Source organism: Cohnella endophytica (assembly GCF_003628305.1).
GTDB lineage: Bacteria > Bacillota > Bacilli > Paenibacillales > Paenibacillaceae > Cohnella > Cohnella endophytica.
This window is the reverse complement of record NZ_RBZM01000007.1, coordinates 288357-501394: the sequence shown is the minus strand read 5'-3', so window position 1 is coordinate 501394 and position 213038 is coordinate 288357. Positions and strand designations below refer to the sequence as shown.

At 52.7% G+C, this 213038-nt stretch carries 188 protein-coding genes and 1 pseudogene (1 of these 189 only partly in view); 36 read left to right on the top strand and 153 right to left on the bottom strand.

All coding sequences use genetic code 11. From position 1 onward, the window contains the following. Positions 1–555: 555 nt before the first annotated feature. Positions 556–1710 carry a DUF3900 domain-containing protein gene (locus D7Z26_RS18210; RefSeq protein ID WP_120978433.1) on the bottom strand — a complete coding sequence of 385 codons (1155 nt, stop codon included), beginning with the start codon at positions 1708–1710 and terminating at the stop codon, positions 556–558. A 154-nt stretch (positions 1711–1864) separates the two neighbouring features. On the opposite strand from D7Z26_RS18210, the gene D7Z26_RS18205 reads away from it, so the two are divergent. Continuing rightward, on the top strand, positions 1865–3793 hold the full coding sequence (locus D7Z26_RS18205) for a dihydroorotate dehydrogenase (protein WP_120978432.1): 1929 nt from the start codon (positions 1865–1867) through the stop codon (positions 3791–3793). A 4-nt stretch (positions 3794–3797) separates the two neighbouring features. On the opposite strand, the gene D7Z26_RS18200 is transcribed toward D7Z26_RS18205, so the two are convergent. Both D7Z26_RS18200 and D7Z26_RS27840 read right to left on the bottom strand, forming a co-directional pair. Further along, positions 3798–4439, bottom strand: a complete 642-nt coding sequence (locus tag D7Z26_RS18200; RefSeq protein WP_120978431.1) for a DUF4386 domain-containing protein — start codon at positions 4437–4439, stop codon at positions 3798–3800. Positions 4440–4505: 66 nt separating this feature from the next. Then, entirely contained in the window at positions 4506–6650 is a 2145-nt protein-coding gene (locus tag D7Z26_RS27840) for a LuxR C-terminal-related transcriptional regulator (protein ID WP_120978430.1), read from the bottom strand. A 165-nt stretch (positions 6651–6815) separates the two neighbouring features. Between D7Z26_RS27840 and D7Z26_RS18190 the strand changes: the two genes are divergently transcribed. After that, positions 6816–6950: a DUF4023 family protein gene (locus tag D7Z26_RS18190; RefSeq protein WP_120978429.1), complete on the top strand. Its 135-nt coding sequence runs from the start codon at positions 6816–6818 to the stop codon at positions 6948–6950. 70 nt (positions 6951–7020) lie between these two features. On the opposite strand, the gene D7Z26_RS18185 is transcribed toward D7Z26_RS18190, so the two are convergent. The 12 genes from D7Z26_RS18185 to D7Z26_RS18125 form a co-directional block, all read right to left on the bottom strand. Beyond that, entirely contained in the window at positions 7021–7845 is an 825-nt protein-coding gene (locus tag D7Z26_RS18185; protein ID WP_120978428.1) for a DUF4362 domain-containing protein, read from the bottom strand. Between the two features lie 121 nt (positions 7846–7966). Continuing rightward, positions 7967–8317, bottom strand: a complete 351-nt coding sequence (locus D7Z26_RS18180) for a DUF3243 domain-containing protein (protein ID WP_120978427.1) — start codon at positions 8315–8317, stop codon at positions 7967–7969. Positions 8318–8403: 86 nt separating this feature from the next. Next, positions 8404–8922 carry a peptide deformylase gene (gene def, locus D7Z26_RS18175; RefSeq protein WP_120978426.1) on the bottom strand — a complete coding sequence of 173 codons (519 nt, stop codon included), beginning with the start codon at positions 8920–8922 and terminating at the stop codon, positions 8404–8406. Between the two features lie 133 nt (positions 8923–9055). Next, the gene (locus tag D7Z26_RS18170; protein ID WP_120978425.1) at positions 9056–11341 is read right to left on the bottom strand and encodes a helicase C-terminal domain-containing protein; all 2286 of its coding nucleotides are present in this window, start codon (positions 11339–11341) and stop codon (positions 9056–9058) included. Between the two features lie 111 nt (positions 11342–11452). Then, positions 11453–12760 carry a 6-phospho-beta-glucosidase gene (locus tag D7Z26_RS18165; RefSeq protein WP_120978424.1) on the bottom strand — a complete coding sequence of 436 codons (1308 nt, stop codon included), beginning with the start codon at positions 12758–12760 and terminating at the stop codon, positions 11453–11455. A gap of 60 nt (positions 12761–12820) precedes the next feature. Further along, positions 12821–13795: an N-acetylglucosamine kinase gene (locus D7Z26_RS18160; protein WP_120978423.1), complete on the bottom strand. Its 975-nt coding sequence runs from the start codon at positions 13793–13795 to the stop codon at positions 12821–12823. A gap of 27 nt (positions 13796–13822) precedes the next feature. After that, positions 13823–14815 carry a LacI family DNA-binding transcriptional regulator gene (locus D7Z26_RS18155; protein ID WP_120978422.1) on the bottom strand — a complete coding sequence of 331 codons (993 nt, stop codon included), beginning with the start codon at positions 14813–14815 and terminating at the stop codon, positions 13823–13825. A gap of 74 nt (positions 14816–14889) precedes the next feature. Beyond that, entirely contained in the window at positions 14890–16230 is a 1341-nt protein-coding gene (locus tag D7Z26_RS18150) for an ABC transporter substrate-binding protein (protein ID WP_120978421.1), read from the bottom strand. Between the two features lie 46 nt (positions 16231–16276). After that, positions 16277–17158, bottom strand: a complete 882-nt coding sequence (locus D7Z26_RS18145; RefSeq protein WP_120978420.1) for a carbohydrate ABC transporter permease — start codon at positions 17156–17158, stop codon at positions 16277–16279. Beyond that, positions 17155–18051: a carbohydrate ABC transporter permease gene (locus tag D7Z26_RS18140; RefSeq protein WP_233567015.1), complete on the bottom strand. Its 897-nt coding sequence runs from the start codon at positions 18049–18051 to the stop codon at positions 17155–17157. The genes D7Z26_RS18145 and D7Z26_RS18140 overlap by 4 nt, the downstream gene beginning before the upstream one ends. Positions 18052–19551: 1500 nt before the next feature. Next, entirely contained in the window at positions 19552–20007 is a 456-nt protein-coding gene (locus D7Z26_RS18130; protein ID WP_120978417.1) for a hypothetical protein, read from the bottom strand. Between the two features lie 22 nt (positions 20008–20029). Further along, positions 20030–20686 carry a TVP38/TMEM64 family protein gene (locus D7Z26_RS18125; protein WP_120978416.1) on the bottom strand — a complete coding sequence of 219 codons (657 nt, stop codon included), beginning with the start codon at positions 20684–20686 and terminating at the stop codon, positions 20030–20032. 102 nt (positions 20687–20788) lie between these two features. Here D7Z26_RS18125 and D7Z26_RS18120 point away from each other — a divergent pair, with 102 nt between their 5' ends. Next, positions 20789–22162: a M48 family metallopeptidase gene (locus D7Z26_RS18120; protein WP_120978415.1), complete on the top strand. Its 1374-nt coding sequence runs from the start codon at positions 20789–20791 to the stop codon at positions 22160–22162. Positions 22163–22269: 107 nt separating this feature from the next. On the opposite strand, the gene D7Z26_RS18115 is transcribed toward D7Z26_RS18120, so the two are convergent. After that, positions 22270–24018 carry an LTA synthase family protein gene (locus D7Z26_RS18115; RefSeq protein ID WP_325050461.1) on the bottom strand — a complete coding sequence of 583 codons (1749 nt, stop codon included), beginning with the start codon at positions 24016–24018 and terminating at the stop codon, positions 22270–22272. Between the two features lie 374 nt (positions 24019–24392). Between D7Z26_RS18115 and D7Z26_RS18110 the strand changes: the two genes are divergently transcribed. Beyond that, complete coding sequence (locus D7Z26_RS18110; protein ID WP_120978413.1) at positions 24393–24842, top strand: MarR family winged helix-turn-helix transcriptional regulator; 450 nt, start codon at positions 24393–24395, stop codon at positions 24840–24842. Between the two features lie 66 nt (positions 24843–24908). On the opposite strand, the gene D7Z26_RS18105 is transcribed toward D7Z26_RS18110, so the two are convergent. The 12 genes from D7Z26_RS18105 to D7Z26_RS18055 all read right to left on the bottom strand — a co-directional run bounded on the left by D7Z26_RS18105 (position 24909) and on the right by D7Z26_RS18055 (position 33956). Beyond that, positions 24909–25187, bottom strand: a complete 279-nt coding sequence (locus tag D7Z26_RS18105) for an alpha/beta-type small acid-soluble spore protein (protein WP_120978469.1) — start codon at positions 25185–25187, stop codon at positions 24909–24911. Between the two features lie 96 nt (positions 25188–25283). Continuing rightward, positions 25284–27203 (bottom strand): ribosomal protection-like ABC-F family protein, encoded by a 1920-nt coding sequence (gene abc-f, locus D7Z26_RS18100; RefSeq protein WP_120978412.1) that lies wholly within the window; start codon positions 27201–27203, stop codon positions 25284–25286. 107 nt (positions 27204–27310) lie between these two features. After that, positions 27311–27460, bottom strand: a complete 150-nt coding sequence (locus D7Z26_RS27535) for a hypothetical protein (protein ID WP_199731732.1) — start codon at positions 27458–27460, stop codon at positions 27311–27313. 96 nt (positions 27461–27556) lie between these two features. Beyond that, positions 27557–27955: an ArsR/SmtB family transcription factor gene (locus D7Z26_RS18095; protein WP_120978411.1), complete on the bottom strand. Its 399-nt coding sequence runs from the start codon at positions 27953–27955 to the stop codon at positions 27557–27559. Continuing rightward, complete coding sequence (locus D7Z26_RS18090) at positions 27942–28370, bottom strand: SRPBCC family protein (protein WP_120978410.1); 429 nt, start codon at positions 28368–28370, stop codon at positions 27942–27944. The genes D7Z26_RS18095 and D7Z26_RS18090 overlap by 14 nt, the downstream gene beginning before the upstream one ends. A 195-nt stretch (positions 28371–28565) precedes the next feature. After that, on the bottom strand, positions 28566–29180 hold the full coding sequence (locus tag D7Z26_RS18085; protein WP_120978409.1) for a flavin reductase family protein: 615 nt from the start codon (positions 29178–29180) through the stop codon (positions 28566–28568). Continuing rightward, positions 29177–29797, bottom strand: coding sequence for an alpha/beta hydrolase (locus tag D7Z26_RS18080; RefSeq protein WP_120978408.1), 621 nt, complete (start codon positions 29795–29797; stop codon positions 29177–29179). Before D7Z26_RS18080 ends, D7Z26_RS18085 begins: the two co-directional genes overlap by 4 nt. Then, positions 29794–30744 (bottom strand): ring-cleaving dioxygenase, encoded by a 951-nt coding sequence (locus D7Z26_RS18075; RefSeq protein ID WP_120978407.1) that lies wholly within the window; start codon positions 30742–30744, stop codon positions 29794–29796. Before D7Z26_RS18075 ends, D7Z26_RS18080 begins: the two co-directional genes overlap by 4 nt. 110 nt (positions 30745–30854) lie before the next feature. Next, a complete protein-coding gene (locus D7Z26_RS18070; RefSeq protein WP_120978406.1) occupies positions 30855–31295 on the bottom strand; it encodes a MarR family winged helix-turn-helix transcriptional regulator in 441 nt (146 codons plus the stop codon). Between the two features lie 269 nt (positions 31296–31564). Continuing rightward, positions 31565–31936 (bottom strand): DoxX family protein, encoded by a 372-nt coding sequence (locus D7Z26_RS18065; protein ID WP_120978404.1) that lies wholly within the window; start codon positions 31934–31936, stop codon positions 31565–31567. Positions 31937–32071: 135 nt separating this feature from the next. Further along, entirely contained in the window at positions 32072–32494 is a 423-nt protein-coding gene (locus tag D7Z26_RS18060) for an RrF2 family transcriptional regulator (RefSeq protein ID WP_120978402.1), read from the bottom strand. Between the two features lie 73 nt (positions 32495–32567). Next, positions 32568–33956 (bottom strand): MATE family efflux transporter, encoded by a 1389-nt coding sequence (locus tag D7Z26_RS18055; protein WP_120978400.1) that lies wholly within the window; start codon positions 33954–33956, stop codon positions 32568–32570. 153 nt (positions 33957–34109) lie between these two features. Here D7Z26_RS18055 and D7Z26_RS18050 point away from each other — a divergent pair, with 153 nt between their 5' ends. Beyond that, positions 34110–34991 (top strand): AraC family transcriptional regulator, encoded by an 882-nt coding sequence (locus D7Z26_RS18050; protein WP_120978398.1) that lies wholly within the window; start codon positions 34110–34112, stop codon positions 34989–34991. A 55-nt stretch (positions 34992–35046) separates the two neighbouring features. On the opposite strand, the gene D7Z26_RS18045 is transcribed toward D7Z26_RS18050, so the two are convergent. Further along, entirely contained in the window at positions 35047–35538 is a 492-nt protein-coding gene (locus D7Z26_RS18045) for a hypothetical protein (RefSeq protein WP_120978396.1), read from the bottom strand. 169 nt (positions 35539–35707) lie between these two features. Here D7Z26_RS18045 and pepT point away from each other — a divergent pair, with 169 nt between their 5' ends. Then, a complete protein-coding gene (gene pepT / locus D7Z26_RS18040) occupies positions 35708–36946 on the top strand; it encodes a peptidase T (protein WP_120978394.1) in 1239 nt (412 codons plus the stop codon). On the opposite strand, the gene D7Z26_RS18035 is transcribed toward pepT, so the two are convergent. The 12 genes from D7Z26_RS18035 to D7Z26_RS17980 form a co-directional block, all read right to left on the bottom strand. Beyond that, on the bottom strand, positions 36900–37241 hold the full coding sequence (locus D7Z26_RS18035; protein WP_120978392.1) for an MGMT family protein: 342 nt from the start codon (positions 37239–37241) through the stop codon (positions 36900–36902). The genes pepT and D7Z26_RS18035 overlap by 47 nt on opposite strands. 15 nt (positions 37242–37256) lie before the next feature. After that, on the bottom strand, positions 37257–37886 hold the full coding sequence (locus D7Z26_RS18030; protein ID WP_120978391.1) for a hypothetical protein: 630 nt from the start codon (positions 37884–37886) through the stop codon (positions 37257–37259). 107 nt (positions 37887–37993) lie between these two features. Further along, positions 37994–39100 carry an MBL fold metallo-hydrolase gene (locus D7Z26_RS18025; protein ID WP_120978389.1) on the bottom strand — a complete coding sequence of 369 codons (1107 nt, stop codon included), beginning with the start codon at positions 39098–39100 and terminating at the stop codon, positions 37994–37996. 115 nt (positions 39101–39215) lie between these two features. Then, positions 39216–40466 (bottom strand): translocation protein TolB, encoded by a 1251-nt coding sequence (locus D7Z26_RS18020; protein ID WP_120978387.1) that lies wholly within the window; start codon positions 40464–40466, stop codon positions 39216–39218. A gap of 156 nt (positions 40467–40622) precedes the next feature. Continuing rightward, positions 40623–41540, bottom strand: a complete 918-nt coding sequence (locus D7Z26_RS18015) for a polysaccharide deacetylase family protein (RefSeq protein WP_120978385.1) — start codon at positions 41538–41540, stop codon at positions 40623–40625. Next, positions 41530–42816, bottom strand: coding sequence for an MFS transporter (locus tag D7Z26_RS18010; protein ID WP_120978383.1), 1287 nt, complete (start codon positions 42814–42816; stop codon positions 41530–41532). The genes D7Z26_RS18015 and D7Z26_RS18010 overlap by 11 nt, the downstream gene beginning before the upstream one ends. A 404-nt stretch (positions 42817–43220) precedes the next feature. Then, the gene (locus D7Z26_RS18005) at positions 43221–44120 is read right to left on the bottom strand and encodes an NAD(P)/FAD-dependent oxidoreductase (protein WP_325050460.1); all 900 of its coding nucleotides are present in this window, start codon (positions 44118–44120) and stop codon (positions 43221–43223) included. Positions 44121–44186: 66 nt separating this feature from the next. Further along, positions 44187–44627 carry an Rrf2 family transcriptional regulator gene (locus D7Z26_RS18000; RefSeq protein WP_120978380.1) on the bottom strand — a complete coding sequence of 147 codons (441 nt, stop codon included), beginning with the start codon at positions 44625–44627 and terminating at the stop codon, positions 44187–44189. Between the two features lie 98 nt (positions 44628–44725). Further along, positions 44726–45433, bottom strand: a complete 708-nt coding sequence (locus D7Z26_RS17995) for a DNA alkylation repair protein (RefSeq protein ID WP_120978468.1) — start codon at positions 45431–45433, stop codon at positions 44726–44728. An 86-nt stretch (positions 45434–45519) separates the two neighbouring features. After that, on the bottom strand, positions 45520–46641 hold the full coding sequence (locus D7Z26_RS17990) for a Ger(x)C family spore germination protein (protein ID WP_120978378.1): 1122 nt from the start codon (positions 46639–46641) through the stop codon (positions 45520–45522). Then, positions 46638–47759 (bottom strand): GerAB/ArcD/ProY family transporter, encoded by a 1122-nt coding sequence (locus tag D7Z26_RS17985; protein WP_120978467.1) that lies wholly within the window; start codon positions 47757–47759, stop codon positions 46638–46640. Before D7Z26_RS17985 ends, D7Z26_RS17990 begins: the two co-directional genes overlap by 4 nt. Then, positions 47722–49218: a spore germination protein gene (locus D7Z26_RS17980; protein WP_120978466.1), complete on the bottom strand. Its 1497-nt coding sequence runs from the start codon at positions 49216–49218 to the stop codon at positions 47722–47724. The genes D7Z26_RS17985 and D7Z26_RS17980 overlap by 38 nt, the downstream gene beginning before the upstream one ends. A 198-nt stretch (positions 49219–49416) precedes the next feature. Here D7Z26_RS17980 and D7Z26_RS17975 point away from each other — a divergent pair, with 198 nt between their 5' ends. After that, positions 49417–50259, top strand: a complete 843-nt coding sequence (locus tag D7Z26_RS17975) for an SDR family oxidoreductase (protein WP_120978376.1) — start codon at positions 49417–49419, stop codon at positions 50257–50259. 94 nt (positions 50260–50353) lie between these two features. On the opposite strand, the gene D7Z26_RS17970 is transcribed toward D7Z26_RS17975, so the two are convergent. Further along, positions 50354–51517 (bottom strand): iron-containing alcohol dehydrogenase, encoded by a 1164-nt coding sequence (locus tag D7Z26_RS17970; RefSeq protein ID WP_120978374.1) that lies wholly within the window; start codon positions 51515–51517, stop codon positions 50354–50356. 204 nt (positions 51518–51721) lie between these two features. Here D7Z26_RS17970 and D7Z26_RS17965 point away from each other — a divergent pair, with 204 nt between their 5' ends. Beyond that, complete coding sequence (locus D7Z26_RS17965; protein WP_120978373.1) at positions 51722–53188, top strand: methyl-accepting chemotaxis protein; 1467 nt, start codon at positions 51722–51724, stop codon at positions 53186–53188. Between the two features lie 82 nt (positions 53189–53270). Here D7Z26_RS17965 and D7Z26_RS17960 read toward each other — a convergent pair whose 3' ends face one another. The 8 genes from D7Z26_RS17960 to D7Z26_RS17925 all read right to left on the bottom strand — a co-directional run bounded on the left by D7Z26_RS17960 (position 53271) and on the right by D7Z26_RS17925 (position 61662). After that, positions 53271–53558, bottom strand: coding sequence for a hypothetical protein (locus D7Z26_RS17960; RefSeq protein ID WP_120978371.1), 288 nt, complete (start codon positions 53556–53558; stop codon positions 53271–53273). A gap of 4 nt (positions 53559–53562) precedes the next feature. Further along, a complete protein-coding gene (locus D7Z26_RS17955; protein ID WP_120978369.1) occupies positions 53563–53901 on the bottom strand; it encodes an ArsR/SmtB family transcription factor in 339 nt (112 codons plus the stop codon). Between the two features lie 473 nt (positions 53902–54374). Beyond that, on the bottom strand, positions 54375–55547 hold the full coding sequence (locus D7Z26_RS17950; RefSeq protein ID WP_120978367.1) for a winged helix-turn-helix domain-containing protein: 1173 nt from the start codon (positions 55545–55547) through the stop codon (positions 54375–54377). A 37-nt stretch (positions 55548–55584) separates the two neighbouring features. Then, positions 55585–57351, bottom strand: coding sequence for an ABC transporter ATP-binding protein (locus D7Z26_RS17945; RefSeq protein WP_120978366.1), 1767 nt, complete (start codon positions 57349–57351; stop codon positions 55585–55587). Then, positions 57348–59090 carry an ABC transporter ATP-binding protein gene (locus tag D7Z26_RS17940; RefSeq protein WP_120978364.1) on the bottom strand — a complete coding sequence of 581 codons (1743 nt, stop codon included), beginning with the start codon at positions 59088–59090 and terminating at the stop codon, positions 57348–57350. The genes D7Z26_RS17945 and D7Z26_RS17940 overlap by 4 nt, the downstream gene beginning before the upstream one ends. 123 nt (positions 59091–59213) lie before the next feature. Beyond that, a complete protein-coding gene (locus D7Z26_RS17935) occupies positions 59214–59510 on the bottom strand; it encodes a DUF6509 family protein (protein WP_120978362.1) in 297 nt (98 codons plus the stop codon). A gap of 68 nt (positions 59511–59578) precedes the next feature. Then, the gene (locus tag D7Z26_RS17930) at positions 59579–60073 is read right to left on the bottom strand and encodes an NUDIX hydrolase (RefSeq protein WP_120978361.1); all 495 of its coding nucleotides are present in this window, start codon (positions 60071–60073) and stop codon (positions 59579–59581) included. A gap of 74 nt (positions 60074–60147) precedes the next feature. After that, a complete protein-coding gene (locus tag D7Z26_RS17925) occupies positions 60148–61662 on the bottom strand; it encodes a DUF4153 domain-containing protein (RefSeq protein WP_120978359.1) in 1515 nt (504 codons plus the stop codon). A gap of 119 nt (positions 61663–61781) precedes the next feature. On the opposite strand from D7Z26_RS17925, the gene D7Z26_RS17920 reads away from it, so the two are divergent. Beyond that, positions 61782–63494 (top strand): ABC transporter substrate-binding protein, encoded by a 1713-nt coding sequence (locus D7Z26_RS17920; protein ID WP_120978357.1) that lies wholly within the window; start codon positions 61782–61784, stop codon positions 63492–63494. Positions 63495–63544: 50 nt separating this feature from the next. Here the strand turns inward: D7Z26_RS17920 and D7Z26_RS17915 are convergent, their stop codons facing one another. After that, complete coding sequence (locus D7Z26_RS17915; RefSeq protein ID WP_120978356.1) at positions 63545–64426, bottom strand: carbon-nitrogen hydrolase family protein; 882 nt, start codon at positions 64424–64426, stop codon at positions 63545–63547. A 15-nt stretch (positions 64427–64441) separates the two neighbouring features. Further along, a complete protein-coding gene (locus tag D7Z26_RS17910) occupies positions 64442–65980 on the bottom strand; it encodes a bifunctional GNAT family N-acetyltransferase/carbon-nitrogen hydrolase family protein (protein ID WP_120978354.1) in 1539 nt (512 codons plus the stop codon). Between the two features lie 235 nt (positions 65981–66215). Here D7Z26_RS17910 and D7Z26_RS17905 point away from each other — a divergent pair, with 235 nt between their 5' ends. Then, complete coding sequence (locus tag D7Z26_RS17905) at positions 66216–66743, top strand: MerR family transcriptional regulator (RefSeq protein WP_120978353.1); 528 nt, start codon at positions 66216–66218, stop codon at positions 66741–66743. Positions 66744–66923: 180 nt separating this feature from the next. Then, positions 66924–67826, top strand: coding sequence for a polysaccharide deacetylase family protein (locus tag D7Z26_RS17900; RefSeq protein ID WP_120978351.1), 903 nt, complete (start codon positions 66924–66926; stop codon positions 67824–67826). Between the two features lie 124 nt (positions 67827–67950). On the opposite strand, the gene D7Z26_RS17895 is transcribed toward D7Z26_RS17900, so the two are convergent. Next, positions 67951–68532, bottom strand: a complete 582-nt coding sequence (locus D7Z26_RS17895) for a class I SAM-dependent methyltransferase (protein WP_120978349.1) — start codon at positions 68530–68532, stop codon at positions 67951–67953. 476 nt (positions 68533–69008) lie between these two features. On the opposite strand from D7Z26_RS17895, the gene D7Z26_RS17890 reads away from it, so the two are divergent. Further along, positions 69009–70037: a MerR family transcriptional regulator gene (locus tag D7Z26_RS17890; RefSeq protein ID WP_120978347.1), complete on the top strand. Its 1029-nt coding sequence runs from the start codon at positions 69009–69011 to the stop codon at positions 70035–70037. Continuing rightward, on the top strand, positions 70030–70722 hold the full coding sequence (locus D7Z26_RS17885; protein WP_120978346.1) for a class I SAM-dependent methyltransferase: 693 nt from the start codon (positions 70030–70032) through the stop codon (positions 70720–70722). The genes D7Z26_RS17890 and D7Z26_RS17885 overlap by 8 nt, the downstream gene beginning before the upstream one ends. Positions 70723–70827: 105 nt before the next feature. Here the strand turns inward: D7Z26_RS17885 and D7Z26_RS27530 are convergent, their stop codons facing one another. The 4 genes from D7Z26_RS27530 to D7Z26_RS17855 all read right to left on the bottom strand — a co-directional run bounded on the left by D7Z26_RS27530 (position 70828) and on the right by D7Z26_RS17855 (position 75818). Then, on the bottom strand, positions 70828–71682 hold the full coding sequence (locus D7Z26_RS27530; protein WP_199731730.1) for a peptidoglycan-binding domain-containing protein: 855 nt from the start codon (positions 71680–71682) through the stop codon (positions 70828–70830). Positions 71683–71943: 261 nt separating this feature from the next. Continuing rightward, complete coding sequence (locus D7Z26_RS17865) at positions 71944–73494, bottom strand: MDR family MFS transporter (protein WP_120978344.1); 1551 nt, start codon at positions 73492–73494, stop codon at positions 71944–71946. A gap of 180 nt (positions 73495–73674) precedes the next feature. Continuing rightward, positions 73675–74517, bottom strand: coding sequence for an HNH endonuclease (locus tag D7Z26_RS27835; RefSeq protein WP_233567014.1), 843 nt, complete (start codon positions 74515–74517; stop codon positions 73675–73677). A gap of 230 nt (positions 74518–74747) precedes the next feature. Further along, a complete protein-coding gene (locus tag D7Z26_RS17855) occupies positions 74748–75818 on the bottom strand; it encodes a branched-chain amino acid aminotransferase (RefSeq protein WP_233567013.1) in 1071 nt (356 codons plus the stop codon). Positions 75819–75942: 124 nt separating this feature from the next. On the opposite strand from D7Z26_RS17855, the gene D7Z26_RS17850 reads away from it, so the two are divergent. Then, a complete protein-coding gene (locus tag D7Z26_RS17850) occupies positions 75943–76833 on the top strand; it encodes a LysR family transcriptional regulator (protein ID WP_120978464.1) in 891 nt (296 codons plus the stop codon). 94 nt (positions 76834–76927) lie between these two features. Here D7Z26_RS17850 and D7Z26_RS17845 read toward each other — a convergent pair whose 3' ends face one another. The 4 genes from D7Z26_RS17845 to D7Z26_RS17830 form a co-directional block, all read right to left on the bottom strand. Then, entirely contained in the window at positions 76928–77722 is a 795-nt protein-coding gene (locus tag D7Z26_RS17845) for a CAP domain-containing protein (RefSeq protein ID WP_158602366.1), read from the bottom strand. 161 nt (positions 77723–77883) lie between these two features. Continuing rightward, positions 77884–79215 (bottom strand): MFS transporter, encoded by a 1332-nt coding sequence (locus tag D7Z26_RS17840; protein WP_120978339.1) that lies wholly within the window; start codon positions 79213–79215, stop codon positions 77884–77886. Positions 79216–79418: 203 nt separating this feature from the next. Further along, the gene (gene rpiA / locus D7Z26_RS17835) at positions 79419–80117 is read right to left on the bottom strand and encodes a ribose 5-phosphate isomerase A (RefSeq protein ID WP_120978338.1); all 699 of its coding nucleotides are present in this window, start codon (positions 80115–80117) and stop codon (positions 79419–79421) included. Between the two features lie 94 nt (positions 80118–80211). Beyond that, entirely contained in the window at positions 80212–80889 is a 678-nt protein-coding gene (locus D7Z26_RS17830; protein WP_120978337.1) for a hypothetical protein, read from the bottom strand. A 140-nt stretch (positions 80890–81029) separates the two neighbouring features. On the opposite strand from D7Z26_RS17830, the gene D7Z26_RS17825 reads away from it, so the two are divergent. Then, positions 81030–81911 carry a pirin family protein gene (locus tag D7Z26_RS17825; RefSeq protein ID WP_120978335.1) on the top strand — a complete coding sequence of 294 codons (882 nt, stop codon included), beginning with the start codon at positions 81030–81032 and terminating at the stop codon, positions 81909–81911. A gap of 75 nt (positions 81912–81986) precedes the next feature. Here the strand turns inward: D7Z26_RS17825 and greA are convergent, their stop codons facing one another. Next, the gene (gene greA, locus D7Z26_RS17820; RefSeq protein WP_120978334.1) at positions 81987–82466 is read right to left on the bottom strand and encodes a transcription elongation factor GreA; all 480 of its coding nucleotides are present in this window, start codon (positions 82464–82466) and stop codon (positions 81987–81989) included. Positions 82467–82616: 150 nt separating this feature from the next. Between greA and D7Z26_RS17815 the strand changes: the two genes are divergently transcribed. The 4 genes and pseudogenes from D7Z26_RS17815 (at position 82617) to D7Z26_RS27825 (ending at position 87353) form a co-directional block, all read left to right on the top strand. Beyond that, entirely contained in the window at positions 82617–83288 is a 672-nt protein-coding gene (locus D7Z26_RS17815; protein ID WP_233567012.1) for a lysoplasmalogenase, read from the top strand. A 383-nt stretch (positions 83289–83671) separates the two neighbouring features. Next, positions 83672–86398 carry an S-layer homology domain-containing protein gene (locus tag D7Z26_RS17810; protein WP_120978332.1) on the top strand — a complete coding sequence of 909 codons (2727 nt, stop codon included), beginning with the start codon at positions 83672–83674 and terminating at the stop codon, positions 86396–86398. A 541-nt stretch (positions 86399–86939) separates the two neighbouring features. Further along, a pseudogene (locus tag D7Z26_RS27830) lies at positions 86940–87104 on the top strand (YiaA/YiaB family inner membrane protein); the annotation flags it as partial. Between the two features lie 57 nt (positions 87105–87161). Beyond that, positions 87162–87353, top strand: a complete 192-nt coding sequence (locus tag D7Z26_RS27825) for a YiaA/YiaB family inner membrane protein (RefSeq protein WP_407643532.1) — start codon at positions 87162–87164, stop codon at positions 87351–87353. Between the two features lie 53 nt (positions 87354–87406). Here D7Z26_RS27825 and D7Z26_RS17800 read toward each other — a convergent pair whose 3' ends face one another. The 6 genes from D7Z26_RS17800 to D7Z26_RS17775 all read right to left on the bottom strand — a co-directional run bounded on the left by D7Z26_RS17800 (position 87407) and on the right by D7Z26_RS17775 (position 94954). Then, on the bottom strand, positions 87407–88429 hold the full coding sequence (locus D7Z26_RS17800; protein WP_120978331.1) for a TlpA family protein disulfide reductase: 1023 nt from the start codon (positions 88427–88429) through the stop codon (positions 87407–87409). A 20-nt stretch (positions 88430–88449) separates the two neighbouring features. Beyond that, on the bottom strand, positions 88450–89424 hold the full coding sequence (locus tag D7Z26_RS17795) for an aldo/keto reductase (protein WP_120978330.1): 975 nt from the start codon (positions 89422–89424) through the stop codon (positions 88450–88452). Between the two features lie 2 nt (positions 89425–89426). Further along, positions 89427–90503: a 23S rRNA (adenine(2503)-C(2))-methyltransferase RlmN gene (rlmN, locus tag D7Z26_RS17790; protein ID WP_120978328.1), complete on the bottom strand. Its 1077-nt coding sequence runs from the start codon at positions 90501–90503 to the stop codon at positions 89427–89429. Between the two features lie 157 nt (positions 90504–90660). Further along, positions 90661–92868 carry a S41 family peptidase gene (locus D7Z26_RS17785; protein WP_158602365.1) on the bottom strand — a complete coding sequence of 736 codons (2208 nt, stop codon included), beginning with the start codon at positions 92866–92868 and terminating at the stop codon, positions 90661–90663. A gap of 195 nt (positions 92869–93063) precedes the next feature. After that, positions 93064–93705: an NAD(P)-dependent oxidoreductase gene (locus D7Z26_RS17780; protein ID WP_120978326.1), complete on the bottom strand. Its 642-nt coding sequence runs from the start codon at positions 93703–93705 to the stop codon at positions 93064–93066. Positions 93706–93727: 22 nt separating this feature from the next. Beyond that, positions 93728–94954 (bottom strand): MFS transporter, encoded by a 1227-nt coding sequence (locus tag D7Z26_RS17775; RefSeq protein ID WP_120978325.1) that lies wholly within the window; start codon positions 94952–94954, stop codon positions 93728–93730. Positions 94955–95135: 181 nt separating this feature from the next. Here D7Z26_RS17775 and D7Z26_RS17770 point away from each other — a divergent pair, with 181 nt between their 5' ends. After that, on the top strand, positions 95136–97052 hold the full coding sequence (locus tag D7Z26_RS17770; protein ID WP_120978324.1) for a sensor histidine kinase: 1917 nt from the start codon (positions 95136–95138) through the stop codon (positions 97050–97052). Here D7Z26_RS17770 and D7Z26_RS17765 read toward each other — a convergent pair. Then, entirely contained in the window at positions 97029–97265 is a 237-nt protein-coding gene (locus D7Z26_RS17765) for an NHLP leader peptide family RiPP precursor (protein ID WP_120978323.1), read from the bottom strand. The two genes, D7Z26_RS17770 and D7Z26_RS17765, sit on opposite strands and share 24 nt — an antisense overlap. 69 nt (positions 97266–97334) lie before the next feature. Beyond that, positions 97335–98291 (bottom strand): hypothetical protein, encoded by a 957-nt coding sequence (locus tag D7Z26_RS17760; RefSeq protein WP_120978322.1) that lies wholly within the window; start codon positions 98289–98291, stop codon positions 97335–97337. A gap of 163 nt (positions 98292–98454) precedes the next feature. On the opposite strand from D7Z26_RS17760, the gene D7Z26_RS17755 reads away from it, so the two are divergent. Continuing rightward, a complete protein-coding gene (locus D7Z26_RS17755; protein ID WP_233567011.1) occupies positions 98455–98853 on the top strand; it encodes a DUF3888 domain-containing protein in 399 nt (132 codons plus the stop codon). A 75-nt stretch (positions 98854–98928) separates the two neighbouring features. Here D7Z26_RS17755 and D7Z26_RS17750 read toward each other — a convergent pair whose 3' ends face one another. The 6 genes from D7Z26_RS17750 to D7Z26_RS17725 all read right to left on the bottom strand — a co-directional run bounded on the left by D7Z26_RS17750 (position 98929) and on the right by D7Z26_RS17725 (position 104933). After that, positions 98929–99306: a hypothetical protein gene (locus tag D7Z26_RS17750; protein WP_120978320.1), complete on the bottom strand. Its 378-nt coding sequence runs from the start codon at positions 99304–99306 to the stop codon at positions 98929–98931. Between the two features lie 298 nt (positions 99307–99604). Continuing rightward, the gene (locus D7Z26_RS17745; protein ID WP_120978319.1) at positions 99605–100849 is read right to left on the bottom strand and encodes an MFS transporter; all 1245 of its coding nucleotides are present in this window, start codon (positions 100847–100849) and stop codon (positions 99605–99607) included. After that, on the bottom strand, positions 100849–101289 hold the full coding sequence (locus D7Z26_RS17740; protein ID WP_407643529.1) for a MerR family transcriptional regulator: 441 nt from the start codon (positions 101287–101289) through the stop codon (positions 100849–100851). The genes D7Z26_RS17745 and D7Z26_RS17740 overlap by 1 nt, the downstream gene beginning before the upstream one ends. Positions 101290–101849: 560 nt before the next feature. After that, on the bottom strand, positions 101850–102467 hold the full coding sequence (locus D7Z26_RS17735) for a nitroreductase family protein (protein ID WP_120978318.1): 618 nt from the start codon (positions 102465–102467) through the stop codon (positions 101850–101852). Between the two features lie 173 nt (positions 102468–102640). Continuing rightward, entirely contained in the window at positions 102641–104437 is a 1797-nt protein-coding gene (ade, locus tag D7Z26_RS17730) for an adenine deaminase (RefSeq protein WP_120978317.1), read from the bottom strand. A 28-nt stretch (positions 104438–104465) separates the two neighbouring features. Further along, positions 104466–104933, bottom strand: coding sequence for a heme-degrading domain-containing protein (locus D7Z26_RS17725; RefSeq protein ID WP_120978316.1), 468 nt, complete (start codon positions 104931–104933; stop codon positions 104466–104468). Between the two features lie 89 nt (positions 104934–105022). On the opposite strand from D7Z26_RS17725, the gene D7Z26_RS17720 reads away from it, so the two are divergent. Next, positions 105023–105466 (top strand): carboxymuconolactone decarboxylase family protein, encoded by a 444-nt coding sequence (locus D7Z26_RS17720; RefSeq protein ID WP_120978315.1) that lies wholly within the window; start codon positions 105023–105025, stop codon positions 105464–105466. Here the strand turns inward: D7Z26_RS17720 and D7Z26_RS17715 are convergent. The 3 genes from D7Z26_RS17715 to D7Z26_RS17705 form a co-directional block, all read right to left on the bottom strand. Then, entirely contained in the window at positions 105460–106347 is an 888-nt protein-coding gene (locus D7Z26_RS17715; protein ID WP_120978314.1) for a sigma-70 family RNA polymerase sigma factor, read from the bottom strand. The two genes, D7Z26_RS17720 and D7Z26_RS17715, sit on opposite strands and share 7 nt — an antisense overlap. Before the next feature lie 27 nt (positions 106348–106374). Beyond that, positions 106375–106731 carry a nucleotide excision repair endonuclease gene (locus D7Z26_RS17710; RefSeq protein ID WP_120978313.1) on the bottom strand — a complete coding sequence of 119 codons (357 nt, stop codon included), beginning with the start codon at positions 106729–106731 and terminating at the stop codon, positions 106375–106377. Between the two features lie 137 nt (positions 106732–106868). Continuing rightward, positions 106869–107237, bottom strand: a complete 369-nt coding sequence (locus D7Z26_RS17705) for a DUF4180 domain-containing protein (RefSeq protein ID WP_120978312.1) — start codon at positions 107235–107237, stop codon at positions 106869–106871. 717 nt (positions 107238–107954) lie between these two features. Here D7Z26_RS17705 and D7Z26_RS17700 point away from each other — a divergent pair. Together D7Z26_RS17700 and D7Z26_RS17695 are read left to right on the top strand one after the other, a co-directional pair. Continuing rightward, a complete protein-coding gene (locus tag D7Z26_RS17700) occupies positions 107955–108581 on the top strand; it encodes an FMN-dependent NADH-azoreductase (protein ID WP_120978311.1) in 627 nt (208 codons plus the stop codon). A gap of 178 nt (positions 108582–108759) precedes the next feature. Then, the gene (locus D7Z26_RS17695; RefSeq protein ID WP_120978310.1) at positions 108760–109635 is read left to right on the top strand and encodes an AraC family transcriptional regulator; all 876 of its coding nucleotides are present in this window, start codon (positions 108760–108762) and stop codon (positions 109633–109635) included. A 152-nt stretch (positions 109636–109787) separates the two neighbouring features. Here D7Z26_RS17695 and D7Z26_RS17690 read toward each other — a convergent pair whose 3' ends face one another. The 3 genes from D7Z26_RS17690 to D7Z26_RS17680 form a co-directional block, all read right to left on the bottom strand. Beyond that, positions 109788–113411, bottom strand: a complete 3624-nt coding sequence (locus D7Z26_RS17690; RefSeq protein WP_120978460.1) for a X2-like carbohydrate binding domain-containing protein — start codon at positions 113409–113411, stop codon at positions 109788–109790. A gap of 620 nt (positions 113412–114031) precedes the next feature. Beyond that, positions 114032–115684, bottom strand: coding sequence for an FAD-binding dehydrogenase (locus D7Z26_RS17685; RefSeq protein ID WP_120978309.1), 1653 nt, complete (start codon positions 115682–115684; stop codon positions 114032–114034). A 69-nt stretch (positions 115685–115753) separates the two neighbouring features. Continuing rightward, a complete protein-coding gene (locus tag D7Z26_RS17680) occupies positions 115754–116770 on the bottom strand; it encodes an SDR family oxidoreductase (RefSeq protein WP_120978308.1) in 1017 nt (338 codons plus the stop codon). A gap of 182 nt (positions 116771–116952) precedes the next feature. Between D7Z26_RS17680 and D7Z26_RS17675 the strand changes: the two genes are divergently transcribed. Beyond that, positions 116953–118035 (top strand): LLM class flavin-dependent oxidoreductase, encoded by a 1083-nt coding sequence (locus D7Z26_RS17675; protein ID WP_120978307.1) that lies wholly within the window; start codon positions 116953–116955, stop codon positions 118033–118035. A 60-nt stretch (positions 118036–118095) separates the two neighbouring features. Here D7Z26_RS17675 and D7Z26_RS17670 read toward each other — a convergent pair whose 3' ends face one another. The 4 genes from D7Z26_RS17670 to D7Z26_RS17655 all read right to left on the bottom strand — a co-directional run bounded on the left by D7Z26_RS17670 (position 118096) and on the right by D7Z26_RS17655 (position 127832). Beyond that, on the bottom strand, positions 118096–118806 hold the full coding sequence (locus tag D7Z26_RS17670; protein ID WP_120978306.1) for an N-acetylmuramoyl-L-alanine amidase family protein: 711 nt from the start codon (positions 118804–118806) through the stop codon (positions 118096–118098). 123 nt (positions 118807–118929) lie between these two features. Then, positions 118930–119583 carry a response regulator transcription factor gene (locus D7Z26_RS17665; protein WP_120978305.1) on the bottom strand — a complete coding sequence of 218 codons (654 nt, stop codon included), beginning with the start codon at positions 119581–119583 and terminating at the stop codon, positions 118930–118932. Continuing rightward, positions 119580–124658 (bottom strand): AAA family ATPase, encoded by a 5079-nt coding sequence (locus tag D7Z26_RS17660; protein ID WP_120978304.1) that lies wholly within the window; start codon positions 124656–124658, stop codon positions 119580–119582. The genes D7Z26_RS17665 and D7Z26_RS17660 overlap by 4 nt, the downstream gene beginning before the upstream one ends. 144 nt (positions 124659–124802) lie before the next feature. Beyond that, positions 124803–127832, bottom strand: a complete 3030-nt coding sequence (locus D7Z26_RS17655) for an S-layer homology domain-containing protein (protein ID WP_120978303.1) — start codon at positions 127830–127832, stop codon at positions 124803–124805. Positions 127833–128076: 244 nt separating this feature from the next. Between D7Z26_RS17655 and D7Z26_RS17650 the strand changes: the two genes are divergently transcribed. After that, complete coding sequence (locus tag D7Z26_RS17650) at positions 128077–129030, top strand: alpha/beta hydrolase (RefSeq protein ID WP_233567010.1); 954 nt, start codon at positions 128077–128079, stop codon at positions 129028–129030. A gap of 41 nt (positions 129031–129071) precedes the next feature. Here D7Z26_RS17650 and D7Z26_RS17645 read toward each other — a convergent pair whose 3' ends face one another. Further along, a complete protein-coding gene (locus D7Z26_RS17645; protein WP_120978302.1) occupies positions 129072–129416 on the bottom strand; it encodes a zinc ribbon domain-containing protein YjdM in 345 nt (114 codons plus the stop codon). A gap of 86 nt (positions 129417–129502) precedes the next feature. Here D7Z26_RS17645 and D7Z26_RS17640 point away from each other — a divergent pair, with 86 nt between their 5' ends. Beyond that, a complete protein-coding gene (locus D7Z26_RS17640) occupies positions 129503–130765 on the top strand; it encodes a sugar efflux transporter (RefSeq protein ID WP_120978301.1) in 1263 nt (420 codons plus the stop codon). 69 nt (positions 130766–130834) lie between these two features. On the opposite strand, the gene D7Z26_RS17635 is transcribed toward D7Z26_RS17640, so the two are convergent. The 13 genes from D7Z26_RS17635 to D7Z26_RS17575 form a co-directional block, all read right to left on the bottom strand. Further along, positions 130835–131314 carry a ferritin-like domain-containing protein gene (locus D7Z26_RS17635; protein ID WP_120978300.1) on the bottom strand — a complete coding sequence of 160 codons (480 nt, stop codon included), beginning with the start codon at positions 131312–131314 and terminating at the stop codon, positions 130835–130837. 88 nt (positions 131315–131402) lie between these two features. After that, the gene (locus D7Z26_RS17630; protein WP_120978299.1) at positions 131403–132050 is read right to left on the bottom strand and encodes a hypothetical protein; all 648 of its coding nucleotides are present in this window, start codon (positions 132048–132050) and stop codon (positions 131403–131405) included. A gap of 180 nt (positions 132051–132230) precedes the next feature. Continuing rightward, positions 132231–133028 (bottom strand): Nif3-like dinuclear metal center hexameric protein, encoded by a 798-nt coding sequence (locus D7Z26_RS17625; RefSeq protein ID WP_120978298.1) that lies wholly within the window; start codon positions 133026–133028, stop codon positions 132231–132233. A gap of 6 nt (positions 133029–133034) precedes the next feature. After that, positions 133035–133886 carry an SDR family oxidoreductase gene (locus D7Z26_RS17620; RefSeq protein WP_120978297.1) on the bottom strand — a complete coding sequence of 284 codons (852 nt, stop codon included), beginning with the start codon at positions 133884–133886 and terminating at the stop codon, positions 133035–133037. Beyond that, entirely contained in the window at positions 133883–134959 is a 1077-nt protein-coding gene (uxuA, locus tag D7Z26_RS17615; RefSeq protein ID WP_120978296.1) for a mannonate dehydratase, read from the bottom strand. The genes D7Z26_RS17620 and uxuA overlap by 4 nt, the downstream gene beginning before the upstream one ends. A gap of 27 nt (positions 134960–134986) precedes the next feature. Continuing rightward, positions 134987–137050 carry an alpha-glucuronidase family glycosyl hydrolase gene (locus tag D7Z26_RS17610; protein WP_120978295.1) on the bottom strand — a complete coding sequence of 688 codons (2064 nt, stop codon included), beginning with the start codon at positions 137048–137050 and terminating at the stop codon, positions 134987–134989. Positions 137051–137090: 40 nt separating this feature from the next. Beyond that, positions 137091–138221: a glycosyl hydrolase family 8 gene (locus D7Z26_RS17605; RefSeq protein WP_120978294.1), complete on the bottom strand. Its 1131-nt coding sequence runs from the start codon at positions 138219–138221 to the stop codon at positions 137091–137093. A gap of 2 nt (positions 138222–138223) precedes the next feature. Beyond that, on the bottom strand, positions 138224–139228 hold the full coding sequence (locus D7Z26_RS17600; RefSeq protein ID WP_120978458.1) for an endo-1,4-beta-xylanase: 1005 nt from the start codon (positions 139226–139228) through the stop codon (positions 138224–138226). Between the two features lie 105 nt (positions 139229–139333). Further along, the gene (locus D7Z26_RS17595) at positions 139334–140266 is read right to left on the bottom strand and encodes a carbohydrate ABC transporter permease (RefSeq protein WP_120978293.1); all 933 of its coding nucleotides are present in this window, start codon (positions 140264–140266) and stop codon (positions 139334–139336) included. A 14-nt stretch (positions 140267–140280) separates the two neighbouring features. Then, the gene (locus D7Z26_RS17590; protein ID WP_233567006.1) at positions 140281–141255 is read right to left on the bottom strand and encodes an ABC transporter permease; all 975 of its coding nucleotides are present in this window, start codon (positions 141253–141255) and stop codon (positions 140281–140283) included. Positions 141256–141363: 108 nt separating this feature from the next. Then, positions 141364–143082, bottom strand: coding sequence for a type 2 periplasmic-binding domain-containing protein (locus tag D7Z26_RS17585; RefSeq protein WP_407643528.1), 1719 nt, complete (start codon positions 143080–143082; stop codon positions 141364–141366). A 115-nt stretch (positions 143083–143197) separates the two neighbouring features. After that, complete coding sequence (locus D7Z26_RS17580; RefSeq protein ID WP_120978456.1) at positions 143198–144925, bottom strand: sensor histidine kinase; 1728 nt, start codon at positions 144923–144925, stop codon at positions 143198–143200. A gap of 19 nt (positions 144926–144944) precedes the next feature. Further along, the gene (locus D7Z26_RS17575) at positions 144945–146561 is read right to left on the bottom strand and encodes a response regulator transcription factor (RefSeq protein WP_120978291.1); all 1617 of its coding nucleotides are present in this window, start codon (positions 146559–146561) and stop codon (positions 144945–144947) included. A 272-nt stretch (positions 146562–146833) separates the two neighbouring features. Between D7Z26_RS17575 and D7Z26_RS17570 the strand changes: the two genes are divergently transcribed. Further along, positions 146834–147754 (top strand): AraC family transcriptional regulator, encoded by a 921-nt coding sequence (locus tag D7Z26_RS17570; RefSeq protein ID WP_120978290.1) that lies wholly within the window; start codon positions 146834–146836, stop codon positions 147752–147754. 44 nt (positions 147755–147798) lie between these two features. Then, entirely contained in the window at positions 147799–148683 is an 885-nt protein-coding gene (locus D7Z26_RS17565) for a GNAT family N-acetyltransferase (protein WP_120978289.1), read from the top strand. 1 nt (position 148684) lies between these two features. Here the strand turns inward: D7Z26_RS17565 and D7Z26_RS17560 are convergent, their stop codons facing one another. Further along, complete coding sequence (locus D7Z26_RS17560; protein WP_120978288.1) at positions 148685–150163, bottom strand: DHA2 family efflux MFS transporter permease subunit; 1479 nt, start codon at positions 150161–150163, stop codon at positions 148685–148687. A gap of 150 nt (positions 150164–150313) precedes the next feature. On the opposite strand from D7Z26_RS17560, the gene D7Z26_RS17555 reads away from it, so the two are divergent. Further along, on the top strand, positions 150314–150883 hold the full coding sequence (locus D7Z26_RS17555) for a TetR/AcrR family transcriptional regulator (RefSeq protein WP_120978287.1): 570 nt from the start codon (positions 150314–150316) through the stop codon (positions 150881–150883). 70 nt (positions 150884–150953) lie between these two features. On the opposite strand, the gene D7Z26_RS17550 is transcribed toward D7Z26_RS17555, so the two are convergent. From D7Z26_RS17550 to D7Z26_RS17520, 7 genes are all read right to left on the bottom strand, one after another. Further along, positions 150954–151508 (bottom strand): RNA 2'-phosphotransferase, encoded by a 555-nt coding sequence (locus tag D7Z26_RS17550; protein ID WP_120978286.1) that lies wholly within the window; start codon positions 151506–151508, stop codon positions 150954–150956. Beyond that, positions 151505–152068 carry an NADAR family protein gene (locus D7Z26_RS17545; RefSeq protein WP_120978285.1) on the bottom strand — a complete coding sequence of 188 codons (564 nt, stop codon included), beginning with the start codon at positions 152066–152068 and terminating at the stop codon, positions 151505–151507. The genes D7Z26_RS17550 and D7Z26_RS17545 overlap by 4 nt, the downstream gene beginning before the upstream one ends. After that, positions 152065–152958, bottom strand: coding sequence for an NUDIX hydrolase (locus tag D7Z26_RS17540; protein ID WP_233567004.1), 894 nt, complete (start codon positions 152956–152958; stop codon positions 152065–152067). The genes D7Z26_RS17545 and D7Z26_RS17540 overlap by 4 nt, the downstream gene beginning before the upstream one ends. Positions 152959–153109: 151 nt before the next feature. Further along, positions 153110–153781 (bottom strand): HD domain-containing protein, encoded by a 672-nt coding sequence (locus tag D7Z26_RS17535; RefSeq protein WP_120978284.1) that lies wholly within the window; start codon positions 153779–153781, stop codon positions 153110–153112. A gap of 223 nt (positions 153782–154004) precedes the next feature. Then, on the bottom strand, positions 154005–154814 hold the full coding sequence (locus D7Z26_RS17530; protein WP_120978283.1) for a GNAT family N-acetyltransferase: 810 nt from the start codon (positions 154812–154814) through the stop codon (positions 154005–154007). 18 nt (positions 154815–154832) lie between these two features. Further along, entirely contained in the window at positions 154833–155789 is a 957-nt protein-coding gene (locus D7Z26_RS17525; protein ID WP_120978282.1) for a helix-turn-helix transcriptional regulator, read from the bottom strand. Then, positions 155786–156061 carry a DUF2277 domain-containing protein gene (locus D7Z26_RS17520; RefSeq protein WP_120978281.1) on the bottom strand — a complete coding sequence of 92 codons (276 nt, stop codon included), beginning with the start codon at positions 156059–156061 and terminating at the stop codon, positions 155786–155788. The genes D7Z26_RS17525 and D7Z26_RS17520 overlap by 4 nt, the downstream gene beginning before the upstream one ends. Before the next feature lie 135 nt (positions 156062–156196). Here D7Z26_RS17520 and D7Z26_RS17515 point away from each other — a divergent pair, with 135 nt between their 5' ends. Beyond that, the gene (locus D7Z26_RS17515; protein WP_120978280.1) at positions 156197–157114 is read left to right on the top strand and encodes an aldo/keto reductase; all 918 of its coding nucleotides are present in this window, start codon (positions 156197–156199) and stop codon (positions 157112–157114) included. A gap of 80 nt (positions 157115–157194) precedes the next feature. Here D7Z26_RS17515 and D7Z26_RS17510 read toward each other — a convergent pair whose 3' ends face one another. Further along, positions 157195–157476 (bottom strand): DUF5658 family protein, encoded by a 282-nt coding sequence (locus D7Z26_RS17510; protein WP_120978279.1) that lies wholly within the window; start codon positions 157474–157476, stop codon positions 157195–157197. A gap of 339 nt (positions 157477–157815) precedes the next feature. Between D7Z26_RS17510 and D7Z26_RS17505 the strand changes: the two genes are divergently transcribed. Both D7Z26_RS17505 and D7Z26_RS17500 read left to right on the top strand, forming a co-directional pair. Continuing rightward, the gene (locus tag D7Z26_RS17505) at positions 157816–158535 is read left to right on the top strand and encodes a 3-ketoacyl-ACP reductase (protein ID WP_120978278.1); all 720 of its coding nucleotides are present in this window, start codon (positions 157816–157818) and stop codon (positions 158533–158535) included. A 43-nt stretch (positions 158536–158578) separates the two neighbouring features. After that, the gene (locus D7Z26_RS17500; protein ID WP_120978277.1) at positions 158579–159607 is read left to right on the top strand and encodes an NADH:flavin oxidoreductase/NADH oxidase; all 1029 of its coding nucleotides are present in this window, start codon (positions 158579–158581) and stop codon (positions 159605–159607) included. An 82-nt stretch (positions 159608–159689) separates the two neighbouring features. Here D7Z26_RS17500 and D7Z26_RS17495 read toward each other — a convergent pair whose 3' ends face one another. The 23 genes from D7Z26_RS17495 to D7Z26_RS17385 all read right to left on the bottom strand — a co-directional run bounded on the left by D7Z26_RS17495 (position 159690) and on the right by D7Z26_RS17385 (position 188404). After that, positions 159690–160160, bottom strand: a complete 471-nt coding sequence (locus D7Z26_RS17495) for a YhcH/YjgK/YiaL family protein (RefSeq protein ID WP_120978276.1) — start codon at positions 160158–160160, stop codon at positions 159690–159692. Positions 160161–160186: 26 nt separating this feature from the next. Beyond that, a complete protein-coding gene (locus D7Z26_RS17490) occupies positions 160187–161041 on the bottom strand; it encodes a MurR/RpiR family transcriptional regulator (RefSeq protein WP_120978275.1) in 855 nt (284 codons plus the stop codon). Positions 161042–161079: 38 nt separating this feature from the next. Continuing rightward, the gene (locus D7Z26_RS17485; protein ID WP_325050459.1) at positions 161080–161964 is read right to left on the bottom strand and encodes an ROK family protein; all 885 of its coding nucleotides are present in this window, start codon (positions 161962–161964) and stop codon (positions 161080–161082) included. Positions 161965–161967: 3 nt separating this feature from the next. Continuing rightward, the gene (locus D7Z26_RS17480) at positions 161968–162657 is read right to left on the bottom strand and encodes an N-acetylmannosamine-6-phosphate 2-epimerase (RefSeq protein WP_120978454.1); all 690 of its coding nucleotides are present in this window, start codon (positions 162655–162657) and stop codon (positions 161968–161970) included. 26 nt (positions 162658–162683) lie between these two features. Beyond that, positions 162684–163529: a carbohydrate ABC transporter permease gene (locus tag D7Z26_RS17475; protein ID WP_120978273.1), complete on the bottom strand. Its 846-nt coding sequence runs from the start codon at positions 163527–163529 to the stop codon at positions 162684–162686. 12 nt (positions 163530–163541) lie between these two features. After that, positions 163542–164417, bottom strand: a complete 876-nt coding sequence (locus D7Z26_RS17470) for a carbohydrate ABC transporter permease (RefSeq protein WP_120978272.1) — start codon at positions 164415–164417, stop codon at positions 163542–163544. 75 nt (positions 164418–164492) lie between these two features. Next, on the bottom strand, positions 164493–165899 hold the full coding sequence (locus D7Z26_RS17465; protein WP_120978271.1) for an ABC transporter substrate-binding protein: 1407 nt from the start codon (positions 165897–165899) through the stop codon (positions 164493–164495). A 50-nt stretch (positions 165900–165949) separates the two neighbouring features. Next, positions 165950–166858: a dihydrodipicolinate synthase family protein gene (locus tag D7Z26_RS17460; protein WP_120978270.1), complete on the bottom strand. Its 909-nt coding sequence runs from the start codon at positions 166856–166858 to the stop codon at positions 165950–165952. Positions 166859–167209: 351 nt separating this feature from the next. Then, positions 167210–169006, bottom strand: a complete 1797-nt coding sequence (locus tag D7Z26_RS17455) for an alpha-amylase family glycosyl hydrolase (RefSeq protein ID WP_120978269.1) — start codon at positions 169004–169006, stop codon at positions 167210–167212. Positions 169007–169019: 13 nt separating this feature from the next. Beyond that, on the bottom strand, positions 169020–169982 hold the full coding sequence (rbsK, locus tag D7Z26_RS17450; protein WP_233567002.1) for a ribokinase: 963 nt from the start codon (positions 169980–169982) through the stop codon (positions 169020–169022). Further along, a complete protein-coding gene (locus tag D7Z26_RS17445) occupies positions 169979–172120 on the bottom strand; it encodes an ADP-ribosylglycohydrolase family protein (protein WP_199731729.1) in 2142 nt (713 codons plus the stop codon). Before D7Z26_RS17445 ends, rbsK begins: the two co-directional genes overlap by 4 nt. Positions 172121–172163: 43 nt before the next feature. Next, complete coding sequence (locus D7Z26_RS17440; RefSeq protein ID WP_120978268.1) at positions 172164–172994, bottom strand: carbohydrate ABC transporter permease; 831 nt, start codon at positions 172992–172994, stop codon at positions 172164–172166. After that, positions 172991–173914, bottom strand: a complete 924-nt coding sequence (locus tag D7Z26_RS17435; RefSeq protein ID WP_233567000.1) for a carbohydrate ABC transporter permease — start codon at positions 173912–173914, stop codon at positions 172991–172993. The genes D7Z26_RS17440 and D7Z26_RS17435 overlap by 4 nt, the downstream gene beginning before the upstream one ends. 455 nt (positions 173915–174369) lie before the next feature. After that, entirely contained in the window at positions 174370–175701 is a 1332-nt protein-coding gene (locus D7Z26_RS17430) for an ABC transporter substrate-binding protein (RefSeq protein ID WP_120978267.1), read from the bottom strand. Between the two features lie 97 nt (positions 175702–175798). After that, positions 175799–177580 carry a sensor histidine kinase gene (locus tag D7Z26_RS17425; protein ID WP_120978266.1) on the bottom strand — a complete coding sequence of 594 codons (1782 nt, stop codon included), beginning with the start codon at positions 177578–177580 and terminating at the stop codon, positions 175799–175801. Next, on the bottom strand, positions 177577–178662 hold the full coding sequence (locus D7Z26_RS17420) for a response regulator (RefSeq protein WP_120978265.1): 1086 nt from the start codon (positions 178660–178662) through the stop codon (positions 177577–177579). The genes D7Z26_RS17425 and D7Z26_RS17420 overlap by 4 nt, the downstream gene beginning before the upstream one ends. Positions 178663–178806: 144 nt before the next feature. Beyond that, positions 178807–179733, bottom strand: coding sequence for an HD-GYP domain-containing protein (locus D7Z26_RS17415; protein ID WP_120978264.1), 927 nt, complete (start codon positions 179731–179733; stop codon positions 178807–178809). 30 nt (positions 179734–179763) lie between these two features. After that, positions 179764–181488 (bottom strand): methyl-accepting chemotaxis protein, encoded by a 1725-nt coding sequence (locus D7Z26_RS17410; RefSeq protein ID WP_120978263.1) that lies wholly within the window; start codon positions 181486–181488, stop codon positions 179764–179766. 275 nt (positions 181489–181763) lie between these two features. Next, entirely contained in the window at positions 181764–182504 is a 741-nt protein-coding gene (locus D7Z26_RS17405; protein ID WP_120978262.1) for an S-layer homology domain-containing protein, read from the bottom strand. Continuing rightward, complete coding sequence (locus D7Z26_RS17400; RefSeq protein WP_120978261.1) at positions 182501–183106, bottom strand: hypothetical protein; 606 nt, start codon at positions 183104–183106, stop codon at positions 182501–182503. Before D7Z26_RS17400 ends, D7Z26_RS17405 begins: the two co-directional genes overlap by 4 nt. Before the next feature lie 158 nt (positions 183107–183264). Next, a complete protein-coding gene (locus D7Z26_RS17395) occupies positions 183265–186393 on the bottom strand; it encodes a discoidin domain-containing protein (protein WP_120978260.1) in 3129 nt (1042 codons plus the stop codon). Positions 186394–186579: 186 nt separating this feature from the next. Next, a complete protein-coding gene (locus tag D7Z26_RS17390; RefSeq protein WP_233566998.1) occupies positions 186580–187329 on the bottom strand; it encodes a cysteine hydrolase in 750 nt (249 codons plus the stop codon). A 145-nt stretch (positions 187330–187474) separates the two neighbouring features. Next, positions 187475–188404, bottom strand: a complete 930-nt coding sequence (locus D7Z26_RS17385) for a methyl-accepting chemotaxis protein (protein WP_120978258.1) — start codon at positions 188402–188404, stop codon at positions 187475–187477. A gap of 147 nt (positions 188405–188551) precedes the next feature. Here D7Z26_RS17385 and D7Z26_RS17380 point away from each other — a divergent pair, with 147 nt between their 5' ends. Continuing rightward, the gene (locus tag D7Z26_RS17380; RefSeq protein WP_120978257.1) at positions 188552–189451 is read left to right on the top strand and encodes a MerR family transcriptional regulator; all 900 of its coding nucleotides are present in this window, start codon (positions 188552–188554) and stop codon (positions 189449–189451) included. A gap of 62 nt (positions 189452–189513) precedes the next feature. On the opposite strand, the gene D7Z26_RS17375 is transcribed toward D7Z26_RS17380, so the two are convergent. Beyond that, positions 189514–190083, bottom strand: a complete 570-nt coding sequence (locus D7Z26_RS17375) for a GNAT family N-acetyltransferase (protein ID WP_120978256.1) — start codon at positions 190081–190083, stop codon at positions 189514–189516. A 124-nt stretch (positions 190084–190207) separates the two neighbouring features. Between D7Z26_RS17375 and D7Z26_RS17370 the strand changes: the two genes are divergently transcribed. Beyond that, the gene (locus tag D7Z26_RS17370; RefSeq protein ID WP_120978255.1) at positions 190208–191407 is read left to right on the top strand and encodes an MFS transporter; all 1200 of its coding nucleotides are present in this window, start codon (positions 190208–190210) and stop codon (positions 191405–191407) included. A 75-nt stretch (positions 191408–191482) separates the two neighbouring features. On the opposite strand, the gene D7Z26_RS17365 is transcribed toward D7Z26_RS17370, so the two are convergent. Further along, positions 191483–193645, bottom strand: a complete 2163-nt coding sequence (locus D7Z26_RS17365; RefSeq protein WP_120978254.1) for a glycoside hydrolase family 3 N-terminal domain-containing protein — start codon at positions 193643–193645, stop codon at positions 191483–191485. Positions 193646–193910: 265 nt separating this feature from the next. Between D7Z26_RS17365 and D7Z26_RS17360 the strand changes: the two genes are divergently transcribed. Then, positions 193911–194879 carry a LacI family DNA-binding transcriptional regulator gene (locus D7Z26_RS17360; RefSeq protein WP_120978253.1) on the top strand — a complete coding sequence of 323 codons (969 nt, stop codon included), beginning with the start codon at positions 193911–193913 and terminating at the stop codon, positions 194877–194879. A 63-nt stretch (positions 194880–194942) separates the two neighbouring features. On the opposite strand, the gene D7Z26_RS17355 is transcribed toward D7Z26_RS17360, so the two are convergent. The 19 genes from D7Z26_RS17355 to D7Z26_RS17265 all read right to left on the bottom strand — a co-directional run. After that, the gene (locus D7Z26_RS17355; RefSeq protein WP_120978252.1) at positions 194943–195710 is read right to left on the bottom strand and encodes an ABC transporter permease; all 768 of its coding nucleotides are present in this window, start codon (positions 195708–195710) and stop codon (positions 194943–194945) included. Then, a complete protein-coding gene (locus D7Z26_RS17350) occupies positions 195707–196612 on the bottom strand; it encodes an ABC transporter ATP-binding protein (protein WP_120978251.1) in 906 nt (301 codons plus the stop codon). Before D7Z26_RS17350 ends, D7Z26_RS17355 begins: the two co-directional genes overlap by 4 nt. Beyond that, positions 196609–196815 (bottom strand): PLD nuclease N-terminal domain-containing protein, encoded by a 207-nt coding sequence (locus tag D7Z26_RS17345; RefSeq protein WP_120978250.1) that lies wholly within the window; start codon positions 196813–196815, stop codon positions 196609–196611. The genes D7Z26_RS17350 and D7Z26_RS17345 overlap by 4 nt, the downstream gene beginning before the upstream one ends. 19 nt (positions 196816–196834) lie before the next feature. After that, the gene (locus D7Z26_RS17340; RefSeq protein ID WP_120978450.1) at positions 196835–197542 is read right to left on the bottom strand and encodes a YhfC family glutamic-type intramembrane protease; all 708 of its coding nucleotides are present in this window, start codon (positions 197540–197542) and stop codon (positions 196835–196837) included. A 125-nt stretch (positions 197543–197667) separates the two neighbouring features. After that, a complete protein-coding gene (locus D7Z26_RS17335) occupies positions 197668–198216 on the bottom strand; it encodes a helix-turn-helix domain-containing protein (protein WP_158602364.1) in 549 nt (182 codons plus the stop codon). A gap of 107 nt (positions 198217–198323) precedes the next feature. Next, entirely contained in the window at positions 198324–198968 is a 645-nt protein-coding gene (locus D7Z26_RS17330; protein WP_120978248.1) for a DUF2306 domain-containing protein, read from the bottom strand. A gap of 44 nt (positions 198969–199012) precedes the next feature. Further along, positions 199013–199525 (bottom strand): GNAT family N-acetyltransferase, encoded by a 513-nt coding sequence (locus tag D7Z26_RS17325; protein WP_120978247.1) that lies wholly within the window; start codon positions 199523–199525, stop codon positions 199013–199015. Beyond that, positions 199522–200151: a VC0807 family protein gene (locus tag D7Z26_RS17320; RefSeq protein ID WP_120978246.1), complete on the bottom strand. Its 630-nt coding sequence runs from the start codon at positions 200149–200151 to the stop codon at positions 199522–199524. Before D7Z26_RS17320 ends, D7Z26_RS17325 begins: the two co-directional genes overlap by 4 nt. Before the next feature lie 16 nt (positions 200152–200167). Continuing rightward, positions 200168–200749: a TetR/AcrR family transcriptional regulator gene (locus tag D7Z26_RS17315; RefSeq protein WP_120978245.1), complete on the bottom strand. Its 582-nt coding sequence runs from the start codon at positions 200747–200749 to the stop codon at positions 200168–200170. 155 nt (positions 200750–200904) lie between these two features. After that, a complete protein-coding gene (locus D7Z26_RS17310) occupies positions 200905–203322 on the bottom strand; it encodes a hypothetical protein (RefSeq protein ID WP_147423871.1) in 2418 nt (805 codons plus the stop codon). A 72-nt stretch (positions 203323–203394) separates the two neighbouring features. Next, on the bottom strand, positions 203395–204228 hold the full coding sequence (locus D7Z26_RS17305) for a carbohydrate ABC transporter permease (RefSeq protein WP_120978243.1): 834 nt from the start codon (positions 204226–204228) through the stop codon (positions 203395–203397). Then, positions 204228–205112, bottom strand: a complete 885-nt coding sequence (locus D7Z26_RS17300) for a carbohydrate ABC transporter permease (RefSeq protein WP_120978242.1) — start codon at positions 205110–205112, stop codon at positions 204228–204230. The genes D7Z26_RS17305 and D7Z26_RS17300 overlap by 1 nt, the downstream gene beginning before the upstream one ends. A gap of 87 nt (positions 205113–205199) precedes the next feature. Then, a complete protein-coding gene (locus D7Z26_RS17295; RefSeq protein ID WP_158602363.1) occupies positions 205200–206555 on the bottom strand; it encodes an ABC transporter substrate-binding protein in 1356 nt (451 codons plus the stop codon). A 163-nt stretch (positions 206556–206718) separates the two neighbouring features. Then, positions 206719–207303, bottom strand: coding sequence for a helix-turn-helix transcriptional regulator (locus D7Z26_RS17290; RefSeq protein ID WP_120978240.1), 585 nt, complete (start codon positions 207301–207303; stop codon positions 206719–206721). Further along, the gene (locus D7Z26_RS17285) at positions 207300–208352 is read right to left on the bottom strand and encodes a response regulator (protein ID WP_120978239.1); all 1053 of its coding nucleotides are present in this window, start codon (positions 208350–208352) and stop codon (positions 207300–207302) included. The genes D7Z26_RS17290 and D7Z26_RS17285 overlap by 4 nt, the downstream gene beginning before the upstream one ends. Continuing rightward, complete coding sequence (locus D7Z26_RS17280; protein WP_158602362.1) at positions 208349–210217, bottom strand: cache domain-containing sensor histidine kinase; 1869 nt, start codon at positions 210215–210217, stop codon at positions 208349–208351. The genes D7Z26_RS17285 and D7Z26_RS17280 overlap by 4 nt, the downstream gene beginning before the upstream one ends. 153 nt (positions 210218–210370) lie before the next feature. Then, positions 210371–211165 (bottom strand): ABC transporter ATP-binding protein, encoded by a 795-nt coding sequence (locus tag D7Z26_RS17275; RefSeq protein ID WP_120978237.1) that lies wholly within the window; start codon positions 211163–211165, stop codon positions 210371–210373. After that, the gene (locus D7Z26_RS17270) at positions 211166–212092 is read right to left on the bottom strand and encodes an ABC transporter permease (protein ID WP_120978236.1); all 927 of its coding nucleotides are present in this window, start codon (positions 212090–212092) and stop codon (positions 211166–211168) included. It abuts the gene before it with no gap. A 75-nt stretch (positions 212093–212167) separates the two neighbouring features. After that, a protein-coding gene (locus D7Z26_RS17265) for an ABC transporter substrate-binding protein (protein ID WP_407643530.1) crosses the window boundary here: on the bottom strand, positions 212168–213038 show its 3' portion. The gene runs 98 nt beyond the window's last position; only the last 871 of its 969 coding nucleotides appear in the window; the start codon falls outside the window, past its right edge; the stop codon is at positions 212168–212170.

The following is a 213038-nucleotide window of genomic DNA, read 5'->3' as shown; positions in this document are numbered from 1 at the left end:
GAACTTTTACAACAACCGAAGGATGCATGGAAGCTTGAGGCGTATGCCACCAGCTAGGTTCTCCGAGTGGGTAATGCAGCTTGAAGACCGCTCACAATTTTACAGAGCACTGTAAGAACTCAAAATAAAGAGCTACGCTAACTGAGCGGCTTCTTTTAAGGGACAGACTCCAGATTTAAGGGGCCTAGCCGAAAATGCAGGTTATTCTCCCGAATAGGGGGAATTCCCGGATTCGACATGTACAAAATGCAGGTTGAACACGGAAAACGCAGGTTGCGGCACATATGTGAGCTAGTAGAACGAAAAGTTTGGTGTAAAAGATGAAACGGAGTTGTTAGCTAGATTGGCGATTGAAGCGGTTGTTCGAGATAGCTGGGTTTGTTCGCGATAGACGCACTTGTCGGCGATGGCGAGGTTTGTAGCAATTGAAGCAGTTGTTGGAGACATGAACGGTCGCGTGCGAGGAGTATGATTACAAGAACTAAACAGCGTGTCGCGCATATACGCAAAAAAGAGGGGGGCTCGCGCCCACCTCTCCATGTTCCTAACGTTCTATTAGTCCAACGAAGGCGCCTCGCCCGGAGCTACTCTCCGCAGGCCTTTGCCGACTCGCCGAAGCACTTCGTCCATCTCCTCCGGGTGCAATAGCTCGATCGGAGATACGCCCTTCTCGAACTGGAACGAGTCCCCTTCGATCAGGACGACGTAACGGCCGTTCATCCGCGCGATGTGGATGTTGTTGCCGTAATCGTCCATATGCCCTTTGATCTGGACGTCGTCGAGCTTGAACTTCAGTTCCAAGTCCGGCTGCAGCCCCACGATCTGTTTCGTCGCCTCGACGACGTGCTCGTGCGTCCATTTCTCCTGCAGCTCGCGTTTCTCGCCGGCCGCCCAGACGTCGAATTGCTGCTTCTCCTGCCGCATCGCGACTACTTCTTCGGTTTCTTCGACGCCTTCGCTCGCCATCGCCGCCGCGATAGAGTCCTCTTCCGCGCCTTGCCACCTCGTCTCGATGTAGCTCTGAACCATCTCCATCACCTGATCGGCTACGATCTCCGGCTTGGACTTCTCGTAGCTCACGAACTTCAGGAAGTCCTCGAAGTAACGGGCATGGGAAGCTTGGTGGATCTTCAGTTCCCACTCTTCGAGCATTCCCTCTTCCGGCATGTTCGGATATTGAATGGATTTGATGTTCTTGGCGTTGATCGCCATCTCTACTTGCGAGATCAAGCTTTTCTCGTCCGACACCCTGGCGATCTTGGACTCGAAGTCGCACTTGAACAGGAACAGGAACGGATCGTCGTACAGTTCGTTCAGCTTGGCCGTCGCGAGGACGAAAGCGCCGCCCCTTACCGAGTTAGTGTCCATGTAAATCCGCAATAAATCGTCGGCGCAATCGTGAAACTCCGCCTTATCCCCCGCGGTTCTGAGGCGTTGGAATAAGTTGTAGTTGGGATTGCTCGACAGATCGTAGCCCGGCTCGACGACGAAGCGTCCGATCTTGGTCGGAACCTGCTCGGCGACCGCGTTGACCTCGGCTTTCCGTTTGGCGATGCGCTTGAATTCCCCATCCAAGAACGCTTTCAGCTCGCTATCTTGGTACTCCTCATGCGTAAGAGTCTGATAATGCTTGTATTTCTTGGGACCGTTCGGATCGGTACCCTCCTGCTGAATGACGAAGAACGATAAGTACTGAACGGCGAATTTCATGTCGCGCTCCCTGCTCGTAATCGAATTTTTCCTTAACCTATCCGAATCTTATCAGGTTGCTCTTTCGCAGACAACCCGGTATTCCTCTTCTCCGGCGCCGGAACAACATATGTTATACTCTTCCTGAAAATAGGATGCTGGGAGCGAGCGACTCATGCCGGATTGGTCTTATCAAACTTTGTTCAAGCCCTTGCTGTTCCGACTGCCTTCCAGAGTCGCGCGCGGTCTGACGCTAAACGCGATGGGAAGGCTCAGCCGAATTCCCGGCGGGACCTTGCTGATCAAGACGCTTGGCCACATGGAGCCGTCTCCCGTGCTCGAGAGCCGCATCGCCGACGTTCCCGCACCGACGCCCATTGGATTATCCGGCCTTACGGATCCTCAAGGCGTCGCGCATCGTGCCCTCTCCCAGTTCGGATTCGGATTTATCGAGATCGGTCCCGTAACGGTAAAGCCGGTCGTCTCCTCCTCGCCGATCCTCAACGACCGGCATAAGGAGATCATCGTATATCCTTCAGAGTACGAGAACGATGGACTCGCCATCGTCAAAAGATTGATCGAACATCCGAAACATGCCTTGCCTCAGTTCGTGCGCATCGCGCCGATGCCCGGCAGTTCGGATGATCAAGCCATAGATGAACTGGATATGCTTCTCCAAGCTCTATCTCCCACGCCGGTCGTTGGATTTTATCTCGATTTTTTATCGTCCGACAACACTCCCGAACGCAATATCGGTCTGCTAAAGCTCGTGTCCGAAACGATAGTGCAATCTAAAACCGCTTGCGATAAACCTTTATTCCTGTACGTGCCCTTGGATTTCCCGTCCGATTGGCTAATGCAATGCCTTGACCCTATCGCCCCCTCCCTTTGGGCCGGGTACGTCATCGGCTGCTCCTTGCATGACACGCGAGGATCCTCGGTAGGCCGAGAGGGCATGGATCGCGCGATCGCCCTTATTCGCATGCTCAGAGCCACGATCCCGGCGGATCGCGTCATTAAGGCAAGCGCAGGCGTTCACGAGCCTCAGGATGCCATAACCTTGCTTCGCGCGGGAGCGGACAACGTTCTCTTGGGCAGTGGGCTTGTGTATGCCGGTCCCGGCTTGCCCAAACGCGTGAACGAAGCGATTATTCACGAGAAGCTGCGGTCGACTCCCGAGCCTCAAGTCCCTTCCTTCTGGAAGCACTGGGGATGGATGAGCCTGCTTGGCATCGGCATGATCCTCGGAGGGTTCATCGCATGGCTAATCGCTTCCTCCTCGGTCTTGCTACCTTACGACGAAGACTTCCTGGGCATGACTCGCTCGGAGCTTCAACAGATTAACGGCCATCTGCTACACTTCATGTCTCATGACAGAATTACGTTAGCGGGAACGATGATCTCGATCGGCATTCTCTACTACCAATTGGCGAACAACGGTCTAAAGCATGGCCTCCACTGGGCGAGAACCGCGCTATTGGTATCAGGCATCGTCGGATTCCCTAGCTTCTTCCTGTATTTGGGTTACGGTTTTTTCGATCCGCTGCATGCGGCTGCCGCAGCCGTGTTATTCCCGATGTTCCTGCTGGCGATGCGCGGAAACCCGGATCGGCCATACCGTAAGCCGGTTAATCTAAGGAACGACCGGATTTGGAAAAAGGCGATGTGGGGGCAGCTCTGTTTCGTCGCGCTGGGAGCGTCCTTGAGCGTAGGCGGTCTCGTGATCGCGACAGTCGGAGTAACCCATGTGTTCGTTCCGCAGGATCTGAGTTTCATGGGTATAACCCGAGAACAACTTGATCTGGCGAACCCGCAACTCATTCCGCTTATCGCCCACGACAGGGCCGGATTCGGGGGAGCTTTATTTTCCGATGCGGTCATGCTGCTCGTGCTTGCGCTCTGGGGACTGCAACAAGGCGAACGCTGGCTCTGGTGGACTTTACTTGCCGGTGGATCTCCCGCGTTTATCGCCGGCTTAAGCGTCCATTACCGGATTTCGTATACCGATTTCGTTCATCTGTTGCCCGCCTATATCGCCATCGCGCTCTATATCGCAGGCTTAATCCTGCTCTATCCTTATTTGATGAAAGCGACGAGAAAATAATGTCCTAGTCAAATCCCTTAACTATCAACCAAATGGGAAGAATGATTTCGAATATCGCTCCTGGAACATAGAGAACGGGACCGATATCATGGCCGACGATCGCCAGACAGCTGCTCGCCAATAATGCCGCGTACCCGATGAAACCGATAAAGGGCAAAAACCGGGGAACCAACTTCGATCGATAGAGGATATAACAAAACAACAAGCTGCCTAAGCTCAGCGCGATCATGGCCATTTCAAAGAGCTTAAAATGAGCTTCTACCACTAGACTTACTATCGTTTGAAAGTAAGAGCCGTAGGAAGCTCCTTCGGCAACCTCATTATCGCTCAGCGCAATGAGTACAAACGGTCCGATTAAACTTGTGATGAGCAGCGCGGACTCGATGATCCGGGAACCGAAGTACCCCAGTGCGAAAGCTTCATTATGCTTCTTTAAAACGGGATACAGAAGCATGGCAATCCCCACAACCGCCATGGCGTTTACTAACTCCAAAAACAATCCTGCAATTGCTTTCGTGCGGTCCGGATGCAAACCGGCGAGGAAATCCGTCCGATGTAGAATAGGATCCAGAAGCCCGCTTCCTATCAGAAATGCACCCGTTGCCACCAGGAACAACGCACCTGCCGCTCTTTCATTCTTTTTCATGTTTATCTCCTCTCGGCTATTTTTATAAGCAGTATAGCTTGAAGAGGATTGGGGGCTGTAGACACTTTAGTGTGGTTTACGGGTGTTCGAGAACAAATTTAGCTCATTGGCACGGGCGATCGCTTCGGTGCGTCTTTGCACTTGAAGTTTTTCGAAGATCCTGCGATTGTGCCCTTTGACCGTGTCCAAAGCCAAGAAAAGTTTCTCGCCGATTTCCCGGTTCGAGAGCCCCTTGGCTATAAGCTCGAGCACTTCGATTTCGCGTTGGCTGAGCGGCTCGAACGGGTTGTTCTTCATTCCGTGTTCCAGGGCTATGCGCACGCGCTCCAGACCAAGTCGCGCTTCGCGGAGAGCCGGAAGCGGCAGATCGCCGGCCATCCGCAGAGCCTCTCGGTAACTTTCCGCCGCCAAATCGGGCCGATTTTCCGCTTCATGGATTTGACCTAGTCCGCTTTCGGCCATTACAGCCATCAGTTGATGACCCATCGTATGGCTGTTCGATATGGCTTCGTTATAGGCCTCACGAGCTCCGGCATGGTCTCCCCGCCGCTGGCAAGCGACGCCTAGCATCCAAGCTGCTGCCGTCCGAACAGGGAGATTATCCGGACGCAGATACTCTAACGCACGACGTGACTGGGCAATAACGGCGTCTATCTCGTGTTGTCCGCCTATCCATGCATCCTTTGAATGGGCAATCGCTCCGACGAGTTCATCGGTCTTGTCTTCGGGCTTCGTATTTTGCATGGCCGCTTCGGTCACCTGTAATTTTCGATCGGCACGATGGGGATCGCCTGCCATCATCAACGATGCCAGTGTAGCCCGAGTAGCCGCAATCAGTCCGATCAGATCTCTGATTCCGACGTCCTGCTCCACGTCTTTCAGAGCCGCCTCTGCCGCTCGCAGCTTGTGTTCGACGCCCGTCGGCTTGCCCGCGATCAGCAGAGCCGAGCCATAAATCACCCATAACGAGGGTCTAGCGTCGAGTTTCGCGGCAGGCAACGATTCCAACCAGTCCAACGAAAGGCTTGCAGCCCCGCGAAGATGCAGCGGCGCCCCTTCGCCTTCAAGCAGTCGTGCGGCGCGCTCGTTGTCATGGGATTCCACGGCATGGCGAAACGCTTCGATCTCGAAGCCATTGTTTTCATACCATACGCTTGCTCGTTTATGCAGTTGCGCGATATGGCTCCCGTCGAGACTTTCCTGTAGACGTCTGCGAAGTAGTTCGGCAAACAAATGGTGATAACGATACCAACGTCGTTCATTATCCAAGGGAACGACGAACAAGTTGTTGCGATCTAGATCGATTAAGTATTCCATACCGGAAACCGCGGGATCGAACATAACTTCATCGCAGAGAGATCCGCACAGGCGGTCGAGGATCGATGTCCGCAGCAAAAAAGTCTGTACGGCTTCAGGCTGCCGTTGCAGAACTTCTTCTACCAGATAGTCCAGCACGAAATGATGACTGCCTGCGAAAGAGTGAATGAGCCGATCGGCGCTGCGATCTCCTTGTATGGAGATCGCAGCCAACTGCAGTCCCGCAACCCAGCCTTCGGTGCGCGATTCCAACACGGTTATTTTATCCGTGGGAAGGTTAAGGCCCATTACATGGTTTATAAATGCTTCGACTTCGGAGAGAGTAAATCTCATGTCGGCTATTCGCAACTCGGTCAATTGGTCCCGAGCCCGCAATCGGGCCAGCGGGATACGCGGAGTCTCGCGGGTCATCATGACAAGGTGCATTTGCGTGGGAAGATGTTCAAGCAGGAAGGACACGGCATCGTCGACCGGTTTCGATTTCGCCGCGTGATAGTCGTCAAGAACGAGTATGAAAGGAGCCGGGATGGACGCGATTTCATTAAGAAGAGCCGTCAAAATCGACTCGGTCGGCGACGGTTGAGGAGATTGAAGCACAGCAAGCACGCCTTCTCCTATATTCTCCGCAAGTGTCTGTAGCGAGGAGATCATACAGGTTAAAAAGCGCGTAAGTTCGTTGTCCCCTTTTTCGAGCGATAGCCATGCTGCCGGCCGCCCGCATTCGGCGAGCCATTCGCAAATCAAAGTCGTTTTGCCATAGCCCGCGGGTGCGGAGATAAGGGTCAATTTGCGGTGAAGCCCCTCGCTCAGTCTTTCGGTCAACCGTCGGCGGAGAACCGCTTTCGGTCGAGGCGTGGGAATATAAAATTTGGTGGCCATAATGGGCGTCGACATAACTTTATATTACCACCGCCGATTTCCGCCATCAATCACGCTACAACTTCATTTTCGCGGTCTAATCCTTTATTTTTACGGAACGTACGCATTTTGCTTGGCTTCATTGGGGAATAGTATGAGGGTGATATTCACGGCACCTTATCTAGGAGGCTTTCCCTATCCATGGACGATACGCATCAGTTCGTAGAGAAACTGCAAGACACCCAGCAGAAGGATAAACGAAACAAAGCCCGACTGGCCGGAAGCGAGAAGCATGGGCAGAAGCTACCGGGCAAGCAGCACAGCACGAACAAATGATTTACGATAACGCTAAGGCTCGACCCTCGCTAACCGGCGAGAGGCCGAGCCTTTTTGGCGTTCGCGCTAGCTATTCGACGGTAAAATTAAATGCGGGATTATCCCGGTCGCAGCCGGTCAGGATATACCGCGTGCCTTGCTCGGTCTTGCCGAAATCGATACCGTCGCAGAAGACAAGCGCTTTGTCGGGAGTGCCATATGCGTCCTTACTGTTATCGTAGGTGAATTCGATTCGTTGTCCATCATAGAGCAAGTCCCGGAAAATGGGATCTCCTTCGATGGTATAGTCGGTAAAATGAGCTTCATCCCGGGTTCCTTCGTTCACGTTTTCCACGAATTTTTTCCATCTGTCCAGATTCGTAATCTTACCAAATAAGTTTACGACATCTCCATTCGCTTTTGCCCTCTCGGGCTCGTAACGAAGCCCATGTATAAGCGCTCGAAGCCTATCCGTAATCGATTCGTTCATCGTATAACCCGTGCCCGTGTCCGATACGTACATATACATGCCTTTCAGGCCCGTCTTCCCGCCTAACCAGAGATGGAAGGTATAACTCCCGCCGTCCTTATCCTCGAGAACCAGGTCGTATTCCGACTTGGCGACGTCTAACATACCGTTAATCTTCACCGCCGTCCGCATTCCTTCGGTGATCACAGCCAAGTCTTCCGGCTTCTCGAACGTACCCAATACCGCCGGGCTTGCGCTGCCAAACCATTGCGTACGGCTAACGGTAGCCTTCTTCGGAACGAATCGTTTCCAGTCTGCGGGAACATCCCGTTCGACGAGAACAGTCGCGGCAGTCTTAGTCCCGCTTGCGATTTCCGCGCCCGTTCGCGGTTGCGCGCAACCCGCGATCGCCAGGACGAGCGCCAGCATCCCTAATTTTCTAATCATAAGATCACCCCCGCCTACTCAGACGACCCTAGCTGGAAAATAGTTTCAAATCGTTCTTGCTTTATCTTTTCCGATCGTACTCAAAAATCCCCTCGCCTGCGCGAGGGGATCGGGTGTTAGGTTAGTGCGCGCGTTGAGGCTGCGCAAGACGCACCAGCATGTGCGCGAGCATGTGCCGTTGTTCTTGGTTGCCTACTTTCCATAGCTCCTGAAGAAGCAGTTCTTCGTTATTGCGAGGCTCCTCGTGGCTAGCTAAGTAGTCCGCGACCTTCTGGGCGATCTTGGCCATCTGTTCCTCGTCAAGCCCGATGCTCTCAGCCATGGCAATCCTCTTGCTTAAATAACTTTTGAATTCGTCGAAGTCTCTCAGAATCCGTTCCTTTTCTCCCGAGCTGATTCTCGAAATCGCGCTTTCCACTTTGCCGGGATCAATATCGCCGTCTTTACTCACGACATGATTGTGTTCGGTCATCCGTATGCCTCCTGGCGTCGATTGATATGCCTTAACATTGTGTCCGAATGGCAATCAATTGAACCGGAAGTAACGAACAAACAAGCTTACAGTCCCTGATTCGTGAGCCGAACGACTTCAAGAAGGCTAGTCTTGCGCTGCGTCTGATCCTCGTACAACCAAGGCTCGCGAATGTGATCGACGAACAAGACGCCGTTGAGATGGTCGATCTCGTGCTGCATGCACCGCGCGAGAAAACCTTCCCCTTCCAGCTCTATCGTCTCTCCCTGACGGTTCATCGTCTTGATTTTCACGTAATTGGCCCTTTTCACGAAGCCATGATAGCCGGGATAGGACAGGCAGGCTTCCGCTCCGTCCTGCTCTCCGCTCGTTTCCAAGATTTCCGGATTGATCAGCTCGATCAAGCCCTCTCCGCAATCCATTACGACGATCCGCCTTAGGATTCCGACTTGAGGCGCGGCTAACCCCGCGCGACCCTCCGTGGCGTACAGCGTCTCCGCCATATCGTCCAGCAGCTTAGCGAGTTTCGGCGTAAGCGTCTCGACGGGCTTCGCTTTCTTCCGCAGAATCGATTCTCCGAAAGGTACGATATTCAACACGGACATAGATTTTCATGCCCCTTCCAATGCGGGATTCATTATTTCCGCGCCTACTATATCATATTGCGAAGCCCCGCTCAACGCTTATCGTACGATAAAAGCCCGTTCGCACGCGTTCTTCCATTCGCACGGAAACCGATTAACTCCGCCATTCTTCCGGTAGCAACCGGGAATAAGGAGGCCTTAAATAACGGTCATCGACGAGCAAGAGCTTCCCCCGATCACGTTCCGAACGGATCAGCCTTCCGCCGGATTGCAGTACCTTATTCATTCCGGGGAAAACGTATGCGTAGTCGAAACCGTTCCTTCCGTCGACATCGAAATGATTCTTGATCAGATTGCGTTCCAAACCGAGCTGAGGCATGCCTACTCCGACGATCGCCACCCCTCCGAGCCTGTCGCCGACCAGGTCGATTCCTTCCGAGAAAATGCCTCCCATCACCGCGAATCCGATCAACGTTCCCTCGTTGCCCGCTTCGAAAGCCGCGAGAAAGCTTTCCCTTTCCTCTTCTCGCATATCAGGGGTTTGGATTATCGTCGCGGTTCCCGAAGGACTTATCTCGGCCATGAACCGCTCATAAACCCCGTTCATATAGGCATACGAAGGGAAGAAGATCAAATAATTGCCCGGCCTCCCCTCCACGAAACCGCGGAGAAGTTTAACCAATGGTTCTTGCGTCGCGTCTCTGTCCGCGTACCGGGTAGATATCGGCGCGATCGTCACCTCCCATTGCTCCTTCCGAAACGGCGAACCCAACGTTACCGAATAATCCTCCTCCTCCGCCCCCAACATGTCCATGTAATAGGATAGCGGGGATAACGTCGCCGAGAAGAAAACATGGGAGCGATAACCTTTGCCCATCGTTTTAAGCAAATGGGAGGGATCGAGACAGAACATTCGCAAACGGACATCGTTGCGATCGGTTTCCGCGTAGGTGACGTATCTCTCATCGTAAAGCTTGCCGATCCTCAGGAACGAAAGCGCGGCAAAGTAAGCTTCCAGAAGGTTGGTACTTTCTCCTCCCGCGCCCCCGCCAGCCAGAACCTTCTCCGCTTGCGCGGCAAAATGCTCGACTAGCTCCATCAGCTCGCTTGGCGCATCACGGGTTACGATCGGTTGACCGTCGGACTGTTTCTTGAGCTCGATGAACCGTTTGTTAATCGCTCTGGCCGACGCGTGAACATCCGTGCGAACCCCCTTGAATTCCCGCTCCAATTCCAGAAACGTCCGCTTGTCGAGCTCCGCGGAATACATCTCCCTTGCCCGGTCGATCAGATTGTGGGCCTCGTCCACGAGCAACGCGCATCCTTGCTTATGCTCGCCGGACAAGCGTTTGAGGGATACCCGCGGGTCGAATACGTAATTATAATCGCAGATGACCGCATCCGCCCCGTAAGCCGCGTCCAGGGCGAATTCGAACGGACACACCGTATGTTTGCGAGCGTAAGCTTCGACGACCGCGCGGGTAATCAGCGTTTCATTGGAAAGCAGATCGAGGACCGCGCCGTTGATCCGGTCATAGTAACCGTCCGCGTACGGGCAGGTTTCCTTGCGGCAGTCGACTTTCTCTTGAAAGCAAATTTTCTCCTTCGCCGTAATCGTTACCGAGCTTAACCGAAGTCCTCGATCCCTCATCAAGGATAGCGCATCCTCTGCGGCCGTTCGCGTAATCGTCCGGGCCGTCAAGTAGAAGAGATGCTCAAGCTTGCCTAAGCCTAGGGCTTTAATCGCCGGGAAGAGCGTGGAGATCGTCTTACCGATGCCCGTCGGAGCTTTGGCGAATAGCTTGCGTTGTTCGTCGATCGCCTTATAGACGGCTCCCACTAGCTTTTTCTGGCCTTCGCGGTAAGCCGGGAACGGGAACGCCAAGCTTCCGATGCTTTCATCCCTGGCTAGCTTGTTCTTTAGCCGCATACGGGCATACGGCGCGTATTTCTCCACCGTCTCCGCGACGAACGACGCCAGCTCCTCAGCGTTCACTTCACGTTCGAAACGCACCTGTTCCTCCGAGTCGATCCTAACGTAAGTCAATCTCACGCGGAGCCGTTCGATTCCACTCTCGAGTGCATACATATATGCATACATATAAGCTTGCGCCCAATGAACCCGAGGGGCATCCGACTCCGTCATCGATCCGATCTCGCGCGAGCTCGACTTGATCTCATCGATCGTGATTTCCCCGTTTTCGCCGACCAAGAGTCCATCGCATCGCCCTTCCACGACGAAGAGGAGATCCCCCGCAGGGATCTCCGACCGCAAATAGACTTCCTTCCGATCCAGCTCGCCGTATTGCTTCTGAATGCTTTGATGAGCTTTCGTGCCGTCCGTAAGGGCGCTTGCCGAACGGAATCCGTTGTCGATGCTTCCTTCCAAGAACGCGTACTCGACTAGCGCCCTGACGGAAAGGGATACCGCGTAAGGCATGACATGATCGCTCCCACCCATAGAACATTTGTTCCTCTATTGTAACCTTATGATCATCGCAACGGCAAATTAAAGGGAGCCCCTCTCAGGACTCCCGCTTTGCTTACTTATTCACTTAAAAAAAGCCGGCAAATACGGTTTGTTTTTCTCCAGCATTTCATCCAGCAGCTTCTTCGCTACGCCCACCGAGGGGACGAGCGGATGAGCCGCCATCGCCTGCAGGGCAATTCCTCTGTCGCCGGTGATGGCCGCTTCGATCGTAAGCCGCTCATACGTCTTCACGGCGGCGATCAGGCCTTTGGCTTGCTCCGGCACTTTCGTGACCGGAAGCGGAAGCGGTCCTTTGGACGTTACGACGCAGTTCACCTCGATCGCCGCGTCTTCGGGCAGGAAGTCCAGCACTCTTCCGTTCGATACGTTTAAGGTCTGAATATCGCGCTTGTCGTTATACAAGGAATCCATCAGATTAACCGCCGCTTCGGAGTAATAAGCTCCGCCCCGTTGTTCCAGTTGCTTCGGCTTCTCCTGCAGATCGGGATTCTTGTACAGCTCGAACAGCTCGTCTTCCACCCGTTTCACGACTTCCGCGCGCGTGCCGTTCGCCTTCAGGGAGGCAAGCTGCTCTTCGAACATCGCATCCTGCATGTAAAAGTATTTCAAATAATAAGAAGGCAGCCCGCCGAGCGTGCGCAGGAATTCGGGATCCCATTCCGTCGCCGGCACGTTTTTCCCGGAATACTCCTCGCGCTTATCCAGAAGCTCGTTCAACTTGTCTTCGCCCTCGACTTCGATACGGGTTACCCAGTGAAGATGGTTCAGCCCGACGAATTCGGTGTAGAGACGGTTCGCCTCCGTGTCGTATTTCTTGGTAAGCCACTTGTGCAAACCGATCGGAGCATTGCAAAGACCGATGCTTTTCACTTTCGAGTACCGCGTGATCGCTTCCGTCACCATGCCGGCCGGATTCGTGAAGTTAAGCAACCAAGCGTCCGGAGCTAATTCCTCGATGTCCCTGCAGATGTCCAGAAGCACCGGAATCGTGCGGAGCGCCTTCATCATGCCGCCCGGGCCCGTCGTCTCCTGGCCGATAACGCCGTGCAGGTTCGGGATATGTTCATCCCACTTGCGAGCTTCCAATAACCCGACGCGCATCTGCGTCGAGACGAAGTCCGCGCCTTCGATCGCTTGCCGACGATCCAGGGTCAAATGGACTTCGATCGGCAGACCCGACTTGGCAACCATCCGCTTGGCAAGCTCTCCGACGATATCCAGCTTGTGCCTGCCGGCCTCGATATCGACCAACCATAGCTCTCTGAGCGGCAGTTGCTCGTATTTCTTGATGAAGCCCTCCACGATCTCCGGCGTATAGGAGGAACCCCCGCCGATTACGGCGATTTTCAAGCCTTTTTCTAGCGTCATTTCAGTCCATCTCCTTGGCGATTCTTCTATATAAACGAATGCGCATATAATTGCTTAACATTATACGAGGCTATAATCCGATATGGAGCTCAATTTCCGATAGATCGTCTCCGGCAAGTCGATTCCGCTTGCTTCTACCGCCAACCACACGGCTCCGATTACCGGCTCGACCGTCAGCTTCGCGACTTTCGCTCCCGGGGCCACTTGTTTCACCGCATGCTCGATCGGCCCTCGGACGTAGTCCCCTTCTCCGCGGGTAATGATGCTGCCTGCCAACACAACGTCGAAGGAAGCGTCCTGCATCCCTAGCCTGCGAATGACCGCTTGGGCGGTGATGCCCAATTCAAGCCCCTGCTCGTGCAGGATTTGCCTCGCGACATCGTCGCCTTGGCTTGCCGCTTGGAACAGTAGCTTGGATAGGCCTATCGGAGGAACTTTATTGTTGTCCAAGTAATCGTCGAACATCGCTTGAACGCTTCCGTAGCCTAAGTCCGTCAAGACGAGGTCCGTCAGCAAGGTCGGACGTCCGCGTCCGTCCCAAGACCGGATTACGCTCCGGAAAGCTTCGACGCTTAAGGAACCCCCGCCTCCAACGTCTCCGTATTGATAGGAGAAACCTCCGCATTGAAAGAACTCGCCTCGTTCGTTCACGCCCGCGCTATTCGTCCCCGTACCGCAGATGAGGACGACTCCGTATGGACGATCCGTTCCCGCTCTAAGGGCGATCATCGTATCGCAATTGATAGCGTGCCTAGGGAATCCAAGCTCCGCGATCATCGGCCGCAGGATCTTGTAATCGATCTCCCGATCCGCGCCCGCCAATCCGAAGTAGGCGAATTCGATGTCCAGTTGCTTTAATTCCGCATTCGCCAGCGCCATCTCGACGGACTCGCGGATGTTTCTCTTCGCCGCATCGTAACTCGTCTGATGATTGCCGTTGCCGCTATGTCCCTTGCCGACGACCGTCCCTTGCTCGTCGACGATTAACGTATACGTCTTGCTGCCACCGCCATCGACGCCCAAATAATATTTCAAAGCGCTCACTCCTGCTATTCTGCTATCTTAAGCTTTGCGTGCCGTAGATTCCCTAACGACGAGCTCGGGCTCCATCTGAATCGTAACGCTGCGTTTGGCCGGATCGTTGATGAGCCCGAGCATAAGCTCGACGGCCGCGTTCGCGATCTTGTCCGCCGGCTGGCGAACCGTCGTCAGCGTCGGACGAAATTGCGAAGCCAAGATTTGATCGTCGAACCCTACGATAGACACGTCGTCCGGGATCCGGACTCCCTCGTTCTTGCAAGCGTCCATAACGCCCAGCGCGATATAATCGTCGGAAGCGAAGATCGCCGACGGCAAGCTCCCGGAATCGATCCATTGCTTGGCGATCCGGTAACCGGAAGTAATCTCGAACGTCCCCCGTTCGATCGCATACGGCTTCAACCCGGCTTCCTCCAACGCGAACAAGTAACCTCGTTCGCGCTCTCGGCTGCTCAGGAACGGATCGGGACCGCCGATATGGGCGATCTCCTTATGCCCCATGTCGATTAAATGCTTCGTCGCCTCGTATCCGCCTTTGAAGTTGTCCACGATAATGGACGTAACCGAAGGGTTTCTTTGCGAATTATCGATCATAAGAAACGGGATTTTTTTCTTCTTCAGCTCCATCACGTACTCGTCTTCGTCCAGAGGAGATAATAGAATGACTCCGTCGACGCGGTCTTCCTGGAACAAAGAGCGATGGAACGCGTCTTCGTAATGGGTAGAGATCGACAGAGCCAGGAAATAACCATGCTCGGCCAGTTTATCGTTGACTCCCTTGACTACGGCGTCCAGGAACGAGTCATGCAAGGTCGTCAAATTCAACCCGATAATCCCCGTTTTGCCTCTAGCCAGACTACGCGCGGAAGCATTCGGATGATAGTCGAGCTCCTTCATCGCCTGCAATACTTTTTCCCTGTTATTTTGTCGGACCGAGGACGAATTATTGAGCACTCTCGATACCGTAACGACGGACAACCCCGATTTCTTGGCAACGTCGAAGATACTGACCTTCATTTATTAACGCTCCTGTGAGAAAAATAATTTGTAAATAACGTACCACAATCGGAGCAAAACTTCATTGCCGGACCTTACTTATTCACGCGCCCCAGCAATTTGGTCAACTTCTCTTGAATGACCGGCAATACGTCTTCGACTTTCTTATCTCCGTTCTCTACGGAAGCGAGTTCGTTGATGAACAATTCGTTAATCTGCGAGTAATTCGAGATCAAATGGTTGTAAGATTCGAAGCCGTACTTGTAGGCGCCTTCGAACACCTGTTCAATCTGTTGCGGATCGATGCCTTCGAAGTTGTTATAATACTTCTCCGCGGCCTTCTGGTTGACCGGCGGATTGCCTCCGCTCAGCTCGATCGATTTTTCTTGAATCTCGGTTCCGATCAAGTATTTAATCCACTCTAGCGCTTCCTTCGGATGCTTGGAGTCTTTCAGAATGAACAGCGGATCGACGTACAATACGCTTCTTACTTTCTCGTTCGGGCCTTGCGGTACGGCGGCTACGCCGACTTTGAAGTTAAATTCGCTCGATGCGGCCAGGCTCCAGGAACCGACGACGGACATCGCGATTTTGCCGGAGAGGAACGGATCGCCGAATTGGCCGGATACCGATTTGGAGAACGCCGGGGTCGGAGATACTTTCTGATCCCAGATCAAGCCGTATATTTTCTTGTAGGCGTCGACCACTTCGGGTTTCGTCAGATTGATTTCCGACGGCTTGCCGCCGTTCGTCCACGTATCGTCGGAATAGACGTTACCGTTAAAATATTGCGGGCGTTGGTCGCGTTCGCCGAAGCCGAAGTCTACGCCGTATTGCGCTTCCGCCAGATTCTTGGAATCCACCGTCATCTTCTTGGCGTATTCCACCATTTTGTCGAACGTCCAGCTCTTGTCCTCGTAATCCGTCGGAGGATACGGAAGCCCGGCTTTGTCGAACAGGTCTTTGTTATACAGCATGACCGTTACGTAGCTGTTCAACGGAATTCCGTACGTCTTGTCCCCGACCTTGTAGATGTTCATGACGTCGTCCGGAATGTTGTAATCGGAATTGCTGAAGTCCCCGAGATACGGCGTCATATCCATCAGCATGCCTTTGTTATAGTATTCCATGAAGCCGCCGTAGCCCCAGTGCGAAGTGACGTCGGGCGAGTTGCCGGCTGCGATCGACGATTGCAGCTTGGAGTCGAATTGCTCGTATGGCGCTTTCGTCACCTTGATCTTGATATTCGGGTGGCTCTTCTCGAAATCCGGAATGAGCTTCTCGACGAACGTGCGATCCGGAGAGTCGATCGTATAGTGCGTGATCGTTACCGTTTCTCCCGCGCCGTTCTTGCTATCTTTACTGGAACAAGCCGTAGCCACCAATCCGAACGCTAACGTGACACTCAGCAGCAACCTTCCATACTTCTTATTCATGTTTCTTCCCCCTCAGATAAATGGTTGACATCGTATATAGGAGTGATTACTTGATGCCCGTAAGAACGATACCTTGGACGAAACGCCTCTGGGCCAGCGCGAACAACGCGACGACAGGCAACACCGACAGCAAGGAAGCCGCCATCATGAGATTCCAAGGCGCGATCCGGAACTTCGAGCTGAGCATCGCCGCCATCCCGATTGGAAGCGTGAAGTTCTCTTGCGAATCCAAGTAAAGCACCGGGGCGAGCAGATCGTTCCAGCTCCAGATGAAAGAGAAGATCGCCACCGTCGCGATAACCGGCCCGGATAACGGAAGGGTCAAATTCCAGTACAGCCGGAATTCCCGGCAACCGTCGATCCTTCCCGCATCGTACAGCTCGTTCGGAAGAGAAGAGAAAAACTGCTTCAGCAGGAACACCATATAAGCCGAAGCGAAGAAAGCGGGAAGAACGAGCGGAAGCAACGAGTCGTGAAGCCCGAGCTTCGTGAACAACAGGAATTGCGGAATCATAATCGCCGGATAGGGCAGCATCAAGGTGCTAAGCAAGAGCATGAACAGAAACGGAGCCAGCTTAGCCCGGTAACGCGCGAATCCGAATGCCACGAACGAGGACGAGAACACCGTGCCGATTACGGTCAAGACGGCGACGATGACGCTGTTCTTATATTGCTGGCCGAATTTGATCTCCGAATTGACGAACAGCTCCTTGAAGTTCCCCCAAGCAAAATGCTCCGGAATGAACGACGGCGGATAAGCGAGCATTTCCTTCGTCGTCTTGAGCGAAGTCGATAACATGAACCAGAGGGGCATGATCATGGCGATCGTTACCGCGATAAGAATAATGAACCCGACGATCCTCGGAATATCCAACTTGATTTTCTTCCTCTTGGGAGTTTGACGTTGGCCGATCATAAGCTCGCTCATCTCTCGCGCCCCCCTTCGTAGTAAACGTAGCGGTTAGACATTTTCATGATGACGAAGGTTATGGCCATAACGGCCAGCAGCAGAATCCAAGACATCGCGGAGGCATAGCCGTACCGGAAGTTCTTGAACGCATTAATGTAGATGTTGAACACGTAGAACCAGGTCGAATAGTTCGGTCCGCCCTGCGTAATCGTGTAGGCTTGGGTGAACACCTGGAATGAGTCGATCAGTCCGATGATTAGTTGGAAAAGAAACACGGGCGAGATGAGCGGGAGCGTGACGTTCCAGAACGTCCGGAGACGGCCCGCGCCGTCCAGCTTTGCGGCTTCGAGCAGCGACTGCGGAACCCCTTGCAATCCTGCGAGGAAAATCAGCATTCCTCCGCCCATGCCCCAGAACGACATGATGATCAGCGCCCACATCGCGTATTTCTCGTCGAGGAACCAGTTGATCGTGTCGATCCCGAACCAAGACAGGAAATAATTGAACAGCCCCGCTTGCGGATTGAACACCCAGAACCACAGTAACGCCATGGCTACGCCCGAGATCATGCTCGGAAAATACATCGCCGTGCGAAGAAAGCCGCGGAAAGGGATTTTCTGATTGATCAGGATTGCGAAAAATAAGCTCAGGATTAACGTGAGAGGTACGCTAATGAACGTGTACTTCAACGTGACCTTGATGGAATTCCAGAACAAATCGTCATGGAACAACTCATTGTAATTGCCGAATCCGATGAATTCCGGAGTATGGATGATGTCGTACTCCGTAAAGCTGTAATAAAGGGATGCGAGTACCGGAATGAGAGCAAATGCAATAAAACCAATAAGCCACGGCGAGATAAAAAAGTAAAACCATCTGCCTTCGCGCCGGCTTTCCCTCGTCGACTTCAATCCTGAATCCCCCTTCGATAGCCTGCTCATAACCTTGTCGACTCCATCTTTCGGCAACTGCTCGATAATTTTTCGGGAAGTACGTAAAGTTTAACCGCTTTAACTTTTAAGTTAAAAAAAATAATAATCTAGCCGTTGCACTCCAAAAAGTTAAAGCGATTAAACTTTTGAGATCATTATAATATGAATTGTAAGCGTTGACAAGATGAATCTTGAGAGGGATTATTGGTCGATCGCACAGGTTCGCCCGGCTCAATAGAAAGAATAGTTGTCGTACGGTTGGTGGGTCTCGGTGGTAGGGTAGCTATAGAAAGTTGGTTCAGTGCACGGTTGGTGGGTCTCGGGGGTTGGGTAGCTATAGATAGTTGGTTCAGTGCACGGTTGGTGAGGTTCGGCGTCATAGTAACTGCATTTTGTATATGTCGAATCCGGATTTTCTCCGAAAACGGCGTAACATCCTGCAAAAAATACAGTAGAAATACCTGAAATCGCCCGTTACACGCCAAACCAGCATTTTCAACTGCACAAAATACAAGTTGAAGACCCTTCACGCTCGAATCATCGTTTTCACCTGCACAAAATGCAGGTTGGATCCCCCACCCATCCACTCCCCTACTACAACAAGGGAATAAAAGGAAATTGGTGAATTTTGCAGAATGAGTTAGTGTGACCGATTATCGATAGCCTATTGAAGGTGATCCCATGAATTGTTACTTTCACGAGAATTCAAAGTCCATTAAAGTATGTTCATCCTGCAACAAGCAACTGTGCGAGCAATGCTACCATATGGAGTATCCGGAATATTGCTGGAGCTGTGGAGTGGATCACGACAATTCCCTGGGGGAAAGCAAAGGGATCCAAGTGCCTATAGCGTTAGCCGGCAAAAAAGCGCGCTACATCCAACTCAAGCTCGCGGCCGCAGGCGGAACCTATGTAGCTATCGCGTTACTAACTTTTCTTATCTCTGGCTTGTTCGCAGTCCAAGCCACCTTCCTATTTACGATACTCGCGGCCGTTTATTCCTCGTTTAGCGCGTATACGTACGGCATTGTAAGCTCTGTAGTCATTGACTACCTGGCTAGATTCCTTGGAAAGGCGCGCTTTCGAATATTCGAGGTTTGTCTCTACGTTGGCTTCGGGGCTGCCTTTCCGATATTCATTAGCTTGCTAGTCGGTCTCCGCTCTTGGAAAATCGCCGTTTTCCCTATTTTTCTAAGTACACTAATCGACCTTCAAGTTTGGAGCATAGCCGTTTGCGCAATCGGGGGTTTACTTTTCCATCTCATCCATGCCTACTTTAGGAAAAAGCAGATAGAAACTCTTTATCCCCTCGCCATCATTACGTTCATCCCGTTTGGAATCTTGTTGTTGATCTCGTTGTTGATGAGGAGATGAAAAAAAAGCGGTCGGTCACGGTTAAACGGTCGAATTGTCGGAAGGAGTTACGTTAACACGCTCCCTGCCTTCTCATCCGCCAAACCATGCCGACCGCCGAATTTTCTACAACCGATTAAAGCCCTCTTCCCTCAAATACTCCCGAGCTTCTTCATACGTCTCGAAAGCCATCTCCAGATTGAGCCCGGAGAACAAGTACCACATGTCGTCCTCGAATTTCAGTTGCAGCTCGTTGCGGTCCGAATCGAACCACTTCTCCTCTTGGCCCTCTTCCCAAGACGAATCGCCGGTCAGAGAATCGATCGCCTGCTGGACGAGCGAACGCAGTTCTTCCTCGCTATAATCGCGGATGTTGACGAAGCCCTTCTCGTCCGTATCTACCCCGTCGATCTCCCCGGCGAAAATAAACCCGTTCCCATTCGGATGAAAATGAAATCCGACGTTCTTTTTCTCGATGACGCTTCGCTCGTAGTGGAAATTCACGCGTCCCATGGACACGTCCCTGCGTTCCAATTGGGGGAACGACTCCATGACCGCAAGCTTTTCATTGAAACTCAACATAGATAGACCATCCTTATTTTCGTTATTTATTAGGCGTACCTTCCAACGATTGAGGCGGGTTGACTTCCCGGTCCCGATCCCGTTCCCCGACCGCGGTAAACTTCGATTCGATTTTTTTGCTGATCCATAGCGAGACGGCTACGAACAACACGACGTAGATCAATTCCGCCGGACGTTCGAGGAACCGGGCGAAATCGTGGCCGATAATTGAGACGGACATGACCATGATCGCTTTGCCGAACACGATGGCGATGAAGAACGATCTCAAGCGCATTCTGGCGACGGCCGCGGCGATATTGATGACGACGAACGGGCCGACCGGAAACAGGCTAAGCAAGAAAACGTAACTGAACGCATTGCGACGAACCCACAACAAGCTCTTCTGCACCTTTGGTTTCTGTGCCCAGCGCACGAAATAGGAATGACCCGCAATCCTGCGCACGATGAGAAACGTCGCCATACAACCACTGACGATACCCAGCCATGAATACAGAAAGCCTAGCCACAAGCCGTAAACCGCCGCGTTGACCCCCACGATCAGAATCGTCGGCAACGGCGGCACGAACGATTTCATGAAAGTAAGCGCAATGCCCGGAAACGGGCCGAATGTCCGATAATGCTCCAACGCCTTAGTCAAATTTTCCTCCGTCAGATTCGACAGAATGTCCGATAGGCTCATTGCTTCGCATGCACCTGTTTCTGATTTTTATCGATGTAGGCATTATACCACTCCTTCGTCAATGCTGCTCATGCACAGCCTAGGTAAATGGGATAATTTGCTATGCAAACCACAATAGGTTCTATAAAATATTTTTGTACGGCTTATAACTTTTATAAAAGATTGGATGGATGTATGATGCTGCCTAATGTCACCCCCGCAGAGAAACCAAATCTTACGACCTGTCCTGAATGCAATGCATCCATCCCCGTCATTCAAGGTTTTGTAACATGGTGCAGCTCTTGTAATTGGAATCTGAAACCCGATCAAACGGGTGAACCGAAAAATCTCTTCGAGAAAATCTATATAAGCGCCGGAAGAAAGACAGGGGATCGATTACTTCAATCAATGATTCGTAACGGCACTAAGATTCCTAAATTCTCTATTTCGAGAATTTTGGCTATTTGCGCCGCCTCGATCGTTCATCTCATAAGTCTGGGGCTGTTTGCATTCGGTTGCTTCTTGATTATCCGCCATCCTTCTAGCGTGGTCATGCTTATTTACGCTGCTTTCTTTTTAACGCTTGCTTGGGTGACTCGCCCCAGAATGAACAAGCTTCCTTCAAAACCGCTTTCGCGGGAACAATATCCCGTCACCTATCAAATTTTCGACGAAATCACCTCCGTACTCCATTCGGATAAAATCGACTACATTTTAATAAACAGTGATTATAATGCCTTCTATACGGAAGTCGGTTTGAAGCAACGCAAAGCCATTTCCCTAGGCTTACCGCTATTGTCGATTCTGGATAAACAAGAGACCGTGGCTCTCGTTTCCCATGAAATCGCCCATGGCATAAACGGCGATATTAACCGTCACTCCTTTCTAAGTACGGCGATACATACATTGGCGACATGGCATGCGCTCATTAAGCCCGAAAGATATTTCAATACCCGGGACCATTCCATCGTGATCGCCATCGGCATGTTCTTCGCTAATCTATTGTTAGGGACGCTCGCCCTGCTTATGTACGTTATATTGTTTGCTATTTGCCATTTGAACTGGCGCGACTCGCAACGGGCAGAATATATGGCAGATGCATGCGCAGCCGAAGTGGCAGGTTCTGAAGCTAAGTTATCCCTGCTCAAGAAGCTATATTCAGGCAACAAAACTTTTGAATTTTCCGTATTAAAGGTCATCAACAACAAGACTCTTGGCCCTTTGCTTCAAGAATTCCGCCGAAGATTCAAGTCGATTCCCGACAGAGAAATCGAACGACTCGACCGGCTCCGTACATTAACGGATTCTCGTTTGGATGCGACCCATCCCGTAACGGCACACCGAATAGCCTTTATCCGTTCACTTGACGCAGGCCAACCGTTGTATCAGCTCTCCGAAGAAAAATACGAACAATTTATAAACGAGCTGTCCTCGTTAAGCACGAAGATCGAGACCGAGATTATGGATAACTATAAAAGAAACGTACTCGGCATATGATCGAGAAGACCCTGCTTTTGCATTAGCGCTCCTGCAGTCCAACAAGCCCGATTATAACCACAAAAAACCCCTTTAGCCTCGGCTAAAGGGGTTAACTTACGTCTTCTTTACTTCTCTTCCTTATCGGGAAGCTGGTTAACGTAGCTGTCAGACAAGTGAAGAAGCTCAAGCGCGTTTTCGTACTGTTGCTTCGTTGCTTTGCCGTTCGGATCCTGAGGGTATTCCAACGGGAAATTGGTACCGTCGTCGTAGGATATACCCGGAACGAATACGTCGGAGTCCGTAATGAAGGAGCCTGTAGGCAAGAAGTGCCGCATCGGCAATACGTCATCGCCGGAGTTAAGCAAGTCTTGACCGAAGTGAAGCTGGTTCGCGACCGATACGCCCATCAGGTTCGCCACCGTCGGCAGAATATCGATCTGTCCGCCCGTCTTGTCGATCCGGGACGGATAAGTCACGCCGGGAGCGTGCAAGATAAGCGGAATATTGAACATATCCGGATAGGCGTATTCATGACCTAACAGCTCTTGCATCAAATCTTTTTCCTTTTTGTCCAAGGAATACACCGGCAAGCCTTGGTGGTCGCCGTAGAACAGCACGATGCTATCGTCCCACAGTCCGCTCGATTTCAGATCATCGATGAATTTGCCGAGCGCATAGTCCGAATAATTCTGAGATTTGATATAGCGTCCGACAAGCGTATTGTCGAATTCGTCAGGAAGATCGATCCGGATTTTGTCCTCCGGAATATTGTAAGGGTGATGCGAGCTCATCGTAATTAACTGCGCGTAGAACGGCTTATCGCTCTCGTCCATTTTTTTCAGCTCGTCGATCGATTTCGCGAACAACACTTCGTCCGAAGCGCCGAACGCCACGTGATCTTCACCGCCGAAGAAACTCTTATCATAGTATTTATCCCAACCGATCGCCGAATACAGCTCCGTACGGTTCCAGAATGAAACATCGTTCGTATGGAACGTCGCCGTATTGTAACCCGCGTTGCTGAGCAGCTTAGGTAAGCTCGGAAGAGCCTTCTTCACGTAGTTCTGCGTAGCAGGCTCGTGCTTCGGAACGTACATCGAAGTGTTGACCACGAATTCGGCATCCGACGTCGTCCCTTGACCTACCATCGTATAGAAGTTGCGGTAGTGGAAGTTATCGGCAGCCAGTTTGTTCAAGTTCGGAGTAACCTCGACCCCGCCCACATTTAGTCCGATCAGGAAATCCTGGAACGATTCCATCTGGATAATGATGACGTTCTTGCCCTTGTCCGCTCCGAAGTATTGTGGATTCGCGACCGGTTGAACGCCCTTCAAGCTATCGATAGTAGGCTGGTCGATATCTTCCATCTCCGTCCAAGCCTCGTCTTCCGTGCTATCCGCGAAGATCGTGTAAATCTCGTAGTTGATAATCCCCATTTCTTCCGCTTGTTTGTTCTCGTTCATGCTCGCCCGGTTCGGCCAGATGCTGAAGAAGCACAAGGCGATCGACACCCCGAACACGACCGACAACGCCGTTCTGCTGATCGGCTTCAAGTTCATTTGGATTTTTTTCGAGTTTTTCCTCATAAATACCGGAATCATAAGCAAGACGATAATATCGATGAAAACGAGCAAATAATACGGATCCATGAGCGAATAAGTGCTATTGCCGACTTCCGTGACTTTGTCCGCTTGGCTGATCGCGTGGTAGGTGACGATAATGCCGTAATATTTAAAATACATAAGGACCGTAAAATACAGCAAAGTGAACAACAGGTTCGCGATCGTATAATATAGCAGTTTCCTCTTCTTGGCGAACCATTCGATCATGCAGAACACGACCCAGAGGAACGGAATCTCCGTCAACATCGTCATCCATGAAGGCCCATCCTCGAACACGACGAACCAAGCCAAACAACATTTTAGCAAAAGTAGCAATGTAAACAGGATAAATCTTCGATTACCCATTTTAATCATAAAACCCATTACGTCACTTCCTTCCCCCGTAAAGCTTATGTCTGTAAATCGCACTCTACTATTTCTACTCTTTTTTAACCAAAGAGTTACAGCTTCATCGCTAAAGATTACGTAAAAAACGCCAAGAACCCGCCGCGGGTCTCTCGCCGCGGAAGGAGTTCCTTTTCAAACCGTCCTAATAGTTATATAATCATAACTGTTAGGCGTCAATAGCTATTTGCGAAATTGTTCGGCTACACTGGCAACAATTCTTTCGATCGTAGGTGATTCGCATGAAAACAGACTTGAGCGATTCGATATCGGAATCCTTCGTAACCCTAGTTCCGTTGCTGAACCAAAAGCTTCTTCGTAATCTCCCGTTGGATCAAATGGCTCTTAATCTATCTCCCACCAACTTCCATCTGCTTCGCGCACTTTACGAGAAACGGAAAGCTACGATAACGGAGTTGTGTAATCATATGCGCGTGTCGCGTCCTAATATGACGCCTCTCGTCGATAAATTGGTACGGCACGGTTTGGTGCGCAGACGACCTACAGCCGAAGATCGCAGATTCGTGGAAATCGAGATCACGGAAGAAGGCGACCGGCATTGCCGGGAAATGCGGCAAATGATCCTTAAGCACATTCACTCCAAGCTGGAATCGCTAGACGAGGAAGATCTAGCGGCATTGGAGCAATGCTTGAATACGATGAAAACGATCGCGTTAAAAATAGCGCCTTAACCTCTTCGCACGCGTCACGAAAAGCGGGGAGCTCCGAAGGATTCATTCGGAGCTCCCCGCTTTCGTTCATTCTCGCTTAGAAAGCTTCTCTTGCGCCATCCTGATCATCTCGCGGACTATCGCCCCGCCGATCTGCCCTCCGACTTGGCCGGCCTCTTCCGTAGTCAATTTACCGTTGCCGCCGCCGGGACGAAGCGGAATTCCCAGCTCTTCGGCGACTTCATACTTCACGTCGTCCGGACGCTCCGGATCGACGTCGTAGCCTTCCTTCCGCATGACCTCCGCCTTAAAGGCCGTCACTCCCCGTTCCGCGCCGGGAACGATCAACTTCCTTCTTCTAGCCACTTGCAATCACCCGCTTCCGATCGTTATGAGGACTCGCCTCTATCGTCCCCGGAATTACGCGGATTATGCGATGCCAGCCGGCCTGCGAACCGACGATTATTCCGCGGATTGGTCTAGCCATCTTTCATATAGAAGTTCAAGCGCTCGCCCGGCTTCTTCCCTATCCGCCCATAGCCGTTCGAGCTCCGCCGGATTCGGTAGCTTCCCCGCTTCATCGAGCTCGGTATCCAATTCCCTTACCCGGAACTCCAAGCTTGCGATTTCGCGTTCCAGCTTCGCGGGGTCCGCGACCGCTTCCTCGCGTTTCTTACCTGCCTGTTTGACCGTAACTGCAGGTCCCTTCACGGAGGCGGGATTCCCCTTAGTCAAGGAGCCCGTCGCTACCCGCTCGCGGGACTTGACTTTATAGTCGTCGAAATCGCCCAAGTAGACGCTAAGGGCTCCCCGATCCAGCTCCCATATTTTCCGGGAGACGCGATTGATGAAGTAACGGTCATGGGTAACGGCCAAGATCGTGCCCGGAAATTGCTCCAGCGCTTCCTCCAAAGCTTCCCGCGACGCGATATCCATGTGGTTCGTCGGTTCGTCGAGGACGAGCAGGTTCGGTCGCTTCAGCACGAGCACCGCTAATCTTAACCGCGTCCATTCTCCGCCCGACAGCAATCCGACCGGCTTGAACACATCCGCCCCGTAGAACAGGTAGGCAGCCAACCGGGATCTCGCCTCGCCTTCTTCCATTCCCGCCGCTTCCCGGAAATAGCCGAGCACGCTCTGTTTCGGATCATCGGGAGGCTGCTGCTGTGGAAGATAGCCGACATCGACGCGGGAACCGATCGAGAGCTTCCCTTCCTCCGCTTGCTCCTCGCCGAGAAGGATCTTGAGCAGCGTCGACTTCCCGGCGCCATTGCGTCCCACGATCGCGATTCTCTCTCCGTATTCCACCGCGCCAGACGCTCTCTTCAAGATATCGTTGTCCCCGTAACGCTTGCTCAGATCCGCGAATTCGAGCACCCGCTTGCCCGATCGGTCGCCGAGCTTCAAGCTGAATTCGGCTTCCTTACGATCGATCGCCGGCCGTTTCAGCTTCTCGATCCGATCCAACGCCTTCTGCATGGAAGCCGCCCTGCGGAAAAACTTGCCGTTATCGCCGATTCTCCCCCACTCCATCAGCCGCTTAATCGTTTCCCGCATTTTCTTCAGCTTCTTTTGTTGCTCCTGATAGTCCGCGAACTCCTGAAGCAGCCGCTCTTCCTTCTCCTTCAAGTAATCCGTGTAATTCGTCAGGTAGATCGACGATTCGCCGTCCTCGAGCTCCACGATCTTCGTGACGACCCGATCCAGGAAGTAACGATCGTGCGAGACGATTAGGCAAGCTCCTTCGTATTTAACCAGATATTCCTCCAACCACTCCACCCCGCCCAGGTCGAGATGGTTCGTCGGCTCGTCTAGCAGCAGAAGATCAGGCTGGCGGATGAGCTGCGAAGCTAAGCCCGCTTTCGTCTTCTCCCCGCCGGACAATGAAGAATAAAGGCGCGCGTACCACTCTCGGTCGATCCCCAGCCCATTCGCCACCTGATCGATGCGCGCGTCCAGCTCGTAACCGCCCTCGCGCTCGAACCGTTCCTGCAACGCCGAATAGTCCGCCAGTAGCTTCTCCAGCAGTCCCGCTTCGCCTCCCGCTTCAGGCTCGGACATGCGTCGCTCCAATTCGCCCATTGCCGAACGGCAATCGAGCAGCTCCCGATACCCAAGCGCCAGCACGTCGTAGACCGTGCGCTCGGTCGCATCGTCCGGGATCTGCTCTAGGTAGCCGATCCGGGCGTCTTTGCGTATTGTCAGCAATCCTTCATCCGGCGAATCTTGCTTGGACAGCAGACGCAACAAGGTCGACTTGCCGCTTCCGTTGCGGCCGACGAGACCCATTTTTTCTCCGTGATTCAGATCGAAAGTAACGTCCTCCAGCACCAGTTGGGCCGCGTTGTATTTTTTCACTTTTTGGCAATTAATTGTTAGCATAATCGGGTTCCTCCTAATAGGGAGACCCCACCGTTACAGCCGCCGAAATATAGAGAAAGGGCGCAGGGAAAATTCCCTACGCCCTCTCGGAATCTAATCCGCTCTGGTTAAGGTAGGAGCCTCTTCGCGTGTCGTGAAATCGTATGGTTATTGCCGTAAATGGACAGACCTCTCCCGTCTACGAACAAACCATGAACGATGCCAGCCATCGCGATGGGCAGCCGGCTAACTTGGTTATTCACGCACTCTCGGTTCATCCTACCTTCACCTCCTTGAATTCAATGTTATTACGATAGCACAATCCGGCTTCCGATGGCAACATGCTCGCTACCCTAAGGAACAGCCCGTTTACGTCAAGATTCCGAATCGAGCAACTTCAAGGACGCCGGCGCGGCCTCGGCCTGCTCCGAACCGTCGGACTCCACCAGCCGTTTGAGCACATCCAGCTTGTTCTCCCAATAACGCTCGTAGAAGGCCAGCCAGCTCTTCAGTTCGCGCAGCGGATCGGCGTTCAGCTTGTATCGCGTTTCCCTGCCGACCTTCCGCTCCCGAACCAAGCCCGCGTCCGCCAAGATGCGCAGATGCTTAGATACGGCTGTACGGGTCATCGGAAAATGGCCGCTAATAACGTTAACCGGGAGCTCTTCGTCCACGAGCAATTGCAGCAGCCCGCGGCGGGTCGGGTCGGCAATCGCTTGGAAAACGTCATGCTTCGCAGGGGCGGCTGCCGATACCTGCTTAGGCTTCGACATACGCTCGCAGCTTCTGGCCCATTCCGATCCAGCCGCCGTTCATGTTCTCGCGTACGACGTCGTGCGGTTGGCCGAATTCGGTCAACCCTTCTGCGCTCCAGCCGCCGTGGATTAACGTGAATTCCGTATTGTCTCCTTGCTCCGCAAGCTCGAAGGTCAGCGTCCAGTCCTTGCCCCAATTAAAGGATAGGCGATTCGGAGGATCGATGACCGTCACCTTGCAGGGCGACTTGCCGAACGGACCGGCCTCCAGATGGAATTCATGACCCTCGACGGGTTGAAAATCGTTAGGCATGAACCAAGTACCAATGCCTTCGGAAGTAGCCACCGCGTTCCACACTTTCTGGATCGGCGCATTGAATACGAGTGTCTGGCGAATATCGGGCAATGTCTGGGTTTGTTTGTTATCGGACATTTTGGTTATTCCTCCTTCGGTTATGAAACCATTTGGTTTCCTTTTGCTATTATATGAAACCAAATGGTTTCATGTCAATCGTTAAATTGTAATATGCACGAATAATCCCGACAATATCCCTCCTTTAATTGAAATAAAAAACCACCCCGAAGAGTGGTAGGCTTGCAAGTATGGGTTTAGAATCGCTTCCGCTTATCACAAGGGACGCTCTATGGAGAAAAGCTCGCCAAGCTTGGCATAGGAGCTGCCAGCTAGTCTGCTGACCGGCTTCAAGGCCAGAGGATCGATCCGGCCGCCTTCATGAAGCGCTTCTGCGACGTGGAACATGACCACTCTGCCGATAAGCAGATCGCAAGCGGGAGCTTCCTGCGTTCCGCCAAGCGGAATGGCTTGCTCCAGTACGCATTCCATGCGGATCTTCGCTTCGGCTATGCCGGCTACGGGGATCTTGTCGCTGCCGATCGGAGTGAGCCCGGCTAGCTCGACCTCGCTCTCTCCGGAAGGCAGGTTCGCCGCCGTTACATTGATCCGGTCGACGTAATCCTCATCGGAGACATGCACGACGAAGGCGCCCGTGTCTATCGCATTCCTGGACGTGTCCTTCCGTTCGCCGCCGCTCTTTCGTTGCACCGAGACGGAGATCATTGGCGGATTCGCGGTCACGATGTTGAAGTAGCTGAACGGAGCTGCATTTAGCACGCCTTCGGACGACAATGTCGTCACGAAGGCGACCGGTCTCGGGATAATGCTACCCGTCAGCAACTTGTAGTTATCCCTTTCGCTCAGAACGTTCGGGTCGATCGGCTTCATGTTTGCGAACTCCCGAAGCGACCTTGGAACCAAGCCGCCGCCGCGTTCACTTCCGTACCCGTCAAGCGATGACCGAAGCGCTCCCAATGAATGGCGACATCCGCCCCGGCTCCCTTCAGCAAACCGGCCAATTCCTCCGTCTCCTGCGGCACGCAGATCGGATCGTTTTCTCCCGCGCCGATGAATATCGGAACACCGCTCAAGTCGGGAATCTCCACGCCTCTCAGAGGCACCATCGGATGATGAAGAATGGCGCCCTTCATGGAATTCTCGTAATGGAAAAGCAGACTGCCCGCGATGTTCGCGCCGTTGGAGTACCCGATCGCCACGAGATTGCGACGGTCGAAGCCGTATTGAACCGCGGCCTCATCGATGAAGTCGTTAAGCTCCCCCGTCCGGAAGATTAAGTCCTCGATGTCGAATACCCCTTCGGCCAATCTGCGAAAATACCTCGGCATCCCGTTTTCCAACACGTTGCCCCTTACGCTGAGCACCGCCGATTCAGGCGATATCGCATCGGCGAGCGAAAGCAAATCGTGCTCCGTGCCGCCAGTTCCGTGCAGCAGGAGAAGAACCGGCGCATCTGATCTTCGACCAGGCTTGTAGATATGCTTCATTGTTGATCAGCCTCCAATACTCTGACTTGAATAGGCGGCAATCCCGCTTCGATCTCCGCACGGTGCGCTTCGAACCATTCCGGCAGCATCAGCTTCTCGCCCATCGTTTCGGCGGGCTCGTCGCGGGCAAAGCCCGGAGGATCGGTCGCGATCTCGAACAATATTCCGCCTTCTTCCCGGAAATAGATCGCGTTGAAATATTGACGGTCGATGAACGGCGTAGGATGAAAACCATTCTCCTCCACCAAGCTTCTCCAACGTGCGTGATCCTCGTCATCCGAAGCGCGCCAGGCGATATGGTGAACCGTCCCCGCCCCGCCTACGCCCGGAGCCATCGGCTCGACGTTCACGTCGATCAAGTTGCCCAAATCGCCGGTCGCTTGGAAACGGGCGAAGTCGCCTTCCTGCGCGATTCGGCGCATGCCCATGACCTGCTCGAGCACTGCGGCCGTCCGAGCCGGAGCGGTGCTGAACAATACGGCGCCGCCGAAGCCTTTGATCGCTTTGTCCGCGGGAATTCCGCCGAAGGTCCAACCGCTCTGCGGCCCATCCTCGCGTTCCACGATCTCAAGACACAAGCCGTCCGGGTCAGACAATTGCACTAACTCTTCCCCGAAACGAGTCGTCAGTTCGTATTTCAAACCCAATTTATCGAAGCGAGCTTTCCAGAATTCGAGCGCGCCAACCGGCACGACGTACGTCGTGATGCCGACCTGCCCGCCCCCGATGCGACCTTGCCGCGAAGTCGGCCACGGGAAAAACGTAATAATCGTCCCCGGACGCCCTCCCTCGTTGCCGAAATACAAATGGTACACCTCCGGCGCGTCAAAGTTGATCGTTTTTTTCACCATCCGCAATCCCAGCGCTCCCGCGTAAAAATCTACCGTTGCTTGCGCATGTCTTACGAATGCCGTTACGTGGTGGATACCCGAAGTTTGTTGTGTCATTTGAATTTCTCTCCTTTAGTTTCATATAGGTTTCTCGATTTCATATTCCGTAAACCTTCGGCCAGGCTCCATATATCTCTAATTTAAGATATCTGACGGAAAAAGGGCTGCTAAAACCCCTCCTCCGCATACTTTCCTAGCTTCTTCAGCAGTTTGCTCGCAGCAAGCTTTTCCTCTTCCGTCAAACCGCTAACGGCCTGGCGAATCGTATCTGCATGACCAGGGAACACTTCCTCCATAAACGCCTTACCCGCATCTGTAACTTCCGCATAGATCAAGCGTCGATCCTCCGTAGAAGCTCTTCGCCTCACTAGAGCCTTCTTCTCCAACTTGTCGACGACGTAGGTAATATTGCCGCTGCTCATAAGCACTTTGTCGCCGATCTGTTGCAACGGTTGTGGACCTTTATGGTAGAGAAGCTCAAGTACGCCGAATTCGGTACGGTTCAAGCCGTTGCTCTTGATGTCCCGGTCCGCATGCGCGTTGACCCATTGGCTAGCGCGACTCAAGGCGATGAAGAGATCGAGCGAACTATCGTTAGGTTGCGTCATGACTTTCACCTCACTTATCTTTACTTGTTATATCTTAAATTAAAGATAATACAATTGCGAACGAATGTCAACTCCCAATAAAAACACTTCAACCGAAGCTCTCGAATGCAACTTTAACTGCCCAACATCAATAATCCTCTCCCGTAACTCTCCAACATAACTAGCACTCCTCATACACCTCGCCTACAACCGAGACACTCCCATGCAACAAAAAACGCTTCATCCGATTCATTCGGATGAAGCGTCTTCTATTCAATGCCCTTTACTTATTAGAAACCAGGAAAGTCCGATAGGTCGCCCGACAAGATCAAGAACAAGACGATCGGCAAGACGCAAAGTATGACGGCGGGGAACGTTTGCTTGAACGAATCCTTCACCCGAACGTGTACGAGGACTCCGACGAGCATCGTGAATCCGAGCCACAAGCCCGCGACGGCAGCCCAGCTCGGCTCCCAGAAACCAAGGATTAACGCGATCGCGCCCGCGGCTTCGACCAACCCGGTCACGACTCTGAACCATTGCGGAAGATGCCAGTTTTTGAAATTATCAACGTGCATCTGGACGCCCGCGATCTTGGAAAAACCCGCTCCCAAGAATGCCAGACCTAACAAAGCCTGCAATACGATAGCTACGATCTCCATGGTTTAATCTCCTCTGGGCCTAATACTGAGCTTATAACAAGCACAGTAATGGCTAAAATAAAATGCAGCTAACGCTCCGTTAACTGCACCCGTTATAAGCACATAATAATGTCGACTTGCCTTCCTGTCAATCCTTTAGATGAAATCAGCGATCGTATGCTTTTTGAGATACTCCAAGGTATGAAGTTCTGCCTCCGTCAGAATATCCGCCAGCTTTTCGTCGAGTCGCTTGCCCTCGCCGCCGCAATCCCCGGCATCGCCGGATTCCATCGCTTCCGTGCCGTCGCATTTCACGGCGGAATAAACATCGGCAAGCGTAATCTGCTCCGCCGGCACCTTAAGGCAATAACCCCCGTCTCTGCCTTCGCGGGCTTCCACGAGCCCCGATTGCGCCAACGTCGCGAGTACTCTGCGCATGAACGTCGCGTGCGAATTGACTTGATCGGCGATTACCGCGCTGGACAAGAAGCAATCGCTTTGCGCCAGACCCACCAGAATATGAACGGCCACCGTGAAACGCGGCGGCCCGAATTGACCGGATTTATTCGAAGTGCCCATGTCGCCCACCTCCTATCGGTCTATTGTACCCCTGCCGATTGTCGCCGCGCAACAAACGGCATACGGCTAATCCTCAGACCGATAGCGCCCCATCCCGGGCATCCAACCCAGGCGAAGCCTTTGGCTCTTTCGCCTTCTCCGCTTTGCGCAAATATTTCTGCCCCCTCCAACGAAACAGAACGAGCAAACCCCGCACGTATTCATCGGTGATCATACAGCTGTATATCGCAACCAAGCCCCAACCGGCTTCGATTCCCAGCGCATAGGAGCAACCCGTAGCGATCAGCGTCATGGAGACAAGCGCGACAACCATCGGATAACGGGTATCTCCTACGGCGCTCAGCGCGTTATTCATCCCCATGTTGAGCATCTTGGCGGGCTGCAAGAGAAGGTTCAAGGCAAGCAGGGATTTCCCGATCGCCAGAATCTCCGGATCCGACGTGAATACCCGCATGAAATAGTTGCCCAGCAGGAACAACAGAAGCGCGTTCGCGGTAACGAGAGCTAGACCGATGTACAGCGCGCGGAAGCTTTCCCGGTAGGCTTCGCGCGTCTTCGATGCGCCGAAAAGATGGGCGATCCGAATCTGTATGGCAAGCGCCACGGCATAACCGAGCATGAAACAGAACGACTCCATCGAGTTCATATACGTCCGAGCGGCTAGCTCCTTGGCGCCTAGCATCGCGATGAACGAATAGATAGCCAACTGCGAGAATACCCATCCCGACATATTAACGCCGAGCGGCCAGCCGATGCGGAGAATATCCTTGTATAGCCTCAGGCTGAACGTACGTAAATCGGCGAAACCGATTCTACGCTCGAAAGAGTTCATGAAGACGTAGAACAGAACGATTACGGCCACGAGGCGGCACACGTTATCCGACACCGTTACCCCGAACAACCCCCATTTCGGGAACCCCCAAGCGCCGAAAATAAGCACGTAGTTCAAGAAAATATGGAGAATGTTCATAGCGATGCCCGTATACATCGGAGCCCGGGTGTTGCCGGTATTGCGAATGGCCGTGCCGAGCGCAGCCATCATGGCTCCTAGGAACATGCCTCCCCCGACGTATCTAACGTAAGTATCCCATAACGGCAACAACTCGTCGGACACGTTAAGCATTCCGGCAAGCTGATGCGGGAACGTGAACAGAATAGCGCTCATGGCCAGTCCGATGACCGCGCAAGACGTAAGCCCCATGATTGCGATCGTACGCGCGTCTTCCGCTAGCTTGGAGCCGATCTTCTGGGCTACGAGAATGCCCGCGCCGCTCGCGACCGTCATGAACAGTGTCGTAAGCGCGCTGAAAAGTTGACCCGACAAGCCCACAACGGCGACAGCATCGTCCGATATCCGGCTGACCATGATCGTATCAACCGTCCCTAACAACATTTGCAGAAAAACTTCTAGAAAGATCGGCCAAGCGAGTGCCCAAAGGCCGAATTTGTTATCCGTTTTCATAATTCCAACTCCCGATAACTCCAGGTTGTGATTGCCATGCGATTGATTAGACATTAACCGCATAACAAATTATAGTAGGAATATGAAAACCCGTGTGTCAGTTTTCAAACCAAAACTTTCATTATTCCAACTTCAATTATAAGGGGATCGCCCATGAATTTATTGGAATTCACTATCCCGCCGCTTCTCAGCTATATTACGGCCGGATATACGATATTCGCGGAAGGCGACCGGCACGTTAGCAGGAGAAATATTCGCGTATTCGATCTGTTGGTCGTTACGAAGGGATGTCTATATATCGGGGAAGAGGAAAGGTTGTACGAGGTCAATGCGGGCTGCGCGCTTATCCTGCGCCCGGATTGCTATCATTACGCGACGGAGGGCTGCAAGGAAACGACCGAACACTATTGGGTCCATTTCCAGACGAACGGCGCTTGGACGGCGACGGATACGGCGCCGCCCAGACAACATACGGAACCCTACGACGCACAGACAGAGTCGCAGAAGTTCGACACGCGATCCTTTCCATTGGGATTGCCGCAATTCGCCAAGCTTCCGCATCCCGGCAAGCTGGAGGAGTCTCTCGAGCAGCTTGTCTCGCTCGAACCCGAAGCCCACCTCAGTGCCTCCCAATTCAAGCAACAGCTACTATTCCAAGAAGCGCTCAGAATTCTCGCGACCGGCTTGGAATCCGGGCGTACCACTCCGGCTACCGCATGCGCCGAACAAGCGGCCGCCTACTTGCGCAGCCGCTACCGCGAGCCGATTACCGCCCATACGCTCGGGGAAGCGTTGAATTTCCATCCGGTCTACGTTGCCCGGTGCATGAACAAAGAGTATGGAAGCTCCCCGATGGAATACTTACTTCGCTACCGGATCGAGCAGAGCAAGCTGCTGCTCATGCAAACCGACTATACGATCGCGCGGATCGCCGAGGAGGTCGGTTTTAACCAAGCGCCCTACTTTAGCTCCTGTTTCTTGAAGTTCGAAGGAATCTCCCCCCGCCAATACAGGCAACGTTTCTCTCAGGGTTAGCGGCTACGGCTTGTCCGATTCGCAAGAAAGCGGAGCCCGTATTGCCTTCCCTATTTTAGGAGTAGCTTATTTCGCAACGGGAGCCGAGCGGAATCATCTCGGACAAATATTTCCGAATAAGCTCCTGCTCGATGTCGGTTAGCGCGTCCGTCGTGTGAACGTTGAAATGAAGGATTCCCGTATTGTAATCATATCTGCTGAACGCGATTCCGCCGTTCGCGAGCATGGCGTTCATCGCCTTCTCGATGCCCGCGCGATCGAGATCCCTCCGAAGCGCGGTTTGTATGACGGTGTCCGGCAGCTCGCTCACTTGCGGAACACGATCCGCTTGGACCATGGAGTACGCCTTGATCTGGAAGCACACGTACGACGGCAAGTAGCCGTCAACGAACCGTTTAAGCTCATCGGCATCACGCTCCGGCAATTCCAAGTCCTCGTTCCATACGTATAAGGTGGCCGCGTTCCTCCCGCTAGTATGGGCTCTGACGTATCTCAGCTGCGGATAGTACTGCTTGATCAATTGCTCGGACAACAATCGCGTCCCCATCGTTATCGCCCCCGTATATCGGAATCAGCGTACGGAATGATTACGCTTTCATTTTACTGGTTTACTTCCATCCTATTCAAGTGGAAATCCTTTCAGAATCGTCTTCGTTCCGTTCCTTTCGGAACCCCTTCGAACTTTGGTACAATAGGCTCAAGGAGCTGAGTGAATAGTGAAAAACGAGATTATCGAGAGATTCAAAACATACGCGATGGTGGATACGCAGTCCAACGAGAGCAACCAGAGCTGCCCGACGACCGAAGGCCAACTTAAGCTAGGCCGCATGCTCGTGGACGAGCTCAAACAGATCGGCATGCAGGAAGTCACGATCGACGATAACGGTTATGTCATGGCGACTTTGCCTTCCAACACCGACAAGCCGGTTCCGACTATCGGGTTCCTTGCGCATCTCGATACGGCGACCGACCTGACCGGCAAAGACGTAAAACCCCAAGTCATCGACAACTACGACGGCAACGACATCGTTCTGAACGAACGGAATAACGTCGTTCTGTCTCCCCGGGAATTCCCGGAGCTCGCGGGTTACAAAGGGCAAACGCTCATTACGACGGACGGCACGACGTTGCTTGGCGCGGACGACAAAGCGGGAATAACCGAAATCATGACCGCCATGGCCTATCTGATCCGGCACCCGGAGATCAAGCATGGTCGCGTCAGAGTCGCCTTTACGCCGGACGAGGAAATCGGACGCGGTCCGCATCGCTTCGACGTAGCCGCATTCGATGCCAGTTACGCGTACACGATGGACGGAGGGCCGCTCGGCGAGCTGCAATACGAGAGCTTTAACGCGGCGGTCGCGCGCATTACGTGCGCAGGCAAGGTCGTGCATCCCGGTACCGCCAAGGGGAAGATGATTCACTCCGCGAAGATCGCCATGGAAATCCATAACCGGCTTCCGGCGGAAGAAGCGCCCGAGTACACCGAGAACTACGAGGGTTTCTTTCACCTGATCTCGATTAACGGCACCGTGGACGAAACGAAGCTTCACTACATCATTCGCGATTTCGACCGGGAACGGTTCGAAGAAAGAAAAGCGGAATTGACGAGCATCGTGGCGGAACTGCAGGAGACTTACGGGGACAATCGGATCGTGCTGGAGATCAAAGACCAGTATTTCAATATGCGCGAGAAAATCGAGCCGGTCAAACAAGTCGTCGACATTGCCTACCAAGCGATGAAGAACCTCGGGATCGATCCGATCGTGCAACCGATTCGCGGGGGAACGGACGGCTCGCAGCTTTCTTATATGGGATTGCCTACGCCGAACATTTTCGCGGGCGGAGAAAACTTCCACGGCCGCTTCGAATACGTCTCCGTAGACACGATGCTCAAAGCGACGAGCGTCATCGTGGAAATCGTTCAGCTGTTCGAGCAGCAGGCGGAGGGTTAAACCGGTATTCGTCCAAGTCGATAACGCCTCCTAGGCCGATCTCGACTCCTTCGTTCTCGAGGTAGAGCTTCTGCATGTAGCGAGACTCTTCCTCTTGAATAGCAACCTCGCCTTTCGCATTCACCACGCGATGCCAGGGCAGGCCGTGCTTCGCGCTTAGCGAATGCAAGATTCTCACGACCTGCCTGGCCCCTCTGGGGCTCCCCGCGCACTCCGCGATCTGTCCGTACGTCATGACGCGTCCTTCCGGAATGCTCTTGATGATCTCGATTACGCTCTCCGTAAATGGCTTCATTCGTCTAACCTTCCCTTACGACAAATATGCGCCCGTAGCCGAGCGATGTACCGACCGGCTATGCCTGCTTCTGCTGCGTCCGGACCGATCACCGGCGAAAGCCAACGTTATGAAGAGCATCGTCAGGGCATAAGCGCCCGCGGCAATGTAATAAGCTAGACGGAATTCCTGGCTCGCTTCCATGAAGAACCACAAGTAAACCATCGCTCCCGCGCCGACAACCCACATCGTCCAGAGGAACAATCCCCTGCGATTGCCGGAACGAGTCGTTTTGCTTGCATACGCTTGCCACTCGCGTCCCGGATCGATGTTATGCAGGCTCGATAAATCGGGCTCTAGCACGTCCTTCAGGTACCTCGCCAACAAGTCGTGCTTCCTGTAGCTATGCATGATCTGCAACGTGTAGAAAATGGCAAGCATCGGCGCCAAGATCAGCGCCTGCCGATACCCCGAGTTCGCAATGCCCACCGTCAACACGAGCGTGAGCAGAATGCCCATCTGGGCCGCGAACCCGTCCCTCTGCCGCATGCGCATCTTCATCTCGTGCCGGATGTCTTCTCTTACTTGCTCGTAATGGCCGATTCTCGTGTCGTCGCTATGCAAGGCCGCAAGATGTCCTGTTTCCGGAATGGAACGTTCATTCATCGCGCTATCCTCCAATAGACAGACATTGTAAGCCCATTCTAGCATATTTTCCGCGGTCACCCTAAAAAGATAGACTAGAATTCAAACGATCCGTTCCGAACGATCGATTACTTCCACCATTCAGCCGATGAATAGGTCGAATCGCCGATACGGACGGTTTCCCCGATTCTTGGCGTAACTATGTTTACGTTGCGGGATAAAGCGGCTCTCGTCGCTCGTTCGACGGGATCGGTCCATGCGTGCATGGCGAGCGTGAAAGCTCCCCAGTGGATCGGAATCATCGCTTTTCCCCTAACATCCACATGCGCTTGAACCGTCTCCTCGGGCATCATATGGATCGCCGCCCAACGTTCGTCGTATTGCCCGCACTCTATGAGCGTAAGATCGAAGGGTCCGTACTTCTCCCCGATTTCCTTGAAGTGAGGTCCGTACCCACTATCTCCGCTGAAGTATATATTCGCTTGCCGCCCGCGAATGATCCACGAGCACCAAAGCGTCGAGTTGCGATCGCCTATGCTGCGTCCGGAGAAATGGCGTGCCGGAGCGGTTGCGAGCTTCAATCCCTCGAAGTCGATTTCTTCCCACCAATCATGTTCGCTGATCGCCGATGGATCAACGCCCCAGCGGATCAGATGAGCTCCGACGCCGAGAGGAACGAAGAAGCGTCTCACCTTGCTTTTCAGCTTCAGGATCGAGCCGTAATCCAGATGGTCGTAATGATCGTGCGAGAGGATAACCGCGTCGATATCCGGCAAGCTGTCGATATCGACCGGCGGCTCCTGACTATAGCGTTTGCCTCCGAACATCGGAAAAGGCGATGGAGCTCTGCCCAGCATCGGATCCAGGAACAGCGTTAAGCCGTCGATCCGAAGGAGAGCAGCGGAATGCCCGTACCACGTTACCGTTGCCTTGTCCTCTTCGTCCGCTCGGAATCCGTCCGCGGAGAACGGCACGACCGACAAGGGCTGGCGCGGCCTGCCGTGGGGATTGCCTTTCATGAATTCGACGAGCAACTTCGCCGCGGAGCCCGCACTCATCCCCATCGAGGTCGGAATCTGGTTCTCGAACTTTCCTTCGGCGCGATTGGGCGACCTCTCGATCGCGCTTCGGCTGGCCCCCGACGACTCCCCTCCGAGAGAGGGATACAATTTCATGATCAAATAACCCGCTAACGCGAGGATTACGATAACTGCTGCAACGATCCAAATCCACATTCCGACAACCTCTTCCCACTGCCTTAACGGCTATCCATTTTGAAGATATACGACAATCGTATACCGAATCGATAGAGAAATCCAGAAAGGCCCGCGCTGGATGACGGGGAAAGCGCTAAGAATCGATATCCAGCACCGCGTTCCAATCCCAACGGCCATAGAAGCCGTCAACGGGATCGATGTCTTTGATCCACACGGAAGGATGCTTGCCGCCGCGTCCGGAGACGAGTACGTCGGCTTTCTCGTTGCCGGAGCGCACCCATGCGAGTTGACCCGCGCGCGGGAAGTATTGCGGACCGGAATCGCCGTAGCGAACCGGGGGCTGCGTGATCGGCTTGTAGCGCGCGCCTTGAAGCTTAATTTCGACGAGCTGGGCTTGGGGAGAAAAGGGTTTCGGCTTCGATCCTGTTTGTTCCTTCGCCCTCGAAACGATAATATGCGGTTCCCCTTCCCAGGTGAAGCCTTGGTCTACGTACCCTTTCGGCGTAAAGGAGACCGGCTTCCCCTCCGGGGCATCCAGAACCATCAACCGTTTATTGCTCGTGGCTTCTCTTCCGATTCCTCCGATATAAGCAAGCCGATCTGTGCGATCCGCCCACTGGAACCATCGCTCGTCATTCAGCATCTGATCAACCTTACGGAACAGGGAACCGTCCGCCGAAAGCAAGCACAAAGTATTGCTATCTGCGGACAGCGACGCGGTGGGATTGGCGATGAACGCGATCCAGCGCCCGCTGCGGGAATACTTAAATCCGCTCGTATCCACGGCGAAGAAATCTTCGGACATTTTCGGAAGCTCGAACAATCGCTTCGTCGTTTTCGCCGCGGGCGTACCCTTCAGCGGAATTTCGACGATGTCTACGGGCGTCCAGCTCCCGCTTGGCAATAACTCCGCCTGCGTCGATGCGATGAACCCGTTCCCGTCGGGCAACCAAGAAAAATTCCCGATGCCTTGCGCGGCTTCCGCGGGCGCGTCGGGTTTGTCCGCCCGCATCCAAAGGAGCTTCTGCCCATCCTGATAGGCGAGCTCATTGCGCCCCGGAGCCCATTGGTAATTCCGAAGCCCTTTAACATGGGCCACTACGCGATTGCGTCCCGTCGGAACATGGAGCAACCGAAGCTCTTCCCCTTCCTTCCCTTGCGAGTAAGCGACCCACTCCCCGTCGAACGACCATTTCGGATAACGAATATGCTCCCCTTTCGTCATTTGCCGTTCCGCGTCGCCCTTCTTAAACCATAGATCCCCGTCTCTGACGAAAGCCGCCTTTAACGTATCCGCCGGCTTCGCTTCGACCCGAATCCCGCTCCCGCCGCTTACCATCGAGAACAAAATCAATCCCGCTACCGTCTTATGGAGTAAACGCATGTCCTTTTCGTGCCCCTCTGCAAAGTAATGCGGTCGCGCTTTACCGCCAACCGTTACGATGTCCCCGCCATGGAAAAATATGCAACGAAAAATCCCGCAGGCGCGAACTCGTTAGAGTATCATCGCGAACGGGATCCATAATTCGTCGTACGTCGGCTATTTTCTGAGCAATTCCCTGGCCAAAGAGAACGCGGAACGCACCCGCGACCGTCGCCCATGCTTGCGGACGTAATCGTAATTCGTCAGGATGACGCCGGCATCCCGGATCGCGTAAGCGAAGTCCTCATCCAGCATGAGTTTGTATTCCCACACCCGTTTCTCCCAGTGCGGAACCTCGACGAGCATGCGCGAATCCTCGACGGCCGGATGAATGTAAGTTTCGCTGATTCCTTCGGGAAGATCGTACATTTTCGCGATCATCATCGCTTTGAAGCTCTCGTAGGTTTCGCCTTCGACGATGTGGAAAGGATGGGACAGCAAGTAGTCGGGAATCGCGACTCCAAGCACGCCCGCGAGCGCCGATACTTTGGATACGATGCGGTCCGCTCCCGGGATTCCGGAGAGCAATTCGTCCTTGGGGTCGATCTTGCGGAACAGCCTGAACGGAAGCTTCCACCTCGCGCATTGGCGCAGCACTTGCGGGAGGTGGCTGCGTCCGGTCGCCATTCCGTATAAGCTGCCCATGTGGTTGTCGGCGTGACTCAACCGGATACCGCGGCTACTCGCCGCTTCGTATTGCGCCGCAAGTTCCTTCATGACGGCTCCGGTATCGGCCTGTCGCTCGAATTGTTCGACCGTCTTAACCATATGTCCGCTCTCGTCATGCAGCGAGGGATGTCCGGTTAGACTAGGCCAACGTATCGCGTCGAATTCGCTCGTCAAGGTAAGGTGCAGGCCGACGTTCGCCTGCCCTCTACGTTTGCACCATTCCGCCGCTTCTTCGAAGCCGGGAGCCGGAGCCATGATCGTGGCCGAGCTTACCCGCTGCTCTTCAAGCAAATGCATGATCGCCGCGTTCATCGGCGGACTCTGCCCGAAATCGTCGCAGTTGATGATTAAATGTTTAGGACTCATTCGCCGGCTTCCTTTCTAATCGGACGAACAACGATACGACGATCGAGACGACCAAGAGGATGAACGGAATGACGCTGATCAAGTAGCGGAACGTCGATTCCGGATCCGTACCCGGATTATCGCCGCTCTCGTAGTGGAAAACGACTCCGACGATAAAGAACGCCAGAGCGGAGAGGAGTCCGCTGGAACGAGTAATGAATCCGCTAACGGCGGTATAGACGCCTTCGCGACGGCTGTTCGTCTCTTCGGAATCGCGGTCGATGATCATACTGTTCACGATCGGAGGCGTAACCAAGAAACCCGCCAATCCGAAGCCGACCAGAATACCCGCGATAATCCCGCTTATCAGGTTCGTTCCGAACCAGAGCGGAATGACCGATAACGCATAGGCTACGAACGCCATACGCCAGCCTTTCACCGGGTCCATCTTGCGAATGAGCCAAAACCATACCCCTACCAAGGGAATGACCGACACGAATACGGAAGCGAGCAAAATCGTGTTCTGCTCTTCCGGGATTCGAAGAACGTATTTCGCGTAAAAAGGAATCGTCGAAGCAATTAACCCGTTAACGGTCTGAGCGAACGAATTGGCGATATTCACGAGCCAGAACGTCTTGTTCTTGAGCGTCAGGCGAAACGCTTCCTTGAACCCGAGCTGCGGCGCCTTGATCGCTTCCTCGTCTTCTTTCACGTTGCGAAGGAAAAGCAGCATGAAGCCGGCGAACAGCAGCGAATAAATAATGGCCATGCTTCCGAAGCCCAGCGCTTTGTAGAGGAACGGCGTTGCGGCGGTACCGATCAGAATGCCGACGATCTGATAGCCCTGCTGGATGGACGATGCCTTCGCGCGAACGCGATCTCCCCTGAATAACTCCGGAAAAAGCGCCCCGTAGTTCACCCATATGACCGTCGCGACCGCTTCGTAGAATACGAGCGAGACCAGAAACCACGTAAACAAGCCCATCTCCGACATATCCTTCGGAGGCGAGAACACCATGATGAACGATAGCATGAAGAGCGGGATCGCTCCGAACAGCCAAGGCCGCCTCCGCCCGTACTTCGTGTTCGTCCGGTCGGACCAATACCCGACCAAAGGCTGATTCACGGCATCCCAGATCAGGAACACCGTGCGCGCTACCGTGGCTAGCCCGATTCCAAGCCCCAGCGTATCGACGTAATAATAATTGTAGAACGTGCTGAAGGCTTGGCTGGGAATCATCATTGCCAGCATCCCGAGAGCATACATCATCGGGGAATTCACGTATTTCCTTTTCATCGGGGTTCCTCCGCCTTCATCAGAATGAAACCGCATTCAACTATCTGCGCCGACTTGAAGTCCTTCAACTGTAATTCGCTCGATTCAATTCCATTTCCTTCCTGATCGTGTCGAATTATGAAAAAAGAGGCGTTGTCGTCGAAAAGGTTGCAAAAATACAACTAATTGGAGGCAGTTGGCCGAAATTCGGTCATGAGTTGGAAAAAGTCCACTTAAACCCACTTCCGGCGCCGTTTTTCGTTTATTTCGGAACAATTATATGTACTTTTTCCAGATAAAATCTACCGCTTTTCTGAATAAGATAATTTATATGTATATTTTCCAATTGATCTCTCACTTCTTGGTGAAGCACCTGAATTTATACTAGTCTTGCGAAAAAACCGGAGCGGCCAAGCCGCCCCGGTTCAGAAATCCTCTAACGTTAGCGCCATATTGACGCCCATTGCCGCTCTGCTTCCGCCCGCCGCAGCTATGATTAGCTGCGATGGCATGATCACCGCATTGTCTCCGGCCGCGAACACGCCTTCGACGCTTGATTTGCCTAAGTCGTCAACGATGATTCCGCCTTTCTCGTTCAACCCGCAGCCTAGGGACTCCGCGATCGGAGTGGCATGCTTCAGCTTCGAACCGACGAATCCGGCCGATCTCGCGATCTCCGAACCGTCCTCGAAAACGATGCTTCGCATTTGCCCTCCTTGCCCTCTAATCCCCGATATCCGCTGAAAGAACACTTGAAACCCTTTGCTTCGGAGCTTATCCGCTTGTTCCGGAGTCAGAACATTCGCGCCGTTCGTGCAGATCGCAAGGTTCTTGCTCCAATTGCTCGTCGTCATCGCCATATGGTAAACGTGCGGATCGTCCAATATGACGACCAAAGGTTGATCCCTGATCTCCCAACCGTCGCAGTACGGGCAACTGAACAAGGATTTGCCGTAATGCTCTCTTAAACCGGGAATGTCCGGCAATAATTCCTTCAACCCCGCCGCGAGAATGATTTTGCGGGCACGGAACGCTTCTCCTTGCTCGGTGAATGCCAAGAACGTTCCATCTAGCTGCTTGGATACTTGGGCGATCGCGACATCCTTCACTTGGACCGACGGATACTTCTCCAGATCTCGGCGGGCGATCGCCCTTAACTCGCTTGGCGTCACTCCGTCCCGCGTCAAGAAGCCGTGCGATTCATGCGTGACCTTGTTGCGGGCTTGATTGTTGTCGAATAGAGTTACGTGCCTTCTCGAACGCCCCAGGACGAGCGCGGCGCTAAGACCCGCGGGTCCGCCTCCGATAATTACGCAATCCAACATGATATTCGCTCCTTTTCTATTGTTTATATTATGGATACTTGTTGTCTTTAATTCCGGTAAAAAAAATTACTGCGCTTCCCGGTTAACGAAAGCCCTCATCGCTTCTCCGGCTTGATCGGCTATATCGGCGATCGTACGCTCCCGCAATAATTGCTCCATCCGGTTCTCCGCTTCGTTCATGACCGACTGAATCAAACACCTCGACGAGTGTCGGGAATCATGATGCGTATCGCATTCGAACAAGGACTCCTGACCTTCAACCGCTTCGATGACGTCTAGGAAGGACACATCTTCCGGCTTTTTCGTCAGCCTGTAACCCCCGTTCACGCCCACCGTCGATTCGACGAATCCGGCTTTTACGAGCTTCGCCATAATCTTGGATAGGTACGTCGGAGACAGGTTCTGAAAGTCCGCGATCGGCTTCACTCCAAGCGACTTCCCGGTCGGCGCGACAGCTAAATAAACGATGGTGTGCAAAGCATAGTTCGTCGCGTTCGAGTATTTCAAATTGCGCCCCTCCGAATTACAGACTATATTTGTCTTTAATTATAGGTCGCGGGGAAGCCGAAGTCAACTTCCCTACGGCACATTCCCGAATGGCTCCCTCAACAAATACAAGTTTTCCTCTTTCGGCCCACCCGATCCATCAAAACGATTTTATCGATATAGTCGGTAGCTAACGGCACCTTGCACGCAGTCTCTCCCACATTAACATGGACTTTGCCTATCGCTTCCGCGACTCCCTTCGCGATACCTTGTAAGGGAACTACGTATGTCCCGACCGCGATAACGAAGCCGTTCATCGTATACCGGACGCGGTTGCGCTCTCCGTGAATGCTCGCTTCGATCCGTCGCAACAACGCTTGGATCTCCTCCATATCGAGCTCCTCGTCGGGTGCGATCGAAACGTAGTTGGCGTAGGTGCTCCAACCGCAAGTCGCAACTTGCTCGTCCGGAGATTCGATCCACTCCCTGGCCAGCTCTAACGCGTAGGGGCCCTCGGCGGCAACGCCCGCGACGGTATATTCGGCGATCATGTACCAATAGGCGCCGCGCGCCCATTCCCGTAGCACTTCTTTCGCGACCGTCTTCGGATTTACCGTCAATCCCGCCAAGTACATGGCATCGCTATTCCCCGTTGCATATAGAGCAAGGGCAATGTCCTGATCCTTCTTCACGTCCTTGACCAGCTTCTTCATATCGCCGACCCGAACGCCGAACAACGGCTCGCGCGCCCCATGGCGAATATGCGTCTTCTTCGTTTGTTCCGTTCCCATTTCTTCCAAGCTTCGCATCGCTTCTCTTAGCGTTATCGCCATCCGAATATGTACCTCCTTGAAGTAAAGACCGAAACCTTGATCCCTACTCCTTCTCCCCCGAATGCCCGTTCTCCTGCTCGTCAATCCGTGATTCCCGTATTGATGATCTGCAGGGAAACGCTCGTATCGAACGGAATTCTCGGATACTCCTTATTCCAATCGAGTTGTTCCCAAACCTTCGGGTGAAAGGACATCAGCCTGCGGGCAATGCCGAACCCGTCGTGATTGGCTCGTTGAATTTTCTCGACGACATCCTGCGCGTTCGAAGTCAACTCCCGCGAGAGGTGCCGCTCCAGATCGTGCATGACGGCCATCTTATACAAATGATTGCTCGGATCCTCGACCACAGTAACCCGGAGCCTCAAATGGAGCCGCGCTCGAATTTCCCCGTCCTTCGTAACCGTCACCTTAAACTTCCGCTTTGCTTTATTAACGTCGACCGTGACGTATTCATAGCCATCTGGCGCGCTCGGAGTATTCGACTTGAGCGTTAACTTGAGCGTCTTGCCGATCTGGTCGCATAAGAGGAGGTAAAGTTTGGATTCGTCCAAATTAAGCTTACCCGTCATGCGAGTTCCGCTGAACAAGGCGGTTCCGAGCAAGGATGGCATACTGTCCTTGATCGTCAAATAAGGCACCGCGAAATCGTATCCGCGATCCAACGGATGCAGCGTCTGTATATTCACGTCGGGAATAGAGGAAGTGTCCACGGAGCTTTTCAAGAGATTGTCGATATATAAACCGATTGTACGACTTCCGATTTTTCGCAGCTCGACCATCTCTTTAGCCGTCCCTTGCGTCACCGCGACCCTTGCGCTGAGCGGGCTTTTGGGATCGCGATAATAGACGTCCATGTGCGGCATGAAATCATGGTTTTTGGCCAACTCTTCTCCCAGCAGAAGAACGCGCATTTTCGAATTGGAATAATCTCCGGAGACTTCGTCGTTAAGGAGGTCCCTGGCATGCTGGGTCGTCCGCGCCAGTACGGTATGTACCTCGCTCAAGTCCTTGCTTCCCAGCTCCGTGGTCGTAATGTCCCGGATAGAAACCGTTGCGACAAGCTTATCTCCTTGACCCGCGTCCATCCCGCCGATGCTTACGTTCCTCTCGTCCTTCAGAAGGTGCTGATCCCAACACCCGCACAATAGAAAAAAACCGCACAGTCCCGCACGCAGACCGATCCGAGCCCATCGCTTCTTCATCCCGGCTGCTCCTTCCCTTTTATTCCGAAACCATACGATATGCCTAACAGAATAAGCGGAAAACCTACAAGCAAGGCGCCGGACAAAATACCTACGTACGTCTGCAAAACATTGATCATTTCCTGATTATGGGGAATTAGCGAGATAATCAAAATGAACAAGGCCACGTAAGGAGCGGTACGCCGATGCTTTTTCTGCCCCAACAAGACGGATATCGTTCTGGACGACATGAAGAGATAGGCTATGACCGTAGAGACGACCACGACTGCCCAGATCGTCATGAAATAAAGATCCGCCCGTTCGATTATCGTAAAGGATAAAGCTTTAACCATATACAGTACAGGCTGCGGTATCACTTTAAGCTCCTCCGGACTGAACACGATCAGACAGGTGAATACCAAGAAGGTGTAGAACAAAGTAGAGAAAATGTTGGCCAAAACGGTAGCTTTCAGAATGCTTTTGCCCTCTCCCAGCACATAGGGGAAACAGAACAAGAGCATCTCGAACCCGTAAAACGAGTTCATTGATTTTACGACACCTTTCAGAATGCTGGGAAACCCGCTCTGGTTAATCGGCAAAATATACAGGATATTGGCATCCCGAAAAGCATAGGCTGCGATGATGACCAGGAGAAAGATCAAAACGAACGTCAACACGAGAAACCGCGCAATCGTCCGGATATTCTCCTGAGCAATGTATAGGGAGGCTATGAGCGCCAAACTCAAGATTACCCAAGTCGGCGTGTTGGTGAATATCCAATCCTTGATCACGTCCGCGAACAGAACCAATACCAAGCTGCATTCGAGAATAAAAAACGCCGCATAGAAAACGAGCACCGTTTTGCCGAATACTTTCCCAAGCAACAATGGCAAATATTCCAGAAAAGTAACCGACGGAAATCTCCTTGCCAACCCCCACATGACCAGAATGAGCAGGAATGCCGTTACGCCGGACAGAATAACCGATATCCAAGCATCGTTGAAGGCAACGGATTGAACCGAGGAAGGCAAGAACAATACGCCTACGCCGATCTGAGCTTGAATGACCGTCATCATGAATTGTCCAGGCGTGATCTTCTCTTTAGCCGCGATCATCGCCGTTCCCCTTCCGCTTGCCATTCTCTTGCTCCAACTTCAAAGGCCGCGCGTCCAACGGTCGCTCGTTCAGCTTCCAGAAAGGGGACCGAATAAGCGCGTCTTTCCAATCCTTCAGGCGCATAGGCGAGGCAGGAGCGAAATAAGGGGTTCCGAAAGACTCTAGCTTGCAGAGGTGGGCGAAGATCATCGTCAAACCGAAGAAAATCCCGATAAAGCCGAACAACGACGCGAGGATCATCACGGGAAACCGCAGAAGCCGGACGGAATAACTCATCTCGTGGGAAGGAATGACGAACGAGGCAATCGCTGTCAAAGCGACGACGGTAATCATCGGATAGGATACGAGACCGACCTTCACGACGGCGTCCCCGATGACCAAACCTCCTACGATGCCGATCGTCTGGCCGATCGGAGAAGGGAGGCGCATGCCCGCTTCCCTGAGCAGTTCGATCGCGAGTTCCATGAACAGGGCTTCCAGTATCGGGGGATAGGGAATTTTCTCGACGCTGCCTTTGATCTGATAGAACAGCTCCATCGGGATAACCTCGTAGTGAAACGATAAGACCGCGATATAATAAGCCGGAAGGGTAATCGCAATGAAAAAGCTAAAGAGTCTCAGCAGTCTGATAAACGATCCGGCCAAGGAACGGCTGTTATAGTCGTCGGGAGATTGATAGAACGCGAAAAAGGTCACGGGCATAACCAACGCCGCCGGAGTTCCCTCCGTCAGAAGAGCCACACGTCCCTCCAATAAGTTGCCTACCACCCTGTCCGGCCTTTCCGTCTGCAAGATTTGCGGAAACGGAGAGTACGATTGGTTCTCTATATATTCAAGCAACAGATAGCCGGACATGATGTTGTCGGCGTTAACCGCGGATATTCGTTGGTCGATCTCATCCACGACTTCCGGATTCGCCAAGTTGTTCAAATACACGATCGCCGCATCCGTCTTCGTGATATTGCCGAGCGTATATCGTCGAACGATCAGATTTCGGCTATTGATCTGTTTGCGGATAAGCTGAAGATTCACGGGCAAGCTTTCGATGAATCCGTCATGCGACCCTTGAATCGATTTCTCGTTCGCCGGCTCGTCCACGCTTCTCAGGTTAATGAAAGCGGCCCTAACCGCATGGCACTCTTGGCGACCCTCCAGGAATATGACGGCATAACCCCGGAGCATAAGGTCGATTACGGGTTCAAGGCTGCTATATTTCTCCACGAGAGTAGCCGTCAGAACGACTTCGAGGTCGTCCGCTCCCGCTTGCGCCATCGGCTTCAGGATCGTTTCGTGTATTTTCTGGGAGTCGCATACGGAACTGAGGTATAAAAGGACCCCGGGCTTCGATAAGTAGGCGAGAGGACGCCGCACCAAATCTTCGGTGCGAAAAAGCGCCTGTTCGATATAAGCGAAATTATCTTGAAGCGTAGGGCTAACCGGCTTATCGTTCTCCTTCGCCGGAGCGGCTTTTTTTCTACTCATGTTTACGTGACGATTGTTGGAAAACATATTACGAAAAAAACCCATAACCCCACCCCGCTTCACCATGAAATCAAAGGGTATTGTTTCCAAATCGTGAATTCCTTATTCTCGGAGGGGGGATGGGCAATCTCCCCGCGTTTGTTATAATTGCCAAAGAGCTGCCCAATCGAATCCATTAATAAAGGGGTTGTATTGCGTATGAGTAAAACGATTGCGATTACGGGAGCTTCCGCGGGCATCGGACTGGCGACGGCGCTTCTGTTCGCGAAGAACGGTTGGACGGTGTTCGCGGGCACGCGGAATGTCGAGCGGGACCAAGCCGCTTACGGACAGGTAGCCAACTTAAGCTGGCATGAGATGGAAGTGACGGATCCCGCCTCCCTGGAAAGAACTTTCGGGGAAATCGGACAACAAACGGGAGGCAAGCTGGACGTCCTGTTCTGCAATGCCGGATTCGGCTATCTGCGCGCTTTGGGTCAGGCGCCGATGGAAGAGATCAAGGACGTGTTCGATACGAACGTCTACGGAGTCATGCATACGATCAAAAGCGCGCTTCCGCTGCTTCGCGAAGCAGGCGCCGCGCATATCATCGCGACTTCGAGCGTGGGCGGTCTGGTCGGCCAGCCGTTTAACGAAGTGTACTGCGCGAGCAAGTTCGCCGTGGAAGGCTTGCTGGAGAGTATGGCCACTTATTACAAGCCTTTGTTCAACATCGACATTACCTTGCTCGAACCGGGCGCCATCGCCACGAATTTCAATCAAACCGTCCTGAAGCAGATCGGCAGCACCGGGGGCATTCTGGAAGACGAATACAAAACGCTGATCGATGCCTACATCGCTAATTTCTCGAAGCGCGCTTCCGTTCCCCAAACCTCCGAATCCGTGGCCGAGGTCGTCCTCGATCTCGTTAAGCAAGAGGTCAAACCGCTTCGCGTTCGAACCTCGGAAGCCGCGGAGCGGTTCGTTTCCTTCAAAACCCGGAATGATCCTACCGGGCTGGAAGGCATGCTCAATACCCGCAAGCTTCATCTGGGATTATAGAATCATAACTCCCGGCAAGCATAAAGGGCAGCTCTTCAGGTCGTGAAACGACCCGAGGAACTGCCCTTTCATATGATCGAACCGTTTCTCCAGCTTACAAGGATGCCGTCAGGATGTTGACTACATCGTCTTTGTTCAGTTGCTTGAAGGTCCCGATCGGACCGAACCGCGTAGCTTCATCAGCCATCCGGTCCAAATGCTGGCCGTCGATGTCGAGTTCTCCGAGCGTAGCCGGCGCTCCAATGCGCGTGAAGTATGCGCGCGTAGCCTCGATGCCCGCGATCGCGAGCTCGTCTTCGCTCTTGCCGGCCGGATCGATGCCCCATACCCGTTCGGCATATCGCGCGAATTTGCCTACGCGTTCCTTGTAAACATACTTCATCCAATTCGGGAAAATAATCGCGAGCCCCGCCCCGTGGGCGATATCGTAAATCGCGCTTACCTCGTGCTCGATGCCGTGCGTCGCCCAGTCGGTGGTTACCCCGTTCGGTAACGTTCCGTTCAAGGCATAGGTGCCGGCAAGCAGAAGGTTCGCCCGCGCGTCGTAATCGGTTCCGTCCTCGAGCGCCTTCTCTCCGTTCTCGATAACGGTCAGCAGAATCGATTCGGCAAACCGCTCCTGGAGAGGAATGTCCGTCGTCAACGAGAAATACTGCTCGAACACGTGCGACATGATATCGACGATGCCGTTAACCGTCTGATTCCGGGGAACGGAATAGGTTAGCTTCGGATCGAGAATCGAGAATTGTGGGTATACGTGCTTGCTGCCCAGTCCCCGCTTTTCCTTCGTTTCCCAGTTGGAGATCACCGCGTTTCCGTTCATTTCCGAGCCGGTCGCAGCCAAGGTCAGCACCGTACCGATCGGCAGCGCCTCCTGGATAACCGCCTGGCGGATCGTAAAGTCCCATACGTCCCCGTCGTATAACGCGCCCGCCGCGATCGCTTTGGCCGCGTCCAATACGCTGCCTCCGCCTACCGCTAACACGAACTCGATTTTCTCCGCGCGGCAGATTTCTATCCCCTTGTTCACCGTTGTCAGACGAGGATTCGGTTCGATGCCGGAAAGCTCGTGGACGATCGCCTTGATTTCGTTAAGCTGAGAAATCACGTCGTCGTATAATCCCGATTTCTTAATGCTTCCGCCGCCGTAGACGAGCAAGACCCGTTTGCCGTAAGGCTCGACCAATTCTCCTAGCCGGCTGACCTTATCCGCCCCGAAGACTAGCTTCGTCGGATTGTATAATTCGAACGCGTTCATGCTCCTCATCCCTTTCCAGGTTGACTAGTTATATACCGCTTGCACCTTAGTGTACCATTCTTAAGGAAGTCTAGCACGATTGCTTGGGAACAATTGAACATTCGTACTCGACCTTGCCCGTTCTCCGATGTTGGACTGTCGGACGGTGGCGACATATGGTATTATTTTTACTAAAATATTCCTTGTTGGAAGGCGGACATCTTAGTGCAATTAAACGAAACATTGCATCTCAGAAACAAACTTCTAGTGAAAGTACTCTGGGGCATGCTCGCGCTCGGCATCATCGTGGATTTCTTGACGGCCGCTCCCGCGAGATCGATCGTCATGCTCGTTATCGTGGGAACGATCGCCTGCGGATTGGCAACGACGCTTACGTACAAACGTTGGTTATCGAACTATATTATGTATTTAGTATCGTCGATCATTACCGTACTTACGCTTCTCTTGGTTCTGACCGATCCCGTCATTACGACTTACTTCCTCGTCTATATCAATCTCGCCATCATGACCCTTTACAGCAATTCCCGATCGATCGCCTTCTCCGGACTATCCGGCGCGGCGGTAACCGTCTACTTATTCGTTAGCCCATATAGCGAAAAAATGTTCGGAGACAATGCCTTCTCCACGTTGCTAATGTATCTCGTGCTCGTCGCTGCGCCCCTTTATTTCTCCGCGAAATTCAGCGAACGTCTGCAAGCGGAAGCGCACTCCCAGCGCGAGCAAGCCTTCTCCGAGAGAAACCGGGCGCAGGGCATCGTCGACAATGTCGCGGTCTCCCTTGCCGCGTTAAACGATTTCAGTTCTAATCTGAAGACGAACATGACCTCTACCGGCACGATCTCCAAGGAAGTGACGACCGCCTTCGCCGAAGTGACGGCCAGCATCGAGATGCAGACGACCGGCATTAACGGCATGAGCGAATCCGTTCGTTTCGTCGAGCGTGAAGTTTTCTCGTTAGCGGAACGTTCGAACGAAATGAAATCCTTGTCGGAAAGCTCCGTTCAACTGACGGAAATCGGCAGTCGGGAAGCCGAAGTTCTCGAGAGCCGGATGGAGCACGTTCATACGACCATCGACTCGTCGGTCGAATTGATGACCGAATTGAACGAGCAGAATCAGCAGATCGGAAGCATCGTCTCGACGATCAAGAGCATCTCCAACCAGACGAACCTGCTTGCCTTGAACGCGGCCATCGAAGCCGCGCGGGCGGGCGAGCACGGCAAAGGCTTTGCCGTCGTCTCTCACGAAATCCGCAAGCTGGCGGAATCGTCCAAGGAATCGACCGAGCAGATCGAGAACATTCTCGAGACGATCCGCTCGAAGACGACGCTCGCCGCCGAACAGGTCATCGAAGGACAGCAGACGGTGTCCGAGAGCAGCGCCGCGGTCAAGAAGGTTGCGGAGGTTATGCGCTCGCTCGCGCGGGATGCCTCGAAGGTAGAGCAGCAATCGACCGAAGTGAACCGGTCCGCCGACGACCTGCAGCATCAATACAATAAGATTACCGATCAGATCGTCACGATCGCGGGCGCCACGGAACAGAACATGGCCTCCGTTCAAGAGATGTCCGCCAGCATGACGACCCAGGACAAACGGATCGGAGACGTGGTGGATAGCTTCCTGCAGTTGGACAAGCTTGCTTCGGATCTCAACAAAATGGCCGGCCGTTAGGCGGTCAAGGTACGGAATGCGTCAAGAAAGCCGCCAGTACCGTCTTATGCGACGGTACTGGCGGCTTTCTGCTTGCTGCGCTTTATTCCACGTCGCGGAGCAACTTCTCTATGGACGTCAGCCTTCCGCGAATTTCGGCGATTTCGCCGTGCAGCTTCTCTTGCCCTTCTTGGATCTGCTTCTGTTGGAGCACGACGGTTTCCGCCAGCTTGCGGTAATGCTCCTCGCGTGCAATATCGCCGCCGTTCTGGATTTGCATTTGTCTCGTCTTATGCTTTTGTTGCATGGTGGTGATGTAGCTGATCATGCCGACCACCACGACGACGATGGAGAATCCCATCCCCAGGTACCCGTAAATGTTGCCACCCATATCCCTATTCCTCCTCAAGCGTCGAAGTCTCGGCAGCGTTCTTGTCCGTCAGCGTACGAACGGCGTCTGAGATCGCGTCCGGCGTTAATAGCAACTCGAATTCCGTTAACTCATAATATTTCTTGGCCTTCCCGTCATCGGATAATTCCAAGCGCGCCGACACGAGACCCGCGATTTCCATCCGATGAAGATGCATATACAGCAACGGCCTGCTCATGCGAACCTCTCGCGCCAGCTCGCTAACGTACTTCCTGCCTTCTCTCAAGGAGGAAACGATTCGCATGCGATGGGGGTTCGCCAAAGCCTCGAAAACTTGCAGCAGCTCATTTCCGGTTAGATTCATTGGCTTGGCCCCGCTCCTGCGTAATACAGTTTTTATATGTGTAATAAATATATTACACATGAAACCTTTTGTAAAGAATGGAAATGAGCCTAGGGTTCGATGCGCGTCGCACACTATGGAATTTGTGGGTCTGGTGGGCTATGGGAATCCGAACTACGGGGTGCGAGGGATGGGAGGATTGGCGAATTGGCAGTCGAGAGAATCGAAAAAAAGCCCCCACCCGCATCGGCGAGTGAGGCCTCGATAAGCTAACCTGCATTTCCTACAGTGTGTTTGGCGCATTGTGCGACTTTTCGCCGATCAAGGTGTATTTTGCGCAGGTTGGGTGGGGGTATTGGCTCGTTTATCGCACTTTGGCTGACATTGGCCTGTATAAAATGCAGGTTGTTTCTTCTCAGAGACGAATTTGAGATATTAGACTGTACTTTCTGCAGGTTGTCGGGCATTCAACCTTGATCCTACAAATCGGCCGATTAGATAGGAGAAGCTTCATACTTCGTCCCTAAATTCGCAGCGAACTGTTCGAGGCACTTCGTAACACTCTCTCGCATAGTCGCGTTATTCGCGTCCACGTGTTCTTCCCACCACCATTGACGGATAGAGAACGGAGTGTTCTTGCGATGCTTGACCGGATCGAACCGGGCTACGATCCTGTCTCCGTACACGACGGGGAGCACGTAGTATCCGTACTGCCTTTCGGCCGCCGGCTTGTAAACCTCCCAGCGATATTCGAAGTCGAACAGCTCCTTGATCAACTGCCGGTCCCAGAGCAGGTTGTCCAGCGGGGCAAGTATGCTTGCCCGTTCTTCCCGCGAATTATACGATAAAGCCTCCCGCAGGAAAGGCTCGTCTTCGGTTCGCATATACAGCGGATGCGCTATGCCCTCCACTTGGATGTCCACGATAAGCTTTTCTTCCGTCAGCCTAGCGAACGCTTCGTTCCTCTGGCTGCTTTTTAATCCGCGGATACCCAGCCATGCGTCGCTCGGTCTGTTCCATAGGAGCCCCACGCTGCCGATGCGCCGAAGCACGTACCAGGCATAATATTGCTCGTCCGTCTCGAAAGGATCAGGCGAGGCGTGCAATTCTTCCGGAATCAAACGCTCCGTCAGATCATAATACTTGCGGGTGTTGACCTTATGGTGAATGCTCAGATGCCCGCCATGATACATGCCTTCCAGCGCGGCGCGGGACAACCTTGTCGGCCCCCATGCCCAATCCACCTTCTCGTCGTCGTCCAGATCGCCGGAGCACAAAAACCCTCTGCTCTCGATCTCGCTTCGTACCCGATTCACAGCCGATTCGTTGGACAGGCACCATGCCCCGTAATGCTCGCGAAGCCGTTTGAAATAAGGCCAATCTTCCACGGGGAAAATCGACATTTGCTTGTCCCAATAGTCGATGAGCTTGCGATCCTGATACAATAGCCCGCTCAGCATGCCGCGGTCGAAATCTTCGATTCGGGACTGCAAGACAAGCTCCGGGTTGGTTCCTACGACGTTAAGCGGATCATATTGAATGCACCCTACGCGCCTAAAGTAAGCAAGCATTCCTTCCTTGCCTCTAAACTCGAAATCGCCGCTTAATCCTTGGAGGATCAACATGAATCTTCTAGCTTGTTGCTTCGTTATTGCGATGGCAGCCATTTTTCTCACCCCGGAGGCTTAAATATTAGCACTTCGCCTATACGGCCATCGAAGCCTTTTCCCCTTTTTGCAGCTGATACATCTTATAGTAACGTCCTTCGAGCGCCATCAACTCGTCATGATCGCCGCGTTCGACGATCTCCCCGCGGTGCAGGACGAGAATCTGGTTCGCTTCCCTGATCGTGGACAGCCGATGGGCGATGACGAGTGTCGTGCGCCCTTCGCTTACGACCTTGAGCGCTTGCTGGATCAGGCCTTCCGTCTCGCTGTCGATGCTGGCCGTCGCCTCGTCGAGAATGAGGATCGAAGGGTCGAACGCAAGCGCCCTCGCGAAGGAAATAAGCTGGCGTTGTCCGGAAGACAACGTGCTGCCCCGCTCCACGACTTGCTCGTCGTAGCCGTTCGGAAGCTGCTCGACGAACGAAGCCGCTCCGACATCCTTCAGCGCCTTCTTCACCCGCTCCAACGTAATGTCTCCATTGTACAAGCTTACGTTGAACTTAATATCGCCCGCGAACAAGTACGGATCCTGCAACACGATACCCATATGCTTGCGCAACGCTTGCTTCGACAACCCGGAGATATCCTCTCCGTCGATTGTGATCCGGCCAGTTCCCGGCTCGTAGAATCCGAGCAGCAGATTGATGATCGAGCTCTTCCCCGAGCCCGTGTGCCCGACCAACGCGACGGTTTCTCCCTTGCGCGCCTCGAAGGAGATGTTCTTTAGCACGTTCTCGCCTTCGTTGTAAGCGAAGGTAACGTCCTCGAACTTCACGACGCCTTGCGGGCGTCCGACTTCTCCCGTCTCTTCGACGTCTTCGCCCTCCAGGTCCAGAATCGCGAACACCTTCTCCGCCGAGACGAAAGCTCTCTGCGCGTTCGTCAGTTGATCGAAGATTCCGATGATCGGATTGAAGACGCGTCCCAGATAATCGATGAATACATAGAAAACGCCGAACGAGATGGCCGTTCCCTCGAGTGAGCTGCGGCCGAAGTACCAGATGACGAACGCCGTCACCAAGCTTCCGATCGTACCCACGATATTGCGGGAAGATAAGGAGAACACGCGGAACTGCTTAACCTGGTTCACGTAGCGGTCCTCGTTCAGAACCTCGAACTCTTCGAGCGTTACCTTCTCCCTGCGAAACGCTTGGATGATCGGCATGACCGCGATCGACTCGCTGATCATCGCGTTCATGTCGCTTAAGCGTGCGCGCATGACGGCAATGTACTTTTTCGAATATTTTAGATGAACGTACATGATGAGCGCGAATACAGGCGGCAAGAGCAGCGTATACGAGGCCAGCCTCGCATCTAACAAGAACAAGGCGACGAAAATGCCCGTTAACTGCACGAAGCTGACGACGAACGTCGCCATGAAGCTCATGAACAGATCGCGAATCGCTTCCGTGTCGTTGGCGATGCGCGACACGACTTGGCCGATCGGCGTATTGTCGAAGTAACGGAGCGATATGCGCTGGATGTGCCCCATGAGATCCATCCGCATGTTCTTGATGATTCGCAGAGCCGTAGATTGCAGGGTGTAGGATTGTACGTAATTACAAATTCCGGCAAGAACGATCAGTCCGATATAGAAGGCCAGCAACGACAGCACCGGAGCCATATCGCCGTCCGGCTTGGATAGATGTTTATCGATAATCGTCTTGATTAAATAAGGTCCGCCTAACTCCGAACCTACCGCGCAGCAGAGCACGAGAATCGCGCCCAGAATTCGGAATTTGTAGACGAGCGCGTACGCTAATAACCTTCTCGATGTAGATAGTTTGTTCGGGGATGCATTCATTCCTCTAGACTCGCCTCCATCTGCTGGCGTTCCCATTGTTCCTTATACCAGCCGCCATGAAGCATAAGCTGGTCGTGGGTGCCTTCTTCGCGGATCCGTCCTTCGTCCAGCACGACGATCCAATTGGCGTGGCTGACGGCGGACAGCCTGTGCGTCGTGATTAACGTCGTCCGCCCCGCTCGTTCCCGGCGGATATTCGCGATAATCCGGCTTTCCGTTCTCGCGTCCACCGCGGACAACGAATCATCGAGCAACAGTATCTCCGAATCGACGAGCAGCGCTCTCGCGATCGCGAGCCGTTGTTTCTGGCCTCCGGACAGCATGACGCCGTTCTCGCCTACGATCGTATTCAAACCCTCGGGCATTTGGGCGATATCCTGGGCGAAAGAAGCCATCTCGACCGCGTTCCCGATTTCCTCCGGCGTCGCGTCCGGCTTGCCCAGCGCGATGTTCTCGCGGATCGTCTTGGATAACAACAGGTGTTCTTGCGGGACGTAAGCGATCCATTTCTTCATCCGATCCAAGGAGATTCTCTCGACAGGTACGCCCGAGACGACAAGCTTCCCGGGATCGATCGGATATTGCCGCAACAGTTGCTTGAGCAACGTGCTCTTGCCGCTGCCCGTCTTACCGACGATGCCGAGCGTTTCCCCCCGCCCGACGCTCACGGAAACATCGGAAAGGCTAGGATGGGTCGACGTCGGGTAAGTAAAGCTTAACGCTCTCATATCGATAGATGTCGGCGACGACAGTTCGACCGGATCCGGCGCGTCCTCCACATCGGCAGGCTGGCTCAATGCTTTCTGCAGCCGTTCGGCCGAGGCGCTCCCCCGTTGCAAGACGTTAATGAATTCCCCGAAGGAAATCATCGGCCAGATCAGCATTCCTAAGTAAATGTTGAAGGAAATGAGTTGTCCTAGCGAGATGTCCTCCTGAAAAACGAGATAAGAACCGTATCCGATGCCGATGCTGTAGCTGGCGCCCACGATGAGCGAGATGAGCGGCTGGAACAGCGCGTTAACGCTGGACACTTGCCTGTTCTTGTCCATCACCTCGGACGTCATTCGGTCGAACGCGCGAAGATCGTCGTTCTCCTGCACGTAGGAACGAATGACCCGAATGCCGGAAATCGACTCCAGCACATGATCGTTCATCTTGCCGAACGATTCTTGCGCCGCGATGAAGCGGACACGGACCTTATTCCCCAGCTTGCTGATGACGAAGACGAGGAGCGGCAACGGAATCAACGCGGCGATCATCAGCTTCGCGCTAATGAAGGAAAGCATCATCGCGACGACGACCGATGCCCCTACGAGCGTATTCACGAGCGTCATGACTCCGTAGCCCGCCGTCTGCCCGATCGCGAGCACGTCGTTCGTCGCGAGCGCCATCAGTTGGCCCGTCGTGTTGCGTTGGTAGAACGCGGGCGTCATTCTCGTCAGATGCTTCAAGAGTCGCGATCTGAGCATTTTCTCGATCAAGATGGAATTCCCGAATAAGGTCGTAATCCATATGTAGACCATCGCGTATAAGAGCAGCGCTAAGCAGACGAGCAGGAGGACCGATCGGCTTAGCTCCGAGGAGGTCAAGTCATGCTTGTTCATGGCGTCGATCGTATTCCCGATCAGCCTGGGAGGAATCATCGACAGCAAGCTAACCGCGGTCATGATTCCGATAGCTACCGCGTAACTCCCCCATCGCTCCTTGAAAAACCATTTCAAACGTATGACGAAAGACAAGCTTCCACCTCTTCCCATTTTATGCGAATCTGTTTCGATCTTACCTTTAGAATCCAGCCAAGTCTACGCGAACAGCAGGCTTTTGGAGAAAAAAAAGCCAAGGCCCATGCCCCGGCTTTCCCTCTATTCCTCGGCCTCTTGGTAATGCTCCTGGCAGAAAGCGGCTAACTCCGCTTCCTCTTCGGTTTCCAGATCGAAGTCGAGGCGGCGATCGGTCGTCTTCTCGATCAAGCCGTAGCTGACGATGCTGCCGATCTCTCCGTCCACCTTGTAGATAGCTTTGATATAGATTCCTTTGTCCGAGTATAGCTCGTCTTCCTCGTCGATATCCAAGTCGATGATGAATTCGTAACGCTTCCCTACCAGAATTTGAAAGGGATCCTTCACTAGCTCCACGCTGTATTCCGTAACTCCGAACATGCTCTCATCCTTCCTCATGCCTGTCTCGCTGAATAGCTGACCTCATTATACACGGAATCGGCATGAAATTACGATGAGCTGCCTTGCGGTTCCAACTGCCCCGACTCCGTCCGTATGTAGCCCGCTTTACGCAGCAGATACTCCGTGAACGGATTCAGTTCCGGGATCGGGCGATCCAAAGGGAAATACTTGAGCTCGTACCCCTCGTCGTCGTTGACGAAGGGAACCCCTTCTACGCCGACAGCTTCGTATATGGCCACCACGTTGTAGATTTCGTCGCCATGGGGATACTTGTAGTACATGTCCTTGCCGGAGTACACCGCGATAAACTTAAACGATGTCGCCCTTAACCCGGCCTCCTCGAATAATTCGCGTTCAGCCGTCTCTTCCAACGATTCCCCTAGCTCCATTGACCCGCCGATCGTTCCCCAGTCCCCGGTATCCGTTCTTCTCTGCAGCAACAGCCGCCCCTCGCCGTCCAATACGATCACGCAAGCGCCCGCCATAATGAGCGGTCTCGAGCCGACCAACTTTCTTAATTCCTTGATATAACCTGCTGGCATTCCCTATTCCTCCTCCTTATTTTCGGCAAATCACGGCCTTAAATTTCCCTCATACCTCGTGCTTATTCTCCGCTTTATTCCCTAAACAAGTCATGAAGCTTTTCCTCCGCCGCGTAAACGGATAAATTAAACGACTGCCAAGGGCGACGGCTTTCGTTCGCCAGCTCCTTCCATCTATCCTTCAGTAGCGGCTTTAATCCCGGATATTCCTTCTTGCTGAATTCCGCCAAGAGCGGCATGGCATCCGCGGATAAGGTGCTCAAATACTGAGGATCGATCGCCCCGCCTTCACGGTACCTGTCGATGTTGTTGCCGGCGATCACGCGGTCCATGCCCACGTAATTCATGAATACGTACGACGCCAAGCCGATGACGATATAACACTTGGCTAGCGGAATGACGTCCGTCCGGATGCGGATCGCCGCAATGATCAGAAGAATCGCCAAGAAGATCATGAACGCGTGCACGAGAAAACGGATATACGTGTAGCCGTACATTTCCTCGTACAGAATGAGCCGCGAATACGCCGAATACAGCATGACGCCGGAGCATCCGACCAGCAAGTAGAGCAGCTTTGAGATTAGGCTTCGCAGCCTGGCCGGATCCTCCGCCCCCCGGGAGAGAAGCGCGATAATGAGGATGGCGAAGTTGATGAACGATACGGCAACGAGCTCCATGAACCCGCTTCTGGCGTATTCCGCATAGGTCTTGCCGTCCGGCAACGCGCCTTCCCACGCTCCGAATAAGTAGGAGAACTGCAAGACGACGAACAGCACGTAGACGACGTTCACCGATACGAGCAGCGTGGCCATAATGATCGGGTCGATTCGCATGCTCACGTACTGCGATTCCTCCGGCACCGATTTCGTCACCGTACGGTCAACCTTTACGCTTGATCGCCCCGGCTTCACGAACCCCCATAAATAGCAGAAGAACGCGATACCCGCCAGGAGGATCCAGAGCAACCGGGAAACGCCTTCGCCGATGGACAGGCCGTTCCACCAATCCGGAAATCCGCTTAAAGCGCGCTGGAACACTCCGTCCGCCGAGGCCAGCAAATTCACGACGACGATTAACAGCGGTACCGAGATACACAAGCCGATAAGCACTTTTCCGAGAGCGCTTTTACGTTGCGTCCCGCCCTTTCTAGCCGCCGTCACCCGCACGATCCGGAACACCGTAGGGACATGGCGCATGCTCAAGGCAAACAGATGGGTCAGCGCCTCTTCGATGATCCGGATATCCCACCAAGGAATTCTTTTCGCTCCGCGCAAATAGGCCATATGAAGAAAAACAAGCGGCGGAATCGCGAGAAAATTAAGCGCCGAGAAGAACGGGTTATTGAACAAGGCATAAGTAAGGGAAAGCAGCATCACTACCGCGAACATAAACCAGCCGAACCCCGAAATCTCCCGCAATCGGTTCCTCCTATCGTGGAGCAAGTATGCGTAGAGCAGTAGAATGAAGATCGGATAAGATACCCCGATTATCGCGCCGTAGAACAAATATTGATTGGCGATGGCGAGCATGAATGCCCCTATGAGCCCAACGATTGGGCGCACTGCCGTTCCTTTACCTAACGGATCCATTGGAGGACCTCCCGCTTCTCGTTTTCTAATGCCTATTGTAGATGTTAAAATAGGAAAATAAAGAGAAATAAACTTGCGCGGAATTTCCTATTTTACAGGAGAGAAGGGGGACGAGGAGGATGAAGCTTCACCGGCAATTCCTTCGGCTTCACGCCAGATATGGCGAAGCTGCTAGCGCGGACACGACGCTTGAAGAGATCGGACAATTGCTCGAATGCACGTCCAGGAACGCGACGAATATTATCGGGGCGATGAGCCGCAACGGCTGGATTTCCTGGGAGGCGAGCCGCGGGCGCGGGCGCCGTTCCTCGTTGCGCTTCCTCGTGCAGCCGGAGGAAATCGCGGTACAATCCATGATGCAGGCGATCAACCGCAAAGACGTGACCCAAGCGATCGACCAGATGAGAACCTACAAGGGCTCATCGGCGCTGCAAGAGCATCTGCAAGGCTGGTTGCTCACTTACTTCGGCCATCATACGGAAACGTTCAGCGACCGTCAGATCGATATGCTCCGGCTTCCGATCCGACAGCCCCTTCATACCGCGGATCCGCTCTATATGAATTTCCTGGCGGAAGCATTCGTATCGAGCAACGTCTTCGACGGTCTGGTCCGCCGGACGGAGCGGCGCGACGAGATTCTGCCGGCCATCGCCCACGCCTGGGAGACCGACGGCAGCCGCACGAAGTGGACTTTCTATCTGCGCAAGGAAGTTTTATTCCACCATGGCAAGGTGCTGACGGCGGACGACGTCGTTTTTTCCTTCGAGCGCCTGATCCGCTCCTCCCGGCGGACGCTGTACAATTTCATTTACAAGCAGATCGCTTCCGTCCGTGCGTTGAATCCGACGACCGTACGTTTCGAGCTGGAGGAGCCGAACGAGCTGTTCCTTCCTTTCCTGTGCACAAGCCGCGCCGCGATCGTGCCGAAGGATCTGAACCAACTGGGAACGCTGCGTTTCGGAACTTCTCCTCTCGGGACGGGACCGTTCAAGGTAACGGAAATGAACGAGGGCTTATGCGCGCTGGAGGTATTCTCTCCCCATTTTCAAGGACGCGCGCATTTGGACCGGGTCGAGATCGTGCACGTGCCCTGGGAGGCGGAGTCGGCCGGAAGCGCGGGAGAGCAACTGTCCCCGTTCCATGTCATGCACGACAGCGCTGCCTCCGCGAGAACTTGGAGCCGCATTCACTCGGACACGACGGTCAGGAAGTTCATTACTTGCAATACGCAGAAGGCCGGACCGTTAACCGATCCGACCGTTCGCGCCCATCTATTCTCTTGTTTAAGCGAGTCCGGATCGCGTAAGCCAAGAGCTTCAAGCCGCGTTAGGCAGCCCCGCGACGACCGACAATCCGACATGCCCCTGCGGATCGCGACCATTCCTCCTTACAAATCGGAGGCCGATGCGCTCGCGGCCAAGCTCGCGACTTACGGCTACGCATGCGAAGTCGCCTCCGTACCCCCGGAAGAATTCAAAGGCCCGATCCGGCTCGCTTCCGACCTGATCCTCTTCTCCTCGTATCGCGACCAAGACGAGCAGTTGCGAAGATTCGATCTGTACATGACGATATCCGAGCATGTGGACGCCCACGCGCGAATCGACATCGAGATCGCGCTCCAGCGCGTACGCAAAGAGCCCGATCCGTCCGCGAGGACGTTCGAGCTCGATAAGATCGAGAGGCTTCTGACCAAGGAGCATCTCTTGTTCGTTTTGTCGGAGAAGCCCGTGCCGACCGCCTATTTGCCATCTGTGCGGGGAGTGACGTTTAACTCGCAAGGCTGGGTCAACCTTCGAACGATTTGGTTTCCTCCGCCAGGAAGCACGGATTAAAGACTGCGATCCCATGGGCTGGCGCGAGGAAGCCTCGAACTCCCGCTGTCTTATTCGTGCGACGTCTTCTTGTGTTCCTGCTCGTAGAAATCCGGCCGGCGATCGTAGAACGGAGCGACCGCCCCGCGTTCGCGGTTCTCCCGAAGCCGGTGGAAATCGACTTCGGCGAGTACGGTCATGTCCAGATTCGTCTCGCCGACCTGCAGTATCCCTTCCGGCTCGAACGGAAGATCGCACGGCGTGAACACGCCCGCTTGGCAGTAACCCGAATCGACCTGCGGCCTGTCTTCCGATAACGAGCCGACGAGCCCGCTAAGCGCGACGTACAGCTGGTTCTCGACCGCTCGCGCCTGACAGCAATACCTTACGCGGTAATATCCGTATGCGCTGTCCGTATAGGAGGGGCATAATAGAAGCTCCGCTCCCCGCAGCGCCGCGATTCTCGCAAGCTCGGGGAACTCCATGTCGTAACAGGTGAGAATCGCCATTTTGCCCCATGCCGTCTCGAATACGTTAAGCTCCTCGCCCGCGGCGAGCGGCCAGCGGATCTGCTCCTCCGGCGTCAGATGCACCTTGCTCTGCGTCTCGATCCGGCCGTCCGGGAAAAAGAGATACGCTTTGTTCGCGTACTCGCCTTTCTCCTTGCAAATATGCGTACCCGCCAGAATCGCGATTCCCTGCTCTTCGCTGAGCGTTCGGAAGAACCGCACGTATTCGTCCGTGCGCCGATCCAACGAATAGCAAGCGTCGTCATGCAGCATCGCCGGCTCCAAGCTAAGCAAGTGCGCGGTCAAATACTCGGGAAAGACGATCATCTCCGCGCCCTGCTCGGCCGCGTCGCGAACCTTCTCCTTGATTCCCGTCCAGAATTGCTCTTCGGTCTGGATATCCGTTAGTCCATATTGGGTCGTCGCGATGATAAGCTTCTTCATAGTCACCTCTGGAAGTTATGAACGTTTTTGCAAAGAATAGAGATCCGTGCGCCGATCGCGGAACGACAGCGCTTCTTGAGATTTACGATACCTCTCCAGCGTTTCCATGTCTACCTCCGCCATGATAACCGTTTCCGTATTCTCGCTGCATTCTCCGGCGATGCCGTCGCGAGGGAACGAGAAGTCCGCCGGCGTATAGATGGCCGATTGCGCGTACTGGACGTCCACGTTATCTACGTGCGTCAGGTTACCGACCGTGCCTGCCGTTACGATGAACAATTGATTCTCGATCGCCCGGGCTTGGGCGCAATATTTGACCCTCAGGAACGTCTGGCGATCCTCCGCGCAGAACGGGACGAAAATAATCTGAGCCCCCTCCTCCGCCATGATTCTGGACACCTCCGGGTATTCGACGTCGCTGCTAAGCTGGATCGAGACTTTGCCGCAATCCGTCTCGAATACGCCGATCTCGTTGCCCCCGTTAATCCCCCACCATTTACGCTCGTTCGGCGAAATATGCAGCTTATACTGCTGTTCGATCGTTCCGTCCCTGCGGAACAAATGCGCCACGTTATAGATCCGGTTATTGCTCTCCACGAAATGGGAACCGCCGACGATGTTGACGTTGTACTTCACCGCCAGCTCCGTGAACAACTCCACGTACTCGGTCGTGTAAGTCGACAGCTTGCGAACGGCGAGGCTCGGCGAGCGCTCTTCCAGAAAGCTGAGCAGCTGCATAGTTAAATTTTCCGGGAAAACGGCGAAATCCGATTTGTAGTCCGAGGCCACGTCGACGTAATGCTCGCATTGGGTCGCGAATTCCTCGAAGGAATCGATTTTCTTCATCATATATTGGATGACGCAGATTCGGACCGGAAAGGACATCTTGTAATGCGTCTTATTGATGCTGGGCCGGAATTCGATATTGTTCCATTCCAGCAACGCGGCGAAGTTTTTCGAATCGGCGTCGTCGGACAAATACCCCGTAATGATTCGCTTGAGCGTAAAACCGTTCATCATCTGAAAAGTGAGCACAGGATCGTAGATGTTCTGCTGCAGCACTTCCTCCGCGTACTCTCTCGGGGACATCCGGTCGCTATAGTGGTGATACCCCGGGATTCGTCCTCCGACGATGATGCTCTTCAGATTCAGATGCTCCGCCAGCCGCTTGCGGGCTTCGTACAGCCTTCTGCCGATTTTCATCCGACGGAACTCCGGATGCACCATAACTTCCATGCCGTACAGATTGCCCCCGCGCGGATTATGATTGCGAATATTTCCTTTGTCCGTAATCTCAGAGTAGGTATGCTGCTCCAGATAATCATCGAAGTTGACGATCAGGCTGGAACACGAGCCGATGATCTCCCCGTCGTATTCGACGCAGATTTGGCCCTCCGGGAAAATGCGGACATGATTCTCGAGCTGGGTCAGCTTCCAAGGATCCATGTTCGGAAAACAGAGATTCTGCAGCGCGATGATTTTGCCGAAATCCTCGCGTTCAATGTTTCGGATAATGATCTTCTTCTCGAATTGAGAGAGTTGGTCGGTTGTCATATCGGATGAGCTCCTTAATCAGGGCATTTATCTCTATTGTACCCATTCGTTTCATTGCCCTATCAACGGATTGTATTCCCTGCGTAAACTTCTAGAATTTGGCGTACTTAACCTGCCCGAAGGCTCGAACTTCCACTTTGTTTGGCGAACGGGCACTACCTTTGTCGTCCGCGCAGGGAGGCGGGCGCGCGCCTCGAATTAGGTAAGCAAACCGAATAAGAATGGAGAGGTTACCATGAACAATCTGAAGACTAAGGAAGCCTCGGAGCTCCTCGGCGTCAGCCAAACGACCGTCAAAAGATGGGCTTCCCACTATCCCTCGACTTTTAGGAAGGACAGTTTGGGTCACTATATGTTTTCCGGGCAGGACGTTAATTTGCTGCTTCATATTAAAGACCAGATCGAACTCGGAAGAACGCTGGACCAAATCTCGCTCCCAGGCCCCTCGCCACTAGAGTCGATCCGCAAGGCGGAGTCGTTCGCTCAGTCTCGGGAGGAGAGCGAGCTAATGTCCCGGATCCGGGAAGTCGAACGGTCGCTTCAACAGAAAGCGGACGAAGTCGTCTCCGCGCAAGTGCTTCAGCATCGGTCGGAATTGGACGAACTACGGCAGATGGTCGCGCAGTTGGCGGCCACCGTCGAGAATTTGCAAAGTAAAAACGCCAAACCGGGCTCGATTCCGAACGAGGATTTCCGTCTTCCCTCCCTACCTTCGAGCCCCTCGAACCCTCCGAAGAAAAAAGGTTTCTTCCGCCGACATTAAAAATAAATTTTCGACGATTTTCCTCAAACTTTTTCGTTCCTCTATCGTCTATATTAATAACCAAAAAGAACAGAATGCGATGTCGGTCCATGCGGGCGGGGATGGGGATCCCTCCCGCGCGGATCATCCCCAAGCGCCTCTCGTTTCTGGCTGGAAAGAGGAATCGTGGAGGAACGGGCAATGCGGGGAAAACGCGTGAAAAAAAGGAGACGTACCTTGGCGGGTACGCTCGGCTTTATGCTGCTAGTGGCCGGAATCTATGCGGGATTCACGGCGAAAGAATGGAAGATTGGCGGTCCGATGGTGTCCAGCGTCGTCGACGCGGCGCCGCCTGCCGAAACGGCGACCTCTTCGCCGCCAGTTGGAGTCGAGTCTCCGGCTCCGACTCCAGCGCCGACTCCCACGCCGACTCCGAAACCGCCGGAAGTGGCAGTCAGACCGCCGGAGATTCATCATCCGGAGCAATACAAGAATCGCAAGCTCGTCGCTCTTACATTCGACGATGGGCCCGATAACAATTATACGACTAAGATTTTGGATATTCTCGAAGAGCAACACGTAAAAGCTACCTTCTTCCTCGTCGGTACCCAAGTCGTCAAATATCCCGCGACGGCTAAGAGAATCGTGGACGAAGGGCATTCGATCGGCAATCATTCTTGGTCCCATAGCGATCTGTCGAAACTATCGGGCGATGCTCTCGAACTGCAAATCGGCAAAACCCAGCAGGCCATCATCCAAGCGACCGGAGTGACTCCCGGCTTGATGCGAGCTCCTTATGGCGCATTGTCCGACGGTGTGTTGGATGCGATCCATCGGGATGGCATGAAGCATATTTATTGGACCGTCGATACGAAAGACTGGGCAGGCAGCTCCGTCGCGAGCATTCGCAAGAACGTGCTTGATCATACCCATAAGGGCGGAATCATTCTCATGCATTCCTTCGGCGGAAAGAAGAACGCGCTCGACCACACGGTGAAAGTACTTCCTACGATCATCAAGGATTTGCAAGCGCGCGGCTACGAGTTAGTAACCGTAGACGAACTGATCGACTCCGAGCAGGTTCACCCTTCCGTCATCAAATAATCGCAAACAACCGCGTTTTGCCGTCTTCGACGGCAGGGCGCGGTTGTTTGCGATTTCGACGGATGGGATGGGACGTGGTTCGGCGAAGTGCGGTGGGACGGACATGAACCGATCTCCCGGGTGTTTACGCCTCCACCCTCCATTGGTCTCCTTTGTCGTACACGTAAAGGGCCGTCCGATATAGATCGTCGCATTGGATCACTTTAGCCGCTTTCCATCCCGGGATCGCGAAGCAGATGCTGATGACCCGGGTTTCCGGCGCCAATCGTTGCCGCAAGATCGGATCTAATCGCTTCATCGCTCCCGGATAGAGGTAACAGAGGACGATATCCGCGTCTTCGTACGAGTGCCGGTAGATGTCGCCATATCGGAAAGAGGCTCGCGGCTGAAGTCCGAACGTTAGCCACGACGCCATTCGCGAATAGAACAGCGGAATCGGGGAGTTCTCGATCCCGCGCACCCGCCACCCGTCGCAGTTCTTCGCGACGGAGAGACCTAGCGTTCCCCAGCCCGAGCCCGCTTCCACGATCAGGCCGGGCGGTTGATTAAGCCGTGTAATTTCGTCGGCTACCGCCCGCCTAACCCGAGCCGACGAGGGCATCGGGGAAATGCCGTTTCGCCAGCTCGCATAGACGATCGACAACACGGCGATCAACGAGATGGCGATGAACAGGATTGACGCGGCGAGGTCCCATTCTAGTTGCATGATGATCCTCCTATCATTTCTTTAAGTCGGTTGGTATATTGTGGTGATTTATAGATGAATGTCGATCTTTAAACAGTAACCGGATTAAGGTGGCGCGTCAAAGACGCGGAGGCTTCGAAGTCGGAATCAGCGCGCAGGACCGATGGAACGGCGGAAGGGCAAGCCATCGCCGGATGGGATTACAGGGCACCGGCTAGCCTGCATTTACTACAGTTTGTTGGGAGAGCAATTTGCGATTTTGAGCGGTTGAAATGTATTTTGTGCAGGTTGTTCGGGGGTTTTTGCTCGTATGGCTCGTATTTGGGGAAATCGCCTGTACTTTTTGCAGGCTGATTTGTCTTAACACGCTGTTTGGCCGAAACCTGCTGTACCTTTTGTAGGTTGAAGCGCTGTCGAGCGGGGCAAATGCGATTAAATTGCCCTCTTTACCTTCACGTAACGTGAAGGTTTACAATGAGTTTAATGGGGGTGCGAATATGCGGATTACAGAGGTAGCGAACAAGTTGAACATCTCGCCGAGAGCGATTCGATTCTATGAGGAGAAGGGATTGTTATCTCCGGCCAAGCATCGGGATAATCAATACCGCGACTTCTCGGAACAGGATGTATGGCGGCTGCAAACCGTTATTTCACTACGGGAGGCGGGGATGCCTATCGCGGATATTCGCTCCGCCCTGGCCGGCATGGGCGACAACGATGCCGGGGAGTTGCAATATTACTTAGAGCTTCAGCGGTCGGTCATGATGTCGGAATGGCTGCAGATAAAGCAAGTCATCGAAACGACGGAGCGGATGATCGCTTTGGTGAAGAGCGAACGATCGCTGCCGCTCGAGCATATTTTCCGGCTGGCGGAGGCGTCCAAGGAACTGAGGGAGCACCGCGGCAACTGGCAGGATAAATGGGACTTCGATTTATTAGCGTCCACTCACGACGAACGGGTAGCCGAGAATCAAGGAAACTATGCGGACTATGACCGAGCCCTGGATTTAATTGCGGAACGCGTGCGACCGAAGGACAATGAGCTAGGTCTGGATATCGGGACGGGAACGGGAAACCTGGCGGCACGTTTCAAGCAAGCCGGCGCTCGTATGTCGGGCGTGGATCAATCAAAGGAAATGCTTCGGCTCTGCCAAGTCAAACATCCCGGGTTGGAGACGAGAGTAGGCAATTTCCTCGCGCTGCCGTATTTGGAAGAGCAGTTCGACTTCGTCGTATCCAGCTTCGCTTTCCACCATCTGGGTCCGGAGCAACAATTGCTGTCTTTGGATGAAATGAAGCGAGTGCTTAAGTCAAATGGCAGAATCGGCATCGCCGATCTGATGGTCAGCGGCATCCCTGCCGATTCCGCCGATTCCGTTGCTTCGCGCTCGCAACCGCCCGAATGCATTGACTTGGATAGGCTGCTCCCTTGGTTCGCGGACAACGGATTCCGTGCCGATGTTCAGCGCGTCAACGAATGGCTCCACGTTTTATGCGCGTACAAGGAGGTAGAATCGCTTGACTGAACCCGATCACGATAAGATTTACCGTCAAGAAGCCCTGCAATACCACGAATTGATCGCCAAGCAGCCGGAGCTTTCGAGCCTCATAGACGAACTATGCCCGATCGACGGATTGGATGTCGTTGATATGGGCGCAGGCACCGGCAGGTTATCCGTCGCGCTCGCGCCGCGCGTACGATCTCTCGTCGCCCTCGACGCCTCGGAAGCCATGCTGCGCATCACCGCCGACAGGCTGCGTTCAGCCGACATATCCAATTGGAAAACTGCGGTCGCCGATCATCGCAAATTGCCTCTCGCGGATCATAGGGCCGATCTGGTTGTGTCCGGCTGGAGCATCTGTTACTTAGCGAGCAGCAACGATCCGGACTGGGAAAGGAATCTCGCCGCCGTGATCGGAGAAATCCGTCGCGTGCTCCGTCCGGGCGGAACTGCGATTATATTCGAGACAATGGGTACGGGTTTCGAGACTCCCCATCCACCCGACTTTCTGCGTTCCTACTACGCGGCGCTCGAAAGAGATTACGGCTTCTCCCATCGCTGGATCAGAACGGATTACGAGTTCGACGACATCCGGCAGGCCGAGCAGCTCTCCCGCTTTTTCTTCGGGGACGAACTGGCGGACAAGGTCGTTCGGGACAATCTCGTTCGACTCCCCGAATGCGCCGGCGTGTGGTGGCGACTCGAGTAAAGGAAAACACAACCCGTATTTCGCGCAAAAAAACGACTTCCTGTTTGAGCAACAGAACAGGAAGTCGTCTTTCGGTACTTTATTTCATTAACCCCTCATCGCTAATTACCTGTTGCCGTAGCCATTGCCCGTGTTGCCGCTACCTGTTCCATTACCGCTATTTGGGCTCTGATTTGGTGCAGGGCTCATGCTGGGTGCCGGACTTGGCGCAGAGCTGGGAACTGGGCTTGGACTTGGCGGTTGATTGCCGCCTATATTCCCTTTAGGCTGTTCATTTCCCTCTTGACCTTGTCCTCCTAGGCCGCCGCCCTTGCCTGGGCCTCCGCCAATGCCGCCTTGTTCTCCGCCTCCGCCAGTGCCTCCACCTTGTCCGCCATGACCTCTACCTTCGCCATGACCTCTGCCTCCGCGATGACCTCTACCTCCACCATAGCCGCCGCCTTGACCTCCGCCTTCGCCAGCGCCACCACCATAGCCGCCGCCTCTACCTTCGCCTCCGCCAGTTCCGCCACCATAGCCGCCGCGTTTACCTTTGCCTTCGCCTCCACCATAGTAGCCCTTGCCAGGGCCTCCGTCGCCTTCGTTTCCTTTACCCCGATCGCGCGATTGCGATGAATTTTTCATACTATCGTAAGCGGACACCATCGATTTCAGCGTATTGTCATCTACCGCGCCCGTTACGGGAAGGCCATGTTCCTTCTGGAAATACTTGACCCCTTTTACGGTCTCGGCCGTATATTTCCCGTTAATCGGACCCGAGTAGCTTCCCATCGTCTTCAGCATTTCTTGGATCTTGTAGACCTCAGGACCGCTCGCGCCTTTACCGATCGCCGAACTCACTTCGGGAAAGCATAGCATTAAAGCGAAAACCAGCGTCCCTACCCCGACGTACTTCCCAATTCCTAAAACAAACCTTTTTATTGCACTCTTCGACGACCCGCCTAAATTGACTTCCTTCATTGTTTATTTTCCTCCTTGCGTATTGGAATACTGGATTGATCTTGCGACAGCTTTTACTATTCCCCATTTTTCGTTTTATTCGGCATCTTAAGAGCATTATTGATGCGAAGTCCTCGACTGGAAATACTAGGAATGTCCACTTTAGTCACTCCCAAGGCGATCAAGGAGCAACTTCCGATTTCTAGCGGCGAAAATGTTAAAAGCCCCGAAAAGGGGCTTTTAGTTGCGTCTGACGAGTTTCGATGCCCAGAGGAAATGAACTTAATTCGCTGGAGCGGGCGCGGTCGTCGAGGCGTATGCCTCCATCTCCGCCTTCGGATCGAACTTCTCGCGGCGCATGTACAGTGCGGCGACAAAGGAGAGAATTGCGGGGATGAGCCCCCAAGCGAACACTTCCGAGATCGAGGAAGACAATCCGCTAAGCGCCGAATCAAGCGTATGCTGCGGAATGCCGGCGCGGATTACCGGGTTCAGCAAGGCATAGGGATCGTTCATATCGAGACCTTGCGGGATCGCGTCCGTTCCGGCGCCCGAGAATGTCTTGGACAGGTTGCCCGTCATGGCGTGGCTTTGGAATATACCGAAGTTCGTAATGCCGAGCATCATGCCGAACGAGCGAAGGAAGTTGATCGTGGACGTCGCCGCTCCCCGCTTCATAGGCGGCAACGAATGGATCGCCGCGTTCGACAATACCGAGAACGAGGCTCCGATACCGAGTCCGACGAGAATCATCTCGAGCGTAATGACCCATCGCGAAGTGTCCGGAGTAATCGTGGTTAGAAGAGCCAATCCCGCCACGAGAAGCACGAGCGTCGAGACCATGAGCGATCGGTAGCTGAATCGGGTCATGAGCATGCCTCCTAGCGTGGCCGTTACCACGGTGCCGAGCATCATCGGGAGCAACACGAGACCGGAGTTCGTTGCCGTCCCTCCGAGAACGCCTTGGATGAAGATCGGGATGTATACGGATGCGGCGATGAACGCCGCGCCGCTCAAGGCAGCGACCACGCTGCTAGTTGCGTACAAACGGTCCTTGAACATCCGGAAGGAGATGATCGGTTCCTCTGCGCGTTTCTCCGCGAGCACGAACAGAACGGCTAATAGAGCAAAACCCGCGAACAAACCGAAAATTTGCATCGAATCCCAAGCGTACATCTTGCCGCCTAGCTCCATCGCGAAGATCAAGCATACGACCGCACCGACCAACGTCGCTGCGCCCATCCAGTCGATCCGTTGTTTGGCATGGGAAAGAGATTCCTTGTAAAACTTCGCGACCATGAACAACGCGAGCAAACCGATCGGCAGGTTAATGTAGAAAATCCATTCCCAGCTTAAGTATTCCGCGATGTACGATCCGAGCAGCGGTCCGAAAATACTCGAGAGTCCGAAGACGGCGCCGAACATCCCCATCAGCTTGCCCCTTTTATCCGGAGACACGGCATCGAACAAAATCGTGAACGAAATCGGCACGAGAGCACCGCCGCCGATGCCTTGTATCGCTCGGTAGATGCTAAGTTCGGCGATTGAGTTCGCTGTACCGCACAGGATCGAGCCGATCATGAACATGACGATCCCGAAGACGAAAAACCTTTTACGGCCGTACATATCGGACAGTTTCCCGAAAATCGGCATTCCGGCCATCTCCGCCACCATATACGCCGAAGTGACCCAAACGAATTTATCGAGACCGCCGAGCTCCCCGACGATCGTGCCCATGGCGGTCGATACGATCGTATTATCCATGGAGGCCATTAGGATGGATAATAGCAATCCTCCGAGCACCCACCCCGTTTTATTCGCGTTCGATTTCATTTTGCAACATCCTTTCGCGTTGTTTAACTGGATTTAATCTCATTTTAAACCCCGAACCCTGACAACATATCGTCAGTGTTCCAATGCCGCGAATAAAGAAATTTCAATTGTGCCATCGCAAAAAAAATCGCCAATCCGTTGCCTCGAAGGTAGCGGATTGGCGATTCATCGTAAAGGCGATTATTCGAACGCGAGCAGAAATTCGTCGAGATCCGTGTTCGCTTTGGATTGGTTGCATTCGTTGCAGGCGCACACGCAATTTACCGGCGTCGTATGGCCGCCTTTGGAACGGGGCAGCAGATGGTCGATCGTGTCCCCGAACTGCCCGCAGAAATAACACGTGTTATTGTCGCGGGCCAGAATCATGCGCTTGAACTCCTTGTTGCCGTAAATCCGCCGGATCGTATGCCGGTTGACGACGACTGCGGCGCTCTCCCTCACTAGGGTATACGCCAGTTCCGGATCGACTTCCTGATACCAACGGCGGCCGTTGTCGGTTTTGCCGCGCATGCGGATAAAGCCTTGGCGCGTCGGTTTTAAGCCGAGCGCGTTCGCGGAGGAGGCAATGTTGGCAACTAGCGGTGCTGCCGGAGGCACAATGACCGCTTTGCGATTTTGCTTTGGCTTTGGCTTTGGTTTCGGTGTCGGCGGCGCATCCGCGGAAGTCGGCGCTGTTTCCGGATGCGCGGCTTCCGAATGCGCGCCAGCACCTTTCTTCGACTTCCGCCTCCTGCGTTTTTTAGGCTTTTTTTTCGGTTCCGCTTCTTCTTGTGCGGGCACGTCAGCGGGCTCGGAAGTTAGCGGCGTTCGCGCGACTGCCACCTCTTCTTCGGCAGCTACGCCCTCGCGGTCCGCAGCTTCGCTCGCCGCCTTACGGCAATCGCGGCAAGTACCTCGGCGCCTTGTGCGCCCGGCTCTCTTCCCGCTTCTGCCGAGAAATTCCTTCAATGGCTTAACGGCAAGGCATTTCACGCATATTTTAGTCGCCGCTTGCGGCTTCTGAAGATCGGTTTCGGTTATCATGATTCGAAGGAAGGATCGGACTAAACCGTCCTTTTTCGTCACCTCATTTGCGATTGGATTACATTTCCTCTCTCGAATATATCATACTCGCGGGCAATAGGAAGCATCGCCTGATCAACCCGGCATATCGGAATACACTAAAAAACCCTCCGCTCTCCTCGTCGACGACCATCGCTGCATCGTTTTCTCGGGTACGAAAGGGTTTATTTTGCCTCGTAATCAATTGCCGCTTACAGCTTCTCGATCCATCCGAAAGGATCTTCTTGCAAGCCTCTCTGAAGACCGGTCATGAAGTCGTATATTCTAGCCGCTAGAGGTCCCGTATTGCCTCCGTTCAACGTGAGCTTGTCGCCCTGCCAGTTCAGTTCTCCGATCGGGGAGATGACGGCTGCGGTGCCCGTTCCGAACGCTTCCTCCAGCGTGCCTTCGCGATAAGCCGCGACCAATTCGTCGATCGAGATCGTTCGCTCCTCGACGGTAATATTCCAATGCTTCAACAAACGAATGACCGAATCCCGCGTGACGCCATCCAGAATGCTTCCGTTAAGCGCCGGAGTGAGCACTTTGTCGCCGACCTTGAAGAACACGTTCATGCTGCCGACTTCCTCGATGTATTTCCGATGGACGCCGTCCAGCCAGAGCACCTGGGAGTATCCTTTTTCAGTCGCTTCTTGTTGGGCTTTAAGACCGGCCGCGTAGTTGCCCCCGGTTTTCGCGTTCCCGATTCCGCCCGTAACGGCGCGAACGTACTCGGATTCCACGTAGATGTTGACCGGGTTGATGCCCTCTTCGTAATAAGAGCCCACGGGAGACAGGATGATCATGAACATGTATTTCTCGGACGGGGACACGCCCAGCGTCGCTTGCGTCGAGATCACGAAAGGCCGGATATACAGAGAGGTACCCTGTTCGTCGGGAATCCAATCCTTGTCCACCTGAATGAGCTGCTTCAGCGCATCCATGACCAGATTCTCGTCGATCGAAGGAATGCTTAGCCGCGCATTGGAGCGGTTCAGGCGCTGCAAGTTCTTGTAAGGACGGAACAGCAGCACCGGTCCTTCGGGAGTACGGTAAGCCTTCATGCCTTCGAACACCGTCTGGCCGTAATGAAACACTTTGGCGGCCGGATCGAGCGAGATCGGCTGGTACGGTACGATCCTTGGATCATGCCAGCCTACTCCTGCGTCGTAATCCATAATGAACATGTGGTCGGTAAAATATTTGCCGAAGCTCAGTTGCGAGTTCTCCGGCTTTTTCTTAGGTTCGGTCGTCAATTCCACGGTAATTTTGTTAAGGCCCACTCGATCATCTTCTCCTTGCCTGTATCGGTTATAGTTGAATGATAACAGAGCTATAAGTATATTGATAATATCTGTTTTATCGGTTATCCATACCTTAAAGGTATGGACGGAGGGGGATGGCGTTATGGACATGCGACAGTTGCGTTATTTTCTGGCGATCGCGCAAGAAGGTCAGATTACCCGCGCCGCCAAGCAATTGAATATGGAGCAACCGCCGTTAAGCCGGCAACTGAAGCTCATGGAACAAGAGTTGGGAGTGGTCCTGTTCGATCGCAACGGAAAACAGCTGCAGCTCACGCAAGCCGGAGAACTGCTTCGCCAGAAAGCGATCTCGCTGATGAATCAATTCGACGAGACGGTCACCTACGTGCAGGAACTCGGCGAAGGCGTTCAGGGCGTCCTGGCGATCGGAGTCGTCGTATCGTGCATTTCCTTGGTTCCTCCGGCCATCCAGCGCTTCTCGGAGAAATATCCTCAAATCACGTTCAAAATCCAAGAAGGCGACCACTTCCTGCTGGGAGAGCTTCTCGAGAACCGGGATATCGAGCTGATCTTGACCCGGCTTCCCTTTCAGTCCGATTTCCGATCGCAGCATTATTCCGTTCTGCCGTTGCCCTCGGATCCGTTCGTAGCCCTCGTTCCCAGCGAATGGAGCCCCGATCCCGAAGAACGAAGCATGAGCATGGAACAATTGGCGCGTCTCCCCTTTCTCACCTTGAAGACCGAAAGAACGACGGGCATGCACGACCGGGTATTCCACGAGTTCAGGCAGCACGGTTTGGAGCCGCGAATTATCAGCGAAAGCTCAAGCGTAGCCATTACCGTCGCCCTGGTCGCTTCCGGAATCGGCGCCGCGATCTTGCCCAAGTCGGTCATGCATACGTTCGAGTCCCCGCGCATTAAACAAATGACGATCGCCGATGCCGAATTCCGGAGCGACGTGGGAATCGTTTGGCTGAGGGACCGCCACCTCTCGAAGAGCGCCCGACATTTCATGGATATGTACGTAGATTAATCCGGAATAGAGGTTCGACAAGAGGAAACCTCCGCGATCGCCGGAAGCATTGACGGTTGCGGAGGCTCATCGCCCTACGGTCTAGGTTGCTGGGTTATTTGCCGATAAATTGCTGGGTCCAGTAGGCTTTACCATCCTTCAGCACGTAACCGACGCCCAAATAGTTGTATTCGGCTTTCAAGATGTTCGCGCGATGCCCGGGCGAATTCATCCAAGCGGTAACGACTTCCTGCGGGGTAGGCTGGCCCATGGCGATATTCTCGCCCGCGGTCTGATACTGCACGCCGAAATTACGCATCATGGCAAACGGATCTCCGTAAGTCGGAGAATCGTGCGAAAAATAATTTTTGGCGGCCATATCTTCGGACTTGGCTTTCGCTGAACGGTTAAGATTGGAGTCGGTTCCCGCGCAAGCGGATAACCCCGCCTTCTTTCTTTCTTCGTTCGTGAGCGCGAGCACTTGTTCCTCGTAACCCGTCAAGTTATCGTGCGCCGGTAGCTTGACCGTCCGGTCTTGATTGATGGGCGATTCAACGGCATTGGACGGAATCCCGACATTCGTACCCGCGCCTGTTCCCGCGCCAGGCCCCATACCTCCTGCTCCGTTACCCGTTCCGGCGCCGGTGCCCGGATTCGCGCCGATCAGCCCGGCGAGATCCGGATTCAAACGCAGCAGCTCGTCTATGTCGACATGATACTTCCGAGCGATATCCCCGAGCGTTTCGTTGCTCCTCACGGTTTGAATGTGCACGGGCTGGTTCGTTTCAATGGAACTCAACCGCATGGGATTCGAATTCGACTTCACGTTCATTCGCGTATTTCCACGATTGCCGCAGGCGACTAGCAGCAGCACGAGCGCCACGCCCCCCAATATCCCTATGCGCTTCATCTTATATCCCCTTTCGTTATCGCTAATTTCCGGTCTCCTCTTTAACTTCCCCGATTTACCGGATTCCATCCCGTTCGGCTTGTCCGGCATCTAACGCAACGCAAATACCCCCGACTTACGAGCCGAGGGATGGTATTGCATTAGAATAGATGCTAGCTTGATTAACTCGCCGCTGCTTCTCGCGTTTTTGCCGCGCTCCTCACGTAACTGAATAGCATAGCCCCGGAACACAGGATCACGACAAGCAACAATTCATAGATATGCCGAAAAGCTTGCGCTTGCGGCAGTCGGCTCTGACGCTCGAGCAATAGACCGCAGACGGCTACCGACACCGAACCCCCGAAAAATTGAATCAGCTGCATGAACCCCATGCCCGATCCGATCGCCGCTCTCGGCAGTCGGAAAGAAGTCTCGTTATTCAAGGAAGCTAGCGTCATGGAGAGCGCCGGGGAGAAGAACAAGTACCCGACCAGGATAATCGCCGGCGAAGACGAGACGTCGAAAACGTAGAAAGCCAGCACGAGCGCAAGCATTCCGTGTCCGATCAACAGGAATCGCATGTTGCCGTATCGATCGATCCATCCGCCGAAGAAACGCGTCATGATCGCGGACAAAATCGCTCCCGGCGCGATCATAAATCCGATATGCAGCGCCGTCTGCCCGTGCAGGTGCGCTAGTACAAGGGGCATGAGGAACAGGTTGCCCAAGTTCACGACAAGGACGCCGAAACCGACGGCCAAGAGCTTGCGGTACCCGCTTTCCTTGAAGAGCTCGGGATTAATGAAGGACGCTTGCGCCTTCCTCAAATGCAGCACGTGTACGATCAAGGATACGATGCTGACAGTAAGCCATATGATGGATTGCTGGGTAATGGCGACTAACAGCGTCGCGGCGTTCACGACCGTAAGCAACGCGCCCCATACGTCGAATCGCGCCGCGGCCGGCCGCTCGCGAGGCAACAGGCGCAAGAGAACGGGCAGAATCGCCAGCACGAGACAGGTGATCGCGAACAATCCGTTCCAGCCGAAGTATTCGCTGATCACGCCGCCCACGATCGGGCCAAGCCCGAACGCCATCGCGCTCCCCGCGGAGATCATGGCGATCGCCCGTCCGCGGCGTTCGATAGGTACGTACCGGCTGGCGAGCACAAGGCCGAGTCCCGCCATCGCTCCCGCGCCCGCCGATTGCAAAATTCTCGCGAGGAGCAAGATTTCGAAATCGCGAGCGAATATGCCTATGACGGAGGAAGCCCCGAGAATCGTTAGCCCGACCCCCAGGAGCCTCCGGATCGGGAGGAGATCCGATAGCCGGCTATAGATAACCGTCGAGAGGGCATAACCGATCGAATAGCTCGAAATCACCCACGACCCGAGGTCCGCGGATATATTCAGATCTTGGATAATGCTTGGAAGAGACACGTTAAACATCGTCGTATTCATCACGACGATGAACAGGCCGATCGCCCAAATAGGCATTACGATTTTGTCGTTCATAGCTGTCCGTCCTTACTGTAGCGCATCTTCGGCGCATAGAAATCATTGCCTATAAGAGTGTGCCATAGCCAGACTCATTATTCCAACGCGGTACGAGCCGGAAATCCGGCGACTCGGATGCTGAGGGACGATTAACCGAAACGAGAGGCCGCCATGCTCCCGATTGCGGGCATAGCGGCCTCTCGTTTCGTTCTATTTCGGGATCAGGTCGTTAGGATCTCGACCGCGTAGTTGATGAACAAGCCCGATTCGATGACGCCCGGAATCGCCTTGATCTCTTTCTCGTAATCCGAAGTAATCTTGTTGAATCGGGCATCGAGAATGAGGTTGCCCGCTTCGGAGATAATCGGACCGTCCTTGCCCTTGGCTAAACGGAGACTAATCTCGTTCGCCCCGAGCTTAAGCAATTCCGTCTCGACGAGGTTAAGCGCGCGAGGATCGACTTCGATCGGGGTCGCGAATTTCTCGCCCAGGAAGGAGACGAACTTCGACGAATCGACGAGAATATAGTTCTCCGGGGAGCTCTTGATGACGAGCTTCTCCGCGAACATCGCGCCTCCGCGGCCTTTGATCAGCCCTTTGTTCGGATCGACCTCGTCCGCTCCGTCGAACGACCAGTCCGGTCTCGCGTTCAGTAGCGTCGTCGTCGGAATACCCATAATCGAGCAAGTCAGAGACACTTCGTGAGACGTCGGAATCGCGACTACGCTCAGCTTCTGTTCCTTAACCTTCCGACTGATGGCCAGCAGCGCCAGATACGACGTAGATCCCGAGCCTACCCCGATCACGTCCCCGTCCCGAACGCGCTCGGCGATCTTGTCCGCTACTTTCTCTTTCTGCTCTTTGTTCGAGATTTCGCTCGACCATTGCAAAGTGGTCGCGATTTTATTGTCCCAGATCATGAATAAACCCCGCTTTTGGCTTTATTGGACATGCATTCTCTTTCATCGATTATACCATTGCTATCGGCGTAGATGAATGGCGAATCCTGATCTCTTATTTCAATTCGGCCAACTTCTTCTCCACGTAAGCCGCCAGCGGTTCCAAGGGGTCGCCGATCGAGAATGTTCCGCCCGACTCCTGTCCGGCTTTTCTGGCCGCGTCCACCATCGACAATTGGGCGACGGACAATCGCCTGTTCCCCCCTTCGGCTTGGATCGTCTCGCGTATGTATTCGGTCAGCACTTCCATATAGCGTTCCTTTTTCCCTTGCATGATCAGCTCGAACGTATGCGGAATTACGCGCGCCTCCATCTCAAGCCGTTGTCCGATGCTCTCCGCATAGTTACGCAATCTCGCCATTGTCCCCTCTACTGTAGCCGGGTTCGTAAAAAGCAGAATTTGCGGCTTTTCGTTCCGGCAAAGCTCTCCGAAGAACGGTTCATCGATCTTGATAATGGGTAGATTAAACGACAACCGTTCCTCGCGCAGCAAAGCGACGTAGTTCGTGCACGTAATCAGAATCGCATCGACGCTACCCTTAGCGATCCATTCTAGCTGCTGGATGACCTTGCTCTCGGCATCCTGCACCGTAAAGCTTGAATCCGAACCGAAGAGACTCAATAAACCGGGATCCACGTAATGAATCAACTCGACTTCGGAAGCGGACAAAGCTTGTTCGATATATCCGATATTGGAATAGTGCGCGTGCAAACAACCGATTATGGGTTTCATGATCCGGATTCCCGCTTTCCCTTTGGTTACTTCGATTGTAACACTCTATTGACGAATTCAACTATTTATCTTAAAATAAAGATATCTTAAATAGAGATTATCTGTTTAAGAAAAAGCAAGTCGAGAGGAGTTGTCTTACGATGACTGCATACCGCGCAATCGAAGGAAACTTTACGGGGGCCCCTTTTCACATGGTCGGCGACGGTTTCCGGGTGTCGAACTATTTTCCGGGGGGAAACGATTTCGGCGAACGATTCAGCCCGTTCATCCTCATGGATTATAACGCGCCGTTTCAATTCCCCCCTTCCGATACGGTCAAAGGCGTGGGAGCGCATCCTCACCGCGGTTTCGAGACCGTTACGATCGCTTATCAAGGCCGCATCGAGCATCACGATAATCACGGCAATCACGGAATCATCGGTCCCGGAGACGTACAATGGATGACGGCCGGCTCGGGGCTTCTTCATAAAGAGTACCAAGAGCAGGAATTCTCCAAGCAGGGCGGCATCTTCCAGATGATCCAACTCTGGGTGAACCTGCCGCGCGCCAGCAAAATGCATTCGCCGAAATATCAGGAGCTATTGAGCGGAGATATGGGAAAAGCCGAGCTTCCGGACGACGGAGGAACGGTTCGGGTCATCGCCGGAGAGTATAACGGAGTCCGCGGTCCCGCGAGCACTTTTACCCCTATTCATCTCTTCGACATTGCGTTCCGGGCAGGCGGCATAGCTTCCTTCCGGCTGCCGGCCGCATTCAACACCGGTTTGCTCGTCCTCCGGGGAGAAGTGACGATCAATGAGAACCATGCGGCCAAAGAAGGAGATTTCGTCCTTTTCGGTAATGCCGATGGGGAAATTCGCATCGAAGGCTTGGACGACGACGCTCTCGTCATCGTGCTTAGCGGCGAGCCTTTGGGCGAACCCGTCTTCCAGCATGGCCCTTTCGTCATGAACAGCAAAGCGGAGCTAGTCGAAGCGTTTCAAGACTTCCAAGCCGGCAAAATGGGCAGATCCGATTTCTGATTAACATTAGCGACGCAAAACAACCCAGCACCCCTGACGAAAGGGGTGCTGGGTTGTTTGTTTTCTCGCGCTTAATTATGCCGGTTTGATCTCGAGGACTTCGTACTTCACGATACCCATGGGAGCGCTGATGCTCACCACATCGCCGATTTGTTTGCCGATCAGTCCCTTTCCTAACGGGCTTTCGTAAGAAATTTTATTATCCAAGACATCCGCCTCGGCCGGGCCGACGATCTGGTATTCCATTTGTTCGGATAGCTCGACATCATTTACGACGACGACGGCGCCGACTTGAACTTTAGAAGCATCCAATCCGCCTGTTTCGACCACGCGCGCTTTATTCAGCATTTTCTCGAGAACGATAATTCTCGTCTCCATGAACGACTGGTCGTTCTTCGCCGAATGGTACTCGCTGTTCTCCTTCAGGTCGCCATAGCTGATCGCAAGCTTAATGCGTGCTGCCAGCTCTTTGCGCTTCACGTATTTCAAATCGTCCAACTCGGCTTGCAATTTCGCCAAGCCTTCTTTGGTCAGGATTACCTCTTCGTTCGACATGATGCACAGCTCCCCTTTTCTTTCTCTATTCCATTGTAACCGATAACGGGTGCTACATTCTCTTTTTTCGCTCGCGTGGGGGGAATTGGCAAAGGATTGCTCCACCGGTTGTAGAATTCATTAGAAAACGACTTGTTGGGGGATTATCCTGTGACAACCGCAAGAACGATCGGATTGCCCGTACTTATCCTGCTCATGGGCTTGCTTTATATTTTCGTCATCCCGTCCGATCCGCATGCCGTCAAGCTTCTGTTCAAGCTCGTTCCGATGGGATTGATCATCGTTTATGCCTATTTGAATTCCCCCGCCTTCAAGGAGCGCTACTCTAAGCTGATCTTAATCGGACTGTTCTTCTGCATGCTTGGCGACGGGTTGCTCGGAATGTTCGTCGTGGGACTGTCCGCCTTCCTGATCGGCCACATCTTCTATTTCGCCGCTTTCGTCAGACGCTGGCGTTACTCGAAAACGAGATTCGCCGCGGTCGTTCCGATCTTCTTATTTGCGTTGTTCATGGGCTGGAAGCTGATGGACGCCCTCGCTCAACACGACAAAGGAGCGTTAATGGCTCCCGTCTTGGCGTATTTAATCGTCATATCCTCGATGGCTTGGACCGCGATCATGAGCGGGCAACGATGGGCGATCACGGGTGCCTTGCTCTTCGTGGCGTCGGACTCGATCCTTTCCTGGAATCTATTCGTCTCCGACATCGCGCATTCCGGAACGTATATCATGACGACCTACTATGCCGCTCAGTTTCTGTTGGCTTATAGCCTTCTTCGGTCTCCCTCGCATCGGACTAACGTTTCCTTCTATACTGCCTGACGCCCGCGTTGAATTCATTCGGCGATTCAGTTACTCACCTCGAATATCCTCGATAATATTCCCCTTAGACATCGAATTCTTCTCCTGTTGTTCCATTTGCCTATCGTTCAAGAGCACGCAGTCTGTTCGTCTATCGATTTATTGGAATTTGTATCGCTTTCAAAAAACAATTCTCCTTATTTGGTAGATTGTGTATAATGATGGTAGAGAACTGCGTCTTGAGGCGCAGTTCTCTCAGCTTACCTTTTTTCTCATAGTAGGTTTTAAAGACTATTAAAGAGGAGGGTAGTGTTCCCGGCTTTTGACCTAGTAATCACCTCATGAGAGTTTCATAGCCCCGAGCTTTATCTAAATAACAATACTATCCAGCCCAGGAGGAACAGATGTCTATTCTAAAACCGCATCGCAAGCTCGTTAGCTTCTTGCTCTCCATTTGCCTGATCTTCTCCTCATTCAGCACTGCCGCATTCGGCGCAAGCGCTCAAAGCGACATTAAAGGCCATTGGGCGGAGAGCCAAATTACGAGCTGGATCGATCAAGGGTTCGTTAAAGGCTTCCCGGACGGCTCTTTTAAACCTAACAAAAATATCACCAGGGCCGAATTCGTTTCCCTCGCCAATCACTCTTTCGGTTTGTCGGAAAAGGCGGATATCTCCTTTACGGATCTGAAGGCCAAAGATTGGTCTTACCCGGAAGTACAGATCGCCGTTAAAGCAGGTTATATTACCGGCTATCAGAACAATACCTTCCGCCCTAGCAATGAGATTACCCGCGAAGAAATCGCCTCTGCCATTGCAAAGTTGCTTAAACTAAATACGGCAAACGCCGCGGCAAGCTCCTTTAAGGACGACGCGAGCATTGCCGCATGGAGCAAAGCCGCGATTAACGCCGTCGTAGCCGATAAAATCATGACACCATCGTCGGCAAATAACTTCAGACCGACTAGCCCCACGACCCGCGCCGAAGCGATCGTGGCCCTAGACCGGGCTCTTAAGTTGAGAGTTACCACTTTCGCTGCCGCAGGAACTTATGGTCCGGCGACAGGCAGCCAAGTAATTAATGGGACCGTCGAGATTGCCGTATCCGGCGTAACCTTGCAGAACACGGTAGTCAACGGAGACTTGCTGTTGGGCGAAGGAATCGGAGAAGGAGACGCCACTTTAAAGAACGTGACGGTCAAAGGAAAAACGATCGTAAACGGCGGCGGCGCGAACAGTATCCACTTCGAAGATTCGATCTTGCTTACGATCGTAATCGACAAAGCAAACGGAACCGTACGTATCGTAGCCGAAGGCTCAACGACCGTTGCAACCGTGGTCGTTCAGACCCCGGCCACGATCGAAGAGTCCAACGTGACGGGCACCGGGATTAAAGCGGTTCAATTAACAGACCTGCTGCCTAAGGATTCTCTAGTAACGTTGAAAGGTTCCTTTGAAAGTCTGACCGTATCCGGCGCCTCGATCAAAATCGATATTCCGGTAGGCAGCGTGGATAAAGTGACGACGGAATCCACCGCAACCGGAACGTCTTTGAATCTGGGCAAGGATGCTAAAATCCTTAATCTCGTTCTGGGAGCCGTCGCAAAACTGTTAGGCACGGGAACGATCGAGAATGCAACCGTTAGCGATGCAGCTAAGGGGACGACTTTCGAGACGCAGCCTAACAAAGTAACCGACTCTTCCGGAACAGTCACACCGCCCGTAAGTGGCGGGGGCGGCGGTGGTGGTGGTAGTGGAGACACTACGGCGCCAATTATTAAAAGCGACGCTGCTTTATCGATCGTTGATGGAGGATTGTTGCTTAATTTCAGCTTTAACAAACAAATCGACCTGAGCACTTCTTCCGCTAATGTAGAAATCAAATATTTTACGAAGAAGTATGCCGGCTTAGAGCCGATCAGCAACCTTATCAAGGACGAGCATCCTCCCTTGGTCAAAGACAAAACTTGGGATGGTTATCTGTACAACGTGGACACCCATGTCAGTTACTCCAAAGGAACGGATCCGCAGTCAACCTACTCAAACGTAATTCCGGCAAATTCGAATCTTGCCACGTTAGTTAAGTACGGCTACCACGATAATGGGGATATGGATTACGCTAATATCGACTGGTCGCTTCCTGCAACTTACGTTGCGCAGATTAAAGTAACCGATAATTCGGGTAACTGGAGCATGAAACAAGTCGAAGTAACGAACGGTTCTTTCCCTGCGGACACAGGATTGAAAATTAATAATGCCAGCTTAGTTGTTGATAACGGATTAATACTTGGCTTCAGTGTCAACAAGGCCCTTGATTTCGACTCCAACGCAAACGTAAAAATCGAGTACTTCACGAAATCGGGTAATGTTGAGACGCCTATCGGCAACTCGATCGCAGGCTCTAACCTTGTCAAAAACAAGGATTGGGACGGCTACCTATACGGAGCTATTACTCAAAAAAGCTATTCTAAAGGTTTGAAACTCAATAGTACTTATTTGAATGTCATCCCAGCAGACACTTCGTTGGTTACATTGGTTAGACAGGGTTTCCATTCAAACGGTGATATGGACTATGTCGACATCGATTGGAATGCCCCTGCCACTTATGTAGCTAAAATTACTGTGACGGATAATTCCGGAACGGTAACGGATATCAAGACTGTTGAAACCACTGTACCTTCAATTAGCAACGTATCGTTAACGGTTGGAGAAGGCCTGCTTCTGCAATTTAGCATCGACAAAGAAATCAACTTGAGCTCCCAAGCTGCCGATGTGAAAATCGAGTACTTCACCAAAGGCAGCGACGGCCAACTTTCCGCTCTCACAAACACCATGACCCACGATGCCCTCGTAAAGAGCAAAGCTTGGGATGGTTACTTATGGACGCCGGAACAAAATTATTCGACTGGCGGCAAATCCCCGAGCAGCTATCGTGACTTGATTTCAGCTGACACTTTGTTAGCTACAGTGGTTAAGTTTGGATTTCACAACCCGATTACGGACATGGACTACGTAGACATCACGGACTGGAATGTTGCCGCTACGTACGTTGTCAAAATCACTGTCACGGATAGCCTTGGCAACAAGAGCTTCGCGACCAAAGAAGTGACTGTAACACCTATAACTGTATAACCAGCACCATAACCTCCAAAGGTAACTAATTGCCACACACGAGGAAGCACTACCTGCAAAAAGTACATGTAATTTCGCCGGAATGCCGAGTTTTGGTGTGACAACCTGCAAAAAGTACAGGCTATCTGAGCAAAAAGTAGGTTTTGTGCCCATTCGGCTTGATTCACCTGTAGGAAATACAGGTGAATCGGCCAAACCCTCCGTTTCAGCGAAACAAACTGTACGAAATGCAGGTGCGCGTTAGGTCCATCGGTTCTTCCGTACACAAACGGGGCTGTTCCTAAAGGTCATACTTCGACCTTGCGGGACGGCCCCGTTTCTAGCGGTACCATAAGAAGTTGGAACTATTCGTTACTGCCCGTCGGTTCTATGATGAATCTAACGAAAGAAACACCAATAAGTTACGGGCAAAGCCCTTTAGGAGGACATCCACATGGAAGACGGAATTCAAACCCAACAACAACAAACTCAAATTCCGATTCAGAGCGTAAGACACAAAAACAATTTCTATCGCCGTCGGAACACTCCGACATTCACGTTCATGGCTTGGGGAGCTTTCGTGCTTGCGTTCGCTTTTGAATTCGGAGGGATTTACACTTTAAAGCAGCCGCTCTCCGTAAGAGGATATTATGCGGCCGTGGCGATTCTGCTCATCATTACCGCTTTCGTCCTTCAGAAGGTCGTACGGGATAACGACGAAGACAACTACCTGCGCGAACAGAACCATCACCACCGCAAACGGAACACTTCGGCATTCACGTTTTTGTCCTGGGTCGGTTTCCTTCTTGCCATCTTATTCGAATTCGTGGGGTTAACGACGTTGGAGGAGCCGCTCTACGTAGTCGGATATTACGCGATCGCGGCCGCTTTCCTTATCGTAACGAGTCTGGTTCTGCAGAAAACGATCCGCGACAACGAGGAAGACAAGATCACGAACGGCACTTATGAAGGCTAGGCTAATGTACATCGCTACGCCGAACACACATCACCCACATAGCCGACAAACCACTACCCGGCACTGGCCTCAGCCAGTGCCTTATTCATGTCCTCGTAGCTGAAAGCCCCGAGATAACGCTGCCGGATCTTGCCGTCCGGTCCGATGATATAGGTTGTCGGATAGGCAGTTACCCGATAATCGTGCAAAGCTTCGCCCCGCTCGTCCAATACGATCGGGAAGCTGAGACCGTGCTTATCGACGTAGTTCTCGACCCGCTGAGCATCCCGTTCCTGGCTCGTCGCGTTCACCGATAGAATGACGACGTCGCCGTCCTTGTATTTCTCATAGAGCTTCTCTACGTGGGGCATCTCGGCCTTGCATACTTGGCACCATGTCGCCCAGAAGTTCATTAGTACGGTTTTGCCCTTATAATCGGACAGGCTCACGGAATTTCCGTTCAAGTCCTTAAGCTGGAAATCCGGAGCAACCTGTTCGACCCGAGCGCCCCGCTCATGGATCGGCCCTCCCACGGTGAAGCCTGCCATAGTCAGGACGAGCGCCGCGCCCAGCGCCTGTGGCGCCAATCTGCGCGTCGGGCTGAGCAGAAGCGCCAGCGCGACGACCGACAGGATGAGCACAACGATCAATTGAACGTCCATTCCCTCGCCCGCCGACCGCTCCGAACCCAACGACAAAACCACCCTCGCCAAACTCGCGGCCGCCGCCCATCCCGATAGCATAGTAGCCGTAACTCCAGCTGCTTGCGCAGGCAGAAGCCTAGCCTTGCGGCGATAGCGAAGCCACAAATAAGCGATCGACGCGACGGTGGCGATCCAGAAGCCCTTCGTTCCGCCGCTGAAGAAAGCCAGCGATAGCGGATGGTCGATCACGCTTGCCGGATCGAAGAGCAGAAGGCTGCCTTTCCATATCGCAATCCATAGGAAAGACGCATTCCAAGCGATAGAGACCGCCGTCTCCCGCTCGGGATGCGTCCGTAGTTTAATCCAAACGGCAAACACGCCGAAGATGCCGGCTACGATGTATACCAGCAGCTCCGCATTCAGAACGAAAGTGCCGATCTGCAAGTTGGACATCGCACCTCGCCGCCCTCTCCTTAGCTCAACCGAAAATTCGCGAAAGGCCGACCGTAACGGAAATCGTCGCTGATCTCGTCCAGCGCCGACCGCAACTCTTCGCCGAGCTCCAAGGTTACGCTCTCCAGGTTCGCTTCCACCTGATCTGCCCGAGTCGCACCTACGATGACAGTCGAGACGGCCGGTCGGTCCATCAGCCATGCCAGGGACAAAGCGCTCGGACTATGCCCATGTTCCATGGCAAGCTTGCTAACCCGCTCTCCCAGTTCCATGTTGCGCCCTTCCATGAACCTGCGGAACGAAGGATCCGTAGCGACCCTTGAGTCCTCTGGGCCTTCCCCGGACAAGCTATACTTTCCGCTCAGAATGCCGCCCGCCAGGGGGAAATACGGAATGATGCCGACGCCCTGGTCAAGGCAGAGCGGTACGAGCTCGTTCTCCGGCGTACGGTCGGCGAGAGAGTAGCTCGTCTGTATCGATACATACCGCGATAAGCCTCTATGGTCGCTAATCCCAAGCGCCTTCATTAATTCCCATGCCGCGTAATTGGAAGCTCCGATATAACGCACCTTGCCCGCGCTAACCATGTCCTCCAATGCCCGCAACGTCTCTTCGAGAGGCGTGTGCGGATCGAAAGTATGAATCTGGTACAGATCGACGTAATCGGTGTTCAAGCGTTTCAGACTCATCTCGAGCTCCCGCTGAAGATGGACCCGTCCCGAGCCCCGTTCGTTCGGTCCGGCGCCTCTCGGCAATCCGGCCTTCGTAGTCAGAACGGCTTGTTCGCGCCTGCCCGCCAGCGCCAGTCCGATGATCCGCTCCGATTCGGTACCCGCGTAGATGTTCGCCGTATCGATGAAATTGATTCCATTGTCCAGCGCGTAATGGATGATCCGGATCGAAGCCTCTTCATCCGACCGTTTCCCGAAAGCGTTCGTACCAAGACCCAGCGCGGACACTTCTAACCCGCTATGACCAAGATGCCGATATCTCATGACTATCCGCTCCTCTGCGCTTCCGCTTTGATCTGCTTGCTGCGCAATTGCCCGCATGCGGCGTCGATATCCGTCCCATGCTCGAGGCGAACGCTTACGCTTACGCCCTGCTTCTTCAGCGTGTCGTAGAACGCGCTTACCGTAGCGCGGTCCGTCCGTTGATACTGGCTATGCTCGTCAACGGGGTTGTAAGGAATGAGATTAACGTTCACGAGCGAACGGCGGTGCTCGCCGATCAGCTCGGATAGCTCGATCGCATGCTCGCGTTGGTCGTTGACGTCTTTAAGCAAAATATATTCCAGCGTAATTCTGCGATTCGTCCGTTCCAAGTAGTAATCGATAGCCTTCATTAGCTTCTCTATCGGAATCGCCTTATTGATCTTCATGATACGCGTCCTAAGCTCATCGTTCGGCGCGTGTAACGATACCGCCAGGTTAACCCGGAGATCGGCGTCCGTGAATTCGTAGATTTTGTCGGCGAGCCCGCTCGTTGATACTGTAATATGCCTTGCCGCGAGCGCCAAACCTTTCTGATCCTTGACCACGTTCAGGAAATCCACGAGATTCGTGAAATTATCGAACGGCTCCCCGATTCCCATGACCACGATGTGGCTCACGAGATCCCCTTCGCCCGCTTGATCCAGATGGTGCTGCACGTTCATGACCTGCTCTACGATCTCCCCGCTGGAGAGGTCTCGGCTTTTTTTCAACAGGCCGCTCGCGCAGAAGCTGCAGCCGATATTGCAGCCGACTTGCGTCGTGACGCACACCGACAAACCGAACTTATGCCTCATTAATACGGTTTCGATCAAGTTGCCGTCGTACAGCTTAAACAGAAACTTGATCGTACCGTCCGCGGATTGCTGTTTCGTATGCTCCGTCAGCGTCTGAATGGCAAAATGTTCGGAAAGAAGCTGCGAGCACTCCTTGTTCACGTCGATCATGTCGGAGAAATCCGTAACCCGCTTCCGATACAGCCACTCCCACACGTGGGATGCCCGCGATTTTTTGTGTCCGTGCTCTATCAACCATGCCGTCAGCTGCTCGAACGTCAGCCCGTAGATGGATTGTTTGTTCATTTCGTCGTCCTCTTTCCGCTACTTCTTCGTTATGTTGCTCTTATTGTCCCAGAATCTTTTCGGTTAAACAAGTGGAGAGGCCTCGGAATGCGACGAGAATAAGGGCACCTCGCGGAAGGTGCCCTCTCGAAACACGTATTCTTCTTTCCATCCGATTCTATACAGCCGCCATAAAGCTCTCCAGCTTATCGCCTTTCACGTAAATATCGGGCTTAATGCCCGTGCCCATAATATTCGTCTGGCGAACGTTCCAATAGAAGTTAACGACGAACACCATTAATTTATGCGGCTTGTCCTCGAATACTTGTTGCCCGACGCCTTTGCCGAAAGTGTTGCGGCCAATCACCGTGACGTTATTCAGATAAGTCTTCAAGCTCAAAGTCAACAACTCGGACGCGCTGGCCGTGTTCTCGTCTACCAGGATGGCGATTTTCTTGAAAACGACGCGCGAGGCGTCGGAATAATAATTTTCCGTCGAGCCATCCTTGCGAATGAGCGTACTTACGACGACTTGAGGGAGAAGCGCATCCGCCATATGGTTGGCGCTGTCGGTCAATCCTCCGAAGTTGCCGCGCAGGTCGATAACCAGCGTCCGCTTGCCCGGATCGGGAATCCGGTCGATCGCTTCGATGAACCGATCATCCGTGTTGCTCTCGAAGCTATCGACCCGAATATAACTCGTGTTGCCCTCTTCCCGGTATGTAACTCCGCTCTCCATCCCGTCGGAGAACTGATCGTATTCTCCGCCGTAGAGAGTAAACGTAAACGGGTCGTCCTTTTTCCGCGCCCGGTCAACCGCTTCGGCGATTTCTCTCGTCGTCAGACCGGCTTTGTCCAGTCCGGCTAACGGCTTCGTCTTCTTGCCGCCGTCCCCTTCATCGCTATACAAGTAATTATTCCCGAAAAACAACCGAACCTGCTCCCCAAGCGGCTTAGCTTTGGTAAGCAATGCTTCTTTTACGAATTGACCCGCGGAGTCGTCCGGGCTCAGTTCCAAGCTCTCGTCGCTGTACTTCTTCGCTTGGGCGTCGTTGCCTTGGAACAAATAAGCGCGCGCGATAGAGGATAACGCCTCGTGATCGTTCGGGTCGATCTCGACCGCGCGCTTGAAATCGCCGATCGCTTCATCGTATTGCCCGAGCTCCAGCTCGCATTGTCCCGTAAACCAAGCTAGGTCGGAACGCATCGCCGACAACTGTCTAGCCTCTTGACCGAATGCCGCGCATTCGGAATTACGCTTGCCGTTGTATAACGCGCTTATTTTATCGATGTAGATCGTCTCGTTCCCGGAGTCCAAACGAAGCGCCTCGTCGTAATAACGGACGGCTTCCATATAGTCGGTACGCCCCCGGTACAAATCTCCCATCGCGACAAACGGCCCAGCATCGGCAGTATCGCGCTTCGTCGCCTGCTTGAAGTTCCACAAGGCGCCGTCCATATCCCCTAATGCCCCGTAACTCTTAATAATTCCCTTATACACGCTCATCTTGTCCGAGTGCCGGGTCAGCAGCTTTTTGTACTGGGCTAACGACTGATCGTAATGCCCGTAATCGTAATAGAGATCGCCGAGTTGCTGTCCGGCTTCCAGTCGGTCTGGGAACTCTTTGTCCATCGATTCATAGAATGTCCGGGTATCCTCGTAATTCCCGATCGCGGCTAAGGCGGCCGACTTCACCTCGTAAGCAGCATAAAGATGCGCGTTCTTCGCCACCAAGTCGTCCGCAAACGCCTTCGCTTGCTCTTCCTGACGCAGGGCGACAAGAGAGCGCACCTTCATTTTCGCGGCATCGAAATCGTTCGCCTCCAGGCTTAAGCAAACGTCGAATTCATTCCGCGCTTCTTCGTACTTGCGGTCGTCGTACAAAACCATGCCTTTGCCGTAATGAGCATTCGCAAGCTTGACGTTCACGCTGATCGCCATCTCGTAGCTTTCCAGCGCTTCATGGCCCCGGTTCAAGCCGTACAAGGCATTCCCTTTATTTACGTATTCGTATTCCGTGTTCGGCAAGATCAACAGCGCTTTATCGATCGCTTTCAGGCTTTCCTCGTAATTGCCCATCTCGTTGTATGCCCAACTCAGATTATTAAAAGGCGAATCCATCAGTTCCGGCATTTCCACTTCTTTGTCTAGATTTTTGAGCGTCGGCTCGAGCTCATAGATCTCGTCTATCGCTACATTCAGATTGGAGATCGCGCGTTCGTAATCTCCTTGATTAATCAAATCGTACCCGCTTTGGTTGTATTCGGCGATTTTCTTCTCCGCAAGCATCCTTACCGGATCGGTCGGGCTATCATTCGAAAAAGCGCAAGCGCTAGTAAAAACCATGAAAGCTATCAGTATGCATCCCGTCGCCGTGCGTCTCAATTGTGTCCGGTTCCCCCATCTATATCGCATTCTGCTTGTTTAGTATTTTTCGACGGCGCGCTATATTTTTCCTTTTTTCCGCAGGCACGGGCACATACGTAAAAAAGGAACGGTCTCGGAACCGACTAATCGTCGATCTCCGGGACCATTCCCTTTGGATAAAGCAATCAATCGCGACGTTGCTTGGCTCCTCGCTTACGCCGATTCCGACACGAGTGTGAAGCGAGCATTAAGATGCTGCGGATTCTCGATCTCGTCTACGATCGCGATTGCGAAGTCGGCGTAGCTTACATGGCTTTCGCCTTTGGAATTCACGATTAGGTTATCTTTGCCGAGCTGGTAAGAACCCGTGCGCGGGCCATCGGGATTAAAGAATGCCGCAGGGCTAACGAACGTCCATTGAATGCCGGAGGCGTTCTTCAGATCTTGGAGGTTCTGACCTTGATTAAGCGCGGTCGGTTTGTACAGATCCGGGAATTCCGGCGTGTCGACCAAACGAACGGTTTGGGCTTCATCTACGTATAGGCTTCCCGCTCCTCCGACGACGATCAGGCGAGTCGAAGGGGCGCCTTGCATAGCGGAGATCAACCTCCGCCCCGCTTCCACGTGAAGGTGCTCCTGTCCGGGTGCCGCTCCGAACGCGTTGACGATTACGTCGAAGGCGCTAACGTCTTGTGCCGTCAGGTCGAATACATCCTTCTCGATGACGGCCGCTTTCGGATCGCGCGCTTTCGCGGCATCGCGAACGATCGCGGTTACTTCATGCCCTCTGGATACCGCTTCCTTCAAGATCTCCGATCCTGCTTTTCCGCTTGCTCCGATAATTCCGATTTTCATATGATTGACCTCCAAGGTTAATTTACGAAGGGGAATGACGGAAGGTTAACCGCCCTCGCATGAACAACCAACTGATTATCGGCGAGCTCCCTATGGCAAACAATGTCCAAGTCATGACTATAGGCGCGCGGCTTACCGAGATGATCGCTATAAACGCAAGCATCCCGATAATCCGCCCCGCGTTAAGTCCCAGCTCCCTAAGCACCACGTATTCGACCCGGTGCCGCGCGCTGTTGTCGTCCATGCCGATCAGATCGAATACGGCTGACGTCATCGGAATGAAGTACAACGGGAGGAACAAAGCCGTTCCGATTCCGAATACGAGCAGAGCGGCGAAGCTGACTCCTAAGAATAGCGGCAATATCATCGCCGTGAGGGCGATCGTTCCAACGAGCATGCCCCGGGGGCGCCACTTGGGCTTCAGCCACCGGCCAGTCGCGTAGAAGCTGACGAACCCCGCGCCCGACGTAATGAGCGCGAAGTTACCCAGCTTCATCTCGCTTCCGGTCTGGATATAAACAAGCAAGCCTATCATCAAGCCGAATACGCTTTCCCGCAGTCCTTGAGCGGCCAACGCGCAGAAGACCGGACGCCACGGCGTCCGGGGGCCGATCCATATTCTCGCCGGCAAGCGCCAATCGTAGCTTCCTTCCGTCTTCCGGTTACGAAGAAAAAAGCTGACGGCAATGCCCGCCACGAACAAACCGAGAGAGATCATGAAGATCATCCGATACCCGGTCTCGCCGGACATTCTCGAGATTACGTACCCCGAGCACCACGGCGCGAGCATCCCGACGACCGAACCGACAACGCCCGCGAGCCCGTTGAAGCGATCCCGGTTCGCCGCGTCCGTGACTTCGAAGTAAATGACGTTGAAGCCTAGCCAGAATAAGCCGTTGGCGATTCCTTGGACGATGCCGAGCAGAGCTATGTAATGTATCGCGTTCGATCCCAGCAGCAACACGGCCGCATAGAACAAAGCGGATACGCCGATGCCGCTTCGGAAATAGACCATCTTATTGCCTTCCTTGACCCCTTTGCCGGCAAGCCAGAACGTTGCGGCCATCAAGAAATGAGTAAGCAACGTAAACGCGCCCAATAGCACGAAATCTTTGCTTGCTTTCCAGAGGTACACGCCGATGAAGGTGCCGGAAAGCGCGCTCGCCGTGACAAACAGACCGTTTACCGCTAGTAGCAGCCTCATCTGTCCGTCCAGCCGCCCCGTCGCCGTATCGTTGCGTTGGTTCATTCGCATCCCCTTTCGGTAGGATCTATGCTCCGTTTCCTCGTCTTAACCTGCCCCAAGAAGGAAAAAAGAACTATGTTTATTCAAAAGTTCTTATGAATAATTAGAGGGATCTGTAAAAAATTGTCGAATCTCCTCTAGTATTGTGCCAAGTCCGGGCAGTTACAAGGTGGCGATAAAACAGATGGCTAACATTAGAATTTTTCGTTTCCTTATCCCTATAATCACGCTCTACCTCTTGCTGCCTCAGCAAGTTTTTGCCCAAGACATTCGCGGACCGGTCGTCATCCGGGAATGGGAAGTCCAGTGGATCTTGGATACTCCCGAATCCCTTGAAGCCACCCGGCCCGCGGACGGAGCTTGGAACCATTCGGGTAACGGGAATTCCAAAACCGGTCTCGCCGAACACGCCCGTGGGATGTGGGTACGAATCGACGTCCCGCCGACGAACGATTGGCAGCGCCCGGGATTGCTCATCGACCGGCTATATGGGTTGGAGCTATCCGTCTATGAGAAGGGCAAGCTCCTATACGAGTCGAAACGCAGTCTGACCGTCGATCTGAACAAGCTTCTTATGTCGTTTACTCCTTCATCCGAGCACAGGCAATTCGATCTTCGGATCGTAACGACGAGCCAACGCGCCGGGATTATCAGCGACATTCGAATCGGCGATTTCCATAGCTTATCCGAGCGGTTCGTCACGCGCGAATTACCCGATCTCCTGCTGGGGACTTCGATCGCGTTCCTGGCGTTGATCATGCTGCTTTGTTCGGGTTATTTGCGTCGTAACCAAAGGCGCTCTTGGATATCCCTCTGCCTTATCGCGTTAACTACGGGAACGCTTATCGTCGTATACTCCCCGCTTCCTTATATTTATTTCAAGCAATACGGCAGCCTGATGCTGCGATTGTTCGACCTATCTCTATTCGTGCTGTTTCCCGCATTGAATTATTACATCGATCAGGTTTTCGAAGGGCAGTATCGCTTCTTCACGAAGTTCCGTCACGCGCAAACGATCTACTCCGGAATCTGCGTCGTCTGCCTTGCGATCTACGCCACGGATATGAAGCGTTTCTACGAAATGTACTATTTGGTTTCCATCGTCATTATGAGCGTCTTTATCCTAGTCCAGTTGCTCCTTATTATTACTTTGACGATCGTTAACGCGGTCAGAGGCAATAAGAACGCCATCATCCTCTCGATCGGGATTTTATTGCTCGCCTTGTCCGGTATCCTCGATCTTATTTTCTATTACTTGTCCGAGCGTAGATACGTGCTGTTCCTCTGGAAATTCGGCGTCATCTTCATGATGATCGCGCTCGTCATCATTCTTGCGAGGCGCATATCGGCCGACTATGCGAAGCTCGTGACGTATTCCAAGGAACTGGAACTGTATAACCACCGTCTGCAACGCTCGGAGAAACTGAAAATCATCAGCGATCTCGCCGCCTCGGTCGCGCATGAAGTCCGAAATCCGCTGCAGGTCACGAGAGGTTTCCTTCAATTGCTAGCTTCCAGAACCGACGAAAAGGACAAGCCGTATTTCGAATTGGCGACGAACGAGCTAGACCGCGCCTCGGAGATTATTACCGATTTCCTGACCTTCGCTAAGCCGGAGCTGGAAAATATCGTGTTACTCGATCTCACCAAGGAAATCCGGAAAATAGAAGCCATCATGATTCCGATGGCTGCCATGCACGGAGGCATCCTTTCGTGCCGGGCGGAAGACAGCTTATATATCTACGGAAACTCGACCAAGCTGAAGCAAGCTTTGATCAATATGATCAAAAATAGCATCGAGGCGATCGGGAAGGACGGCACCGTTGAGGTCCAAGCGATCGCGGAAGGGGACGAAGCCGTCGTACGGATCTCGGATAACGGGCAAGGTATGGAAGAAGACGAGGTCGCCAAGCTGGGGGTGCCTTTTTTCTCTACGAAGACGAAGGGAACCGGTCTCGGGCTGATGGTAACCTACCGGATTATCGAAGTGATGAAGGGGACGATAAAAGTACGGAGCGCCAAAGGAAAAGGAACCGAATTCACCATTCGGTTCCCGCTAACCGTTCAAGATATCGTTCTACCAGATGAGTTGAACGTTTGACGCGCCATCCTCTACTTCTTCGGGTTGAGGAGGGATTGCCAGATAGAATAAGGTTGGGGTTTCTTCAACCACTTTCAGCTCGATTTTCTCAGGAATCTCCACGCCGAACGCTTCGCCGATCGCCTTCTTCGGATCGGCTAGAAGGCTTTTCTTGAACGCGGGATCTTCCCAAGCTTTCTTGATGATCTGTACCTTCAATGATTCCAACGACATTCGGACACAACCTTCCAATAAGTGGATGAATTACTCCCTTATCATATCACGTGTCCCAGTCTAAATCTCTCATTTTGTTGCGAATTTCGACAAAATATAGGACAATCCGCCCTCAGATGCCAGTTCATTCGTCTTCCTCTCCGCATCGGAAGCATCTTTCTCCAATCCTACCTGTAGCATCTCTTGCATCTCAAGGAGCCGTTCCGGCACGTTGGCCAGGGTCATCAAGCGTTCTCCGTAGCTCCTAGCGATGCGGGATAACCCTTCCAACGCATTTGCTCGATAGATCGCCCGTCTTACCGAACGCTCTTCTAATGGTTGGTCGGGCTCCACGCCAAGGGTTTCCCTCACGATGGTAAGGAACGCGTTGCCATGGCCCCCATCCTGCAAGTCCTCGTTCCAATCCGTCCAATCGTCGGATAGTTGCAAAGTGGCAAGCACGAGATCGATCGCTTGTTCCAGCTCGGGAATACGTTGCTCTTGTCCGGACAAAAGCAACATCCCTGCGGCGCATAGCTTCACTGGAGCCGATTTGGCGGCAAGCCTCGCGGAATCGCTCGGATCGGCGGGAAGCGCGCCCTCTTGCGAAACGGCCGATGCCCACTGTTCGAGATATCTCCGATAATACGTCCATATAGGCGAATCCGCAGCGAAGTGACGCCCGTACCGCCGCTGAAAGGCAGCTTGGAACAGTTGTCCGAGAGCGAGCGCCTCTCTGGCCGGTAGCCCGCCTACTCCCGTTTCCGAATCCATCGCGTCATCCAGCAAGAAGAAATGAACCATCGCGAACACGTTACCGATCGCCAAGTCGCGGCACAATACGCCGGAGCATGCGGTCTGCTCGCGTAACCAATACGGTAGCAAAAATGCGATGTAATTAGTCCCCGCCCCGCTCGTCAGCGGGTTGAGCTTGTCCAGCAACGCAAGACCCAGTCCGTTCAGAGGCGCAGGAAACGCAGTCGTCTCCGTTGTCGCTGCCGAGAATAGTTCGGCGATCTCTTCCGCATACTTATCGGCGAAGCTCATCCGTCAATTCCTCCTCTTGGCTCTTTCTATATAGGATCATCATAGATCAATAGGGAAAAACGGACAATGCGCGATCTTGACAACGCGAAGGGGCTATCCCTACCTGCGGAACATTGATTAACATTTCATGGTTGTGGAGAAATTAACTTCATGAGGTGAAATGATGATTAAATTAATAACAATATATGCAATTCCATTTTTCTGCTCTATATTTTTTGCTCCTCATGCTAATGCAACACCTACAAATGCTCCTTGCCAAAGATTGGTATTGACCCTATTAGCACCAGAAATTCAAGCTCAAATCGAAAAATATTACAGTGCCAAGTTAACTGTAACGCCTGAATATGCACCCTATCTTGGCGGTAACCGCTTGGAGATCGAACGCTTTGATTCACACATTGATGTGGTCGTTACGGTAATTCCGTATGTAGGTCCTCATCTTGATGTAGGTATAGATAAAATGAAATTTCAAATAGACAATGCTGGAAAGGTATCGATTTTAAGTTACGAACATATCAAGGATAGCGAACTACCTCCTAACTGGATGTACATAAAAAGGTAATTGATTAAGCTCTCTGGTTTTCACGCCCAATAGATGACCAATTATAAGGAGTGTCCTTGTTGAATTCGACATTTATTACAAAAGATCGTGTGTATCTCCCATTAGACACCAACCATCCATGCCTGCACGACGAATAATTAAATCGTTCTCAGATTCGTTATAAAGATCCACATCTTGAATTTTATTCGGTGGCTGAATTTGCTTCATGTAGAGAGTGCCATCCTTAAATGTAACAAGCATATAGCTGTCGGTTCTCATTGCCTGTCCCTTGACCTCATAATAAAAAGCAACGACTTGTATTATGTTCATGCTTTTATCTTCCGGAAACACTTGCGGTTTTGCCGCTCCCTCAAGCCATTTCTGCCACACAGTCAAGTCTGCTTGTTCATAATAAACATTCGTAAGCTCAGGTTGCACTCTGGTCGTCCCGATTACATATTGGGCCGTCTGCATGGACGTTAACTCTCCAACGGGCTTTATCGAACTTTCCAAGCTAGGGGAATCTTTTGAAGATGAACACGCCGGGAGCCAGAAGATAGAAATAATTAATAAGATATTAAACATTTTTCGCAAAAGAAACCCCTCTTTTAATATGAGATTCGTACTGGAATCATAACTTATATTTTATTCCTTTCATGTAGAAAAAGCTCTTCACCTTTTAGGAGAAAGAGCTTTTTCTTAATAGTGTGAGGGGTGTCACCATACAGGGAATAAGTCTCAAGCAAGCAGTAACTTTTTTGTTGGTGACGGCTTAATGCGCGGGAGCTTTGTCTACATGTTCTACGTGTTTGCGATTCATCAAGATGAAGAGGACCGACACGAGCACGAATCCGGCGCCCACGATGAACGGAACGTGAGGGTTGAACCATTCCCCTAATTTGCCCGCGAAATAAGGAGCGATCGCTCCCCCGAGGAAACGCAGGAAACTATACGCAGCCGATGCGGTAGATCGTTCGACCGGCGCCGCGTTCATTACCCCGGTCGTGATCAACGTGTTGTTATTGCCGAGCAAAGCGCCGGCGAATATAACCGCCGCGATAATGACCCATTGCGTATTCGTCCAGATTCCCATCGCCAGAAGCGTCAATCCGAATAAAGTCAGCATGACGGCCATGGACTTCACGGTTCCGAATTTGATTTGAAGCCTCGGAGCCATGAACACCGAAGTGATCGCCAGCAGAATGCCCCAGCCTAAGAATACATAGCCCAGACCGTGCTCATCCAATCCCATGACGAACGGCGCGTAAGCCATCAGGGTAAAGAAACCGAAATTGTAAAAACAAGCCGTCATTCCGAAAACGACGAGCGGGCGGTGTTTCAAGGCGCGGAAAGGGTCCATGATAGAGGTCTTTGTCTTGGTAACCCGCGGTCCGCTCGACTTAGGCATTAAGGTGATAATCGCAATAAACGCGACGACCATAAGCGCAGCCACGCCAAGGAAAGGACCCCGCCAGGAGATCGACCCCAATTCCCCGCCGAGCAGAGGGCCTACGGAAATCCCTAACCCGATGGCGGCTTCGTACAGAATGATCGCTTTGGTCACGCCGCTCTTCGACAAGGATACGATGGCGGTAAGCGCGGTCGCCACGAACAGCGCGTTCCCGAATCCCCAACCGCCGCGATAACCGACCAGTTGCCAAATCCCGTTAGATGCGCCGCCGAGTCCCGAGAACACCGCGATAATGACGACGCCCGCCAGCAGCGTTCCCTTGATGCCGATCCGCGACGAGATCATGCCGGTAACGAGCATAGCGACGGCCATAACGGCGTTATAGCTCGTGAATAACAGACTGACTTCGCTAGGCGATGCTTTAAGTTTATGGGCGAGCGCGGGCAAGATCGGATCGACCAGCCCGATTCCCATGAACGCGATGATTCCCGCGAAGAACACGGCCCATACGGCACGCGGTTGTTTAAGCAAACTGCCGCCCGAGACGGATTCGGTCAAGTTCGCGGTTACGTCCGCTTTTCTAGTTGAATTTGCCACTTCGCTCATCACTCCCGATCGGATTTCATGTTGGCTTGAGCTGTCGTAACCCTATCGTGCAGTTGCCCGATATTCGTCCGAAGCTCCGTAAGCTTCTCCATTCTTTGGTCGATCAATCGCAGTTGTTTAGAAAGCGTCTTTTCAAGCTCCTCCAGCTTTTGCCGTTTGGCGTCGTCGTCTTGAACGTGTTTGTACTCGTCGCGTTGGCTGATGAATTCCTCGCTGATCGCCACGAATTCCTGCAACTCCTGCAAGGAAATGCCCAACACGTCCCTCGCGTTAATGATCTGTTTAAGGCGCTCTACGTGCTGATCGGTATAGAGACGGAATCCGCCTTCGCTCCTCTCGGGAGGGGGAATCAATCCGATTTCCTCGTAATAGCGAATCGTTCGTTTCGTTAACCCGCATTCTTTGGCGACTTCTTCGATTTTGTATGTGCTCAAGCTCATCTCACGGCTCCTTTAAACATCGACTTGAATAGCCATCCGTTAACGCCTGCATCGAATAATTTAGCACATCCTTAACCTTAACGTCAACGTTAACTTTGGGGCGGAATAGGAGATTAAGGGTTATTACTTTGACTTCGGAGTTATGGCGAAAGCAAACACGCGCAATTACCAAACGAAGGAGTCCACGGTAAACCAAATACGCGGAATACCTGCAAAGGAGTCTGAGATGGTACCTGCCGCAAGGAATGCCTGCTAATGTGCAGGTATTATACGCTCATTGGCCGGTTGGATATCAATACCTGCAAATATGCAGCTTTCTGGCCCAATCAGCATTGAAATCGGATTATTGTCGATAAATACCTGCAAATTCGTAGGAATTTGCTTACTTCGGCCAAGCATGCGGAGAAAAACTGCATATTTGCATCTTTTGAGTATGGGACCCGTTCATGCCTTGCCCAATGAGTGGCATCAACGATCTTGGAGCTCACTCCGCCTTTCAACCATAAACAAAAAAGGCAGCGATGGCTCAGAATTCAGCCCCGCTACCCTTAGTTTCTTCTTTAATTGAACACTTTAACCCGTTCCGAGATCGGTTGAAACACCTTGTCTCCGGCCGAAGCGGTCGGCGTTCCGAACGGCATCTGGGCGATAAGCTGCCAGCTCTCCGGGAGCTTCCATTCCGCCTTGACCTTCTCGTCGATTAGCGGGTTGTAATGCTGCAGCGTCGCGCCTAGTCCTTCTGCTTCGAGGGCGGTCCATACGATCAATTGAATCATTCCGCTCGACTGCTGGGCCCATATCGGGAACCGGTCTTGGTACGAGGCGAATTTCTGTTGAAATGACTCGACGACGCTGAAGTCCTCGAAGAACAGTACGGTACCGTGTCCCGCGCGGAAGCTGTTCATCTTGTCCTGCGTAGACTGGAATTGATCGGGCGGTACGATGGCCTTCAGAACTTCCGTCGTAATATCCCACAGCCTATCGTGTTGTTGTCCGAATAAGACGACCGTTCTTCCCGTTTGAGAGTTAAATGAGGACGGAGCATGCTTGACTGCCTCTTCCACGATTTCCTGGATTCGCGAATCCGGGATCGGGGATTGTTTGCTGATGGCGTATAACGATCTACGTTTCTTAATCGCGGCTAAGAAATCGACGGAACTGGCCGTGCTGGTTGACATAGGTTCCCTCCCGCAGAGCGATTAACGCTTAGGATTGAGTACCCGTCTATTTTCTCCTTAGCCTTGGCGAATATTCTTCGATTCGTTTGGCGAAAAACCCAAGCACATCAAACAACCCACCTTAGCAGGTCGCCCTGTTCAGGTGGGATGTTTGTCTCTAAGCTTCTGCTCGCCTACTCGATCTCCACGTCGATCAGCTTAAACTGCGTCACGTCGGCTAGACCGCGATTCGTGATCCTAATTTCCGGAATAACGGGGAGCGCGATCAGGGAGAACGTCATGAATGGCGCGTTCAAAGGGCATCCGATCTGTTTCCAAGCCTGTTCAAGCTGCGCCACTTCCTCGACGACTTCAAGCAAGGATTTCTCGGACATGAGACCCGCGATGGCCATCGGGACTTGGGCGAGCACTTTGCCGCCGTCAACGACGATCATTCCGCCGCCGATTCGGACAAGTTCGTTGGCCGCGAACGCCATATCCTCTTCATTGACTCCCATCACGAGCAAATTGTGACTGTCGTGCGCTACCGTCGAGGCAACCGCTCCCGATTTCAACCGGAAACCGTTCGCGAACCCGAGAGAAATTTGGCCCGTTCCGCGGTGGCGTTCGATGCAGGCCAACTTGATCACGTCCTGCTCCAAGTCCGGTTGAATGAAGCCTTGCTCCACTGGGAGCGTTGCCGTCCTTTTCTCCGTCCGGGCGCTGTTCTCGATCGCTCCGATGACATGGACCCGAGTCAGTTCCCGGTCGCCGAAACGGCTAGCCAGCTTGAAATCGTCGGCAACGAGCGGCCGCTGAACGTACATGGAATTACGGATTTGATCGGTGTAGACGAACTGCGGGAATTCCACGCGATAGGCGCCTGCATCGTATACGATTTGTCCATCCGTTATGACGGTCGAAGGCACGACCTTCTTAAGATCGTCGATCAAGAGAATGTCGGCGCACTTGCCCGGAGTAAGGCTACCCAAGTCTTGGTCCAGCTTAAAGTAACGAGCCACGTTAATCGTCGCCATCTGGATCGCCGTCACCGGGTTAACGCCTTCTTCGATCGCGCGTCGAACGACGTGGTTGAGATGGCCTTTCTCCACTAACGTCTGCGGACTTACGTCATCGGTGACGAGAGAGATGTTATCGGTGTTGACCTTATCTTGGGTAACGACTTTAATGACTTCTTTGACGTCGTGCCAAGCCGAGCCTTCCCGAATCATCAGGTGCATGCCCATGCGAAGCTTATGAAGGCCTTGTTCCCGGGTGACGGTCTCGTGATCCGAGGTCACGCCGGACGCCAAATAGGCTTGTAGCATGCGATCATCTTCGCTAGGGAAATGCCCGGTGACAGCACCGCCGCTCTTGATCGTCGCCTCGATCTCCCCGAGCATCTTCGGATCGCCGTAGACGACACCTGGGAAGTTCATGACCTCGCCGAGCCCAACCACGTTGTCCCAACGCAATCCCTCTTCGATATCGCTCACTTCCAGACGCGCGCCCGCATCCTCCAAGTCGTCCGTCGCAGGCACGCAGGACGGAAAAGTGGTGAATACTTTGAGCGGCAGCTGCTGTCCTTCTTCGTGCATCAACCTTACGCCTTCCGAACCGAACACGTTCGCGATCTCGTGCGGGTCCATGAATATGCCCGTCGTCCCCGTGGCTAGCGCGGCTCTCGCGAACTCGGTCACGGACAGCATTGTGCTTTCGACATGCATATGCCCATCCAGCAATCCCGGAGCGAGGTATTTCCCCGTAGCATCGACGACGACCGTCTCTGGCCCGATCGTATGCTCCGCGTTTCCTACGTACGCGATTCTGCCCCCGGCGATCGCCACGTCCATTCCTTTGAGCAACTCTCCGGAATTCACGTTGACCAACGTCCCGCCCCGAATGACCATCTCCGCATGGGCTTGCCCCGTCGCGACTCTAGCCAATATCTTGCCGACATCCATCCGGTTGTATTTTCGATCAAGAGACATTGACCCTCGACTCCTTCCTACCCGCTATCTATTTGTTCGCCAGCAGCTTTCTAAGTCCGTCCACCGCCACTTGATGATCCTCTTCCCCGGTCAAGCCCGAGACGGTAACCGTCCCAACCTTCCCTTGTCCGCGTACGCGAATCGGAAAAGAGCCGCCTTCCCCCTGATAGTCGTCCAGTGGCAGACCGGAACCGTCCTTGAAAGTCGTCCCTTGATTCTTATACATCTCTCCGACGTACAGAGAACTATTCCCGTAATGGTTCACGACGTTTTTCTTCGTGTTTACCCAGTAAATGTTGCCTTGCGAGGTGCCCTTCATGTAGTGCGTAAACAAAGGGTGCTCGTCGTTCTCGATGTGCACGGCGATCCCCTTGCCGATTTCCTCTTGGGCGATCCGGCAGATAATAAGGCCTAATTCAAGCGCGTCCTCGTTCGTAAAAGAATCGAATTGAAGCTCCTCTTCCTGGGCTAGCAAGGTTTTCATCAAGTCGTTCATAGCGATTCCCCTTCCCAATGTCACAATAAGATGCCTTCGATTGTCTAATCCTATGAAACGGACTACAAACCTAAAAGGAGCGATTGAATATGAAATTAAGAATGGATTACCGAGGAGCCAATCCCGATGCTTTGAAGGCGATGCTGGGGCTAGAACAGTTTATGGGGAAAAGCGGAATCGATCGCAAAATATACGAATGGATCAAGCTCCGCGCTTCGCAAATCAACGGTTGCGCTTATTGCATCGACATGCATTCCAAGGATCTGATCCAGATGGGCGAGAGCATGGACCGGATCGTTCTCCTGCCCGCATGGCGGGAAGTCCCGACCTACTCCGATGAGGAGCGCGCCGTCTTGGAGTTGACGGAATACGCCACGAAGCTGTCGGAAGCCGGCATCCCCATCGAAGTGTACGAGCGCGTGCGCAAGCATTTTGACGAGAAGCAGTATGTCGATCTCATCATGGCGATCAACGTGATTAATTCTTGGAATCGCATTAGCCTGTCGATGGGTATGTTCCCGGGCTGCTATTGATTGAAGCGTTCCAGCTTATCCGGATTGAGCACGATGTAGATGCGCCGAATGCGGGGGCCTCCCGGCTCCCGCTCCGCGCACAATGCGAGAACATTGCGCCCATCTCTCTCCAGAAGCAAGCCAAGTTCCCCGTTGAGGACGATCCGCTTGAAGCCGTCTTTGAATGTACCTTTGGCGGCCAGTCCCTCGAAAAACGCCTGAACCCTTTCGATTCCGATTATCGGATTAAGCGCGGCGCGAACTTTGCCTCCTCCATCAGACAGGAGAATAACCTCGTCAAGAAGAAAGGCGACCAGCGGCTTGAAGTTCCCCGTATCCGAAGCGCGAAGGAACGCATCGACGAACTTCTCGCGCGCATCCCCCTCTTGCCCTTCGGGTTGGTCGCGTTCCTGCCCAGGAGACGCTTGATCTACTTTCATCTTCGCTCTGCTGAACGTTTTACGGCAACTGATCTCCGTCTTGTCCAACATGTCCGCAATGCCCCGGTAGTCGAATCCTAAGGTTTCCTTCAAAATGTAGATCGCCCGTTCCAATGGAGACAGTTCCTGCAGCAGCACGAGATACGCGTATCCGATGTTCTCCCTGCGTTCGGCCGGATCGGCGAATCCGCTTAGGCCGTCTTCCGGTAAAGGCTCGGGAAGCCAAGGTCCCACGTACTGCTCCCGTTGGCGAGCGGAAGATTGCAGCAGGTTAAGGCAGCGATTGGCTGTCATTTTCGTCAAATATGCTTTTTCGCTTGCGATACCGTCCCGGTCCACCTCGATATAACGCGCGAATACGTCCTGAACGATATCCTCCGCGTCCGCCACGCTTCCGAGCATCCGGTAAGCAAGTCCGAACAACATCGATTTGTATTGTTCATACGTTTGATCCAGCAGCATCTTATGACCTCGAATCGGTTCGTCCTCTTACTTGTACAATACTTTTTCCACGTTGTATTTCGCCCTAAGCTCGTTAATGATATAAGTTTCGTAGATCTCTCTATGTACAGGATCTTCGACGACGCACACTTCGATCTTGGCGACTTCGTCTCGATGTTCCTTGATCGGCGATACGGAATCCTCAAAATGTTTCTTGATTCGCGGTCTGAGCTTGCGCGCTTTGCCGACGAACAGGCATTCGCCCTTGGCGTTGTAAAACATATAAATTCCGCCGAGCTCTCTCGTGATCAAGTGGAATTCGGTAAACCCGTAAATGTGGCTTTCTTGCGGCGCAACCTTCTTGGTAATGGAGACGTCCGGCGTCGGAATCGTAATATTGATCATTAAGGTTCACTTCCTCTTTAGATACAGTCATCTCCACCATATTATAGTCCGTAGGAATATGCAAACCCTATGCAAACCTTACGAACATAGCTTAAGGGCAACCCCCGTGGCCGGAGATTGCCCTTAGCAATTACGGATTATTCAAGACCGTGAAGAGCTTGCAACGCAGTTGCATTATCCGGCAGGAAGAATACTTGTTTCCCCTGGTTGCACTCGTAGATAAAATCCTTCAGACTCTTGCTCCCATACCCGCTGAAGTCGCCGACGATCGCGATGATTACGCGATAATTCGTATATTTCTGCAGAATCTCGCCCGCGAGTCCCGTTCTAAGATCGAAGAAATCCTCCGCCAAATTGGCTTTGTTAAGCAGGATTTTATGGCATCCTTCGGCATAGTTGACGGTTGCCATCAAATCCAGCGCCTCTTGAACGTCACCAATGACGATGTCCGGGCTTTCGATGACGGCCACCTTGGATTGTCCCCGTTGATCTACTGCGATATTCATTGTCCGCTACACCTTGCCTTTCCTTTTTGTTCTGCGGCCCACGGTCGACTTACGCTTCCATATGGCTTAAGTCCGCTTGCTGGGTCATCCTAAGCGATCCCGTACCAAATAGGCTTCGTATTTACCGTGATCATCGCTGTCCTTCATGCGATGCGCTACTATTCGAGCATAAACTGATTTCACCGGATTGTGAACTCCGAATAGTCATTTCCAGCTCGAGATTCCGAAGGAATATCGCGAATGCTGAAGCTGGCTTGGGCTTCTTAGGTACTGCCTGCTTTAAGGGGAGTGTTTGTGGCAAAATGCTGCCTTTTCTCCCCCACCACCTGCATTTACTACAGCTTGTTTACTCCAATACTAACTATTCCTTCGAACAACCTGCATTTACTACTGTTTATGTAGGCACAATCACCATTTCTCATCCAAAACTCGAATTCCTACTGTACTTTTTGCAGGCTGTTTGATGAGATAGGCTAGTTTTACGAGATCAACCTGTAGTATTTGCAGGTCGTTGACCCTTGAAGATGATAAATACTAGTTAGTTTTTTGCGGGGTGCGGGTGCGGGGCCACTCCAAGACCTATTGGAGTCAGGATATTCTGCAGTAAAAAAGTAAGTAACTGACATTGACTCAGTTGTTTGGACGGGTGTATACTGTGATCGAAGTTACACAGTAATCGCGACAACCTATTTTCCAAACAACAGGAGGAATTACCCCATGGCAAATGTATTATTCGTTAAAGCCAATAACCGTCCGTCCGATCAATCCGTTAGCGTGAAACTATATGATACTTTCGTTCAAGCATACCGCGAAAGCAATCCGAACGACCAGATTACCGAGCTGAATCTTTTCGAAGCGGATCTGCCATACTACGATAACGACATGATGGGCGGACTGTTCAAGCTGTCCAAAGGATTCGAGTTGACAGCCGAAGAGCAAAAAGCGGCGAACCTCGCCAACGGATATTTGGATCAATTCCTGGCGGCCGACAAAGTCGTGCTCGCGTTCCCGCTCTGGAACTTCACGATTCCTGCTCAACTGCTCACTTACCTGTTCTACCTGAACCAAGCCGGCAAAACATTCTCTTACACGGCGCAAGGCCCGGTTGGACTATTAGGCGGCAAAAAAGTCGCGCTTCTTAACGCTCGCGGCGGAGTCTATTCCGAAGGACCGATGGCACAACTCGAAATGTCCCTCAACTACGTGCGCAACACGCTCGGCTTCTGGGGCATCAAAGATGTGGAGACGGTCGTCGTAGAAGGCCACAACCAATTCCCGGATCGTTCGCAAGCAATCGTCGAAGCCGGCTTGGCCGAAGCGGCTAAAGTAGCTTCCGGATTCTAATCCGTTCCCGTACTTGAGAAAGCCTATAGCAAACCCCTCCGAGTCGCGACTTGGAGGGGTTTGTTCGTTTACGCATTCCTTGTATAATTCAATTAACGTCACGACCTGTCCGAAGAGAGCAGACAATGACAGGATTACCCTAGGGATCGATGATACGATGGTTATGCAAAGGGAGGCGATGCGGGTGGAGTGGTTCATCAGAATGCGGGATGCGCTCGATCTTATGGAGGAGAAAATGGAGCAGCGTCTGGATGTCGAGGAAATCGCGAAAGCGGCTTACTCTTCCCCTTTCCATTTTCAACGGATGTTCCATATGTTGACCGGGATGACCGTGGCCGAGTATACGCGGAAACGCAAATTAACCTTGGCGGCCCAAGAGCTCGCTTCCACTTCCGCTAAAGTGGTCGACGTGGCGCTGAAATACGGCTACGATTCTCCGGAATCGTTCTCCAAGGCATTCCGCAAGATTCACGGTCTGGCGCCGTCCGAAGCCCGTCAGCCGGGAGCAAACCTCAAAGCGTTCCCCCGCCTTTCCTTCCACCTATCATTGAAGGGAGACAAAGACATGGATTATCGCATCGTGGAAAAAGAAGCTTTTAAGGTCGTCGGTTCAATATTGGAGACGACTTGCAGGGACGGGGAAAACATGCGCCGCATTCCCCTCTTCTGGCAACAATGCCATCAAGACGGAACCGCCGCCAAGCTGGGGGCTATCGCCTCCGGGGAGAACATGTACGGAATCTGCTTGGACATGAAACCTAATCACGAGGACTTCTCCTACATGATCGCGGTCGATGCCGCCGCCGATCAAGCCGAGGCTCCGGAAGGATTCGCGTTAAGGACGATTCCTGCCTCCACGTGGGCGATCTTCGCCTCCGTCGGGCCGATGCCCGGCGCCATCCAGAGCTTATTCGCACGCATCTTCCAAGAATGGTTCCCCGCCACGGGATACGAACACTCCGGCGGGCCGGAGATGGAAGTGTACCCTCCGGACGGAGATACGACCGCGGAAGACTACCGTTGCGAAGTATGGATTCCGATCGTGAAAAAATGAAGTCGGGTATGATGTTGTTCTGGGTTGTGTGCCGATAACCGACATCCAGATCTACTACTCCCTTCCTTACCGCCCCAGCGCAAGAGGGCTTTCCCCGTCATCGGCGATGACGTAGGGAAAGCCCTCTTGTGCTTATGCCTCTTGCTTAACGATTACGGTTCAACGCCCCAAGCCAAACTTCCCGACAGATATGCGGGAGCCTTCGTCCAGTCGACGTAGCTCGTATCGGTAGAATCGAAGGAATAGTCGCCCGTTTGCGTGTAATTCGTCCAGTCCGATTTCGAGGACCGGGTTTGGATCTCGATGCTTTGACCCGCTGCCAAGGAACCCGCTCCGCTTGTGAAGCCGATTTCCAGATAATAGTCCGCCCCCGTTTTCGGAGTCGTCATCCCAATGAAGGATCCGGTGACATTGGTGCTGCCGACAGTCGACCAGTCGCACCAGAAGCTCTGCGCTTGTACACCGTCGATCGTGTAATAGTATCTAAGCTTCACGTTCGACAGCGTAATGGCGGAAGTTCCGGTATTAACCAACTTGAACTGCGGATTAAGCGTGTTCGACGAAGCGGCCGTCGAGCCGTTGTACATTTGGACCTTCAAGCTGCTTGCCGTTCCGGTCGTGTCGACGACGGTAACGGCGAGATTCGCGGCGGATCCCGCGCTAAAGTTGAACGCAAGCGTCGTCGTCCCGACCGCTCGGGCGGCCAAATAGGCTTTCTTAATCGTTACGACGGAGCCGGAAACCGTATAATCCGTTCCCGATACCAGCGTTGCCGTACCGTTCTTGATGTTGCTCAGCGTATTGCCGTTCAGCGTCATCGTTACCGCGATGTCGGCTTGATTGGCCGTCTTCTTGTCGAACGTGGCGCTTGTCGGACTAATCGTGGAATTGGCTACCGTTGTGTCGACGACGGTAACGGCAAGACTCGCGGCGGATCCCGCGCTAAAGTTAAACGCGAGCGTCGTCGTCCCGACTGCTTGGGTAGCCAAGTACGCTTTCTTAATCGTTACGACGGAGCCGGAAACCGTATAATCCGTTCCCGATACTAGCGTTGCCGTACCGTTCTTGATGCTGCTCAGCGTATTGCCGTTCAGCGTCATCGTCACCGCGATGTCGGCCTGATTGGCCGTTTTCTTGTCAAACGTGGCGCTCGTCGGGCTGATCGCGGAATTGGCTACCGAGGTGTCGACGACGGTAACGGCGAGATTCGCGGCGGATCCCGCGGTAAAGTTGAACGCGAGCGTCGTCGTCCCTACCGCTTGGGCGGCCAAATAAGCTTTCTTGACCGTAACTACGGAGCCGGAAACCGTATAATCCGTTCCCGACACGAGCGTTGCCGTGCCGTTCTTGATATTGCTCAGCGTATTGCCGTTCAGCGTCATCGTTACCGCGATGTCGGCCTGATTGGCCGTCTTCTTGTCGAACGTGGCGCTCGTCGGGCTAATCGTGGAATTGTTCGTCGCGGCGACCGGATCGGCGTACAAAATGCCGCGTCCGTTCGTGCCGAGATAGACGCGTCCGTAAATTCGCGGATCGCCGGTGATCGCCATATTGATCTTGGCATATTGGTGCTGATCGTCATTGATCCTTACCCATGTCGTTCCCGTGTCGTCGGAGCGGAACACGCCGCGTACCCCGTCGATCTTCGCTACCGTATAGAGCGCCTGATAACTTTTTCCCGGCGCGGCCATACCGAAACCGATCAAGTCCGCTTCCTGCACGTTCGTCAGTTTCGAGAAGCTCGTTCCGGAGTTCGTGGAATGCCACAACCCGTATTTCGCTTCGACCGTATTGCCCCCCGCGAACCAGATGTCCCCTTCGATGCCTGGGACGGCTTTGATGCTGATTTGGGCTTGGTTCGGCTGTAAGCCGGGCGCGGTATTCGTCGGTAATCCCGTCGCCGCCGTCGCCGCGAACGTAGCTCCGCCGTCCGTGCTGATATAGAAGATGCCGGCGTAGAAGGCATAAAATTTGTTCGGGTTGACCCGGTCAGAAAGAACCTTCGCGTTCGCGGGTACGCCCGAGCTCGCGGTCCATGAGTTGCCGGAAGTCTTGGAATAGTATACGCCGATATCGCCGGTGCTCCACACGATAGAGTTCCCGCTCGCCGATACGGCGACTTGCCCGTTGCCGACCGTCGTCGTGCCTTTCGATGGTTCGGCGCTAGGCATATACCAATTCGCGCCGCCGTCGCTCGACAGTCCGATCGATTTCATGTTTGCGTCGGTGGACTTATCCGCGCTTCCTATGCGGACCATAAACGACGGATTGAGCTCCGCATAGTCGATGCTTTGCGTCGAGGCGTAAGTCGGCTGAGTTTGATAGGTTGTCGGCGCCTTGGTCAAATCCTCATGCCGGAAGCCCGAGATGTCGCCGAGCGCGCTGATCAGATGAGAGCTCCCCGTCGGAGGGCTTATCAGACCGAGCACCGCCGTTTCTTCGATGCCCTTGGCCGCAACCGAAATGTTCACCGTGCCTCCGGTGTCCCATGCCGTTAAATTGTTCGAGCCGTATATGGTCGCTCCGGTTCCGTACAGCATCCGGTTCGAATTGAACGGATCGATCTCCAAGTCGCCGATCATCCAACCGATCAAAGGAGACGGAATCGGCGGGTTGGCCGTTTTACCGAAAGTCAACCACGGAGCGGCCGAGATATCCTGCGTGTACCGCAGCGTGCGGTTCGGATAACCGTTCCAGTCCCAGATTCGGCTCCACGTCGTTCCGCCGTCCGTGCTACGGAAAATGATGGCATCCGGCCACCAGGAATTGAGCGTCGCAACCATAACCGTGTTCGGATTTTGCGCGTCGACCGCGAGGCCCCCGTAACCGAAGTAGTCGTCCGTGCTGCTGCTCGGAACCGGGCTAATCTTCGTCCATGTTCCGGTTGCGGTATCGAGCTTCCAGACGTCGCCCTTGGCGCCGTCGTAAGGACCGACCCCGTCGCTATAGCTGATGTATAGCTTGCCTGTAGAGGAAAGTACGCCGTGATGCGGCAAATACCCGGTCGGTTGTCCCGGAACGGCCGCCCATGTAGCTCCGCCGTCCGTACTGCGGAAGACGCTGTTCCCGGTATCCGCTACGCCGACGTAAATCGTTTGCGTCGCGTTGCCCAGACTTCCTTTGCTCTTGTCGAACGTGATCCAAGCGAGTCCGACGGGATCGCTGCCGTACTCTTGGCCCGGATTTTGAATGTACGTACCCACGTTGGTGAAACTCGTCACCTTCGACCAAGTTACCCCGTAGTCCGTGCTTTTCCACAGGCCATTGCCGCTGCGTGCGCCGTAGAAAAGAATACTATTCTTGTTCGGATCGATCATAAGTCTCTCGCCCATCGATCTGCCGGGCATGTTGCCGCCGACCTTGAACGGGAGCGCGGTCGTCTGCCAGGTAGCCCCCTGGTCGGTGGAACGCATGATCTGGCCGTTGTTGTCCCAGGCGTTCGTGTAAGTGCCCGTAGCCATGTACACACGGTTCGGATCAATCGGATCGGTGGCAAGCGCATCGACACCGTTCTTGTTCCAGTCCGTCCAACCGACCGAATCGTTGAGCGGAATCCAGCTTCCGGTCGCCTGGTTCCAACGGTACGCTCCGCCGATATCGGTACGCGCGTAAATCAGATTCGGCTGCGTCTGGTTAAATATGATTCCCGGCACAAAACCTCCGCCGGCTCCCGTAACGACGTTCTTCCAATTGTACGCTTCGCTTCCGGCGGCATGAACCTTAGTTTGCGAGGCTGGGAAGAAAGACGCGACAATGGCCGCAAGCAAAATAACCATGCTCGATTTTCGGATAAACTTCGTAATCACGATGAAACCTCCTTTGTAATATTCAGATAAAATGCCGATTCAAGGCGGAAAGAAGCCCCTGATTGCTGCTCCCCTTGCACCACGTTACAATTCACCCCCTTTCAGCAGGCTTGGCAAAAACGGCGGCATCCCCTCCGAATCGTCAATCGTTTCGGGGCTTGCGCCGCTGCGTTTCAACTCATCTTGCCGGCTCCTAATAACGATGACGCATCCGCATTGGAGGAATCCTAATTCGATTTCGCGATCTTACAGTAGGGAATCCTAAATTCGATATTAAACGGGAACGGAATGGCATTAGATGTAGGCAGCTTAACCGAAGTGTGAAAAGCGGTTGTGTGGGGGTATGGAGTATTCCATTTCGAAAGCGCGGGAGGAGAAGATTGTTCTTTCATTGTACCTTGGAAAGCGCTTCGCTCGGGAGCGAAAACGGTTGTAAGAGACAGACGGTCGTCGGTTGTTTTCGAACCGATTTCGCCCCGTGCCCGCCCGCAATCACACCGTTTTCCTCCGTCGGCACCGCTGCTCCCATGCCGAACGCACGTCGAGCAGGCCCATTCGCAATTGAATGGGCCTCATCTTTAATGTTAACGTCACAGCTCCGCGATCGCCTTTCCAGCGACCCGCCCCGTAAAGAGGCACCCACCGAGGAAAGTTCCTTCGAGCGCCCGGTAGCCGTGCATGCCTCCACCGCCGAATCCGGAAGCTTCTCCCGCCGCGTAGAGGCCGGGAACGGGATTCCCCGATACGTCCAGCACTCGCGCGGACAGATCGGTCTGCAAACCCCCGAGCGTCTTGCGGCTGACGATGTTGAGTCTGACGGCGATCAGCGGGCCGTTCTTCGGATCGAGCAGCTTATGCGGCTTGGCCACCCGGATGAGCTTGTCGCCGATGTAGTTCCTCGCTCCCTGCAGCGCCGTAATCTGCAGGTCTTTCGTGAAGGCGTTGTCCATCTCCCGGTCTCTCGCCTTGATCTGCCGCTCGATATGCGCGAGATCCAACAGATGATCGCCCGATAATCGATTCATCCCTGCCACAAGGTCGGGCAGGTTGTCGGAGATGACGAAGTCTTCGCCATTCTCCATGAACGCCTTGACCGGGCCCGGCGCTCCGGCGGTCGCCCTCCCCAGCACCTTGCGAATGCTCTTGCCGGTCAGATCGGGATTCTGCTCCGATCCGGAGAGCGCGAATTCGCGTTCGATGATTTTCTGCGTCAGAATAAACCAAGAATAATCATATCCCGACTGCTGGATCGCTTCCAGCGTACCAAGCGTATCGAAGCCGGGGAAGTTCGGCGCCGGGAACCGCTGACCCTTCGCGTCGAGCCAGACGGATGACGGTCCGGGCAGAATGCGGATGCCGTGGTTGTCCCAAACGGGATTCCAGTTCTTCAGCCCTTCCGTATAATGCCACATCCGGTCCTTGTTCACGAGCCTGCCGCCCGCCTCTTCCGCGATGCCCAGCATCCGTCCGTCGACGTGGGCGGGCACGCCCGATAACATACGCCGGGGAGGCTCCCCCATTCGGCTCGGCCAGTTCGCCCGAACGAGATCGTGGTTGCCTCCGATGCCGCCGCTCGTCACGACGACGGCTTGCGCCCGGAACTCGAACGAGCCGACCGCTTCCCTGGAACTCGCTTCGCCTCGTTCGGCCGCGCTTGGAACCAGAATGGAGCCACTTACGCCGACGACCGCCCCATTGCTCTCCCTCAGCAGCCGATCGACTTGATGTCGCGGCCGATAATCGACCGCGCCCCGGCTTATATGTTCCCGGACGCGCCGCTCGAACGGAGCGACCAGCCCCGGGCCGGTTCCCCATACAATGTGGAATCTCGGCACGGAATTCCCGTGTCCCTCGGCCAAATAGCCGCCCCGTTCAGCCCAGCCCACGACGGGGAAGAACCGTACGCCCATGCTCCGCAGCCAGGCGCGCTTCTCTTCGGCCGCGAACTTCACATAGGCCTCCGCCCAACGGCGACCCCACGCATCCTCGTCGTCTTCCCGGTCGAACCCGGCAGCGCCTAACCAGTCTTGCATGGCCAGCTCGAGGGAGTCTTTGATTCTAAGCCGACATTGCTCCGGCGAATCGACGAGGAATAAACCTCCGAACGACCACCACGCTTGACCCCCGAGGGATGCTTCCGGCTCCTGGTCCAAGAGCAGCACCTTCTTGCCGGCATCGGCGATTTCCGCCGTCGCCACGAGGCCGGCAAGCCCTGCGCCAACGACGATGACATCGAAGTCCACGATAACCAACCTCTCCCTTTTTGGGCTCCGCCCGCGATCGTATCACGCTCTCGCACCCCGCCGGTGACCCTACCCGTTAATGGCCTTAGCGGCACCCTCCAGAACGTCGATAACCCTGTCGCACCAAACATCGAATTCCGGATCCTCCGGTTGGTGCTCGGGATGCGCGAGAATGTATTGCACCGTCTGTTTGATCCCTTGGTCCAATCGCGTGGTCGCGACGAAATCGGGAACGAGCCTCTTCAGCTTCGAATTGTCGAATACGACGGAGTTTGCCTTATCCCCAAGCAGTCCGCCTCGATAATCTTCTTTGCTGCACGCAGCCAGAAACGCCGACGATACATGCACGGCATTATGCTTCACGCCGAGGGCATCCGCGATGATCTCGTAAATCTGATTCCAGGTCACCGACTCGTCGGACGTGATATGTACGGTTTCGCCGAGCGCGTGAATATTGCCCATAAGGCCGATAAATCCTTTGGCGAAGTCGCTGTTATGCGTCATCGTCCACAAAGAAGTTCCGTCGCCGTGAATGATGACGGGTTTATTGGCCAGCATTCGCTTCGCCACCTGCCACGTCCCCTTGCTGCCGTGCACGCCGAGAGGAATCGAGCGTTCGTCGTACGTGTGGCTTGGTCTTACGATCGTAACCGGGAAGCCTTCCTCGCGATAAAGCTTAATCAAATATTCTTCGCAAGCGATCTTGTTACGGGAATACTCCCAATAAGGATTAGATAAAGGCGTGCCCTCCGTAATCCGATAATCGGAAAGCGGAGTTTGGTAAGCCGAAGCCGAACTGATGAAAAGAAACTGTTTCGTCTTGCCCTTGAAGAGACGGTAATCCCGTTCCAACTGCGCCGGCACGAAAGCGATGAAATCCGCCACGACGTCGAAGTGCATATCCTCGATCAGCTTCGCGACATGCTCTTCGTCGTTAATATCCGCTTGAAGGATGCGAACGCCTTCGGGCAAACGTTCGTTGCGTTTGCCTCGGTTCAGCAAATAAAGGTCGCATCCTTGTTCCGCCAACTGTCTCGTAATCGCCGAGCTGATCGTACCCGTACCCCCGATAAATAGCGCTTTCATAAATGCACCTCCGATAGGATTGACGACAATAGCAGGACTATTATTTCTTCGTCTTGTTCATACGATAGCACGCGCGTTAGCCTATGACAAACTTCAAAAATATCCGAATCCAAATAACTTACTAAAGTTGAGAAACTCTAAAAAATATAGTAAAATGAAAGAAACAAAGGAGGGGCTAACGAATGGCCGATCAAACCACTACGAATACGAATATAGAAATCGGAATCAGCACTTTCCTGGAGGCGAGCCCGAACCCGGCAACGGGCACAAGGATCAGCCACGCAGAGCGCCTGCGTAACGCGGTCGAAGAAATCGTCGTGGCCGATCAAGCCGGGCTGGACGTCTACGGCATCGGCGAACATCACCGTCCGGACTTCGCAGGCTCCGCGCCCGCCGTCGTGCTGGCGGCCGCGGCGTCAATGACGAAGCATATTCGCCTTTCGAGCGCGGTTACGGTTCTGTCTTCGGACGATCCGGTACGCGTATATCAGTCTTTCTCTACTTTGGACGGCATATCCAACGGACGGGCGGAGATCATGGCGGGCAGAGGTTCGTTCATCGAATCGTTCCCGTTGTTCGGTTATAGCCTGGACGATTATAACGAATTGTTCGACGAGAAGCTTGAACTGCTACTGAAAATCCGGGAATCCGAGAAAGTCTCCTGGAAAGGCGGGCTTCGCCCGGCCATCGACAATGTGGGCATCTACCCGCGTTCCGTCCAAGAGCCGCTCCCCGTCTGGATCGCCACCGGCGGAAGCCCGGAGTCGGCCGTCCGTGCAGGGATGCTTGGCCTACCCGTCGTCTTCGCGATCATCGGCGGCATGCCGGAGCGATTCGCTCCGCTCGTCGAGTTGTACAAGAGAGCGGCCGCCAAAGCCGGTCACGACGTCTCCAAGCTGCAGATCGCCACGCATTCGCATGGGTTCGTATCCGATATTCCGGGCAAAGCGGCCGATCTTCTCTTCCCGCATTGGCAACACCAGTCGACCGTCATCGGTCGGGAACGTGGCTGGAGGGGCACGTTCGACCGCGCCATGTTCGACGAATCCAATAGCTTGCGCGGCGCTCTCTACGCGGGAGATCCCGAATACGTCGCGGAGAAAATCGTGCTATTGCGCCGCAACCTCGGCGTCACCCGCTTCTTCCTGCACATGGACGCCAGTTCGATCCCTCACAAGGAAACGCTGCGCGCGATCGAACTGCTCGGAACCAAAGTCGCGCCGATCGTACGCAAAGAACTTGCCCGGTTAGAGTCCCAAGGGTAAGATGAGCAATAACTAGACAAAAGCGGCCTTATCAGCCGCTTTTGTCATTTCCGTCAATCTTTAAGTTAGGCAAGCAATGATTCCTTTAACGATTGCCTTCGACACTTGCTCTTGGAAAGCCGTCGTCCGAATTCTTTTCTCTTCTTGTTCGTTCGAAATATATCCAAGCTCCAGCAGCAGAGAAGGCCTATCATTATCCCGAAGAACCTGATAATCTCCGAAATGCACTCCCCGATCTTTCGCATTCATAGACTGCCCGAACAATTGATCGTGCATAAGCGTCGCTAACGACTCGTCTTCCTTTTTGTAGTAATACGTGGTCATTCCGGAAACCGAGCTATCCTTGTAAGCGTCGAAATGAATGCTGATGAAGAGATCCGCCATATTGGCGTTCGCGATATCCACCCGTTGCTCGAGCGGGAGCTTCTCGTCCGTCTCTCTCGTCATGATCACGGTCGCTCCCGTTTTCTCCAGTTCCTGTTTCAGTTTCAGCGCGGTCGGCAGGGTGATGTCTTTCTCGTAGATATCGTCCTTGCCGATGGATCCGACGTCTTTGCCTCCGTGTCCAGGATCGATAACGATCGTCTTGCCTTGCAAAATCGGCGTTTGGGCGGTATTGACGATGCTGATCGAAGGGTTCGGCCTCCCCCCCTGCGATTCTATGGTTTTCGTTCCTGTAGAAGCTTCTCCTTCGACTTTATTGTGTAAGAGGATGGCGGCTATGGCTAAGCTAGCGATGATGATCGTAAGGTTTCTAGTATTTTTTCTCATAGAGTAATTGTAATCGCCTAAGATAAAGATACAATGGGGTCCAAATAAAAATTAGATAAAAGTTGTTTCCAATACACGCTAGCAAAGAGCATAAGCAAGAAGCAAGAAGAAGAAATTAGCGGTTTAAACCCATTCCTGAAGACGAATGATCGCTTGGGCCCGGTCTACGACCTCGAGCTTGCCGTATAGATTGCTGATATAGTTACGCGCGGTTCCTTCGGCCACGTGCATGGTTTCGGCGATTTCTCTATTGTTCAATCCTTTCATGATTAGCCTAGCCACTTCTTCTTCCCGTTCCGTCAGGCGAATAGGTTCCAGCCCGTTTCTGTGCATACGTTCGAATTGATCCGAAACCCTGCTTATCTTAGCCGCCAGCTTGGCCGCGACTGCAGCGGGAAGAATGAATTGCCCTGCCGCCGTGTCTCGGATCGAGGCGATCATCTTGTCTCCGTCCATATCCTTCAACATATAACCGCTTGCCCCGTTCGCCATCGCTTCGACGATATAATCCGTTTCGACGAAAGTGGTCAGCATGAGGACGTACGTGTTCGGACTCGCGCTCTTAATCCGTTTCAGTGCCGCAATGCCGTCCATCAACGGCATCTGGATATCCAGAAGCACCAGACCGGGCTGCAACTTCTCCGCTAATTCGCAGGCTTCCACCCCGTTCTTAGCCACGCCGACGACTTCAATGTCATTTTCCAGATCGAGAATCGTGCGAAGGCCTTCCCTCGTTAGCAACTGATCGTCGGCTATCAAGATTTTCAGCGATTTCATTCCGCGCTCCCCCCATTCCGTCTCTTCGAGTATGGTATTTCAATGATCAGCAGACACCCTTCGCCTGGCCGGGATTGGATGTTCAAGCTGCCTCCGAGCTGCTCCGCCCTGTCCTTCATCGCGTTCAAGCCAAACCCGATCCTCATGTCTTCGGCGCCTTTGCCGTTATCTTCGAGCGCGAATCTAACGAGAGATTCGGTAGTCGCCAGAACGAAACGGAAAACCGTGGCGCTTCCGTGGCGAATCCCGTTGGTCATCCCTTCTTGCAGCGCGTAATAGATTGCCTTCTTATGTACCGTCGATAGTTCGGGCAATTCACCGATCTCGGCATGTACGACGACTCCCGTATTGTGCTCCGTCTCTCTAATCAGTTGTTTTAACGTCGGCACGAGGTCCGTGAACTTCTCTTCTTTTAACATGTGAATGGAGCCGCGGATTTCGTTCAATCCGTGACGGACGAGATCTTGCGCGTCCCTCAGTCTCGCGGTCGCGCTCTCCGCGTCCTTGCTTAACAGACGTTTGCCCGCTTCGATCTGCAACAGCGTAGACGTGAGCGTATGGCCGACGATATCGTGAATTTCTCCGGCGATCCGGTTGCGTTCCTCGTAGACGGACACCTCGGCAAGCGCCGCGGCCGTCTCCTTCATCGATCTTTCCAAGCTGCGCGTCCGGTCCTCGACTTGCTCCTCCAAGCTGTTTTTCAAGTATTGGATTCCCGCGTATAGCTTCGCGTTCGCGATGGAGATCGCGCACTGGGAAGCCAGAAGCTTCAATACATCCAGTCTTTCCGGCGTGAAGACGCCCGGCGACAACTTATTCTCCAAGTAAAGCACGCAAACAAGTTGCTTCTGATAGAGGATCGGAAGACACAGCACGGATTTCAGTCCCTTGCTCCGCACTTGCGGATTCCGAGCGAACAAGCCTTCGCCAGCCGCGTCGTCCAGCAAGATTTCGTTTCTCGTCCGAATCGCGTAACCGATGATCGCGGAAGGAACGAGTCCGGACTTTTCGTCCGCAGGGATGGAGGCTACCCGCAACGCTTCCGAGGTTCCGTGAGCTTCTATCGTCCAGTCGCCCTCGTGCTCGAACAGTATCGCCCCGAACTCGGCGCCGGCGTTGCGAAGCATGATCCGCAGTAGCTTATCCAAGAGCGGTCCCATCTCTATCTCGCCGGACAACGCCTGAGCGGATAACGCGACTGATAAATAGTCGACGCGCTCCAGTCCCGACTCCCGCTTCGCCTGCAGCAGATGAGGGTATTCGCGCTCCAATTCTGCCACCTTCGGAGCGGCTCCCCAATTCGCGTACGCGTCGCGGGCTTCCGCCATGTAAGCCTTCGCTAACGGCAGCTTGCCTTGACGCGATGCGTACTTGGCGAAGCACTCCGCCGCCATAGCCACGTCGTGGATATGACCGTACTTGCGCCCCGCTTCGATCGCCTGCTCGTAATACCTTTCGGCATCGCCGTATTTCTTTTTCAACCGGGAATACTCCGCTCTGATAATGGCGTATTTATGAAAATAATTTTCAGGACTTCTTTTCGCGTATTTGCTTAAAGATTTCAAACGTTTGCTTATGCCCCTTAAGTAGACGCGCCGCTCCTCTTTGCCTGCATCTTCGTATAGCTGCGCCCAGACGAGCGATTCGTACAAGTATTGCATGCTATGCTCGAACGTGTCCTTGCGCGATTCGATGATTGCCAGGGATTCTGCCAACGCTTCCTTCGCATCCTCGAATCGTCCGTAGATATATCCCGGAATATAACGACAGACGCAGATCAGCTCCCGAATCATGCCCGCCGGGTCTCCTTGAATCGAATCGATGTAATCTTCTCCCAAAACATTCTCTATCGGATAAGGATCGTCCGGCGACCTGTACCCTGTCAGCCGAACGAGAAGCTCGGCGAATAAGGTCGCTTGCGCCCAATGAAAGCTGCTTTGGTTTCTTCGAAGGTCTCCGGAGTGGGCGATCAACCGCTCGTAAATCCCGTTCATCGGATAACCGAATTGCAGCAGCATAAACCCGTTCAACAGTACGCTCTGATTGCTATGCCACAAATCCCCCGATTCAAGCCCGACTTTCCCCGCTCGATCGGTGAACGTCTGCAGCATTTCCGGCTCGTATCGCCGCCAGCTATCGATGCATATCGAGAATGCGGCTAACGTCTTCACGTGCACCAGCGGATAAGGCTTCGACAATTCGCAGGCCATTTCCCCCCACTTGAACGTGTCCTCGTGCTTATGGAAGGCGAAGTATTGAAACATCGCGTATCCGACGAAACCGAGCGCGGATTCCGGGGCCAAGCCTTCGTCGAACGTCATCTCGACCATAAGAAGCGAAGCCGAAAACCACCCGCGTTTATTTTCGTTAAAACAGGCGTTGGTCGCATAACCCAACACCGACATCGCAAGCTTGCGGGCTTCGTCTTCCATCGGAGGCAACCCGGAGATCGTTTCAACGGGATGTTTCTTGATTTTCCGTCTTACTCTTAGCCATTGGATCAGGGACTGCGCGGCGTTCGGGTAAAAGGGATTCCGCACGTCCAACAATTCGAGCGTTTTGCGGGATAAGGAAATGACTTCCGTATATAGATCCTGGGAAGAAGCAAGCCGAATCATCATCTCGTAAACGTACGCTTGCTCCAATTTCGTCGACGCCTTAGAAAGCGTCAATCGGAACAATCGATCGGCTGTTTCGAATTGGGCACACAAGTACTCTGTCTCCGCTCGCTCGCGAAACGCCTTGAACGTGAACGAATAGGCGATCTCCCATCCGTCCGGACCCATTAATTCCGTCGCGATGCGCAAGTAGCCGAGCGCCGTCTCGTAAGCCGTCTGCCTTTTCGCCGCCATGCCCGCCCGAACGTTAAGCTCCGCCAGTTGCAGACGTTGTTCCGGCATCTCGAACAGCTTCCGCGCTTGATTCAGATGGTTCACGGCTTCGAAGATGCCCGCATCTTCTTCGGCCTCCAATCGATCGGCCATCCACGTGCCAATACGCAAGTGAGGCTCTATCCGGTCCTCTTCCGCAATCAATGCGAGAGCTGCCTGCCGGATGCGGTCGTGTTTAAACCGATATTTGCGATTCTCTCCTCCGAGCAACTGGAGAAAACCTTCCTGGACGGATCGATCGAGCGAATGGCGCAGCTCTTCCCTATCCCGAAGGGTCAGCAAAGCCAGCATCTTAATATCGAATCGGCCGCCCAGTATCGCTGCGTAGCCAAGCGCAAATGCGACGTTGTCCGGAAGATGCATCAGTTTAACGGAAATATAGTCGACCGCGTTATCGGCAACGTTCATCTCGTAAATTACGTCCATGTTCCAATGCCAATTGCGATTGGCGGCGTCGAAAGCGACTTGCCGGTCTACGACGAAATCTTGAAGCAACCGTTTAAGCAAAAAAGGATTCCCTTCCGTATGACGAAGAAGGTGCTCCGCCAGTTCGTCCGTCTTCGCGTCATCGTCGCGCAGCGCGTCCCGAAGTAATCGGTTCAGGTCGTCCAGCTTCAGCGCGCTTAACGAAATCGCGCTGATTCCTACTGCTCGCCGGGCATGCATGGACTCCCACCCCGTCAACGGATGTTCTTGGACTTCCTCCTCGCGATAAGCGCCGATGACAAGCAGATGCTTCGTCTCGCGATCCTCGAGGAAGTATCCAAGAAATTGCATAGAGGCATCGTCCGCCCACTGCAAATCGTCGAAGAACAGGATCATAGGACGATCCCCTAACAAGAATTGCTGCAGAAAACGGGTCAATACCTTCTGAAACCTACGCTGGGCCTCCGTTGGGGCGAGCGGTTGCAGGAAGGGCTGCGGACCGATGAGCAAGGCAAGGCGCGGAACGAGATCAAGCAAGAGTTGCCCATGACCTTCGACCGCTTGTTCGATGCCCAGCCTCCAAGCCTCCGCCTGTTCCGCGCTTCCCATCAGCAGCTGATCCGCCAATTGCTCGATCGCTTGAATCCATACCTCATAAGGCCTGACGGCATGATTCGCCTCGAATTTGCCCGAGGCGAAGAAACCGGCATCGTCCCATTCGCTCCTCAGCGTCTCCATGACGAACGAAGTTTTGCCGACCCCCCCGCTGCCGATCACCCATACGATCTCTGAAGCGCCATCGGCTGCTCTGCGCAACGCCTCTCTTAGGTCGTTTTGTTCGAACTCCCGCCCATACAATCGGGAAGGAACGGTCCAGCGATCCGGAATATCCCGGCTTGCGAGTTTGAAAGGTTCCACGACTCCATAGCCCTGCAACCGTTCGAAGCAGGTTTGCAGATCGTGATGAATCCCGAAGGCGCTGACATATCTGGCATCGGGCGACTTCTCCAAACACTTGCCGACGATATCGGAAACCAGCCTGGGAAGTTCGGGCGCGCGATGATAAAGTGGTTGAGGCGTTGCGGCCAAATGCTGATGAACGGTATCGAGCACGTTGCGCGACTTGAACGGCAGGCTACCCGAGAACCATTCATATAACACGACGCCAAGCGAGTAGAAATCCGAGCGGTAATCCGGCTCTACGCCCGTTCTCCCCGTCTGCTCCGGGGCAATATAAGGCAAAGCGTCATCTATGACGTCGGATATGGAAAAAAGCGGTCCTTGCGCGGATTCGGACGAGCTTTTCCGGATGTCGACGAACTTGACTTCCATCGTGTCCGCGTTCGCGAACAGATGTGACGGCGTCAGCTCGTTCAGCGTCAGCTTCGCTTGATGAAGCTGCGTCATGCTTCTCGCGGCCGCAGCTGCAACGCCGACCAGCAGACGCAAATCCGCACGGCCTACTCGCCCGCGCAACGCTTCGGCTAGGGTGCTTCCTCCGATATCCCGCATAAGCAGCACGGGACGGCCTTCCGACATGAGAAGATCGAGCGCTTCCATCGCGCCTTTGCCGTCCAGTTCCCGCATCCTCTCGTACTCGTACCGAAAAGCAGCGACGGCGTGGGGATCCGGAAGCGCCTCTCGCGTCGTCTTGGCGATGACGCTTTGCCCGTCTTCAAGCCGCATCAAGCGAAATAAGCTGAACTCTCCGTTGCCGCCCAATTTCTCCCTCATACGATAACCTGGTAATTCCAGCATATATTCGTGCTCCCCGGTCGCTATAATCGTAGGATCTTACATCGTGCCTAGTCTTTCCGTTATTATAGCATCGGCGTTCAATCATAGGACAAGAACCTACCGCACTGGCGATAGGTTCTCGTATTTAGCGAATTGTTATTAAGGCTACTGTGGAATATAAGGCAACAAATACGGAAGACCACTGCCTTCGTTAATGTTCCAGTACGCCCACTCGTTATCGGCATCGATGGACCATCCATTGTCCGAGTACGTCGCACGCTTCCATGCGTCTACTTGCGACAGATCGGCACCGTTACTATTCCGATTTGCTTCGTCTCCGGTGTATGTTCCCAAAGCGTAGTTGCCTTCGAAAGTCGTCTGACTCGTCGTGCCGAGGATCCGGCCCACATGGGCATCGGTTGCAGTTGCGGCTATCGCTGAACTGAACACATAGTTATGATTGATCGTAACCGTATCGCTATCGGTAAATCCAACCAACCCGCCAACGTAATCGAATCCCGTTACTTTGCCGGAAGCGTACGAATATTGTACCACCGATTGGTTGGTACCCGTTAAGCCGCCGACATTCGTATTGCCGGTTACGTCTCCGGTAGCATAACTGTTGCTGATCGATGAATCATTGAACCCGACCAATCCGCCTGCGTTGTCTCCCGTTCCGTTAACGGCGCCGATCGCATAACTTTGCATGACGGTGTTCGAGTTCTTCCCGATCAATCCGCCTACATTAGTTTGCCCGATTACCGCACCGGAAGCGTGGCTGCCTGCGACCATCCCGTTGTTCTCTCCGACGAACCCGCCAACCCCAAACTCTCCCTTAACGTTACCCGCGGTATAACTATTCGTAATATATGCATAATTATCGCCGAGAAAACCGCCAACCCCAAACTCTCCCGTAACATTGCCCGTGGCATAACTATCCGTAATATAGACATAATTATCGCCGACAAGGCCTCCAACACTCTCTATTCCATTTACCGTGCCGGAAGCATGGCTATTGCTGATCATCCCATCGTCCGCACATCCGATTAGGCCGCCAACGTAATCCACGCCGATAACGCTTCCTGTTGCGTAGCTTGTATTAATGCTGCCTGTCGTATAACCTGCAAGGCCGCCGACATAGCTGTCCGTACTTGTAACGTTACCGGTAGCAAAGCTGTTCTCTATGGCGCCGTACACGTCACCGGCCAAGCCGCCGGCATCGCTAGCGCTATGCACTTCGACATTCGTGCTGCTGTTTAGGATATTTCCGGAGCTCTCGCCCACAAGGCCGCCGACAAAAGCGTACCCCGTTCCTTTGACGCTCCCCGAAACCGAGCTGAGTTGAATATTGCCGCCATTGCTGTAGCCGACTAAGCCTCCGACTGTTCCATAATTATTCTCGTCCCAATTGCTCTCGACGTTTGCTGCCGTTAAACGTAAATCGTACAAAAGTGCATTTCCGCCGGTTTGTCCGAATAATCCGACATGCCGATCGGAACTCACGATTTTCAAGTTCTTAATCACGAAACCATTTCCGATGAAATCGCCGTTGAAAACAAGTTCATCCTCGTTACCCAGAGGAGCCAATCCATTAGCATGATCTTTGTTATATTCGGCAAAATCGATGTCCGCGGTCAAAATATAATCGGAATCGAAATCCGCCAAGTCGACGAGGTCATTTACGCTATTGATTTTATTCATATCAACCGGCATCTCGACGATCTCCATGGTCGCCGAAGCATTGGACACATTACCTGCCGCATCCACCGCGTAGACGACGTAATCGTTCGCTTCGGTCTCGGCATTCGTTACGATTCTGGATTCCTTATTCGCAGTCGCCGGCGCCTTCAAGCCTTTGCCCGCGGTAACGGCCGCCTCCAACTTCACGTTCGTCGTCGCTTCCGACCCGTCGAAATCTTCAGCCGGCACGAGATACAACGTCGCCGCTTCGTTGCTCGTCACCCAGATCGCGCCGCCGACTGCGATCGTTTGGGCAATGCTAGCGATGACGGGAGGCGTCGTGTCAGGCGTGGGAATAGATCCGCCGCCTCCGCCGCCGATTACGGGCGGAGTGATCGTCGGAGCTTGAACTCCGTCCGCCGTCTTCACGTTCGTCGGCGCCGTCTCGAAGCTCACGCCGCTAATATTAACGATCGCGTTCGCGATCTTGCCCGCGCCGATCACTTTTGCGACCGCGTTCAGTACGGCTTGTCCAACTGTTACCGTGTCGCCCAGATCAAGCAACGTATTCGAATCGATCGTAATGTTCGCAATGTTGGATCCGCCTCTGACGACGATCCGGATTTTACCCGTTTTCTTGTTTACCGTAGCGTTCACGAATACGGTATCGTCCACATGGATACTATTCTCGCCGCCGCCGTTAATTACCGCGTCGCCCTTCACGGTAACGCCTTTCAAGAACACGTCGCCTTCGCCGACGGACTCCGCGATCGTCAGCTTGCCGGCGATCGTCACATTCTGCAGCGTCACGCCCGCCGCCGTAATGACGACGTCGCCCGCGACCGCTTGCTTGCCTTCAGTCGGACCGTACGTACCCGCCTTGTCGATCGTCCACGCCTCGGCCGGTTTAGGTGCCGTTTGATCCTTCAGAACGCGATCGAGCACGACGATCGCTTCCGCCCGCGTAATCGACTTGCTTGCGCCGAACGTACCGTCCGCATAGCCTTTCACGTAGCCCTTAAGCGCGACCGCTCCGACCGCAGCCTTCGCCCATGCCGGAATGGCATCCTTAAACGCCGACGCGCCCGCTACGTTACCTTCCAGCTTGGCGATCTTCGTCAGAACGACCGCCGCCTCCGCGCGGCTGATCGGCTGCTCCGGCTTCATCGTCCCGTCTTGGAAACCTCCGATGTAACCCGCGGCGACCGCTTTCTTCACGACGCCTTCCGCCCAAGATCCAGCTTTCACGTCGGAGAAGCTAACATTCTTCTCCTCCGTATAGCCGAAGCCCCCGTTCACGAGCGCCATGAATTCGACGCGCGTAACCGCGCCGTTCGGCTTGAACGTACCGTCGGAATAACCTTTGACTAGACCCTTGTCCGCCCACTCTTGAATTTGCTTGCTTGCCCAATTCGTCGCGCTTACGTCGCTGAAAGCAGCCGCGTTCGCAACCGTTCCGATCAATAATGCGATAACAAGCAACAGGCTCGTCACCGTTTTTCTTAAATGTCTCATACCGTTCCTCTTTTCTTCTCATTTACTCGATTGGCGTTCATCTCCTCCACTATAAAGAGTTGGCATCATTCGACATAGTGAGCGTTGTCATCACTTCTGTCATATGACAATATTGAATTATTTGTAAAATAATAGGGGCGTATGGCGATTCAAAAAACCCGTATGCATAAGATGAGTAACGAGGATATGATAATAGTGGAAACAGCTTCGTTGGCGGAAGTATCGACAGAGAGGATTGTTGCTCGTGTATTGGTTCATTCCGATCCTTATTGTCCTCGTATTCATTGCCATCGCGGGCTCGAGCTTGTACTTCTATCACATCGCGGTCGCCCGATCCGACAAAAGCTTCTTAAGCCGCAATCCCGATCTCGAGATAGATCCGGGCGGCGATCAAGGGAACGCAAGCGAGAGCCCCTTCGCTGCCAATGAAGCATGGTGGAACAGGCAAGTTTTCGCGGACTGGAGCATCCGATCCGATGAAGGTTTCACGCTGCGCGCTTACTACTTGACTGCCGATCGACCGACGAACAAAACCGCCATACTCGCGCACGGATACTCCGGGCAAGCCAATCAAATGGCCAGCTTGGTCGAAGTGTACCAACAATCCCTCGGTTATAACGTGCTGATCCCGGATGCCCGCGGACATGGCCGAAGCGACGGAACATATATCGGATTCGGTTGGCCGGAGCGCAAGGACTACGTGAAATGGATCGACGAGGTTATCCGGCGAACGGGCGACGAAACGCAAATCGTTCTCCATGGCGTATCCATGGGAGCGGCGACGGTCATGATGGCCAGCGGCGAAAGACTTCCTTCGAACGTCAAAGCCGTCGTGGAGGATTGCGGGTATACCTCCGTCAAGGATCAGCTCGCCTATCAGCTCAATCGGATGTATCGCATGCCGGCATTTCCGATGATTCCGGCGACCAGCCTGCTCACGAAGCTCCGGGCAGGGTACTCCTTCCAAGAAGCCTCGGCGCTTGCCCAAGTCAAAAAATCGAACATACCTACGCTCTTCATCCACGGCGACGCCGATACGTTCGTTCCGACCCGAATGGTCCATGAATTGTATGCGAGCAGCCCCGCGGACAAAAAGTTGTTCGTCGTGCACGGCGCGGGACACGGCCTCGCCAGATTTAACGATCCGGCCGCTTACGACCGCGAAGTCGCCCAATTCATCGGCCATTATGTGAAGTAAACATACAATCGCCCTCTACTTGGACGGTAGAGGGCGATTATTTATATCTTCTTCACGAACTCCGACTTCAATTTCATGGCGCCAAAACCATCGATCTTGCAATCGATATCGTGATCTTCGTCGACCAACCTTATATTTTTGACTTTCGTGCCGACCTTCACGACGGACGAGCTGCCTTTAACCTTAAGGTCTTTAATGACGGTGACGGAATCCCCGTCGTTGAGTACGTTTCCGTTCGCGTCTTTGTAAATTTTCGTATCCTCGCCGTTTGCGGCGGCTTCCGATTCCGGATGCCACTCGTGGCCGCATTCCGGACAGACGAATTGGCTTCCGTCTTCGTAAGTGTATTCAGAGTTGCACTTCGGACAATTAGGTAAACTAGACATGACTTCGTATCCTCCATCATTGGACAAAATTCATCTCTCATTCTATAATACTTTGTCATATTAAAGCGAGTAGCAGAGGATAGGGGTTGTTTACGATCTGGCGTAAAATCTCGGGCGTGAAATCCCAAGCGGTGAAATTGTTTCAATTGGAAGGCTGGCCTACGCTAATTCTCATTAACGTCCTTATCGGGATATCCGTTTCGTTCGTCATGCCCTTCAATTCGCTCTTCGGGATCGATGAAGTCGGCATGAGCAATATGGCTTTCGGTATTTTCATGACCATCTCGGCGATCGCCAACGTCATTATTTCCACTTATATCGGCAAAATATCGGACGGACGGATGGACCGCAGAACGGTTATGATCCTCTGCGCGATCGCCGGCGCGATCGGATATGCTTGCTATGCCTATTCAAGGAACTATTACGTGCTTCTCGTCATTTCTTCGTTGGTATTGGGAATTGCATCCTCGTCTTCCTCCCAGATGTTCGCTTATGCCAGGGAGATGTTTACCAAGTCCGATTTGCCTCCCAAGGAAGCACCGTTCTATATGAATTTGTTCCGTACGTTTTTCGCGCTGGCTTGGACGGTCGGACCCGCGATCGCCGCTTATGTCATGATCTACTTGGGATTCACGGGGCTATTCCTGCTCTCCGCGGCCATGTACGTCATCGTCGTGCTCGTTCTTCTCTTCTTCATGAAGGGCACGCCCGAAAGAGTCCAGAACGCGCAACTCGCCTCGACCCAGCCGCAGATTTCATTAGGAAAAGTCATTATGCGTCCGTTCATTCTCGGTAACCTGATCGCTTTTTCGTTCGTGTCGGCGGCCTTTACGGTCAGTTCGATGAACATGTCCCAATTTTTGACCAAGGTTCTTCATACCGGACAAGAACAGATCGGAATCGTGTTCAGCATTCCGCCAATATTCGAAATTCCCTTCATGCTGTTCTTCGGCGTATTGGCTACGAGGATAGACAACCGGATCTTGATTCGACTGGGCGTATTGTTCGCCTTCGCCTTCTTCGCGTCGCTATTCTTCGTTCAGAACGTCTGGCAGGTGTACCTCGTCCAAATTCTCAGCGCGGCCGCCATATCCATTACTAACGGCATCGCTATTACTTACTTCCAGAACTTCATTCCGAACATGCCGGGGGTTGCCACCTCGCTCTATATGAACACTTCCAAGATCGGGCAGACGTTCGCGTTCCTCGTCTTCGGATTCGCCTCCGAATGGTTCGGATATCGTAACGTATATCTGGTTTGTACGTTATTCGTAGGGATTGGCTTGGTCTTATTGTTCTCATTGGGCAAAAAAAACCCGTCCGATGCGGCATTGGCAACCGGAACCTAAAACTCTCTCTTACGGCGCCGGCTGCCGGAAAAAATAACCGTTTCTCTCGATACGGCAGAGTCGATAACGTTAATGTTTACGGTTGGATTCAAGGATCAAGAGGAAATTGTACTTGTCCGCATGCTTCTGTTCATCGGTCAGAATCTCGAATACCATATCTCGGTGATAACGGTCGGGCAGTCCCGCGCGGATGTCCCGGTACCTCTCCACGGCGCCCAATTCCCCGAACAAGGCCTTTTGCAAGCCGGCGGCGTATGACTGAGGCTTATTGAAAGCCGTGTCCTGCGGCGCCGTGATTTCCTGCCCCGTTATATCTCGGTAAATCTGCCGGAACATTCGATTATGCTTGCGTTCATCGTCCCGTATGGAGACGATAATCTCCTGCTCTTCCTTCGTTGGGGCAACGGATATCAAGTAATCGTAGAACAGTTCGTCCTCACGTTCTCCTTGGACAGCCTTCTTGATACCTGCCAGGGCCTCCCGCAACGACTTATAAGCCGCCGGATGACGCCAGAAACCGTATGCGGGCGTATAATAGTAATCGATCATTGTAACCCTCCATTATGATGAATCATATATATAGGCATCATATGTGGGCGTCAAGCGAACGTGCGCAGCCGCTCTCCAGTCGATCCGATTACCGTTCTTTTCCGGCGGGCTGCTTAGCTTGTACCGCCGATCTTTCGAAAACCCACACGAGCCCCCCGACCGCGAGAGCCGAGATGACGGCCATGATTGCCGATCCTCCGGCATGCAGAAGCAACACCGGAACCCAGATAATCCCGAGAGAACGATGAACCGCTCGCATCCATTTGTTGCGAACCTTGTTGATGGAGTATCCGTACCCGGCAAGCGCCAATAATATTGCCAAGCCTGCCAGCCCCGTATAGATCTTCTCGTCATGGAGCTTCACGATCAAGAAATAAATGCCGTGAACGACGATCAGAACGAGGGTTGTCCATCCCAAGAACTTATGGATGGAATGCAGCAACTTCCCGACATAACGTACCGCCGGGGAAGGGGATTTCAGCTTCTTCTTAAACCAGAACCACGAGAAACCCGCAGCCCCTAGAAACAATGAAATCGTACCTAAAGTCGTGAAATAACCTCCCGCCCCATCGTTCCCGCCTTGCGGAGGGCGACCCGTCCCGCCTCCCTCCGGCGGACGAGGACGAAGCTCCTGTCCGCCGTGCGACAACGTCAAATAATAGGAATACGCAACGAGAAGCACGGCTACGGTAGCCACGACTATTGCCGGAATCCATATTTTCTTGTTTCTGCTCATTTTTAAGCTCCTTTGGCCATCAGCGGCGATAACTTATTCCTAGTATAGACGGAACATATTTAAATTTAATTAACTCGGCTTCGGACTCGCCAGAAAATAAAAAAGATCGCCCTCCGGCTTGCAATGCTCGCAAGTCGAGGGCGATCTTCTATATGAATGCTCGTTTTCATTAGGCTTAGGTTAGACCACTTGAAAGACCGGATTCACGGGAATAAAAAATACAGGGACGTCGGGGAGCATGCCCCTAAGTCGATCGGCGAATAGCTTCATTCCCGGCTGCTCGCTCTCCAAATGACCGAGAACGAGAAGCGCTTTGCCCTGTCCCATTCCGACGGCATCTCTCACGTATTCCGGAGTTTCCCACTCCGGTCCTTCTCCGTACAAGATTAAGTCCAGCTTATGTTTCTCGAATAAGGGAATCGCAAGATCTCCGCCTCCCCGGCAACCCGCAAGCAATCCGACTCGCTCGCAGGCCGTCGTCAGATCGCCCACGGTCCTAAGGCATCCGATTCCGAGGCTTTGCTTCACATGCGCCGCGATCTCCCCCGCCGTGCTCCGAGGAAGATGAACGATCGAAGCGGCCGAGAGATGTTCGTTAACGAATGACTCCCAACCCAACTGACGGATTAATCCCTCCATAATGCCGTCCGGTCGATAACGATGGACGCCATCGTGAAAACGATACACAGCGAGATCGCGCTCTTCGATAAACCGTTTCTTGGCAGCATATACGGGCTCCTCCACGAGAATCGGCGTGGAGTGGCGATGCCTGTAGAATAACCCTTCATGGGAAATGATCAGATTCGCCCCCAGACGGGACGCCTGCTCCAGCGCTTGCTGCGTCGCCATGAACGTGACGGCGATACCCCTGACGACGGCATGGGGGTCTCCGTGGATCAATTGGTCAACGCTATCCGGCACCGTTGTTTCGACAGGCGCCGTCAGCATATCTATGACATCCTGAACGAGGATTGGCATGCGGCCCTATACCCCCGAGTACGCCATAAAGCCGCCGTCCACCGGAACCGTTATGCCGGTGACGAATCCGGATACGGAATCGTCCGCCAGCCACACGAGCGTGCCAAGAAGATCCTCAGGTTTGCCGAATCTTCTCATCGGCGTATGCGCGATGATTTTGCCCGACCGTTCCGTCAGCTCGCCGTCTTCGCGAATCAACAGCTTGCGATTCTGATCCGTCAGGAAAAATCCGGGCGCGATCGCATTTACCCGGATGCCCGCATCCGCCATATGAACCGCCAGCCACTGCGTGAAGTTATCGATCGCGGCTTTGGCTGCGCTATACGCCGGCACCTTAGTCATCGGAGACGGCGCGCTCATCGAGGATAGATTAATAATAGACGCTCCCGGACGATGAATCATTCGCTTCGCGAACACCTGCGAAGGAAGCAACGTTCCCATGAAATTCAAGTCGAACACGTAGCCGAAGCCTTCCATCGTCAAGTCGAAGAAAGTACGGAGCTCCGCGTTGTCTAAATCCTCCGCTTTGAACGTTTCGTTCGTCGTCGTGCCGTCCGGGTGGTTGCCTCCCGCCCCGTTCACGAGAAGATCGCAGGCTCCGAGCCGTTCATGAACGAGCTCGGACGCCGCGTTCACGCTTGCGACATCTAGCACGTTGCACACGACGGATATCGCTTCGCCGCCTTCCCGCCGGATGGCCTCCGCAACGACCCGACCCTTGTCTTCCGTCCGGTTCAGGATCGCCACCTTCATCCCCTGACGCCCTAGCTCCATGGCCATCGCGGAGCAGAGGACGCCGCTGCCGCCGGTCACGACGGCAACCTTGCCCCTTAAGTTGTCGTGCGTAGGAATACTCATTCCGCTACCCCCTTGCGGCTCGTACCCATAGAATCCCAGACACCCCATAAATACATGATGCCTAGCGCTCTGTCGTACAACCCGTAACCGGGTCTGCACTTCTCGTCCCAAATATGCCGTCCATGGTCCGGCCTGGCATAGCCGGTAAATCCGGTTTCATGAAGAGCTTGCACGAAACCCGCGATATTCACGGTACCGTCCGAGGTTCGGTGAGAGGTTTCGATAAAATCTCCATTGTCGAAGACGCGAACGTTCCGAATGTGAGCGAAAGGAATGCGACCCGCGAACTCCCGAGCCATAGCTGGAATATCGTTGGCCGGATTCGCGCCGAGAGAGCCGCTGCAAAGCGTCACTCCATTGCTTGGACTGTCGACCAGCCGGAGAAGTCGGCGGATGTTGTCCTGCCCCGTAATGATTCTCGGCAATCCGAAGATCGGCCAAGGCGGATCGTCCGGATGAATCGCCATCTGAATGCCGTTCCGTTCCGCAACTGGGATAATCGCTTCCAAGAAGTATTGAAGGTTGCGCCATAGCCCTTCCTCTGACACCTGTTTGTAGGCTTCGAATAGCGGCGACAACTTCTTTAGCCTTTCCGGTTCCCATCCCGGCATCGTAAAGTCGACGTCGTTCGCGATCCGACGAACGAGTTCTTCAGGATCCATGCTTTCTACTTTGGCTTTCTCATAGAAAAGAGCCGTAGAACCGTCGGGAAGTTCCTTGAACAAGTCGGTTCGAATCCAATCGAATACCGGCATAAAGTTATAACAGATCGTTTTCACTCCGACCGTCGCGAGCTTCTCGATCGTTTTCTTGTAGTTATCGATGTAGACGTCCCTCGATGGCAAACCCAGCTTGATGTCCTCGTGGACGTTTACGCTTTCGACGACTTCCAGATGCAGACCGTACGCGTCCGCTTCCTCTTTGTAAGCGAGTATTTTGTCCATCGGCCACTCGTCTCCGACGGGTACATCGTGAAGCGCCCACACGATTCCTTCCACGCCGGGAATTTGTTTGATCTGCTTCAAGGTGACCGTATCGTTCCCCGTCCCGTACCATCGGAACACCATTTTCATGCGAAATCCGACCTTTCGTTCCCCGAGTTAATAAATCAAGCGACCGAGTTCGTCCGCTATGCCCGATTTGCGATAAAAATACGTATTGACGAGATCGCGCCATTCTCCCGCATGCTCGGCCTGATGGACGAGGCGTTCCCGCGTTTCCCGGTAAGTCTGGCCGTCGATCTTCTCCGCTATCGAATCCCATTGCGCGATCAAATTCGCCGCCCGCTCCGCTCCGCCGAAATGAGTATCGTAAATATGCTGGATAACCGTCTTCCCGCTCTTCAGCATATGCGTATACGGAACGTGGTGGAAAAACAAGAGCAGCTCATCCGGGCAGCTTTCGGGCGATTCGTAGGTTGCCGCTACCGGATAGTGGTATTGCCCTGCATAACCGGTACCTGAACGAATCGAACGGTCAACCCCTAAGCCATGGCAATCGGCGTAATGATACGTGCCCCATTTGGAATACTCGTACCCGTCCACGTTCGGGCCGTAATGGTGTCCAGGGTTAACCATCCAACCGACTCCAAGCGGCGCCGTATAATCTTCGTATATCCCATACGAGCTCATCAACATCTCGAGAATAACGGATTCCAGCCCTGGCTCCTGCCCGAACGTCATCCGAATCCATTCAAGCGCGATCTGCTCCGAGCTTAAACCCGCATCCCAAGCCAGACGCGAGTACCCGTACCAATTGGCTTGAGCGAGAACGTGTCCGGTCCAGTTCGCGTCATCCCCGATATTCGTCACCGCCGCGATGCCGCCGCGTTTCCTTCCGAACAGCCTGCCGCTTGCCGTCTCCGCGACGGTCGATCCCTGTCCCCGGGCATGCGTATCGAAATCGAATACTTCCTTCCATTGCGGAACCAAATAACAAAGATGCCTCTGCTGCCCCGTATATTCCTGGGTAATCTGAAGCTCCAACAATTGATTGGTGCGCTTCAAACCCCCGAACAACGGGGAAACCGGCTCGCGAACTTGAAAATCCATCGGCCCGTTTTTGATCTGCAGCAGCACGTTATCGCGGAACTGGCCGTCGAGCGGCGTAAAATGATCATAGGCGGCGCGTGCCCGATCCGTCTTGCGATCTCTCCAATCCTGCAAACAGTTATAAACGAAACAACGCCAGATGACCTCCCCGCCGAACGGTTCCAAAGCATCGGCGATCATATTCGCGCCGTCCGCATGATTGCGTCCGTACGTAAAAGGCCCCGGCCGGAACTCCGAATCTGCTTTTACGACGAAACCTCCGAAATCCGGAACGTAGCGGTAAATGTCCCTTGCCGCTCTCATCCACCACTCGGACACTTCCGGAGCCAACGGGTCCGCCGTGTCCAGTCCGCCGATCTCGATCGGACTCGCAAAGTTGACGCTCAAATAAAGACGAATCCCATAATCGCCGAAAATGTCCGCTACGATCGCCACTTCGGGCAGGAACTGTTTCGTGATGAGCTTCGACTCTTGTTGGTGCACGTTCACGTTATTGATCGATACCGCGTTGATTGCCCCGGATGCTAGTAGCCGCGCATAATCCCGAATGCGGCCTTTATCCCCGACGAACTCCCCGTCACGGTAAAAAATGCTATTCCCCGCGTATCCGCGCTCGATGGAGCCATCCATGTTATCCCAATGGTTGATCATCCGCAGGCCGTTGCCGGGAACTTGCCGAACCCGAAGCCCCTCGATGCTTTCCCCGGTTTGAAGCAAACGGATAAAATGGAAAACGGCGTACAGTACGCCTTTGTCCGTAGCCGCGGCAAGATAGAGGCGATCGTTGTCCATTGCGCGAATCACGTAACCTTCATCGCCCAATTCATCGATTACGTATTCCCGCGCCAGCTCATCGAATACTGGCGAACTACCGAACGTTCCTGCTACGATCCCCGAGTCGCTTACGGGAAATGAACCGGATTCCGGCGCTTTTCCAAGCATCGACGTCAGAGCGAGCGACAGCTCACGTCGCGCCGACTGCATGACAGCCGATTCCCCGATTACGGTAATTTGCGCACAACTCTCCACATACGAATTCCGCAATCTATCCTCCTCAATGTACTTGTAGTTCAACCAGCAGTCGTAGCCGTTATCAATAGATTGTGTATTCATCGTTGTCCCTCTCACCTTTCACTATGAAATAACGACTCCGCTACCGATAGATGCGGAAGTTCCCGCTTAACGCCAACATGGCAAATAAATAGAGACAGTTGTCGTAATACCGTCTGGTTCCGGTTCGCACCGGCGTATTCCAGAATAATTCCACGCTGGCTCTCGCGAATGGCCCCTCCGAATGGGCAAGCGAAGCCATTGCGTTCGTAGCGATCAAGCCGACGGGGTGGAGCGACTTCTCTTCGAAAGGCTCGCCCGCGATCGTATACCGACGATAATCTTCCGGACTTTTATCCGCGAAAAAGCGCTGGATATTGTGCGTCTGCAGACGCATCCATTCATCCGTTCCGAACCATTCCGCATCCAGTCCGATATTGGCCGCAACCCGATAAGAATCGCTGAAGAAATGTCCGTAACCTCGTTCATCGTTCGGAGATCCATCATAGAACGCGTATTCTGGCGCCAAACCCGTAACGGGGTGACAGGCCAACTTTAAGTATTGTTTGCTCGCGCTGGCTGCCTCCTTCCAAAAAGGACGGTCCGCGGGATTCGCCCACAGGGCGAAAAGCTCGTAGAAATGCGGAAGATGATAGGACGGATCCGAGTATTCGCAGTTCGGGATGAACTTGATGAGTTTATTGTCCCTATTCCACATCGGATGACCGATGCCGTCTTCGCCCTTATGCACGCAGACGTGCAGCAACTCCCGAGCCTTCGCGCCGTAATCCAGCGGCGAAGAGCCGTCCCCCCAGCGATGCGAAGCGAACAATAAGGCTAACGCGAAAAACTCCTCGCCGTCCGGAGCCGGACCGTGCGCGCGTTTCGTGCCGTCCGTATTGCAGGACCAAGCGAAATATCCCGCATTTTCTCCGGATGACATGTACATATACTCATAGCTCCATCTCCAGAGCCGATCGAATACTTCTTTATGTCCAAGCTGTACGGCCATCATCATGCCGTAGGACATGCCTTCCGTCCGAACGTCGTGATTCCCGGTGTCCAGCATATAACCCATTTCCTCGCCCGCCGGATAATAGATTCTAGTGGCTTCGTTATCCCCGAACAGGAGCTGCCACGTTTGGTCCACTCTTGCCGCGATTTCCGCTTCCCCGTATCCGTATTCAAGCAGAAGATTGCGATATTTCCCCGTGTAATAAGCGCCGTTGCTCATCATCAATCCACCACTTTCCAGAAACTCGATTTAGGTTGTTGCTTCTCATCGAACAGGAACGGCCAATTTTTACGGCCCCGTACGGGAAAATCGTCAAGCCACGTGTAATCGTCCGCAGCGCCCCAGAAGGTTACCGAGTCGATGACTTCCTTGTATTCCCTTAGCAGACTAAACACCGCTTCATATCGAACCGCCTGCAGCTCCAGCAGTTCTTCGGTCGGAGCGGTCAGATCCTCGCGCCGGTCGTCGAACCGGAAGACGGACATGTCGAGCTCGGTCAAATGCAGGAGCAAGCCGAGCGAGGCGTACTTCTCGATCGCCGCCCTTATCTCGTCCAGCCCGGGATCATACAAGTTCCAATGCGCCTGCAACCCGACGCCATGTACGGGGATGCCTTGTTCCTTCAGCGATTTCAATAACGCGTAAATTTTATCCCGCTTCAGCGGGTGCGACTCGTTGTAGTCATTGTAGAAGAGCAACGCTTTCGGATCGGCGGTGTGCGCGAATTCGAAAGCCTTCCCGATAAAACCCGGCCCGGCAATATCCAACCATTTGGAGGGACGTAACAATTCGGCCCCCTCGTCGGCAATCACCTCGTTTACGACGTCCCAGGCATAGACGTCCTCTTTATACCGCGATACGACCGTATCGATATGCGATTTCATGCGGGCAAGCAAAGTATCGCCGTCGACCGGATTTCCCCGATCGTCTTGAAACAACCAGTCCGATGTTTGATTATGCCAGACTAGCGTATGGCCCCTTACCTTCATGCCGTTCGATCGCGCGAAACCGACGATTTCATCCGCGTATTCGAACGTATATTTGTTCTCTTCCGGATGAAGGCTTACGAACTTCATTTCGTTCTCGGCCGTCAGACTATTGTAGTGATTGGCAATGAAACGGCCCGACTGAACGATCGTACGCGAGTTCACCGCCGCTCCGATATCGAAAACTCCTTTGAATGTTTCATGCAATTTGGGTACGTTGCGGTTGCTATTGACGCTCATTTCCATCTCTCCCTTGTCTTGTTCTCCCGCCGGGCTATAAGGAAATAAGAGCTTTCCCAATAGGAAAGCTCTTATCGGTAAAGCTTTACATCCTGGAATGAACGATTAACCCTTCACGCCTCCGACCGTCATGCCTTTGACGAAATACTTCTGCAGGAACGGATACATGATGATCATCGGGACCGAAGCCACGATCGTCATCGTTGCTCGTACCGCGAGAGGCGTAACCGCGTTAGCCGCCGCATCCGGATTCGAGAACGCGCTTGCCGCCGAAGAAGAGGCGCTCGAGTTCTGAAGAATTTTTTGAAGCTCGTATTGTAGCGTACTGAGCTTGATGTTAGACGAGTTATACAAGAATACGTCAAGCCACGAGTTCCATTGGTAGACCGCCGTGAACAACGCTACCGTCGCGAGAACGGGAAGACAAAGCGGCAGAACGATGTTGAAGAACGTCCTGAATTCACCCGCTCCGTCGATTCTCCCGGACTCTAGGATGCTTTCCGGGAGTCCGTCGATGAAAGATCGAATAAGAATGAGGTTGAAGACTCCGATCAAGCTCGGCCAAATATAGACCCAGAAGCTATCGACCAAGCCCAAATCGCGAATGTTCAAATAGTTCGGAATAAGCCCCGGGTTAATGTACGCGGTCAGGACGAAAGCGATCGTGACGAACTTCCGCAGCACGAAGTCTTGCCGACTGATCGTATACGCGACCATTGCCGAACAGAATACGGTCGTTATCGAACCGATGACCAAGCGAAGAATCGAGATCAACGTCGCATGAAATATCGTCGACTGATTAAACACGTATTTGTAGTTTTCAATAGACAAATCTCTAGGCCATATATAGATGCCGCCCCTGATCGAATCCATCGCTCGGTTCAACGATAACGCGAGCGTGTTCAAGAAAGGATACAAGGTGACGACCATCAGCAAGCAAAGGAAGGTAATATTTAATGTGTCGAAAATTCGATCTCCTAGCGAAGCGTTCCTGCGGGAAAGCTTCTTGGGTGCCGTTCCTGTGGCTAAATTTGCCATCCGGTGATCCTCCTTTAGAACAGTCTGCTCTCGCCTGCGCGCTTCGCGATACTATTCGCGATGAAAAGCAATACAATGCTGACGAGACTCTTAAACATACCTGCCGCGACAGCCAGGGAAAAGTTGCTTTGATTGATCCCGTAGTTTAGAACGAATATGTCAATGTTCTCGGAATAGTCGATGTTCATCCCGTTTTTAAGCAGGTATTGCGCCTCGAATCCCGATTCCATCAAATTCCCGATATTCAAAATAAGCAAGACGACGATAACCGACTTAATACCTGGCAGCGTAACGTTCCACATCCGTCTGAAACGCCCCGCTCCATCGATTTCCGCCGCTTCGTACTGCGCGGGATCGATCGTAGCCATCGCAGCCAAGTACACGATCGTATTCCACCCGAGGTCTTTCCACACGGTCCCGAGTCCTAATATGGTCCAGAAATCTTCGGGAATGCCTAGGAACAATAATTCTTGGCCCTTCTCGATCATGCCCAATTTAATCATCAATACATTGATAATGCCATCCGGCGCGAGCGTCGCTTGAATAATGCCCGCGGCAACGACCCAAGAAAGAAAATGCGGCATATAAGTAACTGTCTGTACGATGCGCTTAAACAAAATACCGCGCAATTCGTTGAGCAATAGCGCGAGAGTGATCGCGGTAATAAAGCCGAGAACGAGATTGATTCCGCTCTGGGCAAGCGTATTTCTTAACACGCGCATAAACCGATCGTCGTGAAAAAGAAACTTAAATTGATCGAAACCGACCCATTCTTGCTCCTTGAAGCTTTTGGCCGGTCTGTACTTCTGAAAGGCTGTCGTCCAGCCCCATAACGGCAAGTATTTGAAAAGAAAGAGCCATATGAGAAAAGGAACGGACATTAAGACGAGCATCCGTTGTTGCACGAGTTTCTTAAAGAAAAGCTTCAGTCCCGTCGGCTTTTGATCAGACGCCATGGAAGACGTTGCAGATTCGATGTTGCTCTCCATATTCATTCTCCTTCCGGACCGGTCCTTACTAATTAGAATAAGCGAAAGGCCGCTTGCGCGAGCCAACAGCACGCATAAGCCGGCCTTTCGCTTATTACTTATAATCGATTACTTGGCAGCATCGATAGCGGCTTTAATTTGTGCCGTATACCATTTTTCATATCCGGCCGTGTCAAGCTTGCTGAACGCGGCTAGGTAATCGCCCCATACTTTCTCGAAGTCGGCCGGTTTCGCCAGCACGAGTTTCGGGTAGTACTTCTTCGTAATTTCATCTTTCGTTGTTTCCCAAATTTGTTCAGGGGAGCCTTGCGCTTTCGGAATACCCCAAGCAGGGAACCATACGCGGTCGTCCGGTTTAGCGAAGAGCTCGGCGTACGTTTTAACGCCGTATTTGTCGAGAATCAATTTGTCTTCCGCCGTTAAGCTCATTTGGAATACTTCAGGCTGGTAGCCCGGCGCGAGCGCATTACCATCGGACAACGTGGAGTTCGTGCCGTATTGCGGCCAATCCCAAGCATAGTATCTGAAGCCGAATTTCAAGTTGAACGGCTCGTCGATTTTCTTGATTTGCTCTTCCGTGCGGAAGAAGCGGCCATTGCCATCCACTTCGTACGTCTCGCCTTTGATACCCCAGCTTCTAAGAACTTGGTTCTCTTCTTTCAGCAGGTTATCCCAGTACTCCATAATACGTTCCGGATCCCTCGCGCTTACGCTGATGCCAAGACCGCGGTTTTTAACGAATCCCGGAGGATCCTGCAGTTGGTCTTTACCGCCATCCCACGTAAGTGGCATTGGTTGGTAAACGAAATCGTCTTGCGCCGGATCTTGTCTTGCAGCGTCTTTCAGCAGATTGCGGGCATTGCCCGATTGCCAGCCGTAGTCGAAGAAGCCGACGACTTTTTTGGAAGAGAGCTTCGCGAGATATTGGTCGTAGTTATCTACGAAGGAGGCTTTGTCGAACAGGCCTTTGGAATTCAGATCGTTCAACTTCTGCAACCAACGCTTCGTGGAGTCGGTCGTGTAATACGTTTTGGCTTCGAATGTCGTCATGTCGACTTCGACGTTTCCGTCGTTCGGATAACCGTCCAAGTGCATCGGCACGTTGGAGGTCGCGAAGAATCTCCAGTCATGCGTCAGCGTAATGAGTCCGGTCAAGCCTTCGTTTTTATGTTTGGCGACGAAATCTTCGATCAGCTTCGTGTATTCGTCCAACGTTTTGAGCTTCGGATAGCCCGCTTCTTTCAACACGCGGCGTTGTATCCAGAAAGCGCCTTGGTTGATGTTCGGATCGGGCGTATAGCCGCCGACGACGTTGGAGAACGGGATGAAGTAAATTTTGCCGTCCGCCGCTTTCATTTGGCTGAGATACGGGCCGTATACGCGCTTGATGTTCGGGTATTTTTCGATCAGGTCGGTCAGATCGATAAACGCGCCTGCGTCAAGAAGCTGGTCGATACCGGCATCTGGATCGATGACGTCCGGATAGTCGTTGGAAGCGATCATCGTACCGATTTTCGCTTTCAGGTCGCCTACCAAGTGTTCCATCTTGAAGTTAACGCCCGTTTGGTCTTCGAGTATTTTACCGATTGTCGTTTCGTTCATATTGGCGTCTGGAGCGTTAGCTACGCCGTTGAAGAACGTGAAAGTCACTTTATCCTTAGGTGCTTCCGAAGCTGGAGTGCTTTCCGATGCTGACGGACTGCTGTCGACCGCGCTTGGCGAAGCATTGTTCCCGTTATTGTTTCCGTTATTCTTGTTGTCTTTCGAACATGCGGCGGTGAACACCAAGATTGCGGCCATGCAAGTCAATAATAATTTCTTTGCCAATCGATTCGAGCCCCTTTCATGCCATTATGTTTTTGTAAGCACTTTCAGTATAGAATTTTTCAGGGGCTTTGTTTACCCAATAAACTATAGTCCTTACTTAGAAAAACATATATCGTCACAATCCATCGACAGGAATCCGCAATCGAATGAAAGTCCCTTTCATCGGCGCGCTATCGATCAAGAGCTGGAATCGGTCGCCGTAAATCAACTTCAGCCGGTAGATGACGTTCTGCACGCCGATCCTCTCCCCGATTTCTTCATCGCTTACCAAGTAGTCGTAAAATTTCTTCACTTTCTCCTCTTCCATTCCGATTCCGTTGTCCCTGATAGAGAAGATCAAATCATCCGCTTCCCGCTCGATGCGTACGTCGATCCTCCCTCCGCTCTTGAGAAGTTCGATCCCGTGTATGCTGGCATTTTCCACGAACGGCAAGAACATCATTTTGGGAATAATGCATGTCCGAACATCAGGATCGATATCCAAATGGTAATCCAACCGATCTTCGAAACGATATTTCTGGATCTCGAGGAAACAGACGATAAATTCCATTTCTTCGTTAACCGTCACCCGATCCTTGCTCCAGGTGAGCGACGTGCGGAATATTTTGGCCATATTATGAATGATCTTGGCCGTTTCCGACTCGTTCTTGATCACGCTGCGCATCCGGATCGTCTCCAGAGCGTTGAATAGAAAATGCGGATTGATCTGGCTCTGCAGAGCGTTCAACTGAGCTTGCCGACGTTCGAGCTCGAGCGTCTTCTTCTGGATGTCGGCCAAGTATACGTCGTCGATCAAGCTTTTCACCTGCAGAGTCATTCGGTTGAATTCCCCGGTTAATTGACCGATCTCGTCTTCGTCGCTTTCTCCTTCTTTGATCGTATCGAAATTCTGGTTCTTCACCTTCTTCATGTGCCTGAGAATGCGAACCAACCGAATGTTAAGCGACCTCGTGATTCCAAGGATGATCAGAGTCGGAAGAATAATGTTAATGCAGGCGAGCACGACGATGAAATCCCTGGACTTGTACACCTCTTTCAATACTTCTTCCTCCGAGATCGTGCCGACGATTCGCCATCCTTCCAGTAGGCTGACATTCTCGTATTTCGTCTCGAATTGAATCGAGTCCGACGGAAACGAGAGCGATTGAAAGTCAGGGGAATCCACTTTCCAATCGACGCTCGGATCGGTCGTATATTGGACCTTGCCTTGATTGTTGATCAAGTAAATATTGCCCTGCAGGTTGAGGTTCTGGAAAATTTGCCGGATGGATGAAGTTTTCATTTCGATTTTCAGCACTTTTTCATACCGATTCTGAGAGTTATAGTAATTCATTCTTCGAACTACGCTGAACGAATCCAGCATTCCCTGGCTCGTACTGGAGTCTTCCATTGACGTCCGGATGAAGACGATATGAGTCTGCTTGCTCTGATTGAGCGCCCGATACCACTCCGTCTGCTTCACTTCCGGAGTCAGGTTGCCGATGCCTCCCGAATGAAGCATGGTGGGATTATCTACGTAGATCTTGATGTTCTGGACCGAAGTATAGACGGGGGTATAGGTGTTCAGAATTCTGCGGAAATACGAGTCGTAAGCGTCCACGTAGTCGGCAGGGTTATCGTAATCGGTCTCCAAAATTTGATTGAGATTATAATCGGTGAAAAAAAACGACGAAACGTACACCGCGTCGTCGATTTTGATCTTGAATTCGTTCTTGATTTGTTCGATGGCGCGCGAGATGTCCTTCATCCTCTGATTTCTCACGTTATTCGTGGTCACGGAAAAAAAGAGGACATTCGTAAAAACAATCGGCACGAAGACGCACAAAACATATAGAATGAGCATTTTGTTGCGCAAGCGAACGTTATTCAGACTCAATCTCACCAGGATTGTCCCCTTTGTCGGAAGGTAGCAATTTATTCCGGTATTCCTTCGGCGTCATATGTTCGATCTTCTCGAACTGGGTGACGAAATAATCCGCGCTGCTGAATCCGACCTTCTCCGCGACTTCATAAATCCGTATATCGGACGACTGGCGCAACAGCTTCTTGGCTTCGTTTATTCGGATCTGCAAGAGAAAATCGTTGAAGTAAACGCCGTACGACTTCTTGAACAGCTGCCCCAGGTACACCGGATTGATGAAAAAGAAAGCGGCGATGCTCTTTAAGCTAATGTTACTCGAATAATTCGTTTCGATATAGCCGCGAATTTTCTGAATGCCGCCCTTTACCTGCACCTTCCTTAGTTCCGCGATGTACCGTTGACTCTCGTCGACGAACTCGGAGAATAGTCTTTTGAGCTCCCCGAGAGTCAGGCTTAAGTCGTACCAACCCACAACCGGCGCGAAGGACGAAAGAGCGCTTTCATCTCCGTCCATGCCTCGGATCGACTTGGTAATGCCAAGTACATATTGGTGAATGGTGATCTTGACGGCTTCCGGAGCATAACGGTCATTGCGGAAATTATGAAACAAGGATTCCACGGTTGCCCTCACGTTCTCCGTCTGCAGCTCTTCCATTCGCTCAACGAACAGGCCGACTTCCTTCAATTCGAACGTTACGTAATTCACCTTCTCCGTTTTCACTTGGTCATAGATGACGAAACGATTGTCATCATGGATATATTTGTACAAGAGCGTTTCCTTAGCGGTAATATACGATTGACCGATATCCGCCAATCGCGATACGGGAGCGCCTGCGTATAGAAATACGCGATCGCCGGATTCGACGGACAACGCCTGACGGAATCGAATGACGAACCGCTCGATGCTCCCGTTAAAAGCTTCTAACGCGCGCTCCGGAACGAGGATGCCGATCCGATTGTGGTGATCGTGAAGATAGAACGGCTGCTCGCCACCGGACATACGTTGAAGTACTTGGTGAACGATTTCTTTGAAGCCCGCGGACGATATTTGTCCGGCCGACGGATTCCACGCATGGTTATCGTTCAACTCAGCGAACAAATAAAACAGCCGATCGTTCGCGCGAAGCATCATGCGCTGCTCCCATTGGGCAATTGCCGTGTCGGAAGCCTCGCCGAGAACGATGGATTCGAGCATGGAATCGTTCAGCAGGCTATCATTACGTAAACGCTCCGCCCCTTCGCGCCCTAGATTTTCATTTAACCTTCTTAGCGTATCGGAAATTTCGAATTCGTCTATCGGTTTGAGGATGAAATCGCGAACGCCGTAGCGTACGGCTTGCTGGGCATACTTAAAATCATCGTATCCGCTGATGATAATGAACGACGGGTTCGCATCGTTCTCCTCCACGACGCGGCGGATAAGCTCCATCCCGTCCAGCACGGGCATTCGGATGTCCGTAATCACGACATCCGGTCGAACTTTCCGGATGATCTCGAGAGCATCCTCTCCATTGTCTGCTTCGGCCACGATTTGAAATCCGCATGACTCCCAATCGATCAGCTTAATCAAGCCTTTGCGAGTAAAAACCTCATCGTCGACCAAAATTACGGTATGCATCGATCCTCGACTCCTTTCGGTCTGAAAGCTGGCAGCATCGCGGAACGCCGCGGTAGGCGGAGATGCCTTTCTACTACCTATAGTAACATTACTCTCGGCTATCATTAACCGCAAAACGGAAGGATGGGCATTAAAGATTTATCGCTTTCTCCCAAATTAACATCTCATCTCCAATTGAGCCATGCTCATTTCCGGCTATATATTTACCCAAATCAAGCTAAATTTCGATATAATTAAATCAATGTCAGAGGTTTGGAGGGTGAAGAACCGCTATGGACGACAGCATCCGTTCGGGGCAAAAAAACAGCGTAACGGAACAATTCATTCCGGATCTCCGGGTATCCCATCACATTTCTTTGATGCACGTCAGGGAAGTCAACTCGGATTGGGAGTACCCTTCTCATGAACACAAGCAATACGAGATCAATTATGTCCATAGTGGCTGCCAAATCATCTCTATCAACGGAAAAACCTATCGTCAGCAAGCCGGAGATTTCGCGCTCATCCGTCCGGGTGATATTCACTCCAGTACCGTTGAAACGCCGGAGGGAATGACTTACTTCTGCATGCACTTCGAGATCGACGACCGACCGCTAATGCATCTGCTCCGTTCGACTCGGCTCGCTCTATTCTCGGGCGATCGTCCGGACGGCGCGGTCTTTAAGTCGATTCTCGAACGGATGTTGAATTGGGTCGTTTCCGAGGAGCGCTACGACATGGCCGTACGTGCCAACATCCAAGCCGATTTCTTTCAAATCATCGCGCAGCTTTGCCTATCGCTGTCGGCATCGATGGACAATCGGGACGAAAAAAAACTCAAGCATTGGGAATACATTCATCAAATCGAATCGTTGATCCAAGCGATTGCCAAACAACCGATCTATCATGGTCATCCGGACAAGGATAGGCTGTTAATCGGACAGATCGCAAAGCAAATCGGCATTAGCGAATCCCACTGCAACCGACTGTTCAAGAACGCTTTCGGCATCTCGCCCCGGCAATACTTGTCCCGCATTGTCCAAGAAGAAGCCATGCGGCTTCTTCGGGACACGACGCTGAATGTCGATCATATCTCAAATCTGCTGGGCTATGTCGACATCGCCCACTTTAGCCGTCAGTTTAAACGCTGGACGGGCGAATCTCCCCGAAGTTACCGGGCAAGCCAGAGAGAGTCGCTTGAATCCATGCGCTAACGGCTCTGCATTATTTTACATAATAAATCAGGAGGAGTTAGGCTATGGCAAACTTGCAGGATATGTTTAAGCTAGATCTCCCATACTATGAAACTTTCTCTACAAGAATCGATACCCTGTGGGGTTCAATATTTATTAATGAAAAACAACCCGATTATTATGACGCTAACCATGCCCATATCCTTAATGCATGCGAGTCCCCGCAGTCCGTAATAGATGAGGTAATCAACTATTATCAACCCAAAAACATCATTCCAAGATTTTATATTTACAATTTAGCATCCCAACAAAATCTAATTTCCGATTTAATATCGAGAAAATTTCAATATGAAGAATTAATGAGCTCCGTTCAAATATGGAATAACCGAGTTGTTCAAATTACCAATAACAACAAGGTTACGATTGAAAAAGTAACGGAAGAAAATTATCAAGAAGCTTTAGAAATCGAAGGCAGCATTAAAGAGTTTGGAGGGAAGGATGTCATCGAGAAGATTTATGCCGAGCAATTCAACCACCCCTCCTTTACGCATTACCTTCTTCGGCACGACGGAACACCATGCTCTACCGCATGTATTTTTGAACATGGAAATCAAGCTCGATTGGAAAGCGTAGCTACAATTGAACAATTCAGAGGAAAAGGCTTAATAGGTGAAGTTATTCAGTTTATACAAAAAGAAGTATTGAGCAGAGGAATACAAAAGCTTTGGGTATTTCCTATTAATGAATCCGTAGAGAGAGTATATCGGAAGTACGGCTTTGAAACTGTCGGCAAATGGAAAACCGGGCATGCTTTTTTAGGCGGGAAAAGTATCAAAGAAATCAGAGAATATGAGATAGGGAGGAATCCCGGCGAAGAAGCATGGATTAACGGGTATGTTAGAACAAGGACCATCCGCGAACGGATGGTCCTTGTTCCTTTTATGCAGTAAATCAGTGTCCGGCAGGCGCTCGGCTTTCTTCGCCTTCCGGCGGCCGGGTACGACGGATGAACAATCCGATGACCAGAGCGATGATCCCGATGACCAGGCCGATCCAGAACGCGTTGTGCACGCCCGCAACCAACGCTTGAACTTTCTCGCCTGGAGAATTCGGATCGCTGGAGCCCTTCAAGTAATCCTTCGAGCCGTTAGACATAATGCTGATGAACAATGCCGTTCCGATCGCTCCGGATACTTGCTGCAGCGTGTTCAGAATGGCGGTGCCGTGCGGATACAATCGACGGGGCAATTGATTCAAACCCGTCGTCTGGGCAGGCATCATGACTAAAGAAATGCCGACCAGCATGATGATGTGGATTGTCACCACATATCCGGTACTAGCCGAAGCGCCGACCCCGGTGAACATCCATATCGCGATTACGACGAGGATGATACCCGGCGTCACGAGCACTCGAGGCCCGAATTTGTCGAACAGCTTGCCTGCGACGGGAGCCATGATCCCGTTCACGACGCCCCCCGGCAACATCGTCAAGCCGGATTTGAACGCGGTCATGAGCAGCGCCCCTTGCAGGAACATCGGAAGCAGCGTCATCGTAGAGAACAACGTCATCATGAGTACGAAGAGCAGTATGGTCACGAGCGCGAACATCGGGTATTTGAACGCCCGCAAGTCCATAACCGGATCTTTCAGCACTAACTGACGCCAGATGAACAACAGGAGCGCAATCGCGCCGACGATGATTGTCCAATACACTTCCGGGTCCGACCAGCCTGCGCTACCGGACGAACTGAATCCGTACACGATGCCGCCGAAACCGACCGTAGAGAGGATAATCGACAAAATATCCACTTTCGGCTTCGTGATCTCGGATACGTTCTTCATGTAGACGGCGGCGAAAATAATGGAAAATACCGCAAGCGGAATAACCAGATAGAACAGCCAATGCCAAGATAGCGAGTCCATGATCAAGCCGGATACCGTCGGTCCGATCGCGGGAGCGAACATAATGACGAGGCCGATTAATCCCATCGCGCCTCCTCTTTTTTCCGGCGGGAAAATGACCAGAATCGTGTTCATCATGACCGGCAGCATCAACCCGGTTCCGAGCGCCTGGATAACCCGGCCCGTCAGCAACACGCCAAACTCGGGCGCGGTAGCGGAGACGATCGTTCCGATCAGGAATAAGATCATGGCTCCTAAGAACATCTGCCTTGTCGTATACCATTGTTGCAGTAAAGCCGTAACCGGCACGAGCACCCCGACGACGAGCATGTAAGCGGTCGAGAGCCACTGGATCGTAGAGGCCGATACGTCGAAAGCCTTCATTAAATCCGGAAACGCGTTACCCAGTAACGTCTCGTTCAATATCGCGACGAATGCGCCGATGATCAGCGCAACGACGATGGGTCCTCTCCTGATTTTGCTTAAGTCCGGCGCTGTGCCTTTGGTGCCTGTACTAGAAGCATTCATATTTGGTTCCTCCTGCCATTCCTTTATCTGTTTATCTACACTTGTATGCTTAAATGAACAAATGTATAGTTGCTAATATACATTCACCGGAATCTTACGCCAAGAATCAATTCATACCGAAATGTAGCCTAATCTACAAAGGAGTGCCAAATGTATACGAACAAGCAAGAGGGCAAGACCGACTTGCGCGTCCGGCGCACGCGGAAATTATTGTGGGAGGCGCTGTTGGACTTGCTCGAGAGCCGTGCCTTCGAATCGTTGAGCGTTCAAGAAGTCTGCGACCGGGCAATGGTTCATCGCACGACTTTTTATAAGCATTTCGAAGACAAACATCACCTCCTGTACTTCGGTCTCGAAGCGACTAACGAGTTGTTCAAGAACAGAAGCTATGAAGACCGTATTCTTCATCCGATGAAGCTCATTCAAAGCTGGGGCCATACGAAGCAGTTCCAGACGCTTGTGAAAGCGGCGACGGAGAATAGCTTTATAAGCAACATGATGATGAAGCACGGAGCCGAATCCTTGAGGCAGGACTTACTGCAAGCTCAGAAGGACGGCGTAAACTTCAAGGTCCCGGTCGATATTGTCGCCGCCTTCTACTCCGGCGCCCTCTCCTCTCTCTGCGCTTGGTGGATGAAGGACGGAATGATGCACTCTCCCGAGGAGATGGACAACTATCTAAGCCAAATGATCAACCGCAATTTATTCTTCCCGGAATAAGCGCAAAAAGAATAGTTATTCGAAAAAGAAAAGTAAAACAAAACCCTTTCCATCGAGTAGATGGAAAGGGTTACTTAATATCCGCGACCACGTACTCCCAAGGAACGGAGTCGCACAGCCATACGTGATTATCCGAGAGATAGAAGCGGTGCCCGTCGCGGTGCATAGACTTCGCGTCTATTCGAAGCAACAACGCCTTTCCATGACGCTTACCGACCTCAACGGCTGTCTTCTCGTCCGCTGATAGATGTACGTGTTGCCTTGACAGCTTCTGAATCCCCTCGGAACGAATGCTATCCAGGAAGCGGGTTGCTGTCCCGTGATAGAGCAGATCGGGCGGCAAGCTTTCCCTTAGTCCTACGTCTACGGACAATGAATGGCCCTGATTCGCGCGAATCTTGTTCCGCTCCTCATTAAAAGCATATCGTTGCTTGCCGTTCTCCCGAACGATACGCTCCAAGCTTTCGAAGTCTATCTTTTTGCCGGCTTTGTTACATCCCGCAAGCAAATCTTCGACATCGGCCCAACCGTGGGGATCCAAACGTATTCCCGCCGCCGAAGGATCGTGCCGCAACACCAAACTCAAGAAACGCCCCAGTTCTACGTCGCGATTACTTTGTTTCATAAAGTCCACTCCTTCTCCAATAATTCATCCCTGACTTCGGTAAGGGCGAAACCAAGCAAATTGGCGCCTTCCCACTTCGACGGGTCTCCCGCGTTCGGGTGTTCCTGTCCGATACCGATTCCCCAGACTCGGTCAACGGGACTTGCTTCTACTAAAATGCAATTTCCGGTGGATTTGAGATAATGCCATAAATCCGGATTTTGCGAGAATTTTGCGTAGTTTCCCTTTTTTACGACCTCATAAGATTGTCTCTCCCAAAGGACGCGATCAAAACCGCTTACCGCACGTCCGAATTCCTTCATCTCTTTCGGAGTCTTCGCTGACATGATATTCGCGAGATTCTTATCGTCGTGGAACAATCTCGCTTTCTCCGCCATCATGTACTGCTCTGCGCAGGAGTATGTTATGCCGTCAATCGTGAAAGGGCATAACCACCATTGACTTAAGCAACTCCGGTTCAGGCTCCCATCTTTCGGCGGCGTATGTCCCCAGAAATACAAGAACGTGAATTCTTGCCCGGCCTTACAATCGGCAAGTAACCTTTCCAAGCTATTTTTCATTCGAATCTCTCCCAATTCCTTCGAAATAATCGCGACGGACGATGGCCGGCGCTCTCCGCATAATGGTCCGTCTCCTCCACCAAGTGCTCCGCCTTGCGCCGAAATGCGGCTTTGAGCAGTTCTTTGTCCAAAATAACCTCGTATACCTGTTGCAATTCGGTTAGCGTGAACAAGCTCGGCATAAGATGAAGGGCGATATCCGTATACGATACCTTGCCTCTAAGACGCTCAATGGCGCACGCGATAATCTTCGCGTGGTCGAATGCCAAGCCGTCGTTGGATACGATAGCGTAATCCGAAGAGGAAGAGGTTTCCGTTCTCGTCACGGTATGTTCTATCTCCGCGATCATCGTTGAATTTTCATTCGCCAGCTTAAGCTCGTGCTTCCTCGTTTTCACGTACCCGTCTTCCGTTCGTTCTTTTTGTTCGCGCAACAGGCGGTAGGAAACGCTGAACCATGCTGCATTATCGGCATCGTCACCCGCTTCCAACTTTACTTTGCGACCATCGATCAACGCCATATAGGAGCAACTCATAACCCAAGCGCGCGGGTCCCTCCCTAAATCGCTAAACGTATATAACTGCTCCAGATAAACGTTATCAACGCCCGTCTCCTCTCGCAGTTCCCTTCGCGCAGCCATCTCCGTCGTCTCGGATGGACGAACGAATCCCCCAGGCAGCGCCCATTTCCCAAGATAGGGATGCGCTCCGCGCTGAATGAGCAATAGCTTCAGTTCCTTTTCCGGCAACTTGCGGTAGTTGTCTTTTTCCCTATCCATGACCGTAAAAATCGCCATGTCCGCCGCTACCGAAGGACGCTCGAAATCTCCTGCGCGATATTGCTCCAGAAATTGTTGCTCCGTTAAACCCTTGTGATCACGCAACCGCACGAATATTCACCCGTTCGTAACTTTTTGATATTATCTATTTGTTAATAACAAATTATTGCATCTGAAGATTATTGTCAAGCAAATACAATTCTTAATTCAAAAAAGGAGGGGAACGTCCCCCTCCTTAGAACCCTTTCAGTAAATGTTGCATTCAGCTATTCCCCGCCCACTCGGAATAAAACCGTTTCAAGTACGTTTCCATGAAGCGATGCCGGTCCTCGGCCAGTTTCCTGCCGGTTGTCGTGTTCATTAATTCCCGGAGCTTCAAGAGCTTCTCGTAGAAGTGATTGATTGCCGTGTCGCGGCCGTTGCGGTACTCTTGTTCCGTTAATTGGTCTCGCGGGGGCAGATCAGGATCGTGGATCGGCCGATCCTTAGCACCGGAATATGCGAACACGCGGGAGATTCCCACCGCTCCTATGGCATCGAGCCGGTCGGCGTCTTGCACCACCCGCCCCTCGGCGGTTCTCATCGGCGGCCGGGAGCCGCCTTTGAACGACATCGTACCGATAATCTCGAGAATATGCTCGACTTGCTCGACGCTCGCGCCGCTGTTCTGAAGCCATTGCTCCAGTTGTTGCGCGGCCGCCAACGGATCGGCGTTCAGCTTTTCGTCAGCCATATCGTGCAATAGCGCGGCCATCTCGCATACGAAGGAATCCGCCTGCTCCGCTCGGGCGATCGTTCGGGTCATTCTCACGACCCGGTCGATATGCCACCAATCGTGACCGCTACTATCCTTTTCCAACTTTGTACGGGCCCAATCGGCCGCAGCTGCGACAATTCGTTTTTCCTGCTCGGTCCATCCGTCATCGTGTTTCATGTGGTTCTCTCCTCCGCTCGACTCACTAAAGGCTTGGCTTCTTTCAAGATATCATGTCTATACTTTCTAAGTTAAAACAGATTATGCCCTTCCTTGGAGAAGAGCTATCGTCGGACGGCGCAATAACCAAGTTAACGGCCGGAAAATTAGAAATCCACGAATAAACAGCCCCGCCTGCCAAGAAGGCGGTCGGGGCTAAAGCTTACCGAAAAGAGGGATACACTTATTTGAACTTAATGTCGGCGATACGGCCGTTTTCCACGAACCCGATTTTCCGGTACACCTTGTTGGCATCCGGATTGGTCAAATCCGCATACAGCATTGGAACAAGCCTCTCCGACTCCAGGATCGAGCAGAGCTCTGCGACGATCGCGCTAGCGTACCCGTTCTTGCGATAGGCGGACGGCGTATAGACCGCATTGATCCTAGCATGCCTCTGCGATCGATGCGCGATATTGGCCATCGATACCGGACGTTGATCGAAGATCCAGAGATACAAGTTGCCCATATCGATCGCTCCCTCAGCCTTAGGGATTTGACTCGCCGTATCCACCGTCACTCCGTGGGCTCCTTCCGAGAAACCCGCGAAAAACTCCGCTACGGTGGCTACGTCTTGTTTCGTTGCTTTACGGAAAGATCCTTGTACGCCAACTGGCTTCCTTAATTCCGGGCAGGAATACGACTCCAATCCCATATGCGTACGGTACGAAACGCCGCTGGCTTCCGAATACGCTTGCGCAAATCGCTTCGCCGTCTCCGGGTCGCTATTGACGCCCGGCAATCCGGTGGCTTTGAGATGATCTGCAAGCTCGCGCATAAGATCGTTCTTCCGCTCTTCTCCGAAATGAGGGGAAACCCATAGCCATGCGTTATTTCCTCCGGACTGGACAAAGATCAAAGTGTCATCGGGCGTCTTCAGGCGTGTCGAGTTCTCGAACTCGGAAATCCGGAGAACCAGATTGTACGGAACTTCATCGGCAATAAACTTATCCCCGTTTAGAACACTATCGTTCGCTTCGAACTTCTGCAGCATGCGACCTCTCCCCATTCCTCATTTTGCCTCATCCGTCTCCTTGTAATTGCTGGCGATCTGCTCCGCATGGCTTTTAATTCTCTCGGCCACGAAAGCAGGCTTTATCACGCGAACATCCGGACCGTAGCTAAGCAGCATACCGTAAAGCCAATGACCTTCCGGATAGCTGGCCTTGACCAACATCGAGCCGTCTTCCTGCACCTCGACTTTGTCGTGACCGAATGCCTCTTCCACCCGAATCCTTAACCGCGGGCGAAAATGCAGCAGCAGATCGATAGTCGGCCCGGTTTCTCTGTTGCCCCACCGCGCATCGAGCTCTTCCATCCGGACTCCCCGGTTTTTGTAATGCTCCAGATGCACCCGCAATTCGCTTAACCTCGATAAGCGGAATGTCCGATAATCGCCGCGAAGCCTGCAATACGCGTACAAGTACCAAGCGTACCCCTTCCACGCGATCCCGATCGGTTCGGCTTCCCGTTGTTCCCCTACTCCTTCCGTATTCGTATATCGGAACGATATTACCGATCGGTTCTTGGAAGCTTGACGGAGCGAAGCCAGAATCGACTTATCCTTTAATCGGCTTCCATTCCACAGATTCGTATCGAATATAAGCGTCTCGCCCGCCTCTTCCATCTGGTTCTGTTCGGATCTCGCTACCAGCGCTTTGATCTTCGTCAATAAGCCGTCCATTTCCTGATCATCGAGCGATGCTTGCACGCCCTTAAGCGCGACCAGGATCGACTGAAGATCGTCGAAAGTAACGATTTGCCGGTCAATCCGGAACTTTTCCATGATCTCGTAGCCTCCGGTCGTTCCGGTAAAAGAAACGATCGGTATACCCGCGGTATTGATCGTCTCCAGATCGCGGTAGATCGTCCTTAACGATACCTCGAACTTATCGGCAAGCGTCTGGGCGTTAACCCTTCGCTGACTTAGCAGGATCATCGTAATGCCAAGCAATCGCTGCACCTTCATTCTCTAACTCCGAACCTTTTGGCCGATAAGGCGCGGGCCCGTTGAATTTCGATCTCCCGGTTGCGGGGCTCCGCCTTCGTTACTAGCGAGCTCAGCAAATTCCGGGCAACCGCGGCGACCTCCTCCACTGCGAGGTTAAACGCCTCCTCGTTTGCTTTGGAAGGTTGGTTAAAGCCGGAGAGCTTCCTTACGAATTGAAGCGACGCCGCGAGAATCTCATCGTCGTTGGCCGGCGGCTCGAAATTGAATAATGTTTTAATATTACGGCACATCGGTTTTCTCCCTTTCATCGTCGCAATTTTATTAACCTTACTATACTCCAACATTGAAACTTGTACCGCATTTATGACACAATCAAGAAAGAACGGACACACACATTGCCTAATCCCCTAAGGAGGATATTAACGATGAGAACGATTAAGCTTGGAACCAGCTCGTTGGAGGTGCCGGTCATCGCTGTCGGCTGCATGCGCATTAACTCGCTTAACAAAACGGAAGCCGAGCGCTTCGTGCAAACGGCTCTGGATGAAAAAGCGAATTTCTTCGATCACGCGGACATTTACGGCGCTGGAGAATGCGAGACTATTTTCGCCGACGCTATCCATATGAGCGACGATATCCGCGAGAAGATCATCCTTCAGTCCAAATGCGGCATTCGTAAGGGCATGTTCGATTTCTCCAAAGAGCATATTCTAACGTCGGTCGACGCCATCTTGAAACGTCTTAGAACCGATTATCTGGACATCCTATTGCTGCACCGTCCGGACACTTTGGTAGAACCGGAAGAGGTAGCCGAAGCATTCGATATTCTCGAAAGCTCGGGCAAAGTGCGCCACTTCGGCGTGTCCAACCAAAATCCGATGCAGATCGAGCTGCTCAAGAAGTTCGTGAAGCAGCCCATTGTCGCGAACCAGCTTCAATTAAGCATCACCAATGCCAATATGATGACTAATGGATTTAACGTCAATATGGAGAACGAAGCCGCCGTGAACCGCGATGGCAGCATTCTCGACTATTGCAGACTGAACGATATTACAATCCAGCCTTGGTCCCCGTTCCAATACGGGTTCTTCGAGGGCGTATTCCTGGACAACGACAAATTCCCGGAACTGAACAAGAAGATCGACGAGGTCGCGGCCAAATACGGAGTCAGCAACACGACGATCGCCATTGCGTGGCTGTTGCGCCATCCCGCTCGCATGCAACCGGTACTAGGCACGATGAACATCGAGCGCTTGAAAGATTGTGCCAAGGCAAGCGATATCCATCTGACTCGCGAAGAATGGTATGGAATCCTGCTTGCGGCAGGTAATGTTCTTCCCTGATTTCAACTTGGCAGTAGCTGAATTGGCATCACGAGCGCACCGTGGGGTCCCTATTCAGGGGCCCTTGTTTTTTTATATCTTCATGGCCTTACCTGCGCCATAACGTAGCTCATCCATCCGATATGATAGATCGCCACCGCTCCGTACGTTATTGTCCCGAGAATAATCCAAATATGAATAAACGACTGCTTGCTCACGTACCGAAGGAGCGAAAGAAGAATCAGCGGCAAGATAATCTTGTACGAATAGAAGACGAATACATTCGTCTCGTACAGTAACTTTGCAAAAGGATTCGCCTCTCTAACCGCATGCATGCGAATTCCCGCATCCGTCGCCATAGCGTCGAAGAAGGATAATATCACAAGCCATATCCTTGCGCTTTTTCCAAGGCGCATGCTCGCAAATGAAAATATGATCCGAGTCAGCACATTCACTCGCCCCCGTTATGATACATATTGTATCATGACGAGGGCGAGGCGACTAGTTCCCGTCCGTTTAATCCGCATTAACTACAGAAGCGCATGAATCCATTCGCGGGTTATGCGTTTTTTGCCGTAGGTATACTTTAGGATACTATATTACTTAAAAGTAGGTACTTGTTTTAAGTTGAATTAACAGGAATAATAAGTGCGTAACTGTTAGTTACGATTGGGCAACCTGTTAGGGGCGTCATCACAATGGAGCGATAAGGAGAGATCGATATGAACTTAAGCAATCAAACGGCGATCATTACCGGCGCGGGAAAAGGGATCGGCAAAGCCGCCGCAATCGCCATGGCACGGGAGGGCATTCATCTCGGATTGATGGCGCGCACTTCTGCCGATCTTGAATCTCTTCGGCAACAACTGACTAGCGAATACGACATTAAAGTGAGCATCGCTACGGCGGATATTTCGAATAGAGCGGAAGCGGAACGCGCGGTGGAAACGCTGATCGGGGAGCTAGGCTCTCTCGATATCCTGCTCAACAATGCCGGAACGGGGCAATTCGGAACCTTGTCCGAGATGGATCCCGAGCAATGGGAACGGATCATTCAAACGAATCTGATGGGTACGTATTACGTGACTCGCGCCGCGTTGCCAACGATGTTGAACCAAAAAAGCGGAAGCATCGTCAACATCGCTTCGACCGCGGGGGAACGCGGTTTTGCGACCGGGTCCGCGTATTGCGCCTCGAAGTTCGCCGTTCTCGGTTTAACGGAAGCGCTTATGCAAGAAGTTCGCAAATCGAATATTCGCGTCACCGCGCTTACGCCTTCTACCGTTAACACGGAACTAGCCGTCAAAACCGGTCTGCCCGTCGGAGATGAAGATCGCATGATGCAGCCGGAAGACGTAGCCGAGCTCATCTTAGCCGCATTGAAACTGCCGCAACGCGTCTTCCTCAAAACAGCGGGCATCTGGACCACGAATCCGCAATAATCGCCTGCTGACAGGCGTACAAATAAAGCTTGGAGGTATCCGCATGACTCGAAAACTGTTTGCGCCTTACGACCTGAAAGGTTTGCACCTGAAAAATCGCGTCGTCATGGCGCCAATGTGTCAATATTCCGTCACGGCAAAGGACGGCAAGCCGAATGAGTGGCACTATGTGCACTACCTCAGCCGCGCTATCGGCGGTACGGGCCTCGTAATCATGGAAATGACGGATGTAGAGCCTGATGGCCGCATCACCGATAAAGACCTAGGTTTGTGGTCGGATGAGCATATTCCGGCATTCGCCCGGATTATCGACGGCGTGCACGCGCATAATAGCAAAATCGGAATTCAAATCGCTCATGCCGGACGAAAAGCCGAAGACGCGGCAACGCCCGTCGCGCCATCCGCGATTAAGTTTCCGGGAGACGCCTACAAAATGCCTCGCGAGCTTACAACCGAAGAGGTTCAAGAAGTCGTCCGGAAGTTCGGCGACGCGGCCCGTCGAGCCGTGCAAGCCGGCGTGGATACGATCGAGCTGCATGGAGCTCACGGCTATTTGATTCACCAGTTCCAATCTCCGCTAACCAATAAACGCGAAGATCAATATGGCCAAGACCTTGCCCGCTTCGGCGTAGAAGTCATTCAAGCCGTGAAGAGCGAAATGCCTGCGGATATGCCTCTTCTATTCCGTATCTCGGCAGTGGAGTATACCGACGGCGGATATGATATCGATCACGCCATCGAGTTATCCAAAGCTTATCGCGCTGCCGGGGTAGATGCGATTCATGTTAGCTCGGGAGGCGAAGGCCCTGCCGGAGAGAGAAAACCAGGCAATTATCCGGGATATCAAGTGCCGTTCGCGCGCCAAATCCGCGAAGCGGTTGACATACCCGTCATTGCGGTGGGGATGCTGGAGGATCCGGCCCTTGCCGAATCCGTCATCGGCAACGAGGACGCGGATCTCGTCGCGATTGCCAGAGGCATGCTGCGCGATCCTTACTGGGCAACGCATGCAGCTATTACGCTCCGTCAAGGACCGGCTACCGCCCCGCAACAATATATTCGGGCTTACTAAACAGCCTTCCGCAGATGATCTTGCATCATACTTTCAACGAAAAAGCAGCCTCGCGGGAGGCTGCTTTTGTTTGCGAATCGAACTATTCCAACAAACTCACATGGATTTTGACGACCGCTTTTTTGATTTTCGTCGACTGCTGCCCCATACCCGGTCTGTGAATGTCGTTAGGGAAAAAGACGGCGAACATGCCCGGCTTAAGACGGAGCAATGTCTCGTCCGCCGAAGGCTTGTACAGAGCATAATCCTCTTCGCTGTCGTAAGGCTTGACGACGTCCGAGTCTTCCCGCAGCGAGGACCAACCGATCGTCTCTTCGCCTTCGATCAAATATTGAAGGTCGATATAGGATTCGTGCTTCTCGGCCGGATGATCTTCCGACGATTTGGCGTCGAATTCAAGATAGGAAACGTACATCCGATCGCCGTCGATCTCGGCGCGTCCGGCAGCGGGTTGATCTTTCAGTTGTTTCATTAATTGTTCCATTGCCGTCACGATGACCTTATGTTCATATTTACGGTGACTTTCCCAAGATGACATCGAACCTAAAATCATATCCATTCCTCCATGACGGTTACAGCTTAGAGCAGCTTCACCGATACCGATGCCGCCGTGCTTTCTTTATTTTTAATGGATTCCTCGTAGGCCCTTTTGAAATATTCCACATATAAGACGTCCAGCAAATAGAGCTGCGAAATTTTCGCCGACAATGAACCGCCCTGCAGAGGGCCCTCGTTCGCGCCGCAAAGCAACGTCAGATCCGAATGGGAGGTCAGCGGAGACTTCACGAATCGGGTGATGGAAATGACGGTAGCCCCGCATTCCTTCGCTTTCTTCGCCACTTCGATCGAATCTTTGGTAGACCCGGAATAAGAAATGATAACCGCGACGTCCCGCTTCGTCATCAGAGCCGCCGACATCATTTGAAGATGGGAATCGATCGTGCATTCCGTTTTGTTGGTGATGCGCATGAATTTTATTTTCGCTTCCATGGCCGTCATTAAAGATGAGCCGACGCCGAAGAAGATAACCCGTTCCGCTTGCAGCAAATAATCGATCGCTTGGTCTATTTTGGCGATATCGATCAAATTAAACGTTTCGTTCAGCGCGCTTATATTGTTGGACAGCACCTTGGAAGCGACTTGATCGATCGTATCGTTCATCAGAACCTTATCCGTAAGCTGCGGGATTTCATTCTCGACCGTGATGCTATGCGCTAAAGCGATCTTGAAATCTTGATACCCCTTATAGCTCAGAGATTTGCAAAACCTGAATATGCTCGATTCGCCTACTCCGCAAGTATCCGCGAGATCGGTAATCGACATATATACGACGCTTTTGGGGTTTTCCAAGACATGGTCCGCCACTTTTTTTTCCGTATGGGTCAGGTTATTGTATTTCGAATGAATCGTCGTAAAAATATTGACCGCGCGCATGCTGCTGCCTCCTCTGCTCCTCATCCGTCACGCTGCGTTCAGCGTAAAAACAGGGAGGTCGCACCTAGTAAACCCGCCTTGTTTCCAAGGGAAGCTTTGAGGATCTTTACGCCCCTGAAGCTCTCCATGATTAACTCTTTCGTTCGTTCTTCGACTAAGCGAACCAGATTGTCCTGCTCCATTACCCCGCCCCCTACAATGATAGCGGGAGGATTAAACACATGAACGAGCGACGCTAAGCCGATGGAAACTTCGGTAACCCAGGAATGCAACAGCCGAGTCAATTTATCGTTTCCTTTGTTTATTTTATCAAAAAAAACCTTCCCGTCTACACATTCCGGGTCAACCTGTCGGGCCATCCGGATCAAGGCTGTCGTAGAAGCATGGGTTTCATAATAAGCGTTTCTCGGATTGTCCGTCTCCGCCGATAGCGGATGGGTAATCAGATGTCCGAACTCCGCCGCCACTCCGTTAGCTCCGCGGTAGATCCGGCGATTGATGACGATAGCTCCGCCGACTCCCGTACCGAAAGTCAGGCATAAGAAATCCGGATAAGCATGCGCTGCCCCGAAGGTTGCCTCGCCTAACGCTGCCGCGTTAACATCGTTCTCGACTTTCACGGGCTTATGAAATCGACCCGCAATGATCTCTTGAAGCTTCGTTCCCGTATAATTCGGGATGTTCTCGTTCGCGTATACAATATAACCTTCATCGGCGTTCACCTGTCCGGCCGTACTAATGGCAATCGCATCGAAATCCTCGTACGTCGACATCCGGTCAAGCAATCTATTCACGACATGGGGGCCGCCCTTATGGCTTTCGGTCGAATATTCCTTATATTGATCGATGTTGCCCCGTTCATCGCAGATACCGATCTTCGTGTTGGTTCCTCCGATATCCGCGGCAAGAATTTTCATACTCATGCGTCAATCAACGGCTTTCATGAAGCTTTTAGTAATTTCCATCGGTCTCGTAATCGCGGATCCGACCACGGCCGAGAAGATGCCGATATCGTATAATTGCTTCAATTGTTCCGGAGTCGCGATCCCGCCCTCGGCGATCACCGGGACGGACAAGCTCTTCACGATTCTCTCGACCAATTCAATGTCCGGCAAAGACTTGTGCTTCGTCGCTTCGGTGTACCCGCTAAGAGTCGTTCCCACGAAATCGAATCCAAGCTCGGCCGCGGCGGCAGCGTCTTCGTAGGTTGAGCAATCCGCCATGAAGAGTTGATCCTTGTACTTATTCCTTATAAGCGGGAATAATTCGGAAATCGTCGAACCGTCCGGTCTTGGCCGATCCGTCGCGTCCATCGCGATAATATCTACGCCTTCGCGGTAGAGGTCGTCGACTTCTTTCATCGTCGGGGTAATGAATACCTCCGACCCCTCGTACACGTTCTTGATGATTCCGATAATCGGCAAATCGACCTGTTTCTTGATTTCTTGAATATCCGCAACGCTGTTGGCTCGAATCCCGGATGCTCCGCCCAAGTAGGCCGCATACGCCATTCTTCCCATAATGAATGGGCTGTGCAACGGTTCGTCGGGCAAGGCTTGGCAAGAAACGATCAGCTTTCTGTTTATAAGATCTAAAACGTTTTTATTCGTATTCATAAGTTTCCACTCCACACCCATTTTATTTACTCCTTAACTGCTCCAGCCGTCATACCTTGAGTAAAGTACCGTTGGAATAATAAGAAGATCAACAGCATCGGAATAGCGGCGACGGTAGCGCCCGCCATTTTATATGCGAAGTTCGGATTCAGATCTTGCATCAAGGTAGCGGTACCTACCATCAAGGTTTTCATCGATTTCTCTTGGCCGATGACCAATTGCCACAAGTAATCGTTCCATACTTGAACGAAATTCAGAATGAATAGCGCGCCTATACCCGGTTTTACGATCGGTAGCATGATCTGGAGGAAAGTTCTCCATTCCCCCGCCCCGTCGATTCTCGAGGCTTCTCTTAAAGCATTGGGAGTCGCGTCGAAGAAACCTTTCAATAAGAACACTCCGAATGCCGTGGCCACGTTCGGCCAGATCATTCCGTTGTAGCTATTGACCATCCCGAACTCTTGGGTAATGCGGAACAGAGGTACGATCATAATCTCTTTAGGAATCATCAGGCTCGAAATAAAAATAACGAAAATGAGGTTTCTGCCTTTGAATTTAAGCTTTGAGAAGGCGTATGCGGCCATCGCTCCCACGACAATGACAAGAATCGTGGATACTCCGGACACGAACAAGCTGTTGAAGGCCCATCTTAAAGCCGGTTGGCTCTTAAAAATATCGACGTAGTTATCGAACGTAATCGTCCTCGGCCACCAGTCGGGCGGCATCTTCACGACATCGGAGCTGTTCTTTAGCGAGCTTGTAAACAACCAGTACAAAGGGAATAGGCTGCAAATTGCGAAGATAAAGACGACCGCATTGGATAGGACGTCGAATCGTTCCATCTTCTTCTTGTTGTTCGTTTTATGGGACATGCGGATTACCCCTCACTTCTCCTTAATCAAGCTTCTTAGCTGAGGCACCGACAACAACAGCGTAATCAGGAACATAATGACCCCTACCGCGGAAGCTACGCCGAGCTGATTATACTTAAAGGCGTTATTGTAGAGATAATACATTAGCGTCACCGAGGCATTGTTAGGTCCGCCCCCGGTCAGGAGCTGGATCACGACGAATATTTTCAGGACGGCGATAATGTTGATGATCGTAATATAGATCGTCGAGGACTTGACCGATGGAATCAGGATTTTGCGAATGACTTGCCATCTGCTGGCTCCGTCGACTTCGGCGGCTTCGAACAGATCCTTGGGTACTCCGATCATCGCGGCGATGTACAGAATAATTGCTTGCCCTACGTTTGTCGCGAAAGTTACGAATATAATAACCGGCAGAACCGTCTGTGTTTTCCCTAGGAGATTAACCGTTCCCAGACCCATTTCCTGAGAAAAATATGAAATCAGCCCGTTGGCGGGATTCAGAAGAAAGCTCCACACCATGCTCATGACAACCATGGAGACCATTACGGGCACGTAGTAGGTTCCTCTGATGAACGAAACGTACTTGGCATTTTTGTCGAATACGGCGGAAGCGACGAACAACGCGAAACCCACCGTGAGAATGACGATAAAGACAACGAAAACAACCGTGTTGGTGAGCGCCTTAAAGAAAACGGGATCGTTAAACAGCGTCGTGTAATTAGCCAATCCGACGAACTTTTCGTTCTGATAATTAATCTGATACAGGCTTAGCCTGATTCCTTCGATAATCGGATAGACCAAGAAGATCAAGAAAATCAGCATTTGAGGCAAGATAAACAAATACCCGGTCAAACCTTCTCTGGTGGATTGATTTCTTAGTCTCATATTGGTTTACCTCTCTAATCGTAAGCCCCGGAACCTTGACGGTCCCAAGGCTAACGATCGCTTTTGTTGGTTAACTTACTGGTTTCCGTAAATGACGGAGTTCGCTTTGTTCGTTTGAATGACTTTGTTTCCTTTGGTCTGATATTCCTTTACTGCCCGCTCCGGAGTCGAGGCTCCCATATACAAAGCCTGAAGCTCGGGATAAAGAACTTCCCTTAGTTGGCTATATCCCGGAACGTTGCCCGTGAAGTTGAACAGGTATTTGGAATTGGCATCGTAAGCTGCGAATAGCGGCTTCTCGCTCTTGAATTCCTCGGCAACCGAGCTTCTTACGGGAATCGCGTTCTTAGAGGATTTGACCAATTCCGGGTCGGTGGAGAAAAATTTCACGAAATCTTTCGCCACTTCCATTCTTTTCTCGTCTTTCGTATTGAATACGCCTGCTCCGGTCACATATGTGAAGGACAACGGATCTCCGCTTTCGGATGGGATATTGGCAAGCCGCGCATCGAACTTCTTGAGTTTGCCGCTTTCCATATCCGCCTTCGTGTTGTTGAACAACACAGGGTTCGTGAAGCTGATCGCGAGCTGTTGGTTCTGGAACATCCCGTTCACGTCATTGGACGATACGGATTCCGGACCCGGGTTCGTATAGCCGGCGTCTTTGATTTTTTTCAACCATGCCGCGGCTTTAACTCCATTCGCGTCATCGAGAACGATATTGCCTTGATCGTCGAAGAATTTGTTGCCGAACATTCTCAGATAAGCAAGGTTCCATGTGTCCCCTTGGTTATTCATGGCGTACAGCGCCATCGGATAAGCATTGGAATACTTGTCCTTCGGCAGATTGTCTTTGAGACCTTTCAGAATTTCTTCGTATTCCGCAAGCGTCCATGTTTTGATTTCCGTATCTCCGCCTACGAACTTCTCCAACCCGGCCGCTTTGAACATATCCGCGTTATAGACCAACGTGCCCGGATTATTCTGGAACGGATAGAAATAAACGTCTTTGCCGAAGGTTACCGAATCCCAGTAGCTCTGGGCAATATCTTTTTTCGAAGCATCGTCCACGATATCGGTCAACGGTGCCAATGCGCCGCGATGAACGTAATCGCCTAATGCAAAAACGCTTTCAAAAATGACATCCGGGGGCGTTCCGCTACTCAAGTTGACGTTGAGCAGTTGATCGCGCTGATCGCCCGCAATGACTTCTACGTCTACTTTGGCATCGTATTTCGAATATTGAGCCGTAAATTTCTCTGCCGCGTGTTTGAAAAAACTGTCGTAATCCGCGCCCGGTTCCGTGGCATCCAACACGCCCTTCCACTGAGGCGTCAACCACACCTTAATTGCTACTTTTTCTTTTTTCCCGGAGTCTCCCGCATTATTTCCGGCTTCATTGTTCTTGCTTGAGCAGCCGGCCATAATCGAAGTCAATAGGATAAGAGCGACAATCGTAACCAGAAAGCGTTTGCTGTTCATCTATGCATCTACCTCTCGTTGTATAGGATCAAGACCCATGCTCGTACTTATTACGCGTTCCGTTGAATCGCCTGATCGATCAGGATTACAATGTCGTCGATTCGGCTTGCATCCTCTTCGGAGATTCCTTCAAGCGGCGCTCTAACGCTGCCGACATTTACGCCTCTCCTCTTAAGAACCTCTTTAATTACCGCGTACATGGATCCATTCTGCGAGCATAACGCGATAATGATGTCGTTAATATCGCTCTGAATGCGCTTCGCTTCCTCGAACTTTCCTTGTTGGACGAAACGGTTAGCCTGCAAGAACAACTCGGGCATCGCTGCATAGGTACCGCCGATTCCCGCGTCCGCGCCCATGATTCTTCCGGCGACGAATTGTTCGTCCGGGCCGTTAAATACGACAACGTCGTCTCCGCCCACTCTTTTGAATCTTTCGATATCGATAGTCGGCATCGATGAGTTTTTAACCCCGATGACCTTCTCGTTCGCGAGGAGCTTCTCGAACAACGCAGGCGTTAACGAATAGCCCGTAGTCTGCGGAATGTTATAAATGATGAAATCCAGAGGAGTCGCGTCGATAATCTCGCTCCAATATTTATACACCGCGCTGTCTGGCAATTTGAAATAAATCGGCGGTATCGCGGATAAAGCATCATATCCGAGCGTAGCCGCATGCTTCGCCAGTTCGATGCTGTCTCTCGTGGATGGCGCACCCACGTGGGCGATCAGCGTCATTTTCCCTTGCAAGCGATTCGCTACATAGCTCAGCACCGCTTTGCGTTCGTCCAGGTTTTGATAAATGCACTCCCCGGAGCTTCCCCCGACATACACCCCTTGAACTTCTTTCTCAAGCAAGTAATCGCACAGATCTTTCGTTCGAGATTCTGAGATATTTCCTTGATCGTCATAGCAGGCATAGAAAGCCGGTATGATGCCTTGGAATTTAGCTAATCTCAATGAACTCCCCTCCTGGTGTCTATAATTGTTTTGGCACTAACAACATATCATTAAATTTCGGGATTGTAAATTAATTTCACCAATATTAATATAGTGAAAAACATTTCCACCACACTATATTCCAAATGAACTTATCCCGCCCAAATGCGACGAATGAGGAGGGCTGCGTCCTTCTTCCGGTTTAGTATGGATTACTGTTTCCGCTGCTATGCGCGGCGCAAATAAAAGCCCATTAGAAGAAGTTCTCCTAATGGGCTTTCTGGGCGAATGTATCTTATAAGGGACCTGCTGCAGCATTCACTGCCGCAACCAACGCGGCAATCTTGTCAGAAAGATTATGCGGACTGCTGTTTATTGAAATTTGATATAATCGATCATCGTCCAGCCTGTTCCCGTGGCGTTTTTCTGCTGGATTTTCACCGTATGGCTTCCTGCCGACAACCCGCTGATCGAGAACAAGGTTTGACCGAAAATATCCGTTCCGTTCTTCTGGCTGAACGTTCCTTTGGAAACGCCGTCGACGAACACTTCGATTTGCCCGCCGTCGGGGCCCTTCCATCCATATCCCTCTACCTTGGTTCCGGTAAACGTGTATTGACCGTATCCTCCTACTCCGTCATTGCCGTGCGCGGTCGACAGATAACCTGCCGGCTCCGCGTAGTAGGCCCAACCTCCGCCATAAGTCCACCCGGAGGCGTTATCGTCGACCGTCGTCCAAGGAACAGGCGGAGAAGTCTGAACTTCCAGGAATAAATAGCCGTAGGCCGGCAACGTGACGCTGTAGCTGCTTGAACTAATGGCCGTGCCGCTTCCGCCGGTAGCCAGATTTACCGGCGTCTGAGGAACCGTGATTCCGCTATCGGTCAAATTGACGGTAATCGTAGCCGATGCGTTTTTGAAATTGTAAATGTTAAGCACCGATTTCGTGCCGTCCGCGCTTGTCCGTATTACGGCGTAGTATTTCGAATCGCTTCCCGTAGACAATCTCTTCCGCGATGCATTGGGGGCTTCCGCCGGAGAAGCTTGCAAGGCTTTGAACACATTGTCGTACTTGGTACGGTCGGCCGTCGACAACAGGTTATATACTTGTTGGATGTCCGTCGAATAGAACGCTCCGCTACCCGCCATCACGGCGGCATCAAGCGCCCTCTGATCGCCCGTCAGCGCGGTATCGTAGAGCGACCACGCGAGGACTCCCTGGCCTTTGGCCCTGCGCGGATCGAGATAGGCGGCGAATTGATTCTCGAGATCGTTCACGGTCGACGTGCCTTTCATGACTCTGGTGGCGAAAGATTCCGTGTCGTTGTCTCCGTTTATGAGAATATGGGTAAATCCGAAGGAATCGCTCCAAGTCTGATTGGTATATGCCCCTGCCGTTCCCTCGGCATTCAGCAGCTTGGAATTGGTCGTATACGTTTGAGGCAGCGTAATCAGAATATCCTTCTCGTCCGCGGCCGACATTCCCCAGAAGTCGCCGGGAGCATCGAATTCGAATCCGTCGACTCCCTTGTCCATCCAGAACTTGAGCACGTTCTTGGCATAATCGCGCCCTTGCTGTTTCGCATAATCCAATGCGGGCATGCCCCAGCTCGTCGCATAATAACTGTTCGCCAAGCTGCTCCATGCCCAGCCGCCGTTCGGAGGTACGGAGCCCGTGTTCGTAGTAGACCAACGGAACGTGTTAGCCAAGGAGGAATTAACGCCGTTCTTCTTGTCGTTCTGCGCTTGAACCCAGTCCGGGTTCGTCGTGTGGACGAACAACAGGCCGATATACATCGTCACTGTAATTCCCGCGTTGTGCGCGGCCGTCACCATATTCGCGAAATCGGTCAACGTTCCGGTATTGGAATTGACGTTGTAGAAATCGACCGCCGGTACTCCGCGCCATTCGCTAGAGGCCTTGTAAGGACAATAAGTCATCAGATTGTTCACGCCTCGCGCGGAATAATACCCGCTTTGAACGTTCGCCGTAAGACTGGCAAAAGTGGTCGAGCCTTCCCGGACATAGTAATAGTAGGAGCCGTTTTGCTTTTGGAAGGCGTTGGTCGGCACCGCGGCATCCGCACGATCCGGGCGCTGCCCCCAACCGGCAACTAACAATAACGCGGACAGAAGCAACATCAAGCCTTTGTTCATCCCTTGTTTCAAATGAATCTCCCCCTTATGGAATGATATTCCTCATGCCTTCGGTTACCTTATCGTTACTCATGAATGCCTCTATCTCTTCCAACGTCGGAATGGACTCCTGCGCGCCGGCTCGCGTGACCGCGATAGCCGCCGCCGCCGAAGCGAACGCAAGCCCTTCCGCGATGGGCATTCCCTTCGCGGTCGCCGACGCAAGCGCGCCGATGAACGTATCCCCGGCTGCGGTCGTATCTACCGCTCGCACCCGGTAGGACGAAGTCGCGACTCCGATCGCCATTCCTTGCGCTTTGTACAGCGAGCCCCGCTCCCCCAGCGTCAGAACGACCGCCGCCGCTCCCCGCTCAAGCAGCCTGTCAGCCGCAAGCTCTGCGGCGGCGCCGTCCGCGACGGCAATCCCCGTGAGCAGCTCCGCTTCGGATTCATTCAGAACGAGCAAGTCGATCCAACGATACGCGTCTTCCGGGAGGAGGAATGCCGGCGCGGGGTTGAAGATGACCCTGACGCCGTTCCCATGCGCTTGCTCCATCACTTCCCGCGTTACCGGCCATGGAATCTCGTTCTGCAGCAGTACCGAATGGGCGGCAAGCAAGCCTGGAAGCATGCGGTCCACGTCGGCTGCGCCCAATTGTCCATTAGCCCCGGCGGACAAAATAATGCTGTTGTCTGCCGTGTCGTCAACCGTAATGAACGCGATCCCCGAAGTCCCGGGTTTCACGGCGACGGAACTCGCGTCGACCCCGTTCTCGGTAAGCGTTCGCTTAAGCTCGACGCCGAAGCCGTCTTCGCCGACCGCGCCGAACAAGGCGATGTCTCCGCCCGCCAAAGCTGCCGCAACGGCCTGATTGGCGCCTTTGCCTCCGGGATGATACGTCGTGCTTAAACCGTGGATCGTTTCTCCCGGCTGCGGGTGTCGGACTACGCGGTTTACGACATCCATGTTTATGCTGCCGACGACGGCAATCTTAGCTAAGCCGCTCACAGTCCCCTCACTCCGAACCGCCGATAGTGGGTATGACTTCCTCCCGCATTGGAGAAGCCGACTTGACCATGAAGATAAGGAGCTTCCTCGTCCGTATACACGAGAATCGGCTTATCGTCCGCGAACAGCTCGATCCGGTTGGCTACCGCGACAACCGCCAGCTTGCAAACTTCGCCGTGCTGCCATGCGAACGGAGCGGAAGCCAGCTCGCGATATTCGCCGTCGTCGTTCTTATACAGAACCGCTCTTCCGTCATGAGCCAAACCCGCCGCATAGGAGCGAAGACCGCCCTGAACGCGGAATTGAATCCGGTGGTCGGCACCGATCTGCGGAACGACTTCGGCTTCGAAGGCGTAATCGTTCCACTGCAGGTCACCGGTATAGCACTCCGCCGTCTCCCCATGGAAGGAACCGCTAAGTTCTCCGTCCTCCAACGTCCACAGCCCGCGCAGATACGTGAACTGGCTTACTTCGACATGCAGCGGATTCCAAACCTCCAGACGCTCTTGAGCAAAATCGATCGAATAATTCGGCTTACCGGTAAAATCGAAGTCGTCGATGTAGGCGATTAGATGGTGCGTATACATGATGCTCTCCACGGGGATGAACTCGATACCCGCTTGCTCCAGACATACTCCGTTCATCGAAGGAATGTCGTAGCTTAGCCGGGTCCAAACGCCTTCGGAAAGCTCGCTCTTCGCGCCGTAATGCCTGACTCCGGCGTTGCCGTCCTTCACGTAGAGCCTTGCTTGTATCTTGCAACCGAGCCCGGGCGGCACCATCACTTTGGCTTCGATCGTCTGTCCCGGATAGAGAACCGGAGAGAAGCTCGGATCGTAACGGCTGTCGTTGAAATCATCCGGCCGGTAATACGTTTGGTGGTACGCCCGGAAGCCGTGACCTCCGACGATCCGGTCGAACATGACCTTGAGCGAGCGGGTGCCCGAAGCCGCCGCTTCCTCCGTATTGCGGACCGTGCCCGTTACTTGCCAATCGGCATCGGAATCCAACCGAAAAGCATGCGTCGAGCCGGGATATTCGAAATGGAACCGGGAAGCCGTTCCCTCGACGACGTCGGCCCAACGCTCCGACGCCTCTTCGCCCGCAACCTTGTAGCCGATTCGCGCAATGTACGAAGCGCAGCCGGGAAGATCTACGATATTCAGCGCGCCGATAACGGTGGAGCAGCAGAGAAAATCGTTGATCGGCTTGCGCCAGCTCTCGTCGATTCCCGCTATTCCGTTCCGCACGCCGATAATCGTGCCGACATTGGCGACGTTGCAATCCGTGTCCCAGCCGCACATGTTGCAAATATTTATGGACCGCGAGAAATCTCCTTCTCCGTAGAGCAGGGAGAGCACGATGACGGCCGAATTCGGAATGATATGGCAGACGCCGGGATGGCGGTCGTAGCCGTAATTCTCGAAGACGAACCGGTAGCAATCCCGCCAATTGCCGGGTTGGCTCGCGTGATAGGCCATAACCGCGCGAGTCATCCGCGCATAATCGCAATCTTCCGGAATAACCGACAGTCCGGCTTCGAGTATCGCGGTCATGTTCGTTTCGCCGAAAGCGGCCGCTATGCAGGCGGCTATGAACATGCCCCCGTACTTGCCGTTGCCGTCGTGAGTGACGCTGGCCATCTTCTCCGCGTATTCGGCCGCAAGAGACGGATTGCCAGGCGCAATCAGCCCCCATACGTCGATGAAAATCTGCCCGCCGATCTGTTCCGCGACCGTCTTACCGTTCTGCTGGATGGAGCCCGACCTCGGTGCCGGAATGCCGTTCTTCAAGTTCAGGTAAGCGGTATGCTCCGTGGAATTGCCATAACCGCCCCACCAGAAAAAGCCGTGACCGTCCGGGGCGTAATTCAACAACGTCTTGCCCATCTGTTCCGCGGTGATGTCCCGGGTATGCGTATAATCCTCCAATGCGCGAAGGAAAACCATCGGACCGTTGGTGTCGTCGTCGGCCGCGAAGTTCTTGAATTCGTGAACATAACCCGTAATCTCTCCGAACGTGCGCTCCAGACGCTCGTACGTCCAATTCTCTACGTTGCCTCCATGGCGCACGCCGATCACTTTCCCGAGCCATCCGGCGTATACCTTCTCTACGTAATCGACTGGCAGCTTACCCACTTGATTGGCCTCCCTCTCTTAATGAATGTCGTTCCAATTCGACTCAGCCTTTAATGCTGCCCTCCGTCATCCCTTCGATAAAGCGGCGCTGCAGGAACAAATACAATGCCATCATCGGTAGTACCGCAATGAGCCCCGCCGCCGATACCTTGCTCCAGTCGGAGCTGAAGCTGCCGACGAAGGTCAAGTAACGGGTCGATACCGTGCGAAGCTCATCCGATTGAATAAACGAGTTGGCGAAGAAAAATTCGTTCCAAGTCCACAGGCCGACGAGTAGCGCAACCGTGGAAAAGGCGGGCGCGGCAATCGGCAGGATGATCTTCGAAAAAACCTTTAACTCGCCGCAACCGTCAATCTTCGCGGCTTCGCCCAGCTCGTGGGGAATCCCGACAAAGTAAGAGCGAAGCAAGAACACGTTAAAGGGCAAGTAAATGCCGCTGTAGATGATAATTAAGCCCACGAGCGAATCCATCAGGTGGAGCTTCTGCCACATGAAGAACAGAGGAACCAAGAACAAGCCGAGCGGTACCGACATCGCGAACAAGAAAAAAGCCATGACCGTGCCTCGCCCGCGAAACTCGAACTTCGAAAGGCTATAGGCGGCGAGACCGCCGAGCATGCACACGATGACAATCGTTGCGATACCGACGCCGATGCTATTGCGGAAAGCTTCCGCGTAGTGGCCTTGCGTCCAAGAGGCCGTCAGATTATCCAGCGTCAGGCGGCTCGGAAGTCCGAAGGGCTTCGTCATGAACTCTTCCTTCGGCTTCAACGCGTTATTGACGAGGAGCAACAGCGGCCCGACCGCGAACAGAAAGACGAGGATCAAGAAGAGATGACTGATCGCCGAGGCGCGCGGTTTACGCGTCTTCATACGTCCCATCCCCTTTTTCTCAAAATGCCGAAGAGTGCCATAATGATTCCGCTCAGCAAGGCCATCGCCAGCGCAATCGTGCTTGCGTATCCGGGCATCTGGTTCTGCAACGCTTGCTTGTACATATAAGTTCCGATCAGTTCCGTCGCGTTCCCCGGACCGCCGTTCGTCATGACGAAGACGTAATCGAACGCGGCGAACGACCAGATCATCGTCATCATCAAGATGAGCGAGATCGTAGGACGCAGTTGAGGAAGCATGACGTGCCAGAAAATGCGAATTCTGCTTGCGCCGTCCACCTTCGCGGCTTCTTCTAGAGCGCGGTCGGTCTGATGAAGGGCGGACAGGAATAATACCATCAAGAAGCCCCAGTACCTCCACCCGTCTACCAACGCCACTGAGTACAACGCGATTTTCGGATTGCCGAGCCATAAGGGCACGTTCTGGATTCCCCATTGCTGCAGCACCGTATTAATGCCGAAGAAAGGATTGTAGATCCACGCCCAGATTTTGGCGCTGACCACGGTCGATACGATCTGCGGGAGGAAAAAGGCGGACCGGTAGAACATCTGGCCTTTCCCGGCCTTGCTAACAACGCTAGCGACGATAAGACCGAACACGACGGGAATCGTACAGAACAAAGCCATCCATCTGAAATTGTTCTCTAGCGCCGCGAAGAAGTTCGGATCCTTCATCAACGATTTATAATTGTCGGCTCCGATGAAATGCGGCGGCCGAATTCCGTCCCAGTCGGTCAAGGACAGCGCCAGCGTACCGACGGTAGGGCCCATGACGACGAACATCGTCATCAGCAGCGCCGGAAGAAGGAACATCCACGGAAGTAGGGCCTTCTTCCATTTCCTCTTGCGCGGCCGGACGCCCGGCGCAGCTTCCATGCGCGCGTTGGCGGTTACTTGCATAGACTTCGAGCCTCCTGCTCCTGCGACTTTCTTTAAAGTAAGCAAAACGCTTTCGTTGAATAGGGGGATGAGATCTTTTGACCGGGATTCGGCGACTGCGGGTGTTGGCTGCGGTAAGCTGCTAGCTTCGACTCCCTCTTGCTATAATCGAAAGAGTGGAAAAAATACAGCTAATCGAACACCATTCGCAGAAATTCGATCCTGAGTTGGAGAAAATACACTTAATTCCACTACCCACGGCGTTTATGGATCATTTCGAGAGAAATAGTTGTACATTTTCCAATAAAATATTGCTAAGCGACTGAGTAGGGAAAACAATTGTACTTTTTCCAATTCGTTTCTCTCGCTATCCCTTTACACCGAGCGATCGGATGAGAGTATAGCAAGTTTGATATCTATACTCGTCTGATCTTGTAAAAAAGGGAGAGCGGGCTCCCCCTCGGTTAAACCTCGTGTTAGTCTTCGAATTTGAACAGACGATCCTTTTGTTTGTCTTGCTCGAACGCTTCCTGAAGCTTGTTCATGAAGGTCTGAAGATCAGTCTGGCCAAGCCATACGGTTTCGATATTGCTGTAAGCGTACGTTTCCATGGACGGCGGCCAATACATCCACGCCGCGTATCCCGTCTGCTTCTTGCCCATGGCCTCGTTCAAGAGTTTGAAAGCTTTTTCGACATGCGGCTCGAGGTTATCGACTTTCATGTCGTTGATCGGAGTGAAGTTACCCAGCTTCAGAAACTTGCTGGCTTGCTCGGACCGGTTGATCCAGTCGATGAAGGCCGCCGCCTCGTCGGGGTTTTTCGTATTCTTGTTTACGCCGTAGGCTCCGCCTAATGCCAGCGGCAGGTTGGCTTCAACGCCGTCTTTCCACGCCGGCATCGTGAAGACATCCCATTCGAACGTCGGAGGCGTTTCTTCCAGCGTGCCTAGCAGCCAAGTTCCTTCCATCTTCATGGCCGTCTTGCCGCTATTGAATAGCGTCATGGAATCGTCCAACGTAATCGCTTGAGACTGCTTCGCGTTGATATATCCGGCCTTCCATAAGTCGTCCATCTTCTGGATCGCTTCCGTCACTTCCGGACTGTTCCAAGGCACGTTGCCCTTCAGCACTTCTTTGAACTTATCCGCGCCAAGCGTTTGGTTGAACGCCACCGACAGCCACCATTCGTTAGCCGCTTTGTAGTCGGAGCTGCCGAACGAGAACGGAATGATATCCTTGGCTTGCATCTGCTTGCATAAGTTGATTAGCTCATCGTACGTGTTCGGGATTTGCCAGCCGTTATCGCTGAACATTTGTTTGTTGTAGTAAACGACCAACGTTTCGTAAGGACCCGGTACGCCGTAGGGCTTGCCGCCCGACGTCATGGAACTGAGCGCCCAAGGATAATATCTTTCTTTCCACTTGTATTCCTCTCCGTACTTATCCAGCGGTAGCAAATACTTGGCCGACACGAAATCCTGCAAAGAGGACGGGCCGTTCATCGCGACGATGTCCGGGCCGCCGCCCGCCGCCAGCTGTTGCTTGGCAAGGCCTTCGGGATCCGCGTTCTTGGTCAGCTTGATGTGTACGTTCGGATATTTCGCCTCGAAGGTGTCTATCACTTCCGTCTGCATCGTATTCAGATACTCTTGACCGCCCTGATTGTTTAAGTAAAAGGTCAAATTCACCTGTTTCGCGGCCGCTTTCTCTCCGCCGTTGCCCTGCTTGTTCGACGAGCCCGCGTTGCATCCCGTTAGGAACACCAGCGCCGCTAACGTCGTGAATCCCCATTTGACCGTTCGGTTCATTTCTTTTCCTCCTATTGAATGAGAAGTAAGCGCTTCCTAAGAAGATTATCCTAGAAGCAGGCTCCCCTTCATACCCAACAACGATGACGAGTTACCCTCACGATTCTGATATCGGACCGTTCGTTTTAATAGGGACGATTACCCTGACCAGAAAACCTTTCGGCGCATTCGGAAGCAAAGTCAGACCGAAATCCTCCCCGAAATTCATCCGCAAACGCTGATGAACGTTCGGCAAGCCGATGCCTTCGGACGAGGATACGGACGTACCCCCGGATAGGCCCTCGAGCCGAGCCTGTAGCTCCTCCCGTTCGCGAATCCCCACCCCGGCACCTGTATCGGCGACCTCGATCATGACAAGATCTCCTTCCAAATAGGCGCGGACAACCACTTCCGCTTCCTCGCCCAACGGCTCTATTCCGTGCTGAACCGCATTCTCCACAAGCGGCTGCAGCGTAAACCGCGGAACACGGACCTCCTCGAGTCCGATGGGCAGATCGAATCGGAAGCGCACCTGCCCCCCTACCCGAAAATCGATTATGTCCGCGTACAGCGAAGCATGCTCGAATTCTTGCTTCAGCGTCGCCAGAGGCGTGCTGCGTTCGAGACTATACCGAAGCATGCCGGCTAGGGCATCGACGACGGCCGTGATCTCCCTTACTCCTCTATCCCGAGCAAGCCAGCCAACCGCGTCCAACGTGTTATAGAGAAAATGCGGAGTCACTCGCGCCTCCAACGCTTCGTATTGAGCTTCTTGCTGGAGCAGCTTCGCGTGGGCTTCCTTCGTCTTGGCCGTGAAAATATCGTGAATCAATTCCTCGATCCGACCTACCATCCGATTAAAGCTTCGGCCCAGCTTGCCGATTTCGTCATTGCTTTTGTAGGCGAACCGTTGCTGCAGGTCCCCCCGTTCGACGAGCGACATGGAAGCCTGAAGCTTGCGGATCGGCTTCACCAACTGGGTACGCAAGAAGAAGGCCACCGCGAGAATAGCTGCCGCCAAGACGATGCCGGCGACTAAGATGGCATTCCGATTATCGGTCATCTGACTGGAAATATCCGAATACGGGATGACGCCGTACAACGACCAACGCCCCTCTCCCGCGCTGCCGCGAATGACAAGCGCTCGATGGCCGTCGAGGCTATTCGTGAAGAAATAAGGACTATCCTGCTTGGAATCCGGCCAGGGCTCCCGGAATGGCACCCCCGTCTCCAAGGAGGGATGGAAGACATAGTTGCCGGCGGTATCCACAAGGAACAAGTACCCGTTCTGCAGGGGATGAACCTGGCGCAAGTACTCCTGAATCTGACTCAGATCGAGATCTACGACAACCATTCCCATCTTGGTTCCGTTCTCGGCGTTATAAACGTTCTGCGCGTAAGCGAGCAGCTTATCCTCCGAATCGGGAGGTAAAATGCCGGCATCGCTCATCTCGAGAATATTCCTGAACTTATCGACGTCATAGTTGCCCCCTGCGGGCAAATACCTGCCGAGACTATCTATTCGTCGGTAATTCGAACCGATGATCGTAATCCGGATAATATCGGGGTGGGTCAATGTCATCAATTTAGAGAAGCGGACGAACTCTTGCGTTCCGTTATAAATGACCGCATTCTCGTCGGGGACGGATGCGTCCATTAGCTTCTGAAAATCGGGGTAATTGGCGATCGTATCGGCAACGGTGGCGGCTTCGGTCACGAACCCGTCCAGCCGGGACTGCGCTTGGACAAGCGTCTGAAGCGTAGAATCGGTAATCTTGCTCTCCAGAATCGTGGCCGACCGTAAGTATACGAAAAAGCCCACGCCGAACAGCGGGAGCAGAGTCAAAACAAGCAGGGACGTCAGTATGCGCGCATAGATCGAACGGAAGCCCAACCTCATGATTCCCCCTTAGGAAGCGATCTGTATTCCAGAGGCGTCTTTCCGAAATGCCTTTTGAACAGGCGGGTAAAGTATTCCGGGTTGTCGTAGCCGACTCTCTTCGCTACGTCCATGACCTTCAGTTCGGTCATCTTGAGGATTTCCCCGGCTTTGTCCATTCGAAGCGCCATGAGATAATCGGTGAAGGTATTGCCCAATTCCTTGCTTACCATCCGGCTGAGATGCCCTTGCGATACGCCGATCGCTTGCGCGATCTCTTGCAGCGTAATCTCGCGTCTGTAATTTTCCTCTAGTATTTTGCGGAATTGAAGAAGGATATTAGGCGAAAGGTTTCTCCTGACGAGGCTGACCGTATTCGAACAATCCTTAAGGGCTTTCATCACGCCCGCTTCCAATTGCCCAAGCTCGGCTTCTGGTTGAAGCGCTTCCGCGATCGCGTTCACGAAGATCTCCGTCTGCTCCTCCATCCCCTCGATTACGCTCAATCGTTTGCGGAGCGACACCGCAAAGTCGGTCAAAAACGGAATGACGCGAACGACGCTCCCTCCCGCCCTTCCCCGAACTTCCGAGAGGAACCGGCTTCCCCATTGTTCCAAGCCTAACGAATCTCCGATCTCCAGGCTTTCCAGCAGCTTCGACTCTAAGCGCATGAGCGGCATGTCCCACTTGTGCTGAGGATGAAGCATTTGCCTGTAAGCGTCAGGTAGTTGCAGGGATTCGGCGGCAAGCCTTCCGAGCGTCTCCTCGAGCTTGTCCTTCCGAAGCGGCTTCAACAAGTAATCCGACACATCGAACCGAATCGCTTGGCGGGCGTATTCAAAATCCGCATACCCGCTTAGAATGACGGCCACAACGGACGGATAGTCGCGCTTCACTCGCTCCAGCAGTGCCAGCCCGTCCATTCTCGGCATGCGAATATCCGTCACGAGAATATGCGGAACTTCCGTTTCCATAAGGGCGAGCGCTTCTTCCCCGTTCGCCGCGGTGCCGACAAGCCGATAAGGCTCGCCGAGTTCATGAATAAAATTCGCCAGCCCTTCACGGACCCTGATCTCATCCTCGGCGATTAGTATTTTAACCATTGGTGCTCCGCTCCCCGGTATACGATGTATTAAGGTTTAAGATACAACAAAGCCCACGAAAGTTATAGCCCGTTCTTGGAAGAGCACAAGAAAAAACGGCACCCGGGGGGTACCGTTTCTTCGTCTAAGTCCTCTGATTCCAGGTTACTCGGCAACGCAATCGAGACATCTGGAGAGAACCTCGTTCTCTCCTTTCTCTACGATTTCGATAAATATTTCGGCGATTTCAGGGTCGAATTGCGCTCCCTTATTTTTGCGGATTTCAGCAATCGCGTAGTTGATATCGGTCTGCGGGCGATAGACGCGTCTCGAAGTCATCGCATCAAAGGAATCGGCAACCGCCATAATACGCGCAGCCAAGGGAATCTCCTCCGCCTTCAGCCCTTTTGGATATCCCTTCCCGTCATAACGTTCATGATGATATAAAATCATGTCCAGGATTCCGTTTTTCCGAAATTGAGAGATATGCTTGACCATTTCGTACCCGATAATCGGATGTTGCCGGATTCTCTCGAATTCTTCATCCGTCAATTTCGAAGTTTTCGATAGGATCGATTCGCCGACCCCTATTTTCCCGATATCATGCAGTAAGCCACCGGTGTGAATATCGTCGCATCGCTTATTCGATAATCGCATTGCTTTCGCTACACATAAGGCATAATAAGCCACGTTCTCCGAATGGCTGGCCGTATAAGGATCCCTTGAATCCAAGGATTTCGCGAGCGCGAGGGTTAAGTTCAGCGTATTTTCCTTTTCCCTCTTATAATATTTAATCGCGATCGATACGCCTATAATAGCCAAGCAATACGTCAGGCCTTGAAAAATAATGACGAGAATGTGCGGAGAATCGAAAGGCGCAAAATAATAGTAAAGGCTTGTCAGGATAGCGGCGATTAAGACTTGAACGAATAGGTTCCTCCAGAATACGATACCCGCGAAAATAATGTTAAGAAGATACAATCCCATTAGATTTTTGTCGCGGTAGAGGTCTCCGTCGATCCATATCGTAATAATCAAAAAAACGCAATATAGGGCAGTGTAAACGAATCGATTGTTCCTTAGGTTTGACATCCCGATCGTTCCTTAGGTTTGACGTCTGGTTTATACTTTGAATCGAGCGACGATATCCCGCAGTTCTTCCGCCATTCTAGACAAGGAAGAAGCCGAGGATGCGATCTCTTCCATCGAAGCCAGTTGTTCTTCCGTAGATGCCGCTATTTTCTTCGACTCTTCCGCTACATTCTTAGACCCTTCCGAAATGTTCTCGATGGAATGGACCACTTGTTCCGTACTCGCGGATATTTGCTGGGAAGCCGCCGATATTTCCTGGACTTGGTCCGAAACCTCGTCTATGTTGATCTTGATTTCTCCGAATAATTTGCCCGCCGCATGGACGGCTTGAATTCCTTCGGATACCTCTTTAACTCCTAGTTCCGTCGACTTAACCACCAGCTGCGTACTATTCTTAATCGTTGCCACTACCTCAGCGATTTGTCCCGCCGACTGAGCCGATTGCTCCGCCAGTTTCCGAACTTCGGTCGCGACTACGGCAAACCCGTGTCCTTGTTCTCCCGCTCTGGCAGCTTCGATCGCAGCGTTTAATGATAATAGATTCGTTTGCGCCGCGATCTCCGATATGAGCTCCACCATTTGCTCGATTTCATCCGAACGCTGTTCCATTTCGGTTACGGCCTTCGCCAAATGGTTCATCGTTTGATGAATCGCGTCCATCTGCTTAACCGTTAATTGTATGGTTTGATTTCCTTCCATCGCTTTTTGGGCGGTTTCTATGGAGAGAGCTGACGTCATTAGCGCGTTCGAAGCAATTTGTTGTACGCCGGAAGACATCTCGTTCATGGCCTGTACGCTTTCGCCCACGTTCTGCGATTGCATTTCCGCGTTTCCGGTCACGCCCTGGATGTTCAACGTTATGGTTTCCGAGGTCTGGCTGGATTGTTCCGCGCTTGCCGTTAGTTCCTCCGAAGATGAAGCGACGTGTTCGGAACTCATGCTAATTTGTCGAACCAAATTCCGTAGATTATCCGTCATCTGCTTAAACGATACCGCTAACAAACCGATTTCGTCTTTTCTTTTCAAAGTGACGTCTTTCGCCGTCAAGTCGCCCGATGCGATCCGCTCCGCGACCTCAGCTATGGCTACAATGGGTTTGGATATTACCCGCGAAATGAAGTAGCCGATCGCTATCGCTAAAATAAAGGCGAGAATAGTCAATGTAGCCACGTTCGTGACGGCCGTATCGACGATCGTATTGTTCTTCTTGCTCGCTTCGTTCATTGAATTCAATTGATATTCCGCAAGCTTGTCCGCAATCGGATCAAGTTGCCTTCCTAACGGCAATACTTCGCTCATGAAGTATTCCGTCGTTCGGGTTACGGACTGATGCTCTTGAATCATCCCTATCAGTTGCTCGTATTTTTGTTTGAACTCTTGGTTTTTTGCTTCGAGCTCGTGCAGCTGTTCTTTAAACTCGGCAATTCGGGCTAATTCATGGGTTTCTTCGATTAAACGGGTTGCGTTATCATAGGCTCTATTTAATCGTTCCAGGAAGTCCGCATCCTGGTTAATGATATATCCTCGCAAGGAGCTGCTTTCTTTTGAGACTTCAACTTGGATTTTGAGCATGTTGGATAAAATCACGGCACGCCTCTCAATTAAATCGGTACTCGAGACGTCGATTTTCTTCAGGTAGTATGAAGCTATCCCACCGGTTATCGCCAAGAGCACGGCAATAACTAAGAACGAACCCACTAATTTTTTGCCGATCGTCAATTTCCCGATCAACTTGTATTTATTCGATAAATCCATGAAGATCACCCCGTTTTTTATTTTCTTCCACAACGTTTCGGATTTTGCAGAAAAAGCCCCCATTCCAGGGAACTAAGAGGAGATCGACAGGAAATATTTTAGTATTGACAACCTCTTATAGACACTATGATATAGAAGCCCCACCCTCTATACAACCCCATTCTTTGACTTTTTTCGACAAATTTCGCAATTTTCCATGCAGAAAAACGCCCTTTAGGAAAAATCGCCTAAAGGACGCCGTAATTGCTATCCGTCTACATTCCCGAACCTCTAAATTAAGGGTTTAGAGCCTTGCGAATAGCATACTCGATTTGATCCAGAGGATCGTTCGATCTAAGGGGCTCCGTAGTTTTTTCTTTGTACAATCCCGAGTCGAGCGCTGATTGTTTATTTACGGAACGGTCGTCTTCTACTAACTTTTGCAGCAATGTTTTGTCGCTATTGTTCATCTTCGTAGTTAGGGCGCCATAAGCAACGGCTACCATATCGTCGCGTAGAAATGGCTTTTTCTCGGTCAGCAGCTTGGCATCCTTGCCGTCCAACAATCCGCTTTTCACCGCTAACTCCATCGCATTGGCGGGTTCTGCTTGACTATACCCTAGCGCCCGTAAAGTCAGCGCGATAAATTGAGCTCCGCTCATCGTTTCTTCCGGAGCGAATTGGGAATTCGAAATTCCTCTTACTAGCCCCTTACTATTCGCATACGCGATAAACGCAGCGGCCCAATGTGACTTCTTAACGTCGGTAAAAGCCGGTTTTCCGCCGGCCGTCTTCGCCTTGTCTTCCCAACCGAGCAATCGAATGAGCATGACGGATCCTTGAGCTCTTGTAAAAGCTTTATCCAGCTCATAACCGTCGTTCGTACCCTGGAATAGCCGCATTGCCTTTAACGTATCCGCTTTTTGTTGATTCATAATCTCATTGGCTCCGAAGACCATTGATTTGGTAAGGAGCAACGCCAAGACGAACGCGGCCAGCACAATATTCCTTCTGTTCAGGAGGGGTAAATATCTCAAGGTCCTACCTCCTGCTGCCCTACGTACTTCATGCTACTAGGATCGACAACATAAACTTTGCCTGCCAACTCTTCGAAAAAAGGATCGGAAGCTCCGTTTAAGTCCCAGCTAAAGCGCATGGAAATATTGCTCATGCTTCCGGCCCGATCGACCGTGCGCGTCAGTTTAATCGTTTTCCAGCCTCCGGAGTAATCTTTGACAACGCTGTTTCCTTCTAAGGTTTTGCCTGTAACAAACTCCGTGGAAAATATCTTATCCTGGTTAGCGTCCGCATAATTATCCCAGGAAAATCCATTAGACAACCCTCGCGCAAACGAAGTCCCCTCATCGACTCGAATGAATTCTTCTTTCATTCCGCCCGCTGTCCCTAAGATGACGACCCCGTATAAGACGTGAATCGGCTGAGAGTCATTGTTTTCCGGGCTATCGACAGGGTAAGCGAGAAACTCGGCGGCATATTGAACTTTAACTTCGTCAAAGTCGTATTGTAGCTTGCCCGAATCGTCGGTCAGGCTCTTTCCTTCGGCAGAAACCGTAGTTAGGCAAAGTAAGCCGTAGAACACGAGCGCGCAAATCGTGACGATACTGTAGTTCCTTCTCATGATAATAAACTCCTTATCGGCTAAAATAGATCCCTATACGTATTCTCTCGCCACCTTCCAATTCCTGCAAATTATTAAGGCGTCTTGGAAAAAGGAGCCGCCCAGTCTAATGATTAAGCTCATTAGAGGGCGGCTCCTTCTTATTCGCGTTGTTGCGTCTACCAATTGTTACCCGCACCTGAAGTCGTAAAGTTAGGCGAAGCGTTCAAGAACTTGCCCGACGGCGCACCTGTCACCGTATTGTTATTAAAGATTGAACTTCCGGTTGCCGTTCCTCTAACGTATACCCCATAGGTTCCGGCATTAATAATGGAATTGGATGCATAGGTGACCGATATGCCGGGTGCCGGCTCTTCGATAAAGATGCCCGAATAGGTGCTGTCTTGAATGGTATTGCCCGATACCGTTACGGCAAGGTTCTGAGCTTTGCCGTTGTTAGCTAACCAATAAGCCCAAATCGCGCCGATCTGATAGCCGTAATCCCGATGGGCGGAACCTGCTCTTAGAAGCATGTTATTTTGCACCGTCAAGGTGCCCGTCATCGATGGAGGATTAAAGTTGGTTCCGAAGGAAATCCCCGAACCGCTTAGTACGGTATCCGTGAGCAGGTTCCCAATAACCTTGTTGTCTTTACCTCCGTAGATTGCGATGTTATTCGCGAGCGTAGGAATTTGTACCGTATTGTAGCTGAACGTATTATTCGTATCCAGATAAGTGTCCGACCACATGGCCAAACCGTCGTCGCCGCTGTTGCGAATGGAGTTATTGGTCACCGTCGTATTGGTAGTACCGTAGTGGAGGTTTATTCCATCCGCCCATACGTTCCTTACTCTAGTTCCAGATATCGTTGCGGCATTCGTCTGATTGGTCAGCCAGAAGCCGACTTTGGCATGCTCGATCCAAAGGTTGGACAAGGTCGAGTTGGTTCCGTTGCCCTCAACGCCGGATACGCCATTGTAATCGTCTCTGATCAGATCGTTCGCGCTTATCTTGAAGTCGGACAGGGTCACGTTCCCGCCTCTCAAATAAATGCCCGCATAGTTACCCGATAGCGTCGAATACCAAATGCCCGCGCCTTTCATGGATACGCCGCTATCCAGATAAAGTCTAGTCCCGCTTCCATCGTAACCGGCGCCTCTATTCCCATTGTTTAAGTTAAAGGTGCCTGCGGGAATCCATACGCCTTTATACGTTCCGCCGGAATTTTTAACCGCATTTATCGCATTGTTAATGGCAGTCGTATCATCGATGCCATCGTTAGCTACCGCGCCATAGCTTGTTATGGAAACATAGTTGGCCGGCATCGTTAAAGCTGCGGGGATGGTTTCCGTTTCGATTAAATCGACGGTAACGCTTGCCGTTGAACTAAAATTAAGGTTAGAAGCATTTCTTTGAAGCTTGATGACCGTTCCGGCGGCATACTGCTTATCGAGAACGACCGACACTTCATCGTACATGCGATGCGGAGTCGTAGAGACGGCGTTCGGGTTGTTGGACCAGCGAATTTGATCGCCTTCCGTGCCCCATTCCCCATAATTCCAACTGTATTTGGACGTTAGATTAATATCTTTGTACAACGTTCCGCCGATATACATGCTGATTGCCGAATCGATTCCCGTACCGGCGGCGTTATCCGGTATGGAATATCTAATCGTTACGCCTTGCGCGGCTTTAGCCAAAGTAAATTGAACATATTGTCCCGCGGCCGTCAGCTTTACCGCTTTTCTCCCCGAAGCTTCCGAAGCTAAGTTCCCGGCCGTAGTGGAAGGGCCGACGATTGTACCCGTATAGGTTACGTCTTCTGCTTCATAAGTGTCATAAGGCATCGTTGCTCCATAAGATCCCGGGGATGGCGTCGGCGTCGGCGCCGGAGTTGGCGTTGGCGCGGGGACCGGCGCCAGATCGATTTTGTCCAGATTTACGTTCCCGGTGTCCGTCGTGTCGTATTTGTACATAATCGTATTACTGCCGGCATTTAAGGCTACCGTATCCACCTTAGTCGTCCAAGTGTCCCAATTCGAAGTCGCGATAAGCGAAGTCTGGTTTACTTTTGTTCCATTCACGTATAGGCTTAGCGTTTGCGTTGCGGTAGAACCGTTGGCATACCTTAAAGTTACGTAATAGTTATTCGCGGCGGCTACGCTTACGTTAAATTTCGCGGAGGCGTTCCCCTTGTTGGTATCCGTAAATCCGCCGACAAAGCCCGTTCCGCTATAGCCGGCGTGATCGTTAGCAACGACAGCGCCTCCAGCTAACGTTGCTGCTTCAGCCTCATAGGTTCCTGCCGGTGTCGGTGTCGGCGTTGGGGTTGGTGTCGGTGTCGGTGTCGGCGTTGGGGTTGGGGTTGGCGTCGGCGTTGGTGTAGGAGTAGCCGTGCCGGAACCGTATACTTCGAATTCGGCTACCTGACCTGCAGTCGAACCGGTATTGGCCGTGACATTCACTCTTACGTACCTTGCGGAGGCCGCCGTAAACGTAAGGGTGACCGTATTATCGGAGGTTGGATTAAACGTATAGGCCTGCGAAGCAATAAGCGTATTGTAGGTCGTGTTATTGGTACTTCCCAATACGGAGAGCGTCTGAGTTCTCGATCCCCAAGAAGCAGGAAGCTTAAGGACTACGGTTCCGATATTTTGCGCGCTTCCAAGATCTACGGTCAGCGTATTGGGATAAGAATTAGCCGCGCCTTCATAATAGCTTGAAGCATTACCGTCAACCGCATTGGCGGCAGGGAAGCCGGAATACGTATTGTTCGCGCTTATTGCTTTACTCAATGCCAGATTCGTACCTAAGGATATGTCCAGAGTAATCTTATCCAGATTTACGTTTCCCGTATCCGTAGTATCGAATTTGTAAGTTATCGTATTGCTGCCTGAATTTAATGCGACGGTCTCCGTCTCCGTGGCCCAGGTATTCCAGTCTGCGGTCGCCGGAAGCGAGATCTGTTTCAGTTTCGTTCCGTTAACGTATAGACTTAACGTTTGGGTTGCGCCGGTACCGTTCGCGTATCTTAATACGGTTGTATAGCTGCCTGCGGAGGAAGCGCTTACAGAAAACGCGGTCGAAGCGCTTCCTTTATTCGCGTCCACATACCCGCCCACAAAACCTGTTCCGGAGTACCCCGTATGATCGGAAGCGACTACGGCTCCGCCTGAACGAACTGCGGATTCGGCCTCGTAAGTCTGAGATGCGGCCGATACGACGGCCGTGAAAGAGACTTGAAGCGCCAGTATGGACAGTACGAGCAAATAAGCCAAGAACCTGTTGACCTTTACCTGTTTTAACATGTGATTACCTCCGTTATTTTAGATTTTTGAATGGTAAACTCACTCGTCCTCCTTCCCGCGTAGGGAGCCAAAGAATCGCTCATCCATTCCATTTTAGATATGTTTTCTCGAAAATAACTACTAAGTTGATGACCTATAAGGCTAGGATTGTGACAAAAGGCCACCCAATCGGCGGGTGGCCTAAGATTATTTCTTCATTTTATCGATCGTCTCGGCCGTGGACCAAGAAGCGCTGGCAATCATCCGGAAATTTACTTTTGCGGCCTGATCCCCGTCCAAACCTTTCATGCGGGCGGAGCCCGTGGCATCGTGAACGACGGCGACTTCGAATCCCTGCTCGATTAGTTCGCGCATATGCGATTCAACGCATAAGTTCCCGGACATGCCCGCAAGAATGACGCTACTGATCCCTTGCTTTCTCATCTGCAAACCCAAATCATTGGCTTCGGGCCCGAAAATTTTATGCGGGCTTACGATGATCGTTTGACCGTCTTCAATATAGGGTTTATACCTTTCCAGAAAATCGGCTCCCGAACCTCGGAAACCTTCTAGCGATAACGGTCCTTTGCGTTGATACATTTTGATGTCGTGCATCAGATGCTCCATGGCTCCCCCGAACAACCAGGTTTGGTCATACGGATAATAGTAATGCGGCGAGATAAACACTTTGAACTTCTTATCCTTTGCCGTTTTTAACAGCAACTCGATGTTCTCGATCGTATGGTTTTCGGCTACGCTGTCTTTTACGAGATTCCATGCTACGCCTTTCGGGCTCAAAAAGTCGTTTTGCGGATCCGTGATCACCAGGGCGGTTTTGTTCGGCTCCACCTTTATTCCCGGCGATGGAGGCGGCGCTGCAAGTCCGGCCGCATAACTATGAAGATGAACAGGGACAAGTAACGCAAGCATAACGAAATACAGTAGAGTTTTTCTCAAGCAAATCCCCTTTCATTGGTAAAGGCATATGCCTATTGTGAGAATTACTCTAATGGATTATCCACGCAGCAAATACAAAATAAAAAACAGCCCCGACTTGCTAGGGCTGTAAGTTGCGATGTATGGGACCGTTCATAAAGCTATATTATTGCATCGCCTCTTTAAGCTCCTTGGCCTGAGTATCCAGTTGGAGCGCGGCTTCTTCGATACTTAAGAATTCATTGACCGCCAATTGAATTCGCTGCTGGCTCTCGGTCACCACGGCCTGCGAATTTCTCGTCCCCCTGGAAATCTCTTGTACCTGGGCGACGATTCCCTCGACGTAGCCGTTCACTTCCTTAGTCGCGTCTTGAACTTGTCCGGCCAGCTTGCGAACTTCTCCCGCGACCACGTTAAAGCCGCGTCCGTGCTCGCCCGCATGCGCGGCTTCGATCGCCGCGTTCAGAGCCAGAAGGCTGGTCTGCGACGCAACGTCGCGAATCGTCTGAACCATGCCGCGAATCAGGTCGGTTTGACGTTCAAGCAGCCCAAGAACGGTTATGTTCTCGTTGGCCCCTTCAACCACTTTCCGAATGGCGAATTCGACCTCGTGGCTGCGAGCGATTCCTTCCTTCGCACGATTGAGCAGTTGCTCGGACATCTGCAGCAATTCCCCCGTGATCTTATCGGTGGCTTGTTCGCGAGCGTTAATATCCGTAGCGATCTTAAGGATGGAATGCACGCGACCCTCTCCGTCCAGAACCGGCATATAGGTAGCTTCAAGCCGAATGGAACGGCCATCCTTGGTAATTCTCGATATTTTATCCTGGAACGCCTTGCCGCTGCGCAACCCTTCCCAAAGCTTCTTGTACTCCTCGCCGCTCGCATATTTCTCATCGCAGAACTGCCTATGCAACATACCCGGCATCTCTTCGATGCGGTAACCCATCGCGTTCGCGAAATGATCGTTGACCCATAACACGCATCCATGAGCATCGAATTCGATCATCGCGAGCGACTGCTCGATAGCCGTAAGAACTTCGCCCTGATTGAGGACTTGGGTAGTCGAATAAGTTCTTATTTGTTCCGCCTGCATTTATAAATCTCCCTCTATATCCATTTTGTGTGTAAATTATGTATAGCATTCACCAAAGATTGTACAAAGTCTATACAAAATATGCAAGGAAATTCAGGATAGTCATACCGTATAGTTTAGGTATAATGGCGTTAAGGGGGAAACGACATGTACAGCATTAAAAAGGTTTCGGACATTCTCGGCATTCCCGTAGTCACGATTCGGGCTTGGGAGAACCGATACCGCATCATTGCCCCTCATCGCAGCGAAGGCGGCCATCGCTTTTTTAGCGAGGACGACATTAACAAACTCAAATTCCTGAAGCAGCAGATCGAACAGAACGGGGTTAAGATTAGCGAGGCCGTTCGGATGCTCAGGCATTCGACATCCAAGGAGAATGCGGGAAAGAAAACTGTTACAAGCTTTACTGCCGGTAGAGCGCATGAGGATATGATAGACAGACTGTACGAGCAGTTGATCTCCTATAACACCTTGAAGGCTAACGAGATCATTGACCTCGCCTTCTCTTTGTATGATTTCGAGATCGTATTTAGCCATATTCTCATGCCCGCTATGTACCGAATAGGCGCCGAATGGGAGTGCGGTAAACTCTCGGTGCTCCAGGAGCATTTTGCATCCCAATTGATCATTCAGCGATTCTCCCAGTTTTTTAGAGTTCTTCCGATCGATGATCGGCTTCCGCGAATGCTTGCCTTCTGCCCCGAAGGAGAATATCACCAGATCGGTCTCATGCACTTCTGTATCTTCTTGAAGAAAAAAGGCGTCGATGTGATCTACCTCGGACCGAGTACCCCTCTTGACGGATTGCCGCAGCTCATCGGGATGAAGAAGATCTCGTTCGTCACGGTATCGGTTACCGACTCCCAGCACCTCGAGGCCTTAACGGATTGGATTGAAACCACCCTTCTGGAGATGCCCCATCTGGGATTCGTTCTCGGAGGACCGGCTTTTGCGACGGGGAAAAGGCCGCTTCCGAATCCGAATATTTATTACCCGGATGACGGCGATTGGGAAGATTGGTATCAATGCGCGGTTCATAAGGGATAGTTTCTTCACGCAAAACACCCTGTCGGATAACTCCTACAGGGTGTTTTGTCTAGGGAATGACCTTATTTATACTTATAGAGGGCTTTAATAAAGCCGCCAAATACGTCATGGCTAAAGGTGAAACCTCGACTGAGGTAAAAATCGTAGGCCTCATCGTTGCCATTAGAGACATAGATAAAGACGAGGTCCGCGTCCGGGAAACTCTCCAGCCACTCCATGGACAGCGCGAATAGTTTGGAGCCGAGTCCCATGGCACGATATTCATCGCGCAAATATAAGTTGTTTAAGCAGCCGATCTTGTCGGGAAGAGCATCCCAGTCCGGATAAAATCCCTTGCTCGTCTCGGGATCCTTCGAGGGGGCCCAGTCCGGATAGGAGACTTTCTTATTTTCGACTCTATCTATAGAAGAGAAAACGTATCCGACAGGAATACCTTTGTCCTTAACGACGATAACTTGACTTTCTAACGCGCTCTCATAGCTCCGTTTCATTCTTGTATCGAAATTCATCCTATCGAATATGTCCGGCGCGATCGTCGCCTTCGACTTCTGGAATGCCATTAATTCATTGCATAACTCCCTGCATTGCTCGATGTTTCCGTCCGTCACCCATTCAATCGTTATATTATCCATATTACCCTCGCCGTTTCCAATATATTTTCATATCCGAAAGAAAGCCCATCTTACATAGATAGTATATAATAATACGGTGCTTATTCCAGCGTTATCGGACATCAGAGAGGTTGACATTCACATCATGGCATTTTCTCAAAGTATGGCAAGGACCCCCGCAGCCAAAGAACGTTTTCCCATCTCCCTTCTTTCCTTAACAGTCGGCGCCTTTGCGATCGGAATGACCGAGTTCGTTATCATGGGTCTTCTCCCTAATGTCGCCTTGGATCTAAACGTCAGTATCTCGTCCGCGGGACAGCTCATAACCATGTACGCCCTTGGGGTGGCGATCGGGGCGCCCGTACTGACGGTCCTCACTCATCGAATCCCTCAAAAGAAACTGCTATGCCTGCTCATGATTTTATTTGTTCTCGGTAACGGGATCTCGGTTGTCGCCCCGAACTATTCGATCTTGATGGTCGCCCGCTTAATCACCGCATTAACTCATGGGACATTCTTTGGAGTCGGGGCCGTCATCGCCTCCAATCTTGTACGGCCGGACAAGCGTGCCGGAGCAGTATCCATTATGATGGCCGGTTTAACCATAGCGAATATTATCGGCGTTCCTCTGGGTACTTTTATCGGTCAACACATGGGTTGGCGATCTTCGTTCGGCGCGATCGCGATCATGGGAATCGTGGCATTAATCGGCATATTCATCTTCATTCCGCGAATCCGGCAAGACAAACCTGCGAGTATCGTTCAACAGATCGCCGCTCTTGCCAAGCCAAAGCTCCTGTTGTACCTTCTGATCGGAGCGCTAGGTAACGCCGGGCTGTTCGCCGTATTTACTTACATTACGCCTCTGCTTGTGCAAGTTACCGGTTTCGCCGAACACAGCGTGACTTGGATTCTAGTCCTCTTCGGTTGCGGAGTAACCATCGGCAATATCGTAGGCGGGAAGCTCGCGGACTGGAAGCTGATGCCCTCGATACTGGGGCTTTACCTTACGATATGTATCATTCTTGCCCTCTTCACCTTTACGATTCATAGTCCGACAGCTGCCGTCTTGACTATTTTCCTGTGGGGAGCTGCTTCCTTCGCCGTTTTCCCGGGGTTGCAAGTCAAAGTAATGAACCTGGCCCGGGAGGCGCCTGCGCTTGCTTCCACTTCCAGCCATTCCGCCGGTAATCTCGGCAATGCGTCCGGCGCCTTCATTGGAGGATGGGTCATTACTCACCTAACCCTTTCAGCCCTCCCATGGGTCGGTTCGATTCTGGTGGGACTAGCTCTGTTATTAGGTGCCTTCTGCTATATCGTAGAACGCAAGAATTCGGCGGCGTAACCCCGATTATAAACGTAATGCGAACAGCCCCCGCTTCGTTAAGAAGCGGGGGCTGTTCGCGATCGGAAAGAGAGTTTATTTCACCAAGCGGAAAGGAAGCTCGACAACGTCTCTGCTGTTGGAGCCGACGAATGCGACGAAATCTCCCGCATCGCTGTCATGGGCCAAGTTGGCGTGATAATAACGCAACTGGCTTTCGGAGAGGACGAACTCCACTTCCCGGCTCTCGCCGGGTTGAAGCGTTACTTTCCGGAAAGCTTTGAGCTCCTTAACCGGACGAACGACATCTCCCGCCAAATCGCGCACATAGAGCTGTACGGTTTCTTCCCCGGTCGCATTGCCCGTATTGGTTACTTGTACCGTAATCTTAAGCGGTTCGGTCACCGTCATCGCGTCGGAAGACACGGCCGCATGGCGATATGCGAATGTCGTGTAACTCAAGCCGAACCCGAATGGAAGCAGCGGCTCATTCGGAATGTCCAAGTACTGGGATACGTACTTGATTTGCGCATCGGGCGCACCTTGCGGCCGACCGGTATTATAAGCGTTATAGTAAACCGGTACTTGTCCGACGCTATAAGGGAACGACATCGTTAGACGTCCGGATGGATTCGCCTTCCCGAATAGAAGATCCGCGATCGCCGCGCCGCCTTCGCTTCCCGGGAACCATGTTTCCAACACCGCATCCGCGTGCTCGACAACCCCATGCAGATCGAGCGGTCGCCCGTTAAAGAGAACGACCACGACGGGTTTGTTTAACGTCTTAACTTTCCGGATCAATTCCAATTGCGCTTCCGGAAGCCGGATATCCGCGCGGCTGCCCGCTTCTCCGCTCATATCGGAATGCTCGCCCAATGCCATTACGATTACGTCCGCATCGCGAGCGGCCGCGAGAGCTTCCGTCCATTGCGCTTCCGTGGCCGTTTCAATGTCGCAGCCCCGTGCTACATCCAGCCGGGATGCATACTCCCTCATTCCTTGATCCAATTTGACGGCATCCTCTTGGGAGCCTGTCCATGACCAAGGACCGAGAATGTCGCCGCTTTGGGCGAACGGGCCGATGAGGGCGATTTTCTGGTTCGGTTGGAGCGGAAGCACCGCTTCGTTCTTCAGCAACACGCAGGACTTAATCGCCAATTCCCGCGCCGCTTGCCGATGGGCCTCGCTGAACACGATCTCCTTCTCGCGCTCCGGATCTGCGCCGCGATACGGGTTTTCGAACAACCCGAGCTTTTTCTTCAACGCCAGAATTCGGAGAACGGCTTCATCGATCAGCGCTTCGTCAACTTTCTTGTTGGCTACGAGTTCGGACAAATGCTTCGTATAGCAGGTGGTCATCATCTCGATGTCGACACCCGCATGAATGGCTTTATGAGCGGCTTCCGCTTCGTCGGCGGCGACGCCGTGCGGGATCAATTCCTTGACCGCACCCCAGTCGGAGATGAGCACGCCGTCAAAGCCCCACTCTTCGCGCAACAGCTTGCGCATCAGCGTCGAATTGCCGGTCGCCGGAATTCCGTCCACCGTGTTGAAGGACGTCATGACCATTTCGCAGCCCTCGTCCAGCGCCGCTTTGTACGCGGGCAAATAATACTCGCGCAGTTGCCGTTCCGACAAGTCGACGGTGTTATAATCGCGTCCGCCCTCCCCGGCTCCATAAGCGGCGAAATGCTTCACGCACGCAGCGACGCGTTCCGCGTCGTGCTCGAGATCCGTTCCCTGGAAACCGCGGACGAATGCTCGCGCAAACTCTCCGTTCAGGAACGGATCCTCGCCCGTCGACTCCATGACTCGCCCCCAACGCGGGTCGCGAACCAGATCGGCCATCGGCGCGAAAGTAACATGAACGCCGGATACGGCGGCTTCCCTCGCGGCAATCTCTGCGCTCCGTTCAGCCAGTTCCATGTCCCACGAGCAACCTATGCCCAGCGGCACGGGAAAAATCGTTTTGAAGCCATGCACGATATCGGCCATCATCAGCAATGGAATGCCTAGACGATTTGTTTGCATATGCGCCTTCTGGACATTAATAACTTCTTCGGCCCCCGCAATCCCGAGTACAGAACCGGCATTTCTGACCGTCTGCTCCGAGATGCCCATCGCCGCCATCGGGCCCGTAATTTGTCCTGCGCTATCCGCGCCCTCGAAGAACGGGACCGCGAGCTGAAGAAGCTGGTCGACTTTCTCTTCGAGCGTCATTTGTCCCAAAACAGAAAGCAAGAACGGATCCTTATTCATCCTCTAGCTCACAACCTTTTATTTTATTTATACTAAATCGAAACGTTTCGATTATTACTCAATTGAATTATAAATCGACCTCTCCGCTAAAGTCAATTTCGAAATCCGGTATTTGATCCACTATAGAAACGTTCCAATTTAGGATCGAACGTCATTAACTAGAGGGGCCACACCCAATTCGAAACGTTTCACTTGCTTAAGCATTGACCCCCGGAATCCTATCCATTAATGTAGAAGGATAGGATCACCGAAGGAGCTGGGAACTGTGGTCAGCATTAAAGATGTCGCCAAAAAAGCAGGCGTTTCGATTTCTACAGTGTCTTATGCCTTGAACGGAAGCGATAAAGTGACGGATAAGACGACCGCCAAAATTATGGCCATCGCGAATGAACTAAACTATGTCCCCAATGCCGCGGCAAGATCGCTCAAGAGGCAACAGACTCGGAATGTCGGAATCTTCCTGACCGATTTCGGCGGAAATTTCTATGGGGACTTATTGCAAGGCGTTAAAGAGGATTTGAAACAAAAGGGGTATGCTCTCGTCGTCTGCAGCGGGACGCAGTCGCACAGAATGCTGCCGGAGCGGATGATTGACGGCGCGATTATTTTGGATGAAACGTTCTCTAACGAAGAACTGCTTAAACATGCGGATCGAGGACACAAATTGGTCGTTCTCGACCGGGAACTGAACCACCCTAATATCAATCAAGTGCTGCTGGATAACAAAGCGGGCGCCGCTCTAGCCATGGAGTACTTGCTTGAGCAAGGTCACGACAAAATCTATGCGGTATCCGGGCCCCCTGGATCCTACGATTCCATGCGACGGCTTCATGCGGTCAGGACGATCGTCGAGCGTAATAAGCATTTGGAATATAGCGAGATTGCCGGCGATTTCGACAAGCCGGGCGGCGAGGCGGCCGCCAAGCAGATCGCGGAGGAATACGCGAGGCCGGTGGCGGTATTCTGCCTGAACGACGAGATGGCCATCGGGTTGTATAATTACATTACGACGAATACCTCCCTCGTTATCGGCGAACATATACACCTCGTCGGATTCGATAATATTGAGCTTACGCGGTATGTGCAGCCCAGGCTGGCAACTATCGATTATTCCATGCGCAAATGGGGAGCGTTAGCCTCTGAACAGCTGCTGAAGATGTTATCGGGCGAGCCCGTCGATCACGAGAGAATTTATGTTTCCTTGGTGAAAGGCGCTTCCGTCAATCCGCTGTGAAGGCGACCGTAAACCGACAAAAATAAAAGCACCCGGCCGGGTGCTTTTATCGGAGGCGGTCGTTTAGCTTTTCGTCCACATCCGCCTCGAAGCGGTTACGGATCCGGCTAACAGGGCGGCAATGAACGCGATGGTTAGCGCGATCGCTAACCACATATCGCCTCCGCCTTGGCCGCTAAGCAGGATTTGCGAAGCCGCTCCCGTCAATCTGCTTGGGCTCCACTTCATCGTATGATCCAGCACCTGAGTAAGAATAGCCAACACTGCCGCCACGCCTAAGGAAATAAAAGCGATTCCCCCCACGGACTTCATTAAGCAGCTAAGAAAAAGCGTAATCGTATTGATGAAAAGCAACCATAGAGCATAAACCAGCAAGCTGGTCCACACCAACCGAAACGGGACGCTCTCGAAGAGGATATTCGTATAATACCAAGTTCCGAGCTGTCCAAGTCCGACGGCCGCCAGTGTAAGAACGGTCATTCCGGACCACTTCGCCAGAATGTAACTCCTATGCGACACCGGCTTTACCAGCACCATGATGGCCGATCCGGACTGGCGTTCCGCCGCGACGATCCCCATGAAGGACAGCGCAAGTATAAGCAGACCAAGCGTGCCGTATTGGGACAAGGACTTCGCCATGATTTCCACCGAGGTTGGAACGGGAACCAAGTCGGCCGCAACTCCGCTCGACTCCAGGATTTGGGGCATGAAATAAGTCGTAACCGGGTTCGATATACCCAGCAAGAGAAACACTAGCGGAATCCATATCCACTTATAATTACGGGTACTTTCCAGCATTTCCTTGCGAAACAGCAGAAGCCACGTGCTCATGCTTGCACCGCCTTCATAAACAAATCCTCCAGCGTGGTCTGTCCCATCTCGAAGCCTTCGATCTCGAGTCCTTGGTCGACGAACTCCCGGAACAGAGACTCCCTCGCCTCATGAAGATTCGTTACCTGCAGAGTAATCAGACCAAGCGCAAATTCGAACTCCCGAACGAACGGTCGATCGCGCAAGCCTTGAACCCATGCGGGATCGGCATTGCCGACTTTGATCCGAATCTGGGGTTTCCCATGATCGCGCATTAATTGTTGCAAGTCTCCCTCCACGACAATATGCCCACGGTCCATAATCATGACATCGTCGCTTATTTCCTCCGCATCATGGAGAATATGAGTGGAAAATAGAATCGTCGTTTCCCGCTTCATTTCTTTTAGAAGCTCCATGACTTCCCGTCGCCCTTGCGGATCAAGAGCGGATACCGGCTCGTCAAGAATAAGCAGCTTGGGGCGGTGAATAACGGCCTGAGCTAATCCGAGCCGCTGCTTCATCCCCCCGGAGTAGCCGCTTATTTTGCGTTTCGCGGCATCCTTCAGACCTACGCGTTCCAACAACTCTTTCGCCCGGCTTGCCGCTTCCTTAGCCGGTATGCGCGCAAGCTTAGCCGTAAATTCAAGAAATTCTTTGCCGCTCATCCAATTAAAAAAGGACGGGTATTGCGGCAAGTAGCCGATCGACTCCCGAATATCCGCCCGCGCTTCACCTATAAACCGAATGGTTCCGGAAGAAGGCTCCAGCAACCCGGAGAGCATCTTTAACGTCGTTGTCTTGCCCGCGCCGTTAGGACCTAACAAGGCCATGCAACGGCCCTGAGAGATCGCGAATGATAACCCGTCGACGGCAGCGTTCGCTCCGAACCGCTTAGTTAATCCCCCTACCTCAAGCAGGTTCACGATCCGCTTCTCCTTCCGACCGTAAAGTAGACGACCGATCCCAGAAGATTACCTAATATGATGATGAATACCCACAAGAGCTTCGGCCCTCTTGTCTCTTCCTTTTCTCTTCTGGATAAATCCACGAGCGCAATAACCATCAAAATAAGCTCGATTATAGCGACCGGCAAAATAACCTGCAGACCCAGATCTCCTAATTGCATGACGATTTCCTCCAATGAATTAAAGTGAGATAAACAAAATACCAACCAACAAAGTAATAACGCCAATTACCGCGACGAACAAACTGGATTTCCATACGGAGCGAGCGGCCAATCTTACCGCAAACCAATTTAACGAGCTATGAAGCGGAATCAATAGCACAACCGACCATGGGTGAAAAGCGACAATCAACGTGCACCCGATATGGAAAGCGGAGGCCCAAATACGCTCAAGCACACCCCACAGCGGACTGGCATGAATGGTGCTTTGCGATTCAAGAAATTGCTTGGCTTGCACGGCCTTCTCATCCGTCCGTTTCACTAAGGAAGCAATAACGACGATATTCACTATCGTGAACAGAACTTCAACGGCCGCCCAGCCTTGACCGACCGAGACCGCCCAGGAGGATACGACGGACGTAACCGCCAACAGAACAAGCCGTGCGCTTTCCTCCAGTATCCCCGAACTTGCGACGATGATGTTCTTTGCTTTCTCTTGGGGCATTTTCATAACGATCGCGCTGAGCGGCGCCCGCAAGACCAGAGCAATGAACCAGCCAAGCGCTCCTAGCCCGAACGCCCTCCATTCCAATACATAACCCGCAGCCCAAAAACCAACTCCAAAAAGAAAAGGGACAAGAATGAATAATGGCAATACAAGAAGCGAACGTCTCGTTGCCTGATTAAAGGCTTCATAGCTTGGACCCTGATGCTCGACAGTCGTGTTCATCATAACGATCTCCTTTGCTTGCAAACGCAAATCCTTCTTGACGGCTCAACCATTATCGTTATTGATAATGATAATATTGTTGCGGGCACGTGTCAAGTATTGGAAATAGAGAGGCCTGTCGTAGTTCAATGCAGGTCCTCCCGTTGTTGTTGAGCCGTCTTTTTCCCCGACTGCGGGAAGTCGATAATCGAAATTAACCGCCTCCTCCGATTCTCATCGGGTTGGTTCTGAATCGCCTTCATGAGGATTTCCCAGAGAGCCGTAAGCAGTTGTATATTTTCTTCGTCGGACAGATATAAGGAGATTTGCCTGTAAGAAACCCCGTCTTGCACGAGATCAAGATCCGGCTGCTTAACGTAATTCCCGTATTCTCCGATAATTTGCGCCGCGTAATTCATGAAAAAGGATAAATGATCTTCCGGCGAAGCTCGCTTTAAGTCTTCGGCCGAAATGATCGCCCCCTTCTCCGGAAGCCTATATACCTTCTCAAGCGTTCCTCTGTTGGGTATTTCCTCCGCGACCTCCAATACGCCGGCATCGACCATTTTTTTCAAATGCCGATACATCGTAGCTTGGGGTACATCCTCTAAACGCTCTTGTATTTGCTGCGAGGTCATCCTTGACCCGTTGATCAGAGCTTGAATGATTCGCATTCGAATCGGATGGAGAATCATTTCCGCTTTCTTAATAGAAATAGGGAGCCCTCCTCTAATGAGCATTCTCATTATTGATAACAGTATACATTATACTGAATATCCTGATGAAGGGTCAAATGATACGATCATGAAGCCAGACTTGCCTCCGCCGCTTGTCGTTTGGCTGCTTTGTACCGTATCGCAATTTCGATCGCCACAAGATTCAACGTCCAGCATAACCAAGCCGAAAGCTTATAGGCAGACTCGAATTCCCACACGAACATCAAGGGGACTTGGTATAGTCTTAAGGTAACCGCCGCGAAAGTAATCGCATAACTTCGAAGCATCCAACCGCGATGTCCTTGAATATCCTTCTTCATAATCCTCTCTACGGCTGCGTACGTTGCATACATCCACACCAAATCCATCGTAAAGAAACCCGTTCGAGCCACCCATCCGCCGCTGGCGAACATCGACAGATAGATGTTGATCAATCCGCTAACGAAAATACATGCGACATAAATCTTTCCCCAGCGTCTGTGTCTGCTTTTGGCCTTAGGATTGCTTTGCTTGCGGAAAATTTGAAAGGGGCCGATCAGCAAGGCCATGGATCCCGTAACAATGTGGGCATATAAGAAGTACACCCAAGGCGTTACGTGAAAATCCGGACTCTTGAGCTTATATTGAACAAGCCCAGCCAGCTTCGGGTCATAGAATCCGTATTGAATGACTGCGTAAGCAACGATCAAGAAAGCAAATAGGAAGATGAAGATGTTCCTTGTTATTCGCATGCGGGTATCCCCTCGTCACGTTTATTTATCGGGCCGATCGTTGCTTAACCCTCTGCCTGAAGGAGCTTCTCGAAACATAAGTAAGGCGCTTGCCGAAAGGGAAACTCAATCTTTCCCACCTGCCGATAGCCGGCTCGACTGTACATGCCTACCGCGCCGGGATTTTCCGTATAGACGTCCAGACGTATGCTGCTGTACCCTCTTCGGCCTGCAAGGCTTTCGGCGAACCGAAGCAGTTGCTTGCCCAACCCTTGGCCTTGATAGTCGGGATGCACGGCGAGCCTGTGGATGCAAGCCGGCCTCCCTTGCTTATCCGCCCAATCTAACTTCGCGTATTTCGAGCTTTGCTTCGCGTCGAGGACGATCGCGGCGACGACTCGGCCATCCCTAACGATGCCGAACGAATTCCGGCTTCTCAGATCGCTACCGATCACCAAGCCGTTCGGGTATAGCCAATCCCATTGCTTGATCCCTTGTCTCCGTAAGTTCGTCTTCACGGATCGGAATAAGCTCATAACCCCGCTCTTGTCCTTGCTTTGCAATTCCGTAATGGTCATGCCGGAATTCCCGCCGGCTCCGCGTTCCGCTTGATCTCGTTTAACCGCTTAGCCGAATGCCTACGGTAGATCACCGTCCAAGCAATCGCTATGCCGATGAACCCGTACAGCACGAGATTGGACAAAGCCAGGAATTGCGCCGTCGTAAGCCGGAATACCAGAGTGGCGCGAACGGCCGCTTCGGCGAGCAGGATTATTCCCCACATCAAGGTCATCAGTCTCATGACGGAACGAAAGTATCCGTACTTCCAATTGCCTTCGAAATCGGGATTGCCGATGAAGCGCTTCGCAAGATGGAACATAAGCGGCCGATGGAAAATCAACGACCCCAGAAATACTAAGCCCACGGAGCCCGTAATCATCGATTCGCGGATGAGAAGAATCTTCTCGCTCCCGCCCAACCCGACAAGGACTAGAGTCAGCACGAAGGTAAACAGCATTAAGGAGCCGAAAGCATCGAGCTTGCTATTCTTGGCCAGATACGCCAGATTGTCTACCAGCGGTACCAAGGTCGCGATGGAGAGGGCGGCAAGGCTCGTCATGTAATCCGAGAGCCAAACATAGAGCGCCCAAGGGATAATTCCGTTAACCAGCAGAGTGAAGACGACGTATTTACGTTTGGACATGTCTAAACTTCCTTTCCTATTGTAGGGATCGAAACATGAATTGCATCATATCCTGCGCGTTCATGCTGCCCTCTTCTTGCCTAATCGTGTTTTGCACGCGCAGACCATACATAAACATCAGCATTCCTTCGGCTACCTTCGTTTTTTCAACGGTGTCCGGAATCGCTCCGAATTTCTGCCCGACCTCGATCCATTGCGTACACGTGCTCAAAGTATACTGGTACACGCCAGTCATAATCTCCGACACCTTGGGATTATCCATCTGGCTAAGCAAGTAGATAAAGATCTTGTTCGTTACATCCTCGGGATGCGAGGTTTGCACGATGCCTGCGGCAATGAGCTTCAGCGGATTCTCCAACCCTTGGGAGGCCGGACTGTTTACCACCTCGTGAAACTTCGCGTTGATCTGTTCGATTCGCGATTTAAGCACGAGTCCGAGAAGTTCGTCTTTCCCCGTTACATAATGATAGATCGCTCCTTTGGATAATCCCGTCTTCGCGATAATATCCTGCAACGTCGTTTGCCTGCAGCCCTTCTCTCGGATTAACTGTTCCGTCGCGTCGAGAATAACTTGAAAACTTGTGTTAATGGGTTCCATTGCGTTCACTACTTTCTCTGAATGTCTTCAAAACCGACCGTCGGTCTGTTGTCTGAACTGATCATAAAATACCGACCGTCGGTCTGTCAACTATTATTTACAAAAATAAGAAAAAGGACACCTGCAATGGGTGTCCTTACGAAGATTCCAGCCAGCTAGACGAGCTTCACGCCGCCGATGCCCCATTTGACGAAATGCCATTCGTCCCCCAACGTCTGCTCCGGAGCATCCGGGCGATCCGCGAAATTCTTGGTGCCCGCGTATTGAGCAGGGCTCGTCAAGTAACGGTCGCCGTCGACATGCCGATGAGGTCCGAATTTATTGAATGTACTCGGATAGAGAGTCACCGAGAGCTCGTATTCTCCGGAGACGAAGTCAGAAGGAAGCTGCACGCTCCATTCCGGCCCCCAAGTCCAGCCGAGTTCCCTGCCGTCCAGACGAACGAGAGCCGCGTCGGCATGGACGTCGCTCAATATTAGCGTCCGATCTTCGGCGCCTTCAAGGTCAAGCCGAATTTGCCGGGTAACGACCGCGGGCAAATCGGCGAACGGATATCCGGATGCGATCAAGTCCGCGGGGTCGGCTTGGTCGGACATCGACAGATGGAACGGCCCTTTCGTGCGCAATTGGCGCGAGTCCTTCTCGTGGTATGCGGAGACGCTCTTCACCCCGAAGGATCCCCGCAGGAAGGAAACAGGAATCCGTTCCCCGTCCTTAAGCGGCCTCGCTTCGATGCGCAAGCTTTGGCTTCCCGAGACGATCTGTTCGGGTATACGCGCAACGTATAGCCCATTCTCCTCGGCGATAGGCAGAGCGTTCCCGTTCGCGCTCACTTCATCCACCGGATCGTGAAGAATGAACGACCAATCCGCTCCCGCGATCGGTTGTTCCAACTCCCATTCAACGCTAAGCGTTCCGTCCGCGGCCGCGTCGAACTCCGCGAACAACAAATTGCTCTCCGGAGCTTGAAGGTTCCATTCGGTCTCGGTAGCTACGTGGGTTCCGGCGATTCCCATCGCTCCGACCTCGTCGCTAGCCGAGAAAGCTTCGAGCCTGAATGCCTGCCGCCAATCTCCTTCGCCCAATACGCGAATGCCGGCGTCGCGCAGTTTGGAGACTAACCCTCTATCTTCCCACATGCAGCCGTCCGCAAGGAGGACGCTACCGTATTCCCGTCGTCCGATTCGTAACTTACCGTTTGCGACGATGCCGTCCTCTTCGATGGTCCGCTCCTCGGATAGCTCATAATGCAGCCCGGCTTCGCGGCATTGCTCCACAAGCGAGAGGAACCGCTTGCTGATCAGTCCCGACTCGTTATCCGGCACGCCCGATCCATCATGCTCGTTGATAACCATTGCTTCAACCGGAACGAAAGACGCCATGACGCCGCGGGTCGGCGTCACGATAAGAACGTCCGGCTCGCTCCGCAAATCCGGTAGCCCCGCGGCTTTCTCCTTGAGCGATGCCAACAAAGCCGGGAAGCCGTCCCGCCACGTAATATGGCTCGGCATCGAAGGCGGCCAATCGTGAATGGCCTGCGTCTTCAGCTGCAATTGGTTCAAATGCAGCGTGAACGTCTCGACCCCATGACCGGCGAGCCATAACACGTAATCCGTGAAGGACTCCGGCGACACGCCCCAACCGCTTCCTCCCATCGCTTCGACGAGAACTCCGTCACGGCCTTGCTGCATGGCGATCGAATGGACAATCCGCGGATAGAAGTTATTGCCCGGATATCGCTCCAGCGCGTCGATCGCCGGCGTCTCTATGCCCTTCAGCACCTGGAAGGCGGAGCCGCTATAGGAGAGCTGGAAGAACGGATTTTCCTCTCCCTTCAAGTGGCCCGTGAATTTCTTGCCGTTCGCCGCGCACCAATGTTGAACCGGCTTGTAGAACCCTTCAATAAGAGCATCCGTCGCCATTTCCCAATAACGGACGCGGATTTGCCGGCTGCCCTCTCCATCTTCGAACAAGAGCGGCAACAGCGGTTCCAGCTTCTCGTCGTAACGTTCCTCGTACAATGCAGGGAATCGGGAGTCCCACGGAAGCGCCCCATGATTAACCGTAATGCCGTGCCCGTCAAGAAAAGCCACCTCGTCGGTGAAAAATCCGGTCACGTAGTCGAACGCTTCCGGCTTCAGCCCCCGGCGATAACCTTCGTGCGTAATCTCTATGAATAGGGCGGTCGCCTCGTTATCGAAAGACGACACCGCGGTCTTGCTGCCACAGGCGATTCCGTATTCGCCGCCCGCTCCTTGCTCATAAGAGATCCACTCGCAACGAAGGTCCGGACGCCGTGCCAACACCTGGCCACCCGCAGTCCCGGAGGGCCATCCGTCCTCGTCGTAGATCCAGAACGCCATTCCGATGCTTTTCGAATAAAGAATAATGTCGGATACGACATCCAGATAGGCAGGGCTCATGTAAACAGGGTCATTCGGATAGAAACGCGGATGGAAGATGACGCCTTCCAATCCCGAGGCCTTCAGCCCGTCGAGCTGCGAACGCAGCCGCTTCGAATCCAAGGAATCGTTGATCGCCCAGAAGCCTAGAAATTTCAATTCGTTGCTCATTCCGTAGCCCAACCTTTGTTCTCTAGTAGTTGCCTTAGCGATACGAATTTTTTCATATACTCTTTCCGACGTTTACCCCTTCACCGCGCCCGCGGTGATGCCGCTAATGATAAACCGTTGAGCGAACAAGTAGATGACGAGCATCGGAACGACGATCAAGCACACCCCGGCGAAAATTTGCGACCAATCGTTATTGTACATGCCCTGGAAAGCGGACAGCTGCACCGTGATCGTTGATTTATGGCTGTCGGACAGATAGAGCATCGGCATGAGGAAATCGTTCCATACGTTGAACAAGTTCAGCACCGTTACCGTTGTGACCGCCGGCTTCAACAGCGGCAGAACGATGCGGAAGAACGTCTTGTAAGTGCCGGAGCCGTCTACGAATGCGGCCTCCTCCAGTTCCTTGGGCACGCCCTTGACGAACCCGCTCAAGATAAACACGGAGAACGGAGCCAGCATGCCCAGATAAATGAAGATAACTCCTTGATACGTATTGATCAGATGGAACGTCTGAAGCACCTTGTACAGCGGAATCATGGCCATCTGAAACGGTACGATCATCCCGGCGAGGAACACCAGGTACATCCCCCGGTAGAAACGATTATCCCTGCGGGAGATGACGTAAGCCGCCATGGCGGCCATCAATACCACTCCGGCGACCGAGATCGCGGCGATGCCGACCGTATTGAGCAGCGAGCGGAGATAATGCATCGTATCGAACGCTTTCGAGAACGCGTCGAAGGTCCATTTCTTCGGCCAGCCGAACGGATGCATCGCCAGCTCGCTCTTGCTTTTGACCGCGGACAAGAGAACGAGAAGGATCGGATAAATATAGAGCAAGGTCACGATCCACATCAATCCCTTGCCGATCGGCTTCATGAACGGAGACAAAGAACGGTTCATTACATCTCCACCTCTCTCTTGCGCAGGAACGTCACCATGACCGTAGTAAGCAGCAGAATGCAGGCGAACAACGTAACGGACAGAGCGGAGCCGTAGCCCCAGCGTATTCCGCTCCCGAAGCCGAGCTGATAGATCATCGTGGCGACCGACTCCGTCGAATAGCCCGGGCCGCCGCCCGTCAGAGCGAAGATTTGGTTGAATAGCTGCAGGTTGCCGATAAGGCACAGTACGATGTTAATGGTGAAGGCCGGAGCGACGAGCGGGAACGTGATGTGAACGAACCGGCGCCAGCCGATGGCTCCGTCCAGATCGCCGCTCTCGTAAAGATTCTTCGGAATGCCCTGCAATCCCGCGATATAGATGACCATCGAGTAACCCATGCATTGCCAGATCGTGACGAGGACGATCATCCACCGTGCCGTGCCGGGGTCGCTTAGCCAACCCATCTTCCAAGCGTCCAAGCCGATGGCATCCAGCACGTTGTTAACGACGCCGATATTCGGCTCGAGGATAAAACCCCATACGTAACCGATAAGCAGAGTAGAGAAAATATAAGGCATGAACAGCATCGTCCGCATCACGTTTACGCCCCTGAATTTGCGGACGAGGAGCATCGCGACGAGAAGCCCGACGACGTTCTGCAGAACCGTGATGCTCACCGTATACATAACCGTATTCCGAAAGGATGTCACGATCATGCGATCGTGGAACATTTCCTTGTAATTGTCAAAGCCGATGAACTTGCTCGTAATTCCGTCCCAATCGGTTAAGGAATAATAGGCGGAGCCCAGTGTCGGTACCAGATAAAAACCTAAGTAAAACACGAGTGCCGGCAGCAGGAACGATAGCCACTTCAGCTCCGTACTCCATTTCGATCTCAGCATGGCTCGTTCTCCTCCAATCCTAAACGGGAATCGGCCGGTATCCCAGAAAGCAACACCGGCCGACGCTCCTTCTATGCTTTTAATGTTCTATTTGGAAAAAGCTTTAGCGTTGGCGGCATCGAAGTCGGAGATGAATTGATCCGGAGTCGTACCTTTGGCGATCAAGCCTTGCTGCTGCTTCTCCATGTTGAAGGTCGTGCTAAGCGGATTATATAAGCCGTCCGTGCCCCACCAATCCGATTGAACCGTTACCTGAGACATCACGTTCTGAACTTCCTTCGTGAAAGGATTGTCGACCTGTACCTTCATGTTGGTCGGAATGCCGTTCAAATCCTTCATGATGCGAGCTTGGTTGTCCGCGCTCAGGTAGAAATCCATCGCCTGCTTGGCAGCTTCCACGTTCTTGGATTTGGCGTTGATCAGCAAGCCTTCGTTCGCGCTCGTCGGGAGAATCGTCTTCTCGCCCGCGGCGTTCAGCGGAAGAGCGAAAAATCCGATCTCGGCATCCGGGTTCGCGCTCTGAATCGCGCCGAGCTGCCAGGTTCCCGACACCAACATCGCAGCTTTGCCCGTGCCTACCATTTGGCTGGCTACGCTGACGTCAGTGCCAAGGAAGTTATCCGAGAAGTAACCTTTGTCCGCCCAACCCGATTGAACGCTGAGCACTTTCTTAACGTCGTCCTTAATATCGGCGTATTTCAACTCGCCGGTCGCCAGCTTCACCCGAATCGTCGGATCCTTCGTGTTGATGTATTGGCCGAACGCGATGAACGGAATGATCTGCGTCGTCCAAGCATCCTTGAAGCCTGCCGCCATCGGAGCGATTCCCGCCGCCTTCAGCTTCTCGAAGGAAGCCGTCAGCTCGTCGATATTCGTCGGAACGGCGATTCCGTTGTCCGCGAACACTTTTTTGTTGTACAGCACGCCCAGCGCGTTGGTCGAGATCGGAAGATAATACAGCTTGCCTTCCTTGTTGTTCTTACGGCTCTCGATGACGGAAGGAATGAAGTCCTTGACCGAAGCCAGATCGGACAGGTCTGCCAGTTGTCCCGGTTGGGCCGTCATTTTCTCCACGAAGTTCAAATCTTTGTCTATGCCGTGGGTCATGAACAAGTCCGGCAAATCGCTCGATGCGTATTTCGTCTTCAACATCGTTGCGTACTGATCCGAAGGCACGTTCTGCATGTCGATCGTGATGTTGAATTGGTCCTTCAAGTCCTTGATCCATGCGTCGGTAGACGGCGTGCGGTCGGAATACGTCCACGTCAAATACTTCAGCGTCACTGGCGATGCCGAAGCGGATGCCGCAGGACTTGAATCGGGGTTTACCGATGCGCTTGCTTGTCCTTCGTTGTCTTTCGAGTTCGAGCCGCACGCGGCCAATAACGAGGCCGTAAGAGCTAGCGTTACCCCCAGCGTAGCCGCTTTCTTCGTTCTAATCATGTTGACCCCTCCCATTTCGTTTATTGCCTCCTCATTATAGAAAACGACCGAGCCGCGCACACTCCAATCGTTTTACCGTTTTAGATATACTTTTTTGACATCGGTCGGCGCGGGTACAAAAAAAACCGATGATTCGCCGCTAGGACGATCACCGGTCAGAAGATTAGCCGAGGTGACTCTTACGGTATTCCGACGGGGTGCAGCCATAGTAGTCCTTGAACTTCTTCAGAAAATAATTAACGTTCTCGTAACCGACCATGGGAGCGATGTCCCCTACCTTCAACTGATCGTTCCTCAGCAGGTTCACCGCCGCATCTAGCCTAATCTTGCTTAAGTAATCGTTGAACGTCTGCCCCGTTTCGTTCTTGAACAGCCTGGACAAATACGCGGGATTGAGATGGAACCGCTCGGATACCGCATGCAAGGATATTTCTTCTCCGTAGTGCTGATTGAGAAACTGTACGATATCTTCGACCGCTTTCTTAGCGCCGACCTTGCGAGAGGAAGTCAAATAGGCGGTTACGCCTTCGATCGCCCGGTCCAACCATCGCCTCATCTCTTCGAACGAGCGGGATTCCGCCCCGTCCGAATCCGATTGCGACGCTTCGTTCAGAACCTGTTCCATCGTGGCGTTATGCTTTTTGAGCAGCTTGCGGATGCCTATCTTCAGCTCGTTAAACGTATCGCGAATGCTGTTCGGATGGATCGTCTCGCTTGCCTTCCACTCGCGGAACAGCTCGTCGATCATTTCCTCCGCTTGCTGCTTGTAGCCGTTCTCCAGGTAGTGCAGCAGCGCTTTCTCCTTGTTGTCCGGATAAATAAAATATTCGTTGCGGCTACTGACTTCATCCGTGTGAACGATCGGTCCGCGATGAACGATGCCGGCGTTGCGAACCGCTTCGGTAGCCTGATCATAGGATGAACGGCAGCTTGGATATCGGCGAATTCTCCTCCGACCCCGACATGGAGACTGAATCCCGCAAGCTCCGCGAGCTTGGCCAACACGCGTTCCAAATCTCCGTAGAACCCGTGGAACTCCGCGTCGAGCTCCTCCGGAGGCACCGTCTTCAACCAAATGAATTCATTCTGCCGGCCGAACTTGCGGAACGCGATTCCGCTTCCCAACGGCTGCAGAAGCTCCTCCAGAGCATTAAGAAGTACGAAGCTGGTCAACCCGGCATCGTTCCCGTACTTGCGGGCCGCGATTTGCTCGAAATTGTCCGCTTGGAACACAAGGATAACCATCCGGCTCTCCCCCGTCCGATCTTCCGGAAAATCCGCTTTGCGCAGCGCTTGGCGAATCTGCTCCCGGGTCATCCGGGGATCCGTCACCCATCGGGTAAGCGCCCGTTCTTTGGTGAGCGGGCCGCTCTCGTTGATCTGGATATTCATCTGCACGAGCTCGTCCTTGCGGAAGTCTTCTTCGTTCAGCCGAACGGCCGCTTTATTCAGCGTTTGGTCCAGCTGGTCCTCGTCTATCGGCTTCAGGATATAATCGAATACGCCGTACACGATCGCTTTCTTCGCGTATTCGAACTCGGAATATCCGCTTAGAACGATAGGGATAATTTTGGGGAATTCTTGATGAACCCGCTCCAGCAACGCCATTCCGTCCATAATCGGCATGCGGATATCGGTTATGAGGATGTCGGGAGGGTTCTGTCGAATGAGCCCCAGCGCCGCCTGGCCGTTGCGAGCCTCCCCGGATACTTCCATGCCGAGAGACTTCCTGCCGATGATCTCCTTGATGCTGATTCGCGTCCATTCCTCGTCGTCAACGATTAATACTTTTCTCATCCCGCATGCACCTCGCTCTCTTTGGCCGGTATCCGGATCATCACTCTAGTCCACTCGTCCTTCTTGCTGTCGATAACCAACCCGTATTCCGGACCGTAGATCATCCGAATCCGTTGATTTATATTTTTAAGTCCGACCGAATGTCCGCTGCCTCCGCTTTTTCCCTGAGCCGGTCTGGAGCTTTCCGAATCGGAAACCCTAATCGACGTCATAAGCCTCTCCGTATCCTCCGTCGTCATGCCGATTCCGTTATCGTAAACCTCAAGCTGAAGATACCCGTTCTCCAGCCTGCCCGATATGCGCACGCGGCCTCCTTCTTCCTTCGCCTCCAGTCCATGGGTGATCGAATTCTCGACGATAGGCTGCAGGATGAGCTTAACGACTGTATAACCGTAGACCTCCTCGTCGATGTCGAGATCGTAATCGAAGTACCCTCTGAACCTCAGCTTCTGGATGTCCATATAACAAATCACGTTGTCGATTTCGTCTCGAACCGGCACCGTGCTTTGCTGCATGTTAATCCCGTACCGAAGCATCTTCGCCAAGCTCTTGGAAACCGTTCCGATATCCGGAACCTGATGCACCGCCGCCATGCCGCTGACGATCTGAAGCGTATTATAAATAAAATGCGGATTGATCTGCGACTGCAAATATTTGAATTCAGCGTTCTGTCGGGCGAGCTGTTCCTCGTAATTCTCCACGATCAGGCTCTTGATCGTCCCGACCATCCCGTTAAAGCTGAATACAAGCTGGCCAAGCTCGTCTTGCGAAGTCGGCTCGAGTTGAACGTCGAAGTTACCCTGCTTGACCTGCACGATGCCTTTCTTTAAATGTTGTATCGGGCGGAAAATTTTCTTGGATAACAGGAACGCCATTAAGATGGTGAGCAAGAGCGCGGCGACGGCCAGCAACAAATAGACGGAGAGCAGCCGGTTACCGGACTTGTTGAGTTCCGAGTAAGGAGTGAGCGTTACCGACTTCCATCCCGTCACTTCCAAAGTACTATAGGACAACAAATATCGGGTGCCCGCGATCTCGGCGCTGAAGGAGCCGCTTGGGGCTTTGTCCATTCTGCGGATAATGGTTGGATCGAGCGCGCCTCCGTCCAACGAAGGAGTGTCGGAATAAACCGTACGACCCTCGCCGCTTAGCAGCAACACGCTCGTCGTCTCGCTTAGATTGGCCTTCTTGACGATATTCGTCAGCGCGTCCATCGACAGATCGATTAGAATGACGCCGTTGGCCGCGTTCGCTCCTTGAGAGAAGCCCTTTAACACGCGCGAGAAGGAGATGACGTCCTTGTCGTACTTAAGTTGGAACGGCTTATGCGGCGCCGAGATGACCGTCTTCCCGTCTGCCGCCACCGTCTTGCGGTACCATTCCTCGCCGGTCGGGTCGTATTGCGGTTTCGTTGCGCCATACACGGAGTAAGAATATTGCTTGATGGGGGTTACGTAGATGTATACGCTGTTGAAATCGCTACGCAAGTTCAGCAGCCGTTCGAAGAAGGCTTGCATCGCCATGATCGCCGAGTACTGGTCGGTCAGACTTACGAACGGCTCGGGGGACAATACCTCCCGGAGACCCGTCTTGGAATTGTTGTTGTCCGCGTCCGAATACATCGACATGATGATCCGGTCCACTTGGTCCAGATTATCCTCGAAGCCCTTGTTGATATTGTCGACCAGCCTAGCCGTCGTATCGACCGCCTGCTCTTCGAAGATGTTGCGGGTATATAAATAAGAGGTCGCGCTGGAGAACAGCAGAATCGCAAGCACGATCAGAATCGTGCCGTAGAATAGTTTATAGAACAAGCTCAACTGGGAGACCATGCGGTTCAACCGCCCGGACAACCGACTCGCCATCGCCCTTACCTCCGGCCTATTCGAAGAAATACTGTTATTGTAGCAGAAACGCATATTTATAACATTACGATCTAGAACCGAGCAACAATAGCACCGTCCTGATCCCCAGGAACGGTGCTATTTGGTACTTCTCTATTCGTTTAACCCCATCCGCTAACCGAGCACGATTCGATCGTCCGACAATTGATGCCCGCTGATCCGTTCGAACTCCCCGAGCAGCTGCGATACGGTCAAGCTTCTCTTCCGTTCCTCGGGAATGTCTAGAATGATGCGGCCTTTATCCATCATGACCAATCGGTTCCCGAGGCGAATCGCCTGTTCCATGTTGTGGGTAACCATCAGAGTCGTCAGCTTCAGCTCGCTGACGATCTCTTCCGTCAACCGGGTAATCAGCTCCGCGCGCGCAGGGTCCAATGCCGCCGTATGCTCGTCAAGCAGCAGAATCTGCGGCTTCGTGAACGTCGCCATCAGCAAACTAAGCGCCTGCCGCTCTCCTCCCGACAAGAGCCCGACTTTCGCGTTAAGACGATTTTCCAGGCCGATGCCCAGACGCTGCAGCTGTTCGCGAAACAGGACGCGCTTGGCGGCATTGACGCCCCAGCCTAGCCCGCGCTTTTTTCCCCGCATGTAGGCCATCGCCAAGTTCTCTTCGATAGACATGCGCGGCGCGGTGCCGGCCATCGGATCTTGGAACACGCGTCCGACCCAACGGCTTCTCCGATGTTCGGGAAGTTGCTGAATCTCGTGTCCTTCCATGAGAACCTCGCCCATATCGGGATTCATCACACCGGAAATGATGTTCATCAAAGTCGATTTGCCAGCGCCGTTGCTGCCAATAACGGTGACGAAATCCCCGGGATTAAACTTCAAATTAATGCTCATCAAAGCGACTTTCTCATCCGGAGTCCCCGGATTGAACAACTTCGACACCTTCACCAGTTCCAGCATCTACGATTTGCCTCCCTTGCCCGCTGCCGTTACTCCCGCTAATTCCAGCGACCTCTTACGCGCAAGGCTTTTTTGCTTGAAAGCGCGTTGAACGGTCGGGAGCACGAGAGCGACAATGACTATGGAGGCGGTGATCAGCTTCAGATCGGATGCTTTCAACCATGGGACGCGCAGGGCAAACGCCACTACGATCCGGTACAAAATGGAACCGAGAATGACCGCAAGAGTCGCGATAAACACTGTTCTTGTCCCGATGATCGCCTCGCCGATGATGACCGAGGCCAATCCGATGACGATGATTCCTACCCCCATCGTCGCATCCGCAAAGCCGGCATCCTGTGCGATCAAAGCCCCGGATACCGCAACCAACCCATTGGATAAGCTTACGCCGACAATCGTAGTCGTATCCGTGTTCGAGCCGAGGCTGCGAATCATTCGCGAATTATCGCCCGTCGCCCTCAGCGCAAGACCCAAATCCGTATGCAGGAATGCATCCAAAAGCAGCTTAATCAACAAAATAGCAACGAGCAAAATGGCAATGTAGAGTCCGATAGGTTTCTTAATCGGAGATAATAAAGTATCCATGTTAATGACGGATACGTTAGGCCTGCCCATAATCCTGATGTTAATGGAATATAAGGCGATCATCATCAATATTCCGGCTAAGAGCCCGTTTACTTTCCCTTTCGTGTGGAGCAAACCCGTACAAGCCCCTGCGATAAGTCCTCCGCCAAGCGCACCTAACGTGGCAAGCCATGGGCTATAGCCATGAGTGATCATGACCGTCGCGATCGCGCCTCCGGTAGCGAAGCTACCGTCGACGGTCAGGTCCGGAAAGTTCAAGATACGAAACGTGATGTAAACCCCCAGTGCCATGAGGGCGAAAAGAAGGCCAAGAGCAATCGCTCCGTAAATCGATGTAAGCATATTCTACCCTCCATAAGAGAGAAAAGGGGTGAACGACAGGCGTCGCTCACCCCGATTCAATTACTGGATCCTATTTTACTGAATAATATTATTGTCTTGATCCTTGACTTGACCCTTCATCGCATCCGTTACAGTTATGCCTTGAGCGGCCGCGGCTTTAAGATTAAGAATGAGATCCAGCTTGTCCGGTACCGTGACTTTCATGTCCGCGGGCTTTTTGCCGTTCTTCAGAATGTCGACGGCCATCTGACCTACTTGGTAACCGTGGTCGTAATATTTGAAACCGACCGTTGCGAATGCGCCTTTCTCAACGGTATCTCTATCGCTGGAGAAGAAAGGAATGTGCTTGTCGTTTGCAATTTGAATGATCGAATCGACGGCGGTAACTACCGTGTTGTCCAGCGTGATGTAGATCGCGTCCGCGCGGCCCACTAAGGATTCCGCCGCTTGCTTGACTTCGGAAGTGTTGGCGACCGCCGCTCTTACCAGCTTGATGTTATGGGCTGCCAAGGCTTTTTCGGCTAGATCCGTCATAATAACGGCGTTCTCTTCGCCTTCGTTGATGACGACGCCTACCGTTTTGACGTTCGTAAAGTTACTTGCGATGAAGTCCATCAATTGAGTGATGGCTTCAGGGTTCGTATCCGAAGCTCCGGAGACGTTGCCGCCCGGTTTGTCCAAGCTGCTGACGATATTCGCTTTCAGAGGGTCGGTTACCGCGGCGAAAAGAACCGGGATATCCTTTACGTTCTGGGCGATCGCAAGCGCTGAAGGAGTAGCGATACCGAGAGCCAAATCGTATTTCCCCGAAGCGATTTTCTGGGCAATCGACAAATTGTTGGCCGAATCCCCCTGAGCGTTATTAAAGTCCACTTTCAGGTTTTCCCCATCGACGATGCCCGCATCCTTAAGCGCGTCCAGGAAGCCTTCGCGGGTCGCATCCAAA

Coding starts and splice junctions, on each gene's coding strand:
- D7Z26_RS17565 (WP_120978289.1), top strand. CDS start 147,799: ATGGCAAACTTGCAGGATATGTTTAAGCTAGATCTCCCATACTATGAA.
- D7Z26_RS17325 (WP_120978247.1), bottom strand. CDS start 199,525: ATGACCATTACGGAATTGCAAAGCAAGGACAAGAGCGGGGTTATGAGC.
- D7Z26_RS18155 (WP_120978422.1), bottom strand. CDS start 14,815: ATGAAGGTCAGTATCTTCGACGTTGCCAAGAAATCGGGGTTGTCCGTC.
- D7Z26_RS17415 (WP_120978264.1), bottom strand. CDS start 179,733: ATGTCAAACCTAAGGAACAATCGATTCGTTTACACTGCCCTATATTGC.
- D7Z26_RS18170 (WP_120978425.1), bottom strand. CDS start 11,341: ATGCCTTACGCGGTATCCCTTTCCGTCAGGGCGCTAGTCGAGTACGCG.
- D7Z26_RS17305 (WP_120978243.1), bottom strand. CDS start 204,228: ATGAACCGTTCTTTGTCTCCGTTCATGAAGCCGATCGGCAAGGGATTG.
- D7Z26_RS17945 (WP_120978366.1), bottom strand. CDS start 57,351: ATGAATGCATCCCCGAACAAACTATCTACATCGAGAAGGTTATTAGCG.
- D7Z26_RS17625 (WP_120978298.1), bottom strand. CDS start 133,028: ATGCCAATCCTCGTTCAGGATGTCATAGATATGCTGACGGCGCCTGTC.
- D7Z26_RS17705 (WP_120978312.1), bottom strand. CDS start 107,237: ATGAATATCGCAGTAGATCAACGGGGACAATCCAAGGTGGCCGTCATC.
- D7Z26_RS18035 (WP_120978392.1), bottom strand. CDS start 37,241: ATGAAGCCATTTACGGAGAGCGTAATCGAGATCATCAAGAGCATTCCG.
- greA (WP_120978334.1), bottom strand. CDS start 82,466: ATGTCGAACGAAGAGGTAATCCTGACCAAAGAAGGCTTGGCGAAATTG.
- D7Z26_RS17480 (WP_120978454.1), bottom strand. CDS start 162,657: ATGAATACGAATAAAAACGTTTTAGATCTTATAAACAGAAAGCTGATC.
- D7Z26_RS17925 (WP_120978359.1), bottom strand. CDS start 61,662: ATGGATCCGTTAGGTAAAGGAACGGCAGTGCGCCCAATCGTTGGGCTC.
- D7Z26_RS17935 (WP_120978362.1), bottom strand. CDS start 59,510: ATGTTCGGAGTTACGGAATACAGCGTGGAGCTAGTGAAGGATCCCTTT.
- D7Z26_RS18045 (WP_120978396.1), bottom strand. CDS start 35,538: ATGGGGACGCGATTGTTGTCCGAGCAATTGATCAAGCAGTACTATCCG.
- D7Z26_RS17440 (WP_120978268.1), bottom strand. CDS start 172,994: ATGAAGACGCGTAAACCGCGCGCCTCGGCGATCAGTCATCTCTTCTTG.
- D7Z26_RS18015 (WP_120978385.1), bottom strand. CDS start 41,540: ATGAGTCCTAAACATTTAATCATCAACTGCGACGATTTCGGGCAGAGT.
- D7Z26_RS27530 (WP_199731730.1), bottom strand. CDS start 71,682: ATGAAGGAAGTCAATTTAGGCGGGTCGTCGAAGAGTGCAATAAAAAGG.
- D7Z26_RS17905 (WP_120978353.1), top strand. CDS start 66,216: ATGAACAATCTGAAGACTAAGGAAGCCTCGGAGCTCCTCGGCGTCAGC.
- D7Z26_RS27835 (WP_233567014.1), bottom strand. CDS start 74,517: ATGATAACCGAAACCGATCTTCAGAAGCCGCAAGCGGCGACTAAAATA.
- D7Z26_RS17645 (WP_120978302.1), bottom strand. CDS start 129,416: ATGTCTAGTTTACCTAATTGTCCGAAGTGCAACTCTGAATACACTTAC.
- D7Z26_RS17760 (WP_120978322.1), bottom strand. CDS start 98,291: ATGAGCTTCGCCGATAAGTATGCGGAAGAGATCGCCGAACTATTCTCG.
- D7Z26_RS17850 (WP_120978464.1), top strand. CDS start 75,943: ATGGACATGCGACAGTTGCGTTATTTTCTGGCGATCGCGCAAGAAGGT.
- D7Z26_RS17770 (WP_120978324.1), top strand. CDS start 95,136: ATGGCTAACATTAGAATTTTTCGTTTCCTTATCCCTATAATCACGCTC.
- D7Z26_RS18050 (WP_120978398.1), top strand. CDS start 34,110: ATGAATTTATTGGAATTCACTATCCCGCCGCTTCTCAGCTATATTACG.
- D7Z26_RS17425 (WP_120978266.1), bottom strand. CDS start 177,580: ATGAGGTTGGGCTTCCGTTCGATCTATGCGCGCATACTGACGTCCCTG.
- D7Z26_RS17780 (WP_120978326.1), bottom strand. CDS start 93,705: ATGAAAATCGGAATTATCGGAGCAAGCGGAAAAGCAGGATCGGAGATC.
- D7Z26_RS17930 (WP_120978361.1), bottom strand. CDS start 60,073: ATGCCAGCAGGTTATATCAAGGAATTAAGAAAGTTGGTCGGCTCGAGA.
- D7Z26_RS18005 (WP_325050460.1), bottom strand. CDS start 44,120: ATGTTGGATTGCGTAATTATCGGAGGCGGACCCGCGGGTCTTAGCGCC.
- D7Z26_RS18080 (WP_120978408.1), bottom strand. CDS start 29,797: ATGAAGCATATCTACAAGCCTGGTCGAAGATCAGATGCGCCGGTTCTT.
- D7Z26_RS17675 (WP_120978307.1), top strand. CDS start 116,953: ATGGCCGATCAAACCACTACGAATACGAATATAGAAATCGGAATCAGC.
- D7Z26_RS17545 (WP_120978285.1), bottom strand. CDS start 152,068: ATGAAAAATAGCTTGGAAAGGTTACTTGCCGATTGTAAGGCCGGGCAA.
- D7Z26_RS17845 (WP_158602366.1), bottom strand. CDS start 77,722: ATGAAGCGCATAGGGATATTGGGGGGCGTGGCGCTCGTGCTGCTGCTA.
- D7Z26_RS18120 (WP_120978415.1), top strand. CDS start 20,789: ATGCAAACCACAATAGGTTCTATAAAATATTTTTGTACGGCTTATAAC.
- D7Z26_RS17370 (WP_120978255.1), top strand. CDS start 190,208: ATGGCATTTTCTCAAAGTATGGCAAGGACCCCCGCAGCCAAAGAACGT.
- D7Z26_RS17715 (WP_120978314.1), bottom strand. CDS start 106,347: ATGCTGCTGGATCAAACGTATGAACAATACAAATCGATGTTGTTCGGA.
- D7Z26_RS17570 (WP_120978290.1), top strand. CDS start 146,834: ATGGACGACAGCATCCGTTCGGGGCAAAAAAACAGCGTAACGGAACAA.
- D7Z26_RS18210 (WP_120978433.1), bottom strand. CDS start 1,710: ATGAAATTCGCCGTTCAGTACTTATCGTTCTTCGTCATTCAGCAGGAG.
- D7Z26_RS18095 (WP_120978411.1), bottom strand. CDS start 27,955: ATGTCGAAGCCTAAGCAGGTATCGGCAGCCGCCCCTGCGAAGCATGAC.
- D7Z26_RS17320 (WP_120978246.1), bottom strand. CDS start 200,151: ATGTCCAAACGTAAATACGTCGTCTTCACTCTGCTGGTTAACGGAATT.
- D7Z26_RS17960 (WP_120978371.1), bottom strand. CDS start 53,558: ATGGGTGGCAACATTTACGGGTACCTGGGGATGGGATTCTCCATCGTC.
- D7Z26_RS17990 (WP_120978378.1), bottom strand. CDS start 46,641: ATGAAGAAGCGATGGGCTCGGATCGGTCTGCGTGCGGGACTGTGCGGT.
- D7Z26_RS18075 (WP_120978407.1), bottom strand. CDS start 30,744: ATGACACAACAAACTTCGGGTATCCACCACGTAACGGCATTCGTAAGA.
- D7Z26_RS18145 (WP_120978420.1), bottom strand. CDS start 17,158: ATGAGCGAGCTTATGATCGGCCAACGTCAAACTCCCAAGAGGAAGAAA.
- D7Z26_RS17840 (WP_120978339.1), bottom strand. CDS start 79,215: ATGAACGACAAAATCGTAATGCCTATTTGGGCGATCGGCCTGTTCATC.
- D7Z26_RS17400 (WP_120978261.1), bottom strand. CDS start 183,106: ATGAGAAGGAACTACAGTATCGTCACGATTTGCGCGCTCGTGTTCTAC.
- D7Z26_RS17740 (WP_407643529.1), bottom strand. CDS start 101,289: ATGAGCTTGAGCACATACAAAATCGAAGAAGTCGCCAAAGAATGCGGG.
- D7Z26_RS18110 (WP_120978413.1), top strand. CDS start 24,393: ATGAAAACAGACTTGAGCGATTCGATATCGGAATCCTTCGTAACCCTA.
- D7Z26_RS18020 (WP_120978387.1), bottom strand. CDS start 40,466: ATGCGTTTACTCCATAAGACGGTAGCGGGATTGATTTTGTTCTCGATG.
- D7Z26_RS17620 (WP_120978297.1), bottom strand. CDS start 133,886: ATGAGTATTCCTACGCACGACAACTTAAGGGGCAAGGTTGCCGTCGTG.
- D7Z26_RS17310 (WP_147423871.1), bottom strand. CDS start 203,322: ATGAGCAACGAATTGAAATTTCTAGGCTTCTGGGCGATCAACGATTCC.
- D7Z26_RS17725 (WP_120978316.1), bottom strand. CDS start 104,933: ATGAACGACTTGATGAAAACCTTGCTAGCCCAGGAAGAGGAGCTTCAA.
- D7Z26_RS17635 (WP_120978300.1), bottom strand. CDS start 131,314: ATGATCGATTACTATTATACGCCCGCATACGGTTTCTGGCGTCATCCG.
- D7Z26_RS17810 (WP_120978332.1), top strand. CDS start 83,672: ATGTCTATTCTAAAACCGCATCGCAAGCTCGTTAGCTTCTTGCTCTCC.
- D7Z26_RS17800 (WP_120978331.1), bottom strand. CDS start 88,429: ATGTCCAACTTGCAGATCGGCACTTTCGTTCTGAATGCGGAGCTGCTG.
- D7Z26_RS17345 (WP_120978250.1), bottom strand. CDS start 196,815: ATGCAATTAGGAGATCTGGGTCTGCAGGTTATTTTGCCGGTCGCTATA.
- D7Z26_RS17970 (WP_120978374.1), bottom strand. CDS start 51,517: ATGAACGCGTTCGAATTATACAATCCGACGAAGCTAGTCTTCGGGGCG.
- D7Z26_RS18180 (WP_120978427.1), bottom strand. CDS start 8,317: ATGACCGAACACAATCATGTCGTGAGTAAAGACGGCGATATTGATCCC.
- abc-f (WP_120978412.1), bottom strand. CDS start 27,203: ATGCTAACAATTAATTGCCAAAAAGTGAAAAAATACAACGCGGCCCAA.
- D7Z26_RS17710 (WP_120978313.1), bottom strand. CDS start 106,731: ATGATCAATATTACGATTCCGACGCCGGACGTCTCCATTACCAAGAAG.
- D7Z26_RS17605 (WP_120978294.1), bottom strand. CDS start 138,221: ATGAGCAACGGCGCTTATTACACGGGGAAATATCGCAATCTTCTGCTT.
- D7Z26_RS17690 (WP_120978460.1), bottom strand. CDS start 113,411: ATGGTTATTTTGCTTGCGGCCATTGTCGCGTCTTTCTTCCCAGCCTCG.
- uxuA (WP_120978296.1), bottom strand. CDS start 134,959: ATGAAAATGGTGTTCCGATGGTACGGGACGGGGAACGATACGGTCACC.
- rlmN (WP_120978328.1), bottom strand. CDS start 90,503: ATGAACAAACAATCCATCTACGGGCTGACGTTCGAGCAGCTGACGGCA.
- D7Z26_RS17515 (WP_120978280.1), top strand. CDS start 156,197: ATGAGAACGATTAAGCTTGGAACCAGCTCGTTGGAGGTGCCGGTCATC.
- D7Z26_RS17720 (WP_120978315.1), top strand. CDS start 105,023: ATGAAATTAAGAATGGATTACCGAGGAGCCAATCCCGATGCTTTGAAG.
- D7Z26_RS17825 (WP_120978335.1), top strand. CDS start 81,030: ATGACTGCATACCGCGCAATCGAAGGAAACTTTACGGGGGCCCCTTTT.
- D7Z26_RS17520 (WP_120978281.1), bottom strand. CDS start 156,061: ATGTGCCGTAATATTAAAACATTATTCAATTTCGAGCCGCCGGCCAAC.
- D7Z26_RS18010 (WP_120978383.1), bottom strand. CDS start 42,816: ATGAAAAGGAAATACGTGAATTCCCCGATGATGTATGCTCTCGGGATG.
- D7Z26_RS18125 (WP_120978416.1), bottom strand. CDS start 20,686: ATGAGCCTATCGGACATTCTGTCGAATCTGACGGAGGAAAATTTGACT.
- D7Z26_RS17505 (WP_120978278.1), top strand. CDS start 157,816: ATGAACTTAAGCAATCAAACGGCGATCATTACCGGCGCGGGAAAAGGG.
- D7Z26_RS17600 (WP_120978458.1), bottom strand. CDS start 139,228: ATGAGCGTCAATAGCAACCGCAACGTACCCAAATTGCATGAAACATTC.
- D7Z26_RS17590 (WP_233567006.1), bottom strand. CDS start 141,255: ATGGAGAGCAACATCGAATCTGCAACGTCTTCCATGGCGTCTGATCAA.
- D7Z26_RS17385 (WP_120978258.1), bottom strand. CDS start 188,404: ATGCAGGCGGAACAAATAAGAACTTATTCGACTACCCAAGTCCTCAAT.
- rpiA (WP_120978338.1), bottom strand. CDS start 80,117: ATGATCTGGGACAATAAAATCGCGACCACTTTGCAATGGTCGAGCGAA.
- D7Z26_RS17950 (WP_120978367.1), bottom strand. CDS start 55,547: ATGGCTGCCATCGCAATAACGAAGCAACAAGCTAGAAGATTCATGTTG.
- D7Z26_RS17900 (WP_120978351.1), top strand. CDS start 66,924: ATGCGGGGAAAACGCGTGAAAAAAAGGAGACGTACCTTGGCGGGTACG.
- D7Z26_RS17795 (WP_120978330.1), bottom strand. CDS start 89,424: ATGAGATATCGGCATCTTGGTCATAGCGGGTTAGAAGTGTCCGCGCTG.
- D7Z26_RS17330 (WP_120978248.1), bottom strand. CDS start 198,968: ATGCGAATAACAAGGAACATCTTCATCTTCCTATTTGCTTTCTTGATC.
- D7Z26_RS18115 (WP_325050461.1), bottom strand. CDS start 24,018: ATGACGATGTTGACGGAGATTCCGTTCCTCTGGGTCGTGTTCTGCATG.
- D7Z26_RS17920 (WP_120978357.1), top strand. CDS start 61,782: ATGAAGCTTCACCGGCAATTCCTTCGGCTTCACGCCAGATATGGCGAA.
- D7Z26_RS17975 (WP_120978376.1), top strand. CDS start 49,417: ATGAGTAAAACGATTGCGATTACGGGAGCTTCCGCGGGCATCGGACTG.
- D7Z26_RS17290 (WP_120978240.1), bottom strand. CDS start 207,303: ATGATCGACGAGCTGTTCCGCGAGTGGAAGGCAAGCGAGACGATCCAT.
- D7Z26_RS17890 (WP_120978347.1), top strand. CDS start 69,009: ATGCGGATTACAGAGGTAGCGAACAAGTTGAACATCTCGCCGAGAGCG.
- D7Z26_RS17435 (WP_233567000.1), bottom strand. CDS start 173,914: ATGCAAGTAACCGCCAACGCGCGCATGGAAGCTGCGCCGGGCGTCCGG.
- D7Z26_RS18025 (WP_120978389.1), bottom strand. CDS start 39,100: ATGTGGATTTGGATCGTTGCAGCAGTTATCGTAATCCTCGCGTTAGCG.
- D7Z26_RS17560 (WP_120978288.1), bottom strand. CDS start 150,163: ATGAATGCTTCTAGTACAGGCACCAAAGGCACAGCGCCGGACTTAAGC.
- D7Z26_RS17670 (WP_120978306.1), bottom strand. CDS start 118,806: ATGAGAAAAAATACTAGAAACCTTACGATCATCATCGCTAGCTTAGCC.
- D7Z26_RS18150 (WP_120978421.1), bottom strand. CDS start 16,230: ATGAATAAGAAGTATGGAAGGTTGCTGCTGAGTGTCACGTTAGCGTTC.
- D7Z26_RS17745 (WP_120978319.1), bottom strand. CDS start 100,849: ATGAGCGAAGTGGCAAATTCAACTAGAAAAGCGGACGTAACCGCGAAC.
- D7Z26_RS17315 (WP_120978245.1), bottom strand. CDS start 200,749: ATGGAACCCATTAACACAAGTTTTCAAGTTATTCTCGACGCGACGGAA.
- D7Z26_RS27840 (WP_120978430.1), bottom strand. CDS start 6,650: ATGTCGACGCCCATTATGGCCACCAAATTTTATATTCCCACGCCTCGA.
- D7Z26_RS18130 (WP_120978417.1), bottom strand. CDS start 20,007: ATGTTGAGTTTCAATGAAAAGCTTGCGGTCATGGAGTCGTTCCCCCAA.
- D7Z26_RS17610 (WP_120978295.1), bottom strand. CDS start 137,050: ATGAATACACAATCTATTGATAACGGCTACGACTGCTGGTTGAACTAC.
- D7Z26_RS17490 (WP_120978275.1), bottom strand. CDS start 161,041: ATGCGCGCGGTCAATATTTTTACGACGATTCATTCGAAATACAATAAC.
- D7Z26_RS17735 (WP_120978318.1), bottom strand. CDS start 102,467: ATGTCAACCAGCACGGCCAGTTCCGTCGATTTCTTAGCCGCGATTAAG.
- D7Z26_RS17955 (WP_120978369.1), bottom strand. CDS start 53,901: ATGAATCTAACCGGAAATGAGCTGCTGCAAGTTTTCGAGGCTTTGGCG.
- D7Z26_RS17655 (WP_120978303.1), bottom strand. CDS start 127,832: ATGAGACATTTAAGAAAAACGGTGACGAGCCTGTTGCTTGTTATCGCA.
- D7Z26_RS17580 (WP_120978456.1), bottom strand. CDS start 144,925: ATGCTCATTCTATATGTTTTGTGCGTCTTCGTGCCGATTGTTTTTACG.
- D7Z26_RS17535 (WP_120978284.1), bottom strand. CDS start 153,781: ATGAAACACGATGACGGATGGACCGAGCAGGAAAAACGAATTGTCGCA.
- D7Z26_RS17475 (WP_120978273.1), bottom strand. CDS start 163,529: ATGTCCCATAAAACGAACAACAAGAAGAAGATGGAACGATTCGACGTC.
- D7Z26_RS27535 (WP_199731732.1), bottom strand. CDS start 27,460: ATGAACCGAGAGTGCGTGAATAACCAAGTTAGCCGGCTGCCCATCGCG.
- D7Z26_RS17285 (WP_120978239.1), bottom strand. CDS start 208,352: ATGAGAAAAGTATTAATCGTTGACGACGAGGAATGGACGCGAATCAGC.
- D7Z26_RS17750 (WP_120978320.1), bottom strand. CDS start 99,306: ATGCAGACGGCCCAATATGTAATCGGGACGACCAGAGTGCAACCTGAG.
- D7Z26_RS17530 (WP_120978283.1), bottom strand. CDS start 154,814: ATGCTGCAGAAGTTCGAAGCGAACGATAGTGTTCTAAACGGGGATAAG.
- D7Z26_RS17665 (WP_120978305.1), bottom strand. CDS start 119,583: ATGAAATCGCTGAAAATCTTGATAGCCGACGATCAGTTGCTAACGAGG.
- D7Z26_RS17550 (WP_120978286.1), bottom strand. CDS start 151,508: ATGAAACAAAGTAATCGCGACGTAGAACTGGGGCGTTTCTTGAGTTTG.
- D7Z26_RS18185 (WP_120978428.1), bottom strand. CDS start 7,845: ATGATTAGAAAATTAGGGATGCTGGCGCTCGTCCTGGCGATCGCGGGT.
- D7Z26_RS17395 (WP_120978260.1), bottom strand. CDS start 186,393: ATGTTAAAACAGGTAAAGGTCAACAGGTTCTTGGCTTATTTGCTCGTA.
- ade (WP_120978317.1), bottom strand. CDS start 104,437: ATGTCTCTTGATCGAAAATACAACCGGATGGATGTCGGCAAGATATTG.
- D7Z26_RS17915 (WP_120978356.1), bottom strand. CDS start 64,426: ATGAAGAAGCTTATCATCGCGACGACCCAATATGGACTAACGGATATC.
- D7Z26_RS17595 (WP_120978293.1), bottom strand. CDS start 140,266: ATGGCAAATTTAGCCACAGGAACGGCACCCAAGAAGCTTTCCCGCAGG.
- D7Z26_RS17495 (WP_120978276.1), bottom strand. CDS start 160,160: ATGATTTTAGGTTCGATGTCATCTTGGGAAAGTCACCGTAAATATGAA.
- D7Z26_RS17335 (WP_158602364.1), bottom strand. CDS start 198,216: ATGATTCTCCATCCGATTCGAATGCGAATCATTCAAGCTCTGATCAAC.
- D7Z26_RS17470 (WP_120978272.1), bottom strand. CDS start 164,417: ATGAGACTAAGAAATCAATCCACCAGAGAAGGTTTGACCGGGTATTTG.
- D7Z26_RS17375 (WP_120978256.1), bottom strand. CDS start 190,083: ATGGATAATATAACGATTGAATGGGTGACGGACGGAAACATCGAGCAA.
- D7Z26_RS17765 (WP_120978323.1), bottom strand. CDS start 97,265: ATGTCGTTGGAATCATTGAAGGTACAGATCATCAAGAAAGCTTGGGAA.
- D7Z26_RS17465 (WP_120978271.1), bottom strand. CDS start 165,899: ATGAACAGCAAACGCTTTCTGGTTACGATTGTCGCTCTTATCCTATTG.
- D7Z26_RS17280 (WP_158602362.1), bottom strand. CDS start 210,217: ATGGCGAGTCGGTTGTCCGGGCGGTTGAACCGCATGGTCTCCCAGTTG.
- D7Z26_RS17355 (WP_120978252.1), bottom strand. CDS start 195,710: ATGAGCACGTGGCTTCTGCTGTTTCGCAAGGAAATGCTGGAAAGTACC.
- D7Z26_RS18065 (WP_120978404.1), bottom strand. CDS start 31,936: ATGGAGATCGTAGCTATCGTATTGCAGGCTTTGTTAGGTCTGGCATTC.
- D7Z26_RS17420 (WP_120978265.1), bottom strand. CDS start 178,662: ATGGTTAAAATACTAATCGCCGAGGATGAGATCAGGGTCCGTGAAGGG.
- D7Z26_RS17525 (WP_120978282.1), bottom strand. CDS start 155,789: ATGAAGGTGCAGCGATTGCTTGGCATTACGATGATCCTGCTAAGTCAG.
- D7Z26_RS17700 (WP_120978311.1), top strand. CDS start 107,955: ATGGCAAATGTATTATTCGTTAAAGCCAATAACCGTCCGTCCGATCAA.
- D7Z26_RS17895 (WP_120978349.1), bottom strand. CDS start 68,532: ATGCAACTAGAATGGGACCTCGCCGCGTCAATCCTGTTCATCGCCATC.
- D7Z26_RS17680 (WP_120978308.1), bottom strand. CDS start 116,770: ATGAAAGCGCTATTTATCGGGGGTACGGGTACGATCAGCTCGGCGATT.
- D7Z26_RS18165 (WP_120978424.1), bottom strand. CDS start 12,760: ATGACGCTAGAAAAAGGCTTGAAAATCGCCGTAATCGGCGGGGGTTCC.
- D7Z26_RS17660 (WP_120978304.1), bottom strand. CDS start 124,658: ATGCTGGAATTACCAGGTTATCGTATGAGGGAGAAATTGGGCGGCAAC.
- D7Z26_RS17865 (WP_120978344.1), bottom strand. CDS start 73,494: ATGAAATCGAACGCGAATAAAACGGGGTGGGTGCTCGGAGGATTGCTA.
- D7Z26_RS18070 (WP_120978406.1), bottom strand. CDS start 31,295: ATGACGCAACCTAACGATAGTTCGCTCGATCTCTTCATCGCCTTGAGT.
- D7Z26_RS17755 (WP_233567011.1), top strand. CDS start 98,455: ATGATTAAATTAATAACAATATATGCAATTCCATTTTTCTGCTCTATA.
- D7Z26_RS17295 (WP_158602363.1), bottom strand. CDS start 206,555: ATGATTAGAACGAAGAAAGCGGCTACGCTGGGGGTAACGCTAGCTCTT.
- D7Z26_RS18055 (WP_120978400.1), bottom strand. CDS start 33,956: ATGAAAACGGATAACAAATTCGGCCTTTGGGCACTCGCTTGGCCGATC.
- D7Z26_RS18090 (WP_120978410.1), bottom strand. CDS start 28,370: ATGTCCGATAACAAACAAACCCAGACATTGCCCGATATTCGCCAGACA.
- def (WP_120978426.1), bottom strand. CDS start 8,922: ATGTCCGTGTTGAATATCGTACCTTTCGGAGAATCGATTCTGCGGAAG.
- D7Z26_RS17500 (WP_120978277.1), top strand. CDS start 158,579: ATGACTCGAAAACTGTTTGCGCCTTACGACCTGAAAGGTTTGCACCTG.
- D7Z26_RS18205 (WP_120978432.1), top strand. CDS start 1,865: ATGCCGGATTGGTCTTATCAAACTTTGTTCAAGCCCTTGCTGTTCCGA.
- D7Z26_RS17380 (WP_120978257.1), top strand. CDS start 188,552: ATGTACAGCATTAAAAAGGTTTCGGACATTCTCGGCATTCCCGTAGTC.
- D7Z26_RS17775 (WP_120978325.1), bottom strand. CDS start 94,954: ATGAACCAACGCAACGATACGGCGACGGGGCGGCTGGACGGACAGATG.
- D7Z26_RS18200 (WP_120978431.1), bottom strand. CDS start 4,439: ATGAAAAAGAATGAAAGAGCGGCAGGTGCGTTGTTCCTGGTGGCAACG.
- D7Z26_RS17365 (WP_120978254.1), bottom strand. CDS start 193,645: ATGAATAAGGATCCGTTCTTGCTTTCTGTTTTGGGACAAATGACGCTC.
- D7Z26_RS17575 (WP_120978291.1), bottom strand. CDS start 146,561: ATGCATACCGTAATTTTGGTCGACGATGAGGTTTTTACTCGCAAAGGC.
- D7Z26_RS17340 (WP_120978450.1), bottom strand. CDS start 197,542: ATGAACACGACTGTCGAGCATCAGGGTCCAAGCTATGAAGCCTTTAAT.
- D7Z26_RS18190 (WP_120978429.1), top strand. CDS start 6,816: ATGGACGATACGCATCAGTTCGTAGAGAAACTGCAAGACACCCAGCAG.
- D7Z26_RS17985 (WP_120978467.1), bottom strand. CDS start 47,759: ATGGCAAGCGGAAGGGGAACGGCGATGATCGCGGCTAAAGAGAAGATC.
- D7Z26_RS17430 (WP_120978267.1), bottom strand. CDS start 175,701: ATGAACCGAACGGTCAAATGGGGATTCACGACGTTAGCGGCGCTGGTG.
- D7Z26_RS18085 (WP_120978409.1), bottom strand. CDS start 29,180: ATGAAGCCGATCGACCCGAACGTTCTGAGCGAAAGGGATAACTACAAG.
- D7Z26_RS17980 (WP_120978466.1), bottom strand. CDS start 49,218: ATGAGTAGAAAAAAAGCCGCTCCGGCGAAGGAGAACGATAAGCCGGTT.
- D7Z26_RS17275 (WP_120978237.1), bottom strand. CDS start 211,165: ATGCTGGAACTGGTGAAGGTGTCGAAGTTGTTCAATCCGGGGACTCCG.
- D7Z26_RS17270 (WP_120978236.1), bottom strand. CDS start 212,092: ATGCTTACATCGATTTACGGAGCGATTGCTCTTGGCCTTCTTTTCGCC.
- D7Z26_RS17410 (WP_120978263.1), bottom strand. CDS start 181,488: ATGGATTTATCGAATAAATACAAGTTGATCGGGAAATTGACGATCGGC.
- D7Z26_RS17630 (WP_120978299.1), bottom strand. CDS start 132,050: ATGAGCAGAAACAAGAAAATATGGATTCCGGCAATAGTCGTGGCTACC.
- D7Z26_RS17485 (WP_325050459.1), bottom strand. CDS start 161,964: ATGAGTATGAAAATTCTTGCCGCGGATATCGGAGGAACCAACACGAAG.
- D7Z26_RS17555 (WP_120978287.1), top strand. CDS start 150,314: ATGTATACGAACAAGCAAGAGGGCAAGACCGACTTGCGCGTCCGGCGC.
- D7Z26_RS17910 (WP_120978354.1), bottom strand. CDS start 65,980: ATGACAACCGACCAACTCTCTCAATTCGAGAAGAAGATCATTATCCGA.
- D7Z26_RS18030 (WP_120978391.1), bottom strand. CDS start 37,886: ATGAATGAACGTTCCATTCCGGAAACAGGACATCTTGCGGCCTTGCAT.
- D7Z26_RS18060 (WP_120978402.1), bottom strand. CDS start 32,494: ATGGGCACTTCGAATAAATCCGGTCAATTCGGGCCGCCGCGTTTCACG.
- D7Z26_RS17300 (WP_120978242.1), bottom strand. CDS start 205,112: ATGCTGAGATCGAAATGGAGTACGGAGCTGAAGTGGCTATCGTTCCTG.
- D7Z26_RS17830 (WP_120978337.1), bottom strand. CDS start 80,889: ATGAAACCCATAATCGGTTGTTTGCACGCGCACTATTCCAATATCGGA.
- D7Z26_RS17695 (WP_120978310.1), top strand. CDS start 108,760: ATGCGGGTGGAGTGGTTCATCAGAATGCGGGATGCGCTCGATCTTATG.